We start from the raw sequence: 230,686 nt of genomic DNA, 5'->3' as shown, positions 1-230,686 counted from the left end.
GCGAACTGGAAGTGCGCGCTAGAGCCAACCATCTTGCCGTTGTCATCCAGGATCGCCCCGCCACTCAGGAAACATCCCTCTTGGGCAAGCGCGCGCACGCCCGCCAAATGCGCCTCGCGGTTGGCCAGGCGGCGATCCAACGCCTCGGCATCAGTGTAATCGTAGGCCACTACGGCATATTGCGGCATGATGTTCTCTCGTCTCAGAAATATCGAATCGGGGCGTTGCCACCATGGTCTGAATCATGCGTGAGGCCAGGCCGTGGTACAACGGTCGTTAGCGGATTAACGCTGCCACTCCGATCCTTCAACCAGTCCAAAACGCTTATGCACAACAACTCAAACCGTACGACCTCCTTCTCCCGTCAACTGCTATGCACGGCATGAGCGATACCCGCCTTTTTCGCTCGCTACGTTTTTACAATTACCGCGTATGGGCCATCGGCGCCCTGGTCTCCAATATCGGCACTTGGATGCAGCGCATCGCTCAGGACTGGTTGGTACTAACCGTGCTCACCGACCACGATGCCAGCGCCGTGGGCATTACCATCGCCTTACAGTTCGGCCCACAGTTGCTGCTGCTTCCGCTGACTGGCTACGCCGCCGACCATTTCGACCGCCGCCGGCTAATCCTTCTCACTCAGGCATTGCTGGGGCTATTGGCAGTAGGGCTGGGACTGGTCACCCTCACCGGCGTGGTAACACTTTGGCAAGTCTACGTCTTCGCCTTGGGGCTCGGCTGCGTCACGGCCTTCGATGCTCCCGCTCGACAGACCTTCGTCAACGACCTGGTCGGCGAAAAGCATCTCTCCAACGCAGTGGCCCTCAACTCGACATCCTTCAACGCTGCACGGATGATTGGTCCCGCCGTTGCCGGGTTGTTGATTGCCGCCGTCGGCAGCGGCTGGGTCTTCATGATCAATGCGGCCTCTTTCGCCGCCGTGCTCGGATCGCTATGCCTGCTGCGGCTCGACGAACTGCTCCCCGTCACCCGGCCAAGGCATAACGCCGGCGGACTGACGGAGGGTTTCCGTTATGTCTGGCGGCGCCCCGAGTTGAAAGCCATCTTGCTGATGCTCTTCATGATCGGCACCTTCGGCTTCAACTTCGCGGTCTATATTTCCACCATGTCAGTGCGTGTCTTCCACGGCGAGGCGGGGCAGTACGGCCTTCTGACTTCATCCTTAGCCGTCGGCTCGGTCACGGGTGCGCTATTGGCTGCCAAGCGCGAGCGCCCGCATATGCGACTGCTGTGTTTCTCCACTCTGGGATTCGGTGTCTGCTGCGGCCTGGCAGCTCTTGCCCCCAACGCATACCTCTTCGCCACCGCCCTGATGCTGACGGGCCTAGCGGCGCTGACCTTCATGACCGCTTCCAACGCACTGATTCAGCTCTCGACGGAACCGATGATGCGTGGCCGCGTAATGGCGTTGCGCATGGCGATCACCATGGGCGGCACACCGCTCGGCGCCCCCATCGTCGGCTGGCTGGCCGACCACGCCGGGCCACGCTGGGCGATGAGTGTCGGCGCCACGGCCGGCCTCGTCGCCGCCCTGATCGCCGCCAGGTTGCTGATGCGGGAAGGTCGAGGTCGCGAGTACACCATGCCGCGTGCCAGGCACGCCCCCTCGCGACACACGCCTTGACGCCACGGCGAAAGCCGGAAACGTCTATCCTAGGGAGACTGTCTTTTCCCGCCTCCCGGAACTTCCATGGACCTCAAAAGCGGCTACCCCTATTGGGCAATCAAGAACGGCTTGATGCAGGCCTTCCCCAAGCTCGACCGGGACGTGACCTGCGAGGTGGTGGTCATCGGCGGTGGCATTACCGGGGCCCTGATCGCCGACGAGCTGGCCCAGAACGGCCATGAGGTCACGGTACTGGAACGCCGCGATGTGGGCTGGGGCAGTTCCGCAGCGAGCACCGCGTTGATTCAGTACGAGATCGATACGCACATGACCGACCTCGCCGCCCGTTTCGGCGAGGCCGATGCCGTCTCGGCCTATCGCGCCTGCGCGCAGGCCATCGATGCGCTCGAAGGGTTGGCCGACGCCGTGGGCGACGTCGATTTCGCCAGGCAAGCCAGCCTGTATTACGCCAGCGATGAAGGCGATCTCGACAGCCTGCGCCGCGAATGGGAAATGCGTCGTCAGCACGACTTTGACGCCGACTGGCTGACGCCCGAAGCCATCGCGTCGCGCTTTGGTTTCGAGGCGCCAGGCGCGATCCTGACACCCCAGGCGGCGCGGCTCGACCCTTACCGCATGGCCTACAAGCTGCTCGACCGCGTGCTCACCGTCGGCGGCCAGGTGTATGACCGCACCGAGGTCGCCACCGCCACGCCGCATGCGCACGGCGTCACGCTCACTACCGTCAGCGGCCACTCACTCGACTGCCGGCATCTCATCGTCGCCGCGGGCTACGAGGCCCAGTCCTGGCTCGATGACAAGGTCGCCATCAACCGCAGCAGTTATGCCTTCATCACCGACCCCATTGCACCGGATGTGCTCGGCGAACTCGCCTCGACGCTGATCTGGGAATCCGCGCGCCCGTATCTCTACATGCGCACCACCGGTGACGGCCGACTGCTGGTGGGCGGCGAAGACGACGACCTCGATATCCCCGCGCAGCGCGACCAGCGCGTCGGCGAGAAGGCCGAGACCCTGATCGCCCAGGTGGAAGCGCTCTTCCCACGGCTCTCGCTCAATCCCACGTTTTCCTGGGGCGGCACCTTCGCCGAGACCGATGACGGACTGCCCTTCTTCGGCCCGCATCCGCAATACGGCCCCCGCGTCCACTTCGCCATGGCCTACGGCGGCAACGGCATCAGCTACAGCATGATCGGCGCCGGCTTGCTACGCGCCCTGATCGAGGGCCGAGATCATCCACTGGCCGAGTTATTTTCTTTCCGGCGCGTGGGAGATTGATAAGCTTCAACCACTCATAGTTACCGATCGGTAACTATCTGGACACCACGGCTCTCGTAGCGCTATAAATTACCGATCAGTAACTATAATGCTGGAAATCACGACACATGACGCTATACTTACCGAACGGTAATTATAGACAAGGCGCACACATGACCGACTCCACCCCACCCAAAACGCTTGGCGACCGAATTCGTCACAGCGAAGACCTTGGCAAGCTCGTGCGCCAGGCGCGTGCCGAACAATCTTTGCTACAGATCGATTTGGCCGGGCTGGCCGGTACCGGAAACCGTTTCATCGTTGATCTGGAGCGGGGTAAACCGACGCTGCAGCTCCAGAAAGTTCTAGACGTACTGGATCTCATGGGTCTCGAGGTCATCGTGCAGCGCAAAGGGATACATCAACATGGCGAGTGACGAGGCCCTGGATGTCTATCATGGCGACTGCCTGGTAGGCAGGCTATACAACGTGCAGCCGCTGCGTTTCGAGTACGAGCCGCCATGGCAGGCATCTCCACGGGCTGTCAGCCTCTCCCCCTCACTTCCACTGACCCGTCGAGTGCATGCCGGCGACGACGTTGTGGCGTACTTCGAAAATCTCCTGCCAGAAGGCGATCTCCGGCATCACCTGGAGATCCGACACCACACCAGCACCCTCTTCGGACTCTTGAAAGCCATCGGTGGAGATACGGCCAGCGGCTTTACCCTGATGCCGTCGGGCGAGGCACTGGGGGTTCCCCGTTATCGCCCCCTTAGCTGGAGTGCGCTGGCCGAGCACCTTCATAACCGAGAACGGAGCCCGCTACTTTCACAGCAAAGCGAGGGCGCTCGCATCTCGTTGGCCGGCGCTCAGGACAAGTTGCTATTGATGCTAATGGAAGACGGCAGCCCCGCTATACCGGTGGGATCAGCGCCGTCCAGCCATATCCTCAAGCCGGACATTCGCCGCCTGAGCGGTATCTGGGCGTCCGCCCTCAACGAGACGTTTTGCATGCAACTTGCGGACACGCTCGGACTCGAGGTGGCAGAGGCCAGCTATCAGTTGGATACTCGCGCCTGCCTCGTTCGTCGCTACGACCGCGCTCCCGATGACCGAGGGGGACTACGCAGGCTGCATCAACTGGACCTCTGCCAGCTCAGTGGCTCCCCCTCGAGTATCAAGTACGAAAGCGATGGTGGGCCCGGGTTGGCACGCTGCCGAGAGCTGCTGCAACAGGCCGGGGTCCCTGCCAGGGACCTCCAGCGGCTCATTGGTTGGTTTTTCTTCAACCTGCTGATCGGTAACAACGATAGCCACGCCAAGAACCTTTCCCTCTTGCAGGCCGACGAAGGCCCGCGATTGGCACCGTTTTATGACTTGATGAGCACGACGCTCTATAGCGGCTTATCACGCCATTTCGCTTTCCAGGTTACCGGTGAGAACAGACCCGGCAGCATCGAGAAATCACATTTGGAATCACTCGCCAGATCGATGCGCTTCCAACCACGTTATTTCATCAAGCAGGGGCTCCAACTGGCCGAGCAAATGCCCATTGCACTAGAAGCCACCCGCGCAAGCCTCGAAGAGGTCGCCCAGCCCGGCAAGGAGCAGATACTGCTGGAAAGGCTTCATCAGCGACTGACGAGCAACTGTCGCAAACTCCCCGCCCATTGGTCAGCCAGCCAGATGTGAGACGCTATAGATGACCGCCAGCGCCCTCGGCACCGTGGGCTTCCATCAGGAGGCCCCGCCACCGTGGCCGGACGGACGTCCCGGCCTTTCCCCTAGCGCCACATCGTATTCGCTGATCGCCGTCACTTCCCTTGGCCACCATTCGGGGTGGTGGTCCCGGATGAAGGCCATCAATTTCTCCCGCACATTCATCTCGGCGACCCAGCCGGCGAAAGGATCCGACGCCATCAGATAGCAAACGACTGTCTGCGCTCGCTCGGTCTGTCCCGTCACGTAACAAGAAAGCTTGTGGTGTTCGATGACGTTATCTTCTTCCTGCGCATACTCCAGGAACTTCTCCCTGAGGCATTGGATATCAGCGCTCAAGTGGAGGATCAACTCCAGGCTCCGGAACTCCTTCGCACTCTTGACCGACAGGTTTTCGAAGGGCCTAGAGACGAAGTACGTGACCGGCACGATCAAGCGCCGGTCATTCCAGACCCTCAAGCGAATGTAGGTATAGAAGATACCTTCCACATAACACCACTGGTCTTCGAAGACCACCAGGTCGCCGATGCGTATGGGCTTGGCCAACGAGAGCTGAAACGAAGAAAGGATATTGCCGAGTACAGTCTGGCCGGCAATACCCACCAGTACCGCCAACACGCTGGCCGAGGCCAGCAAGGTGACCCCCAGCGTCTCGAATAGCTGGATCTGACTCAGCACATAGATCGAAACAGCAGTGACCGTGATCAGAATAATGATGCGGCGCAGCGCGTAGAGTGTCGTCAAGAATTTACGCGCGTCCTGGGGCTTGGTGTCATCGATCTGTCCGATGAGGTGCCGCGTTATTTGCAGCATGAAAGTATCGACTAGGCGCAGCGCAATCGTACAGCCACCCCAAGCCAGAATGACGATCAACAGCACCCGGAAGGACGTAGTCGCCACGGCTGAGAAAGACACTACATAATCGAGCACTGTCTGGGTTACCAGTGACATGACGACGAGTGCTACAGGCGTCTTGATTCGTCCAACAAAAATGCTAGGCGAGCCGGCAGGCAGCCAGCGTGTCGCCATCCCCACCAGGTGGTGGACCCACCATCCCATCAGCCCCACCAGCAACAGAAAAACCGGAATGGCGATCCATTCCCAGATTCTGAGCACTCCAAACGAGGCCTTGAAGCGATCCGGAATATACGCCTCAAACATCAAAGGACCGTATTCTTCGTAAAGCAAAGGCACCGAGGAAACACTATCTGGCATGACCAACCAGACTGGTTCCTCGTCACCCACCCGATATCGGCCCAGACGAATATCATAGCTTTCGCCCTTGGCAGTGAGCGATGCCAGCTTGAGGTTCCGTCGAGGCTCTCCCGTCTGGGGATGCTGGCCTGTGGGGTCTTCGATGGCGGCATCCTGGCGCCCGGGGAGGCTGGAAACCTTGAGCCATTCGCCGCGTTTGAGAACCTCGGCCAGTTGCCTGGCCAACTGCTCCCCCCGCTCTCGCTGCTCCGCCGAGGACAGTTCGGAAAGGTTGAGGATCTGCGCCGCTGCCACGAAATCCTCATTTTCAGTCAGTGTCAGAAAGCTACGTATCGACTCCCGTGGCGTCATGCGTTTGACCGCTTTGGGAACCTGGCCCAGCCCCGCGTTTAGCGAATCGACGGAGAACCAACGTGTCTCCTCACTGTCGTCGTCCGACGTTTGCGCCAAGCATAAGCTGGAAAAGATAAAAACCACTGCAGCCACCAGCCACAGTCGCCATGCGCCATTTTTCTTCATACGTCCCTTACCGATTCAGTGGGCCATCCATGCGATCCACCTACCACCGGATCGTCCCGACCCGGCCGGGCCTTTCTCCATGAAAGACCACCCAGTTAGTGGTTGCTCGCAGTACAGCGCACCGGTGAATGCCGCGTCCAGTTTTCATTCCTCGATGATTCGCTTCAGGGAAGCAACAGCGTGTCATAGGCAAGCAAGAGGAACCGGCAGTACGACAACTTTGGTGAAGCCTTCATAAGCAAACTACACTCCAGCCGAATGCGCCTCGCCAAGCCTCTCTTTGGCGAGGCGTCTTCCACTGATCTGCAAAAGGAGTTTGCCGTGATTGCCACCGCCAAACGACCGGTCCGAAGCGGGCCGAACCCGCTACATGGAATGTTGCTTGCGGGCGCCTTTCCGCTCTTCCTGGGCGCCGCGTTGAGCGACTATGCCTACGCCTCGACGTACCACATTCAATGGAGCCATTTCGCTTCCTGGCTAATTGCTGGTGGCCTGGTGTTCTGCGGCCTGGCACTGATCTGCGCGCTGATCGGGATCTTCCGCCCTGCCAGCAGTCGGGGGCTTTCCGTCGTCTACTTCCTGCTGTTGCTGGTGACTTGGGGTCTGGGCTTCGTCAACGCACTGGTCCACGCCAGAGACGCCTGGGGCATGATGCCGACGGGGCTGACGCTCTCCATTGTCATTGCCGTGCTCTCCTTCATCGCCGTCTGGATCGGATTTATCAGCCGCAAGAGCGGAGGTCAGTCATGAAGTTCACACGCAAGCACACCGGCATGCGTTACGCCGCACCGCTCTCGATCCTGCTGCTCGCCGGTGGCGCCAATGCCGCCGATTCGGACGCGCAGTACGGCGCCAATCCGGAACTGCCCGAGCCTCAGCGCGGACTTCTCCCCAATATGACGGTGCCCGAGCAAGCCCCGTGGGGCGACGCGAAACCCACGGTGCCCGATGGTTATACGATCACCGCCATCGCTACCGACCTGAAGGTCCCGCGCCAGACGCTGGTGCTCCCGAACGGCGATATCCTGGTGGCGGAAGGCAAAGGCGGCGGCAACGCGCCGAAATCGCGGCCGAAGGATTTCATCGCCGGGCTGATTCAGTCGCAAGGCACCACCTCGGTCAAAGGCGGCGACCGACTAACGCTGCTGCGCGATGGCGACGGTGATGGCAAGTACGAGGAACAGACGGTTTTCGCCGAAAATCTCAATGCGCCCTACGGGCTCGCCCTGGTGGATGACGATCTCTACGTGGCCAATCAAGATTCGCTCGTTCGCTTCGACTACGAAGAAGGTCAGACAGAGGCCAGCGGCCCGCCGGAAGTGATCACCCCACTCCCCTCGCGGATCAACCACCACTGGACCAAGTCACTGACCGCCAGCGCGGATGGCGACTACCTCTACGTCGGCATCGGCTCCAACAGCAACATCACCGAGCGCGGTATGGCGGCGGAAGTGAACCGTGCGGAAATCTGGGAGATCGATCCGGGGAGCGGGGCGCACCGCGCCTACGCCACTGGCGTGCGCAACCCCACCGCGCTGACCATTCAGCCAGACACGGACGAGCTCTGGGCCGTCGCCAACGAGCGCGACGAACTCGGCCCCAACCTGGTGCCCGACTATCTCACCTCCATTCAGGAAGGCGGCTTCTACGGCTGGCCCTACAGCTACTGGGGCCAGCACGTCGACCCGCGTGTGAAGCCGGAGAAGCCAGAGCTGGTGGAGTCAGCGATCGCGCCCGACTACAGCCTCGGTTCGCACCACGCCCCGCTTGGCGTCGACTTCTCCAATGCCGCCGTGGGCGGAGAATTCGCCAACGGCGTCTTCGTCGGCGAACACGGCAGTTGGAATCGTGCCGACCCCGTGGGCTACAAGGTGGTCTTCGTGCCATTCGAAAACGGAGAGCCCGCTGGCGACCCTGTCGACTTCGTCTCCGGCTTTCTCACCGGTGACGGCAAGACCCGCGGCCGCCCCGTCGGCGTCACCGTCGCACCGGATGGCTCGGTGATCGTCGCCGACGACATGACCAACGCGATCTGGCGGGTGACGCGAGATGACGACGAGGCACCGTCAGCGGAGTCCGCCACCGAGACATCCGGCGCCTCCAGCGAGGAAACGGCATCTTCTGAAGACGAGTCCGAAATGCCCGAGGACGGATACGCCGGGGATGGATGACCCCGGCGCGGGGCGCCCGACTCGACCGTTACTCGATGATCGACGCGAAGCGATCGTTCAATCGTCTGAGTGCGGGCTTGAGCAGGGGCGCCGGCTTGTCGCGACGCATCAGCGCTTCTTCTCCGGCATAGCTGAAGGTGATCGCTTGCGCGGCGAGCCAGCGTAGCGGCTCGACTTCCCAGCGTTTTATCAGCTGACGATGACTGGCGTCGTTGAAGGCCCAGGGCATGCGCACCCGTTCGGTATCGCGCTCGAGGATCATCTCCGCCAGGGTACGACCGAACAGGTGCGAGGCGGCCACCCCTTCGCCGGCGTAGCCGCCCGCAGTGGCAAGGCCGTCGCGACGGTCGAGGATCGCATGCGGGCGGAAGTTGCGCGACAAGCCCAGCGAACCGCCCCAGCCATACTCGACCCTGACACCCTCCAACGCAGGCAGGAGATCCACCAGCAGATCACGCCGCAGCCGAATGGCCGCATCATCGATCGCCTGGTCGGCCTTGGATCTGGCACCGAGATAATAGTTGCCGCGCGCCCCGAAAACGATGCGCCCATCGGCACTGCGATGACCGTAATTGATCAACCGGCTGGCATCCGCGAAGGCGGGACGCTCGGCCATGCCGATCTCCTGCCAGCGGGCCTCCGATAGCGGCTCGGTGGCGATCACCAGGCTCTGCACCGGAATCACGTGGCGCTTGAAATCGAGGAACCGGTCGGCGTACCCCTCGGTCGCACACACGACCATCGATGACTCGACGCTGCCTTCGCGCGTGCTCACCTTGTGATGCGACAGGGTCTCGGCGCGGCTCTGCTCGTAGATCGTCACGCCCAGGCGCTCGACGCGCTCGGCCAGGCCGGTGACCAGCTTGACCGGGTTCAGCGTGGCGACCTGGCGATGGTAGATGCCGCCGTAGCCGTTTCTGAATCGGGCCTTCTCCGAGAGTTGCTCGGCATCCAGCCAGTAGCAGTTCGCCTCGCTGTGCCCCAGCTCATGCAGATGCTGCAAGTAGTCGCGCTGGATGGCGATCTGATCCCGATAGCGAGCCGCCGCATAGATCGCGCCGCCCTTGTTGAAATCGGCCTCGATCCCCTCGCGCGCCAGTACCTCGCCGACCTCATCGACGTTATCGGCCACCACGCCACAACAAGTTTGCCGTTCCGCCAATGGCAGATCCCCGATATGCCGCTCCAGCCCGGCGAGGTTACCCACCACCCAGCCGCCATTACGCCCCGAGGCGCCATGACCGACACGCTCGGCCTCGAGCACGACGATCTCCCGCTCGGGGGCAAGGCGCTTCAGGTAATAAGCGGTCCATAGCCCGGTGAAGCCGGCACCGACGATGACCACGTCGGCCTGGACATGCGCGGTCAGGCGCGGGCGCGACGCCGGCCGCTCGCCCAGAGTAGTGCTCCAGAAGTTGCTATGCGCGTCAGTGTGCATGGCGTATTCGCTCATCCAAGATCACATGTAGCCCAGCACCAGATACCCCGCGGCGGCAATACAGCCCGCGAGGGCCGCATAAGGCAACTGGGTAAAGGCGTGCTGGAAGGGAGTGCAGCCGCTGGCCTGGGCGGTCAGCACCGTGGCATCGGAATAGAAGCAGGCATGACTGCCGAAGGTGCTGGCAGAGAGCGTGGCACCGATCACCAGCGTCATGTCGGCCCCAAGATTCTGCCCCAGCACGGCGACGATCGGCAGGATGATCACGAACACGCCCCAGTTGGAACCGGTGGCAAAGGACACGAAGCCCATGACGGTAAAAATGATGAAGGGCAGCATTTCCGCGCTGACCAGCGGCTCAACCGTGGTGATGACATAATCGGCGAGCCCCAGCGAGGTGTTGACCTCATTGAAGAGGAAGGCGGCCACCAGCACGGCCAGGGCATCCAGCATCGACTTGAAGCCTTCCAGGATATTGTCGAAGGTCTGGCTGGGCGACAGCTTCTTGAACCCGATGAAGGCCACGATCATGCCGGCCAGGGTCACGAAGATGCCCATCAGGAAATCCAGGTCGAACCACCAGGTAAAGAAGGCCAACGACGCCATGGGCAGCAGAAAGGACCAGATACTGCCTTTCGCATGGGTGTCCGCTTCGAGGTGGGCGATTTCGTCATCGATGTGTTCGGCACCGGGCGGCACGCACTGCCCTTGTTTTTCGGCACGCTGCTCGGCCTTTTTCATCGGGCCGAAGGCAGGAATCCAGCGCAAGATGAAAAGCGGCACCAGGATCACCGCGACCCAGGGGTAGAACATGAAGGGAATGGCCTGGATGTAGGTCCACACCCCCTGGCCATCCTCTGCCACGCCGTTGCTCTCGAGCAGCGCGCCGAAGAAGACCGCCCAAGTCGATATCGGGATCAGCACGCTGATGGGCGCCGCGGTGGAGTCGACCACGTAGGCCAGCATTTCCCGGGACGTCTTGAAGCGGTCGGTGACCTTGCGCATCGAGGTGCCGACGGCCAGAGAGTTCAGATAGTCGTCGACGAACAGGATGATGCCCATGACCCAGCAGCAGCAGCGCGCGAGGCTTGTTGGTGGTATAGCGCATCAGCTTGTCCGCAAAAGCGCGCGAAGAACCGGACTTGAGCAGCAGCGCAATGATACTGCCCATCAGGCCACAGACCATGATGACCCAGGCGACATCTTCATCGGTCATCACCGTGAGTAGATCCTCGGTGAGGCTGCTCAAGGCATTGCCGGGATCGATCATCAAGGTGCCGATAAAGGCCCCTAGCACCAGGGGTTCGAGAGCGCGTCGTGTCCATAGCGCCAGTATCAGGACGATTGCCGTGGGCAGCAGGACAAGGGGATTGTCATATTCCATCGTGTCTCACCTCAGCGGAGTTGTTGTTGTGCCTTCGTGAATGACGGGAAGCCGAATTGTCGGGCGCAAATGCGCCGCTATTTCAGTTTTTTCGAGTAATTTCTATTTAAGTTTTTCGAGTAATTGCTACTTCAGCTTTTCGAGTAATTGGTAGTACCACATGCCGGCCGCGAGCAGTGCATTGCCGAGTCGGTCGTCGAGCGGGATGCGGATGTGCCGCACGTTGGCGAAGGCATCGAACTCCTCGAGCGTGCCGGAAACCGCATTGGCCATGATCTCGCCGACGATGTGCGACGTGGCGATGCCGTGGCCGGAGTAGCCCTGGGCGTAGTAGACGTTGTCCGAGAGCTTGCCGAGCTGGGGAATGCGGTTGATGACGATGCCCGCCATGCCTTGCCATTGAAAATCGATGGCAATGCCCTCGAGCTGCGGGAAGGTGTGCTCCAGGCGCGGCCGCAGCTCCGAGGCGATGTCTTGTGAATCGCGCCCCGAGTAGTTGGCGCCGCCACCGAAGAGAAGCCGCTTGTCGGCGGTCAGTCGGTAGTAGTCGAGCACGAAACGCGTGTCATAGACCGCCAGATCCTCGGGGTCGATGGCCTGCACCTGCTCGGGCGATAGCGCAGCAGTCGTCACGATGCCCAGCGATGCCGGAAACAACTTGCCTTTGAGCTGCTTGCGCTCGAGGCGATGGTAGGCGTTGCCGGCCAGGATCACGCTGTCGGCCGTCACCCGACCGTGCTCGCCGACCACCACCGGCGTATCGCCGTGCTCGATATCCACCACCGGCGAATGCTCGAAGATCAGCGCCCCCAGGCTTGCCGCCGCGCGGGCCTCCCCAAGGCACAGGTTGAGCGGGTGCAGGTGCATGTTGTAATCGTTGCGGATCGCGCCGTGATAGAGCTCGGTGCCGACCACGTCGCGCACCGCCTTGGCATCCAGCCAGTGGATATGCTCGCCGATGGCATGGCGCTGCGACGCCTCGAAATCCTGTCGCAACGCCTTGATATGGCTGGGCTTGTAGGCCGCCTGCAGGTGGCCGTACTTGAGATCGCAGGGGATCGCATACTTTTCGACCCGTTGCTTGATGATCCGGTGCCCGCGCCAGCGCAGGTTCCAAACGAAGCTTTCGGCATCGTCGCCCAGCGTGTGGCGCATTTGCCGGGTCATGGCGTCCTGGCCGGAGAGGCTGCCGGTCACCTGCCCGCCGTTGCGTCCGCTGGCCCCCCAGCCGATTCGGTTGGCCTCGACGATGGCCACGCGATAGCCGCGTTCGGCCAGTTCGACTGCCGTGGCCACGCCGGTGAAGCCGCCGCCGACGATCGCCACGTCGACACGATGGTCGCCCTCCAATCGCGGATAGTCGGATTCCTGAACGATCGATGCGGTGTAATAGGAAGCACAGCGTTGCTGGGTCATGCCTGCTCCTTAGAGTCGGGAAAGATACGTCTGGCGGTCGACATCGGTGACCCTGGCCATGAGCTCCCGGGCCTCGTGACGCTTGATTCTGGCGTAGAGATCTCGATACGCCGTGCCGAATATATCGGCCATGGCCGTCGAGGCGGCGAAGCGCTCGAGCGCGGTGAGCCAGTCATGGGTGAGATGCTCGGAGCGCTGCCGCGCGTGGGCTTCGTCCTCGATGGCCGGTGGCGGCGCGATGCGTTGCTCGAGCCCGTGCAGAATGCCACCCAGCAGCGCCGTGGCGACCAGATAAGGATTGGCATCGGCGCCGGCCACGCGATGCTCCAGACGCGCCGCGGCGCCATGCCATTCCGGCACGCGCACGGCCGCACCGCGATGATCGCGCCCCCAGGTGCACTCGATCGGAGCGAAGCTGTCGGGTTGAAAGCGCCGGTAGGAATTGCCATGCGGCGCGAAGATCGCCTGGCCATCGAGCAAGCTGTGCATCACACCGCCGATGGCAGCGTCGAGATGCCCGGCGCCGTTATCCTGATCGAAGATATTGTTGCCGGCCTCATCGAGCACACTGACGTGCAGATGCATGCCCGATCCCGCCTGATCGCTGTAGGGCTTGGCCATGAAGGTGCTCGCCAGGTCGTGACGACGGGCGGCCTGGGCCACGAGACGCTTGAAGTAAAGCGCGTCGTCGGCGGCGGCCAGGGCATCCGGGCGATGCCAAAGATTGACCTCGAACTGCCCCGGCCCGAACTCGGCGATCAACGTATCCGCCGGAATATTCTGGGCGCGGGCGAAAGCACGGATGGTGTCGAGGACCGGCGCCATAGCATCCATCGTCTCGAGTTCGTAGAGCTGCTGCCCCCGGTGATCTCCACCCGGACATAGCGGCGCGGGCGGCATGGTTTTCAGCGCGTGCCGTGCCTCGGCGTCGAGCAAGTAGAACTCCAGCTCGATGGCGACCACCGGCGTCCAGCCGTGGTGCCGAAAGCGCTCGACGACCGCGGCGAGCATGGCGCGCGGGTCCATGAAACTCGGCGTGCCGTTCAGGTCGTGCAGGGTGGTGAGCACCTGGTGGCCCTTGGCCCAGGGCAGTGGCGTCAAGGTGCGCTCGTCTGCGTGGCAAGCACCGTCGGGGTCGCCGATCGACTGCGACAGACCGGTCAGCGCATCGTTGTCCTCGCCCCAGATATCCAGCGACTGCGTCGAGAGCGGCAGACGCACCTGCCCGTCCATCACCTTGTCGAGCTGTTCGGCGGGCACCCACTTGCCGCGCGGAATGCCGTTCATGTCGATGCACAGCACGTCGACTCGGTCGGTGGCCTCTTCCTCGTGAGGGCGGTCAGTGCTGTGGGCAAACGGAGCCTGCGATATCTGCGCCATAAGGACTCTCGATCTTGTTATGATTCGGTGTGATCACATATGTGTGATCACACTAGCAGAGCCCCATCAACCCCACAAGCAAGCCAGTATCGTGATTGCCTCCGCCAGTTACGTTAAGCTGGAACGCCTGGCTCGGACTTCCATTTAGCAAAAGGCTTTGGCACATCGCATGACCACGGAATCAACCGCCAGTCGTACGGCTTTTTCGCCCGATACCGCCTCGACCCGGCTTCACCGGGCTCTGCGCGTGCGTCTTTGCGAGGGTGACTTCACGCCCGGCGAAGTGATCTCGATCCGGCGCATCGCCGCGCAATACGGCACCGGTACCATGCCGGCCCGCGAGGCGATACGCTGGCTGGTAACCGAGGGCGCGCTGATCTTCTCCGACAGCCGCAAGATCATCGTCCCGGAGCTGAGCCATGACCGGTTTCATGAAATCCTGTTCGCCAGAAAGAACCTGGAAACCGAGGTGTCGCGCCAGGCCTTCGACAATATCGGCACCGCCGACATCGAGGCTCTGGAACGGATCGATGAGCAGATCAACGAGGCCATCGCCCAGGGCGACCTGGTCAGCTACATGCGTGGCAATTACCAGTTTCACTTCCATATCTACCGCCTGAGCCAATCGCAGGTGCTGTTGCCACTGGTCGAGATACTCTGGCTGCAATACGGCCCCAGCATGCGCTACATCTGCACGCGCTGGGGCGCATCGAGCATCGCTGACGACTATCATCGCGGAGTGACTCAAGCGCTCAGGCACGGCGACCTGGTGTCGTTCTGCGAGGCGATTGCCGCGGATATCGAACAGGGCATGCTACTGCTGGAATGACGGCAGCTCACACGGCAAACGTGCCCCGCAACGACAATCCCCCGGTGGACTTCTCCACCGGGGGATTTTTTCATCACACTCGCGGACGCCAGCGTCACACTAGGGCCGCTATCCAGAGGCGCTATCCGCCGCAGCCCTCGCGACCGTAGCCGGACTGCGTCAAGCCGCCGAACGGCACCGATACTGTGCTGCGCTTTCTAGAGGCGATGAGGCGGCACCTCGATGCGCTCGAGCACTGGCCATGCAAGGCATGTTCGATCGCATATTGGCGGCGGACGTAAAACGCATGAAGGCTGAATTCGCAATCCCGCCCGCGCACGCGGCGGCGACGTACGTATCGTCGCACTAACCCCGTGACCTCATTATCAACTCTGCGCAGCCTACTTCCGACTCGGTCATGCATCTGCAAAGTGCAGCCAACCGACACCAACCTGGCGGGCCGAATAAAGAGACAGTACATCCTGTCTTTCAGATTGTGCTGCGGCTCAAGGTATCTCGGAAATCCTGGAAAACCGGCGTGTCGTAACCCTTACGCCAGGCCAGTTTCGTGGTGACGTTGCAAAGTGGAATACACTTCAGGTTATCGGGAGGCAGCAGCGTTTGATAGACGCTCTCCGGCAAGACCGTTGCATACCTACCTGTGCATGCCAAAGCAACCATCACGTGATACGACGGGGACTCCTGAATCTCCCATTCCTTTCGCTCGGGGATCCTCAGGTACTCTTCTGCGATTCTTCTATAGGTACACCCCAGCGGAAATGCTGCCAGTTTTTTTACCGAGACATCATCCAGGCCAAGATTTTCAATTCCTATGTCCGGATGCAGCAAGACGAGAGACTCTTCCCAGGCATCGTGGAATTCCAACCCAAGCACATCCAGTTTTTCCGACAGCGGGCTCTCGATGAAGGAAGGGGGAATGGCCAGAAAGGCACCATCGATCTTTCCCGATCGAACGTCATCCAGCAGTCGTATCGATGGGCTCGTTGTGAGGTCCACACCATGCTCAGGGAAAGACGTGTGAAAGGCGGCTAGAAGTTCCGGCAAACGGCTCGCGGCCGTTGCCTCCATGCTGCCGATCCTGATCGACCCGGGAGATCGTCCTCCCGAAACGACATGCATCGTCTCCGACCGAAGACTGAGCATACGCTCAGCGTAATCGAGAAAAACCTCGCCTGCAGCCGATAGGGAAAAGCTTTTCCCCGTTCTCACCAGTAGCTCGGCTCCGACGCTCGCTTCCAGCTTTTGCAATCTCGTGGTCACGTTCGACGGGCTCTTTCCCAATCGCCTAGCCGCCCCCGTTACACTGAGCTCATTCGCAACGCAGACGAACACCCTGAGGGATTCAAAATCTTCCATTACACCAGCCTCTCAATGAAAAAATTCCGGTAATAAAGTACCCCACGACATCTAGGCAATCCTTTTGATAAAGCTGACGATACGTCACAGTTTACCAGTAACGAACTGGGCTTCTCCAAGGCCAAAACTCCAGTCCGGCCCCGCATTTTCTATCACCGAGACAATCAGGTCACTGGGCTTTATTCCGCAATACGTTTCCAAGCGACTGGCCAAAGATCGATAAAGCTCAACTTTCATCTCTTCCGACCGTGATTTACTGATCACGGTCATGACAACGGCAGCGTCGGTCCTTTCCAGGCCCAGCCCTGTATCGGAGAGAATCATTTCACAGGGCTTATGGCTATAGACGACCTGGTAGCGATCCGACTCGGGTACCTGAAAGCTTTCAACAACGGCTTGATGCGCCGCATCAAGCAACGCCTTCAATTCATATGCTTTCCTACCTTCAACGACATCAAACTTAACAAGAGGCATAAAATTCCAGTACCGAGCAGTGGATTCACCCAACGTGAATAAATGGACAATAAACGCCCCTATAAAAAGGCGTTTCTAATGTCACTAATGGGCACTTCCGTTCGCATTTTAAGTGTCGTCGGCTCAAGCTCTTTCTCAGACAGGCAATTCAACCATGCCTTCCTCGGCTCAGCGCAATAGATTCGTTTGACACCTTCCCCGAGGAAATTTTCCAAATCAACGTCCTCACCGGGATACAGTATCCCAAAGGCCTTCTGGGCTTCACTTGGGTTGGAAACCTCCCGGGCCACGCACTGCAGATAAAGACACATCAGATTATTGGTCCCTCTTGCTCGCGTCGAATCGTAGAAGGTCATGAATATCGAGCTATTTCTGGCAATATTTCGGGAGTGCTCGGCCAATGTCCAGGACGACCAATAGAAGTTTAGGTCGGCGTCCGGAAGCGCAGTGACAGGTGTATTCCAAGGCACGTCGTCGCGCGACGTCGCGATATTAGCATAGAGACATTTCTTCAGAATTTCGGCCGAGCGACTCGCCAAGTTCACATCACCCATAAAAACCTCCCTTAGTTAACAGCAGTCATCATTCCATCAAACACTTTCAAACCAGCTTCCCAACCAAGTTTCAAACCGAAACGTGTGAGACAACTAGCAACATTTGGCGCCTTCATACGTTAACATCTACAACTACCCGTCCTTTAAGCCTACCGGCCAGCATGTCCGGTGCTCGTTCAGAAACCTCATCAAGACCAATAGTCGTGATCATTTTCTGTAAAGCCGTCCGTTCTAAATATTTCGCGAGAAGGTCCCAAGCTTGAAACCTACGTTCCTTGCTGCAATAAACGCTATCTATACCCACGAGAGTTATGCCGCGCAAAATAAAAGGTGCAACGGTGGCAGGAAAATCCATTCCCTGGGCTAGACCACAGGCCGTGACCACACCACCGTATTGAGTGCTCGCACATGCGCTGGCAAGTGTATGGCTACCGACTGTATCCACCACGCCACTCCAACGTTCCGCGGTCAGTGGTCTGCCTGATGAACTGAGTTCCGTCCTATCGATGACATCCGCTGCCCCTTGGCGTTTTAACCAATCGACTTCGTTAGACTTACCCGTGGAAGCCACAACGCGATAGCCAAGATTTGATAATAAGTTCACCGCAATACTACCAACGCCCCCCGAAGCACCAGTGACCAAGACATCACCATCAGCAGGCATAATGTTGTGTTGCTGCAATGCAAGTACACACAATGCCGCTGTATAACCCGCAGTCCCGATAGCCATAGCTTCTTTAGTAGAAAAAGGCTCAGGTAGAGGGAGCAGCCACTCGCCTCTTACGGCAGCGCGTTGGGACATCCCACCCCACTTTGATTCGCCAACCCCCCATCCATTAAGCATTACAGCATCCCCCACTTTAAACTTGGGATCTTCGCTTTTAGTGACGAGGCCCGCGAGATCAATCCCGGGAACAAGGGGGAAGTGGCGGACAATGGGCGACTCGCCCGTGATTGCCAGTGCGTCTTTGTAATTGAGCGTTGAATACTCGACTGCCACTTCTATCGGCTCTTCGGGGAGCTGCTCGGTTGAGAGTGATGTAATTCGTGCTTGGTATCCTTCGTCATCCTTTGACACAAGAATCGCTTTAAAAGACGTCATATCGTGATTTCCTTAAGCCGGAATCGCAATAAATAAGGGTTCTAGTCGACGGAGGCACCAGCCTAACCCCCACCAGCCTCATCGTTCTCATATTGAGAACAATACTTGACTATCGTTCTGTTTTCAAGAAAATATGGGCGTCCGATCTCTCGACGGACACGACCCACTACCCAGAGTGATGTGCTGCGAATACAGCGTGGTCCGGGAGTCCTGCGGCAGCCTTCATCGTGGTTTTGACCTACCTCGGTTACCACAGCCCAGAAGCACATCCTGCCCCCCCCACATTTAGGAGCTATAGAAATGAGTCAAAACAAGGGAAAAATCAGCGCATTCGATGAGCTGATGGGCATTCGGGCTGGTCAGCAGCTTGCGCCCAATGAGGTGAGCTTTACAGGAGACGATCCGCTGTTTGTATCTCCTTTTCGTATCGGGCGAACGTTGGCCCACTCACTGGCGGCACGCAGTGTGGCGGCAAACGATTTATGGCAACTGAAGACCGGGCGCAGGCAGTCCATCAGTATTGATGTCAAGGCAGCAGCAGCGACCGCGTTGGGTGGCGAAGACATGACACTGGTCCGCGATCATTACGGGCAATACCGTCCCGCGCCCATTTCGGAAGATGTCGAGCATATGGTGGCGCTCACCCAACCGTGGCTGACAGCGGATGATCATTGGTTCGTCCCCCATTTCAACTTGCCGCATCTCGAACGCCGAGTACTCGATGTTTTGCAATGCAAAAATACGCCTGATTCGGTTGCCGAGGCCGTAAGACGCTGGAAAGCCGATGAACTCGAGGAGGCTATTGCAGCAGCAGGCGCATGTGGCGGGAAGGTTCGTACGCCAGAGGAATGGCTTGCTCACCCCCACGGTGCTTATCTCGCATCACGGCCTGTCGTTGAAATCACCAAAATTGCCGATGGAGCGCCGCAACCACTGCCCGAAGGTTCCCAGCCGGCATCAGGTATCAGAGTTCTTGATCTCACCCGTATTCTTGCAGGTCCAACGGCGGGCATTGGTATGGCCGAACATGGCGCTGATGTCCTGATGGTCACTGCACCCCACTTGCCTCAAGTCGCGCCTTTTGTACGTGATACTAGCCATGGAAAACGTAGCTGCTTCCTTGATTACAACGACGCCTCGGACGCTGCTCGACTCAGGGATTTAGTTAGTGATTCGGATGTATTCATTGAGGGATATCGTCCCCACCGTCTTGAGGCGCACGGATTCGGTGTAGAGGAACTCGCAAAGCTTCGCCCTGGCTTGGTCTACGTCAGTGTGAACTGCTATGGATCGGGTGGGCCCTTTGCATCACGGGCGGGTTGGGATCAGGTAGCACAGGCCGTAACCGGCATTTGTGATCTTCAGGGGCAAGCGACGAAGGCAGGCAAGCCTATGCTGACGCCAGTCTATCTATGCGACTTCCTGACGGGTTATCTCGCTTCCTTTGGCGCCATGGTGGCACTGGCTCGACGTGCTCGGGAAGGCGGCACATATCACGTACAAGTCTCTCTGTGTCAGTCCGCCATGTTTCTTCAGCGTCAGGGGCTGCTTGAGCAGTTCGAGAATGCGCCGGGGCGACTGTCGCCTGAAGAATTTGAAGCCTACGCCGTACATGACGACCACACTTCCTATGGTGACCTGAAAAGCCTTGGGCCTGTGATTCGCATGTCCGAGACGCCACCTCGATGGGAGAGAACGACACCTTCACTCGGTAACGATACGCCAGAGTGGTTGTCGCGCTGATATAAAGTCCGTGACGGTTGTTATCTAACCAATCTAGTGCTGGGAACGTACACCGGGCAGATCTTGGTGGGGAGGTGAGGTTTGCGATGCGGCCTCAAGACGTCTCCCTAAGATAGCCGAATCAACATAGCGGACATGCACCCTCCTCCCAAGTCGTGCATGCTGATGGACAAGGAAACAACGACATCACGGTCGCCATGACAGGCAGGGGGATGCATGAGCCAGGAGCCGGAACCGACGCGCAAGACACTCTACGAGCGCGCTCAACAGCAGGAGATCGCGGGACGCTCGTCGATGAGCAAGGCGGAGCTGGCGGCGGCGCTCGAGCGGCAGTCGTTCGAGAAGACCGCAGCGCCGGTGGTGGCGACGCGTTTCGATACCTTCAAACGCCTGGCCGAGGCGGTGGCGGCCGGCGAGTTCGTGCTGCGCCCGCGCGCACTGACCGGCTTCGAGCGTCGTCGGCACGTGCGCCAGACGCTACGCGAGGATCACCAGACACGCATCGCGGAAGGTTGCGAGGAAGCCGGCGCCAAGTTCGACCAGCTCTCCGACTCGCTGTTTTCGTTCTTTCGCGGCACGGCACTGCTGTTCTACCGCGACATGGCCGGCGACGACGCCTGGATGCCCACCGTGCTCGCGCTCGGCGACGTTCACCCCGGCAACTTCGGCGTCATGCCCAACGTGGACAACGTGCCGATCTTCTCGGTCAACGATTTCGACGAAGCCTACTACGCGCCCTTCACCTGGGATATCAAGCGCGGCGCGGTCGGCTTCATGATCGCTGCCGAAACCGAGGGCGAGCTCAAGCACAAGCATCGCGTCAAGGTCGTGCGTCGCTTCGTGCAGGGCTACCTCGAGACGATGGAGCGGCTGGCGCGCGAAGGTACCGAGCAGGATGAGGAAATGCGTCACGACAACGCTCCGAAGCTCATCCGCAAGCTGTTCGAGGACGCCGATGAAGACCGCGCCGAGTGGCTCGTCGACGACTACCTGAACGAGACGCGCAGCGGCTTCCGCCCGACCAAGAAGCTGGTGCCGATCTCATCGCGCCGTGACGAATTCCAGGCGATCACCGACCGACTGGTCAAGGAAAACGAGATCGACGTGCCGGCACGCGCCAAGGGACGAAACAAGCATGGCATGCACGTGAAGGACGTGGCGATACGTCTCGGCCAGGGCACCGCCTCGCTGGGGCTCAACCGCTATTACGTGCTGATCGAAGGCCCCGAGTGCGACGGCACGGACGACTTGATCATCGAGTACAAGCAGGCCCGACGCTCCGCCCTGTCCGGCCTGGTACCGCCCTCCGCCTACGAAATGGACACCCTCGCCGAACGCATCAGCCATGCCCAGGCCGTGCACCTGATACGCGGCGATCTTTTCTACGGCCACGTCACGTTCGAGGGTCACAGCTATCTATCCCGCGAGCGCGCGCCGTTCCGCGACGACATGGATCTCGACGACCTCTCCAAGCGCGAATGGAAGGAATACGCCCACATCTGCGGCGGCGTGCTCGCCACCGTGCACGCCCTCTCGGATGAATCCGGCAAGCTCGACTACGACATCGAGCCCGCGATCCTCAACGCCATCGGCCCACCGGCACTGTTCGCCGAGGATATGGTGGAATTCGCCACCGAGGCCGCCGACCGCCTGCACCGGGACCACGAAATGTTCCGCGAGGATCACGCCCGGGGCGCGTTCGAGCACCTGGACTGGGTGCATCGGTGATTCAAGCAGGGACCGAGAGGCGATAGCGTTTCTGATTCATTAGGAAATCAATCATGAAATCATCAACTGGTGGCTGCCTGTGCGGCAAAATCCGAGTCACTGCGCATGGCGAGCCACTTAGAGTCGGCATTTGCCACTGCATGGACTGCCGCAAGCATCATGGAGCGCTCTTTTATACCGCCGCCGATTACCTCACGGAAGCGGTGACCATCGAAGGCGAGCCGCACGAGTACCAGGGGCGCCACTTTTGCTCCAACTGCGGCTCATCGGTCTTCTCGATTAGCGATGGCGAGATCGAAGTCCATCTGGGGACGTTCGATGTCCCCGATCAGTTCATGCCGACCTATGAGCTATGGACCCTTCGGCGTGAACACTGGTTGCCGCCGTTTCCACTCGCGGAGCGTCACGAACGAGATCGCACGCCGCCCGAGACTGACACTTAACCGAGCACGATGACGACCTGACCACGACGGTCTTGAGCCATCACGAGCGCCTGTGCCGTGGCGCGATGCGTGTTCTCGACCTCGCGGCATGGAACATGCAGCCTATTCCACGTAGTAAGTCACGTCTGGGATACGACCGTGGCCTTGCAACCGAGATTCGAGTCGGCGGGTCATTTCGATCGACATGATGGACTGTACTGCACTGGAAGAGCGATGTCATGTAACTTCGGGCTTTTAGGCGACCTGCCGGATGGCACCCGACAGGTCGTAGGTCTACTGCGACGCGGCTAAGTGGCAGCACTTACGCACTGCGTCCATGCCCTCCGTTTTTTCGACCATATTCAGTCCTGCCCCACCGACGAATATGCCCATCTTGATGTATTGCTCGACGAAATAATTCTCACCGGCATCAGCCATGAAATCGATCGCGTTGTCACTGAACTCGGACTCCGTGGACAGACTGTGCTCGCCCGGCTCGACCACTTCATAGAAATAGACGCCATTGGCCGTTTCACCTAGAAGCTGACCGTCCAGGGAGACCGATTTTTTCAGCGCTTTACCCATGAAGCTGTCACGATAGACATACAGTCCCGCCATGCCCTGAGGCGGTGTAGGGAACTGCTTCAGCGCTTGATCTTCATCGCTGGACCCCATTGGTACCGAAGCGCATCCCGAGACGACCAGCGTTGCCAATAGCAGAAGCCCTGCAATCACATTTCTGCACATCAAGATTTCCTTTCATTTTCATCATTGCTTTTGAATTGTTGCGGCTCCCCGCCATGCCAGTATCGGCTGGGAAAGCTTTTTATTTAGAAAATAATTATTACTTAATATCTAAATTTCCGGATACAGACCGATAGGCTGCTACAACGCTATGTATATCTGCATGACAACCAAGGTATGGCGGGGCATCGCGTACCACGTGGGCCGGTTCATCGGGGGCATGCTCATGGCGGCAAGCAGGCGAGATAACGTTGCGCGGCCTCGATGAAGAGCATTTCGGCGAGTCTGGCGAGCAGCGCCCGCGTGCTGCCCCGCTGGTCGCCCGACATGCCGGGCCGTTCCATCGCCCAGGGGATGTATGCCTTCGGGCTGGAAGAAACCGGCGACTACACTCGCGCCGAAGAGACCGGTCGCCAAGCGCTGGACTAGCAACCGCTCGACTGCTGGGCGCATCACGCCGACGGCACACTCTATCCCTTCAACGACTGGCACGCGGTCATGGCCTACCTGGGCGCCGGGCGTGATGATCGGGTGGAGGAACTGCGTTTCGCCATCGCCGCTTCCAACTCCTGAGCATTGGCCTCGAAGCGCTATTGATGCAGCGTCCAGCCCTGGATGAGGTGCTCCCGAAGGACGCGCGTTGCCCACTGGCGGAAGCGGACCGCCCGCCGAGAATTGACGCGGTAACCTACGGAAATGATGGCATCGAGACTGTAGAGTGAAATCGCCTCCGCACCTGACGTTGGCTCTCTTGGCGAACTACCGAGAATTCATTAGTAGTAGCGTTGCTTACAGTGCTTCATCGGTGTAGCCGTTTTTGAAGTGAGGGTTGATATTGTCTAGCCCCCGCACTCTACGTCCCGTCCGTTTCACGCTATTTCACGAATAGACAAAATTATTATTTGCAAAAGGGCGGCGCCTTCTACACTGGGTAGTGACCGTAAGGATTTTTGGTAGAAGTCGACAAAGAGAAATCGATAGAAAAACGGTGGCCGTTGTCGGCAGCATGATTCGGATAACAAGGAGTTTGAACACTCAACCCCACCCGACGACAACAGACTCTATTAAATGCTGGTGTTAACAAGGGGTATTATTATGAATGTTTTTGTAAATGCTTCTCTCCCCGTGGTGGTTGGGGCTTCTCTTCTGTTTGCCTCCTCTGCCATGGCCCAAGAGATGGGCCCGCGGACGGGTGACAGGGAATTTTCCCTCTCCGGCACCGGTAGCAGCAGCAAAGACTTCGACAATGGCAGCTTTGGCATTTCCGGCGACTACGGCTGGTACCTGTCGAGTCACACGCTGGTGGGTCTTCGTCAGAGCGTCAACTTTGCTGACGTAGAAGGCGATGACAACGTCTGGAATGGCAGTACTCGGGGCTTTTCCGATTACCACTTCGGCCAAGGCGCGGCCCGACCGTTTGTGGGTGCCTCACTCGGTGGTATTTATGGTGACGCCGTGAAGGATACCGGTATCGCCGGCCTGGAAACCGGCCTCAAGTACTATATGCTGCCGACGACCTTCATCCAGGCCAGAGCCGAGTACCAGTTCTTGTTCGATAGCGGCGACAGTGCCGAAGATAACTATGACGATGGCGCCTGGGCCTATACTTTCGGCATGGGGATCAACTTCTGAAGATCAGAAATCAGCAATAAAGCGGAATGAGCTGATTTTTTAACGCAGTATAACCGAGCGTATAAAATTTTCAGATAAGACCGATTTGGAGCGGACACCCCGACAAGCCTCATGATGGAGGCGATGGGGTGTTCGTGACCAAGAAGACTCGATGTCGGTTTTATGATGAATTCAAGGCGGAGACAATGAGCCTGAGTGGACCAATCGGCGATCACCCCGCGCAACGGCGCTCGACCTTTCTGCCACCTTCAATCTGAACTTGTAAGAAATCCTTACAAGTTCCCTCTTCCACCAACTCTTCCTCTGCGTAGATATTTTTCAAGTGGATCGTGATGTTCTGCGGCTTGACGCCGAACACCTCGCCCATCTGCCGCTGCGTCAGCCATACTGTTTCGCGTCCTTCGTCCAGACGCACATCGACCGCCTTGTCGGCATCCTCGTAGATCAGGATCTGTAGTTGTTCGCTCATGTCGGGCTTGTTCGAGTGAGTCCAAGATTAACCGACGATAGCACGTCCTCTCCGACGAATCCGGCAACTCAGCATCAGCGCCTCACCCCAACAGCAGCTCGCCCTCGATGGGAATGAACTGGCTTGCGGCGTTGATAAGGGAATTGGCGGTGAGTTTGGGCACGCCGTAGACCTCGACGCGCTTGCCATGCACCTCGCGGATCTTCTCCGCCAGCAGATCGAAGTCGCCATCGCCGGAGACCAGCACCACCACATCCGCCTGTGCCGCGTACTCGATGGCATCCAGCGTGATGCCCACGTCCCAATCGCCCTTGGCGGAGCCATCCGCGCGCTGGATGAACGGCTTGAGCCTGACCTCGAAGCCGATCGAGCGGAGAATATTCTGGAACTCGCGCTGCTTCGCGTCGCCCTTGTCGGTGGCATAGCAGCGCGCGGCCAGCACCTCACGATTCGCCGTCGCCCTCGCCCAGAACCGGCGGTAATCGAAGTGCTTGCCGTAGGCTTCGCGCACGGTGTAGTAGACGTTCTGGGTATCCACGAAGATGGCGACGCGTGTCATGGCAAGGAAATCCCCGGCAGGCAGTGAGGCGCCAGCCCCGGAAGGCGAGCGTTGGCTTGACTGCATGATACGTGATAACCGATGCGTTCGGCTTCAGGGGAGGGGCTGGAGGGTTGGTTGGATTTCATGGCCGCCAGCGTCTGACCGGCGCTCGGCGGCCTGGATATCCTATCGATTGCGGTTCTAGCCTTCGTTTTCCATGGCATTCAGCTTTTCCACGCGCCGGCGGAATTCTTCGCTGGTGGAAAACTCGGCTTCGAGATAGGCCTTGATAAGGTCGTTGGCCAGCCAGGGGCCGACGATCTGTGCACCGATGCACATCACGTTGACGTCATCGTGCTCGACGCACTGGTGCGCCGAGTGGATGTCATGGCACACCGCAGCGCGAATGCCGCGAATCTTGTTGGCGGCAATGGAGGCGCCCACGCCGGTACCGCAGACCATCAAGCCCCGGGCCGCCGCGCCACTCGTCACCTTGCCAGCCATCTGCTTCGCAATATCGGGGAAATCCACCGGGGTGTCATCGTGTGACCCCACGTCGACCACCTCATGGCCGAGCGATTCCACGTATTCCACCACCGAGGCCTTGAGCCTGTAGCCCGCATGATCCGAGCCTATGACGATCTTCATATATCCACTCCAGGTTTTTGTTTAGCGAAGCATGCCGGGCAACCAGAGCACCAGGTCCGAGGCAAACGTGATAATGGCCAGCGTCGTCAGCAACGGCACATAGAAGGGAATCAGCGCCCACAGCAGCTGGCGCAGCGATATTCTGGCAATCGACGAAATCAGGTACAACGACAGTCCCATGGGCGGCGTCAGCAGGCCGATCATCAGATTGAAGATCGCCACGATGCCCAGGTGCACGGGGTCGACACCGGCCAGCACCATGGGCGGTGCAATCACCGGCACCACCAGCAGCGTGGCAGTGGTGGAGTCAAGGAACATGCCCACCGCAAAGAAGATCAGGTTGGCGATCAGCAACAGTACCAGCGGGTCCTTCGAGACCTGCAGAATCCAGCCGGCGAATTCCTGAGGAATCTGCTCGACGGCCAGAATCCACCCAAACAACGAGGCGGCGGCGACGATGATCAAGATGGCACTGGTACTGCGAAGCGTGACCATCATGGCATTCCACAAGTGCGCCCAGGTCAGTTCCCGGTACACCATCCCGCTGACCAACAGCACATAACCGGCCGTGACCGCCGCCGCTTCGGTCGGGGTGAACAGACCGCTCATCATCCCCGCGATCATCAGGACCGGCGCCAGCAACGCCGGTAGCGCCGGCAGCAGTGCCGACAAGACCTCCCCCAGGGTGGGCCGGCGTGCCGCACGGGGCATGTTGCCGCGCAGCGCCAGCACGGCTGCCGTCGCCATCAGCAACGCGATGCAGATCAGAGCGGGAACGATGCCTGCGATCAACAACTGCACGATGGAAACGCTGGTCACCGAGCCATAGACGATCAGGGGAATGCTCGGCGGAAAGATCGGCCCCACGACCGCCGACGAGGCCGTGACGGCAGCGGAGAAAGGCGCCGCGAAGCCACGCTTGCGCATGGCTTCGATTTCGATCTTGCCCAGCCCGCCGACGTCGGCCAACGCCGCGCCGGACATCCCCGAAAAGATCAGGCTGGAAAAGATATTGACCTGTGCCAGCCCGCCCGGCACCCGGCCCACCAGCGTATCGGCGAAACGAAAGATTCGTTCGGTCACGCCCGCCAGATTCATGATGTTGCCCACGCAATATGAAGATCGGCACGGCCACCAGGGGAAAACTGTCGAGTGCATAGGTGATGCGCTGAGCCAGCAGACCGCTAGGAAAGCCCTCGATCAGCACATAGCCAATGGAGGGAATCAGAATGGAATAAACGACCGGGAACCCCAGAATGAACAGGGCCAGGAAGCCGATGATCAAGGCAATGCCCATGATTACCCCTTATTGGTTGGGTCCGACGTCAGCGGCGGGTGGCTTGTTGCCATGGACGATATGCAACAGGCATGCGGCACTGAACCCGAGCAATGTCGATCCCAAAAACAGCCAGAACGGAATCTTGAGGGTCGGCGTGGTATTGCCGAGGTTCGCTTGCATAGTGATGACCGTGGCATAGGCGATAAAGGCGCTGGCCGCGATCGTGCACAATAGAATCACCACCTTCACGGGCCCGCGCAGCCATGTCGGCAACGACTCTCGAAGCTCGGCCATGACGATGTTCTCGCCGTTGTCGACCACCAACGGATAAGCCATGAAGACCAGACAGACCAGCAAGAAGCGGGTGAACTCCTCCGCCCCGACCATCGGGCTGGTGAAGACTTGCCGCAGGATGACTTGCGCCAGCGGGACCAGCACGATCCCCGCCAGCAACAAGGCGCACAACCCTTCAAGCAGCCTCCTGACTAGATGCATGCCGACACTCCTTTACTGACGAACCATTCGCCAAGGAGCCCCATTCCGGGGCTCCTGGCGCTAACTCACTCGACCTTCGAGATCATGTCGATGTAGGGTTTGAAGTTCGGAAAGTCCTGGTCGACCTGGGCCCGCACCTGATCGCGGAAGGCTTCCACGTCCAGCCCGTCTTCCTCGTCCAGCACCGTCATGCCCTTGTCCGTCAATGTCTGCACCAGCTCGTCTTCCGAGCTTTCTGCCCACTGCAGCGACTGTTCTGCCTTCTCGTCGAGCACCTTCTTGATGGCGCTGCGATCCGACTCATCCAGCGACTGCCATGCCTGCTCGTTCACGAATACCGCCAGCACGGAATCCATGTGGCCGGTGAGCGAGACATGCGACTGGACTTCGTACAGCTGGTTGGCGTTGATCATGGTCAGGGGGTTTTCCTGGCCGACCACCAGCCCGGTCATCAGTGCCGTGGGAAGCTCCGAGACCGCGACGGGTGTCGGCGTGGCGCCAAAGCCCTTGACCATGGAAACCCAGAGATCCAGCGGCACGGCCCGGAAAGGCTTGTTGTCGAGATCTTCCGGCGACTTGACCGCGAAGTTGGAAGAGATATGACGCTTGCCCCGGTAGATCCTACCGATGATGCGAACACCACCCTCTTCGATCAGCTGCTGATTGATCTTCTGCACTGCCGGCGACTCCGGTGCTGTCGCGTTCAGGGCATGTTCGGCATCGCGATAGACGTAGGGGGCATTGAAAACAGCCGCCTCCGGCACGATCCGAGCCAGCGAGGCAAAGTCATGATGGCCCATGCCGATGGACCCCATGCGCACCCCATCCACCATTTCGGCCACGCCACCTAGCTGGCTGGCGGGAAAGACCTGAACCGAGATGTTGCCGTCGGTCGCTTCGTTGATCTCTTTGGCGGCTTCGGCCGCGTAACGGGTTTGAAGGTCGCCTTCCGCCCCCACGTGGGCGTAGCGCAGGGTTTCAGCAGATGCCGTGGTGCTCAGGCCCAGCGCCAATGCCGCCGTGGCCACTCCCATGCCGATTCTCGTGAACATGCGTGCCTCACTTATATTTGTCGGTTGAGTACGTGCTGGCGCTGCCCTTGGTATGGGCAGCAATGATGCTTCGCCGGCGCAGCTCGTCGCCTATCGCGAAGTGTTCGCGGAGCCTCTGGTGGGCCAGGTCGCCATCGCCCTCGACGATTGCCAAGAACACCTGGCGGTGGGAATCGATATGGCTCTCGATGATCTCGGGTGCGTTCGCGGTCGTTCTTCGCCGCTCGACGTGACTTTTCAGCAGCATGTTGGAGATGGCGTGGTAGAGGGTGATCAGAGTCTGGCTGTGACTCGCCTCCACGATGGCGATGTGGAACTCATAATCCGAGCGACCGCCCAGCTCCGGATCGTCCACAGTCTCCGTCAACTGCGTGAAGCACGTCTCGATGCGGGAGATGTCGGCATCCGTAGCTCTCTCACAGGCGAGGCGGATGGCCTGACACTCGATGGCGATACGGGCCTGCATGACGTCATCGAGCGCGCTCTGCTCCTGGGCCAGATAAAAGGTGAAGAAATCCGACAGCATCCCGAAGTTGGCGCGGGCGATGAAAGCCCCCTTGCCATGGCGAATGTCGAGTACGCCCAGCATGTTGAGCGACCGCATGACCTCGCGCAGCAACGGCCGCCCCACTCCCAGAGTCAGCGACAGTTCACGTTCGCTAGGCAGGCGATCCCCGGGGCTCAGCGCCCCCGAAAGGACCTGATCGCGGAAATAGCCGAATACCTTCTCGGCTCCGCGCAGTTCCTCACCCTTCCCTCGGGCCGTCTCCTCAGCCATGCATCCTCCTCTGGTCTTACCTCTTGGCACCACTGACACGCCTACGTTGCTCAAACTGAAGCATCAGCGAAGCTTCAAAACTCGATATTGGCAGGGAAGCGCCATCAATCCCTCTTGCAAGAAAGCCTATGGCGGTTCTGCGTGGTCAACAATTAAACTTTCGTATCCGACAACTGGTCTTACCACTTAAAGCACACGCTACCCCCTTCGGTGGCTGACACGCCGCCATGGCCTATCCCGGCCCAAGGCGCCACCGCCCGTACGACGCAGCACGCAGCTCGGCCCAACAAAAAGCCCGCCGAGTGGCGGGCTCTGTGAGGCCTGATACGTCCTTCTCGGCGCGTACCTATTCGGCCTGCGCCTTCCTAGAGGGGATGAAGTGCAGCACGCCGACGACGACCGAGCCCACCAGAAAGCCGATCAACGCAGAGCACAGCGTATTGAAGCTCCAGCCCAGCATGCCGCCCAGGCCACCGGTTGCCTCGGCGATGCCCTGCTCGACATGGTGGACCCACGCATAGGGCGCGTTGAACCAGCCCGTGCCATCGGCCCCCAGGTTGACCAGCAGGATATGCCCGCCCACCCAGAGCATGGCGACGGTCCCCACCACCGAGATGGTTGTCAGCACCTTGGGCATGGCAGTCACCAGGCTACGGCCCAGCGTCTGAATGCCCGAGCTATCGCGCTGGGCGAGTTTCAGGCCGAGATCGTCCATCCTGATCAACAGCGCCACCACGCCATACACCAGAATGGTGATGAACAACGCGACCACCACCAGGCTCGCCAGCTGTGACCAGAATCCCTGGTGAGAGACGGCGGAAAGCGCGATCACCATGATCTCAGCGGACAGGATCAGGTCGGTCCGCACGGCACTGCTGACGATCTTTTTCTCGGCTTCCGGCCCCTTTTCGACCGACGGCTTGTCGTCATCCTGCTCACCGGAGAGCTTGTGCCAGACCTTCTCCGCGCCCTCGAAAGCCAGATAGGTACCACCGACCATCAGAATGATCGGCAATAGCCCGGGCAAGAAGTGATTCAGCAGCAAGGCCACCGGCAGGATAAAAATCAGCTTGTTGCGGATCGATCCCACCGCGATCTTCTTCACGATCGAGAGTTCACGTTCCGCCGTCACCCCCTGCAAGTATTGCGGGGTCACCGCCGTATCATCGACCACCACCCCGGCCGCCTTCGCTGTCGCACGCCCAGCGGCGGCACTCACATCATCCAGTGATGCTGCGGACAACTTCGCCAATGCGGCGATGTCATCCAGTAATCCTATCAAGCCGCCGATCATGGAGGCCTCCTGCATCAATAAAAGGTAAAGATAGTAAAGCACATGGCTGCCATCCCCCGTGAATCATACGAGGGACGTGTCCGAGCAACGGAGCTGGGTGAGGATTTTCCCGGAATCAGCGTGGCAGCGGCCTTTACGTAGCGAAGCGGAGAAAAGGCCTCCCGGGGAAGGATGAAGGCCCGAAAATCGGGTCTATCCCCGTTTTCGAAACCGGAAGCAAAATGCAGCCATTCATCTAGGGTTAGAAGAACCGATATCTGATTCCCGGTCCACGGACATGACTGATGACTGACTACTTTGTTCAGGCGTTTATATACTTGGTGGCCGCGGTAATCGCGGTGCCACTGGCCAGGCGGTTCGGGCTGGGGTCGGTACTCGGTTACCTGGTAGCCGGTGTCGTCATAGGGCCGATGACCGGCCTGGTGGGCCAGGAGACGGTCACCCTTCAGCATTTTGCCGAGTTCGGCGTGGTGATGATGCTGTTCTTGGTGGGGATGGAGCTTGACCCCAAATCCCTCTGGGCCATGCGAAACCGGCTGCTCGGCCTCGGCGGCCTACAGGTCACACTGACCGCAGCCATCGCCACCGGTTTTGCCTGGTCGCTGGGGATGGCCTGGCAAACCGCCGTGGCGGTAGGGTTTCTCTTCTCCCTCTCCTCAACCGCGATTGTCCTGCAGACGCTGACCGAAAAGGGCCTGGTCAAAACCGAAGGTGGCCAGAGTGCCTTCTCAGTGCTGCTCTTCCAGGACATTGCGGTGATTCCCATGCTGGCCGTCATCCCGCTGCTGGCCGTGTCCGGAATCTCTGCCATCGGTGCAGAGCGCGGACACAGCAGCCTCAGCCTGGTTGAGAACCTGCCGGGCTGGGCGCATGGGCTGGCCGTTGTCGGTGCGATCGTGCTGGTGATTGTCTGCGGCCATTACCTGAGCCGGCCGCTGTTCCGCTACGTGGTGCAGTCCGGCATGCGGGAAGTATTCACCGCCACATCCCTGATGCTGATTATCGGCATCGCGGCGCTGATGAGCCTGGTCAACCTGTCGCCGGCGCTTGGCGCATTCCTGGCCGGTGTCGTGCTGGCCAATAGCGAATTCCGGCACGAGCTGGAAGCCAATATCGAGCCGTTCAAAGGGCTGCTGCTGGGGCTGTTCTTCATTACCGTGGGCGCGGGGATCAATTTCGGCGTTCTGGCGGAGTCTTGGCATACCGTCCTGCTTCTCGCCTTGGCGGTGATCATTGGCAAGGCGCTGATTCTGGTTGGCCTGGCGTTCGCTTTTGGTATCCGCAGCAGTGAAGGCTGGCTATTCAGCCTCGGGCTCGCCCAGGCTGGTGAATTCGGGTTTGTGCTGCTGACCTACAGCACCCAGAACCGTGTGATCCCGGCAGACACCGCGCAGATGCTGTCATTGGTGGTGGCTCTGTCCATGTTCCTGACGCCGCTGTTGTTCATTGTCTATGATCGGGTGGTGCTGCCACGCTACCAGAAGGCCTCCAATGAAGAAGTGGAGCCGGATGAGATAGAAGAGCAGGCGCCGGTGATCGTGGCAGGAGTCGGCCGCTTCGGGCAGATCGTCTGTCGGTTGCTTCGCGCCAACAACATTCCCAGCGTTGCCCTGGACCACGCCCTGGAGCAGATCGAAAACCTGCGCCGGATCCAACTGACAAGTTACTTTGGCGACGCCACCCGCATCCAGCTACTGGAAACCGCCGGCATTGCCGAGGCACGCCTGCTCGTCGTCGCCATTGACGACAGGGACCGGGCCGTACGTTTGGTGCGTCACGTCAAACAGCTTTACCCAGCGGTCTGGGTGCTGGCCCGCGCTTTCGACCGCGGCCATGGTTACGAGTTGCGTGAGGCCGGCGCCGACGATGTGGTGAGCGAAACCTATTACTCCGCTCTGGAACTCGGCGGCGATGCCCTCACCGCCATGGGCGTCCACCCAGAACGCGCCCGCCGGATGACCCAATCCTTTGTCGCCAGTGAAAAAGCCCACGAAGATCAACTGTTCAACGCCTGGCGCAACATCGAGGAAGGCATTCACTTCAGCCCGCGCTACGGGGAGCTGTTCATGAAGCTGGACGAGTCGCTAGGGCACGCCATGCGGGAAGACGCCCGGCGAATCGAGGACGAAGCACCGGCGTGGACACCACCAAGGAACAACGGCTGATCACAAAAACAGAATTGTCAGCGCCTATTCGCTTCCTGGTTACGGCGTCGCTGCCGATAGCCGTAAGTGGCGTTTCTGACGGTTTCTTCATCTTCCAGTCCGGCCCCCAGGGCCCCAGCGATAGTGGCAACCGAAGTCGCGAGCCAGGCAAGAGAAGTGTAATCGAAAAGACTGACCGCGTGGCCGAGTTGCGCTTCCAGCATGTTGGCCGGAATGAAAACGAGGACCGTGAAACAGAAAAGGCCCAGCAGGATCACGTAATAGAATACGACCCCGGCACTTAGCGTCAGGACAGTGACCGTGTTATAGAGGCGAACCAGACGTGGTGATCGGGCGTTTTTTATCGATTCCCACAGCGTGTGGGCAATGATGATCCAGGCGATCATCGCCGCCATGGCCACTCCCATAAGCAGAACAAGGCGTGGCCGGCCATAATTGGCGCTGAGCTGCCAAAGGGTGGGAAACACCAGACCATAGGCGCCGGTCGCGAACGCGACGGCGATGACGCTCTTGAAAGCAGGAAAGATGGTCCAGGGGCGATTGGCGCGCACCATGCCGGCCAGGATGCGAAGCTTCCCGTTGATCCTTGAATCGGCTATGAAGCGTACGTCGAAGGAATCTCCCTTGCCCGGTAGCGCTATCCGCCGTATCGGGAACAGCTTCTCGTAGAGGTGCCTACCCAGTAGCTGCCGGGCACCTTTGCCACGCAGGCTCTCGTGGACTTTATCGGATTGCTGGGTACGCTGCTCTTGGCGAGCACGGTCCTCTTCCGAACTGCCATGGTGCAACTCGTTGACCAGTTGCAGAATCGCTTCGCTCAGGCGACGGCGTATCGCGGTAATGCCGAAGGCAGGCAATGAGACCATCGCAACGCCATGCACCGTGCTGGTTTCAGCGATCACGAAGCGCCCATGCATGTAGATCGGCAAATCGGTAATACAGATCGCGTAGTCCCACTGCCGATCCCGCTTGTACTCGAGAATACTTTCGATGATATCGGTGGAAGCCTCTGCAGCGCCGATCAACGGATCGACGATCAGTTGCACCTCCCAACTCAACTGGTCATCGACATAGTTGGCCAGAAGTTCGGGTAACTGATCGATTACCTGTTCGGCCATCTCAGCGGACATCTCCGGGGCGGGTACCAGGCCCACCACCTTTCGGCATGCGTTGACCGCCTGACTCCCTTCCGCTTCGGGTTCGATGTAGACATCGTTCTGGGCCTTGGACATAAGCGCTCCTCAACGACGTGCTAGCGCATTAGGGAGTGGGGCGCTGTAAAACCCACATTGGCATATCCAAGCTTAGATGAAGATCAGCTTAGCGCGACTCACGCTATAGTCATTAAAATAGATATGTCTCGGATTTTTGAATTCTGGTGGCCATGGCAAACTGCCTACCTTGACCGTTCTGCTACCCGTTTGCGCTCAGGGCCCGATGGCACCCAGTCATTCAAAAAAGCCCAAGGCACTTGAGTAATGGCGCTAGCCAGTATCAGCAGGGGCCTGGCGTCAGGGAAGAACGTTCATCATGTACGGTGGAAGGTGGGCGAGGCAGGTAGTGAATAGCGATGCTGGAAACTCAACATCAGGCGAAATCTCGCGTTTCTGGCACGCAGAAACACCAAAGCCCGCCGAAGCGGGCTTTGGTGCTCGAAGCCTTTCGGCTCGACAACGCAGGCTAACCCAGAGTTAGTCAGCCTTTACGTTTGAAGCCTGAAGGCCTTTCTTGCCCTGAGTCACGTCAAACGAAACTTGTTGACCGTCCTGCAGGGATTTAAAGCCTTCAGCTTGAATTTCGGAGAAATGGACGAACAGATCGTCACCACCTTCGGCGGGAGAAATGAAGCCAAAACCTTTTGCGTCGTTAAACCACTTAACTGTGCCAGTTGCCATTTTCGAATTCCTTAGCGCAAAAGCGCTTTTACTACAATTGCCGGGTACTACCCCAGATGAAGTGGGTAAAACAAGGGGATATAACCAGACTACCGAACGATTCGAGTACAACTGACATATGCGACTTGCTAACCAACGGGACACATCATTTCATGCTGGCTAGAGATCGTCAATGGGGTTTAGGGCCACCGGAAGCAGCGCTGAGGTTTGGCCGGGGGATTGGCCGGAGATCAAGGTAGAGCCGCTCTTTGGCGAGTGGGTAATTCCCGTAGCCAGCTCAACTGTAGTCGCACAAACGAGCTTGAATGCCCAAGATCCGTCACGGTGGCCTCGCCTCCCGACCCTGACGATCTCTGGTCGAGTTGGTTTGGAGACGAGGTAATGGGCGGGGCTATGCGATCAAGCATAGAGCTACACGACACCAGCTCGCTGACGGAAGCGGCGGTCAATGGTATGGGCGTGGTGCTCGGACGCTACACGCACGTAGCTCCCTGGCTGGAGCGAGGCGACTTGGTCACGCTCGCCAGTCAATGGATCAGAATGCCGAAGCGCCACTACCTGGTTCGTTCGCGACACCATCCTATGCATTCCTGCTTTCCGCATTTTCGCCGATGGCTGCATGACGAAGTCCAACGCGAACGGGCCAATGCGTCGGTTTCACACGGTAACCCTATCAAGCCACCAATCACGGAAGCCTCTTACATCTATAAAAGGTGAAGGCACACGGCTGCTACTTGGGTATCGTTTCTCTCGGCAGTGGCGTTTCAGTCGTACAGCCGCGCATATGCGAATAGATGTGATGGAGGTAGCGTCGGCTCTGCAGTGGATGTAGTGGACGCAACGGCGAATATCGGTTAGCTCGCGGCGATCATGGCGCCGGCTGCGGTCATCGACCCGAGAACCGGGTAGAGTAAAGGTTCGGCATGGTGGAGCTCCTAGCCGGAGTCGGAGCGAGCAGAGTAGTCGGGGGTTAAAGTGGGCGTAAAAAAGAACCTGTCGTTTGGCAGGTCGCTTTGAGTACAACTCATGGTGATGTTGAAATTCGCAAACAACCTAATAACTGACGCAATGCCTTGCTTTATTTAAATTGGTAACTTTCCCTTATTCTTGCGGGTTTAGGCTGCCATGAACGTATACCCTTCTGCTTACCACATTCCAAGATAAGATATAAGCAAGCTATAGACACCAACCAGGTATATACATACAATTACTATGTAAGGCAGAAAATCACACCACAGCCTTAACCAGGATACAAAATATGAATGTAGAAGAACTCAAGCATAATGTTTTCTCCAGCACCTTGGAACAGAATTATGCCGACCGAGCCCCTGACTTCGCTAAACGCTTCCTTAAATGGTTCCTTGAAAACATTTTAAGGCTCGACGAATTTGAAACAGATGATGCTTGCGTAGACGCAAAGCACGACAAAGGCGTAGATGCTATCTATGTCGATGACGTATCCGAAGTAGTTTCCATAATACAATCAAAAACCAAAACCAGTGATAAGGCGACGTTAGGTGACACGGAACTGAAGGATTTTTTTGGTACGCTTGCGCAATTCAAATCGAAAGAAAAAATAGAAAACTTGGCTGCTGAAACAAAAAATGAAAGACTTAAGCAGGCTATTACCCGAAACGGAGTTTCTGAGAAAATTGAAGCGGGGTACGAAGTAAAAGGAATATTCATAACCAATATTCAAGCAAACGCCGATGCACACAACTACTTACAAAAAATAGATAGCATCGAACTCTACGATGCTGTTGAAATATCTAGAGATTATGTCGACCTAGAGGTTGATGGCGGAATATCTCAAGAGTTCAGGTTTGATATATCTGATAGTGATGTCATTAAATACGATGCTGGAGGTGCCGCCACAAGAATCTTCCTCACACCAGCTTTGAATATTATCAAGATGGATGGTATTTCTGACGGCTCACTTTTTGACCAAAACGTGCGACTTTCCCTAGGAAACACTAAAGTTAACAAGAGCATCAAGTCCAGCATTAAGCAAAAGACAGAGCATGGGGATTTCCCCCTTTACCACAATGGAATAAACGTGCTTTGTCGAGAAATTCTTCATGAGGACGACCACTCTCTTTCCGTTCAAGATTACGTCGTTGTAAATGGTGCCCAAAGCCTCACATCTTTGCTCTCAGAAAAGTCAAAAATAACTGATGACCTAAAAATCCTAGTCAAGCTAATAGAGGTGAAGGGCGACACCTCACTATCTCAAAAGATTACTCGAAACAGCAACAACCAGAATGCAATTAAAGCGCGTGACATGAAGTCCAACCACAACATACAGGACCGCCTAAAGGTCGAAATTGACAAAATAAGCGAGGGGGAAATTGCTTATGAAATCAAGCAAGGAGAGAAAAACAAAGGCAAGGAAATAATCCCCAACGAGGCCGCCGGACTAGTATTGCTTGCTGCAGACTTGGAACAGCCTTGGAGCTGCCACCAGAAGTACAAAGTCATGGATGATTTACACTCTGATATCTTTGGAAGGCCTAATGTCACAGGATCAAGAGTTCTTGCATTATGGCGATGCTTTCAGTCAACACAAGAAGCTCTACCGGAGATAGAAGACAACTCCTTTGCAAATTACACGCTCACTAAATACTTTTTACTTTATTCAGTAATGAACATAATAAAGGACGACCCAACTGGGTCAAACGTTTTAAAATCAATCGATCAAGTAGCAAAAAACAAAAAATTTAATGATCTAGCCACCGGCTTTTCAAAACTAGCAGTAAGTGCAGCCATTGATCTCAATGCTGAGATAGATCCTGAGGATGAAGAGCATTTTGATTACAAAAACCTTCTCAAGAGCCAAAGGTGGTGCAAACACATGTCAGCAAAGTTAGTGGCTCAACATAAGAAAGATGTTCGCCGCAGCAAGGCCGACTCGGTAGAGGAAATTTTTGGAGGACTACTTACATAGGCTCTTAAAGGTAGCTTCGTCTAGCTAAGAAAAAGCCCGCCAATCGGCGGGCCTTTTCACTCAGTCAGGCGGCTAAACCTCACTCCCACTCGATCGTCGCGGGCGGCTTGCTGCTGACGTCGTACGTCACACGCGATACGCCGCTGATCTCGTTGATGATGCGGTTGGAGACCTTCTCCAGCAGCTCATACGGGAGGTGCGCCCATCTTGCGGTCATGAAGTCGATGGTTTCGACGGCGCGCAGGGCGATGACCCATTCGTAGCGGCGGCCGTCGCCGACGACGCCGACGGATTTCACCGGGAGGAAGACGGCGAAGGCCTGGCTGGTCTTGTGGTACCACTCAAAGTTGTGCAGTTCCTCGATGAAGATGGCGTCGGCTTCACGCAGGATGTCGGCGTATTCTTTCTTCACTTCGCCGAGGATGCGCACGCCGAGGCCCGGTCCCGGGAAGGGATGACGGTAGACCATGTCGTACGGCAGGCCGAGTTCGAGGCCGAGCTTGCGCACTTCGTCCTTGAACAGCTCACGCAGCGGTTCGACCAGCTTAAGCTTCATGGTCTCGGGCAGGCCGCCGACGTTGTGGTGCGACTTGATGACATGCGCCTTTCCGGTCTTGCTGGCGGCGGATTCGATCACGTCCGGGTAGATGGTGCCCTGGGCGAGGAAGTCGACACCGTCGATCTTGGCGGCTTCACGGTCGAAGACGTCGATGAAGGTGTTGCCGATGATCTTGCGCTTGGCCTCGGGGTCGTTTTCGCCTTCCAGCTTGGTGAGGAACTCGTCCTCGGCGTCGACACGCAGCACCCGCACGCCCATGTGGCTGGCGAAGGTTTCCATCACCTGGTCGCCTTCGTTCTTGCGCAGCAGGCCGTTGTCGACGAACACGCAGGTGAGCTGATCGCCGATGGCCTTGTGCAGCAGCGCGGCGACGACGGAGGAATCCACTCCGCCGGAGAGGCCCAGCAGCACGTGGCGGTCGCCGACCTGCTCGCGCACGCGCACGCAGAGGTCGTCGATGATCTGGGCCGGGGTCCACAGGCGCTCGGCCTGGCAGATATCCAGCACGAAGTGCTCGAGGATGCGCTGGCCTTGCTGGGTGTGGGTCACCTCGGGGTGGAACTGGACGCCGTAGAACTGCTTGTCTTCCCACGCCATGGCGGCGATCGGGCAGCTCGGGGTGGAGGCGGTGACGGTGAAAGTCTCCGGCACCTGGGCGACCTTGTCGCCATGACTCATCCAGACGTCGAGCAGCGCGCGCCCGGTGTCATGGTCGACATGGTCCTTGATGTCCGTGAGCAGGGCGTTGTCGGCGTCGATGCGCACCTGCGCATAGCCGAATTCCTGTTTCTGCGAGCCCTCGACCTTGCCGCCCAGCTGCTCGGCCATGGTCTGCATGCCATAGCAGATCCCCAGCACCGGCAGGCCCATCTCGAACACGCACTGAGGAGCGCGCGGCGAGGCCAGCTCGGTGACGGATTCCGGCCCGCCGGCGAGGATGATGCCGTTGGGCCGGTACTCGCGGATCTCTTCCTCGCTGATGTCGAAGGCGCGCACTTCGGAGTAGACGCCGATCTCGCGCACGCGGCGCGCGATGAGCTGGGTGTACTGGGAGCCGAAGTCGAGAATCAGGATCTTGTGGGCGTGAATGTCGGTCATCTGGCGTTCCTTTGAGAAGCAACAAGGGCCGAAAATGCGAAAGCTGGAAGCGGCGTGGCCACTTCCAGCTTCAAGCTTCCGGCATCAAGCTTGATTAGCCCGCCCGGTAGTTGGGGGCCTCTTTCGTGATCTGCACGTCATGCACGTGGGATTCGGCGAAGCCCGCGCCGGTGATCTTCACGAACTCCGGCTTGGTGCGCATCTCGTCGATATCGTGGCAGCCGGTGTAGCCCATGGAGGCGCGCAGGCCGCCCATCAGCTGATGGACGATGGCGCTCATCTGGCCCTTGTAGGGCACGCGGCCTTCGATGCCTTCCGGCACCAGCTTCTCGACGCCGGCGTTCTTGTCCTGGAAGTAGCGGTCGGACGAGCCTTGGGTCTGAGACATGGCGCCCATGGAGCCCATGCCGCGATAGGCCTTGTAGGTCCGGCCCTGGTAGAGCTCGATTTCGCCCGGCGCTTCCTCGGTGCCGGCCAGCAGGCCACCGATCATCACCGTGCTGGCGCCTGCGGCGATGGCCTTGGAAAGGTCGCCGGAGAAGCGAATGCCGCCATCGGCGACCAGCGGGATGTCGAACGGCTTGAGCGCGTCGGCCACATCAGAAACAGCGGAGATCTGCGGCACGCCGACACCGGCGACGATACGCGTGGTGCAGATCGAACCGGGGCCGATGCCGACCTTGACGCCGTCCGCACCGGCTTCGGCGAGTGCCTTGGCGGCGGCGGCGGTGGCGATGTTGCCGCCGATCACTTGCACCTGCGGATAATGCTCCTTGACCCAACGCACGCGCTCGATGACGCCCTGGGAATGGCCATGTGCGGTATCCACCACCACCACATCGACGCCCGCCTCGGCAAGCGCCGTGATGCGATCCGGCGTTTCCGGCCCGGTGCCCACTGCGGCGCCGGCAAGCAGGCGGCCGTCGCTGTCCTTGGCGGCGTGCGGATAGGTGCGCGCTTTCTCGATATCGCGAACGGTCACCAAGCCACGCAGGCGGAACTGATCGTCGACCACCAGGATCTTCTCGATGCGGTGTTCCTGCAGCTTGGTCTTGATGATGTCCAACGAGGTGCCTTCGGGCACGGTGACCAGCTTCTCGCGCGGCGTCATGATCTCCGCGACGCTATCGCCCTTGTCGGGGCGGAAGCGCATGTCGCGCCCGGTGACGATGCCCATGAGGGTGTCGCCCTCGACCACCGGAAACCCGGAGTAGCCGTACTCGTTGGCCATCTCGAGCAGATCGGCCAGCTTCGCCTTGGGGCTGACGGTCACCGGGTCCTTGACGATCACGCTCTCGTGCTTCTTCACCTTGCGCACTTCCGTCGCCTGCGCGGCGATGCTCATGCTCTTGTGAATGATCCCTATGCCGCCTTCCTGCGCCATGGCAATCGCCAGGCGGGCTTCGGTCACGGTATCCATCGCGGAGGAAAGCAGCGGGATGTTGAGGTAAAGGTCGCGAGTCAGGCGGGATCTAAGGCTGACGTCTTTGGGCAGGACGTCGGAATAGCCGGGGACGAGTAAAACATCATCGAACGTAAGAGCTTCTTGCGCTATACGTAGCATGTTGCGACACCTGTGGGGAAGCGGGTGCGGGGAAGATTAATCCGCCATTATAAACCTCTATCCCCGTCCTCTCAACGTTGAGGAGTTTTGTCAATGCGCGGTTCGGTGACGGCCGCGCTCGGGGCCGGTGCGGGGTGCGACAAGCGGCGGAATTCTCGCTGCCAGCGGTCCATGAACGCCGTGCGCCGCGAGGGGTCGACGAACGCGAGCAGCGAGGCATTCAGCGGGATGGGATACAGGCGCTCCCCGACTTGGTCACGCAGCCGCTGGGCGGTGTAGGGGCCCACGACATCCGAGCGCACGCTGAAAAGCGGTGTCTCGCCAGCGATGACGCGCTGCCCTTCGCGACCCAGCAGAAAGTCGAGAAACGCCCGGGCCGCCGCGGGGTGCGGGGCATCGCGATGAATGAACGCCATGCGCATCATCACCAGCGAATAATCCTGCGGCACTTGTACGATGACCTCGGGATGCGATTGCGCCCACACCATGGCGTACGAGCCCAGCAGGTTGTAGCCGAGCCAGTAGCGCCCTTCGCTGAGGCCCTCGAGCATGGACCGGGTGTTGGCCTCGAGGTTGGTGTCGGCCGCTCCCATTGCGGCCACCAGGTCCCAGAACCGGGTGGTATAGCGTGCGTCCTGCTGGAACAACGTATAGCCGATGCCGCTGCGCACGGGCGAATAGGTCGTCACCTTGTCGCGCAGCGTCTCGCGATGCTGCGTGAGTAACGTATGCATGTCGGCATGGGTCTTCGGCGGCATCATATGACGCGATAGATCCAACCGATACGCCATCACGATGGGCTCGAAGGTGAAGCCGAACACTTCGTCGCGCCACTTGGCCCACTCCGGCCACGCCTGTGCCGCCGGTGAGTCGAGACGCTGGGCATAGCCCTCATTCACGCGCGACATCTGCCAGGGCATGGCGGAACTGATGACGACATCGGGCGGATCGTCCGCATCAGCGACACGGGCGTCGACTTCGAGCGTCGAGCGATCGCGAAAGGTCAACTGGATGTGCGGATGGGCCGCCTCGAAGGCGTCCAACAGGGGGGCTGCGACCTCCCTGTCGAGCGCGGCCTCGACGATGAGCGGATTGTCGGCCCAGGCGAGGCTCGGCGCCAGGGCCCCCAAAAGCCAGACGAGCGCCACACGACGAATCGACATCACCTCTCCTCGTGTCGGGTGAGACAAGGAAACAACAGGCGGACCCTCAGCCCGCCCTTCTCCGCCGACTCGACCTGCATCCGCGCCTCGTGACGACGCACGATCGAGTCCACGATGGCCAGCCCCAGACCGGAGCCTTCGGTGTCCTGACGACCGCCGCGTTCGAAGGGGCGATGCAAGTGCTCTAGCGTCTCGGGCGACACACCAGGCCCATCATCCTCGATATATAACTCCAACGTCTGCGCATGACACACAGCCCCTAGAGTAATAACGCTACCGGGAGGCGTATAACGCAGGGCATTGTCGATCAGGTTGCCTAACAACTCGCGCAGAGCCCATGCCTCGCCTTGGATGTATTGCGGTGCTGCGGGAAGAGGCGCCAAACCGATGTCATGGGCTTGCGACACATCACGTTGCGCCCAGTCGAAAGTCGTTTCATGCAGCAGCGACATCGCGTCGATACGCGATGTCGCGCTTGCTTCCACTGCATGGCGTAGGCGTGCCAGGCTCAATAGCTGGCTGGCCAGACGGCTCGTACGTCCCGCACTGCCATGGACCTCGGTGAGCGCCTGACGCCAGGCATCGGGGCTATCGCTTTTCAAAGCCAACTCGCTCGTGGTCTGTAATCCTGCGAGTGGCGTCTTGAGTTGATGGCTGGCATCGGCGGTGAAACGTAACAGCGCTTCTCGGCCTTCACGCTGGCGCGTAAAGAGAGAGTCCAGGGTTTCTGCCATTTCACGCATTTCCTCGGGCACCCGGGCCTCCAGCGGGCGCATGTCGTCGGCATCGCGCTGGCGCAACTGGTGGCGCAGTCGGCGCATCGGCGCGAGAGCCACGCGCATCGCCAGCAGCATCAGGATGCCCGCCAGCAGCACCATGACCACGAAACGGGTGACCGCATGCTCGAAGAGCGCCTCGGTCAGGGCGTCGCGCCCCGACATTGTATGGCCGACCCAAATTTGCACCGGATCTTGCGTCTCCCAACCGGCGGAGTCGAGTTCCCGTCCATAAAGACGCCACTGGGTCCCATGGTACGAGTCATTCAGCCATGTCGGCTGTGAGGACACTCGTCGGCGCCAATCGGGAGAAATACCGAGATCCAAGTTACCCGACACCGTATGGCCATCGGCATCCAATACGGCATAGAACACGCGCTCCTGGTGGCGCGTCGCCAGGATCTGCAACGCCGCAGAGGGAATCTCCACCACCGGCTGGCCTTTTTCCCACTGTATAGCCTCGGCAATGGTCAAGGCGGCGGCTTCGAGCTGGCTGTCATAGGCGCGCTCGGCGGCGCGTTGCGCACTGAAATAGGCCTCGACCAGCAGCAACACGCCGAGCGCGCTGACGGTCACGACCAGCCAGACAGCCAATCGGGATTTCAGCGTGCCTTCAACCTCGATCACGATGCTTCTTCCTCGAGCCGATAGCCCAGGCCGCGAAACGTACGAATGCGCAGTCCGCTGCCGTCGAGCCGTTTGCGCAAGCGGCTGATGTATACCTCCAGCGCGTTGGAGCCGACATCGCCGAACCCGAAGAGGCGATTCTCCAGGGTCTCGCGCGGCGTGATGCTGCCGGCGTGCAGCAGCAGACTCTCCAGCAGACGCAGCTCGCGGCGCGGCAGATCGAGCACCGTCTCGTTGAGCGTGGCGACGCCCGAGCCGGCGTCGAAGGCCAGCGGCCCGAACGTCAGGCGATTGTCGACGCGCTGCTGGCTGCGGCGCAGCAAGGCACGCACGCGGGCTTCCAGTTCGGCGAGCGAGAACGGCTTGGCGAGGTAATCGTCGGCGCCGAGATCCAGCCCTTCCACGCGCGCCTCGATGCCGTCACGGGCCGTCAGGATCAGCACCGGCGTGGTATCGCCGCGCTGGCGCAGTTCCGCCAGCAGCGTCAGGCCGTTGCCGTCGGGCAGCCCCAGGTCGAGCAACACTAGATCGAACTGCCCGCTCTGCAGGGCCTCGCGTGCCTGCGCGTAATGCGTGAACACATCGACGGTGTTGCCCAGCGGGGTGAGCGCTTGCTCCAGCGAGCGCGCGATCAGGGGATCATCTTCGATGACGAGCAGGCGCATACGACCAATGTCTCATGTAGGCGAACGTACGATGACAGGTTGATGAAAGGTTACCTCCCTAGCATCGATACCCGTCATCCATGGCGATGACATCAGAACCATTCTCGTTATTCCTAATGCAGTGCAAAACAAGAGAACAGGAGTTCGCCATGAAGATCAACAAAGGGCTTTCCATGTACGCCGGCATGCTGGCGCTGGCGGGTGGTCTGTTGGCCGCCGGCAACGTCCAGGCACAGTCCGAGGCCACAGAGTGCATCGCACCCGCAAAACCGGGCGGCGGCTACGACCTCACCTGCCGCCTAGCCGCCAACGGCCTGGAAAAGACCGGCATGATCGACAAGCCCATGGCCGTGAGTTACATGCCGGGCGGCATCGGCGCCGTGGCCTACAACCACGTCAACGGCGTGCGTGACGACGACCCCAACCTCATCGTCGCCGCCAGCACCGGCGCGGCCGTGAACCTGGCACTGGGCAAGTTCGGCCAATACGACGCCGACGACGTACGCTGGCTGGGCGCCCTAGGCGTCGACTACGGCGCCATCGTGGTCAACGCCGACGCGCCCTGGCAGTCGCTCGACGAGTTGATGGAAGACCTCAAGGCCAACCCGGGCGACATCGCCTTCGGGGCGGGCGGCACCGTGGGCAGCCAGGACTGGATGAAGGCCGCGCTCACCGCCAAGGCCGCCGATCTGTCGCCGCGCAAGCTCAAGTACGTCTCTTTCGAGGGCGGCGGCGAGGCCCTGGCGGCGCTGCTGGGCAACCACATCCAGGTCTTCACGGGCGATCTCTCCGAGCTCAAGTCGCAGCTGGAAAGCGGCAAGATCCGCGTGCTGGCCTCGCTGTCCGAAGAGCGCATGGGCGGCCCTTACGCCGACATCCCCACCGCGGCGGAGCAAGGCTATGACGTGCAATGGCCCATCTGGCGCGGCTATTACATGGGGCCCAACGTCAGTGACGCGGCCTACCAGAAGTGGGTGGACCGCATGTCCCAACTCGCCCAGTCCAAGAAATTCGCCGAACTGCGCAAGGACCGAGGCCTCTTCCCGATGTCGCGCTTCGGTCCCGAGTTCAATGACTACGTGCTGGAGCAGGTCGACCAGTTCGAATCCTTGGCCAAAGAAGTAGGGCTGAAGCAATGAGACTCGCCGCCGACCGGTTGTTGGGCATTGTCCTGATCGGTCTGGCGGCGTTCGTCGCCGTCCAGGCCATGCAACTGGAAGTGCCCTTCAGCTACGACCCCGTGGGCCCCCGCGCCTTTCCGCTCGGCCTTGCCATCCTGCTGGCGGCGCTGGCCAGCGTGTTGATCGTGAAACCCGGCACCAACGAGGCGTGGCCCGGTCGCCAGCTCAGCGTGAAGTTGCTGCTGGTGCTCGTCACGCTCCTGATCTATGCCCTGCTGTTCACCAATCTCGGCTTCATCATCACCTCGCTGTTAGCAGTCGCCAGCCTGTCTCGCATCTTTGGCGCGTCATGGGGCAAGGCACTGCTGACCGGTGGACTCATGGCCGTCGTCAGCTATTTCCTTTTTGCGCATGCATTGGGGATCTCGCTACCCAGCGGTTACTGGATCGAGCCCTTGCTATAACGGAGCGCCCTCATGTTCGATTTCCTGATTCATGGCTTCGACGTCGCGCTGAGCCCGCTGAACCTCGGTTTGGCGTTGCTCGGCGCGCTTCTCGGCACGCTCTTCGGAGCGCTGCCCGGCATCGGTCCGATCAACGGGATCGCGATTCTGATGCCGCTGGCCTATACGCTCGGTCTACCCGCCGAGTCGGCGTTGATCCTGCTCGCCGCCATCTACACGGGGGCCGAGTACGGCGGACGCATGTCGAGTATCCTGCTCAACGTACCCGGCGATGCCGGGGCCGTGATGACCACGCTCGACGGCCACCCGCTGGCCAAGAAAGGGCTGGCCGGACCGGCGCTCGGCCTGTCGGCGGTCAGTTCGTTCGTCGGCGCGACCATCGCCATCATCGGGCTGACGCTGTTCGCGCCGCTACTGGCGGAAGTGGCGGTGATGTTCGGGCCCGCCGAGTTCTTCGCGCTGATGGTGTTCGCCTTCGCCTCCATGTCCGTGATGATGGGCAAGGATCCCGTCAAGACCGCCATCGGCGCCGTGCTGGGGGTCTTGATCGGCACCGTGGGCGTCGATTCGAGCACCGGCGTGCTGCGCTATACCTTCGGCCTGCCCGAGCTGTACGACGGTATCGATTTCGTCGTCATGATCATCGGCTTGTTCGCGATCAGCGAAATACTCCTGATGCTGGAACATGCCAATCGCAAGGACGGCAACGACGGCCTCCCGCCGCTTGGGCGCGTCTTCATCAGCCTCAAGGAAGTGATGGCCTGCAAGTGGACGATGGGCCGCTCGGGCCTGATCGGTTTTATCATTGGTATCTTGCCTGGCACCGGCGCCTCGGTGGCCGGCGCGGTCGCTTATACCACGGAGAAACGTCTGAGCGACAAGGACAATTCGTTCGGGACGGGCAACATGCGCGGCCTGGCGGCACCGGAAGCGGCCAACAACGCTTCGGCGGCGGGCTCGTTCGTGCCCATGCTGACGCTGGGCATTCCCGGCTCCGGCACGACGGCCGTGCTACTCGGCGCGTTGATGCTCTACAACATCACCCCCGGCCCCATGATGTTCAGTGAACGCCCGGAAGTCGCCGGCGGCCTGATCGCCTCGCTGTATATCGGCAATATCGTCTTGCTGGCACTCAACCTGCCGCTGGCCGGCGTCTTCGCCCGCGTGCTGACGATCCCGCGCTGGGTGCTGGTGCCGGGCATCGCGATTCTGGCCTTCGTAGGCGTTTTCCAGCTCCACTCCAACCTCGCGGCCATCTACCTGATGCTCATCATCGGCGTGTTCGGCTACCTGCTGCGCAAGCTGGGCTTCTCGCTGGCCCCCGTCATCCTGGGCTACGTCCTCGGCGGGCTAATGGAGCAGAACCTGCGGCGTGCACTGTCCATCAGCGGCGGCGACCTCGGCATCCTGTGGCAATCCGGCATTTCGCTGGGGCTGTGGATCGCCGCGCTCGCCCTGCTGCTTCTGCCCTGGCTGCTGCCCAAGCTGTGGCAGGCCAAGACCAGCAAGGCCTGAAACGGCAAGAGCTGAATCGACTGGCCCCGTGCCGCCCATCAGGCGCACGGGGCCGGGATCAGGCCGCTTTCGGGTGTCTCCCCTCGCAATGCTAGACTGAGCGCTTCGCCATGATCGGAGCGCTTTCGTCGCCATGTCCGCCCCCACCCCCACCGCCCTCAGCGTCAGTGAACTCAACCGCCAGGCCCGTCTGATGCTGGAGCGTGGCTTCGGCGAGTGTTGGGTGGAAGGCGAGATTTCGGGGGTGGCGCGGCCGGCGTCGGGGCATATCTACTTCACGCTCAAGGACGACCGCGCCCAGTTGCGCTGCGCGTTCTTCCGCAACCGGGCGCGCTTGATGCGTGCGCCGCTCAAGGATGGCGACCGGCTGCGGGTACGCGGGCGCGTGTCGGTGTTCGAGCCGCGTGGCGACTACCAGTTGATCGTCGAAGCGGTGCAGGCATCTGGGGAAGGCGAGCTGCTGGCGGCGTTCGAGCGGCTCAAGGCGAAGCTTTCCGCCGAGGGCGTCTTCGTCAATGCGCGGCCGTTGCCCTGCCCGCCGCGCCATCTGGCCATCATCACCTCGCCCACCGGGGCGGCGATTCGTGACGTACTGGCGGTGCTGCGTCGCCGTTGGCCGGCGCTGGAGGTAACGATCCTGCCGGTGCCGGTCCAGGGACGTGAGGCGTCGCCGGCGATCATCCGCGCCATCGCCCAGGCCAATCAGCGCGCCCAATCGCCGGACGACACTGTCGATGCTCTGCTCGTCACGCGCGGCGGCGGCAGTCTGGAGGATCTGTGGGCGTTCAACGACGAACACCTGGCGCGGGCGATTCATCATTCTCGCCTGCCGGTGATGTCGGCGGTGGGCCATGAAGTGGATGTCACGCTGGCGGATTTCGCCGCCGATGAGCGTGCGCCCACGCCGTCCGCCGCCGCCGAGCACCTAGTCCCTGACTGGCACGAGCAGCAGGCGCAGCTACAAACCGCCGAACGCGGCCTGACACGCGCCATGCAGGCACGCCTGGAGCGCGACGGCCAGCGCCTCGATCATGCTCGGGCGCGATTGCGGCATCCCGGCGAGCGTCTGGCCGAACAGCGCCGGCGCCTGGAAAGTTGGGAAACGCGTTTGAAGCTTGCCATGCAGCGACGCCTCGACCGCGAGCGTCAGCATCACGAAGCGCTGACACGCCGCGTAGAACGCCAGGACCCGCGCCTTGCCATCGAGACGTATAGGCAACGTCTGACGACGCTAGAACGTCAGTTGCATGCCGCCCTGCCGCGCCGCCTCGATCAGTCCCAGGAGCGCCTCGAAGCCCTGGCGCGCGAGCTCAACGCGGTCAGCCCGCTGGCGGTGTTGGGACGCGGCTACGCGATCCTCGAGGACGACGATCGCCATATCGTGCGCCACGCCCACGATACCCAGCCCGGCCAGACCCTCACCGCGCGACTCGGCGAGGGGCGGTTGAAGCTGGAGGTAAAGCGGCGCTTCAAGCGTTAGGCGCTGTCTGAAAACTGTCTCTGCACGAATTCAGCGCTGCACGCGGCGCGGCTGGGCGTCGTCGTTCTGCGCCGACTGCGGTTGGGTGCTGGGTTTGAAGCTGCTCGGTTCCAGGTCGTGGCGAGCCAGCAGCTTGTAAAAGTCGGTGCGGTTGCGCCCGGCGATGCGCGCGGCCTGGGTGACGTTGCCCTCGGTGATCTTGAGCACCTTGACGAGATAGCTGCGTTCAAAGCCCGCGCGCGCCTCGTTGAATGACGGCAAGGCGTTTTCTTCGGCCGCCAGCGCCTGCGCCACCAGTGCTTCGGGGATGATCGGCGAGCTGGTCAGCGCCACGCACTGCTCGACGACGTTGACCAGCTGGCGCACGTTGCCCGGCCAGGCGCTGGAGGCCAGCAGGTTGAGCGCTTCCGACGAGAAGCCTTTGACGAAGGGCTTGTGGCGCTCGGCGGCTTGCCCCACCAGGTACTTGGCGAGCAACGGCACGTCCTCGGCGCGTTCCTTGAGTGCCGGCAGCTTGAGGTTGACGACGTTGAGGCGGTAGTAAAGGTCCTCGCGGAAGTCGCCCTCGTGCATGGCGCGGTCGAGATCGCGGTGCGTGGCGGAGATGATGCGCACGTCGATGGGCACCGAGGTGGTCGAGCCCAGCGGGCGAATCTGACGTTCCTGCAGCGCGCGCAACAATTTGACCTGCAGCGTCAGCGGCATGTCGCCGATCTCGTCGAGGAACAGGCTGCCCCCATTGGCGGCGAGAAACAGCCCTTCGTGCTGGCTGACCGCACCGGTGAAGGCCCCCTTGGCGTGCCCGAAAAGCTCGCTTTCCAGCAGTTGCTCGGGCAGTGCGCCGCAGTTGATCGCCACGAACGGCTTGTCGGCGCGCCCACTCGCCTGGTGGATGGCATTGGCGAGCAACTCCTTGCCGGAGCCGGAAGCCCCGGTGATCAGCACGCTGACATCGGACGCCGCCACCATACGCGCCTGCTCGAGAATACGCTCCATCTGGGGGCTACGGGTGATGATCTCGGCACGCCAGGCATCGTCACCGGCGCCATGCGTGCTCGCCGTCTGCGATAGCGCCTCCTCGATGGCGGCGAACAGCTCGTCGCGGTCCACCGGCTTGGTAAGGAAGCTGAACACCCCTTGGCGCGTGGCGCTCACCGCATCGGGAATCGAGCCATGCGCGGTCAGAATGATCACCGGCATGCCCGGCGCACGACGCTGCAATTCGTGAAACAGCGCCATGCCGTCCATTTCATCCATGCGCAAGTCGGAAAGCACCAGATCAGGGCGGTCCTCGTTGAGACACTCCAACGCCTGCCGCCCACTTTCGGCAGTCGTCACGCGGTAGCCTCGGCTTTCCAGGCGCATGCCCAAAAGCTTGAGGAGGCTGGGGTCGTCATCGACCAGCAGAATATGGGCGGCGGCGTGCTTCACGAATCTCTCCTTGGTAACCGTCGCGCTGTCATGGCGATTGCTCATGGCGCGAGTTGATACTCTGTTCGATGGCCGTCAGGGCGTCGAGTTTCTCGGCGAGGTCATCGCGCTCGCGTCCCAACGCTTGGCGGCGCGATTCGCTCTTGGCGAGATCGCTGGCCAAATCGCGGCGGGCCTCGAGCTCATTGAGCCATTGCCGTAACAGAGGCTGTAAACGGCTCGGTGCCGCTGAGATATCGGCCTTGTAAAGCTCGGATGCCTGCTCCCAACCATCGCGTTCGCCCCATGCCAGCACCGCGGCGCGTGCCAGCTTGAGATGCGGCATGTCACCCTGGAGGCGCGTCAGCATGGTGTCGCGCCACTCGCTATCACCGCGTTGCGAGGCGAGCCCGAAGGCGATCCAGTCATCCACCAGGCAGACATTGTCGGCCAGCTTGGGAATGTCGTCATTACAGGAAGTGACCGGGGCTGCCGGAGCGGACGTCTCTTGTGTCATCCACTGGCACCCGGTCAGCAGTGAGCCAGCGCACAGCGTCACTAGCAGCATCCGGATGTTCATGCGTTCGAATTCCTTGCGTTTAGCGCCGGCGGCGGCGTGGCCGGCGTCGTTATGGAAGCGTCGTCGCCATCGGCTCCTTCCTCCGGCGACGTCACCTCGGGCAGTGTCAGTCGGAAGCAGACCGGGAAAGTGTCATCTTCGACCAACTCCAAGCGTCCATTTTGAACCTTGGCGCAATCGGCAGCTACCGACAAGCCGATGCCGGACCCCTTGAGGGCACCCTGACGTCGCATGCGCCCTTGATAGAATGCTTCGAAGAGGCGCGCACGGTCGCTGTCGTCGATAGGCTCACCGGTGTTGGCGACTTCGACCACCAGCCATGACGCATGTTGCCGAACACGTAGCGCCAGTTGGCCGCCATTCTCACCGTAGGCGATGGCATTGGAAATCAGATTGTCGAGAACGCTGGCGGTACGTTCGCGATCGGCCTGCCAGGGCAAAGGCGTGTGTCGAGGCCAGTCGACATCCATGCCCTTCTTGTCGAGCGCCAAACGATGTTTGGCGAGCACTTCCTGGATCACCGTGACCAAGTCGAAACGTGTCACCTTGAGCCCTCGGCTGTGCTGCAACAGATTATAGTCGAGCAGTTGCTCGATCAGGGCCTGGAGTTCCTGACCACTGACATCGATCAAGCCCACGATTTCCCGCTGACGTTCGCTGAGTTCACCGACCACACCATCGGAAAGCAGCGCGGTGCCCTCGCGCACGCTGGCCAATGGGGTTTTCAGCTCGTGGGACATATGGCGCAAAAACTGTTGCTTCTGTGCCTCGAGTTCGGTGAGGCGTCCGGACAACCAAGTCAGCCGCTCGCCCAGGCTGACCAGCTCCGCCGGCCCCTGTATATGCTGCGACGAGGCCGGCTCCATGCCACTGCCCAGACTGAAGATGCGCCGCTCGAGCTGGCGGATGGGGCGGATGATCAGCCACGTGAAAATCAGCATCAGCCCCAGGCTGACCGAGACCAGCGCAGCGGTCTGCATCCATAACTGCCCACGCACGGTGCTGGCACGCTCGCGGATGTTTTCGATACGCTCATCGATCAGTTGGTTGGTAGCCTGGCGAACGTTGTCGGTGCGCTGGGAGAAGTCGCCGAACGCCGCCAACTGCTCGCGGAACTCGTCGATTGGCTTGTCCGGCAACGCCTTGAGCTCGCTCACTTGCTCACGCAGGCGCGGGATATCGGGATCGTCAGGCAGCAAGGGGGCATGCTCGTCGAGCAGTTCCGCGTAGCGTTGGGCTTTCTCGGTATAGATGCTGAGCAATCCTTCCTGCTCCAGCACCGCGTATTGACGCGCACTGCGCTCCATTTCCAGTGCCAGGTTACTCAGCGTGCGGGCGCGGCGGGTCTGTTCCACCGCTTGGCGCGCGCTGACATCGGCCAGCGACGAGAGTTCGGAGAGTGCCTGGCTGGCCTGAAACATGAGCACAGCGATTGGCAGCATCACCATCACAAAGGCGAGCATTACCAACTGCAGTAACGAACGAGGACGCCAGCGGCGAGAGACCTGAGTGGTCATGAGCGCGATTCTATGCAGAAAGAGAGTGGATGCCATGTCATCTTATCCGCATAGGATAACAGAGTTGCGTTCGCATGCCGGTTTTCGCATCGCCGCACCGATCGAAAGCGAGGAGTAAGTCCCACTCAGCCATGAATACCCGACGCACCCGCTAGACACACCGCAGCGGCCCATAAGACGCGCAAAAAAATGGGCCGGAAGTCCGGCCCAAGGTACGCAGGGAACTGAAGGGTCAAGTGAACACTCTCGAACATCCACCTGGCTGAATTCTCGAGAGTGATCGAGGGGCTCGAAAGCCCACGAAGCCATGAGGTCCATACATTGCCAGGAAAAGGCCCTCATGTTGACGGCGCAGCCGCCACTTCGTTTCGTGTGCCGCGTCGCCAAGGGCGGCGCGGCGAAGTTAGCCCCCGAAGGGGTGGCATCCATGCCTGAGCATCCTTGCCCTTTTGGTACCTTTCCATGCCCGTAGGCGGTACCCGTCTCATCGCAACCTAAGTCACACATCGCGTGGAGCAGACGCTGATCAATCTAGCCGGGACATTGCGCACAGGGTTGTGGTCGAAACGCCCTGGCTTGATTGATCGAGAAACGGTTCGAGCCGTATTGAACCGTTTCCCGTTGCTCGCCCTATATATTGCGATAGCCGTGCCAATTTTTTAAAAAACGTTTAAAAACATGGACTTAAAATCACCACCTATAGGCCAAATCTGCACGACAGGCGATCACATCGAGAATGGAGGGCATTTTGGCCTTCATAATGTCGCCACTTACCAACGTTCTTTCGCCGATATAAAAAAATACCAGCAAAAACATATATTTATCACGTCTCCCTTTGGAGACACCCCATCAGGTAGGAGCGACACTGCATGCCGCCGGACGGGCGAGTATCGATGCCGCCTTGCCGTTGAGCGGCGGCACAGGGCAGGCGTTTAACCGAGGGGTTTGAGCAACACCTTGGATTGGCGCGCATGATTATAGGAGTCGCGCCGCAGGTGTGGCAGTACCTCAAGACCGTCGAGTCGAAAACCGTGCTCGAGGAACCAATGCGTCGTATGGGTGGTGAGAGCAAACAAGGCGCTGTAGCCACGCCGACGGGATTCACGCTCGACCTCGGCCAATAGCAGATCGCCGCGCGCACCACCGCGATAATCGCCATGCACGGCGACACAGGCCAGCTCGCCCATACCCGCTTCGGGGTAGGCATGCATGGCACTGCAACCGATGATCATGCCATCGCGTTCGATCACCCAGTAGTCGTCGATCTGATGTTCGAGCCGCTCCCGCGAGCGCGCCACGAGCATGCCGCGCTCCTCGAGCGGGCGCAGCAGCTCGAGCAAGCCGCCCACGTCTTCCAGCGTCGCGCGGCGCAACTGCTCGTAGCGATGCTGAGTGATCATGGTCCCCACCCCGTCGCGGGTGAACAGCTCGCCAAGCAAGGCGTCGCGATCGTGCCACGTCAGCAGGTGAGTGCGCGCCACGCCATGGCGCGCAGCCTCGCACGCTGCCCCCAGGTGCCGCGCCAATTCGCTGCCCGGCGCAGCCTGACGCCGTAACGGGTCCGCCTCCAACGGCGTCAGTTGGCGCTGCAGCATGCCACTGGCATCGTGCAGCCCCGCCGCGTCGCCAAGCAGAATCAGCTTGTCGGCGCCTAGCCCCATGGCGACGTGCTGGGCGACATCGGCCGCGTCGAGGTCGAACACCTCGCCGGTACTCGAATAGCCCAGCGGTGGCACCAGCACCAGGGTTTCCTTCGCCAGTAACTCGGCGATGGCTTGGCTGCGCACACGGCGCACCTCGCCACTGTGGTGGAAGTCGACACCATCACGCACGCCTAGCGGTTTGGCGGTCACTAGATTGCCGGAGACCACCGTCAGCTCGACGCCATGCAGCGGCGTATTGGGTAGCCCCAACGAGAGGCGTGCCTCGATCTTGAGGCGCAACTCGGCGGCGATGCGTTCGACATGACGCATGATCGACTCATCGGCCACCCAACGCCCTTCGATCCGACGCGGCTCGATCCCCGCCTCGCTCAGCGCCTCGCCCACCTGCGGACGAATGCCAAAGACCATCACCAGGCGCACGCCCAGAGTATGCAGCAATGCCAGGTCCTGAAGCAGTGGCTCCCATCGCTCGGATGCCAATGCCTCGCCTTCGATGAGCACCACGAACGTACGCCCGCGATGCGCATTGATATACGGAGACGAATTACGAAACCAATCGGCGAAGGGGAAACGCGTGTTCAAGGCCCGCTCCAGCTGCAGGAAGAAAGAGACACTGACTATATCAGAGGCAACGAAAAGGCGGGACCGGTGTTCTCCGATCCCGCCTGACGTGCGTATCCGATGCCCTGTCGTGTATTAGCCGAAAAAGCCCTTGAACATGAAGAAGAACATGATCGACAACAACGCCCCGGCTGGCAACGTAATCACCCAGGACAGCACGATGGTGCCCAGCACGCGCAGGTTGAGTGCGGTAATGCCGCGCGCCAGGCCGACCCCAAGCACCGCGCCGACCAGCGTCTGCGTCGTGGAGACCGGCAAGCCAGTTCCCGAAGCCAGGACGACGGTCGTCGCCGCCGCCAGGGTCGCCGCGAAACCGCGACTCGGCGTCAGCTCGGTAATTCCCGTTCCCACCGTGGCGATGACCTTGTGACCATAGGTGATCAAGCCGACGACGATACCGCCGCCGCCCAGCACCAGCACCCACCACGGCAATGCCGCGGCACCACCGACGTCACCGTTCGACTCGACGACGCTGATGACCGCCGCCAGTGGCCCCACGGCGTTGGCGACATCGTTGGAGCCATGCGCGAACGCCATGGCGCAGGCAGTAAACATCATCAGCACGCCGAACACGCGTTCGACGCTGTTGAAATCGAACGCCGAGCTGCCGCGCTTGCGTTTGGCGCGGTCGACGCGATTTTCCATCAGGATGCCGACGACCATCACCACCAAGCCGATCCCGATCGCAACCAACAGGCTGTCACCAAAGCTCATTTCCAGCCCGATATGGGAGAGCCCCTTGACCAGGGTGACCATCGCCACGATGAAGCCAACCAGGAAGATATACCCCGGCACGTAACGCTTGGCGGCGGCGAAGGGATCGTGGTTTTCGAAGATCAGGAACTGCACCGACTTGAACAATGCAAAGGCGATGGACCCGGCCAGCAGCGGTGACACCACCCAACTCGCGGCGATCTGGCCGACCTTGGGCCAGCCCACGGAGTCGACTCCCAGCCCGGCGACCGCGAAGCCGACGATGGCACCGACGATGGAATGCGTCGTGGACACTGGCCAGCCACGCATGGAGGCGATGAACAACCACACCCCAGCAGCCAGCAACGACGCCAGCATGCCGTAGATCAGCAATTGCGGATCGTCGGATAACAAACTGGGGTCGATGATGCCCTTACGGATGGTATCGGTGACCTGGCCCCCGGCCAGCCACGCACCGAGAAACTCGAACACCACGGCGATGAGAATCGCCTGACGGATGGTAATGGCCTTGGACCCCACAGAGGTCCCCATGGCATTGGCCACGTCGTTGGCCCCTACCCCCCAGGCCATGAAGAAACCGAAAATGCAGGCGAGAATGATGAAGACATCGCCGTATTGCGCAATGATGGACATAGGCAAGTTCTATCTGGCTGGCGTGAGACGGAAAATCACACGGCCCGCATCAGCGGGCCGTGAGAATTTGAAGACGACTGCCGACGCGCTCGGCGCGGTCGGACAGCTCACCGATCCACTCGATGATCTTGTAAAGGAACATCACATCGACCGGTGGCAATTCGGCTTCCAGCTGGAAGAGCTGGCGGCGAATCTGCACCTGCTGGTCGTCGGCCTGGTGCTCGAGATCGTGAAGATCACGGATGAAGTTATGCATGACATCCGAGACATTGCGACCGAAGCCGGAATCAAGCAGCTCTTGAAGCTCCTCGAGCGCCTTGCGGGCCTGACCGACAGTGGCAATGGCGGTTTCGAGATAGGCGCGCATCGCAGGCGCCAGAGCCTCCGGCACTTGCATCTGGCGGCCCAGCATGATGCCGGTGATATCGCGCGCCTTGTTGGCGATCTTGTCCTGTACGCTGATCAACTCCAGCAGATCCGAGCGCGAGACTGGCAGGAACATGCTGTTGGGAAGATTGAGGCGCAACTCGGTCTTGAGGGTATCGGCCTCGTGCTCGAGCGCGGTAATCGCTTCGCGATGCGTGGCAGCGGCGTCCCAGTCGCTCGCCTGCGTGGCATCGAAAAACGGCAGGAGTCGCTCGGCGCATTCGCTTGTCTTGACTATATGCGCCAGCAAGGGCTCGAAAGGCGAGCGCCCGAACAACGCCGAAAACGGATTGGAAGTCACCATAATGTCAGATTCGATGCGTTGGAAATGGCGGCGTCAGTATAGTGACTGCACCCCTTCGCGTCATGGAAAATTCATCAACTTGTCATCAACGCAATAGGTCCGGCATGGCTCAAGAAATCGAACTCAAGCTCGCCCTCGGCGCCAGCGGCCCGCATGCGCTGCGCCAGCATCCGCGACTCGCGGGCCACGACATGCAGCGTGCGTGGTTGGCCAATACGTATTACGACACGCCAGGGCGCGCCCTGGAGCGCGCGCGTATCGCCTTGCGCATTCGCCGCACACCCGACGGCTACCTGCAGACCCTCAAGACGGCGGGCAGCGGCCAGGGCGGCCTGCATGCACGAGGTGAATGGGAATGGCCCATCGATGGCGACGAACTGGACATCGACGGCATCCGCCAGCATGCACCGGACACCATCGACGCAGCGGATCTCGCCCAACTCCTCCCGCGCTTCACCACCGACTTCACTCGCGAGCGCTGGGACATCGTCGAGGCAGACGCCACCATCGAAGTGGCGCTGGATATCGGCACCATTCATGCCGGTGACCGGCAAGTACCGATCCGCGAGCTGGAGCTCGAGCTCAAGGCAGGCAGCGCCGAGGCCCTATGGCAACTGGCTGCCTCCCTCGCCGACGGCGTAGCACTCCGCCCCGCCAATGCCAGCAAGGCCCAGCGCGGCGCCGCCCTGCATGACGGCTGGACACTCCCCGACAACGTCGCAGACGCCCCGAGTCACTGGAACGCAGCGCTCGAGGCACTGGATGCCTGGCAGGACACAGGGCATGCGAACTACCGTCATCGAGCCGGCCATCATTTGCAGGCACTTGGCGGCAACGCCGCTCAACGCCTGGCAAGCGCCTTGCGCGACGCCGACGACGCGCGTCCCGACACTTGGCTCACCCCCGAGATGAGCCGCGACTGGCTCGCTGCATGGCACCACGCCACTGCCTGACGCAACGCAGGAGACCGACCTTTGACGCTGCCTTTCGAACCCGCCAACAGCGGCCTACGCAAGACGTTGTTCCACATCATCTTCGAGTCCGACACAAGGGCCGCGAAGATCTTCGACATCGCCCTCATCACGCTGATTCTACTCAGCGTCGCGGTGGTATTCGTGGATAGCGTGCCAAGCCTTCACGCCCGCTTCGGCGGGACATTCTATCTGCTGGAATGGGGCTTCACGCTGCTTTTCACATTGGAGCTGGCGGTACGGCTTTATTGCCTGGAACGCCCGCTGCGCTACTTGAAGAGCTTCTATGGCATCGTCGACCTACTCTCCATCCTGCCCACCTGGCTCAGCCTGCTGATACCCGGCGCCCAGTCGCTTCTCGTGGTGCGCGTGCTACGTGCGCTACGCGTCTTTCGCGTGTTGCGGCTGATGGAATTCGTCGGTGAAGGCCGCATGCTGACACAGGCGCTTTCGCGCAGTTACCGCAAGATCATGCTGTTTCTATTCACGGTGCTGCTGGTCGTTACCGTCTTCGGCACCCTGATCTACATGATCGAGCCTCCCGAAGCCGGGTTCACCAGCATGCCACGGGCCATGTACTGGGGCGTCGTCACGCTCACCACGGTGGGCTACGGCGACATCGCACCGATCACCCCGCTCGGCCAGTTCATTTCCGCGTGCATGATGATCCTGGGGTACTCGATCATCGCCGTGCCGACCGGCGTATTCTCGGCGGAAGTGATCCGCTCGATCCATGAAGAACGCTACTCCGAAGAAGCCTGCCCCGGCTGCGGCCACGAAGGGCACGAGCGCGACGCCAAATATTGCCGCAAATGCGGCACCTGGCTCGACGAAGACACCCAGGACCCCCGCCAGAGAGACGAGGCAGATGGCGCCTCCCAGTAGAGGCACTGAAACCATAGTCGTTTCGTGAGAGCCATGCCGGTGACAAGCCGGCGCGAGGGTCATTCGTCATGGATGACGAACGTAGCGCCCAAGGAAGGGTTCATAGCGCCCTCGCGAAGGCTTGTCACCGCAGTTTTCCACCTTGCCCCGTGCTTACTGGAACGGCGTCGTGTCGCCGCGCCCTTCACGGACGACGGTAGGCGGCATCTCGCGCATATCGACCACCGTGGTCGGGTCCAGGTGGCAGGCGCCGCCGTCGATGACCGCATCGAGATGCGCGCCGAAACGTTCGCGGATCGCCTCGGGGTCGGTCATCGGCAGATCGTCGTCGACGGGAATCAGCGTCACGCTCATCAACGGCTCGCCCAGTGCCGCGAGCAACGCATGGCTGATGCGGTGATCCGGCACGCGGACCCCGATAGAGCGCCGCTTGGGATGCAACAACAGGCGCGGCACCTCGTTGGTAGCATTGAGAATGAAGGTATACGGCCCCGGCGTATGCGCCTTGAGCAGGCGGAAAACGTCGTTATCGACCTTGGCGTAAGTGCCGATCTCGGACAGGTCGGAACACACCAGCGTGAAGTTGTGCTTGTCATCCAACGAACGCAGCCACTTGATCTTCTCGATGGCTTTTTTCTCGCCCAGGCAGCAACCGAGCGCATAGCCCGAATCGGTCGGATAAGCGATCACGCCGCCACCGCGCAACAACGAGATCGTCTGGTCGATGAGACGTTTCTGCGGATTGTCGGGATGAATCTGAAAGAACTGGGTCATGCCTGCCTCCTTGGGCCGGAAGAATGAACCGGAAGAACCGAGGACCGAACGTGCTGAGTAGCGTAGGTGCCGGGCCGCACGGTGTGCCTCGTCCCCAGCATTAACCTTACGCGGCGAATGTCGCAAGCCTGGGGTGACGCCACACCGGTGTCACCGAACAGCGTGGCGGCGCACTCATCACGCCCGGTGCCAACGGGCCGCCGGGATAGTGAAAATCACTACCTTGCGATCCCATGAGATCGCGCGCTTCGAGCTGACGCGCGAGATCGCGCCCCACGTCGGCGTTCTGGTGACCGCTGATCAATTCAGCGGCTTCCCCGCCGGCTTCGCGGAAGCTATCCAGCAGTTGGCTGCGCTTGCGATGCGTGAGGCGATAGCGCAGCGGATGCGCCAGTACCGCGATGCCCTGACTGTCGCGAATCCATTCGACCACTTCGCTGAGATACGGCCAATGGGTCTTCACATCACCGGGCTTACCGGCGCCCAAATACTTTTTGAAGGCCGTCGGCATGTCCGGCACCACGTCCGCCGCCACCAAGGCCTTGGCGAAATCCGGCCGCCCCAGGGGACGATCGCTGCCGGCCTGTTCGCGGGCACGCGCCAAGGCGTCGTCGAGGCCGATTTTCTCGAGGCGCCGGGCGATTTCCTCGGCGCGCGCGTCGCGCGCTCGGGCCTGCGCCTCGAGCCCGGACAACAGGTCACCGCTGGCACCCTCGGGTAACAGCGCCACCACGTGAATGCCGATGCCACGCCACAAGGTGGATAACTCGCTACCCGCCAGGCAACGCATGCCTAAGCTTTCAGCATGGCGCTGGGCCTCGGTGACACCGGCCACGGTGTCATGATCGGTCAGGGAGAATCGCGTGACGCCCTTGGCATGGCAGGCATCGGTCAACGCTTGTGGCGAGAGCGCGCCATCGGAGGCGGTCGAATGCATGTGCAGATCGAGCCCAAGATCGGCCTCGAAGGTCTCGGGCAAAGGGGGTAAGGGTTGGCTCATGGGCATGACGCGGTGCGGCGTCTTTGTCAGAATAGGCTCGCCATAGTGCTCGCTCGCGCCGCGCTGGGTCAATTCCCGTGCCGCGCCGGCACCTCACAGGATGCTCGCCGATGAAAATGTTCTTGGATTTTCTGCCCATCGTATTGTTTTTCGCGGTGTATCACTTCAGCGGCGATATTCTGCTCGCTACCCTGGTGCTGATTCCCGCCACACTGCTGCAGGTCGCCTTCATGTGGTGGCGCTACCGCCGTGTGGAAAAGATGCAGTTGGTGACCCTGATATTGGTCGTCGTGATGGGCGGAGCGACCGTGCTGTTTCACAACGCGGCGTTCATCCAATGGAAGCCGACCGTGGTCAACTGGCTGTTCGCCTTTGCGTTTCTGGTCGCGCCGCTGTTCGGTGGCAAGACCCTCGTGGAGCGTATGATGGGCAAAGCCATCACGCTCCCCGCCGCCTCCTGGCGGCGCCTCAATCTCGCCTGGGTGGTGTTCTTCATCGCCCTGGGCGCGATCAATGTGTATGTCTTCAAGACCTACGACGAGGCCACTTGGGTCAACTTCAAGCTGTTCGGCATGCTAGGGCTGACCCTGTTGTTCGTGATCGGCCAAGGCCTTTATCTGGCCCGTCACGTGTCCCGCGATACGATTTCGCAAAACGACCACCAGAAGGATGACGTCTGATGCTTTACTCGATCGTTAGCGACGATGTGCAAGACAGCCTGGAACGCCGCAAGGCGGCACGCCCGGATCATCTGGCGCGCCTCGAGAAACTCCGCGACGAAGGGCGCTTGATACTCGCCGGGCCCAGCCCCGCCGTGGATGCCAACGACCCGGGCGAGGCCGGCTTCACCGGCAGCGTGGTGATCGCCGAATTCGACAGCCTGCAGGATGCCCAGGCGTGGGCCGACGCCGATCCCTTCGTGATCGCCGGCGTCTACGCCAAGGTCACCGTCAAGCCGTTCAAGAAGGTCTTGCCGTAACCGCACGTTTATCCACACCTGGGCGCCAAGCTTTTGTGCACACCAGGTGTGGATAACACTGTGAAGAGGCGGCGGACGGCTTTCTAGATAGCGGTCGTCACGCCGCCTTGCCGATTTCGATCAATTTTTAACCAGCCTTTGACCTGGTAGCGAGTGCCATGCCCGCCGTTTCGCGTCCCCTGCCGCCGTTGACCGCCCTCGCACCGCCCGAGCTGGAATGGCGTGCCGACGACATTAGCGACGCGCCCTATGCCAGCGCGTATGGCGATGTGTATTTCTCGCGCCACGACGGCCGCGCCGAGACCGGCCACGTCTTCGTGGAGGGCAACCGCCTGCCCGAGCGTTTCGCCGCCTGGCGCGAGACACGGGCGTTCGTGATCGGCGAAACCGGCTTCGGCACCGGCCTCAACATGCTGTGCGCCTGGGCGTGCTTCGAGCGCCACGCGCCCGCCGAGGCCCGCTTGCACCTGGTGTCCACCGAGAAATATCCCTTGCCGCGCGACGCCCTGGCGCGTGCGCTGGCGATCTGGCCGGACATGGCTGCACGTGCCAGCACCCTGCTCGACCAGTGGCCCGAGCCGGTCGGCGGCGTGCATCGGCTGTGGCTGTCGCCACGCGTGGTGCTGGATCTGCACTTCGGCGATGCCGCCGAGCGTCTGGAGCGTCTCGACGGCCGTGTCGACGCCTGGTTCCTCGATGGCTTCTCGCCGGCCAAGAACCCCGACATGTGGCAGCCCGAGCTGTTCGCGGCGATGGCCAACGTCAGCCGCCCCGGCGCCACCTTCGCTACCTTCACCTGCGCCGGCGTGGTCAAGCGCGGGCTGCGCGATGCGGGCTTCACCTGGCGCAAGACGCCCGGCTTCGGCCGCAAGCGCGAGATGCTATGCGGCGAAATCGCCGCGCCGCCGGATGACAGGCGACGCGCGTCGACGCCCTGGTTCACGCCGCCGCGCGCACGCCCCGCCCGGCAGGTGGTGGTCATCGGGGCGGGGCTCGCCGGGACCAGCGTGGCCGCCGCCCTGGCCCGCCGCGGGGTCGCGGTCACGCTGCTCGAGCGCGACGCTCCCGGCGCGGGCGCTTCAGGCAATCGCCAGGGCGCGCTCTACGTCAAGCTCGCCGCCGAGACCAATCCGCAGAGCCGTGTCTATCTCGCCGGCCTGCTGTACACGCGGCGCTGGCTGACCGCCCTCGACCCCGAGCAGCGCCTGTGGCAGGACTGCGGCGTGCTGCAGCTGGCACCCGGCGCCAAGGAAGCCACCCGCCAGCAGCGCTTCCTGGCCCATCACGCCCTGCCCGAGCGCGTGGTGCGCGGCGTGGATGCCGCCACCGCGAGCCAGGCCGCCGGCACACCGCTCGACGCGTCGGGACTCGACTATCCCCAGGCCGGGTGGGTGCGTCCCGACCGGTTGTGCCAGCAACTGGCCGCAAGCCCCGGCATCACCCAGCGGCGTGGCGAGGCGCGCGATCTCGACTTCGATGCCGACACCGATGCCTGGCGCATCGCGCTAACCGATGGCAGCACGCTCACGGCCGATCATGTAGTCGTCGCCACCGCCCACGAAGCACCGCGCTTCACGCCTCTGGCCGGCCTGCCGCTCAAGCCGATTCGCGGCCAGCTTACCCACGTGCCGATACCCGCCGACGCGCCGTCATTGGCACGCGTGGTCTGCGCGGGCGGGTATGTCGCCCCGGCGATGGAGGGCGTGCTCAGCCTCGGCGCGACCTTTGCCCCCGGCGATACCGACACCGCCGTGCGCACGGCGGATCATGCGCGCAACCTGGACGAATTCACCGCCACCCTGCCCGCCTTCGCCGAGGCGCTGCGCGCGGCCGGCGTCACGCTCGACCCGACCGCCTGCGAGGGCCGTGCCAGCCTGCGCGCCGCCAGCCCCGACAAGTCGCCCTATGCCGGGCCAGTCCCCGTGCGCGAGGCCTGGCTCGACGACTACGCCGTGCTCGGCAGTGATGCGCGTCGCATCCCCAACACGCCGGGACGGCATCACCCCGGCTTGTGGGTCAGTGCCGCGCATGGCTCGCGGGGGCTGGCCAGCGCGCCGCTGTGCGCCGAGGTCATCGCCTCCCGCCTGTGCGACGAGCCACTGCCGCTGGAACGCGAACTGGTCGACCATCTCCACCCCGGTCGACGTCTCATCGCCGATATCATTCGCGGAACCGCGACTCGCGAAAACGCTACACTATCGACGTCATCGCCGCGCGATGACGCCCAGACGTCACCGACCACCACCGAGACGCCATGAGTCAGATTCCCCAAGCGGTCCGCGAGCGGGCCGACAGCCTGCATCAGCAGTTGGACGACGCCAACTACCAGTACTACGTCGAGGACGAGCCCCGCATCACCGACGCGGAGTACGATACCCTGCTGCGCGAGCTGCAGTCACTGGAGGCCGAGCACCCCGAGCTGAAGACGCCGGATTCCCCCACGCAGCGCATCGGGGCGGCCCCCGCCGAGCGTTTCGAGGAAGTGACCCATGCCGTCCCCATGCTGTCGCTGGACAACGCCTTCGATGACGCGGAGCTGGCGGCCTTCGTCAAGCGCGTCGCGGACAAGCTCGAGTGCGACGGCGACACGCTCACGTTTTGCTGCGAACCCAAACTCGACGGCCTGGCGGTGGCGCTGGTCTACGAGAACGGACGACTGGTCCAGGGCGCCACGCGCGGTGACGGGCGTACCGGAGAAGACGTCACGCTCAATCTGCGCACCATCCGCTCGATCCCGCTCAAGTTGCGCGGCGACTCGATTCCACCGCTGATCGAGGTGCGCGGCGAGGTCTACATGCGCCACTCGGGGTTCGAGGCGCTCAACGCTCGCGCCCGCGAAAACGGCGACAAGGTATTCGCTAACCCGCGCAACGCCGCCGCCGGCAGCTTGCGCCAGTTGGATTCCTCGATTGCCGCCGCGCGGCCGCTGGAGTTCTGCGCCTATCAGGTCGCCCGGCTCGAGGGCGAGGATGACGCGCACTCGCATTCCGATTATCTCAAGCGCCTGCGGACGCTGGGCTTTCGCACCAGCCCATTGCTCGACGTGGTCAAGGGCGAGCGCGGCGTGATCGGCTTCTGCCACCGCCTGGGTGAGCAGCGCGAAGGCCTCGACTACGACATCGACGGCGCCGTGCTCAAGGTCGATAGCCTGCGCGATCAGCGCGAGTTGGGCTTCGTCTCGCGGGCGCCGCGCTGGGCCATCGCCTACAAGTACCCCGCTCAGGAGCAGACCACCACGCTCAACGACGTGGTCTTCCAGGTGGGCCGTGTCGGCACGCTGACGCCGGTGGCCAAGCTCGAGCCGGTCCAGGTGGCCGGTGTCACCGTCGCCAATGCCACCTTGCACAACATGGACGAGATCGAACGCCTGGGCGTGCGCATCGGAGACACCGTCATCGTACGGCGCGCCGGCGACGTCATCCCCCAGATCGTGGGGGTCGTCGAGTCGCAGCGACCGGCCACGACACGCGCCATCGAGATGCCCGAGCACTGCCCGGTGTGCGGCTCGCAGACCGAGCGCCTCGAAGGCGAGGTCGCGGCGCGCTGCTCCGGCGGGCTGTTCTGCCCGGCCCAGCGCAAGGAGGCGCTGAAGCACTTCGCCAGCCGCCGTGCGCTGGATATCGACGGCCTGGGCGAGAAGTTGATCGACCTGCTGGTCGAGCGCGAATGGGTCAAGACACCGGCGGACCTGTTCCGGCTCGAGGCCAAATCGCTTGCCGAACTGCCCCGGCTGGCGGAAAAGTCCGCCAACAACCTCGTCAACGCGCTGGAAGCCGCCAAGCGCACCACGCTGGCGCGTTTCATCTACGCCGTCGGCATCCGTGAAGTGGGCGAGGCCACCGCCGCGAGCCTGGCACATCACTTCGGCTCGCTGCAGGCACTGTCGGAGGCGTCTCTGGAGGCGCTGGAAGCGGTCGAGGACGTGGGGCCGGTGGTCGCCCGGCATATCCACACCTTCTTCCGCCAGCCTCACAACCAGGAAACGCTCGAAGACCTTCAGGGGGTCGGCGTCACGTGGGAGGAGGTCGAGATCGCCGGTCGTCCCCAGCCGCTCGCCGGCCAAACCTGGGTGCTCACCGGGACCCTGGAGAACATGACCCGCGATGACGGCAAGGCGCGCCTGCAGGCGCTCGGCGCCAAGGTCTCGGGCAGCGTCTCCAAGAAGACCGCCGCGCTCGTCGCTGGCGAGGCAGCGGGTAGCAAGCTCGAAAAGGCACGCGAGCTCGAGGTGGAAGTGCTCGATGAGAGTACATTCCTGCAACGACTCGCCGAGTGGGAAAACGCGGAGGAAAACCAATGAGCGGACGTTTCATCGAAGTGCCCTACCGCATGCTACCGGCCGATACGCTGGATGCGTTGCTGGAGGGTTTCGTCACCCGCGAAGGCTACGACACGACCGATGAAGGCGAAGGCATGCCGGCCTGGGTGCGCGAGCTCAAAGGCCAGCTCGAGCGCGGCGAATTACTGATCGCCCATGACCTGCAAACGGAGACCACCGAGGTCATGACGCTGGCTCAATGGCATGCGTTCGGACGCCAGCTAGCCGACGACGAGGAAGAAGGCTGAGTCGCCTCCCGTGTACCCAGCGTAAAACGCAAACGGCGCCCTCCCAGGGGCGCCGTTGATCGTTTCGCCGGACCGAATCCGGTGAAGAACGCGTCAAGTAAAGAACATCGGCACGAGGATGCTGGAGATCAGCAGGATCAAGGCGCCCCCCAGACGCGAGGAGATCTGCGCGAAGGGCATCAGCTGCATGCGCTTGGCGGCGGAGAGGACCGCGACGTCACCGGTGCCGCCCATATTGGCCATGCATAGCCCCGCGGTAATCGCCGACTCGACGGGATAGAAGCCCACCAGCTTGCCGACCAGCCCGGCGCCAAAGGCGGCCCCGGCCACTACGGCGAGCACGATCATCACATAGGTCGGCGTGATGGCATCGATCACCTGGCCGAGATCGGTATAGGCAATGCCGATTCCGAACAGCAGTGCGAAGGTCCAGTTCTTGGCGACGAACTGGAACCACTGCGAGGCGGACTCGTTGATGCTTTCCGGCACCACGTTGGCAATCTTGAGCACGGCGACCAGGATGATCATCAGCGCATAGGGATGCAGCGGGATGAAGCCACCCAGAATCTGTCCGGCGGTAAAGAACGTCAGTGCAGCGACGACACCGATGCCCAGTTTGGAGAGATCGAAGGTGCTCTTGCGCTCCTCGATTTCCACACCCGGCATCATCTGACCGTTACCCGTCAGTTTCGGAAAACGCTTGGCCAACCCGTTGAGAAGACCCGCGATGATGATCGCGAAGACGTTACCCAACGCCAGCGCCGGTACCAGAATCGAAATGTAGTAGCTCGCCGGCTGACCGAGAAGCTGCTCGTAGATCTGACTCAGGGGAACCGCGCCCGCGCCCATGCCGCCACCGAGAATCGGCAGGGTAATGACCACCAGGGCATCTTGCATCGAGAAACCCATCACGGCGCCAACGATCACCGCGAACAAGCCCGCGAAGAACACCGCGCAGAGCAAGGGCAGCGCGTAACGCGAGCCGACCTTGACCAGGACCTTGGAATCCATGCCCAGGATGCTGCCTGTGATCAATGCGGCGATATAGAAGTTGAGGAAGCCACCGCTTTTCATAAAGGTGGTGACATTCTCGGTGATACTGGCAGGCAGCCAGCCCACATAGACCAATGCGGCCGCGCCGAAGATGGCCAGGATCGCGCCACCGCCCAGGTAGCTTTTGACGATCGGTAGCCGATCACCGATGAAGCCCAAGAGTTCACCGAGTATCATCATGACCAGCAAGGCACCGATCATGCCGCTGGGCAGCGTGTCGGTGAACATGGCCACGACCATGACAGCGAAAGAGATGAAGAAGACCGGCAGTGGCATGCCGAAGATGCGCAACGTACCCAGCGCGCTTGAAGCGTGCTGGGTATCGTCCAGGCTTTGTGTAGCGGCACTGGTATTCATTGGCGTGCTCCTATGGGTTGGAATCCGCCCGCGCGGGCGGAGAACGTGAACGCCGCCGAGGATAAGCTGCACGTGCCGTGAACCAAGCTTTGCCAACTTATTAAAGCGTTTTGAAATTATTGAAAACGACGACCTTGTATCCGGCATAGCACGTCACGCTTGGGTATTACACCAAGGTCGAAAATCACCCCATATGGCCCGATACGCATGCCCCGCTTGCCGACTGTTCGTCTCAATGTGCTGATCTCGCTGCTCGTTGCCTCGACGGTAATCGTTACGCTGGGCGTGGCGTTATGGATGTTCGATGCCACCTTGCGCGATACTCAGGAAGACGCCCAGGCGGCCCGTGTCACAGATATCGCCCAGGTCGTGGCGTCTCAACGGCGTGTCGTCAATGTGTTGAAGGAGGCAGAAAGCAAGCGCGATTTCGCCGCCGATAGCGACATACAACGGGAAATCGACGCCTTGCGCCAGCGCTTGGGAGTAGATTTCATCGTGGTGATGAATTCCCATGCCATACGCCTGACGCACCCCAACCCGGCGCGTATCGGTGCGCATTTCCAGGGCGGCGACGAAGGCCCGGCACTGCAGGGCGAGCATTATGCCTCGCGGGCCGAGGGAACCCTGGGCATCAGCATTCGCGGCTTCGCCCCGGTACGCAATGATGCCGGCGAGGTGATCGGCGCCGTCTCGGTAGGGGTAACACTGGATACGCTGGGCGCCCGCCTGTCCGACAACCGCCTGCACATGGTGCTGGGCATCGGGCTTCTAATGATTCTCGGCACCCTGGGTGCCAGCTGGCTGGCCCGTTATATCAAGCGTGTGCTGATGGGGCTGGAACCGCACCAGATCACGCGCCTGGTGGAAGAACGCCAGGCGATTCTCGGCTCGGTGCACGAAGGCATTCTCGCGGTGGATGTCGCCGGGCGTATTACCCTGACCAACGCCGCCGCCTGCTCACTGCTAAACCAAGCGGGCCTTGAAGCGCCGACACTGGGCACGCCCATCATCGACTACCTGCCGCAGAGTGGACTGCCGGATGTGTTGCAAAGCGGCGAGGCTTCGCTCGACCAGGAAGTCTTCATCAACGGCCAGGCGCTGCTCGCCAATCGCATGCCGATTCGCCACCAAGGCCAGGTAATCGGGGCAGTAGCCACCTTCCGTGACAAGAGCGAAGTACGTCTGCTCGCCGAGGAGCTGACTGGCGTCCGACGTTACGCCGAGGCTCTGCGCGCCGCGACACATGAATTCAAGAACAAACTGCATGTCATGCTCGGTCTGATGCAACTCGAGGAATACCCCGCGCTGCACCGCTACCTCCGCGATGTGGTGGACCACCATGTCGCGCCGGGTGCATCCCTGGTCGAAGGCATCGGCGAACCAGTATTGGCGGGCTTTCTGCTCGGCAAGCAAAGCGAGGCCCGCGAGCGCGACATCACCTTGACGGTAGACGTCGAGGACGTCATCCCCGCGCCGCGAGACCCCGCCATGATCCACACCCTGGTCATCGTGCTGGGCAATCTGCTGGAGAATGCCTTCGATGCCGTCGACGAACTGAACGCGCGCCAGGTCACGCTAACCATGGGCGTCGACACCGATTTGTTGTCTTTGCATGTGCAGGACACCGGCCCCGGCATCCCCGCGGCCATTCGGAAGCACGTCTTCGCCAGCGGCACCTCGTCCAAGGGACATCAACGCGGCCTCGGGCTCGCGATGGTGCGCGAGCATGTCGAGGACCATGACGGTACTCTGGCACTGTATTCCGAACCCGGGCGAGGCACCCTGATCGAGGTCGACCTGCCCTATCCCGTTTCGTCCCCCACCGAGAATTGAGCGAGCAATGAGAACGCCGGCATGAGCGATACGCCACTGCAAGTACTCATCGTCGAGGACGACCCCATGGTCATGCGCCTCAACGTCGAATACCTCAACCGACTCGATGACGTCGCGCTGGTCGCGCAATGCGGCGATGTCCCTGGTGCCTTGGACGTGCTGGAACGCGACGCCGTCGACGTCATCCTGCTCGACGTCTATCTGCACGGCCGCAACGGGCTGGAAATCGTACGTTACCTGCAGCGGCTAAGCCGCGACATCGATGTCATCCTGATCACCGCCGCCAGCGAGACCGAAACCGTGCGCGCCGCGCGACGCCTTGGGGTGCGCGATTATCTGGTCAAACCCTTCGAGTTCGAACGCTTCAAGGTCGCCGTCGATGCCTGCCGACGCGTGCGCGCCACACTGGAACGCCTCCCCGAACACGCCGACCAACGCGACCTCGACCGGCTCTTCCAGCCCGTCAGGCCACGCCAGGCGCGTAGCGATGGGCTACCCAAGGGGCTGACCACGCCTTCATTGTCGCAAATCGTCCAGGCCATCCTGAGCCTCGACGAGGAAACCTTCACCACCGAAAGCCTGATCCCGGCCACCGGCATGTCCCGCGTCTCGGTGCGCAAGTATTTGAAACACCTGACCGAGCACGGCTATCTCGGCGAATCTTTCCACTACGGACAGGTAGGACGCCCCTCATTCACCTACCGCTGCCTGGATACGAGCGCCCTGCGAGGACTCCTCACGGCGAATCGTACGACGCCATGAGATCGCCATCGTCCGTGCATAAAAAAACGAGGCCCCGAAGGGCCCCGCTGGTTTTCAAGAGCGGCCGTCTTAAAGAGCAAGCATCAGCGAGAACAGGCAAGAATCGCGATGCTAACGCTCTCAATTCGCCTGATAGCGATGCAGGCGATGGCGGCGCTCGAATTCCTGCACGCGCTGACGAGCGAACTCCACTGTCTGCGCGGTCATCACGCTACGATTTTCGTCCTTCAGCTCGCCGCTGAGATTGCGCACCAGCACCATGGCTGTTTCGAACATGGCCTCGAACGCCGCCGCGCTGTCATGCGCGCTGGGCAACGGCATCAAGAACGTCACCCCCGGCGTCGCGAATTCGTCCATATCATCGAGATCGAACACGCCCGGTTTGAGCACATTGACCATCGTGAACTGCAAGGCGCTGTCGTCCGACTCGGTCTCGAAACGGTGGAAAACCCCCATCTCATGACAGTACCGCAACCCGCAGGCCAGCATCAGATTGAGCAGGTCTGGGCCTTGGAAACCTGCCTCATCGCGTGACAACACGCTGATGACGATGACTTCTTCGGCGTCGGACAAGGCCTCGCGTGCGCGATCGGCATGTACCGGATTACGCTTGGCACGCTCTATCGCCGGATGATCGGTGACCACCTCGCGATGCGCCGTATGTTCCTCGGCACGCACAGACTCCTCAGCACGTGCTGGCTCCTCGACAGACGCCGGCCGCGCGGATACCTCAGCCTCTTCGTCCGAGGCACTGACCGCCGGTGGCTCATCAGGCATCGCTCGCCGTGTGGACGCTTCCTCGCGCCGACGCGGCGTCTCGTCCATTGCCGGACGCCCCGCATCGGCGCGGGCCGAGTCGGGCGCAGGCTCTCGAGCCGATGAGGACCCAAGCGTCGGCTCGTGATGCGGATGCTCGTCATCGGTCAGATGCTCGTCATCGTAGTCACGAGGTGCCGTGAAGCGCTGGGCCGAGGCACTCATACGCTGAGCCCCCGCGCGAACGGCATCCTTCATGCCCTGCATGCCGGAACGCTTGCCCTCCTGAGCATCACCCCGATCCCGTTGCGCATTACTCTCATGAGCATTGTCCTCATAAGCATGGTCCCGGCCACGCTTGAGCACGCTGGGTTTGAGCTTTTCCTCAGGAATTCGCTCCTGGCGCAAGGGCGATTCCGGCCGTACCGGTTCACGCTCCTCGCTACGATCGAAGGTGGCATTACGCACGACACGCGCACCTCCATTGGGCAATTCCCGCCGGACCTCAGCCTCGCGGGCCGCTTTTTCCGGATCCTCTTCCTCGGCGTCCCAGCCCTCGGATACCCGACTATTCGTTGCCTGGTCGAGGCGTGGGACGCGGCGCTGGCGCTGGAGCCGACGCACACCGTCGATCACGATGGTCGTCACCAGTACCAGCCCCAGGATGATTAGCCACTCTCTTAGTTCCATGGGTCGTCTTGCCTGTTCGCTATTGGCGCCATGATTAAAACTCGTTCGTGAAGAAGCATAGCGCGATTAACAAAAAAAGGGCCACTTTTTTTGAATGTCAAGTAGTACCCTTAGCTCAGAGCAATCACCCTTCAATATCCCTGTCGAGGCTCACACAATAGTGTTGGTAACCCTTTTGGCGATTTTCTGCAAGTCGTTCATGCGTCCGCCAGGGTCGCCGCCTCGTCGATTCCTACCGATACCAGCCGGGATACCCCGGCTTCCTGCATGGTCACGCCCATCAATCGCTCGGCCGCTTCCATGGCAATCTTATTGTGTGTGATGTAAATGAACTGAACACTCTCGGACATTTCTTTCACCAGCTTGGCGTAACGTCCCACATTGGCATCATCCAACGGTGCATCGACTTCGTCGAGCATACAGAATGGTGCCGGGTTGAGCTGAAAGATAGCAAATACCAGCGACAATGCCGTCAGTGCTTTTTCACCCCCCGACAACAGATGAATGGTGGTGTTTTTCTTACCCGGTGGGCGCGCCATGATGGCCACCCCCGTCTCCAACAAATCGTCGCCGGTTAGCGTCAACCATGCGGCCCCACCGCCGAAGACCTTGGGAAAAAGCTCGCCGAAGCCGTCATTGACCTGATCGAAAGTCTGCTTAAAACGCGTCCGCGTTTCCTGATCGATACGTCGAATCGCCTTTTCCAGAGTCTCGATGGCCTCGCTCAATTCGGCATGCTGGGCCTCGAGGTAGTCACGACGCTCGGCCTGCTGATCGTATTCTTCGATGGCCGCCAGGTTGATGGCGCCGAGACGACGGATCTTATCGCCAAGCTCATCGAGCCGGGTCTGCCAGGCCGATTCGGTGGCGTTGGGATCGAGCCCTTCACGCAACGCGTCGACATCGTGCCCGAGTTCTTCGAGGTGTGCATCCTGCGTATCGGCTTTCAGCGTCAGGGCTTGCACCTGCATACGCGCTTCTTCGAGCTTGCCGCGTAGACCGTCGAGGTTGCGCTCATGTTGCTGACGCGTGGCCTCGGTGTCGCGCAATGTCTCGGCCAGCTGATGGGCACGATCGCGCGAGGCGTTGAGCGTCGCTTCCTCGCGACTGCGCCGGTCGAGCAATTCGTCGAGCCGTTCCCGCGTTTCCTCTTCTGGTTCACGCAAGGTGGCGCGCTGCTCTTCGAGCATGGCGAGCTTTTCGGCCAGACGCTCACGCTGATCGCGCGAGCGCGCATGCTGCTGATCGAGACCCGAGCGCTCCGTCTCCAAACGCTGACGCTCCATCGCCAGGTGTTGCTGGCGCTCGCGCGCAGGCGCTACCTGCTGGCGTAAGGATTGCGCTTTTTCCCGCGAGTCGCGACGCTGATTTTCCAGTCTCTCGCGGGTCTGACTGTTGGCGTCCACGTCGCTCATCGCCGCCTGCCAGCGCTCACGCGTTTCCTCGAGTTCCAGGCGTCGCTCGGCATGGCGCTCGACGAGCTGCGCCACATCGTCATCGAGCTCACGGGAGCGTGCGTCGAGCTGTTCCAGACGGCTCGCCAGCCCGGCCTCGCGCGAGGCCACCTGCTGGCGACGCTGCCCAAGATCGCGCTCCTGAAGACGCAGCGATTCGAGTTCCGCCACCGCGTGTTCCACCGCTTCACGCGCGACCTGCAAGGTCTCCTCGAGCGTCTCGAGCGAGGCTTCGAGCGCCGCGATATCGGCCTGCAGTGCCTCACGTCGACGGCGCTGAACCAGCACGCCATCATCGGATGCCGACTCGCCGCGCCGGCGTACCCAATCCGGGCCCAACCACAGCCCGCCAGGGGTGATCACACTCTCGCTCTCCGCCAGGCGCGCGCGCATCGCCCAGGCGGCATCTTCATCGGCGGCGCAGTGAATGCCAGTGAGCCAAGTGCCCAGCGCCCCGGCACCGTCAACCTGTGCCCTCAATGTGCCGGCCACCGGCGCCACGTCATCGCCACTCAGCAAGGCCAATTCGGCAGGCGGAGCGTCGGCGACGATCTCGGTCATGGCGGACGACGTCGCGAGGCGCGCCTTGAGCCATGGCGCCAAGACCCAAGCCACGACCGTCTCCCAGGGCGCGGCGACCTCCAGCCGTTCGGCCAAGCGCGGGGCCTCGGCCAGGCCATGATGTGCGAGATGCGACTCCAGGGCGGCGTCGTCATCGGTCAAGGCGGCATCGAGCAATGCCTCCACCGATGCCAGCTCGCCCTGTAGGCGGCTCAGCTGCGAACGCTGGGTGTCGCGCTGGGCTGCTGCTTCGTCGAGGCGTGTCTGGGCGTCCTCGCGTTGTTGCTGCAGGCGTTCGCGCTGGCTTTCCAGCGCTTCCTGATCGAGATCCAGTGCCTCGAGTTGCTCGCGCAGTTCACCGCGCTCGCCGCGCAAGGCCTCGACATCGGGCAGTTCCTGGCGTTGCTGGCGACGCTTGCCGATCTGATCGTCCAATTCGGCGATGGCGTTTTCGAGGCGACGAACGTCGTCCTGGGCACGCTCGGCCCCGTGCGCCACATCACGATCGCTTTCGTTGAAACGCTCCCACTCTTGTTGCGCGGTGGTGGCTTCTGCGTCGGCGGCGTCCAGCGACTCCTGCAGCATCTCCAGCGTTTCTTGGGCCTCTTCAAGCTCGGGAGCGATGCTCTCCAGACGCTCGTCCAGGGCCGCGCGACGCTCGTCATCCTGGGACCCCAACTGTTCGAGTTCACTCAGCTCGCGGCGCGCATCCTCGATATCCTGCGCCAGTTGCTGATCGCGCGAACGGGCATGCTCGATGGACTGCTCTATCCGCGCTATCTCGGCACCGGTCTCATAAAAGCGGGCTTGATGGGTCTCCAGTTCGGCGGCGACCTCATCGTGCGCCAATCGCGATTCTTCCAAACGACTTTCGCACTGGCGCTGGCCGAGGATCTCGTGCTCGACCTGATTTTCCAGCTCGCGGACGTGCTGCTCCTGAGTGTGCTGCTGGGTCCGAAACGCCCGCGTACGCAGCAGCGCCAGCTCACCCTTGAGGCGATATTCCTCGTCTTTCAGAGTCTGGTAGCGTCGCGCGGCATCGGCCTGGCGCTTCAAACGCTCGAGCTGCTTGTCGAGCTCTTCGCGAATGTCGTCGAGACGGTCGAGATTCTCCTGAGTGCGGCGCAAGCGATTCTCGGTTTCGCGACGGCGTTCCTTGTACTTGGAAACGCCCGCCGCTTCCTCCAGTGTCGAGCGCAGCTCCTCGGGGCGCGCCTCGACCAGCCGCGAGATCATGCCCTGGCCGATGATGGCGTAGGAACGCGGCCCCAACCCCGTGCCCAGGAAAAGATCGGAAATATCGCGACGTCGACACTTCTGGCCATTGAAGAAATAGTTGGATTGGCTGTCGCGGGTCACCTGACGCTTGACGGAGATTTCGGCGTACTGGGCGTAAGCGCCGCCCATGGTCCCGTCGCTGTTGTCGAAGACCAGTTCGATGGAGGCCTGCCCCACCGGCGAGCGTCCGGTGGAACCGTTGAAGATGACATCGGTCATCGACTCGCCGCGCAGCGTCTTGGCAGAGGATTCGCCCATCACCCAGCGCACGGCGTCGATGATGTTCGACTTGCCGCAGCCATTGGGACCGACGATGGCGGTCATGTTGCCGGCGAACGGCACATTGACCGCATCGACGAACGACTTGAAGCCGACCAGTTTGATGGACGTGAGGCGCATGCGCTGCCGGAATTCCCCAGGAGTGAGTCGCGACCCGATGCTCGAGCCATGCATGAGAGCCCGCAGTCTATCCGAGGCGCGGGCGCGGCCCAAGCCCCTTTGCCAACTCCATGTCGCCAGCGGGATTTGCCGCTTCGCCCCGCCTTGCTATGATGCCGCAGGATCATCCGAGGGAGAGGGTCATGTCGCACGTTACGCCGCACTACCTGCAGCGCCTGCCGAACCTGCCACTATCGGACGCCGCCTGGGAAGAGATCGACCCGACCGATTTCGTCGAGATTCCCCTGTTGGGCGTGGTCGCCGCCGGTCTGCCCATGGAGGCCTGCCTCGACGACGAGGCTATTCACGTGCCATCGCGCATGGTGCGACGCAATACCTACGCTTTGCGCGTGCGCGGCGACTCGATGATCGACAGCCACATTTTCGATGGCGACATCATTATCATCGAGCGCTTCGAGTCCGCCGAAAACGGCGAAACCGCCGTGGTACAAATCAACAATCAGGAAGTCACGCTCAAGCGGCTATACATCGAGAAATCCGGTGTGCGCCTACAACCCGCCAACGATGACATGCCGCCCATCTATCTCAAGAACGACGATGTACAAGTACTGGGTCTGGTGATGGGCGTGATGCGTCATGCGCCCACGAGCCACTGATGCGCTACGCGATTCCCGACCTCGCCTCCGGTGAGCATCGCTACCATGAGATCGAAATCGAGAAGAGCCGCTTCATTACCTGGACGGCCTTCATCCCCGATATCGCCAGTTTCGACTTGTTGCTGGCGCAAGCACGGGCAGCTCATCCCAACGCTAGCCATCACTGCACGGCCTATATTGCCGGTGCTCCCGGTGAGCAGAATGCCATCGGCTTTTCCGACGATGGCGAGCCCGGCGGCACCGCGGGGCGGCCCATGTATCAGGCGCTGGAAGGCTCGGGACTGGGGCAGGTCGGCTGCGTGGTGATTCGTTACTTCGGTGGCACCAAGCTGGGCACCGGCGGCCTGGTCCGCGCCTATACACAGGCGGTCATCCAGGCACTCGAGGACCTGCCACGACGCCCCTTCATTGAGCGCCGAACGCTGCGGATACGCATCGATTTCGCCGGCGAGGCCATTGCCCGCGAGTGGCTCGCCACACAGGATGCGATCATCGAAAATGCCGCTTACGAAGCCGACGGCGTGACGCTCGACATCGCCTGGCCCCGCGAACGCGCAAGCGACCTGAGCGAGCTGACCTCGCGCCTCAAGGGGCGTCTTACTCCACTCGACGTTTCATTGTAGGCAGCGAAATCTCACCCTCACCGCTCCCATAGCAACTGGCGTTTTCCTTATCGTCCGGGGGTAATGACATAATGACCTGCCCGGTTCCGGGGATTTTGCAATGACATCAAGGGTGATGGCGCAGACATGACGCAAGTGGCTAATGGGCGCATCGGCTTAGCCCCGATGGAAGGTGTGATCGACGTGGTCACGCGGGACTTGTTGAGCGCCGACGGCGCACTCGACTGGACGGTGACCGAATTCGTGCGCGTGGTCGACGCACGTCTGCCGGCGCGTGTGTTCCTGCGTCACTGCCCCGAGCTCAAACACGCCACTTGCGCGACCTCGAACGGTACGCCGGTTCACCTGCAGCTACTCGGTTCCGACCCCGAGGCCCTGGCCGCAAACGCGGTGCACGCCGAGGCACTCGGCGCTCGCCAAGTCGACCTCAATTTCGGCTGCCCGGCCAAGACCGTCAATCGCCATGACGGCGGCGCCTCGCTGCTGCGCGACCCCGAGCGCGTCTACCGCGTCGTGCGTGCCGTACATGAGGCGCTGACCCCCCTGGGGATCGATGTCACCGCTAAGGTGCGCTTGGGCTTCGACGACAAACAACTGGCACTCGCCTGCGCCGAGGCTGCCGAAGCCGGTGGCGCGGCATCCCTGGTGGTACACGCCCGCACCCGTCGCGAAGGATATCGACCACCCGCGCATTGGGAGTGGATCGGACGGATTCGCGCCCGGCTGACGATACCGGTGATCGCCAACGGCGACATCTGGACGCTGGAGGACTATTGGAAGGCCCGTACGCTATCGGGCTGCACGGATGTGATGCTGGGACGCGGCATGCTGGCAGACCCCCGGCTGGCGCGACGCATCAAGCATTGGCAGCGTACTGGCGAGCATTTGCCGGAGACGCCCTGGGCGGCGCGGGCCGAGGTGCTGACGGCTTATGCCCAGCGTATGCGCATGCACCTGCCGGAAAAGATCGTGGTCTCGCTGCTCAAGCAGTGGCTCAATCAGATGCGTGGGCGTGACGACGAAGCCGCCAGGCGCTTCACCGCCCTGCGACGCCGTACCGAGTTGCAGGCGTTTCTTGACGGTCTGACACCCGTCATGCAGGACGACATCTCTTCTCGCCAAGGGATCGCTTTCGGGATGAACGGCTGAACCTCGAGTTATCAAACGCTGTTCACAATGGTGATGAGGCGTTAGAATCCGAGGTTCATCCACTTCGTTATCACGCTCATGAAAATCACTCGAATCGCTTGCTACAACATGCTGGGGTTGGCCTTGCTCCTCAGTTGGTGGCTGCCTCATTTCCCCCTCTGGTCGACCCTCGACGACGACATCTTCTGGTTCTTCAATCAAACGCTGTCGATCACCGATCATCCGCTGTGGACGACACTGGTCGCCGTGCTCAACAATCGTGATTTCGATATTGTCAGCTTCCTGGCCCTGGCCACTGTTTTCGCATGGGCCATGCGCCTGGACACACGTCCCGAACGTCTGAAACGCTGGGGCGCCATCGGCGTGAGTATGCTAGTCACTGCAGGACTAGTGAGCTTACTGGTCAATAAACTGGTGACCTACGGCCACCCCAGCCCGACCCTAACGCACAACGGGGTTCATCTGTTGTCACAGGAAGTGAGCTTCGCCACTAAGGATCGCTCGGGCAATAGCTTCCCCGGCGATCACGGCCTGATGCTGATGACCTTTACTGCGTTCATGTGGCATTTCGCGGGACGTCGTGTCGGTCTCGTCAGTGCCGTATTGGCCGTCGCCTTGAGTGCGCCACGCATCATCGGTGGAGGCCATTGGTTCAGCGACGTCTACATGGGGGCACTCGCCATCGCCCTGCTGTTGCTGCCCTGGGTATTGTGTACCTCGCTAGCCAACCGCATGGCCGCCTGGCTTCAACGCGTTCTCGAGCGCTTCGCTTCACGCCTTGATCACTGAATCGTCATGGCGGCGAGGCGGTTCGAACGGGCACGCCTCGGCGCCTTCGATGACACACCGGGTCGGTATGGGAGACAACGTGCCGAATGACTCCCAGGACATGACACAGTCGCGCCCTGCGCCTTTAGCAGCATATAACCGCCGATCGGCCAAGGCGATCATGGCGCTTAGCGTCGCCGCCTCGTCCTGAGTAGCGAGGCCTTGACTGACGGTCATTCCGAGCGACTTGTCGGGTAACACCAATGGCTGGTCGCGCACGAAGGTCGCGACGCGCTCGGCGACCGCCGTGGCGGCGACACGCGACGTTCCCGGCAGCAGTAGCATGAATTCCTCACCGCCGTAACGCCCCAACATGTCACCGTCGCGCAAACCTTGGCGCAGGCAATTCACGAGGTGGCAGAGCGCCGCATCGCCCGTGGCATGCCCATGCAAGTCGTTGAACCGCTTGAAATGATCGACATCCAGCAGCACCACGGCGAAAGGACGCTGGGCGCGCTGCCAGCGCTCGGCAATGGCGACGATCGCGCGACGGTTGAGAGCGCCGGTCAGCATGTCGTGCAACGCTTCACGGCGATACGCACGCTCGAGCCGCTCGGTGACGCCTTCCAGCCCCATCAGCACGCCGGCGAACAGCGCCCCCGTCAACACTAGATTGACCCACAACAGCCACGCCGCCACCGTCGGTGATAGCTCAACCGAGGGCGCCCCCTGGCGCATGTTCATCAACAACACGCCGATCACGCCCAGCAGCAACAGCGACAACACGATCTTGTAGCTGCGCGGGATAGCACTGATGTGCAGCACCAGCAATGCCAGGCCCACATAGAACTCAAAGCCGACGCCAGCGCCGTAGAGGCGAAGCGACTCGCCAATCAGCAGCAACATCATGCCCCACAGTAAGGTCGCGCCCCAGGCCATGTAGCCCCGATGATGCAGCCCTCGGGCACCGAGCGTCATCAAGACACTGAATATAACGATTAATATCGGGCCGGGACTTCCTAACCAGACGAACAGCGGTAGCATCAAGCCGGCATAGGCCACCAACGCCATGGCGTACAAGTGGGCGAAGGTATCGAAATAGCGACGGTATTCCGGCGGCAGGGGGCAATACGGAGGCAACGATGCGCCTCGGCCACCCCAGAGGCGATAGGTACGTAGCGGCATGATGAGCGAATCCCTTTTCATTGCGTTAGGCCACGTCATGCGACGGGCCTTCCCCTGCATCGATTCCCTAGCAAGGTTAGCCATATTCAGCGCATCAAAAGGACGGTTCGTGTGTGAATTTAGCCGCTTTGCAGCATGAAATTCGTCAAACGCCAAATAAGCAAAATGCCATGTTGTCGCTTCGTTGCGCTAGGGTATCCGTATTAGATGAAACGATGTCTACATGGTATGTCCGGACATGTCACAACGCCGCCGGCCCGATGATTTCCAGGTCACACATGACCAGCTGATCGCGCCCGGAAGACTTGGCGCGATACAAGCGGCGATCAGCCATGTCGATGAGCGCTTGCAATGACGTGACTTCCTGGGCCGCGGCCATGCCCATGGAGAACGTCACCGGAAGGGTCAACGCTTCCATCCGACACGGCTGGTCTGCCAGGCATCGACGAATGCGTGATGCGACCGTGAGTACCTCGTCTCGCGTGCTGTCGGGGAATACGATCAGGAACTCCTCACCGCCTACGCGTCCGAGCCGGTCGTCTTCGCGCAAGGCGCCACGCACTATATACGCCAGGTGACGCAAGACTTCATCGCCTGCGGTGTGGCCGTGAGTATCGTTGATCTGCTTGAAGTGATCGGCATCGAGCAGCAATAGCGTGAAATCTCGTTCCTGTTGCCACAGCATGTCCGCTTCGTGAAAGATGGCGCGCCGATTGAGCACCGTGGTGAGATAATCGTGGGTGGCGTCGCGCCGGAAATGGTGCTCGCAGCGCTCGGTAATGGCGTGCAGCCGACACAGGATCAGCCCCAGGATCAAAAAAACCATGACCAGATTGGTCAGGCGAATGTCCTCGCGAAACGCCTCGGCTTCCAGCATCCAAGGGGTGAAATGCGGGGCCATCAGCAAGGTAGCCAGCGCCACGCTGCCGATCGTGGTACTCATCACGATCTTGTAACGCGCCGCCATGTCGCTGATCAACATCTCGCAAAGCAGCAAGAAAAAGTAATACTCGAAGCCGGCATCGGGGCCGATCAGCCACACACTCAGCGTGATCAATACCAGAGTAGCGGTTAACTTGACGGTCATCGCCCAGGTCAGTTGCAAGCGTCGGTGCAGCATCAACGCTGCGGTATTGGTCGCCACGCAGGCGAGATTCAAGACAATCAGCAATGGGATCTGAAGACCGATCAACACGCACGCAAACAGTAAGTGCCCCAGACTTGCAAGCACGAAAGTCTGCGCCACCACCTCATAGCTACGTCGGTGCTCCAGCGGTAGCGCCCCCGGCGCACTGCACGACCATCCCCAGAGCCGCTGCAAGGCCCTTGAAAACATGTTGGATATCCCTTTCTACCCGCGTACCGTTGCATGATTAGCAACGTAGCGTCCTCGCCTCCGCCGACCCTTTGCGGGCATGTCAGGGCAAGGATCGTTATGTAAGCCACCAGGTAACGGCATCCCGCCAGTCGGATACCTTTTCACTCGGGCCCGCTTCCAGCGGCATTTTCTAAGAAAGCTTAGTTAATGCGCACCAAAGTGCTAGTAAAACGTAAAGAAATGTTAGTAAGCGCCGTGACTAGTGAGCGACGCGCGAACATGCGAAAGTTCACACGCCTTGTCCGGCTAGAGGCCGGGTTCACACGATTGAAGGATGCCGAGCCTATGCAACGACTGCTGCATCATGACGACCTGGGAAAACTGATTCTGCGCCTGGCCGTGGGCGGACTTATTCTGTTGCACGGCGTCGACAAGCTCTTGTCGCCTGCCAGTATCACCCGCATCGGCAACATGCTCGACGCCATGGGGCTGCCGGTCTTTTTGGCGTATGGCGTGCTGATCGGCGAGATCGTCGCGCCGTTGATGGCCATCGTGGGCTGGCAAGCGCGTATCGGCGGCTTGTTGATGGCGGGCAACATGTTGGTAGCGTTTATCCTCGTCCACCACGACGAGCTGCTGACGCTCAATGCGCAAGGCGGCTGGACGCTAGAATTGCAGGGCATGTTCCTGTGCGGTGCCTTGGCCATCATGCTCATGGGCAGCGGGCGCTTGGCAATGCACCCCGACTAATTCAGCGCCTTATAACACGCCTCACACACTCAGTGGGCGCGTCCCAAGGCCGCGAGGCGCACATCCAGCAAGGCCGGAAAGCGCTTGTACCACGTTTGGTTGAGGGGGGAAGGGTGCGGCAGCGGCGCCAGTTGGAACTCGGCACTACGTCCGTCGGGGAGCGACAATATAGTGGTATGCAGCGCCTCGAAGCGATCCTCGCGAGCCCAGAACGCCTCCAGTTCACGCTTGATCTCGCGTGGTTGCCCGATGGCAAACCACAGGAAGGCCTCACGCCCCAGCGTGATCAACGTCCGGCCCTGCCAGTGATCGATCAAAAGCTCCGCCATCAAGGGCTGAAAGCGCTTCTTGACCGCCATCGACCATGCCTTGTTGCCGACCGGCTTGTAGGGCACGGTATTGGCCCAAAAATAACGCTGCCCCACGGCGAGTGAGGCTTCGAAATCGGGCAACGTCTTCCCGTGCAGATGCTCATATAGCCCGGCACGCACCTTCTGACCGCCGCTGCCCACGAAGGGCGCGCCATGCACGACCTCCTGACGGCCGGGATCGCGTCCGAAAAAGCCCACCGGCGCGTTGCGTGGGCCCAAGCCGATGATCGGCTCCAGCGGATCACGTCGATTGGCGAGATAGACATCGCGGTCGATGCCGTCGAGCGTCTCGGCTTCACGGCGAAATGCATCGCGTAACGCCGAGGGGAGGGTCACGTCTTGTGACATGCTTGGCATCCTTTCCAGCTCAAGAGGTCGTTCAGCCTTCAACGATTGTCGCGCCCCGTTCATCGCAGAAAGGGACGCGACATTGGGTGACTTACCAGCTGCCGGTATTTTCCATCGACGCCCACGGCTCCTGAGCAGGCAACGCATCGCCCTTTTGCAACAACTCCACGGAAATGCCGTCCGGCGAACGGACGAACGCCATGTGGCCGTCGCGCGGCGGGCGATTGATGGTCACGCCGTTGTCCATCAGGTGCTGGCACAAGGCGTAGAGATCGTCGACACGATACGCCAGGTGGCCAAAGTTGCGGCCGCCGGTATAAGTCTCCGGGTCCCAGTTGTAGGTGAGTTCGACTTCTGGCGCCTTTTGCTCGCGCGAACGTTCCTCGTCATCCGGCGCGGCGAGGAATACCAGTGTGAAGCGGCCCTTTTCGTTCTCCTTGCGCCGCACTTCCTTGAGGCCCAGCAGGTCACAGTAGAAACGCAGCGAGGCGTCGAGATCGGCGACACGGACCATCGTGTGCAGGTACTGCATGGTAAGCTCCTCATGATGTTATGCAGGCTAAACGTCTATGGTAAACCAGCCCGCCGGTCACGGCGAATTCATCACCGGCAGGGCGATTCGTCAACACTCCGCGAGGCACACTCCCCATGAGTACGTATTGCGACCATGCCCCTGGCCATCCCTTTCATGGCCCCTATCACGACCACGAATACGGATTTCCCGTGCGCGACGACGATCAACTCTTCGAGCGTCTGATTCTGGAAATCAATCAAGCCGGCCTTTCATGGCTGACGGTGCTCAAGAAACGTGAAGCGTTTTCGGCGGCCTTCGATGACTTTGCCGTGGCACGCGTCGCCGCCTACGACGATACGCAAAGGGCGCGTCTGCTCGCGGATGCAGGTATCATCCGCAATCGGCGCAAGGTCGATGCCGCGATTCACAATGCCAACGTCGTGCTCGCCTTGCAGGCGTCTCACGGCAGTTTCGCCGACTGGCTCGACGCGCATCATCCGCTTGCGTTGTCGGAATGGGTGACGCTATTCAAACGCACCTTCCGCTTTACCGGCCCGGAGATCGTCAACGAATTTTTGATGAGCACCGGCTATCTGCCGGGCGCCCATCGCGAAGACTGCCCGATCCAGCACCAGGTGCGCGCACAACGACCACCGTGGCTGGACACAGAATGAGTAACCACCGGAAACACGCCGCCGCAAAGGGAGATCACAGCGCATGGACTCACTGACGCAGGCCTGCCTCGGTGCCGCCATCGGCGGCACCGTGCTGGGTCGCCGTCTAGGTCGCAAGGCCGTCATCGCCGGCGCCGTGCTCGGCACGTTGCCCGATCTCGATGTGATTATCGACTATGGCGATGCCGTGGCCGATTACACCTATCATCGGGGGTTCAGCCATTCCCTGTGGGTACTCGGCGCCCTCGCCGTCCTACTGACCGGGCTGGCTCGAGCAGGCGAACGTTGGCGACGCGTCACGCCGCCCATCGGCACGCTGCGTTGGGGGCTACTATTCGGCGGCTGCCTGCTGACGCACCCTCTGTTGGACGCCTTTACCACCTATGGCACTCAACTCTGGTGGCCGCTGACGACACCGCCAGTGAGTTGGCACAGCATTTTCATCATCGACCCGCTTTTTACGCTGCCGTTGCTGGTGGGCGTGGTCGCCGCCTTGATCAAGGGCTATTCGCCACGCCTACTGGGCTGGGGACTGACGCTCGCGTGTTTTTATCTGACGTTCGCCGTCGCCGCGCAGAACACAGTGAACGCGCGCATCGCCGCGAGTCTCGCCAGCCTAGGGCTCGACGAGGCTCCGCGCCTGATTCAGCCGACACCGTTCAACACCCTGCTGTGGCGCGTCACGGTGGTCCAGGACGACGCCTACTACGAAGGCGTCGTGAGCCTCTTCGACGGCCAGACACCGCTGGCACTGACCCAACTGCCGCGAGGTGGCGAATGGCAGGACGCGGCACTCGCCACGGCGGCCGGGCAACGCCTGCAATGGTTCGCCGGTCCCTTCCTGCGCTATCGCACTGAGGAACGCCAAGGCACCACCCAGTTGATTGCAACCGATCTGCGTCTGGGCACGCCCGGTTATCACATGTTCAACTTTACCCTTGCCGAGCGCCGCAACGATGGTTGGCACGCCATCGACAGCGAACGTGTCGACGGCACGCGCCCCAATAGGAAAGCTTTCGCCTCGCTATTTAGCCGTGTGTTCGTGCCGCAGGCCGATACCTGCTTGTCACTGGACGAGCGTCAGACGCAGTGCCTCATGCCAGACGTCTCGCTCTGACACGAAGAAGGCGGCTCATCGTGAGCCGCCTTCTTCGCTGTTTCACTACTATCATGCATCGGGATCAGAGACGTTCCACCGTGTAATTCGCCACCGCTTGACGCGCTTCACCCATGGCCTGGTCACGTACCGCCTCGCCCATGTTGAGACCTTCCGCGTAGATCCAGTCGATGTCGCGAATGCCGATCAATCCCAGCAGGCTGCTGACGTGGCCGGTCTGAGTATCTATCTCGGTCCCGACGTACTGACCACCGCGTGCCGCGAGCACCAGTGCGCGTTTCCCCTCGATAAGGCCCACCGGGCCGCTTTCGGTATACTTGAACGTTCTGCCAGCCCGCAGGATACGATCGAACCAGGCCTTGAGCTGGCTCGGAATGCCGAGGTTGTAAAGCGGTACCGCCAACACGATCAGATCATGCGCCAGCACTTCCTCGATCAACGTCTCGGAACGCTCCGCCAGCTCATGCTGGGCCGCATCACGCTCGTCGGGAGCGGTCATCCAACTGCGCATCTCCTCGCCATCGAGATGCGGAAGGTCGAGGGCCACGACATCACGCTCGGTGAGTTGGACATCGTCACGCGTGCCGAGCTGCGCTTTGAAATGCGTCGCCAGCGCGCGTGACTGACCATGTTCACCAAGGATGGAAGCGGTCACCAACAAGATATTGCGAACGGCCATGCGAAAGTCCTTTCATTGGTTTTAGAGCAAATAATGCGAATAGCGCTATTATTCGTTGCCCTTTTTGAAAAGAAAAACGCAAAAAAGCCCACAAACCATTCGATATAATAAAACATTCCCCACATGCGGCTCAGCAGCTGCTCTAGGCACTCTTGGCATGATCGTCATAGCGCCCAGTCACAAGGGATGAAAGCCGCGTACGGGGTTGTCACGCGATGCTCACATGCACTGACGGAAAAGCCCCTTGAGATCCTCGACAGTCAAGGTCACTGGATTGCCTCCACAGCTAGGATCCGCAATGGCCATTGCGGCCAAGTCGTCGATGCGCTCCGGGTCGGCGCCGATCTCGGTGAGCGTGCGCGGGATACCCATCTGGTCGTTGAGCACCTGCACGAAAGCCCTGAAACCGTCGAAGCCGCCGGCGATCCCCAAATAGGCGGCCGCCATGTCGAAGCGTTCGCGGATGCTATCGGCGTTGAACGCCAGTACCGCCGGCATGCAGATCGCATTGGTGGTGCCATGGTGGGAATTGAACACCGCGCCAATGGGATGGCTCATCGCATGGATGGCCCCCAACCCCTTCTGAAAGGCAGTGGATCCCATCATCGCGGCGCTCATCATGTGTGCACGCGCCTCGAGATCGGTGCCATCGGCATAGGCGCGCGGCAGATATTCCTTGACCAGTCGCATGCCTTCCAACGCGATGCCTTGGCTCATCGGATGATAGTGTGGGCTCGAGAAGGCCTCCACGCAGTGGGCGAAGGCGTCGAGCCCGGTACCGGCAGTAATCGCCTTGGGCATGCCCACCGTCAACTCGGGATCACAGATCACCACCCGGGGCAAAACTCTGGGGTGGAAGATGATTTTCTTTTCGTGGGTCTTGGCGTTGGTAATGACGCTAGCCCGCCCCACCTCCGAGCCGGTCCCGGCCGTGGTAGGCACCGCCACGATGGGGACAATCGCCTCGGCATCGGCTCGCGTCCACCAGTCGTCGATATCCTCGAAGTCCCATACCGGACGCGTCTGGCCGGACATGAAAGCCACCATCTTGCCGAGATCCAGCCCCGAGCCACCGCCGAACGCGATCACTCCGTCATGCCCCCCCGTCCGAAAGGCCTCGACGCCTGCCGACAGGTTGCGCTCGTTGGGGTTGGGATCGACGTCGGCGAAGAGCCCCCGTCCCAGTCCCGAAGCCTCCAGGATATCCAGCGCGGCAGCGGTGATCGGCAGATCGGCCAGACCGCGATCCGTCACCAGAAGCGGCCGGGTGATGCCCGCCTCGGCACAGGCCTCGGGCAATTCCTTGACTCGCCCGGCCCCGAAGCGGATAGCGGTGGGATATGTCCAGTTTCCGATCAATGTCATGTCGTCACCTTCTTTAGCCTGTCATTGTTTTCTTTATGTCGTTTTCGTTATGTCGTTTTTTTTAGATAGTAGGACTTGGGGCGTGTCAGGTTGTGATAGCCAATCACCGACAAGCCACCACCGCGTCCGGACTCCTTGCAGCCCGTCCAGCACAGGCCAGGATCCAGATAATCCGCGCGGTTCATGAAGACGGTACCGGTCTCGATTCGGTCTCCCACGCGCTGGGCGCGTGCGATATCGGCCGTCCACAGGCTCGCGGTCAGTCCGAACCGGCTGTCATTCATCAGACGGATGGCTTCTTCATCGCCACTCACCTTCATGATGCCGACCACCGGGCCGAAGCTTTCATCGCGCATCACGCGCATGTCATGCGTCACTTCGGTAAGAATCTGCGGACTCAGATAGGCACCGCCGTCATCTTCGGACTTGTGCATGACATGAGCCCTCGCACCGGCGGCCAAGGCCTCTTCGATCTGGTCACGGACCTCCCTGGCGAAGCGGATATTCGCCATCGGGCCGATATCCGTCTCGGCATCAAGTGGATTGCCCAGCTTGTAGCCCTCGACGATCGCGACCGCCTTGTCGACAAAGGCCTCATAGAGACGCTCGTGCACATAGATGCGTTCGATCCCGCAGCAGCATTGACCCGAGTTGAACATCGCCCCGTCGATCAGGGACGCCACCGCCGCATCGAGGTCGGCATCCTCCATGACATAGCCCGGATCCTTGCCGCCCAGCTCGAGCCCTAGCCCGGTAAAAGTACCGGCCGCCGCCTGTTCCATGGCACGCCCGCCGCCCACGGAGCCGGTGAAATTGACGAAATCGAACGCGCTATCGGCAAGCAGCGTCGAGGTGGTGGCGTGATCCAGAAAGACGTTCTGGAACACCGCCTCGGGCACGCCGACCGAATGGAAGGCACGCGCCATCCGCTCGCCTGCCAGCAGGGTCTGGGTGGCATGCTTCAACAGTACGCTGTTGCCTGCGATCAGCGCCGGCGCCACCGTGTTGATGGCCGTCATGTAGGGGTAGTTCCAGGGGGCCACCACCAGCACCACCCCGTGCGGAATGCGCTTGATGTAGCGTTTGACGGTGGCGTCCTCGCCCACCGCAATATCGGCCAGCGCCTCTTCGGCGATGGACGCCATATGGCTTCCCCGTTCTTCGAAGCCACCGAACTCGCCACCGTAACGAACCGGGCGCCCCATCATCCGCGCGAGCTCCGGCACCAGTTCGTCATTCATCGCTCCCACGGCGGCGATGCCGGCCCGCACCAGATCGATACGCTCCCGGAGAGGACGTGCGGCCCAGTCGGCCTGGGCCGCACGCGCCCGATCCGCTGCCTGCCGCGCGGCCTCGGGCGACAGCGCCTCACGCTCGGCGAAGACCGCCCCGTCGATCGGCGAGATACATCTCAGAATATGCCCCATCATCCCCTCCCGTTTGCCATTTACCGTTTTGCGGACCTGACCTCAACACCGCTCGAAACCTCGTGCCACCTCATAGTCGGTCACCACCCGCTGGAAGTCCTCGAGCTCCACTTCGGCGGCACGCACATAATGGTCGACCACCTCATCCCCCATGGCCTCGCGCAGCATGGTGGAATCCTTCAGGGCCTCCATGGCATCGCGCAGATTCTGTGGTATCAGGCCGCTTTCCCCTTCGTAGGTATCGCCCTCGTCGGGAGCAGGCAATTCCAGGCACTCCTCGATCCCCTTGATGCCGGCAGCCAACTGGCCGGCCATGGCCAGATAGGGGTTCAGGTCCGAGCCGCCGATGCGACACTCGATGCGCACCGCCCGTGTGCCTTCGGCGCAGAGGCGAAACCCTGCGGTACGATTATCCACCGACCAGACCATGCGCGTAGGTGCGAAGGTGCCCTTCTGGAAGCGCTTGTAGCTATTGAGGTAGGGAGCCAGGAAGTAGGTATAGTCAGGCGCATATTTCAGCAATCCCGCCAGGTAATGCTTCATCAAGGCCGACATGCCCAGCGCATCGCGCTCATCATGGAAGACTGACTGCCCCTGCTTCCACAGCGACTGGTGGATGTGACTGGAGCTGCCCGCATGCGCGTGGTGCCATTTCGACAGGAACGTCACCGCCCGGCCTTGCTGCCAGGCGACCTCCTTGGTCGCATGCTTGGCGATGGTGTGGTAATCCGCCGTATCGAGTGCTTTCGCATAACGGATGTTGAGTTCTTCCTGCCCCGCCCCGGCCTCGCCCTTGGTGCCTTCCACGGGGATGCCCGCCGCCTGGAGGTAGTTACGCAGCGGACGCAACACATGCTCTTCCTTGGTAGTCTGGAAGATGTGGTAGTCCTCGTTGTATCCGCTAATCGGCTGCAGGTCGCGAAACCCGCTCTTGCGAATGTCGTCGAGGCTTTTCTCGAACAGGAAAAACTCCAGTTCGGTGGCCATGATCGCCTCCAGCCCCATCTCCTCCAGCCGCGCCAGCTGACGCTTGAGGATGGCCCGCGGCGCATGAGGGACCGCCGCGTGCGTGCGATGATCCAGCAGATCGCACAGCACCATGGCCGTGCCCTCCAACCACGGCACGGATCGCAGCGTGGCCAGGTCCGGTTTCATGATGTAGTCGCCGTAGCCCGCCTGCCAGGAGGTGCTGGCATAGCCACCGGGCGTTGCCATCTCGAGATCCGTGGCCAATAGATAGTTACAGCAGTGAGTCTCGTCCCAGCCATCATCCACGAAGTGGCGCGCATGCAGTCGCTTGCCCATCAGGCGACCCTGCATGTCGACGATGCACACGAGCACCGTGTCGATCTCACCGCTCTCGACCCTAGTCTTCAGGTCATCCAAAGCCAGCGTGTTGGTCATTTCCGAGGTTCCCAATAGCCATCACCATGACGAGGTCCGACGCTCGGTCGCCCCCTTTTCAAGCGACGTGCCCCGGCAGGCGCCAGGGCACGGAGCCGACTCATGCATCGACGTAACGATAGGGCCTACCGGCCTTGCGCATATCGGCGTTGTACTGCTTGAAGATATCGACCACCTTGGCCTTGGTCTCGGATTGCGCCGCGATTTCATCCCAGAACTCCTGGGCCGCCGTTTCTACCTGATCCCACTCGGCGTCGGGAATGGACGTCAGCTCCAGCTTGTCGCCGTGGACGCGCAGCCTGGCCTCACCGCCCCAGTACCAGTACTGGCGATGGTAGTGGGACTGTTCACAGCACACCTCGAACAGCACCCTGAGATCCTCTGGCAGTTCCTCCCAGCGCTCCATATTGACGAAGAAATGGCCGATCCAGGCACCCGAGATGTTATTGGTCAGAAAGTAGTTGGTAACGTTGGCCCAACCGACCGTGTAGTCCTCGGTGATGCCGGACCAGGCGATCCCGTCCAGCTCACCGGTCTGCAAGGCCACTTCGATGTCTTCCCAGGGGAGCGTGACCGGCACGACACCGAACCGGGACAGAAAACGTCCTGCGGTGGGGAAGGTAAAGACACGCTTGCCTTCCAGGTCCTTGAGGCTGCGAATCGGCTCCTTGGTGGCGAAATGGCACGGATCCCAGGCGCCGGCGCTCACATGCTTGACGCCGACCTTGGCGTACTCCTCTTCCCAGATTTCCTTGAGTCCGTACTGATTGAACAGTACCGGCACATCGAGGCTATATCGGCACCCGAAGGGGAAGTACCCCCCAAAGACGGTCACCTCGGTGGGGGACGCCATCGAATCGTCATCCGACTGCACGGCGTCGATGGTGCCGCGCTGCATCGCCCGGAACAGTTCCCCGGTCGGCACCAACTGATCGGCACTGTACAGCTCGATCTGCATGCGCTCCCCGGCGATTCGGTTAAACAGGTCGATGGCGGGCTTGGCCACATGCTCGGCCAAGGCGGCCCCGGCATAGGTCTGCATGCGCCACTTGATGGTCGGCTCGGAGGATGACTGGGCCATGACCCTCGAGGCCAGCGGCATGATGGCAGCGCCGGCGGCGGCATTGATCAGAAATTTGCGTCTTGTTGTCATTGTTCTAGCTCTCCTGGTGTCACTATCGAATGGACATGGCCCTGAGTAGGGCTATTGTTGCTCGTTCACACTGCTGTCAATTTCCCTATACGCTTTTGTCAACTTCCATAAATGTAGCCTGGAAGCCAGAGGGCGATCTGTGGAAAGACCATCACCAGGCTCAGGGCTGCCATCATCACCACCACGAAGGGGAGAATGGATAAATAAATGTCACGCAGCCCGATCTCCGGAGGCGCCATGGCACGCATCAGGAACAGGTTGTACCCGAACGGTGGCGTCATGTAGGCGATCTGCGTGGTGATCGTGTAGAGCACGCCATACCAGATCAGGTCGAACCCCAGCGCATCGACCAACGGCACGTAAAGCGGCGCCACGATCACCAGCATGGCGGTATCGTCGAGGAAGGTGCCCATGACGATGAAGCTGAGCTGCATGAGGATCAGAATCGTCCAGGGCGAGAGCCCCAGGCGCTCGGTAAACAGCCCCTCGATGGCCTTCACCGCGCCGAGCCCGTCGAATATGGCCCCGAAGGCCAGCGCTGCCAGGATGATCCACATGAACATGCAGGAGATGGCCAGTGTCTTTCGCACCGATACCTCGAAGACTTGGCGCGTCATTCGTCCCTTGAGGATAGCCGCCAGCAGCGCAGCCATCGCGCCGACCGCGGAGCTTTCAACCAAAGATGTCCAACCCTTGACGAAAGGCACCATCATCACCGCAAAGATCACCAGGGGCAGCAGCCCCGCCCTTAGCAGACGCAGCTTCTCGGCCAGCGACACGTTCCGCTCTTCGGCGGGAAGAACGGGCCCCAAGCTGGGCTGAAGGCGGCAGCGAACATAGATATAGATGACGAACAGCAACGCCATCATCAGCCCCGGCAGCACGCCGGCTAGCCACAATTGTCCCACCGGCTGGCGCGCAATCATGGCGTACAGCACTAGCACCACCGAAGGCGGCACCAGAATACCGAGGCTGGATCCCGCTTGGATGACGCCGGTGACCATGATCTTGTCGTACCCGCGCCGGAGCAGTTCGGGCAAGGCGATGGTGGCGCCGATCGCCATCCCGGCCACCGACAGCCCGTTCATGGCCGAGATCAACACCATCAGGCCGATCGTGCCAATGGCCAGGCCACCTTTGACCGGCCCCATCCAGACATGAAACATCCGGTAGAGGTCATCGGCGATACGGCTTTCCGACAGCACGTACCCCATGAAGATGAACATCGGCAGGGTCAGCAACGGATACCATTTCATCAGTTTCATCGCCGATGAGAACGGGATGTCCACCCCACCGGTGCCCCACAGCATGACGCCTGCCAGGGCGCCGACGAAGCCGATGGCGCCGAAAACACGCTGCCCAGTGAGCAGCATCAGCATCATCGAGCTGAACATCACGATGGCGATCATCTCGTACGACATCAGTCGAGCACCCCGCGCAGACGGCCGATATCCCGGAAAAATTCGGCAAGAGATTGAAGGATCATCAGCAACACACCGAGGCAAAGCACGACCTTGATGGGCCACAGCCAGGGCCGCCAGGCCGTCGGGCTACGCTCCAGGAAACCGAACGTGTCAGCGGCCGCTTCGGGCCCTTCCGTGAAGAAGGTGACGACGAGGTTGAGGAAGAAGTGGAAGGGCTCATCGCCGAAGTAGCCGAGAGAATAGGCCGTCGATACCAGCCCACCATAAAGCAGGACACCGAGGTAAAAGATCAGGAAAAAGACCGTGAAGGCGTCGACCCACGCCTTCGTCTTCGGGCTCCAGTCGCCGTAGAAGAGATCCATGCGTACGTTCGAGCCCATTTGGATCGAGTAGGGCCCACCCAACACGAAATACGCCACCATGACGAATTGTGCGGTCTCCAGCGTCCACATCGTGGGTGTCAAAAACACTTTGGAGAACGAGGACCATAGCAGCACCGCGATCAGCACGAAGATCAGATACATCGCGATCCGCCCAATGAACCGGTTCATCGCATCGATCACGCTGATGTAGCCGAGAATAGCGCTAGGCACCGTGCTTACCCTCCCTGTGAGTAAGCTCGACCCCCAGAGCTGCCAGCGCCGGCTGGATAAGCTGCATCAACTCCCGCGCCATGGCGTGGGCGTCTTCCAGAGTGGCCAGCAAATCGTTACGAATCTCGATCATCACGTTCGCCAGGCCATTGTCGATACCGTGGCGCACCAGCGAATGGGTGACGCCATCCTGCGGTCCATAAGGCGCGTTGCGCTGGATGCATCGATGAGGCAGGCGATGGGCGTGCGCCAGCATCGCATCGGCCAGACGGCGGTCGGCATCATGCAGAATGCCGATCTCGACCGCGCGCACCCGACCATGAAAGGTCGGCGTGAAGCTATGAACCGTGATCAATACGGTGGGAATATCGTGCGCCGTACGCTGTGCCAGTACCTGTGTTACCGCCTTGCAAAACGGATCGTAGACGGCCTCGACTCGAGCGGCTCGCTGCGCTGACGTCAGCTCACGATTACCCGGCACCTCGACGACCTCTGAACGCTCCGGCATCGCGCTTGCCGCTTCGGGGGAACGGTTGCAGTCATAGACCAGTCGCGAGACACGGCTCGCGACCAGTGGGGCATCGAGCAATTCCGACAGCGCAACGGCCACATCGCGTGCGCCAGGATCCCATGCCGCGTGACTGCGCCGATGGGAGGGGTCCACCCCCAGCCCATGGTAGTGCTCGGGGATATGGTACGACGCGTGCTCGCACAGCAGGAGAACCGGGCCCTTGGCGTACCGATAGAGAATCTCGACGTTCGGGGATAATTGTTCTAATTCGCTGGACATCATGATTTCTCCGCGACTCTGTAAAGATATAGACGTCGCCAAGACCACGTGTCAATATTTTTTCAAAGACCGTGAAAACACTGAAATATCACGATCAACATCCGCGCGAAGCCTACTCAGGAGGACAGTGTGATGGCGACCACCAATGCCGCCTCGACCGTGCGTGAGCTGATCCGAGAGCACTACTCGGCATTGACGCAAGCGGAACGCAAGTTTGCCAATGCACTGCTCGATAACTACCCCGCGGCGGGCCTCGCCTCGATCACTATCGTGGCGAGCAACGTGGGCGTGTCGTCTCCCACCGTGGCGCGGACGGTCAAGAAACTAGGATTCAAGGGCTATCCGGAATTCCACAAGGCGCTGTTGCACGAGCTGGAAGCAAAGGGGATCGGGCCCACCAAGAGGCGCGACAACTGGTCATCCGAGGCCCCCAAGAAGCACCTTCTCAACCGGTTCTCTCAGGCGGTCACGAATAACCTGCAACAGACCTTCGCCCATATCGACACCGAACGCTTCGATGAAGCGACCCACCAACTAGCCGATGCCGAGAAGCGCCTTTACATTGTCGGTGGGCGCATCACCCAGGCCCTGGCTGACTATGCCTTCACGCATTTCCAGGCGGTGCGCCCCGGCGTAACCCATATGACGTCGTCATCGGGCACCTGGCCGCATTACGTGCTCGACATGGCACCAGGGGACACCCTGCTGATCTTCGACATCCGGCGCTATGAGACCAACCTGCTGCGCTTGGCAGAGATAGTGCAAAAGCGCGATGCGCGAATCGTGCTATTCACCGATCAGTGGGGCTCCCCCATCGCGTCACTCGCCGATTTGACCTTTCACTGTTGGGTGGAGATTCCCTCGGGATGGGATTCCAACGTGGCGACCATGATGCTGCTGGAGACCCTGATCGCCGCCGTCCAGGAGCAACGCTGGCCCGACGCCAGAGACCGCTATGAGCGGTTGGACGAGTTGTTCGACAAGACCCATTTCTTTCGCAAATTCACCTGATGCCGACTGTCTAGCGACGTAATTCGTCGCCCATGGCTCACGCGATGGCGCACCACTCAACGCGTTCGCTCGATGCCCTGCCCGCAGCCAACCCAGGTGCGACCGGCCTCCTCGACACGTACTCGCACGGGATACGGCTTGCCGCTCATGCTGTCGAAGCAAGCCCGCGCTTTGAGCTCGACGGTCACCGGTGCGTCGGCGCCGCTAGCCTCGAGCGTCATGGCAGCCTGGTGGCCATTGTCGAGCCGCGTGACCCGATAATTCAGCGTACGCTTTTGCTCACCGTATTGCGTGACCAGCGTGAGTTGCGGCGTTTCGCGATCGAGTTCGAGCGTCCATCCGGGCTCATTGCCCTGCCCCTTGAAGATCGCATCCGGAGCGTCGGCGCGCGTGATCGCATCGCGTCGAGCATCTTGCTGACAGGCGAGCTGGCCGTTATCGCTTTCGACGTGCGCCTCGTCGCCCTGCTGAGCGAACGTCAGCGTGCCTTTCCGGTAGCGTTTGCCCTCTGTAACCACGCTTCGCTCGAGCGCGTAGTACCCCTGAGCCGACCATAACCGCAGATTATCCCCGGGCGAGGCCGAGATGAGATCCTGTGCCGGTGTGCAACGCCAGGACACGAATGCTTCCGCACCATCGGCAAAGAAGGCGCTCGGCAACAGCGGCGACTTGGGGGTGTCGTCGCTCTCGTCCGGCTTATCGAGACGCGGCGGCGGGGTGAAATCGTCTCCCGAGGCGTCGCTTACCTGTGGCGGCTTCTCGGCACTCGCGCAACCGCTCAACACGGCAACGCACACCACACCCGACAAGACGTGCTTCGCACGCCGAGACATTCTGGGGAACATTCAGCTTCTCCTTGCTGGTCAGGACCCGCCCCACATCAGCGGGGCATGTTGCATGCGATATCGATCAATCAAAGAAGGCCGATAGCATACCAGTCCTGATGCCATGAGAAACGCGCCGCCGAGCGGTGGCTCGACGGCGCGTTCATGGCATCAACACAGCAAGCTTAAGCGTGGCGGCGACGCAACGCCTTGGCCGCATCGACCATATTGGCCAATGCCGGTTCGACTTCCGCCCAACCACGCGTTTTCAGGCCACAGTCCGGGTTGACCCAAAGCCGTTCGGCGGGAATCTTCTCGGCGGCTTTTTCCATCAACTGCACCATCCACTCCACCTCGGGAATGTTGGGCGAGTGGATGTCGTACACGCCCGGGCCGATCTCGTTGGGGTAGGCGAAGTCCTGGAAGGCGTCGAGCAGCTCCATGTCCGAACGCGACGTCTCGATGGTGATCACGTCGGCATCCAGTGCGGCGATAGCGGCGATGATGTCGTTGAATTCCGAATAGCACATATGCGTGTGGATCTGCGTCTCGTCACGGGCGACGGCCGCGCTCAACTTGAAGCTCTCCACCGCCCAATCGAGGTAACGCTGCCATTCGCCCTGCCGCAGCGGCAAACCTTCGCGCAGTGCCGGCTCGTCGATCTGGATGATCTTGATACCCGCCGCTTCGAGATCGGCGACTTCGTCACGCAAGGACAAGGCAATCTGACGGCACGTGGCCTCGCGCGGCTGGTCATCGCGCACGAAGGACCACTGCAGAATCGTCACTGGCCCGGTGAGCATGCCCTTCATGGGCTTGTCGGTGAGCGATTGCGCGTACTCGCTCCAGCGCACCGTCATCGGGCCAGGGCGACTCACATCACCGAAGATCACCGGCGGTTTCACGCAGCGCGAGCCGTAACTTTGCACCCAGCCAAAACGCGTGAAGGCAAAGCCATCCAGCAGTTCGCCGAAGTATTCGACCATGTCGTTACGCTCGGGCTCGCCGTGGACCGGCACGTCGATATCCAGGGCGTCCTGGCGCTCGACGGCGTGAACGATCTCCTCGCGCATGCGGGCCTCGTAGGCCTCACGGCTCAGCTCGCCGTTCTTGAAGGCGCGGCGTGCGCCCCGGATAGCCTGCGTCTGCGGGAACGAACCGATGGTGGTGGTCGGAAACAGCGGCAGTTCCAGGTGACGGTGCTGTGCCTTGGCGCGTCCCTCATAGGGGCTCGCGCGCTCGGCATCGGCGGCGGTGGTGCCCGCCAGACGCTCGCCCACGGCGGGCTTGTGAATGCGCGGGGAGTTGCGGCGTGCTTCCAGCGCCTGTGTAGCGGCCTCTAGACGAGCAGTATCGTCCGGGGTCGCACGGCCATCGAGCAGGTGCGCCAGGGTGACGATTTCGTCGAGCTTTTGACGGGCGAAGGCCAACCAACTTTTGAGTTCGGCGTCGAGGTCGGTTTCCGCCTCGAGATCCACCGGTACGTGCAGCAGCGAGCAGGAGGCCGAGATCCAAAGGCGCTCACCGAGACGCGCACGAGCGACTTGCAAGCGCTCACGCAGTGCCGCCAAGTCGGTGCGCCAGATGTTACGTCCATCGATGGCGCCGATGGACAGCACCTTATAGGTAGGCAGACGGTCGAGTACGGCGTCGAGCTGTTCGGGCCCGCGTACCGTATCGATATGCAGGCCGGCGACCGGCAAGCCGGCGGCCAGGCCCAGGTTGTCACCCAGAGCGCCGAAATAGGTCGCCACCAGCAGCTTGACCCGTACGGATTGCAACTTGTTGTAGGCGGCCTCAAAGGCCTGGCGCCAATCGCGGGGCAAGTCCTGCACCAACGCCGGCTCGTCGAGCTGCACCCATTCGACGCCCTGCGCCGCCAAACGCTCGAGTATCTCGCCATACACCGGCAACAGCGCATCGAGTAGCGTCAGACGGTCGAGCCCTTCGCTTTTTTCCTTGGCCAGCCACAACCAACTGATGGGGCCCAGCAACGCTACCTTGACTGGGTGCCCCTCGGCCTGGGCTTCGGCAACTTCGTCGAACAAGCGCGTGGAGGCCACCCGGAAGCGTTGATCGGTATGCAGCTCGGGGACCAGGTAATGGTAGTTGGTGTCGAAATACTTGGTCATCTCACAAGCCGCCGCTGTCTCGCCGGTGGGCGCTCGGCCACGCGCCATGCGGAACGTCGTATCCAGATCGACCTCGCCCTCGACGGTACCGAAACGCGGCGGCACCGCTCCCAGCAACGCGCTGACATTGAGCACCTGGTCGTAGAAAGCGAAATCGCCCACGGTGACGAGATCGAGCCCCGCATCGCGACTGGCTTGCCAGTGCGCGGCACGCAGCGCCTTGCCGCGTTGCTCTAGCGTGGCCTGGTCGATGTCGCCTTTCCAGTAGGCCTCGACGGCCTTTTTCAACTCACGGTTCGCGCCTATGCGTGGATAACCCAGAACGTGTGCCAGCGCCATCGTGTTTCCCCTTGCGGTATGCGGCTAGAATGAGTGACTTTCAGTAATAAGTGACTTCGTGGTCACGGCAGCGCCGTGATGTGCTGGCGGGCAGTCTCGCTGGCGGCAGTGCGTGAATCAAACTAAATTAATTAATCATCAAAATGAACGGCTCTCATACACCATGCTCGAGCTTCGCCATCTCCGCACCTTGATCGCATTACGTGACGCCGGCTCGCTCGTCGAGGCCGCCGAACGCGTGCATCTCACCCAATCGGCGCTCTCGCATCAGATCAAAGATCTCGAAGAGCGCCTGGAAACGCCCCTGTTCCAGCGCAAGACACGTCCGGTCACCTTCACGCGGGCGGGCGAGCGTCTGCTCGCGCTGGCCGAACAGATCCTGCCGCAGATCCGCATGGCAGAACGCGACCTGGCACGCCTGGCGGGCCATGAACAAGGGCGTTTGCACATGGCCATCGAGTGCCATAGCTGCTTTCAATGGTTGATGCCGACCATCGATCATTTCCGCGATCACTGGCCGGAGGTCGAGGTCGACATCCCCAGCGGCTACAGTTTCGATGCCTTGCCGTCACTGGCGCGGGAGTCTCTGGATTTGGTGATCACTGCCGACCCCCAGCCGCTGGCCGGGATTCACTACGAGCCGTTATTTCGTTACGAAGGACTCCTCGCGGTGGGCAAGCAGCATGCCCTGGCACGCCGCGACTGGGTCACGCCGGAACAACTGGCCGACGAGACACTGATCACCTACCCGGTGGAGCACACGCGCCTCGACGTCTTCACCCAGTTCCTGACACCCGCGGGCTTCACACCGGCCGAGGTGCGTACCGCTGAGCTGACGATCATGATGATGCAGTTGGTCGCCAGCGGTCGGGGGGTCTGCGCGCTGCCCAATTGGGCGCTCACGGAGTATCTGGAGCGCGGTTATGTGCGCGCCCTGCATCTCGGCGAGCAGGGGGTATGGAGCACGCTATTCGCAGCGATTCGCGAGGAGAGCCGTGACGAGCCATGGATGGAGGACTTCCTGCGCACCGCGCGCGAGACCTCCTTCTCGGTACTCGAGGGGATCAAGCCGGCGTAGCCGCGTCTCGTCGCCACGCTTTCACGCCAGCGCTTGCGGCATATGCAAGCCTGCCGAGGTCAAACATCGCCTAGGCGGCGCCCCCACAGGTGGCGCGGCTCACCCTGGAGCATATCCGACGTCGGCAACAACAGGCTGAAGCGCGCCCCGCCGAGGCGTTGGCTGCGTTCGACCACGACGCTGCCGCCATGCCAGGCCATGATTTTCTGTACGATGGAAAGCCCCAGGCCATAGCCGCCGGAGCGCCGCGTACGGCTATCATCGAGACGCGCGAAGGGCTTGAAGATCAACAGGCGGTCGGCTTCGGGCACCCCCGCGCCGTCGTCTTCGACATCCAACCGCACGGCCCGGGCTTCCCGCGTCACGCTCACATGGATATGCCCTTCCGCATGGCGGCAGGCATTGGCCACGAGATTGGAAAGCGCGCGCTGCAGATAGCGCGGATCAGCCTCGACATCGACGTCCTCGCCTTCCAAGACTTCCAAGCGCAAATGCGCGTGCAGCGGCGCCAGGGTATCGACCACGCGATGAGCCATGGCGCGACAATCGGTGGTCTCGGTGGCGAGCTGGATGCCCTGGGCGCTGTCGCTCCCCAGGCGGGCATAGGTCAGGATCTCATCGACGAGTTGATCGAGTTCCTCGATATCCCCGTCGATGTCCTGCAACTGACGCCGCACCACGGGTTCTTCGGTCATGTCTTCGACCATCTGCACCGCGAAACGAATGCGTGCCACTGGCGTACGCAATTCATGGGAGACGGCGCGGATCATTTCCTGCTGTGTACGCAACAACGATTGCACCTGGGCCGCCATGCCATTAAAGGCCATCCCCAACCGCCCGAGAAAGTCATTGCTCTCGACCTTGACGCGGGTATCCAGATGGCCCCCGGCGATGCGAGTGGCGGCACGCTCCAAGCGCTCCACGCGCCCTTCCACACCGCGCACCACGAAGTAGATGGTGCCGGCCAACACCAGCAACATGATGCCCAGCAAGACCAGCGCCAACGAAATGGGCATCGGTTCGAAAGACGGTATGGGGCCGATACTGAGCCAGCGATCCGCTCCCAGCCGTGCGTGCACATAAAGCACGCCGAGCCCCGGCTCGAGGCGCACGACGACTTCACCTCCCTCGAGGCGCGACTGCTGGATAGGATCGACACCCGAAGGTGGCGTCGGCGAGACCTCCAGCGGGATCTTGAAGACACGCTGAAGGCGCGCCAGACGCTCGGCACGCTCATCTTCCGAGACGCCGCTGAGCCACGTTCGAAGCGCCTCGGTCGCGCCGCGTAACTGCATCTCTTTGAGCCCACCGACACGCACTTCCAGCAGCCAAGGCGCATCCGGCAGACGCCGCAGCACCGACCATGCCGCGTCATGACGCTCGATCAGCGGCCGTCCTTCATTGAGCCGCGAGCGGTCGAAATAACTTAGCGATACGCCATCGATGGGGTGCAACGTCATGGGAACACCCAGCGTCGACGACATCGACGCCAGCCATTCGTCACGCTCGTCGACCGGCTGCTCGGCGGCCAGATGCGCGAGCACCTGCATCGGGCCGCTGGCCAAACGCTCGCGGTAATTCTCCTGACGAACCTGGTCGACCACCAGATACCCCAGCAATGCGAGTCCGAATGTCAGCACCAACGCCAGCAACAACAAGGCGTAAACGCGCAGGAAAGTGCTGTCCGACAGGGTTCGCCGCATCAACGTTAGCTATCCTTGACGAACAGGTACCCTTTACTGCGCACGGTCTTGATTCGGTGCGGTTGGTTGGGATCGTCGCCGATCTTGGGCCGAATACGCGAGACCCGTACATCGATCGAGCGATCCTGACCGTCATACTTAATGCCCCGCAGCTGCGAAAAGATTTCCTCGCGGGTCAGTACGCGGCCGGCATTGCCGGCCAACAGCCACAACAGGTCGAACTCGGCACTGGTCAAGTCGATACGCTCATCGTTGAGCCAGGCCTCGCGCGTAGCGCTATCGATGAGCAGATCGCCGAAGTTCAGCCGGGTGGCGCCGCTGGCGGCGTCCAGAGCATCGGCCCGGCGCAGCAGGGCGCGCATGCGTGCAAGCAGTACGCGCGGCTGCACCGGCTTCGGCACATAGTCGTCGGCGCCCATTTCGAGCCCCAGCACCTGATCCATATCGTCGGTACGCGCGGTCAGCATGAGAATGGGGCCGGCATAGTGGGAACGTACGCGGCGACAAATGGAAAGACCATCCTCGCCAGGCAACATGAGGTCGAGAATGACCATATCCGGCTGCTCGTCGAGAATACGTTCCACGGCACGTGCGCCGTCGTATTCCAGATCGACCTGGAACTCATTCGCCTCGAGGTACTCCCGCGTCAGATGCGCCAGCCGCTCGTCGTCCTCTATGATCAGGACGTGATCGTGATGTCTGCTGCTGTCCAAGCTGTCATCCATCCCTTTACATTAGTGCCATGAAGCCCTGCCTACCTTCGGCCTTATCGTGCGAGTTCCGTTCGTCTTTATTTTGTATTCTTCGCGCTATCCAGAGCGACGCCGCCTGAATAAGCGGTGCGACAAAGGGGTGCATGCCGCCACTCCCTACCATAGCGGAAAGCCAGCGATGATACCCGAATTCACTCTCGAGTAGCTGTCGAGCATCATAGAGATCGCCACGCTGATTGAAAAATCGTCGCGTGGCAGCGAGTTATAGATATCTTGACGGAGCGCAAGAACAACCCCCAAGAGAGACACAGACTATCCACAGCTTATCCACTTGCGGCCCCTGAGAAACAGCTCTATCTTGTGCTCATCATCACGACCCACCCCATATATAGGGATCACAGTATTTCGCGTGCTCGTCCCGAATGGGCCTCTTCAGGCACGAAAATGCCGAGACAGGACGGCTAATTCGGCCATCGTCGCCATAACGCTCGACTTCTCACGATGCGACATGAACGGCGGCACCTTTTCCCTTGGACCCGTAACGACAGGAAGGCGTCATGGATACCACTCTTTCTTCCCCTGACAAGGCGTCAGTAGACATCACCGCACCGCAGCGACTGCGTGTCATCAAGCGAGGCGGTGATGTCGCGGCCTTTGATGGCAGCAAGATCTCGGTGGCGATCACCAAGGCGTTCATCGCCACCGAAGGCGACAATGCCGCAGCATCGTCACGCATCCGTGACTTCGTACACGAGGCGACCCAGAGCATCGTCGATACCTTCCTGCGTCGCATGCCCGATGGCGGCACCCTGCACATCGAGGACATCCAGGACCAAGTCGAGCTGGCCCTGATGCGCGCCGGTGAGCAGAAGGTCGCCCGTGCCTATGTGCTGTACCGCGAAGAACATGCTCGCGCCCGTCAGCCCCAGAACGGCGATATCGCCAAACCGCACCCCAGCCTCAACGTCACGCAGGCCGACGGCACCGTGCGTCCGCTGGACCTGGGCCGAGTCGAGACGCTGGTGTTTGACGCCTGCGAAGGGCTCACCAACGTCGAGCCACAGAAGATCGTCGACGCGTCGCTGAAGAATCTCTATGACGGCGTTTCCATCGATGGCGTGTCGCAAGCGCTGACGATGACCGCGCGTACTCTGGTCGAAAAAGAACCCAACTATACCTACGCCACCGCGCGACTCTTGCAGGACAACCTGCGGCGCGAGGCACTCTCCTTCCTGGATATCGCCGACGAAGCGACTTACCAGGAGATGGCCGAGCTCTACGCACCGGCCTTCAAGGCCTACATCGCCAAGGGCATCGCGTTCGACCAGCTCGATCCGCAGCTTGCCGAGTTCGATCTCGAGCGCCTCGGTGCGGCGCTGGATCACACCCGCGATGCCCAGTTCACCTATCTCGGCCTGCAGACGCTTTACGACCGCTACTTCCTGCACCATGACGACATCCGCTACGAACTCCCGCAGGTGATGTTCATGCGTGTCGCCATGGGCCTGGCGCTCAACGAGGATGATCGCGAAGCGCGGGCCATCGAATTCTACGAGTTACTCTCGAGCTTCGACTACATGGCCTCCACGCCGACGCTATTCAACGCTGGCACCGTCAAGAGCCAGCTCTCTTCGTGTTACCTCACCACCGTGCCCGATCAGCTCGATGGCATCTACGGCGCGATTCGCGACAACGCCATGCTCTCCAAGTGGGCCGGCGGCCTGGGCAACGACTGGACCCCGGTACGCGCGCTGGGCTCCTACATCAAGGGCACCAACGGCAAGTCGCAGGGCGTGGTGCCGTTCCTCAAGGTGGTCAACGATACCGCCGTGGCCGTCAATCAGGGCGGCAAGCGCAAGGGCGCGGTCTGCGCCTATCTCGAGACCTGGCATCTCGACGTCGAGGAATTCCTCGAACTGCGCAAGAATACCGGCGACGACCGCCGCCGTACCCATGACATGAACACCGCCAACTGGGTGCCGGACCTGTTCATGAAGCGGGTCTTCGACGACGAAGAATGGACACTGTTCTCGCCGTCCACCTGCCCCGACCTACACGACCTGTACGGCGCCGCCTTCGAGAAGCGCTACACCGAGTACGAGGAAATGACCCGCAACGGACAGCTCAACCTGTTCAAGCGCGTTAAAGCCAAGGACTTGTGGCGCAAGATGCTGTCCATGCTGTTCGAAACCGGCCATCCGTGGATCACCTTCAAGGACCCGTGCAACCTGCGCAGCCCGCAGAACCATGCCGGCGTGGTGCATAGCTCCAACCTGTGCACGGAGATCACCCTCAATACCTCGGCGGACGAAATCGCCGTTTGCAACCTGGGCTCGATCAACCTGGCGCAGCACATCGTCGACGGTGAGCTCGATGGCGACAAGCTGAAGAAGACCGTCAAAACGGCCGTGCGCATGCTCGATAACGTCATCGACATCAACTACTACGCCGTGCCGCAGGCCGAGCGCTCCAACTTCAAGCACCGCCCGGTGGGGCTGGGCTTGATGGGCTTTCAGGACGCACTCTACAAGCGTGGGATCGCTTATGCTTCTCAGGAGGCCGTTGAATTCTCCGACACCTCGATGGAGCTGATCAGCTATCACGCCATCGAAGCCTCCAGCGATCTGGCCGCCGAGCGCGGACGCTACCAAAGCTTCGAGGGATCGCTATGGAGCAAGGGCGTGCTGCCCATCGACTCCATCGCGAACCTGGCCGAGGAGCGCGGCGCCGACTATATCGAGGTGGATACCTCTACCACGCAAGATTGGTCGCGTCTGCGTGACAAGGTCACCAGTCAGGGCATGCGCAACTCCAACGTCATGGCGATCGCGCCGACCGCGACGATCTCCAACATCTGTGGCGTGACGCAGTCCATCGAGCCGACCTACCAGAACCTGTTCGTCAAATCGAACCTTTCCGGCGAGTTCACCGTGGTCAACGCCTACATGGTCAACGACCTCAAGGAACGCGGCCTGTGGGACGAGGTCATGATCAACGATCTCAAGTATTACGACGGCTCCGTGCAGCCCATCGACCGCGTGCCGGACGACCTCAAGGCCCGCTATGCCAGTGCCTTCGAGGTCGAGCCCAAGTGGCTGGTCGAAGCCGCCGCGCGGCGCCAGAAGTGGATCGATCAGGCCCAGTCGCTGAACCTCTACATCGCCGGCGTCTCGGGCAAAAAGCTCGATGTCACCTATCGCATGGCCTGGTTCCGTGGCCTCAAGACCACCTATTATCTGCGCGCGCTAGGCGCCACCTCGGTGGAAAAATCCACCGTCGATCGTGGCAACCTCAATGCCGTGGGCAACGCCGATAGCAGTGCGGCGCCGTCGACTCAGCCCGCCGCCAGCGGCGCACCCAGCCCAGCGGCCAGTGGCGCCTCCGGCGAAGCGCGCGGCATCGACGACTTCCTGAACGGCAAGAGCGGCAGCGGCTCGCGAGCCCCCTCGGCGGGCGATATCGACGAACTCGGCTGCGAGGCTTGCCAGTAAACCCGGCCACGGGCTACGAGCTTCGGGCAGCGAGCCGCTCGAAGCTCGAAGCTCGAAGCTCGAAGCTCGAAGCTCACCAAAGTCTAGCCACCGGCGTCATACCTTGACGCCGCCAGCGAGAGAACAGGACAGACATATGTTGAACTGGGACGAATTCCACGAAGACACGGTTGATGACGAGAGTGCCGCCGCCAAGCCTCAGAAGCCCGCGCCGGCCACTAATCCGGCAGCACAACCTGCTGCCCCGGAACCCGAGCAGGTGCGCGAAAGCGCTTCACGCTACCAGGTGGCCGATGAAGACCGGCTAGCGCGCGCCCGCAAGTCGCTGGACGAACTCGATGTCGCCGCTGGTTTGGAAGAACTGGAAATGGGGGCGGCGCGTATCGAGGTCGACGACAAGAAGATGATCAACGCCCGCGCCGACCTCAACCAATTGGTGCCCTTCAAGTATGAGTGGGCGTGGCAGAAGTACCTGGACGGCAGCGCCAATCACTGGATGCCGCAGGAAGTGAACATGAACGCCGACATTGCGCTGTGGAAAAGCAATGACGGCCTGACCGAGGACGAGCGTCGCATCGTCGAGCGCAGCCTGGGCTATTTCTCCACCGCCGACTCGCTGGTCGCCAACAACCTGGTGCTGGCGCTATATCGCCTGATCACCAACCCCGAATGCCGCCAGTACCTGCTGCGCCAGGCGTTCGAGGAAGCCATCCATACCCACGCTTACCAGTACTGCGTGGAATCGCTGGGCATGGACGAAGGCGAAGTCTTCAACATGTACCGCGAGGTGCCCTCGGTCGCCGCCAAGTCGGCATGGAGCCTCAAGCACACCCAGTCGCTGGCGCGTCCGGACTTCCACACCGGCACGCCGGAAACCGATCAGGAGCTGTTGCGCAATCTGATCGCCTTCTACTGCGTGACGGAAGGCATCTTCTTCTATTGCGGCTTCAGCCAGATCCTCTCCATGGGTCGGCGCAACAAGATGACCGGCGTCGCCGAGCAGTTCCAGTACATCCTGCGCGACGAATCGATGCACCTGAACTTCGGCGTCGACATGATCAATCAGATCAAGATCGAGAATCCACACTTGTGGACGCCGGAATTCCAAGATGAAGTCACGCAGATGATCATCGAGGGCACCGAGCTGGAAATCGCCTACGCGCGCGATTCCATGCCGCGCGGCGTGCTGGGCATGAACGCCGCGATCATGGAGGAGTACCTGCACTTCATCTGTAACCGCCGCCTGGCGCAGATCGGCCTGAAGGAGCAGTATCCCGGCGCCGACAATCCCTTCCCGTGGATGAGCGAAATCATCGACCTGCGCAAGGAGAAGAACTTCTTCGAGACCCGCGTCACGGAATATCAGGTCGGCGGCGCGCTAAGCTGGGATTGAGTACTGATTAGCATCTGACTGTCCTGCTAGTCATAGATAGCAGGACAGTCAGAAAACTAACTGGAAGCTATGTCAGATTAAAAACCCATACAACAAGGAAAACCATGTCTAAAACCTGCCACCTTTTCATAAGTCACTCTTGGGCATACTCTGACGCTTACGACAAGCTGACCTCACTTTTAGACAACCATCAAAATTTTTCATATAAAAATTTTTCAGTGCCCCAAAACAACCCTATCCATACATCAGGCACGGACAAAGAGCTTGCAGAAGCAATAAAAAACAAGATTTCGCGCTCTCATGCCGTCATTATATTAGCTGGCGTCTACTCTTCGTACAGTAAGTGGATACAAAAAGAAATCATAATAGCAAATCAAGAGTTCTCAACCCCTAAATCAATAATTGCCATTGAGCCATGGGGATCAGAGCGCACATCAAGAATCGTCAAAGACAACGCTGATATCATTGTCAAGTGGAATACCATTTCGATTGTTAATGCAATCAACAAGGTGGCAAAATGAAAAAAGCACTCATCGTGGGAATAAACCACTACGATCACGTGCCTCCATTATTTGGTTGCGTCAATGATGCACATGAAGTCAAAGCTGCACTAGAGAGAAATAGCGACGGAACCGTAAACTTCTCTACAAAACTACTCACCTCTGATGGCTCAGAAAGCTCAATTACCAGATCCGACCTTAGGAAAAACATCCAAGAACTATTCGAAGGAGATAGCGACTGTGCGCTTCTTTTTTTCGCTGGCCATGGCTGCCTTGACTCTACAGGAGGGTATATAATAGCCAGCGATGCTGAATCTGGTGATGAAGGAGTGCCTTTAAATGATGTGGTGACATTTGCCAACCAGTCTAACGCAAGAAATCGCTTGATAATTCTTGACAGTTGTCACTCGGGAATCGTTGGAAACAGATCAGGTTGCATGCAAACAGCCGAGATTACCGAAGGCGTAACCATTCTCACTGCCTCTACCGCTAATCAATATTCTTCGGAAGAGAATGGCTCAGGGATTTTTACCCAGCTATTCGTTGATGCTTTATGTGGCGCCGCTAGCAACTTGGTTGGTGAAATAACGCCTGGCAGCATTTATGCTCACATTGATCAGTCCTTGGGCCCTTGGGAACAAAGACCAGTATTCAAAACTAACGTTACTAGATTTTTTTCGCTAAGAACAGTCCAGCCCCCGATAGCTTTACCAGACCTCCAACGAATAACAGAACTCTTCCCAACCCCAGGCTTTGAGTTTCAACTAGACCCTAGCTTCGAGCCGGAAAGCGATGAGCCTAACACTAAAAACACTGAACGCTTTGCAGTTCTGCAACGAATGAACAGGGTAAATCTCGTTACTCCTATTGATACCATCCACATGTATCACGCAGCTATGTCAGGAAAATCCTGCAAACTTACAGTTCTAGGCGAGCACTATAGAAAGCTTGTGAAAAATGGAATGATATAACTACAAACAAAGTCTTTACATGGGAAATCGGCGAATCTTAGAATGAGCAGTATCTACCAAAAAAAGTTCTGGAGAGAGCTAGACCAACTAAAAATCCACGTCTACTACCTTGAACTGTATCTCGAAAAAACGGAAAACACGGAAAGAGGAATAAACATATTCCTAGCAGCGGCATCAAGTGGCAGCATCGCTAGCTGGGCTGTATGGAACAACTTACAGCTCCTATGGGCGACAATAATAGCAGCATCTCAGTTCATAAATGTCATAAAGCCGCACTTGCCATATTCGCTACGACTCAAGTCATTAAGCTCCCTAACAAACGAACTCGAAAGTCTTTTTATATCAATGGAAAACCACTGGTTCCATATAGCCGAGGGTAGGCTTACAGAGGAGGAAATTCACAAGCTTCACATAGAAATTAAGGAAAAAAGAAGGCTGTCTATACAAAAGCACTTAGGCAAGGCATCCCTGCCCCATAATGAAAAAATAATGGAAAGAGCGAGACAAAGCGCAAAGACCTACTTCATCAACTTCTATGAATAGCGGAGACTACTATGCAAGACAGAAACTCAAGAAAACCACAACCCTCCCCTCGCAGAGAAAAAATGAATGAAGATCGAGGGTTAAAACCTACAACATCGGGCACTCCAATGCCAAAAACCAAGCCTCCCAAAAAAGAAAACTAGCCTCTATCACAACGGCAATGCAAAGACATAATCCTGGCAAGATAACTCGTCACTCTCCACGAGGAAAAAACTTCTTCGAGACACGAGTAACCGAGCATCAGGCCAGCGGCGCGCTGAGCTAGGATTTATATAAAAATCTATGGCTGGTTTCGTGCCTTAAGCCAGCTATCACAACTTGGACGGAAATTAGTAATCCTCAGCTTTGGAGGTATATCCATGTGGAACGAAAGAAGACGATACGAAGACGGCTACCAGCGAAAAGCTTTTAATTCTTTCACAGAAGACAGCGAAGCTCAAAGAGATCGTGCCCGCATCATTCACTCTGCAGCTTTTAGACGACTTCAATCTAAAACCCAAGTTCTTGGAATCGGTGAAAATGATTTTTACAGAACAAGACTAACACATTCTATGGAAGTAGCCCAGATAGGCTCCGGCATCTGCGAAAGTCTTAGAGAAAAACACAAAAGCCAACCTCATTACCTCAAATTCATACCAACTTTGAGTCAAATTGAAGCAATTTGCCTATGCCATGATATAGGCCATCCTCCTTTTGGACATGGTGGTGAGTTAGCCTTAAATTACTACATGCACTCTCAAGGGGGATTTGAAGGTAACGGCCAAACCCTAAGAATAACAAGCAAACTAGGCGAATACTCACCCAAGCATGGAATAGACCTCACCAGAAGAACAATGCTTGGGATTTTAAAATATCCAGCACTACACAGACAAGTAAGCAACTACCAATTTATAGATAAAATTTCTACTCTAAATATAGATAACATCAAACCACCAAAATGTATACACGATGAAGAAATCGACATTTTAGAATGGGTACTACTCCCCTTCTCAGATACAGACACTAAAACATTCCTTGAGGTAAAGACTAACAATAACTCTCACCATAAGAGTTCGCACAAATCATTTGACACTACAATAATGGAGTATGCTGACGACATAGCTTACGGAGTTCATGATTTAGAGGATGCATTAGCGCTTGGCCTTATATTAAAAAAAGATTGGGATAATATGGTTGAAGAAAACCTCGACCGTGAAAGCCTGATTGCAAAGGAAAAAGATTTCTACGATGCGAAGCTATTCTCCGACTCCAACAAAGAAAGAAAACATGCAATCAGCAAACTTGTCGGCCACTTCATAAAAAACATCACAATCACTGAGAAGACTTCTTTTTCGTCCCCAATGCTTAGATATCAAGCTGAAATGCTCGACTCTGAAGAAAGGCTTCTGGGTTCCCTCAAGCACTTTATCTATGAAAATGTGATAAAAAAACCAGAAGTACAAACGCTCGAATACAAGGGTCAGCAAATAATAATCAGAATATTCGAAACATTGCAAAAAAATCCAAAGCGTCTGTTGCCAACATCTACTTACCAAAAATACTTAGAGGCGGAAAATAAAAACAGGGTGATTTGTGATTACATATCAGGCATGACAGATAGTTACGCCACAAAACTGTATCATAAGCTTTTCAGTCCTGACGTTGGCTCAATCTTTGATAGAATGTAGACGGCTATGGTTTCATCTATAGCTAAAATTCAGCAGCAGTACCCCGGCGCGGAGACCCCGTTCCCGTGGATGAGCGAGATCATCGACCTGCGCAAGGAGAAGAACTTCTTCGAGACGCGCGTCACGGAATACCAAGTCGGCGGCGCGCTGAGCTGGGATTGACACCTCACATGTGAGGTTTCGAGTGGGCCGTGTCATGCGACATGGCCCGCTTTGCGTCATGCACTCGGTATCGGTAGGCTTGCCGCCGTTCCCACTCCCTACCCGACATCGCGAAAGGTAAGAACATGCAACTCGGTATCATCGGACTCGGCCGCATGGGCGGCAATATCGCCCGACGCTTGATGCGCGGCGGCCACGACGTCGTCGCCCATGACCGCGATCAATCCATCGCTTCGGCGTTGATCGAGGACGGTGCCGCCCCGGCGGACTCCTTGGCGACGCTGGTGGATCAACTGGAAACACCGCGCGTGGTATGGGTCATGCTGCCTGCCGGCGACCCTACCGAGGAAACGGTCAATGCCTTGGCCGAGCGGATGGACGCCGGCGACATCATCATCGACGGCGGTAACACCTTCTACAAGGACGACATCCGCCGCGCCAAGGCGCTGGCGCTCACGGGCATCCATTACGTGGACGTGGGCACCTCGGGCGGCGTCTGGGGATTGGAGCGCGGCTATTGCATGATGGTCGGTGCCGAGCAAGAGATCTTCGCTCATCTCGACCCACTGTTCGATACCCTGGCGCCCGGTCACGGTAACTTGGAGCGCACGCATGGCCGCAACGCGCCCCATGACAGCGCCGAGCGTGGCTATATCCATGCCGGCCCGGTCGGTGCCGGCCACTACGTGAAAATGGTCCACAACGGGATCGAGTACGGCCTCATGCAAGCCTACGCCGAAGGCTTCGAGTTGATGCAGAGCAAGTCATCGCCGGACCTCCCGGAAGACGAACGCTTCGATCTCAACCTCGCCGACGTAGCCGAAGTCTGGCGTCGCGGCAGCGTGGTCTCATCCTGGCTGCTCGACCTCACCGCCCAGGCCCTGACCGGCGACCCCAAACTCGATCATTACTCCGGCGCCGTCGCCGACAGTGGCGAAGGCCGCTGGACCATCGACGCCGCCGTCGAGCAAGGCGTCGCCACCCCGGTGCTGGCCAACGCCCTGTTCGCGCGCTTCAACTCGCGCAAGGACAGCACCTACGCCAACCGGCTGCTCTCCGCGATGCGCTTCGGCTTCGGCGGCCACGTCGAACCGCCGAAGTGAGCGCTGATTGAAAGCCGCGGCGCCTGCCGCCGGAAGCGCCGGCGGCAGGCACTAGCGCGACGCCCCGGCTGGCGCATCCACCTCGGCACACGTCAGCACATGAGTGACGAAACGGCGCACACGCACGAGTTCGCCGAGGTGCTCGGGGTGCACCAGGTAGTAGGCGTCGGGTCCCTTGAGGACGTGAGGCCAGGCCAGGGACAGGCGGCCTTCGGCCAGCTCGGTGTCGACGAAGAAACGCGGTACCAGGGCGAGACCACCGCCGTTCATCGCCGTGCGGATCAGCATCTGGAAGGTCTCGAAGCGAGTGCCGTGGTAACTGCGCTCGGTGGTGATGCCCTGGTCGGCGAACCAGCGGTGCCAGGCATCCGGGCGCGTGGAGAGGTGCAGCAGGCGACACTCGGCCAGGTCGGCGGCGCTCGTCGATTGCCGTCTGGCCAGATAGTCCGGTGCGCCGACCACGACCACCTCCTCGTCGAACAACTTGTGGCACTCCAGTTTCGGCCAGCGACCATGCCCGTGGAAGACGGCCACGTCGATACCTGCCTGATCCAGGTCGAAGGGCTCGACATGGTCACTAACGCTGAGGTCGATGTGCGGGTTGGCGTTCAGGAAATCGGGCAACTGGCGGGCCAACCAGCGGGCCCCGAAGGTCGGCAGGCAGGCCACCCGCAGCACTTCGCCCTGCCCGCTGTAGCTCATGATCGCGTTCGCTGACATCTCGATCCGTGCCAGAATCTTGCGTACTTCAGTAAGGTACAGCGCGCCCTCCGGCGTCAGCACCAGGGTGCGGCGCACACGCCGGAACAGCTTGTGCTGCAGGTACGCTTCGAGTTGCGCCACTTGCTTGCTGATGGCGCTCTGGGTAATGCTCAGCTCGTCGGCGGCACGTGTGAAACTCATATGCCGTGCAGCCGCCTCGAAGCACTGCATGGTGATGGTCGAGGGCAGGTGGCGTGCCGTCATGCGTCTTTTCCTCGACGGAATGAATTCGCAACGCTCATGCTGAAATCTCATGCCCCAGGCTTTATTTAAAGCACTCAAGCGTAATACATGAGTTAAAGGAATGGGTAGCGCGCTTTTTTTCGTTTGCCGATGCGATGGGGGCTCTGGTCTCATCACCTCCATGATGGACACCGCGCTCACGAACGGCGCTGGGCCCTTGTTCGACTTGAGAGGTACCTCCGATGACAACCCTCGTTTCCCATCACGAGATTCGTGACCGTTTTTCCAGGGCCATGTCGGCCATGTATCAGGCCGAGGTGCCGCAGTACGAAACCCTGCTCGAGCTGGTGGCGGAAGTGAACCGCGAGATCCTCGAGCGCGACCCCGAACTGGCCGAGCGACTCGCGACCCACGACGAACTGAATCGTCTCGGCGTCGAGCGGCACGGTGCCATTCGTGTCGGCAGCGCCGAGGAGCTCGCCATGCTGCGCCGGTTGTTCGCGGTGATGGGCATGGTTCCGGTGGGCTACTACGACCTCTCCGAAGCTGGCGTGCCGGTACATTCCACCGCCTTCCGGCCCATCGACGACGAGGCCCTGGCGCGCAACCCCTTCCGTGTCTTCACGTCCCTGCTGCGCCTGGAACTGATCGAAAGCCCCGAGTTGCGCGAGCGTGCCGCCAGCATTCTCGCCGCGCGTGACATCTTCACGCCCAGCGCACGAGAGTTGATCGAACTCAGCGAGCGCCAGGATGGGCTCACCGACGAACAGGCCGACCGCTTCGTGGCCGAGTCGCTGGAGACCTTTCGCTGGCACAAGGACGCCACGGTGGACTTGGACACCTACGAGGCACTGCATGCCGAGCACCGGCTGATCGCCGACGTGGTCTGCTTCCACGGGCCACATATCAATCACCTGACGCCGCGCACCCTGGACATCGACGAGGTCCAGCGGCGGATGCCGGCGGCGGGAATGAACCCCAAGGAAGTCATCGAAGGCCCCCCGCGTCGCGCCTGCCCGGTCCTGCTGCGCCAGACCAGCTTCAAGGCTCTGGAGGAGCCGACCCGCTTCGCCGGCGATCGCCAGGGCACCCACACCGCACGCTTCGGCGAGATCGAACAGCGCGGCGTGGCGCTGACGGCCAAGGGACGCGCCCTCTACGACCGGCTGCTCGGCGAGTCGCGCCGACGCACCGCCGGCCTGAGCAACGAGGCGCACCAGCGCGTGCTGGCCGAGGTCTTCGCCGATTTCCCGGATACCGAGGTCGAACTGCGCCGTCAGGGCCTGGCCTTCTTCGAATACCGGACGACCGAGGCGGGACGCGAGGCCGGCGCGATCGCCGAGACCGCGGTCGAGCGGTTGATCGAGCAGGGACTGATAACGACCCGACCGATCACTTATGAGGATTTCCTGCCGGTCAGCGCGGCCGGCATCTTTCAATCGAATCTCGGCGGTGACGGCAGCGAGGCCTATGCCGGTCACGCCAACCGCGAAGCCTTCGAGGAGGCACTTGGCGCGCCGGTCACCGACGAGCTGACGCTCTATGCCGAACGCGAGCGGAGTTCTCTGGATGCCGCTCTGACGTCTCTGGGCATCCCGCCAGTCCGCTAGGCGTCCTGCCCGAGCGAACGCCGCCAGCGAGCCTCCAGGCTATCGGGGCCGCTGGGGCCGAATAGCGCGCGGGATTCGCCGCGGTACCAGGCCCACATCTGGTCGCCGTAGCTGTAATGCCACCACTCGCTTGGCAGGTTGGCGAACCCGGCATCGACCATGGCGTGATAGAGAATCCGCCGCCGATCACGATAGGTGCGCGTGTCGGCGTCAACGGCGTGGTGCTCGAAATGCACGGTATGCGATGCCGCACGCGCCTCGTCGAAGGCAGACCCCATGTCCAGCAGCAGCCCATCGGCATCGCACAGCGCCACGTCCACCGCGCCGCCGGTGAGATGCGGACTCGGCCGATCCACCCGCTCGCTGGGCGGCGAGACGAACGCCCGGGTCATGGCTCGCCGATCCGACTCGTCGAGATCCGCATAGCGTGTTTCCACCATTTCCAGCAGGGTGTCGTAGAGGTGGCGCTGCACGACGTAAGGTCGCCAGGCATCCAGCACTACCAGTCCCAGACCGTCCGGCAAGTGCCGCGCCACGTCGAGAAGCCGCCGATAGACCGCCTCCCGCGCCCAGCACTCGGGCACCGCCCCAGGGACGCCAAGCGCATGATAGATAGGGTGCACGCGTAAAGCCGGCGTCGCGAGGCTAAACGCATGTAGCGCCGACCCATCGTCGACGATGGGGATGGCAGCGATGGTCTCCCACTGTGGATCGGCGATGGGATCGATGGCACAAAGCGTCGAGTCAGTCACGTTCAAGCGATTCATTTTCAAGTTGAAGTCAGCCCAGAGTGTTGGGTAGCCAGGTGATCAGGCCGGGAAAGACGATCAGCAATAACAGCACCCCGACCGCTACTAGGATGAACGGCCAGATAGTGCGGAATAGCACGGTGATATCCAAGCGGCTGACCGCCGCAGCGATGAACAGGCAGGCTCCCATCGGGGGAGTGATCAAGGCGATGGTGATATTCAGCGTGATGATGATCCCCAACGCCACCGGATCGATACCAGCCGCCAGCGCCACCGGGGTAAATACCGGCGACAGCAGCATCAGCGCCGATACTTCCTCCATGAACATGCCGGTCACGAAGGTGATGGCACTAAGCAGCAAGAGCACGATCACCGGCGAGTCAATGAAGGGCTCGAGCAGGCTGGTGAAACGGTCCGGCGCCTGGGCATAGGCCAGCTCCCAACTAATCACCGACGAGATGCCGATGATCAAGAAGATGGCTGCCGTCAACCGTGTGGTCTCGATCGCAGCACGCCAGAAAGCCGTTAGACGCAGCTCCCCCATCAGCAGCCCGCATACCGCCACGTAGAGGACGGTCAAGGCGGCGGACTCGGTCGGCGTAACGAAGCCCAGCACGATGCCGGCGACGATGATGAACGGTGCGGCCAGCGCCGGAAGCGCTCCGCGTGCGGCATCGATCACTTCGTGTCTTGCCGGCAGCGAGGTGCGGCGCTCGAATCCCGCCCTTTTGGCATGCACGGCATTCATCGTCATGAACGCCAGTGCCAGCAAAAGACCGGGGACCACGCCACCCAGGAATAACTGACCAACCGAGGTATTGGTCTGCGCGCTATACAAGATCATGAAGATGCTCGGCGGGATGATTGGCCCGATCAGCGAGCTACCGGCGGTTAGCCCAGCGGCAAAAGCCGTGGAATACCCATCGCGCCTCATCGCCGGCACCAGCAATGCCCCCAGGGCCGAGGCATCGGCAGCCGCCGAGCCATTGACCCCGGACATGAAGACGCTCCCCACCACATTGACATGTCCGATACCGCCCCGCAGATGCCCCACCAACAGGCGCGCGACGCGCATCAAACGCTCGGTCATCCCACAGGCATTCATCAGATTACCAGCGAGAATGAACAATGGGATCGCCATCAGCGAAAAACTATTGAGGCCACCGAAGAACTGTTGCGGCATCATGCGCGCGATCATGCCTGGATCGACGAAAACGAAGCCCACCAGAGCGGTCACGATCAGCGTCAAGAAAAGTGGAATACCCAATAAGGTATTGGCCAGCAAGGTTGCGAACATCGCGGCGACCATCATGAGGCGTCCTCCGCAACGTCTGGAGAGGCATCACCGGCCTGGGGCAATGGACGAGGACCGTAAAGCAGTACCTGCAATGCAAGCAGGCCGAAACCCAGCGGCATCGCAAGCATGGGAATAGTACGGCTAATGCCCAACCCTTGGGAGGTGAAGTAGCTCACCGAGAAAGCGTAATGCCAACTCCACCAAGTCATGGCCGTGCACAGCACCAAGGTGAGCAGCCATTGATAGGCCAACAATGCACGTCGCGCGACGCCTTCCAGCTTGCGCTCCAGTAACGCCACTCGCATATGCTCGCCACGCACCCACACATTGCCGGCGATCAGCAATGCCGACGCGATCAAGCAGTAACGCGCAAGCTCGTCACTCCAGATGGGCGCTTGACCAACCAAGTAGCGCGTCACGACGCCATACAAGATATCGATTAGCGTGACCAATAACGCCAACCCTCCCAGGCCGGTCGTGATCCGCCCCAGCAGCGATAATAAAGTGTTTCGGAACATAGCGATTACATGGTACGACCGGCATGACCGGTCGTACTCCTGGCATCCGAGTGAATAACGTGAGGATCAGTCGCTGAGCAGGTCGCTTTGGCCGGCATCTTCGAGCGCCATCTTGATCCACTCGTCGCCTATCCCCTGCTCTTCAAGCCACTCGATATAGGCCGGCTGACCTTTTTCACGAAAAGCCGCCATCTCTTCATCGCTAGGCTCGATCACCGTCATGCCATTATCGGCAAGAAACTGGACGCGCTCGTCGACCCGCTTCTCGACATCTTCACGGTTGAGCTCATTGGCTTCCTCGACGGCTGAGTCGATGGCATGGCGATCGTCCTCGGAAAGCCCCTCGTACCAACTGCCGTTGGCCACGAGGAACTGATCGGAGTACTGCACGTTGGCCCGGGTGAAGTATTTCTGCACTTCGTAGAGACTGCCCATGATGATGTACATCGGCGGGTTCATCTGGCCATCGGCGACATTGGTCTTGAGCGCCATGTAGGTATCGGTCCAGGGAATCGGCGTGCCAGATGCACCGAAGGCCTCATAGAGCGCGACTTGGCTAGGATCCATGGCACGAAAGCGCAGTCCTTCGAAATCATCGGGGCCCTTTATTGGCCGCTTGGAGTTCGTAAACCCGAGAAAACCACCCTCCTCGATCACGCCAAGCAACTCGGCACCAGTACGCTCCTTGAGAGCCTGCTCGACCTTGTTCCAATAATCGCCCTCGTCGAAAAACTCATGAGCGGCGTTGTAATCATCGAACAGGAAGGGGGTAGCACTGACATAGATTTCAGGAACGATCGGTGACAAACCGGCGAATGAGGCGATGTTAAGGCTCGGCGTATTAGCGACCTGCTCCATGCGCTCCTGTTCTTCGCCAAGCATGGAGTTGGGATATAGCTTGAGCTGAATATCGCCGTCGGTTTTTTCTTCCACTAGCCGCTTGAGATTGGACGCAAACAGGTGGACCGCATTCTTGTCGGCATCGGAGGGTCCGTTATAGCTCAGGTTGATGGTCGTGGCCGCATTGGCCAGGCTCGCCGTCGTCAGCAAGCCTGTAATGGCTGTTGTGAGTAACACGGGACGCAGCATCGAGAAATGCATGAAAGAGACTCCTTGTTGTTATCGGAACGCGACATGACTCGCGTATTGATCGGCCGTTGATTTCAGCGGCTCTCTATGACGCTAATCGTTGCGATGTTGACCTTTCAAGCGCTCTAGCGTTGCCTTAAAGGCAACATGCGTGCATCCAAGACGCGCGGGGCGTCGGCGCTGAAGAAACGCATGCTATATCGCAAGTGTTCAATGAACGCTTGGGCTGCCACCGTCAAAGGCCGCTCGACCTGACTGACAATGCGTGCCTGCGCCTGGCACAGGACCTCTGCATCAACCTCGCGTGTGACAATGCTTCCTTCGTGAATCTCTTCCAGAACGCTGAGTTCGGGCATGAACGTCACTCCCAAACCGGAACGCACGAAGTTCTTGAGCACCGACACCGAGTTGGTTTTCATACGCGGTCGATAAGACAGCTTGGCCGTCCGCAATGCCATATCGACCAACTGCCCCATTCCGGTCTGCCCATCGATCAGCGCTAAGGAATGCGCACCGATCTCGGCTAACGTCAGCGGCGCCGTCGTGCGGGCCAATGCGTGTTCCGCGGGCACGATCAGATCCAGCGGTTGGCACCGATCGACATGCGACACCAAACGGTGATCGTCGGGCGGCGCGTACAGCAATGCCAGATCGACTCCCCCTTCCTCGACCAACGCCATCGCGTCGGTGAGCCCGGCCATGTGCACTTCGATCTCCAATCCCGGATAGGTGGCCAAAAAGTTCTGCAAGGGCGCCGAGACCAAGTCCGCTATGAATCCTTCGCCGACGGCGATGTGTACCTCGCCGTGTTCCAGATTCTGCATTGCTTGCAACTGGGAAAGTGTCGCCCGCTCGGCAGCGCGCCTATCGCGATAGTGACGCAGCATCAATTCACCGGCGGGGGTCAGACCAAGCCGTGGGGAACGTACCAGTAGTATGGAATCCAGTTCTTCCTCGAGGGCCCGCAGTTGTCTACTCAGCGCCGAGGGATTGACCTCCAGATGGGAGGCGGCTCGGCGTAGCGAGCCATAGCGAACGACGGCATCGAGATATTCAAGCGCACGAGATTTGAACGGAGTCATGGCAAGCTCGGTCAACAGTCAGATAAACAGGTCATTATCATACGAACGGCCATGGGGGATAAGATTGATTCCAATCCGCAACCGGCGTAGCGTGAAGGCGTCGAATTCACAGGAGACTTGATCATGGCGGAAGCCAAGAGTGTCATCAAACGTGTCTACGTTCCTACCTATGTCCGCGATCTGCCCAATGGCGAACGCGTGACGGTGCCCGGACACTACAAGAAGACACCCACGCACTCGAGCTGACGTCAGTGATCGGGGCACGCCTCGCCCTTGCGTGGGCAAGGAACGAACCATGAACGCCCTGCCAACCGGCAGGGCGTTTGTCATTGGGCTCATACCTCATGCGTCAGCGGCTCAGATCGACCTCTCGCGTCTGACCGGCGCCGATCTCTATTTGCTTCAGAATCAGTGGGCTGCGTGAGCCATCCGGCAGGCGCACACTTCCGGCCACATAGAAGACCCCTGCGGGGATACCGGTAGCCTCGAAATAGCCGTTGTCGTTGGTCTTGGCGTAATGCGTGTATTCACGGGCACGTGGGTCCGCAGGCTCGATGCGCTTACCCGCCAGCGCGGCTTCGGCAGCCTCGGCGGAATAGCGCGTAGCCGGGGCGATCGACACGGTTTCGTTTTTGCCCACCAGCGTGCCGGCGGACGAGGACATGTAACGCAATCGCCCTTTGACGACAGCAGATCCATGCTTATCCAGCTTGGCGTATTCCTCGGCGGGAAACGCAACTTGACGTTCCACGGCGCCCGCCGGCGAGCCTTCGCCGGCTTCCTCGATCTCGACGGGCTGTGTCGGTCCTCCCGTCGGCAGCATTTCACAGCCACTCAGCGCCAGCCCCACCAGGGCCAGCCACCATCCCGTGCGTCTATGTCTCATTCCATGAGTCACCTTTGTGAACGAGCTTAACGTGCAAGCTCGGGGTTGAGCGTGTAAGTACCCATCACGCTGGATTGCTCCAGGACCCGCCCTTGCATGGCTTCGAGCACTTCATCGCCAGTGAACTCGCCCTGTAACCCCAGCGACGCGACATCCAGGGCATAGATGGTGAAGTGATAGCGATGTACCCGAGCGTCATTCCACGGGGGGCAAGGCCCATCGTAGCCCCCATAGATACCTTCGAGCTGTTCGTCATCGATGAAGAAGTCCGTGTAACTGTTGATCCCGCGTACGCCCTTACCGGTCTCCCCCGGTGCCTTGCCCATGGCCACGACACCGTCGGCATCTTCGCCTTCGTCGATGCCGCTCACCTCCACGGGGATATCGATCAAAACCCAGTGGTAGAAATCGGCGCGCGGCAGATCGGCTGACACGCTGCGACCTTCCTGGTTGACGTCGCTAGGATCCGTAGGCGCGTCCACATCGACCACCAACAGCGCGAGGCTACGCGTCCCGGCGGGCACATCGTGCCAGTGAACATGCGGGTTGCGGTTGTCGCTGAAACGCAGGTGTTGCTCGGGATCGGGAACGGCGAACGCGAAGCGTTCGGGAATAGGTTCACCGTCGATGATGTCCTGCACGTCGATGCGCATGCGGGTGCCTCCTGGTAGTCCGTGGTGAAGAAGATGACGGCCTTCAGTTTGGCACATCCATGAGGTGATGCGCATAGGACGAACGGCGCGCCCATGCGCGATGTCACTAGTGACACAATGAGATGCCGCGCATGCCAAAATGGAAATGGTTGGCATGCGCGGCATTGTAGTCCGGCCCCAGGGTCGTCCCGAACACATCGCAAGCGCCGTCGCGCACGCGATGCAGGAACTTCGCCGCGTCATCGTTACCCTCCCAGTCCTCGAGCACGGACACTCGGCGTCCGTCTGCTATCCGAAAGGCCGCCACATCGAGCGCTTCAGCAGTAGCATGGTCGCTGCGGCGAGCGTTGTCGCGGTGATAGATATTGCGGCACGCAAAGCTTCCTAGATGACGTACCGATTCCACCGGCTCACCGAACACCTCCCGCGCAACCGGCTGAAGGCGTTGATGCTCGAACAACGACCAGGCCACCGCCAACGGACAGCTGGCCACGAAGCTGGCATTGAAACCGACGCCGGTATGGCGCACGCGCACCACGTTTTTAAGCGGACAGCCAGCAACGGGGGTGTAATCCGCCAGCGGCGTGTACGTCAGCGTTCCGGCAGGCGCGGAGTCGAGAACATTACGGCATGCCTGGCGATTCCCCTTGAGCCGGCGCAACTTCCACTGTGTGACGGGGGTCAACGGGTCTTCGATGTGCAAGGGCTGAAAGGGGTTCCAGGCACGAGGGACTGTCCAGACGCCTTTATCCAGGGCGATACCCGCAGCAATCACGGCGCAACTCAACGCGAGGAAGGCAAACGACGGTTTCATGGCGCTCCCGGAATGATGCAAGGCCTACAGTGTAGAGAACCCCAGCGATCATATGGCGATCATCATGTGAGGCATATGAATTTGACCGATACTGGATGTACCCTCGATCTGAAAGGAGAACCGTCATGCCACGCTGGATTCCACTCGCCTTCATCGCTGGCTTTTTCGCCGTGCTTTGCTTCCATCAGCCCATGGCTGGCTTGTTGCACGCCTACGCCATCGTGCCATTTGCACCCTATGGCATGACAGCCGTACCGCCCCTGGGTATTCCTCAGTGGCTGTCGGCAAGCTTCTGGGGCGGTGTATGGGGTATCGTCATGCTATGGATATTCACACGTTTCCACGTCACGACCGGGCTGTGGTGGAAAAGCGTATTGTTCGGCGGTATCGCCTTGACACTCGTGGCGCTGTTCATCGTCTTTCCGCTCAAGGGGCGCGGCCTCAACCTCTCCGGATTCCCCATTGGCTTCCTGGTCAATGGCGCCTGGGGGATGGGCATCTGGGTCTTCGCGCGCTGTTTCGGACTCTGGAGAGTCTCACCACGGTCAACATGATCAGCCCCACAACAAGGTGACCAGCAACGCCGATACGCCCACGATCAACGCAGTGAGTACGGCGATGCTCACCAGCCGATTCAACCATTCATCGACGCTGCCCCGGCGACGCACGGGGCCTCGTCTCTGGCGGCGAGTGGCACCTTGACCTCGCCGTCTACCTGCTTTGACCACTTGGGGCATTCCTCACTCCGTGCATGCAATATTGCTTTACCATAAGAGGTGACGCGCGTTTCCACCATCGCCAACCTATAACGCCCGGCCAAAGCCGGGCGTTATAGGTGTCGTCATGTGACGTATTATCCGCCTTCACGCGTATTGATACGCCGGTTGACCACATTTGGGGCGCGACGATACCGCTCGGCATCGGCCAATGTTTCGGCTTCAAAGGCGTCGGCGCCGACCGGGGTCTCACCGTGACGATGGTACAGTGAAGTCAGCATCGCCTTGCGGTCCGCCCGCAACTCCTTGATCAAGACGATAATCATGCCATAGAGAATAAAGGTGAATGGCAAGGCTGCCAGCACCGCGGCGGATTGCAGACCGTTCAAACCTCCCGCCACTAACAAGGTGAGACATATCGCGGCGATCAACACGCCCCAGATAATCCGCTTCACCAAGGGCGGATTCAGCGAGCCGCCATCAGTCATCTGCGAGACGATATACGTCGCCGAGTCTGCGGACGTCACCAGGAAGATGAAGATCAAAAACAGCGCCACGACAGAAAGAACGTTGGAGAAGGGCATCAAGTTGAACATCTGAAACAACGCTACGGTGATGTTGTCAGCGGTTGCCGACGCCAGCCCGACATCGCCGGTCAACTCCATATTGAGCGCCGCCCCACCGAAGACGCCGATCCACAGGCAGGCTAGCAGCGGCGGCACGAACAAGACGCCGAACACATATTCCTTGATGGTCCGCCCGCGCGAGACACGCGCCACGAAGGTCCCCACGAAGGGTGACCAGGCAATGACCCAAGCCCAGTAGAAAATCGTCCAATTGCTCGCCCAAGTGTTATCGCTATACGGCGCAATACGCAGACTCATACCCACGATATGTTGCAGGTAATCGCCGATGCCTAGCGTGATGGTTTCGAGAATGGCCACGGTCGGACCAGTGAACAACACGTAGAACATAAGCGCGAAGCACAGCGCCATGTTGAGGTTGGAGAGGCGCTTGATCCCCTTATCCAGCCCCGACCAAGTGGACGCCATATAACACAAGAACATGGCGCCCATGATGATGAATTGCCACTTGATACCTTCTTCGACACCGAATACTTCATGTAGGCCACCGTTGATCTGCAACACCGCTAGGCCGATGGAGGTCGCTACCCCCATCACGGTCGCGACCACGGCGAATACATCCAGTGCCGGCCCCGCTCTGCGCAACTTGGGACGCTTGGCGGTCATGCTCGAAAGCACGTTGGACACCAGTCCCGCCTGCCCCTTGCGGAACTGGTAATAGGCAATGATCAACCCAACCACCGAGAACGCCGCCCACTGGTGAATGCCCCAATTGAAGAAGCTATATTGAATGGCATAGCGTGCCGCTTCCTCGGTGCCGCCTTCCATGTCACCGTAAGGCGGTTCGAGAAAGTGTGTCATCGGCTCGGCCATGCCATAAAATACTAGCCCGACGCCAAATCCCGCCGCCAGTAGCATGCTGATCCACGAGAAAAAGCTGTAAGAGGGCGAGCTGTCCTGAGGACCCAGACGGATTTTGCCGTACTTGCTGAAGGCCAGCGTCAACAGGAACACCACGAACCCGAAGACCGAGAACAGGTAGAACCACCCAAAATAGTGTGAAATGGTTGATAATGCCGTCGATGCCGCCTCACCGAAGCCCTCGGGAAAGGCCGCACCAATGGCGACCAGAACCGCAACGATTAGGGCGGAGACGATAAATACGTATTGCCTTCCAATATTGGCCATGCAGCTATCCTCTTAGTCTCCGACGATACGGCGCCTCATGCACCTCCCGGGTTCTTATCACCGAGCTCGGCACAACTTCAATGACCCAGAGAATCAAAGCTCGGTGCATGAGACCAATCGACAATGATGGCAAAACCAACGCTGCACGACCATAACCGCAATTTATATTTAAGTATATCAACCATTAAACTTCATTAAAGAGCCTGTTATGCCGCCAACGAACCGCCTGGCGTCCGCCACCGCTTGGCTTGAGCGTCTTTCGCATTCACGGCACGCCTTGTCGCTGTTGTTTTTCGCTTCGATGCTGGAAACCCTGCTGGTACCGATTCCCATCGAAACCATCCTGATTCCCTGGATGCTGGCCCAGCCGCAGCGCAAATGGCGCCTGGCAAGCGTAGCGCTGGCCGGCAACTTGGCCGCTGCCTGCATCGGCTATGCCCTAGGGGCCTGGGCATTGAATACCTGGGGAGCGACGCTCATTCCTTTATTCGGAGGTCAAGACGCCTATGCCGCCTTTCAAGCGCGCATGGCCAGCGACGGCTTTATGGCCGTGCTCGCGGTGGGCGTCATCCCCATCCCCTTCCAGATCGCCATGCTCGCTGCCGGCTCCAGCGGCTACCCATTTCCGTTTTTCCTGTTGGCCGCCTTGATGGCCCGTGGCGTGCGTTATTTCGGCCTCGCCTTGCTGGTGCATCTCGCCGGCGACGCCGCCCTGTCATTGTGGCGGCGCCACGCACGCCCCATCGGCGTGCTGGGCATTGCGCTCTTTGGTATCTGGGCTTGGGCTCAGTTAGCGCCATAAGCAAGTTTCGGAAGCCCTCTTGCCTTGAGTTATGCCCTCGCCATCCCAACAGAAGGGAAATATTGAGGATGCTAACGTTCACCCTATCCAAGAGGCCATCATGAGCCGACTCTCGCAAATACCGCTATCCGTGCTCGATCTCGCACCGATCTCGCATGACGGCACGCCCGCCGAGACCTTCGAGCGCACGGTCGATCTTGCTCAGCTCACCGACACTCTGGGCTACAACCGCTATTGGCTCGCCGAGCATCACAACATCGACGGCATCGCCAGCGCCGCCACGTCCTTGCTCATCGGTCATGTCGCCAGCAAGACGCAACGTATCCGCGTGGGCAGTGGTGGCATCATGCTGCCCAACCACCCACCGCTGGTGGTCGCCGAACAGTTCGGCACGCTGGAAACGCTCTATCCCGGTCGTATCGATCTCGGTCTGGGACGCGCGCCCGGCTCCGACGGCGTGACCATGCAGGCCATGCGTCGCAATCCTCGCGCCGGCGTGAATGACTTCCCCGACCGCCTGGCCGAACTACGCGGCTACCTGGGCGATGCCCGGCCCGATCAGCGCGTCAAGGCGATTCCCGGTCAGGGCACGCATGTACCGCTCTGGCTGCTCGGCTCCAGCGACTTCAGCGCGCGCCTGGCCGCACAGCTCGGCCTACCGTTCGTCTTCGCCGGCCAGTTCGCGCCGGGCTACATGCTCGAGGCCATCCAGCTCTATCGGCAGATGTTCCAGCCCTCCGACGTGCTGGACGCGCCCTATGTGATGCTAGGCATCCCACTGGTCGCCGCCGACAGCGACGCCCATGCGCAGTACCTGGCCACTACCCAGCAGCAGAAGTTTCTCAACCTTATTCGCGGCAAGAGCACGCGGACCCTGCCCCCGGTCGAGGCACTCGACTGGTCGCCACAGGAACGCGCCATGGTCAGCCAGAATCTCGGTGCCTCCATCGTCGGTGGCCCCGATACGATCCGCGATGAACTCGAGCGCTTCCTGGCGCATACTCAAGCCGACGAACTCATGATCAACGGTGATTTCTACGACCATGACGATCGACGTCGCTCGTACGAGATTCTCGCCGATGTCTGGAAAGGCTGAGTTTCACGTCACCCATCTACCCAAAAGCAAGAAGGCCGGCATTCGCCGGCCTTCTTGTCTTCACGCTACGCGATGGCACGTCATCCCAGGCGCGCGGCGAGCTTCTCCTCGAGGGTCGCCTGATCGTCGGCGAAGCGGCGAATGCCCTCGGCGAGCTTCTCCGTCGCCATGGCATCCTGATTGAGCCCCCAGCGGAACGCGGCTTCATCGATCGGCGCGAGGCGCTCGCTGGCGTCCCCGACATCGCTGATCTTGCGTTCGATGTCGCCTTCCTCACTCTCGAGCTCCTCGAGCAGTGCCGGTGAAATGGTCAGGCGATTGCAGCCGGCCAGCCCCAGGATCTGGCCCTTGGTACGGAAGCTGGCGCCCATGACCACGGTGTCGTAGCGGTAGCGGCTGGCGATATCGCAGACCTTGCGCACGAACACCACGCCCGGATCTTCTTCCGGCGTGTATTCCTGCCCGGTCTTCTGCTTGTACCAGTCGGTGACGCGGCCCACGAAGGGCGAGATCAGATACACCCCGGCGTCGAAGCAGGCCCGTGCCTGCGCCTCGGAAAACAGCAGCGTCAGATTGCACTGAATGCCTTCCTTCTCGAGCTGCTCGGCGGCGCGGATGCCTTCCCAGGTGGACGCCAGCTTGATCAGCACGCGCTCGCGGCCGATACCGCGCTGTTCGTAAAGCTCGATGAGACGATGTGCCTTCGCGATGCTCGCCTCGCGGTCGAAGGACAGCTTGGCGGCCACTTCCGTGGACACGCGCCCCGGAATGAGCTGCGTGATCTCGCTGCCCATGGCCACGGACAGACGGTCCACCGCCTCGTCGACACGGGCCTGGGGATCTGCGATATCGGCCTTGACCTGCGCCAGCGTCTCGTCGATCAGCGCTTGATAGCCGGGCAGCTCGAAGGCCTTGAGGATCAGCGAAGGATTTGTCGTGGCATCGTGCGGCTGATAGCGCTTGATCGCCTCGAGATCGCCGGTATCGGCGACCACCATCGAAAGTTGCTTGAGAGCCTCGAGTTGCGTCATGGCAAATGTCCTGTAACGAAAAGGGTCATGGGTCGCGTCTCATGGCGCGACGTCGTAGCGTTCGGCCAGCGCCTGACGGTAACGCTGGTAAAGTTCCTGATAACGGCGCACCGGTTCGCCACGCGGGCGGGTGAGGGTGTCGAGATCCACCTCGACGAGCCGTTCGGTGAGCGCCGACAGCGACTCGCCCGTCCCGCGTGACAGGGTATCGCACCATGCGGCCTGAATCGCCCCGCCCAGTGCGGCGGCTTCAGTGATGCGGGGACAGATCACGTCGACATCCAAGACATCGGCGACGATCTGGCGCCATACCGGACTCTTGGCGCCACCACCGACCAGACGCACTTGGCTGGCCCGGGATGCCAGATCGCCCAATCGCTCGAACCCATAGCGTAGCCCGAACGTCGTCCCTTCGACTACCGCTCGGCACAGATTGTCCCGCGTGGTATTGAGACTCGTCATGCCCACGAAACTGGCCGAGGCATGCGGCAATGCCGGCACGCGCTCGCCGTTGAAGAACGGCAAGGCCATCACGCCCTCGGCACCCAGCGGCGCCCTGGCCACGCACTCGCCAAAGGCTTCCAGATCGAGCCCCAGCAACTCGCGCACCTTGGTCGTCGCCGAGGTGACGTTCATGGTGCATATCAGCGGCAGCCAGCCACCGTGGCTGGCGCAGAAATTGGCGACCTGGGCGTCCTCCGCTTCCACCGGGGCGTCCGAATGGGCATACACGGTCCCCGAGGTGCCCAGGCTCAAGGTCACCATGCCGGGCGCGATGTTGCCGGTACCGATCGCCGCCATCATGTTGTCGCCGCCCCCGCTGGCCACCAGCACGTCATCGGCCAGCCCCAGCTCGCGGGCCAGGTCGGGACGCACCGTGCCCACCGGGTCGCGGGAGTCGATCAGACGAGGCAGCACCCGCGTCGGCGAGAGTTCCGGCGCCAGCGTCTCGAACACGTCGAGACGCCACTCGCGCGCTCGCGTGTCGAAATAGCCGGTGCCCGAGGCATCGCCGCATTCGGCGACGCGCTCGCCGGTGAGCCAGAAGTTGAGGTAATCGTGGGGCAGCAGCAAGGTGTCGATGCGCCGATACGCCTCGGGATGCGTCTCCCGCAGCCACGCCACCTTCGAGGCGGTGTAGCCGGTTTGCAGCACCAGGCCCAGCTTGTCCAGGCAGCCCTCGCGGCCACCGAGTTGCTCGATCAACGCCTCGTTGTGAAGCGCCGTCTCGGTATCGCACCACAGCTTCGCGGGGTGCAACGGAAGGCCGTCGGCGTCCAGGGCCACCATGCCGTGCTGCTGCCCCGAGACGCCGATGGCGCGTATCTCGCGCGCCTGGATGCCGGCCTTGGCGACCGCCTCGTGAAACGCCTCGGTCAAGGCGTGCGTCCACTCGTTCACGTCCTGTTCGCGTCGGCCGCCGTCACCTTCCATCAGATGATGCGGGCGGCTGGCCTCGCCCAGGATCGCCGCGCGCTGGACGTCGACGATCACCACCTTGGTGCTTTGCGTTCCACAATCCACGCCAACGTACATGCTCTCTCCTTGCGCTGCAGTGTATGGCCCGCATGGGGCAAGACCTCGAGTATCCGCTGCCTAGTCGCGTGATGCCATGTGACCCTCGACCACATCGCGCAGTGTCGCACGCGCGCCTGCGGTGTGCAGGCCATGCAGCGCATGCAGGTAAGCATCGCGGAAACGCGCGTCGCGTGCCAGCTCGCCGAACAAAGCATGCTGCTCGATGAATGCCGTTGGGTCGTCGCGATTGTCGGCGGCAACCGCCATCAAGCGCTCCTTTAGCCGATCGACGATCTCGATCGGTTGGCCTTGTTCATCGATTCCTTCAGCATAGCGCGCCCAGCTGGCGACCACGGCGGCGCTGCGGTGAATATCGCCGCCGCGCGCGAGCTGCTCGCGAATCACCGGCAGCAGCCACTTGGGAATGCGATCCGAGCTTTCTGCACAAAGCCGCGCCAGGGTGTCCTTGATCTCAGGGTTGGCGAAGCGTTCGATAAGGGTGTGCTTGTAGGCGTCAAGATCCACACCCGGCACCGGTGCCAACGTCGGCGTGGCCTCACGATTCATGTAATCGAGCAGGAAGTCGACGAACAGCGGATCCTGGCACACCTCATGGGCATAGCGGTAACCGGCAAGATACCCGAAGTAAGTCAGTGCCTGATGGCTGGCGTTGAGCAGGCGCAGCTTCATCAGTTCATAGGGCACGACGTCGTCGACCATCTGCACGTCGACTCGCTCATACGGCGGGCGCCCTTCGGGGAAACGATCCTCGAGAACCCATTGCGTAAAGGGCTCGCAGACCACTGGCCATTGGTCCTCGACGTCGAAACGCTCGACGAGCGCAGCGATATCATCAGGCGTCGTCACTGGCGTGATGCGATCGACCATGGCATTGGGAAAGCAGACCTCGGCCTCGACCCAAGCACCCAATTCGTCATCCAGTGCACGCGCATGGGCCGTGAACATTTTGCGGGCGACATCGCCATTGCCTTCGATGTTGTCGCAGGACATCACCGTGAACGGCGCGATACCGCGCTCGCGACGTCGCTTGAGCGCCGCGACGACTAGCCCGAAGGTGGTGCGTGGCGCCTCGGGCGTCGCCAGATCCTGGCGTACCTCGGGTGTCGTCAGATCATACTCGCCGGTGACGTGATCGACGTTGTAACCGCCTTCGGTCACCGTCAACGAAACGATGCGAATCGCCGGGTCGCTCATGGTCTCGATGACCACATCGGGGGCCTCGGGCGCGTACAGATAATCGACGATCGAGCCGATGACACGGGCGTCGTACTGCCCGTCGGGGTGCTTGACCATTAGCGTGTAGAGGTGATCCTGCGCCGCCAGAGCATCGCGCATGCGCACATCACCCGGCATCAACCCCACGCCGATGATCCCCCAGTCCAACGCCTCGCCACGGTTCATCAGCGTGTCTAGATACATCGCCTGATGGGCACGGTGGAACCCGCCGACACCGATGTGCACGATGCCCGGCGTCACGCTATCGCGATCGTAGGCGGGCACGGCTATATCGGATGCTAAATGTTGCAGGTTGTCGTTATTGAGTCGGGTCATGAAGGTCTCCTGCCGTAGACGGCGAATGCTTCGCCTGAGGGTCTTTAAAGGGTCGGTCGCTTGCGGACCAGTGCAGATCGGCGGCGACGGAGTCGGTCTTGATCAAGCGGGCATTGAGCATGTCCTTGTTACGCGCCCGGTCGAGCGCGCCGGCAGGATCCGCTCCCATCTCCCCCCAACGTTGGATGAGACGTGCTTCGAGCACGTCATCGGGAACGTCGATGAACAGCGTCATATCGAACAGGGGATGCAACTCACGCCAGGGGGCCTGGTCGAGCAACAGATAGTTGCCCTCGACGATGATCAACCGGTGCTGTGGCGTCACCAACCGGCCACCGGCACGGGCCAAATCCAGCGGTCGGTCGAACACCGGCACCGCCACGCTGCGCTCCGCGCGGCGTATACGCATCAGGTCGTGCTTGAGACCGTCACAGTCGAAGGTCTCGGGTGCGCCTTTGGTGGCGACCAGCCCCAAAGGCGCGAGCACGGCATTGTCGTAGTGATAGCCATCCATCGGGACCACCACGGCAAACGCCGATGACGTCTGCGGATCACGCGCCTCATGCAGCGCGTTGACCCGTTCGCAGAGCCGCTCGGTGAGCGTCGACTTACCCGCCGCCGGCGGACCGGCGATGGCCACCAGCGTGCGCCGTTCGCGTGAAGCGCTCGCCAGTAACCGCTCGGCCATGGCCTCGAGTGTCGGGGTCATCGGCAGGTCGTCGTCCGGAATGCCTTGCACGTCTTTCATGGCGTCACTCCGTCATCAGCACGCGGTATAACCACCGTCTACCCGTAAGTCGGCGCCATTGATCATCGCCGACTCGCGAGAAGCCAGGAACAATATGCTGTCGGCGATCTCGTCAGGGGTGGCGAAACGCCGGGTGGGAATCAGCGCCTTCATGCGCTCGCCCTTCTCCCCGGCCCAGCCGTAGCGCCCCAATTCGGTATCGACGACCGTCGGCGACACCGCGTTGGCGGTCACCCCGTGCGGCCCCCATTCCAGCGCCAGGGTGCGCGTCAGCCCCAGCACGCCGGACTTGCTGGCACAGTAGGCCAGGTGCCCTTCCAGGCCGACGCTGGCCGCCTGCGAGGCGAGATTGACGATGCGTCCGTAGCCGCGCTCGCGCATGCGCCGTCCCACCGCGCGGCAACACAGGAACACGCCGCGCAGGTTGACCGCCTGAGTGGCATCCCAAAGCGTGGCCTCCATCGACTCGGCGGGCGCCAGCGGGCCGATGCCGGCATTATTGACCAGTACGTCGATGTGGCCGAAGCGCTCGATGGCCTGGGTGACCATCGCCTCGACGGCGTCTTCCTCGCTGACATCGAGCACCGCGGCCAGGTGGGTGTCGCCGAGTGCCCGGGCGACCGCCTCGACCGTCTCGCTGCGGTCGGCCAGCACCAGATGCGCGCCGCTTGCCGCGAACCGCTCGGCGAGCTGTTTGCCGATGCCGTTGGCCGCCCCGGTGATCAACACCACGCTACCGCTGAAATCGAAGTGCAGTTGACGCATCGCCTCGCTCCCGCCGTTCAACGTCATTCGGGCAGGCAGGCCCGGGCATAGGCCGCGAGCACCTGCTGGATGTGCTGGCGCACCAGCGCGCGAGGCTCGGCCGCCAGGCGCCCCTCACGAATCGCCCGATAGCCGTCGGGCAGATATTGGCTGATCAGGGTCGGTGGCATCGGCCGGCGGCTCAGCGTGTCGAATAGCGCCTCGACGTTCGCCGCCACCTCCGGCCGCGTCCAGTAATAACGGATCCGATCGCTCAGGCTGTAGCGACGCGCAAAGCGTTGCTGCTCGACGTCGCCTTCGTAATAGGCCTGCCAGTAGCGGGGGGCGTCACGCATCGCCTGTTCGAGACTGGCACCGAGCGGCGGTGCGTCGATGCCCGGCGCCTCGGTGGCGATGGCCTCGAGCGCGAATAACGCCTCGCGCAACGCGAAGGTCAGCGCCGGCCCGACCTTGAGAATCGCGAAATGGCCGGCCACCAGCTCGGCATAGGCGGTAGGCGTCTGATAATCGGTGGAGTGCGCCTCGAAGACGATGTTCGGCCAGGCGGCGATGGCGCGGCTCAACGCGCGCGCCTCGCCCGGCACGAAGTCGACCACCTCGCTGTGACCGAACTCGACCCCTGGCTGGACGACCACGCCGCGCACCCGGGCCCAGGCATCCGCCAGCCCTTGAGTCTCGAACACGTCGTGATGAGTGGCGAGGGTACGTGCCAGGTCATCGGTGGTGGTCACCGCCACGCCGTCGAGGTGTTCATGGGCACCGCCCGGGGTGGGCACTTCGGTGCCGATCACGTAGCGCAGCTCGCCGCAGCGATCGCCGACGGCCTGCTCCGCGGCATGGCATAGCCGCGCGGCACGCGCTGCGACCTGCGCGTCATCGAGTGCCGTCGGGTCGTCGGCGCAAGGCATGCTGGCGTCCAGGTGCAGCTTGGTGAAGCCTGCTGCTGCGTAGGCCGCGACCAGTGCCTCGGCCTTGGCCATCGCCGTCTCGGCGGGCTGATCCTGCCACGGCGAGGGACCCAGATGATCCCCGCCCAGAATCAAGCGCCCGGCATCGAATCCGCATTCCTCGGCGATCGCCGCCACCCGGCCACGGAAGTCGGCCGGTGTCTGACCGGTATAGCCGCCCTCCTGATTGACCTGGTTGCAGGTCGCCTCGATCAACAGCGGCGAACCATCCTCGAGCGCCTGGTGAAACGCCGCCTCGAGCACCAATGGATGCGCAGAGCACACCGAATAGATACCGCGACGGCTGCCTTCGCGGTTGGCGGTGACGATAGGGTCGAGCAGATGATCGCTCATCGGGCACCTCCGTGGGATGCAATCAGGGCGTCGAGGGTGGCGCGGTCGCTGCATCCTTCCATGGGGCCGACACGCGTCACCGCGTGGGCGCCGGCGGCGCTGGCCAGCTGCAGGGCACGCTCGAGCGACTCGCCCGCCGCCAGCGCGGCCATCAGGGCGCCTCCGAAACAGTCGCCGGCCCCGGTGGGGTCGCGCTCATCGACGGGATACGCCGCCACGCGTCGGGGCGCGTGATCCGACGTGAAGGCCTCGCTGCCGCGCGCGGCACGCTTGAGTACCACCAGCGACATGCGCCGCTCGTCGAGCAGTCTCGCCACGGTCTCGGCCTCCGGCTCGCCATGGCTCAGCCAAGCAAGGTCCGCTTCGCTGGGCAGGAAGACATCGCAATCGTCGATGCGCGTCAGCACCGCCGCACGGGTCGCCGGGTCAGCCATCAATTCGGCACGAATATTGGGGTCGAAACTGATCCGGCCGCCACGCGCGCGAACCCGCGTCGCCAGACGGTCGATCAGTGCGATGGTCGCGGGTGAAGACAGCGACGAGCCCATCACATGCAGGTAGCGACAATCCGCCAGTCGCTCGAGCCCGGCATCGTCGACGTCGAGACGCGCCGCCGCGCTGTGCGTCAGATTGAAGATGAAGTCGCGGTCGCCATCGTCGCGATAACGCACGAAGGCAGTGCCGGTAGGGTAGTCGGCATCGCGCCCCACCGCCGCGGTATCGATGCCGTCGGCGGTCAACCGATCCAGGATCAGGTCGCCGAAGCCATCGCTGCCCACGCAGCCGGCATAGGCGACCCGCGCCCCCATGCGCGCCGCCTGGGAGGCGAAGATCGCCGGCGCACCGCTGGGAAACGGCCCCTGGAAACGTCCCGGCACGTCGAAACGCTGTCCGGGTCGCTCGGCGACGAATTCGGCGAGCAGCTCGCCGGCAGTGACGATATCGAAGCGATGCAGGTCTGCGCGCATGATCAGCTCATCCAGTTGCCGCCATCGACGTTCAGCGTCTGTGCCACCACGTAGTCGCTGTCGGCGGAAGCCAGGAACACCGCCGCGCCGACATGATCCTCGGGCCGTCCCATGCGGCCATAGGGCACCGCCTCACCGACTAGGCGTTTCTTCTCGCCGGGCGGGCGCCCCTCGTAGCGTGCGAACAAGGCATCGACCTCGTCCCACATTGGCGTGTCGACCACGCCCGGAGCGATACCGTTGACGTTGATGCCCTGTTTGATCAGGTCGAGGCCGCAGGATTGCGTCAGGCTGATCACCGCGGCCTTGGAAGCGCAGTACATGCTGACCAGCGGCTCGCCGCGGCGCCCGGCCTGGGAGGCCATGTTGATGATCTTGCCGCCCTGCCCACGCGCGACCATGTGCGCCGCCACCGCCTGCAGGGTGAAGAAGGTGCCCTTGACGTTGATGCCGAACTGGCGGTCGTAGCTGGTCTCACTGACCTCGAGAATCGGCGCCATGTCGAACACGGCGGCATTGTTGACGAGGATGTCGATGCCGCCGAAACGCGCCTCGACGGCCGAGATCATCGCTTGGCGCGAGTCGGCGTCGGCCACGTCGAGGCGCACCGCCATCACTGGAGCATTACGCGAATCGACTTGAATATCGGCGACCGCCTGTTCGGCGGCGTCGATGTCGATATCGGCGATCGCCACGCACGCGCCTTCCCGCAGATAACCTTTGACGATCGCCAAGCCGATACCGCGCGCCCCACCGGTCACCACTGCCGTACGCTGTTCGAGTTTCATCACCGTGATTCCTAGTCCGAAAGAAGTTGGGAGACACAACACGCGGCCGTCTAGCGCACGTCCCGTCGCTCGCCACGCCAGCGTTGCACCAGGGCGCCGAGTTCCGCCATCTGCGTGAGCACCTGCCAGGCACCGGCATCGCGCAACCGAGCCTCGTGACCGGGTTCGATATGGCTAGCGCCGGTAAAGCCGATCACCGTCATGCCGGCGGCACAGGCCGCACGGGTGCCGGAGACGCTATCCTCGATGACCAGACAGTCCTCAGGCTTGATGCCGAGGCTCTCCGCCGCCAGCCGATAGACATCCGGCGCCGGCTTGGGTCGCGCCACCTGCTCGGCCGTGAATAGCGGTGCCTTGCCGAGGAGTGCATCGAGGCCGGTGTTGGCCAATGAGTCGACGACCCGGCGGCGGCGACTGTTGGAGACAACCGCCAGTGGCAAATCGAGCGCTTCGATGGCCGCCGCCACGCCGACCATCGCCTCAAGTTCCTCGCCCAAGCGCGCCTCGATCGCTGCGTCGATGCGCGTTAGGGCGTCGTCAGGTAACGCATGGGCACTGCGGGCGGCGAGATGCTCGAGAATCGCTTGAGTGGTCATGCCTAGCGCATGGCGCAGCTCGTCGCCGATAGCCAGGTCGGGTAACCATGCCGTCAGACACTCGTGTAGGACCGACTCGGCGATGGCCTCGCTGTCGACCAGCACGCCATCGCAATCGAAGATCAGCATCTCCATGGGCGACTCCATCATTGGTCGTCCGAGGCGGAGGACACGCGATTTTGCTTGCGGTCGATGTCGACCAATGGATGGCGATGTAGATGGTTCAGCGCCTCGCCATCCCCCTTGAAGAGATGGCCGCAGGTTGGGTCGAAGGAAAAGCGCACTTGGTCGTGCACCCGATGAGCGACATCGCCGTCGGCCACCAGAATCCACTCGCTGTCGCCGTGCTCGAGATACAGCGAGGTGACCCCGCCGAGACGCTCGATGACCACGATCTTGCCGGTCAGCGGACCCTCGTCATCGAGCTTCAAGTGCTCGGGGCGGATGCCCAGCGTCAGCGTGTCGCCGGCACTGACGCCACTCCCGTCGACCGGCACGCGGCAGTCACCGCCAGGCAGTGCCACATTGACGCCTTCGTTACTTGCCTCACGGACCTCGACGTCGAGGAAATTCATCTTCGGTGAGCCGATGAAGCCGGCCACGAAGCGGTTGCACGGATGGTGATAAAGCGCCATCGGCGAGCCGATCTGCTCGACCAAGCCGTCCTGCAGCACGACGATTTTGTCGGCCATGGTCATGGCCTCGATCTGGTCGTGAGTGACGTAGATCATCGTCGCGTCGAGTTCCTCGTGCAGCCGTGCCAGCTCGATGCGCATCTGCACGCGCAGCGCCGCGTCCAGGTTCGACAGCGGCTCGTCAAACAGGAAGATGCTGGGGTTGCGCACGATCGCCCGTCCGATCGCCACGCGCTGACGCTGACCGCCGGAAAGCGCGCGAGGCTTGCGGTCGAGCAGGGGCTCGAGCTGCAGGATGCGCGCGGCGGCGAGCACCTTCTCGCGGCGCTCCGCCTTGGGCACCTTGGCCAAGCGCAGGCTGAAGCCCATGTTGTCCTCGACGCTCATGTGCGGGTAGAGCGCATAGCTCTGGAAGACCATCGCCAGGCCGCGGTCGGCGGGCCCGACCTCGTTGATACGCTCGCCATCGATGGCGATCTCACCGCTGGTGGTACTCTCGAGCCCCGCGATCATCCGCATCAGGGTCGACTTGCCGCAGCCCGAGGGGCCGACGAAGACCACGAACTCGCGGTCCTTGACCTCGAGGTCGACGCCCTTGATGACCTGAGTGCCGCCGAAGTCCTTGACGATGTTGTTGAGTTGTAGCGTTGCCATGGCGAATTCCTTATTTGACGGCGCCGAAGGTGAGACCACGCACCATCTGTTTCTGGGTCATCCAACCGAAGATCAGGATCGGTGCGATGGCCAGCGTCGAGGCGGCGGACAACTTGGCCCAGAACAGCCCTTCGGGACTTGAAAAGGAGGCGATGAAAGCGGTCAGCGGGGCGGCATCCGAAGTCGTCAGGTTGAGGCTCCAGAATGCCTCGTTCCAGCTCAGAATCACCGATAATAGTCCGGTGGACGCGATCCCCGGCAGGGTCAGCGGCAACAACAGATAGAGCACTTCTTGCAGGGTGCCGGCACCGTCCATGCGCCCCGCTTCGAGGATGTCCTTGGGTATATCCTTGAAGAAGGTGTAAAGCATCCACACCACGATCGGCAGGTTCATCAGCATATAGACGATGGTCAGCCCGAGCTGCGAGTCAAGCAGCCCCATGTCGCGGAACAGCAGGTAGACCGGCATCAGTACGCCCACCGGCGGTAGCATCTTGGTGGACAGCATCCACAACAGCGTGCCCTGGGTACGCTTTGTCGGCAGAAAGGCCATCGAGTACGCCGAGGGAATCGCCACGATCAACGCTAGCAGCGTCGAGCCGAACGAGATGACGATGCTGTTCAGGGCGAACTTCAAGTAATCGGCACGTGCCATGACTTCGTGGTAGCCCGCCAGTGTTGGCTCGAAGAATAGGCTGGGCGGTGTCGCGACCGCCTCACCCTCGGTCTTGAAGCCGGTCAGCACCATCCAGAAGATCGGGAAAAACACGATCAGCGCAATGCCCCAGGCCAGCAGCGTGAGCAGCAGTTTCTTGGTCATCGTAGGATTCATGCAGTGCTCCTCGCCTCAGGTCTCGAGATTCTTGGCCACGGTGCGGATCAAGAAGATCGCCACGATGTTGGCCAGGATGATGGCGATGACACCGCCGGCCGAGGCGCCGCCCACGTCGAAATCCAGCAGCGCGCGGATATAGATGAAATAGGCCAGGTTGGTCGAGGCTAGCCCCGGACCGCCCGAGGTGGTGACGAAGATCTCGGCGAAAATCGTCAACAGGAAGATCATCTCGATCATGATCACAACGCTGATCGCGCGCTTCAGGTGCGGCAGGGTAATGAACCAGAAGATCGCCAGTGGTCCGGCACCGTCCATGCGGGCCGCCTCGACCTGGTCGTCGTCCAGCGACTGGATGGCGGTGAGCAGGATCAGCAGCGCAAAGGGCATCCATTGCCAGGAAACGATGATGATGATCGAGGTCAACGGCATCGACGAGAACCAGTCGATCACCGGCAGCCCTAGCAGATTGCTCAGCCAGGCGAACACGCCGTTGACCGGGTGCATCAGCATGTTCTTCCACACCAGTGCACCGACCGTGGGCATGACGAAGAACGGCGCGATCACCAGCAGACGCGCGATGCCACGGCCGAAGAATTCCTGCTGGAAAAGTACTGCCAGCAGCGTACCGCCGATCACGCTGATCGCCAGCACCCAGCCGACCAGCAGCAGCGTGTTGCCCATCGCCGTCCACAAGGCCGGGTCGGTGAGCAAATAGGTATAATTATCCCAGCCGGCGAAGCCGGAGATCATGGGATTGATCAGGTTATAGCGCTGGAAGGAAAACCATAGGGTCATGCCCAGCGGCACCAGCATCCATAACAGCAGCAGGGTAACTGCCGGACCCTGCAGGAACAGATTGCGGAAACCGCCGACGGTTCGTCCAGACGTTCTCTCGCGCATGGGAGTGCCCCACTGAAGGAAACAAGTCGGGAAATGCGGCCGGATCATGACGATCCGGCCGACGTGGGATGCTACTGGTTAATCGTAATAGCCAGCCTGACGCATGGTACGTTCGACCGAACGCTGGGCTTGATCGAGGGCGGCATCAACCGACTGTTGGCCGGCAAGCGCAGCTCCGATCATTTGCCCCACCTGAGTGCCTACCGCCTGGAACTCGGGGATATTGACGGTTTGCACGCCGATGTACGGGCTCGGTTTGAGCGTCGAATCGGTGGGGTCGGCGGTCTGGATGGCGTTCAGCACGAAGTCGGCGAAGGGCGCGGCTTCTTGATACTTGGGATTCTCGTAGGTGGACTCACGAGTGCCCGGGGGAACGCTGGTCCAGCCTTCGGTTTCCCCTACCAGCTCGATGTAATCTTGCGAGGTCGCCCAGGTAATGAAGGTCTTGGCGGCGTCCTTGGCATCCGACGAGGATGGAATCGCCAGCGTCCACGACCACAGCCAGTTGGCGCCTTTCGGCGTCTTGGCGATCGGGGCCGGGGCGAAGCCCAGCTTGTCGGCCACCTGTGACTCGTCAGGATTGTAGAGTCGCCCAGCAGCCGAAGTGGCATCGACCCACATGCCGCATTTGCCGCTGGAGAACAGCGCCTGGTTCTCGTTGAAGCCGTTGGAGGTCGCTCCCGGCGGGCCATAATTGTTCATCAGATCGACGTAGAAGCTGACCGCTTCCTTCCACTCCGGCGAATTGATTTCCGGATGCCAGTCTTCATCGAACCAACGGCCGCCGAAGGTATTCACCAATGTCGAGACGAAGGCCATGTTCTCGCCCCAGCCCGGTTTGCCACGCAGGCAGATGCCGTAAACGTCGTTGGCAGGATCGTTGATCTGACTCGCCCAGTCCTGAACCTGGTCCCAGGTCGGTTGATCGGACATCTCGATGCCGGCTTTTTCGAAGAGATCGGTGCGGTAATACATCATCGAACTCTCGCCGTAGAACGGCAGGGCATAGAGCGAGCCATCCTGGCTCAGGCCGTCGCGGATCGGCTTGAGCAGGTCCTGCTCATTATAGCTCTCGGGCAGGTCGTCGAGTTCGACCAGCCAATTCTGCTTGGCCCAGATCGGCACTTCATAGGTACCGACGGTCATGACGTCGAACTGACCGCCGTCGGTGGCGATGTCGGTGGTCAGGCGCTGACGCAGCACGTTCTCCTCGAGCACCACCCATTCCAGATCGATATCCGGATGGGCCTTTTCGAACTCATCGGTCAAGCCCTGCATGATGATCATGTCGTTATTGTTCACCGTGGCCACGGTGATGGTCTCGGCGTGAGCGGCGAACGAGGCCAGTGTCGCGGCCCCGGCCAGGGGTAATGCATGTGTAAGGCGCATGGCGAGCTCCTTGGAGAAGATCATTGAATTTGTTTTGATCAATCTACTCATCGAGTATTCAAATGATCATTTGCAACGCCAAAAAAAGCAAACCTCACACGCTTAGACTTTGGCCTAAACAGTTCCCAATGTGGACACGATATAGCGTGCAGCCGCCTCGTCGGTCACCAGCCCTTTGAGCCAGCCACCCCGCAAGGCGCTCAGAATCGCCGGGCCCTTGTCGTGTCCCCCAGCCAAGCCCATCAACGGCTGACCGCCGAGAGCCGACAACGGCAAGCTGGTGATCCGGCGCGTAATAGGACAATCGATGAGCCGCCCTTGGGTATCCAAGGGCCAGCCGAGCAACTCCCCTACGGCACCGGCCTCGAGCAGTTCGTTGAGTTCGGCTTCACTGATGAAATGGTCCTGGAACAGGGTTGCACGTGGATCGATGCGCCCAATGCCGATGACCCCTGTTTCTGCTTCACGGGCAATATGGAACACCGCCTGCACGAGTTGCTGAGCCAGCAGCGCTTCTTTTTCTTCCACCGAGGCGGCGACCACCGGTGCCGGTAGCAAGAAACGCTCCGCCCCGGTCTTGTCGGCCAGGACCATCACCCCGTCGTAGCGGTTGGCGGAACCGTCGCGGGCGACATTGCCCACCAGTGAGACGATACGATGCTGAGAGCGATCCAGGCGGCTCAGGGCCTCCACCGTGGCACGCACCGAACGCCCCGTCCCCAGCGATAGTGTCAGCGCTTGCTGGCGATCGAGAAGCCCGGCCAGGCGTTCGGCTCCCGCCTGAGCAAGAAAGCGTGGACTGCTATCCGGCACATCGGGGTCGCTGGGGACCACGTCGCAGTAATCCAACCCGAAATGCGTGAGAATCGCTTCGCCCATCGCCATGCAGCCGGAAATGGGATGGTCGATGTGTACCTTGACCAGCCCTTCCTGCCGCGCCAATGCCAACAGGCGCTGCACACCGGGGCGCGAGACGCCCAACTGGCCGGCGATTTCATCCTGAGTGCGCCCTCCCACATAGGACAGCCAGGCCGCACGCGCCGCTTGCTCGCGTTTGAGTTCGTACTTATCCATCGCCGCTGCTCCTGCTGGAAGGGAGAATGCCGGCATCATCGCAATCGCACGCCACGCGCACAATACGCGCCCCATCCAGAGCACGCCGCGATCGCGTCAGATGACGATCAAGACTCGAGACCGCTCGGCGCCAGCGGTGACGTGGGTAGCCAGACGTGTGCTGCGAGTCCGCCGAGGGAGGCGCGTGACAGCGACAGGCGGCCACCGTATAAGGTCATTAAATCCTCGACGATGGCCAGGCCCAATCCGGAACCGGAGCGTCGCTCGTCGAGGCGGGAGCCTCGCGCCAGAGCGGCGTCGCGCTGCTCTTCGCTCATACCTGGCCCGTCGTCCTCGATCAACAATTCGACGCCTGCCGCCTGCGGATGAAGGCTCACGGTGACCTGGCTATCGGCCCAACGCAGCGCATTTTCCAGAAGATTGCCGACCAGTTCCTGCAGATCCTGGGCCTCCATGCGCACCTTGAGGTCATCGGCCAGCGATTGCGTCAACTGGATACCGCGCCGCTGCCCCATTCGTGTCAACCCTTCGAGCACCGGCGCCAGGGTTTGCGCAGCATCCACCTTGCCGGCGAGAACGACCCCACCGGCCGCCGAGGCCCGGGCAAGGTGATGGCGTACGGCGTCATCGATGCGCCCCAGCTCGCCGTGCAGGCGGTCGCGCGTGTCGGGCGGGAAACGTTCGGCCAGGGTGGTGAGCACACTGACCGGGGTCTTGAGCGCATGCGCCAGATTGCCGGCGGCATTGCGGCCACGTTCGATCAGGCGCCTGTCACGCTCCAGCACACCGTTCATGGCACGTGCGAGGCGAGCCAGCTCGTCGGGTAGAAAATGCGTCTCGAGGCTATCGGCATCGCCTGATTCCACCGCACGCAGGTTGGTATGCATGCGACGCAGCGGCGCCAGTCCCCAACGAATCTGCACTGCCAGCCCGACGAGCAGCAAGGCGCCCAGCGCCAGCAGGGACAACCCCAGCAGCCATTCGAAGCGCGCCACTTCGGTGTCTAGCTCTTCGCGTGACGCCGCGACACTGACATGCAATGTCTCGGCATGCCCCGGCAGGCGGATATCACGTTCAACGACGCGCAGAGTGTCGCCCCGCGGGCCCTCGACTTCGCTCACCGCCACGCCCGTGGCGTTATCGATCGGTAGCCGTTGATCCCACAACGAACGCGACGTCAGCGTTTGTCCGTCGTTGTCGCTGACCTGCCAGTACCATCCCGAAAAGACACGTTCGAACCGGGAATCGCCCAGCGAACGCGTCATGTGCAGCTCTTCGTTCTGGGCATCGACTTGCACACCGGCCAACAATACATTGAGCAGCGACTCGAGACGGTCGTCGAAGGCGGTGGTGACGGAATCGCGGAAGTTATAGGCAAGCCCCGTTCCCGCTAAGGGTAGCGCCACCATGACCAGCAATAGCGAGGCGATCAGCAAGCGGGCGCGGATCGAAGTACGTGCGAGACGTTGGCGCCAGGGGCGTCGCCTCATTGCTCATCCTCGGGCGCTACGAGCCGATATCCCTGCCCGCGCAAGGTCACGATGCGCTGGTTTCCGAGCTTACGGCGCAGGCGACTCACCTGCACGTCGATGACATTGGAGTCGGGCTCATGATCGCGGTCATAGACATGCTCGGAGAGTTCGATACGGCTCACGATGCGTGGCGCGGCATGCAGCAGATACGCCAGCAGCCGCGATTCTTGGGCCGTCAAGGTGATCGGGCGCCCTGCCAGAGTGACGCTGCCGGTGTGCGTATCCAGCGCCAACTCGCCCAGCCTGAGTATGGGATGGGAATGGCCGTGGCTGCGTCGCACCAGGGCCCGCAGACGAAACAGCACCTCGGCGGTTTCGAAGGGTTTAGTGACATAGTCATCGGCGCCGGCGGAAAAGCCTGCCGCCTTGTCCGACCAGCGCTCACGAGCCGTGAGCACCAATACCGGCAAGTCGATGCCATCCTCGCGCCAAGCCGCAAGCCAGCGCGTGCCATCGCCATCGGGAAGTCCTAGATCGAGTATCACGGCGTCATAGGATTCGACGCGCACGAGATAATCGGCCGCGTTGCCGGTCGCGGCATGCTCCCACAACAGCCCCGCTTCTCCGAGCGCCTCGCCGAGCGCCTCTGCCAACGCGGTATCATCCTCGACCAGCAACACCTTCATTGACGTGCCATCCCCTCGATATTGACCCCTTCGATGCCAATCATTTCCCCGCTCGTGGCATCGAACTCGAACTCCACGACCTGCCCCTGCGGGCCGATCATGTCGATTTCGTAGCGTGGTAGGCCATCGTCGCGCTCGAGCTCTACCTCCAGTACCTGACCGATATAGTGGCGCTCGAGCCAGTCGAGCACCTTGGGCAACGCCACCACACGCCCCTCTTCCACCTCTCGGTGCAATGAGCGCCATTCGTCATCGTCGGCCGCGACCAGCGACTGGCAGGCCATGATGCCTACCGCCACCAGCATCAGCGCTTTGATACAGCGATTGAAGCGTTTCATGGACACGAGTCTGCCTCAGCCGACATGAATGCAGCATGAATGCCCGCGGGTTAGATACGCCATATCTTCTACCACGCCGGAGACACGATTTTCGCTGCGCATGCCCAACCCCGGTTCACATGAATGAAAGATGAACATCGTTTTCAGGTGACTGCAAGGTAGACGACGTTAGCGTGCCTCTATCCGCAGTCGCGGTATGTCATACCAACCTCGAGGCGAAAGCCAGGAGTGAATCATGAAGACGATGCATATGCTGATGATGCCGATGGTACTCACAGGAGGACTGTCCACCGCTGCGCTCGCCGATGATGGCAGCCTCTCACCAGGCAAGCTCGAGTCACTGCTCAACGATGCCGACGCCTATGGCTTCACCCATTACGATGACGTCGCCATCGATGACGGTAACCGTCTCGAAGTCGAAGGCTGGCGCGACGATGGCTGGCAACTCGATATCGATATGCTCATCGAGGATGGCAGCCTGGTGCACGAGAAACGCCACAAGGGCACTATTCCCGACTGGAGCCTGACCAGTGACGAACTGCATCAGGCGCTGACCAATGCCCAGAACGCCGGCATGAAACGCTTTTCCGAATTGGATGTCGATGAAAGAGGGCATGTAGATATAGAAGGCTATGACGCCCAGAATAGTGAGATCGACATTCGCCTCGAGCGTAATGACCTAACGGTCACTGGAGTGGAACATGACTAATCGACAGCAAAATGCCGCCTGGCAGGCAGCACAGCAATGGAGAGAGCGGACGCGTCAGGCGCGTCCGTCACAGGGCGCTGGCGGGCTCAAGCTGCTCGCCACTTGGTTGTTGTTCGGCGCCATGATGATCGTCGGCACCCTGCTCGGCCTGTTCTTCTTGATCATCGGCTGGGCGATGCTGCCCTTCTTACGCCACCGAATGAAGAAACGCGCCGAGGTGTTTCGCGCCGACCATGCGCGCCCGGCTGGTGGCGATGGTGCCCAGGATGCCCCAGCGCAAGATGCCACGCACGCGTCTCAAGTGCTCGAGGGCGATTACCGCGTCAAGTCAGGCGACTGATCAAGGAATGCGAGACGAAAAAATGGCACGCAAGGCGTGCCAGAAACGACTGCTTACCTGCAAACTACAGGGTTCGCCGTCAAGGAAGGGGGATCTCGTTTGCAAAGACGAAAAAGCCCGCCCCCGGAGGGACGGGCTTGATATTTGGTGCGCCCGGGAGGATTCGAACCTCCGACCACCTGATTCGTAGTCAGGTACTCTATCCAGCTGAGCTACGGGCGCATTACGCGACGCACGACCATCTTTGCCGTGTTACGCATTGTCTCGAAAGCCAAAGCTCTCGAATATGCATCATCACGTGATTTAACCACGCTGCTAAAGTGGTGCGCCCGGGAGGATTCGAACCTCCGACCACCTGATTCGTAGTCAGGTACTCTATCCAGCTGAGCTACGGGCGCAATACTTCAATGTGATGCATTCGGTTGAGTGGCGGAGAGAGAGGGATTCGAACCCTCGATGGGGCTACAAACCCCATACTCCCTTAGCAGGGGAGCGCCTTCAGCCACTCGGCCATCTCTCCCTCATCAACACGGCGCGTATGTTACCGATTATGCTGGGGTCTTGTCTAGAGCGGATTGAAAATCTTTTGATATCAACCAATACCGTCACTGTTTGCTTGGCGAACGACTCACTTGCCGTACTGCGTACGTGCCGAACTGCTCACCCCAGAAAGCATGCCTTATCCAAAAGCCCGAGCCGATAAAGGGGACGACTTCACCAGCCCAGACGGTCCCACGCATGCGTCACTTCAAACGTTTGAACCGCCGTCTTCGCTATCGGTCTTCTCGCGCTGAATACGCTGGTAGATCTCTTCGCGATGTACGGCTACGTCCTTGGGCGCATTGACTCCGATACGGACCTGATTGCCTTTCACTCCCAGAACCGTAACGGTGATGTCGTCGCCGATCATCAGTGTTTCACCGACGCGACGGGTCAGGATGAGCATGTCTGATCTCCTTCTCAGGCTTTCTTCCAACGGGATGCATGCACCGCCAAGCGACAGTACGAAGGCGAATTATGCGTCATACAGGCCTCGAGAGCCAATGGCACATGCTTTGCATCCACGGATGCACTGAATGAAAGGCCGCATCTGGCCTCCCGGCGTCGTCCTGACGCCACCCTCAGCGTAGAAGCCGATGGGCCAGGAAGGCCAAATTTCTTTTCTTATTCGCCTTGTATACTGTCTTTATCGAGACCGAAAGCGGAGTGCAGCGCACGCACGGCCAGCTCCATCTGCTTCTCGTCGATGACCACGGAAATCTTGATTTCCGAGGTGGAGACCATGCGAATGTTGATGTTTTCGTCAGCCAGAACGCGGAACATCTTGGATGCCACCCCGGCATGCGAGCGCATGCCCACACCGACCAGCGAGACCTTGGCGATATTCTCGTCGCCGCGCAGTTCACCACCGCCCAGCGCCGGGATCACCTGATCCTGCAGGATGCTTCGAGTCTGTTTGAAATCGCTCTTGGCCACGGTAAACGTGAAGTCGGTGTAATCACCGGCGGGGGCCACGTTTTGCACGATCATGTCGATTTCGATGTTGGCATCGGCGATGGGCCCCAGGATCTTGGACGCCACGCCCGGCACATCGGGAGTGTTGAGCAACGTCAGCTTGGCTTCACTGGAGGTGAAGGCAATACCGGAGATAAGCGGTTCTTCCATGGAGGCCTCTTCTTCTTCAGCGACGATCAGGGTACCGGGGCCGTCTTCGAAACTGGACAGCACACGCAGCGGTACGTTGTATTTACCTGCAAACTCGACGGCGCGAATCTGCAATACCTTGGAGCCCAGACTGGCCAGCTCGAGCATTTCCTCGACGGTGATGGAGGACAGCCGTTGTGCCTTGGAGCAGACCCGCGGATCGGTGGTATAAACGCCGTCCACATCAGTGTAGATCTGGCATTCGTCGGCCTTGAGCGCCGCCGCTAGGGCCACACCGGTGGTATCCGAACCGCCGCGTCCCAACGTGGTGATGTTGCCCTCGTCGTCGACACCCTGGAAACCGGCCACGACCACGACCTGACCGTCGTCGAGATCGGCCTGAATGTCGTCGGTCTCGATACGCTGGATACGCGCCCTGGTATAGGCGCTGTCAGTCTGGATGCCGACCTGACCGCCGGTATAGGACGTCGCCGCCACATCCAGCTTATGCAAGGCCATGGCCAGCAGCGAGCTGGTGACCTGCTCGCCGGTGGACACCAGCATATCCATCTCGCGCGGCGTGGGCTCATCGTTGATCTGGCTCGCCAGATCGATCAGCCGGTTGGTTTCCCCGCTCATTGCCGACACCACGACGACCACTTGATGGCCTTCGTCGCGGAACCGCTTCACTTTTTCGGCGACGGCCTTGATGCGCTCCACCGAGCCCACCGAGGTGCCCCCGAACTTCTGTACGTATAGCGCCATAGCTGCCTATCCGTGGTGGTTTTCCCAAGCATGAATGAAGAAAAGGGCCGGCGCCATGCGCACGACCCTTTTCACGATCTCACTCGCCGAGCCGAGCCTCGACCCAACTCGGCACACTCGCCAAGGCATCAGGCAACGCCTGCGGCCGCGATCCTCCTGCCTGCGCCATGTCGGCCCGGCCACCGCCTTTGCCGCCGACCTGTTCGGCGACATGCTTGACCAGATCGCCGGCTTTGAGGCGAGCGGTTAGATCATCGGTCACCCCGGCGATCAGGCTGACTTTTTCGTCGCCGGCCACGCCCAGCACGATGATCCCCGAGCCCAGCTTGTTCTTGAGCTGATCGAGCAGGCCGCGCAGCTCCTTGCCACCGATGCCTTCGACCTGCTTGGCGAGCAATTTAACACCCGCCACCTCGCGCACCTCGGCCAGCATGTCGCCACTCGCGGCACTCGCCAACTTGGCCTTGAGCCGCTCGAGCTCTTTTTCCAGGCTGCGGTTGCGCTCGAGCGTCGCTTCGAGACGTGACTCCACCTGCTCGGGTTTGGCTTTGAGCTGCTCGGCGACACGCGTGACCTTGGCTTCCTGATCGCGGAAATACGTCAGGGCACCTTCACCGGTAACGGCCTCGACGCGTCGCACGCCCGCGGCGACCCCCGTCTCGCTGAGAATGTGGAAGCAGCCGATATCGCCGCTACGCGCCACGTGCGTGCCACCACACAGCTCGATGGAGAAGTCATCGGCGCCAATGGTCAGCACACGCACGTTATCGGCGTACTTGGCCTCAAAGAGCGCTGCGGCGCCTTTCGCCTTGGCCTCGTCGAGCGTCATTTGCTCGGTGCGCGTGTCGGCGTTGGCCAGGATCTGCGCATTGACGATGCGCTCGACCTCGTCGAGCTGCGCCGGTGTCATCGCCTCGAAGTGACTGAAGTCGAAGCGCAGACGCTCCGCCGTCACCAACGAGCCCTTCTGCTGTACGTGCTCGCCCAATACTTGTTTGAGTGCCTCGTGCAAGAGGTGCGTCGCCGAATGGTTACGCATGGTCGCCGTGCGCAAGCTGGCATCGACCTGTGGCGTAACACTATCACCAACGGCGAGCCGGCCCTCGACGAGCACGCCATGATGCAGATGATGACCGCCTTGCTTCTGGGTATCGGTCACCTGGAAACGCATGCCGTTGGCGTTCAAGTAACCGGTGTCGCCGGCCTGCCCGCCCGATTCGCCATAGAACGGCGTACGATCCAGCACCACGACGCCCCGCTGACCGGCCTCGAGTGCCGCCAGCGCGTTGCCTTCGCGATCCACCAGGGCGGTGACACGCGCTTCATCTTCCAGGCGATCATAGCCGGTGAAGGCCGTCTCGCCCTCCAGGTCGAGCGCCGCCGTATAGTCGGCGCCGAACTGGCTGGCCGCACGGGCACGCTCGCGTTGCGCCTCGAGTTCACGCTGAAAGCCGACCTCGTCCGGCGTCACGCCACGCTCACGGCAGACATCCGCCGTCAAATCGAACGGAAAACCGTAGGTATCATAGAGCTTGAAGACGGTCTCGCCCGGCAGCACGTCGCCTTCGAGCGTATTCAACGCTTCCGTCAGCAGCCCCATGCCATGATCCAGCGTGCGCGCGAACTGCTCTTCTTCCTTGAGCAGTACCTTCTCGATCTGGGTGCGAGTCTTGCGCAGTTCCGGGTAGGCGTCGCCCATTTCGGCATCCAGCGCTGCCACCAGCTTATGAAAGAACGGCTCACGCGTTCCCAGCTTGTGGCCGTGGCGAATGGCGCGGCGAATGATACGCCGCAACACGTAACCGCGCCCTTCGTTGGACGGCAATACGTCGTCGGTGATCAAGAAAGCGCAGGAACGGATATGATCGGCGATCACGCGCAGTGATGGCGCGCTGGTGTCCGCATAGCCCGTCGCTTGTGCCGCGGCATCGAGCAGATTCCGGAACAGGTCGATCTCGTAATTGGAATGCACGCCCTGCATGACAGCCGCGACGCGCTCCAGGCCCATGCCGGTATCGATGGAAGGCTTGGGCAGCGGATTCAGCGTCCCACCACTGTCACGATCGAACTGCATGAACACCAGATTCCAGATCTCGATGTAGCGATCGCCGTCCTCGTCGGGGCTCCCCGGGGGACCGCCCGCGACCTCGGGCCCATGATCGTAGAAGATCTCCGAGGACGGACCACAGGGGCCGGTATCGCCCATCTGCCAGAAGTTGTCCTCGTCGAGCTTGGAGAAGCGCGCCGGATCGATGCCGATTTCATCCTTCCAGATACGTTCAGCTTCGTCGTCGCTGACGTGCACGGTGACCCACAGCTTGTCGGCGGGCAGCCCCAGCCGTTCGGTCAGAAACGTCCAGGCAAAGCGAATGGCATCGCGCTTGAAGTAATCTCCGAAGCTGAAGTTACCCAGCATCTCGAAGAACGTATGGTGGCGCGCGGTATAGCCGACGTTATCCAGATCGTTGTGCTTGCCCCCGGCACGCACGCAACGCTGCGGGGAAGTGGCACGTACGTAGGGGCGCGGATCGCGTCCCAGAAAGACGTCCTTGAATGGCACCATGCCGGCATTGGTGAACAGCAACGTCGGGTCGTTGCCGGGCACGAGCGAACTCGACGGCACGATGGTATGGCCGTGCTCCTCGAAGAACGTCAGAAAGGCTTGTCTGATGTCTGCGCTTTTCATAGAAATTCCGTGGCGGTGTGCGTTAGGCGCTGCGGGCACGCGCGGCCCGACCGGACAAGCGGTGGGCGAGAAACGCGAAAGTCGGCGAATGACGGAAAAAGAGTCGCCCCGAACCATCGCAAGGCGCACTAGTATAACGCGTTCGGCGGGGGACTAAAGAGGTGCCTGAACACCCAGAGGAAGGGGCGCACATCACGTGCGGTTCTAACGAGAACTCTCCCAGGCATGCGCCATGGCATGACGCACTTGATCGAAATCGAACCCGCGCGAGGCCAAAAACCGCTCGCGCTTGGCGCGTTCTCGCGGCTCGCGGCCGGGTGAGTCGAAGCGCTTGGACAATGCCTCACACGCCAGACGATGCCAATCGGGGGCCTCGCTTTCGAGTGCCTCGTACGCCATCTCGTCGGTAACACCGCGCGAACTCAACTCGGCGCGAATCTTCATTTCCCCTTGGCCACGAGACAGACGCGAACGCACGAACTGCTCGGCGAACCGCGCGTCGGACTGCAAGCCTTCCTCGGCCAGACCATCCAGCGCCAGCGCGATATCGGCACGCTCATGCCCACGCGTCGTCAGCCGCGACACCAGCTCAGCCCGCGAGTAATCGCGACGTGCCAACAAACGAATGGCATCGTCGCGAGGTGTCGTCTCTTGCTTATCCATGATTACAGCAGGTTATCGTCGTCTTGGGTCGCAGCGGCCTTATCTTCGCTCGCGCCTTCCTCCAGCTTGTCGTCCTCCGCCTTGGGCGCGGACAGCAATCGTGCGCGAATTTCGCCTTCGATTTCGTCCATGATCGCCGGGTTGTCTTCAAGGAACTGCGCGGCGTTGGCCTTGCCTTGGCCGATCTTGCTGCCCTGATAGCTGTACCAGGCCCCCGCCTTGTCGACCAAGCCTTGCTGTACCCCGAGATCGATGACTTCGCCGGCATGGTAGATACCCTTGCCATAGAGGATCTGGAACTCGGCCTGGCGGAACGGCGGCGCCACCTTGTTCTTGACGACCTTGACGCGGGTTTCGTTGCCGGTCACCTCGTCGCCCTGCTTCACCGAGCCAGTCCGGCGGATATCCAGGCGCACACTGGAATAGAACTTCAGCGCATTACCGCCGGTCGTGGTCTCGGGACTCCCGAACATCACGCCGATCTTCATGCGGATCTGATTGACGAACATCACCATGCAGTTGGCATTCTTGATGTTGCCGGTCACCTTGCGCAGTGCCTGCGACATCAACCTGGCCTGCAGCCCGACGTGAGAATCGCCCATTTCGCCTTCGATCTCGGCACGCGGCGTGAGGGCCGCCACAGAGTCGACGACAATCACATCGACACCGCCGGAACGTACCAGCATGTCGCAGATTTCCAGCGCCTGCTCACCGGTATCCGGCTGCGAGACCAGCAGATCGTCGAGATTGATGCCCAGCTTTTCGGCGTACGTCGGATCCAAGGCATGCTCGGCATCGATGAACGCACAGGTCTTGCCTTGTTTCTGCGCCTGGGCAATCACCGATAGCGTCATCGTGGTCTTGCCCGAAGATTCGGGGCCGAAGATCTCGACCACGCGACCCAGCGGCAAGCCGCCCACGCCAAGCGCGATATCCAGCCCCAGCGACCCGGTGGATATCGCCGGCGTCGCTACGCGCGGCGTATCGCCAAGACGCATCACGGCGCCCTTGCCGAACTGGCGCTCGATCTGGGAAAGCGCTGCGTTGAGCGCCTTGGAACGGTTGTCGTCCTGTGCCATGAAGGTCTCCTATCGAAGGACGTCGAAGCTCGCACGGCGGCGCTGACGCATGTCATCGCCGACCGCAAAACACTGTATGACTAGACAGTAGTATGACGAAAAAATTCTTCGCCGCCTACCTCTGTTTTCTACCCGATATCACGCTGGCGATACCATTTCCTCAAGCCTGTCGATCAAGCCGATCAGCGCCACGCGTACCGCTTGGCCACGCACGACGTCACGTGCACCCGGTAGATGGTGACACTCGCTCTCTTGCGCTCGCGCGTCGCCCCAGGCGAACCAGACCGTGCCCACGGGTTTGGCAGCGCTGCCGCCACCCGGGCCCGCGACCCCGCTGATCGCCACGCCCAGCGTGGCACCACTGTCGCGACACGCACCCGCCACCATCTCGTTCACGGTTTCGGCACTGACCGCTCCGTGCTCGGCAAGGGTCACGTCACGCACCCCAAGGAGGCGCTGCTTGGCACTATTGGCATAGGTCACGTAGCCGGTCTCGAAATATGCGGAACTGCCCGCGATGTCGGTAATGGCGCTAGCCACGCCGCCACCGGTGCAGGACTCCGCCGCCGTCACGCTGGCATTCGCCGCGAGACAGGCACGCCCCAGGCGCTCGGCCAATGCCTCGAGCGAATAGGCCTGCCATGTTGTCAGCGTCACCGCCATGTCGTGCCTCCCGGTTGCCATCTCAAGCGACGTGCCACTGACGCCGCCCACCCGAATGCGTAGAATAGAGGCTTTGGCGAACGTTTGCAGGCTCATCCAGCGCCGCGTCGCCTGATCCCACATTTGGCAACATCAGCCACCGGCACGACAAGGATTCGCATGAGCCAGGCCTCTGCCCAGCATACCCCGATGATGGTCCAGTACCTGAAGATCAAGCGCGAGCATCCCGAGGTGCTGCTCTTCTATCGCATGGGCGATTTCTACGAGCTGTTTTATGACGACGCCAAACGCGCCGCAAAATTGCTCGACATCACTCTGACCCAACGCGGCCAATCGGCGGGCAAGCCGATTCCCATGGCCGGTGTGCCCTATCATAGCGCCGAGGGTTACTTGGCGCGGCTGGTCAAGTCCGGAGAATCGGTGGCCATCTGCGAGCAGATGAGCGACCCCAGCACGGCCAAGGGCCCCGTGGACCGCCAGGTCGTGCGCATCGTCACGCCCGGCACCCTGCACGACGAAGCCTTGCTCGACGCGCGTCGCGACAATCTCGTGCTTGCCGTGCATCCTCACGGCGAACGCTGGGGCATGGCCTGGCTAGAGCTTTCAAGCGGCCACTTCAGCGTGCTCGAGGTGGACGGTGAAAGCGATCTGCTGTCCGAGATCCAGCGCCTCGACCCCGCCGAGTTGCTCGCCGCGGAGAGTCTCTCGTTGCCACCTGCTCTCGTCGAACGTCCCGGCTTTCGCCGCCAGGGCGACTGGCTGTTCGATCTAGAGAGTGCTCAGCGCTTGCTGTGCGATCAATTCGGCGTCGCCGACTTGCGCGGCTTCGGCTGCGCGCATCTCACCACCGCGCTGACCGCCGCCGGCGTGCTCATCGACTACGCCCGCGACACCCAACGCTCGCGCCTTCCCCACGTCACCGGGATCGCCGTGGAGACTCGCGACGAGGCGGTGGTGATCGATGCCGCCAGTCGTCGCAATCTCGAGATCGACATCAACCTCGGCGGTGGCTTCGAGAACACGCTGGCCAGCGTGTTGGACACCACCGCCACGGCCATGGGCTCGCGTCAGTTGAAGCGCTGGCTCAACCGGCCACTGCGCGATACCGCCCAGGTCCAGGCGCGTCAGGCAGCAGTGCAGAGTCTCATCGACGACGACCGTTATACGGCCCTGCGCGAGCCGCTCAAGGCGATCGGTGACATCGAGCGCATCCTCGCTCGAGTGGCTCTCTACAGCGCTCGCCCACGTGACCTGGCACGCCTGCGCGATGCACTCAATACCCTACCTGCGCTGGAGCGCGATCTCGCTGAGCTCGGCGACGGCACCGCCATCGACGAGCTCAAGCGTCATATCCGGCCGTATCCCGAACTGGCCGAGACGCTGACCCGTGCCCTGATGGACAACCCGCCCGTGGTGATCCGCGACGGCGGCGTAATCGCCACAGGTTTCGACGAGGAACTCGACGAATACCGTGGCTTGGCCGAGCATGCCGGCGACTACCTGGTGGAGCTCGAGACGCGCGAGCGCGAGCGTACTGGCCTGGCCAGCCTCAAGGTCGGCTATAACCGCGTCCACGGTTACTTCATCGAGATTCCGCGCGCTCAGGCCCGCGAGGCCCCGGCCGAGTATATTCGTCGCCAGACGCTGAAAAATGCCGAACGCTTCATCATCCCCGAACTCAAGGAGTTCGAGGACAAGGCGCTCTCGGCCAAGTCCCGTGCGCTGGCGCGCGAAAAGCTGCTATATGATGGATTGCTGGAAACGCTCAACGTCGATCTGCAAGCACTCCAAGGCACGGCGCGCGCCTTGGCGACCCTCGACGTGCTGGCATGTTTCGCCGAACGCGCCCTGGCGCTGGATTTCGTACGCCCCCGCCTGAGCGATCAGCCCGGCCTGCGCATTCGTGGCGGACGCCATCCCGTGGTCGAGCACGTCAGCGATCACCCGTTCGTGCCCAACGATCTGATGCTCGACGAAACGCGGCGCCTGCTGGTCATCACCGGGCCCAACATGGGCGGGAAATCTACCTACATGCGCCAGGCGGCCTTGATCGCGCTGCTCGCGCATACGGGCAGTTGCGTACCCGCCGACGATGCCGAAATCGGCCCCGTGGATCGCATCTTCACGCGTATCGGCTCCAGTGACGATCTGGCCGGCGGCCGCTCGACCTTCATGGTGGAGATGACCGAAACCGCGACCATTCTGCATAACGCCACCGAACACAGCCTGGTACTGATGGACGAGATCGGTCGCGGCACCAGCACCTTCGACGGCCTCTCGCTGGCCTGGGCCAGCGCCGAACACCTGGTCGAGCGACGCGCGTTCACGCTCTTTGCCACGCATTACTTCGAGATGACCGCCCTGACGGAACCCTACGACGGCGTGGCCAACGTGCATCTGACGGCCGCCGAGCATCAGGACGGCATCGTCTTCATGCACCGTGTCGAGGAAGGGCCCGCAAGCCAAAGCTACGGCCTACAGGTCGCGCAGCTCGCGGGGGTGCCGCCACGCGTAGTGGCACGGGCACGCGAGAAGCTCGCCACCCTGGAACAACAGGAAGTCCATCAGGCCAGCACTCGTGGCGGGATGCACGAGGGCGACGCGCCTAAACCACAACAAGCAGACCTTTTCGCCAGTGCACCGCATCCGGTCATCGAGGTGCTGGAAAAGCTCGACCTTGATGACCTTTCCCCACGCCAGGCCATGGCCTTGCTCTATGAGTGGCGTGAACAATGCTGAAGGTGCGTTTGGCTATGAGGCCATTCCAAAACGTTTATGGCCTCCGCTTGCCCACGCGCCAGGGGCGCGACTAAAATGTGGCGCCATTAGAATATGCCATTATAAATCGCCGCCCGTTTATAACCTTACTGTCACTCTGGGGCGCTGCCGCGACCGAGATTCAGGAGATCCTCATGACATTCGTCGTCACCGAAAACTGCATTCGCTGCAAATACACCGACTGCGTCGAAGTCTGTCCCGTGGACTGCTTCTACGAAGGGCCCAACTTCCTGGTGATTCACCCCGACGAGTGTATCGACTGCGCATTGTGCGAGCCCGAGTGTCCGGCCGAAGCGATATATTCGGAGGATGAACTTCCGGAGGGTCAGAAGGAATTCACCGAGCTGAATGCCGAGCTTTCCGAAGTTTGGCCCAACATCAGCGAGAAGAAGGACCCTCTCCCGGAAGCGGAGCAGTGGGATGGCAGCGCCGACAAGCTGCAATACCTCGAACGCTGACGCTGGTTGCCAACGTCCTCGGCGCGCCACGCAACGCCGGCCTTTCGACAAGGCCGGCTTTTTTGGATCGATAGGCAACGGCAAGACAAAAAAAAGCGGCCCGAAGGCCGCTGCATCCCATTCATCCCTGAGCGGCTCCCTCCGCTCGACTCCCGAGGTGCGCTCCATGCCTGCCATGGGCTCCCTCCACGACAGGCGCACCTTGCTGCATCCCAATCTGCCTCCAGGTAAGCAATGCCTTTGCTCATCCTGTGCAGGAGCATTGTTGCGGAAGCCGTGACGTGCCTCAACCGGGTCCCATCCCCTGACGCTTACCCAAGAGCGCCAGGCAGAACATAAAAAAGCCTAAAAAAACAATGACATACAATAAACAAGGAATGTTTATCGCACCTATTGCCCTTGTTTATCGCCGATGGACGGCATTTTTTGTAGGAATTCTCTTACAAAAAATGACGATAATGCTTACTCCAAAACACCCACGGCGGCCCTGAAGGCCGCCGTGGGTACTACAACTTAGATGTCATAGTAGAAGTACGCTTTGCGTCCGGCGTCAGCCCTGACCCTTGATCGCGGCCAGGCCGGGGTAGGTCGCCTGTCCTCCCAGGGCCTGCTCGATGACCAGCAAGCGATTGTACTTGGCCACACGATCGCTGCGGCACAACGAACCGGTCTTGATCTGGCCGGCGGACGTGCCCACGGCCAGATCGGCGATGGTGGTATCTTCGGTCTCGCCACTGCGATGCGAAATGACCGCGGTGAAGCCGGCGTCCTGCGCCATCTTGATGGCATCCAGTGTCTCGGACAACGAGCCAATCTGGTTGAACTTGATGAGGATGGAATTGCCGATGTGCTCGTCGATACCGCGCTTGAGGATCCGCGTATTGGTCACGAACAGATCATCGCCGACCAATTGCACCTTGTCGCCCAGCTTCTCGGTCAGGGCCTTCCAGCCCGCCCAGTCGGACTCGTCCATGCCATCTTCGATGGAGACGATCGGATACTGGTCGCAAAGTGCCGCGAGGTAATCGACGAAGCCGGCAGCGTCGTAGGACTTGCCTTCGCCCGACAGGTTGTACTGGCCGTCTTGATAGAACTCCGACGATGCGCAGTCAAGCGCCAGGGTCACGTCCTTGCCCAAGGCGTAGCCGGCCTTTTCCACGGCCTCCTGGATCACTGCCAACGCCTCGGCATTGGAGGCCAAGTTGGGCGCGAAGCCCCCCTCATCGCCCACCGAGGTCGACAAGCCGCGCGCGGCGAGCACCTTCTTCAGAGTATGGAAGATCTCGGCACCCATGCGCAGCGCTTCGCGGAAGTCGGGTGCGCCGACCGGCTGAATCATGAATTCCTGAATGTCGACGTTGTTGTCGGCATGCTCGCCGCCATTGAGGATATTCATCATCGGCACCGGCATGCGGAACTGGCTCGGCTGGCCATACAGCTCGGCGATGTGCGCGTAGAGTGGCACGCCCTTCTCGGTGGCAGCAGCCTTGGCAGCCGCAAGCGACACGGCGAGGATGGCGTTGGCGCCGAGACCTTCCTTGTTGTCGGTGCCATCCAGCTCGAGCATGGCGTTATCCAGACCACGTTGATCGAGCGCATCCTTGCCCACCAGGGCCTCGCGAATCTTGCCGTTGACGGCCTCGACCGCCTTGAGCACGCCCTTACCCAGGTAACGCGACTTGTCTCCATCGCGCAGTTCAAGCGCCTCGCGTGAGCCAGTGGAGGCGCCACTCGGCGCACAAGCCGTGCCGCGCACACCACTCGCCAGCACTACATCGGCCTGAACGGTTGGGTTGCCGCGGGAGTCCAATACCTCGAGAGCATGGATATCTTTGATCTCAGCCATTGCGAGTCATCCTCGTGTTAACGATGGGTCGTTTCAACATATCGAGAGGGTAGCGATCATGTTGACCGCTACGGGCGGCTCCGCTCGTCGTGTACTCGACTATTGCATTCGTCGGCGTCTCAGTCGATCTCCAGGGGCGCGAAACCCTTGACCATGTCGTCGATCGACTTGAGCTGGCTCAAGAAGCCCTCGAGCCGATTCAGGGGCAAGGCGCAGGGGCCGTCGCACTTGGCATTGTCGGGGTCGGGGTGCGCTTCGAGGAACAAACCTGCCAGTCCCACTGCGATGCCCGCACGTGCCAGCTCGGCGACCTGGGCACGGCGCCCGTCGGCGCTATCGGCGCGGCCACCGGGTTGCTGCAGCGAATGGGTGACATCGAAGAAGACCGGATAGCCCGTCTTCTTCATTTCCCCGAAGCCCAGCATGTCGACCACCAAGTTGTTGTAGCCGAAGCTGGAGCCGCGCTCGCAGAGTATCAGCCGCGAATTACCGGCTTCCTCGCACTTGCGAATGATATGACGCATCTCATGCGGGGCGATGAACTGCGGTTTCTTGATGTTGATCGCCGCACCGGTCTCGGCCAATGCCACCACCAAATCGGTCTGGCGGGCCAGGAAGGCCGGCAACTGAATCACATCGGCCACCTCGGCCGCCGGCTTGGCCTGCCAGGGCTCGTGTACGTCGGTAATCACCGGCACGTTGAAGCGTGACTTGATCTCGTCCAGCCATTCGAGGCCCTTTTCCAGCCCCGGGCCACGATACGAGTGGATCGAACTGCGATTGGCCTTGTCGAAACTCGACTTGAATACATAAGGCATTCCCAGGCGACGCGTCACCTCGACATAGGTCTCGGCGACTTCCAGAGCCATCTCGCGGGACTCGAGCACGTTCATGCCGCCGAACAGCGTCAGCGGCAATGAATTGCCGGCCCTCAGGCCGGCAAATTCAATCTGTTTGGATGTCTCGGCCATAATGCTTCCTCAGCTATGCTGTTGTGCACGCGCCCGCGCGACCGCGGCCTTGTATTCCAGCGCGGCGTTGATGAAGCCGGAGAACAGCGGATGCCCATCGCGCGGGGTAGAGGTGAACTCCGGATGGAACTGGCACGCCACGTACCAAGGATGATCAGGCAGCTCGATCATCTCCACCAGCGAGTGGTCGGCGCTCTTGCCCGAAATCACCAAACCGGCGTCCTCCAGGGCCTCGACGAACTGGTTGTTGACCTCGAAGCGATGACGGTGGCGCTCGGTGATGTCCTCCAGGCCATAGGCCGCATGTGCCCGTGTGCCCGACTTGAGATGGCACACCTGGCCGCCGAGCCGCATGGTGCCGCCCAGATCGGATGCCGCATCGCGCAGTTCGATCTTGCCCTCGGGGTTGACCCATTCAGTAATCAGTCCCACTACCGGATGCTGCGTGTCGTGGGTGAATTCGGTCGAGTTGGCATCCGCCCACCCCGCGACATGGCGCGCATATTCGATGACAGCCACCTGCATGCCCAAACAAATGCCAAGGTACGGCACTTTATTTTCGCGGGCATAACGGGCGGTCGCGATCTTGCCTTCCACGCCACGCTCGCCGAAGCCTCCGGGCACCAGAATCGCATCCTTGCCGGCGAGGCGTTCGGTACCGTGGCGTTCGATGTCTTCGGAGTCGATATAGTCGATGTTGACCTTGACCCGTCCTTGAATACCCGCATGGATCAACGCCTCGTTGAGCGACTTGTAGGCGTCGAGCAGCTCCATGTACTTGCCGACCATGGCAATGTTGACCGACTTGAGCGGGTTCAACTTGGCATCCAAGACGTGCACCCACTCGCCGAGATCGACGTCGTCGGCCTCGAGGCGCAGCTTGTCGCAGATAATGTCATCCAAGCCATGCTCATGCAGCATCAGCGGGATGCGATAAATGGTATCGGCATCCTGCAGCGGCACCACCGCGCGCTCCTCGACGTTGGTGAACAGCGCGATCTTGCGCCGCTCGCTTTCCTCGAGCTCGACTTCGCTACGACAGATGAGAATATCCGGCTGGATGCCGATGGAGCGCAGTTCCTTGACGCTGTGCTGGGTCGGCTTGGTTTTGGTCTCGCCGGCGGTCTTGATGTAGGGCACCAGCGTGAGATGCATGAAGAGTGCCTGGCTGGCGCCCTTCTCGCTACGAATCTGACGCGTCGCCTCAAGAAATGGCAGCGACTCGATATCGCCCACCGTCCCGCCTATTTCCACCAGCGCGACATCGAACCCATCGCCGCCTTCATAGACCCGGCGTTTGATCTCATCGGTGATATGCGGAATCACCTGCACGGTCCCACCCAGATAATCGCCGCGGCGCTCCTTGCGCAGCACGTGCTCGTAGACGCGTCCGGTGGTGAAGTTGTTGCTCTGGGTCATCTTGGTGCGGATGAAACGCTCGTAGTGGCCCAGGTCGAGGTCGGTTTCGGCGCCATCTTCGGTGACGAACACCTCGCCGTGCTGGAACGGGCTCATCGTGCCGGGGTCGACATTGATGTACGGGTCCAGCTTGAGGATGGTGACCTTGAGGCCGCGCGCCTCGAGGATCGCCGCGAGGGAAGCGGAGGCGATGCCCTTGCCGAGTGAGGACACAACACCGCCGGTCACGAAGATATATCGCGTCATGGAAAACCTGTCGAAACGTGGTCTGAAGGCCGTGGAGAGAACCGGGCCTGGATGGGACGCCAGAATAGCAGATTCCCCACGAGCGCTCAATTTGAGCTACGGGCTACGGGCTACGGGCTACGGGCTACGGGCTACGGGCTACGGGCTACGGGCTGCGGGCTGCGGGCTGCGGGCTGCGGGCTGCGGGCTGCGGGCTGCGGGCAGGATGATGTCTCTGTCCTGCCCGACACCCGAAGCTCGAGATTCAGACGCCGAGGTAGTCGAGGATGCCCTCGCCCGCCTGGCGGCCTTCATAGACCGCAGTGACCACCAGATCGGAGCCACGCACCATGTCGCCACCGGCAAAGATCTTTTCATGGCTTGTCTGGAAGGCGAAGCCACCCTGGGCCGGCGCTTTGACGCGTCCACGTTCGTCGAGGTCGATACCCACCGTATCGAACCAGTCGGCAGGATTGGGCTGGAAACCGAAGGCGATGATCACCGCATCGGCAGCGAACACTTCTTCCGACCCCGGCACCACCTCGGGACGCTGACGCCCGTTGGCATCCGGCTCACCGAGACGCGTGCGCACTAACTTGACGCCCTCGACCTTGTCCTCGCCGACGATGGCTACTGGCTGACGATTGAACAGGAACTCCACGCCTTCCTCGCGGGCGTTGGCGACCTCCTTGCGCGACCCCGGCATGTTGTCCTCGTCACGGCGGTAGGCGCAGGTCACGCTGGCCGCGCCCTGACGAATCGAGGTTCGGTTGCAGTCCATCGCCGTATCGCCACCGCCCAGCACCACGACGCGCTGACCCTCGAGCGACACATAATCGTCAGGGTCCTTCTCGAAGCCCAGGCAGTGATTGACGTTAGCGACCAGAAAATCCAGTGCCTTGTGGACACCCGGCAGCTCCTCACCGGGGAAGCCGCCTTCCATGTACTTGTAGGTGCCCATCCCCATGAACACGGCATCGAATTCGTCGAGCAGTGCCTCATGGGACACATCCCCGCCAATTTCCACCCCCAGGCGGAATTCGACGCCCATCTCCTCGAACACCGCGCGGCGACGCTTCATGACATTCTTCTCGAGCTTGAACTCGGGAATGCCGAAGGTCAGCAGCCCGCCGATTTCGGGATGTTTGTCGAACACCACCGGCTTGACACCGTTACGCACCAGGATATCGGCACAGCCCAGCCCCGCCGGGCCAGCACCGATCACCGCGACGCGCTTGTCGGTCCACTCGACCTTGGACATGTCCGGCCGCCATCCCATGGCGAAGGCCGTGTCGGTGATGTATTTCTCCACCGAACCGATGGTGACCGCACCGAAGCCATCGTTCAGCGTGCAGTCACCCTCGCAGAGGCGATCCTGCGGGCACACGCGACCACACACCTCGGGTAACGAATTGGTGCGGTGCGACATCTCCGCCGCCTCGAGGATGTTGCCCTCGCTGACCAGCTTCAGCCAGTTGGGAATGTAATTGTGGACCGGGCACTTCCACTCGCAATACGGATTACCGCAATGCAGACAGCGATGCGCCTGGCTGGCCGCCTCGCTGGGCTTGTAAGGCTCGTAAATCTCGGCGAACTCGCGCGCCCGGGCGCGCGCTTCCTTCTTTTCGGGGTCCTGCCGGCCGACATCGATGAACTGGAAATCGTTATTCAGACGGTTTGCCATGAGCGTCTCTCCTGTATTCAGCGAGTAGCAGGCGCTACTCGGGCCGCCGACGGCTCTTATTCCGGCTGACGCCGTGATTGGGCCAGCAGACCGTTGAGGCTTGCTGCCTTGGGCTTCACCAGCCAGAAATGGCGGATGAAGTCGGAGAAGTCCTCGAGGATCGCTTGCCCCCTTGCGGAGCCGGTTTCGGCGACGTATTCCTCGATCATCTCTCGCAGGTGGCGCCGGTAGGCTTCCATGACCTCGGTATTGATGCGATGGATCTCGACCAGTTCGTGGTTGTACTTGTCGACGAAGGTGCGATCCTCGTCGATTACATATGCGAACCCGCCGGTCATGCCCGCCCCAAAGTTGATGCCGGTCTCGCCGAGCACGGCTACCAAGCCGCCGGTCATGTATTCGCAGCAGTGGTCGCCGGCCCCCTCGATAACCGCATGCACGCCGGAGTTGCGCACCGCGAAGCGCTCACCTGCCGTGCCTGCCGCAAACAGCTTGCCGCCGGTCGCGCCATACAGGCAGGTGTTGCCGATAATCGCCGTTTTATGGCTTTCGAAACGACTCTCGCGGGGCGGCACGATGACCACCTTACCGCCGTTCATGCCCTTGCCGACGTAATCGTTGGCGTCGCCCTCGAGATAGAGCTGCAACCCACGTGCGTTCCACACGCCGAAACTCTGCCCGGCCACGCCGGTGAAGCGCGCGGTGATCGGCGCCTCTTCGAGCCCCGCCTCGCCGTAACGCTTGGCGATCTCGCCGGATACCCGAGCGCCCACACTGCGATCGCAGTTGGTGATCCGGAAGCTGAACTCCCCGCCCGACTTGGCCTCGATGGCCGGCAGCAAGGCATCCAGCACCTCCTGATTCTTGGCGCCGGGGTCGTGCGGCTCGTTGCGACCGACCTGGCAGAACTGCGGGGCCCCTTCGGGCACATGGTCGTTCTGCAACAGCGGCATCAAGTCGAGCTTGCGCTGGGAGGCCGTCTCGCCCTCGATGATCTCGAGCAGGTCGGTACGCCCGATCAAATCGGTCAACTGGCGCACACCCAGCAACGCCATCAGCTCGCGTACTTCCTCGGCGATGAAGCGGAAGTAGTGCTTGACCATGTCCACGGTGCCGCGGAAATGCTCGTCGCGCAGATGCTGATGCTGGGTCGCGACGCCGGTGGCACAGTTATTGAGGTGACAGATACGCAGGTATTTGCACCCCAGCGCCACCATTGGTGCCGTGCCGAAGCCGAAACTCTCGGCGCCGAGAATCGCCGCCTTGACCACATCGAGGCCGGTTTTGAGGCCGCCGTCGGTCTGCAGGCGAATCTTGTCACGCAGGCTGTTGATGCGCAGCGCCTGATGCACTTCGGGCAGACCCAGTTCCCACGGGCTACCAGCATGCTTGATCGAGGTCAGCGGACTCGCCGCGGTGCCGCCATCGTAGCCGGAGACGGTAATCAAATCGGCATAGGCCTTGGCCACGCCGGTGGCGATGGTGCCGATGCCGGGTTCGGAAACTAGCTTCACCGACACTTGAGCCGACGGGTTGACCTGTTTCAAGTCGAAGATCAACTGCGCCAGATCCTCGATGGAGTAGATATCGTGATGCGGCGGCGGCGAGATCAGTGTCACGCCCGGCACGGCGTAGCGCAGCCGTGCGATCAGCTCATTGACCTTGCCACCGGGCAACTGGCCACCCTCACCGGGCTTGGCCCCCTGTGCGACCTTGATCTGCAGCACCTCGGCATTGACCAGATAGGCCGGCGTCACGCCGAAGCGCCCGGAGGCGATCTGCTTGATCTTCGACGAGCGAACGGTTCCGTAGCGGGCTGGATCCTCACCGCCCTCACCGGAGTTGGAGCGTCCGCCGGTTTCGTTCATGGCTTGCGCCATCGCCTCATGGGCCTCGGGTGACAACGCCCCTAACGACATGCCGGCGCTGTCGAAGCGCGGCAGAAGGTTTTCGACCGGCTCGACCTCGTCGAGCGGCAACGGCTCGGGGGCCGGCTTGAGCATGAGCAAGTCACGAATGGTCGCCACCGAGCGCTCATTGACGGTCTGTGCGAACTGCTTCCACTTGGCGTAGTCGCCGCTTTGCACCGCGCTTTGCAACTGCATGACCACGTCTGGGTTGTAGGCGTGGTATTCATGATCGTGCACGTACTTCACCAAGCCACCCTGACGAATGCCCTTGCGCGGAATCCAGGCATCACGGGCCAGCAGTTCTTGCTGCAGTTGCAGCTCGGCGAAGCCGGCGCCCTCGATGCGCGACGCCATACCGGCAAAGCACATGTCCATGACCTCGGAGGACAGCCCCACCGCTTCGAATAGCTGAGAACCGCGATAGGATGCCAGCGTCGAGATCCCCATCTTGGAGAGGATCTTGTAGAGCCCCTTCTGTAGGCCCTTGCGATAGTTTTCGCGAGCATCCGCCGGGTTGCCGGTCAGCTCGCCGGTGTTGTGCATGTCCGCCATGACCTGGTAGGCCAAGTACGGATACACCGCCGTGGCCCCCACGCCGAACAGCACCGCCATCTGGTGGGCATCGCGGGCATAGCCCGTCTCGACCACCAGGTTGACCCGCGGCCGCAGTGCCTTGCGCCCCAGGTGATGATGAATCGCCCCCACCGCCAGCACGGCATGAATCGGTAATTTGCCACGTTCCAGGTCGGCATCCGAGAGCACCAGAATCACCTTACCCTCGCGAATCGCGTCCTCGGCCCGTTGGCACAGGCCGAGCAGCGCCTGCTTGAGCGTATCGCGCTCAGGGTCGTAACTCAGGCTCAGCTTATGGCTGGCGAATGCCGGGTCTTCCTGGGTCACCAACGCGGTGAACTTGCGCGGCGAGAGTACCGGCGTCGTCAAAATCAAGCGATGCGCGTGTTCGGGGGTCGCCTCGAAGACATTCAACTCGGCGCCGCAACAGGTTTCCAGCGACATCACGATCGCTTCGCGCAGCGGGTCGATGGCCGGGTTGGTGACCTGGGCGAACTTCTGCCGGAAGTAATCAGTCAGCAAGCGCCCATGGCGCGATAGCACCGCCATCGGCGTGTCGTCGCCCATCGAGCCCACCGCCTCCTGGCCGCCTTCGGCCAACGGGCGCAACAACTGATCGCGCTCTTCGAACGTCACCTGGAACATCTTCTGGTAGACGTTGAGTTCGTTGCCGGCCATGGGCTGAAAACGCGCCAGCTCGGTCAACGCGGACTCCAGGTAATGCGCATGCTGCTTCAACCAGCGGCGATAGGGATACGCCGAGCGCAGGCGTTCGTCGACATCCGGCGTATGCAGGACTTCACCGGTGTGGGTGTCCACGGCAAGGATTTGCCCCGGGCCCACACGGCCCTTGGCGATGACATCCTCCGGCTTGTAGTCGTAGACACCGATCTCGGACGACAGGGTGATGTAGCCGTTCTCGGTGATCACCCAGCGCGCCGGACGCAACCCATTACGGTCGAGCATGCATACCGCATGGCGGCCATCGGTCATCACCAGACCGGCAGGGCCATCCCACGGCTCCATATGCATGGAATTGTATTCGTAGAAGGCACGCAGATCGCCGTCCATGGTTTCGACGTTCTGCCACGCCGGCGGCACCATCATGCGCACGGCGTTGTAAAGATCCATGCCCCCGGTCAGCAACACCTCGAGCATGTTGTCCATGCTGGAGGAGTCGGACCCCGAGGTGTTGACGATCTCATCGAGTTCGGTGATTTCCGGCAACAACGGCGAGACGAAGTTTTCCTTGCGCGCGTTGGCCCAGCCACGGTTGGCTTCGACCGTGTTGATCTCGCCGTTATGGGCCATGAACCGGAAGGGTTGCGCCAAGGGCCAACGCGGCGCGGTATTGGTGGAGAAGCGTTGATGGAACACGCAGATCGCCGTGTGCAGCCGCTCATCGCCCAGGTCGCGATAAAAGGTCGGCAGGTCCGCGGGCATCATCAGCCCCTTGTAGGACACCACCTCGCTGGACAACGAACAGATATAGAAATCGTCTTCGTCCTTGAGCGCCTGTTCGGCATAACGACGCGCCATGAACAGATCGACATTGAACGCCTGGGTGTCACGCTCACCTTCCGCTTCGACGAAGACCTGGCGAATCCGGGGCAGGCACTCCAATGCCATGGGGCCACAGACTGAAGCATCGGTGGGCACGTCGCGCCACCCACTGACTCGCAGTCCACGCGCCGTCAGCTGCGCCTCGAGCACTTCTCGCGCATGCGCCTCTCGCGCATCGTCATCGGGCAGAAACACACTCCCCACGGCGAAGCGCTCGCCTAGTACGACGCCCAGGTCCTCACTTGCCACGGCACGCATGAAGTCGCTAGGCATCTTGAATAGTAGACCGCAGCCATCGCCGGTCTTGCCGTCGGCGGCAATGCCGCCACGGTGGGTCATGCAAGTCAGGGATTCGATCGCAGTCTTGAGCAGATCATGACTCGCCTGCCCTTCCATGTGGGCGATCAAGCCAAAACCGCAGTTGTCACGGAACTCGCCAGGCTGGTGAAGGCCTCTCATCATGGGCGTGCCTCACAAAATTTTGAAACTTGTGTCCAGAAATAATCGTGTTATGCTTTACGGTTATCTTTTATTTTTTTAAGGTCGAAAAGCACGTCATGCGATGACGCATCGGGCGTGAAAAAGGTCGACCAGCATAGCCCCTGCCCCCCTCTCAAGCAATTCCACTACCTGCCGTGTTGCCTCAAAGCTGCGCAAAATCGCGGGGTTAGCCGCAACCCCTCACTAAAACCCCTGACATGTCAACGCGTTAGCAAGCTTGAACGCTTGAGTCTCGAAGCATACGACTTTGGTCTAAAATTCAACTTAACCCCATGCCGATCCTGCATGAGGCATGCCGATACAGGCATATTGTCGCGTGAAAAACGCCGCTGCACAAACGCAGCGAAGCCCTACGCAAAACGCCTGCCGAGGAGGCAGGCGTCGCGAGTCGATCGGCGGGGAAAGAGAACGTCAGGCGCGGGGGAACTCGTCGAGCAGCGCCTTGAGCATATCCGGGGGAGTATCGTCGTAGACGCACGCCTCACCTAGACCGGACAACAGCACCAGACGTAAGCGGCCGTCGATGTTTTTCTTGTCCAAACGCATGGCCGCGAGAAAATCATCCGCGCTCATCGCAGCAGGTACCGTCACCGGCAGGCCGGCACTGGCCACCAGCGTCTCGACACGCGCCATATCCTCGCTGGAAAGCCAGCCCAGACGCTGCGACAGCGTGGCGGCCATCAGCATTCCTGCGCCCACGGCCTCACCATGAAGCCAGTTGCCATAGCCCTGATGCGCTTCGATGGCGTGCCCGAAGGTATGCCCCAGATTGAGCAGCGCTCGCTGCCCTTGCTCGGTCTCGTCGCGGGCGACGATCTCAGCCTTGATCGCACAGCTTCTCAGAATGGCGTCGGTGAGCGCCTCGACATCGAGCCCACGCAGCGACGACATGCGCGCCTCCAACCAGGCGAGGAAGCCGGCATCCTGTATCAGGCCGTACTTGATGACCTCGGCGAGCCCCGCGGCTAGCTCTCGGCCTGGCAGCGTGGCCAATGTATCGGTGTCGATCAATACCGCGCGCGGCTGCCAGAAAGCGCCTATCATATTCTTGCCGCGCGGATGATTGACGCCGGTCTTGCCCCCCACCGAGGAATCCACCTGCGACAACAAGGTGGTGGGCACTTGCACGAAAGCCACGCCGCGCTGATAGCACGCCGCTGCGTAACCTGCCATGTCGCCGATCACGCCCCCGCCAAGCGCCACTAGGGTGCAGCGACGGTTGAAGCCCGCCGCCAGCAGTGCATCCCAGATGCGCTCGACACTGGCCAACGTCTTGGTGTGTTCGCCGTCGGGCAGGATCACCTCGCGCACGTCACGATCGTCACCGCTCAGCGTGCGCTTGAGGCGCTCGAGATACAGCGGCGCCACCGTCTCGTTGGTGACGATCATCACCTGACGCCCGGCCAGGTACGGCACCAAAATGTCCGGTGTATCGAGCAACCCCGGCCCGACATGGATGGGATAGCGTCGGGCATCGAGTTCGACGTGCAGACGTTGATACTGCGAAGCGGTCATGGTCAAGCCTTTAGATCGAGTGGATCGGACAAACGCTTGGTGCGGCGAATGATCTCGTTGACCACCGCCTTGGGGCCGCGTCGGTCGGTGCGTACCGTCAAGTCAGCGGTGGCGCGATAAAGCGGGTCACGCTTGGCGAATAGATCGCGCAGCACCTGCTCAGGATTGCCTTGGCGCAACAAGGGGCGGTTACGGTCGCGGGCCGTGCGTCGAATCTGCTGTTCGACCGAGGTCGCCAAATACACCACCGTGCCACGCTCACGCAGCGCTTGGCGGTTATCCTCGCGCATCACCGCGCCGCCGCCGGTGGCGAGGACGATGGCCTCGCGGCCAGCCAGCTCCCGCAGCATGAGAGTTTCACGATCACGAAAGCCACGCTCGCCCTCGACATCGAAAATCCAGGCAATATTGGCACCGCAGCGCGCCTCGATTTCATGATCGCTATCGAAAAACTCGCGCTTCAACTCGGCTGCCAGCAGGCGTCCGATGGTACTTTTCCCCGCGCCCATAGGGCCGACGAGAATGATCGTGGGCAGACCCTGCATCAGCGATTCGCCTGTTCGTCTCCGATGATCTTGGGGGTAATGAAGATCAGCAATTCTACCTTTTCGTTGGATTCCTGGGTATAGCGGAACAACGAACCGATGAACGGTATATCACCGAGCAGCGGTGTCTTGTAGAGATTGCGCAATTGCTCGGAGGTCAGTATGCCGCCCAACACCACCGTTTCGCCATCGTCCACCAGCACCTGGGTCTCGATGGAATTGGTATCGATCGCCGGTGCGCCGTTACCGAAGCTCATGTCGGAGACGGTATCGTTGTTGATCAGCAAGTCCATGACGATGCTGTCATCGGGAGTGATCTGCGGCGTCACTGCTAGCGACAGCACGGCTTCCTTGAATTCCACATTGGTCGCCCCGGACGAGGTCGACTCTTGGTAGGGAATTTCCTGCCCTTGCTTGATCACCGCCTTCTTCTGGTTGGCGGTGATGATCTTGGGCTGAGAAATGGTCTGACTCTTGCCTTCGCTTTCCAGAGCGCGCAGCTCCAGATCGAGCAGTACATCACCGGAAAGATAGCCGAAGCTGAATGCCGAGCCGCTGCCATCGCTATCGCCCAGGTCGACGGATAGGCCGGCGGAGCCACGATTGGCACCGCTAGGGTTGCGGTCGACCACGCTCCCCACGCCATCTTCGTCGAAGGTAACACCCTGGCGTTGCGAAACGCCCCAGTTGACGCCCAACTCTTGAGAGGCGGTATCACGGGCGATGACGATACGCGCCTCGATCTGCACCTGACGCACCGGCACATCAAGCTTGTCGAGCATGTCACGGATACCGGCCAACTGCTCGGGCGTGTCACGTACCAGCAAGGTATTGGTTCGCTCATCGACCGTCACGCGGCCACGCTCGGAGAGCAGGCCGAACCCCTCGCTGCCACGCAGCATCGTGGCGAGGTCAGTGGCCTTGGCGTAACGCACCTGCACGTATTCCGTCTTCAGCGGAGCCAACTGTTGGGATTGGACGCGATTCTCCAGCGTCTGGCGCTCCATCTGCGCTAGCTCATCGGCGGGCGCGACCACGATCACATCTCCCTCGCGACGACTCGCAAGACCATGGCTCTTGAGGATCAGGTCGAGCGCTTGGTCCCACGGCACCTGCGTGAGGTTGAGCGTCACACTGCCCTGGACGCTATCGCTGGCGACGATATTGACCCCACTGAAGTCAGAGAGCACCGACAGTACTTCGCGCACTTGGATGTTCTGAAAATTGAGACTCACCGGCTCGCCATCGTATTCCTGTGTGTCGTCCTCCAACGCGCGCGCATCATCAGCCCGCGGCTGCACCTCCACGATCAGTTGATCGCCGCGCTGCGTGACCAGGTGCTGAAAAGCCTCGCGATTGTCGAGCGTCAGCGTCACCCCCTCATCGCTCTCCTGTGGCACGATGCGCGACACTGGCGTATCGAAATCGCTGACGTCGAGAATCCGGTTCATATCTCCGGGAAGCCGGACACCAGGTAGCGTTACCGTCAAGGTGTCGCCCTCAGTATCCGTTTCAGGCGTCACGCCACCATGGTCGAGCGTGACGACCAAACGACCACCACCGTTATCGCCACGCCGAAAGTCGAGATCGCGGATGCGCGTCAACGCAGTGGAGCGCTCAGCGGCATCTCCTCCTAGGCGCACGCGAAGCCGCTCCCCTTGACGCTGGGTCGAATAAGACAAGGGCTCATCGAGACCGAATACCAAACGCGTGCGCTCCCCCGTCTCGGCCACGCTGACCTCGCGCAGTCCGTCCCGATCGATACCGAAGCGGCGCTGCTCGAGCTGGTTTTTCGTTGCCGGCAGGTCGACGACGATCTGCGCCGGTGAACCGCTTCGATAGCTATGCGGCTCGGGGGCCGGACCATCGAATGCCAGCAGCGCATCGATTCCGCCATCCCCGCGCTGGGCAAACTCGAGCGATGTCAACGTCGCCGCCTGTCCTTGGGCACAGACGGCCAGCCCTACGAGGCAGAGCCCGCCCACCAGCCAGTCGCGCAGCGTTCGCATCATGTAGTTCTCCTGCCTGTACGTACCGCCATCACTCGGCGGCTTGCGATGAATCGTTGAAGTCCAAGGTACGCTGCCGCTGACGCCAGGCGCCGCCCTCGCGCACCCGTTCAACCAGCTCGACGCCCGTGTCCTGAATCGCCGTGACACGTCCGAAATCGGTCCCCAGATAGTGACCTTCGAAAAGACGGTAGACGTTACCGTCGGGCGCGCGGATCAGGGCCGATGGCTGCCCGCCTACCGTCAAGGTTCCCACCAGTTCGAGTTGCGCCAACGGAAAGCGCTCCAGGGGCTCACGCGGGCGTTGACGATCTGGGCCATTGCCCTGCGCTGCTGTCATGGCACCTTCCTGCGTGCGGCGCTCGCCACTGAACGGGCTACGCTGCTGGCCCTGCGAATAATGCGCCGTACGATAAACCGGCGCGGGAGGAAGCGCTTCGATGCTACCCTCCGGCCGCTGGCGCAGGGCATTCAGGTGCGCATCCAGGGCGGTCATCTCGGCATCGCGACAACCGCCCAACGACACCATCCCCAGCAACCCCGTAAGCAGGACGCACCAACGCCAGGAGATCGTCAGCCGCTCAATCATCGCCACGCTCCTCGGCCTTGGGATCAGCCTCTTCGCGATAGCTGTAGGTACGGGCCAGCAGCGACAGACGCAGCGTATCGCCATCGCCCACCGGCGACAGCGAGAAGTCATGCAGCGTCACGATACGCGGCAGCGCCGCCACGCTGGACAGGAAGGCGGCAATGTCGTGATAGCCACCGCGTACCCGGATATCGAAGGGCTGCTCGATGTAGAAGTCTTGCGGCACCGGCGAGCGCAACCGAATCGACTCGATGGCGAGTCGATGATCCTGGGCCGCATCGCTGATGTCATCCAGCAACGCTGGAATCTCTGTGTCGGTGGGCAGCATTTTCAGCAATGCCTGCATGCGCGTGTCGAGCTCCGCCATCTGCGTGCGCATTTGCTCGAGATTAGCCGCCTGATAGGCACGGGTTTCGTATTCCTGGAGCAGCTCGTCCTCGCGCCCTTGCAAACTCTCCAGAGTGTCCTGGCGCGGCGCGGCAACGTACCACTGAGCCACCCAGAAGACGGCTAGAAAAAGCGCCACCAGACACACCGCCTGCAGCAATGCCGGCCAGGTACCGGCTTCCTTGAGATCCAGGTCGCGCCACTCGACCTCACGCAACTGCCGCCACTGTGAGCGCAGACTCATGGCGCCTCCTCGGTATCACGGCGAGGCGTACGCGCCTCGACACTGAGGTTGAAACGCTTCAGCGTCGTATCGTCGCCGTCCGACTGCACGTCGGAAAGCGCCGGCGTACCGAATACAGGCGACGCATCGAGCTGCCGCAACTGCTCGGACACGCGCCGATTGGAGCGTGCCAGGCCACTGAGCTCGAGGCGGTCGCCCTCGCGTACCAAACGGTCGTAATGCACGCCGTCGACCAACGTTGCCGCCAACTGATCGAAGATACGAACCGTCTGCGGACGGCTGAATTGCAGCTCACGGATCAGGCCGATCTGCTCGAGCATTCGCCCCCGCAATTCGCGATAATCCTTGACCGTGTCGATATCCTTTTCGAGCGCCTCCATCCGGCGCTCGATCAAGGCCAAGCGACCGCGCTCGGCGTCGATCCCCGCTTGATACCAACGCGACACCCCCAAGGCGCACAGCAGTGCCAGCACCGCCACGCCCACCAGCGCCATGTAAAAGCGCCGCGTGCGCCGCTGCCGATGCGCTTCACGCCACGGCAACAGATTGATTTCAATACTCATCGCCGCCCCCGCATCGCTAGACCGCACGCAGTGAGCATCGCCGGTGCATCGCTGGCAAGCGCCTGCACGTCGACGCGCGACGCCACCCGCATGCGTTCGAACGGATTGGCCATCACCACCTCCAACCCGCTTTGCGCGGCGAGCCGTTCACGCAGCCCGGGAATGACACTCGAGCCACCCGCCAGAATCAGGCGCTGGATATCTCGAGGCTTGCCCGAGGTGTGATAAAGCTGCAACGAGCGGCCGATTTGCTGAATCAACATGTCGATGAACGGCGTCACCACCTCATGCTCGTAATCCTCGGGCAAACCGCCACGCTTCTTGGCCAACCCCGCTTCTTCGAGACTCAGGCCATAGCGCTTGCGGATTTCCTCGGTCAAGTGGCGACCGCCCAGTACGTTGTCGCGGGTATAGGCGATACGCCCATCGATGAGCACATGGAAGGCATTCATATTGGCGCCGATATCGACCAGCGCGGCGCACTCTCCCGTCTGGCCGGACGGCGTCTCGTCGCGCAACAGCTCGCTGGCCGCACGCTCCATGGCGAACGATTCCACGTCGACCGCGGCAGGCTCGAGTCCGGCACGGCGAAGAACGTCGGCGAGATGGTCGACGTCCTGCAAACGGCACGCTACCAGCAAGACATCTTGCTGATCGGGGTAGCGGGCGTTGAGCCCCAGGCGCTGGAAATCGAAGGCCACCTCATTGAGCGGAAACGGGATATGGCGCTCGGACTCGAGCTGAATGCGGGCCTCGATCTCATCATCGCTGAGGGAGACCGGATAGGTCAGCGTCTTAGTGATCGTCGCGCTGGCAGGGACCGCCGCGACCGCGTGCCGTGAATGCGGACGCGCATGCTCGACTGCGCGCGTCAACGTCGCGGCCACCTCGTCGAGATCGCGGATGCGCCGCTCCACTACCGCGCCTTCACGCAATGGCCGCACGGCGTAACTGGCGATACGCTGACCCGCCCCCGCACGATCGAGCTCGATCAATTTGACGGTGGCCGAGGTAATATCCACCCCTACCAGGCCTTGTTGGGACTTTTTAAACCGCCACACTGTCATACCCCTGCGATATTCTTCGGCGTGGCGTGGAGCTCGGTATTATCGTTCGTCGAGCCAACCCGCTGCCCCTGTGTCGAGGCAAGCCGCTTTATTATCAGCGTGCCACACTATCGTATGAGGCACGCCACATTGCGTAAGGTTACATTATGCATACTGCCGTGACAGTCGATTTGCATCAACGCTAGCCCCTGTGCGGCTGCGTTCTTATAATGCCAATGGCAACGGATTGCACCATTCATTGCGGCCAGACCGCCACCCGAGACGACGGAAAACGCCTTTTCATGAAGCTTTTCAAACGCTTGCTAACGTCCATCCTATGGCTAATTGTGTCTTTGGGGCTGGGCTGCGTACTGGCCATCATCGGCGCCGGTATCTATTTCGCGCCGGGCCTGCCCGACGTTCGTCAACTGCAGGACTTCGAACTGCAGACACCGCTACGCGTGTACACGCGTGACGACAAGCTAATCGGCGAGTTCGGTGAGCAACGCCGCATGCCGGTGAGCTATGACGACATCCCCCAATCCTACATCGACGCCCTGCTGGCCGCCGAGGATGCCAGCTTCTTCGAGCATCCGGGCATCGACCCCAAGGGGCTAGCACGCGCAGCGATGGAGCTTGCCACCAGCGGCAACATCCAGTCAGGAGGCAGTACCATCACCATGCAGGTAGCGCGCAACTATCTGTTGACGCTGGACCGCACGTTCACTCGCAAGATTCGCGAGATCCTGCTGTCGCTGCAAATGGAGCAGGTACTCGATAAGCAGGAAATTCTCGAGCTCTACGTCAACAAGATCTATCTCGGGAATGCCGCCTATGGGATCGGCGCGGCCGCTGAAGGCTACTACGATAAACCGCTTGCGGAACTCGACTTACCGCAACTGGCCATGCTCGCCGGTCTGCCGAAGGCTCCTTCGGCGCTAAACCCCCTGAACAACCCCGAGCGCTCGTTGATTCGCCGTAACTGGGTATTGCTGCGCATGCGCGAACTCGGCTCCATCGACCCGATTCAGTACCAGGCCGCCGTCAAGGCGCCGATCACCGCACATCGACCGCGTTCGCAATACGAGGTCAACGCATCCTATGTCGCTGAAATGGCACGCCAATATGCTGTGGAACGCTTCGGCGACAACGCCTATACCGACAATTACCAGATCCAGACGACCATCGACAGCCGCCTTCAGGGCTCCGCGCGCAACGCGTTGGTCAATGGGCTCATCGATTACGACACTCGCCATGGCTGGCGCGGAGCCGAAGAAACCGAGATTCCCCCCAGCCTGGTAGAGGCCCAGGAGCGCACGGACTCCCAAGGGCTCGAGGAAGAGCTATCCGAATCGCCCGAGGTCATGGAAACCGCACGCCAAGCCGCCAAGAGCAGCGAGGAGTCGGTCGAAGGGGTCGACGGGGATGTCAGCAACTGGGTCAAGGTGCTCGACCGAACCCCACGGCACGGCCCCCTCGAGCCGGGCATCGTCGTGGACACCGATGGCCGCCAGATGCGCGTCCTGACGCGTGACGATGGCGTCGTGACACTCGGCTGGGATGGGCTTGACTGGGCGCGTACGTACCACAGCGCCGAATGGCGCGGCGAGACCCCGGCCAACGCCGCAGCCATTGCCCAACGTGGCGACCTGATTCGCGTCATGCGCACCGAGGATGGTGACTGGCGTCTCTCCCAGGTACCGGGCGCCCAGGCCGCGATCGTCATCATGGACCCCAAAACCGGCGCTATTCGTGGCCTTCAGGGTGGCTTCAGCTTCTCGTCGAGCAAGTTCAATCGCGCCATCCAGGCGCAACGCCAGGCGGGGTCGATCTTCAAGCCCTTCATCTATCTCGCCGCACTGCACAACGGGATGAGCGCCGCCACGGTCATCAACGATGCCCCTGTGGTCATGTCCGATGTCGGCGGCGACTGGCGCCCCGAAAACGCGGAGGGCGAATTCCGCGGCCCCACGCGGTTGCGCGTCGGCCTCTACCAGTCGCGCAATCTCGTCACAATCCGTGTGCTGCAGTCGCTAGGCTTGGATAACACGCTGGAATTCCTGACGAACTTCGGCTTCGCCAAGGGCCGGCTGCCGCATGGTCTATCGCTCGCCTTGGGCAGCGCGTCGCTGACCCCACTGGAAATGGCCAATGCCTACGCCGTCTTGGCCAATGGCGGCTTCAAGGTCGCGCCGTGGTATATCCAGTCGGTTACCCATGGCAGCCAGAACGAACTGGTCGAGGAGGCCAACCCCGTGGTGGCATGCCGGGAGTGCGATCCCGACCAGAAGACCGTCGCACTCAACGGGGAAACCCGACGTATCGCCAAGCGCGTGGCCACGCCTGAAGAGATGTACATCATCCGCGACATGATGCGTGACGTCATCGAGAAGGGCACGGGGCGCGGCGCACTGGATCTCAACCGTCCCGATATCGTCGGCAAGACCGGCACCACCAACGATCAACGCGATGCCTGGTTCTCGGGCTTCAACGACGACTTGGTGGCCACCGTATGGGTCGGCAAGGACGACAATTCCACGACCGGTGAATACGGCTCTCAAGCCGCCTTGCCAATCTGGAAGTCGTTCATGGGGCAGGCGCTTCAAGGCCAGCCAGAAAGCATGCCCTCGCGTCCCGACGATATCGTCAAAGTCCGCATCGATCCCGAGACCGGGCTGCGCCTGCATAACGACCAATCGGGCGGCATGCAGGAAATCTTTCGCAAGGACAATCTGCCCGACTACAAACCGCGTTCCATCCAGCCCGAACTCGAAGATAGAAGTGGCTCCCAAGGGACCGGCACTTACGATGCCATTTTCTAGTCAACTCCCCATGGGTGGCCCCGACGGCCACCCCATGAGCGCGCCAGCTCCCACACCACTGACCGAGAACCGTTTTTGAAAGGGAGTCCACCATGCTCGTGTCGCGAGACTCGCGATGGTTATTGCTCGTCATACTGCTCGGCGCCACACTCCCAGTGCACGCCGACTTGTTCTACGCACCGCCTGCCCCGCAGGACGATGCTCCCAAGATGAGCGGCGAAGCCGAACTCGGCTATACGCACCTCTCCGGGAACAGCAACAGTCGGACGCTGCTCGCCAAGGGGCGCCTCACCTGGCTGACGGGACGCCATACACACACGCTGCGCGGCGAGACACGCAGCGTTCAGGAAAACGATGAAACCAGTACCGAGCAGTATCTGCTGGGCGGCCGCGAGCGTTATGAGCTGGAAGGGCCTCACTATCTGTTCGGTTTCGGACGCTGGGAAAAGGACCGTTTCAGCGGTTACGACTACCAGTTCACCACCATCGGCGGCTATGGCCGCCAGTGGCTCGACGGGCCGACGCATACACTGTCCACGGAATTCGGCCCGGGCTATCGTCACGATGCCTACCAGGACGGCAAGGAAGACGACCTCGGCTTGGCCTATGCTGCACTCGACTATCGCTGGAACATCTCGGAAGGCGCCTACTTCGAGCAGGCAGTTTCTGTCGAAGCGGCCGCACCCAACACCACGACGCGCTCGATTTCGTCGTTGACCTCCCAGCTCAATTCGCACCTGGCGCTCAAGATGTCCTTTGAGGTCAAGAACAACACGAGTCCGCCCGACGGCGCCGAAGCCAACACCGACCGCACGACCTCGATGTCACTGCTCTACAGCTGGTAATGGCGACACGCCCCGACCTACAACGAAAAGGGCCGCTCCCGGAGCGGCCCTTCGACATCATGCCTGCTCGGCGCACGACTATTGCGGCCCGTAAACGTCCTTGATGCTGGTCAACGGATAATGCGCCGGATAAGGCTTGCGCGCCACGCCGCTATCTACCGCAGCTTGCGCCACCGCCGAAGCGACGCGGTCGAGCAGCCGCGAATCCAGTGGCGTGGGAATGATGTAACCGCGCCCGAACTCCAGTGACTCAATGCCGTAGCCATCCAGCACCTCGCGGGTCACTGGCTCGCGCGCCAGGTCCTTCAAGGCATGTACGGCCGCCACTTTCATCTCCTCGTTGATACGCGTGGCGCGTACATCCAGCGCCCCACGGAAGATGAACGGAAAGCCCAGCACGTTGTTGACCTGGTTGGGATAATCGGAACGCCCGGTGGCCATGATCACGTCATCGCGGGTTTCGTTGGCGACGTCCGGGTGGATTTCCGGGTCTGGATTGGAGCAGGCGAAGACCACCGGACTCGCCGCCATGCGCTCGAGCTGCTCGGGCTTGAGCAGGTTAGGGCCGGACAGCCCCACGAAGACATCCGCACCCTCGATGGCATCATCCAGCGTACGCCGCGACGTCTCGGTGGCGAACATCGCTTTGTATTGGTTGAGATCGTCACGCTCGCTGTGCACCACGCCTTTGCGATCGAGCATGTAAATATGCTCGGCGCGTGCGCCACACGAGACCAGCAGTTTCATGCAGGCGATGGCCGCCGCGCCCGCGCCCAGGCAGACGATCTTGGCGTCTTCGAGGCGCTTGCCAGCGATATCCAGAGCATTGAGCAGCCCCGCGGCCGTGACGATGGCCGTGCCATGTTGGTCATCGTGGAAGACCGGAATATTGCACTGCTCGATCAACGACTGTTCGATCTCGAAGCACTCCGGCGCCTTGATATCCTCGAGATTGATGCCGCCCCAGGTGTCAGCGATGCGTGCCACGGTATCGATGAAGGCCTGCGGACTCTCGGCATCGACCTCGATGTCTACGGAGTTGATGCCCGCGAAGCGCTTGAACAGCACGCCCTTGCCCTCCATGACTGGCTTGCTGGCCTGAGGGCCCAGATTACCCAAGCCAAGGATAGCGCTGCCGTCGGAGACCACGGCCACCAGATTACCCTTGCCGGTATACAGATAGGCGTTTTCCACGTCCTTGGCGATCTCGCGACACGGTTCGGCCACCCCGGGACTATACGCCAGGGCCAGATGTTTCGCTGTTTCGGTGGGCTTGGTCAGTTCGACGGATAACTTGCCGGGAATTGGCTTGGCGTGATAATCCAGCGCTGCCTGTCTTTTTTCGTCACTCATGAGCTTTTTCCAATCGTCTGCATGGAGGCATAATCGCCAGAATATAGAAAAAGATTCCGCCAAACAACTTACGCCAAGTTCGCGACATTAAAGACTTTTAAGCGACCGTTTGAAGCAATTACCAGCCATTTGTTGAAACTTATGCCTGACTAACCAGGCATAAAACAAACCTTATCGGAGCGTCGTCTTCGACTTTTCAAAAATAAAAAAACCCGCCATTTTCGTGGCGGGTTTGCTCGAACGCCGACGCGTCGTCGGCGTAGCAGTTCTTGCTTGGCTCAGTCGCGCTTGAGCGCTGCACCGAAACGCTTGTTGAAGCGCTCGACTCGACCACCGGTGGTCGCCTGCTTCTGCTTGCCGGTATAGAACGGGTGGCACTGCGAGCAGACATCCAGGTAGAAGTCGTCTTTGGACGTGGAGCCCAGCTCGAAGGTCGCGCCGCAGGAACAGGTGGCGGAGACCTTCTTGTATTCGGGATGGATCGCTTGTTTCATTTTGCTGCCTCACGCTATGGTGCGCCGCCACCTGGTCGATGCCAGGCACCGCACACGGGTTGATAAAGATGCAACCGATTGATTCGGCATGCGACCCCGACGATACTCGCCTTGGCCACAGCCAAAGAGCCGAACATTATAGCAGTGCCGTGATATCGCTGAAAAGACGCGTGGCGCGAACGCCATGTGCCGCCACCCTTTCGGAGGACTCTTGTCGAGCACCGACCATACACCGCGCCTACTCATCAGGGTCGCCCTGCCCACACCCTTGCGACGCCTCTTCGACTATCGCCCCTGTCGCGAGGCTCCCGCCTGTGGCTGGCGCCCAGGGCTTCGCGTCAAGGTGCCGTTCGGACGTCGCCAGCTCATCGGCGTGGTGGTCGAGTGTCCCGAACGCAGCGATGTGCCGGACGCGCAGCTCAAGGCCGTGTTGGCGTGTCTCGACGATGCCCCCTTGCCCGATGACTGGTGGTGGTTGTGTCGCTTTACCGCGCGCTACTACCAACATCCGCTGGGCGACACCATCGCCCAGGCGCTGCCCGTCGCCTTGCGCCAGGGACGGCCCTTGCAAGCACGCCACCAGGAGCGCTGGATAGCGCGCGACGGCGATACCGGCCCGCTCGAACGCGCGCCTCGCCAAGCCGAATTGCTGGCCATGCTGCGCCAGCACCCACGTGGTTTGATGACACGCGCGATCACCGCGCAAGGCTTCACCCGCGCGCAGCTCGAAGGCCTGCAAGCCAAGCATCTCGTCGAGTGCCACGAAGAACGCCTGACGGCCACCGAGGAAGAAGCCGGCTCGCGGCTCGCCGAGCCCTCGTTGCCACTGACCCGCGAACAGGCGGGCGTCCTTGCCGAGATTCACGAAGGTCTCGAGCGCTATCATCCGTGCTTGCTGCACGGTGTCACCGGCAGCGGCAAGACCGAAGTCTACCTGCAACTCATCGAGGCGGTGCTCGCGCGAGGCCGCCAGGCGCTGGTGCTAGTACCGGAAATCGGCCTGACACCGCAAACGCTGACCCGTTTCCGGCAACGCTTTCGGGTCCCGGTGGTCGCCCTACACTCGGGGCTCACCGACCTCGAACGCCTGGATGCCTGGGATGCCGCGCGTACCGGCCGAGCCCCGATCGTCATCGGTACGCGTTCGGCAGTTTTCACCCCCCTGGCCGCCGCCGGGGTGATCGTCATCGACGAGGAACACGACGGCTCCTTCAAACAACAGGAAGGCCTGCGCTACCACGCCCGCGATCTGGCCATCGCCCGCGCCCACCGTGAGGACATTCCCATCGTGCTGGGCAGCGCCACACCGGCGCTGGAGACCCTCGCCCAAGCACGTAGCGGCCGCTACCGCCATCTGCGTCTGACCCAACGCGCCAACCGGCACGCCCCGGCACGCCTGGAACTGACCGACCTGCGCGGACGCCACCGCCAGGGCGGCCTGATCGCCCCCGCCATCGAGGCAATTCGGCAGACCCTGAACGCAGGCAACCAGGTGTTGGTCTTCATCAACCGGCGTGGTTTCGCTCCCACTCTGGCATGCCACGCGTGCGGCTGGTTAGCCGAGTGTCCGCATTGCGATGCCCGCATGACGCTGCATCGCCAGCCCCAGGAACTGGTCTGCCATCATTGCGATTTTCACCGCCCGCTGCCCGATGCCTGCCCGGAATGCGACAGTGGCGACCTGCGCCCCCTGGGCAGCGGCACCGAACGCACCGAGGAAACGCTCGCCGCCCTCTTCCCCGAGACCCCCGTGCATCGCATCGACCGCGACAGCACCCGACGCAAGCAAGCCTTCGAGGATATCCTGCGCGAGATTCGGCGCGGCGACCCCAGCCTGCTGGTCGGCACCCAGATGCTCGCCAAGGGCCATCACTTGCCACATGTCACGCTGGTGGTCGTCGTCAACGCCGACGCCGGGCTCTACGCCAGCGACTTCCGCGCCCTCGAGCACAGCGCCCAACTGCTGGTACAGGTCGCCGGCCGCGCTGGCCGCGCCGAGCATCCCGGTCGTGTGCTGGTCCAGACCCTGCACCCTGACGACCCCAACCTGCGCCTGCTCGCCGACAGCGGCTATGAAGCGCTCGCCGGTCAACTGCTGGAAGAACGGCGTCTGGCCGGCCTGCCGCCCTATCGTCACTTGGCCCTGGTCCGCTTTGAAGCGGCGCGCGAGCAACACGTCACCGAATTCGCCACCGCAGCCGCCGAAGCATTGCGCGAATGGCTCGTCACCCAGGACGCCTCGGTCACCTGCCTGGGACCGGTACCGGCCCCCATGGAGCGGCGCCAGAATCGCTATCACATGCAGCTAATGCTCTCCGACACGCGCCGCAGCGCCCTGCACCGTGCGTGTGCCTGGCTCGTGCAGTGGCTGGACAATCATCCTGATAGTCGGCGCGTACGCGCCGCGTTGGATGTCGACCCACAAACGCTGAGTTGACGGGTTTCCACCGCCCGCATCCGTCGCCACGAGTGGCGACGAAAGACACATGGCATCGCTGGGTTTAAAGGCGTCGGCCAATCGCCGATAATAGGCGATCTAACGCTCTTAGCGCAGCCTGGCGCTCGCCGGCCTGTCGCGCGCCAGACACAGGACATCGGAATTTCATGAAAGACACCATCATCGAACTGCTCGACGCGGCCGGTACGCAGCTCAAGCAGCAAGGCATTCTTCCTCAAGACACTCCGCTTGCCATCAAGGTCGAGCCCACCAAGGACAAGGCCCACGGCGACTACGCGAGCAACCTCGCGCTGACCCTGGCCAAGCCGGCCGGACGCAAGCCACGCGAACTGGCCGAGGCACTGGTCGCGGCGCTGCCGGAAAGCGCCGCCATACGCCAGGTCGACATCGCCGGTCCCGGGTTCATCAACTTCTTCGCCGCCACCGACGCCGTCGCCCAGGTCATTCCTGACATTTTGGATGCCGGCGATACCTACGGGCGCAGCCTGAGCGGCCAAGGCCAGCAGGTGCAGGTGGAATTCGTCTCCGCCAACCCCACCGGCCCGCTACACGTCGGCCATGGGCGTGGCGCCGCCATCGGCGACTGCCTATGCCGGCTGCTGGAAGCCACCGGCTTCGATGTCACCCGCGAGTTCTACTACAACGATGCTGGCGTCCAGATCCACAATCTCGCTCACTCCGTACAGGCTCGCGTAAAAGGCCTCACACCAGAAGCTGCCGAGTGGCCCGAGAACGGCTATCGCGGCGCCTACATCGCTGATGTCGCCAAGGCGTACCTGGCCGGCGAGACGATTACCGCCGATGATCGAGAAGTCACCGGCAAAGGAGATGCCGAGGACCTCAACGCCATCCAGGATTTCGCCGTCGCCTACCTGCGCCGCGAGCAGGATCTTGATCTCAAGGCGTTCGGTGTCGCCTTCGATGTCTACTTCCTGGAGTCTTCGCTGTACAACGACAGCAAGGTCGACGCCACGGTGAAAGCACTCGTCGACGGTGGCCATACCTATGAAGAGGATGGCGCCATCTGGCTGCGCACCACCGATTTCGGTGACGACAAGGACCGGGTGATGCGTAAGAAAGATGGCGACTATACCTATTTCCTTCCGGACGTCGCCTACCACCTCGACAAGTGGCAGCGCGGCTTTACCACCGTGATCAACGAGCAGGGCGCCGATCACCACTCCACGGTCACCCGGGTGCGGGCTGGCCTTCAGGCGCTGGAAGCCGGCATCCCGCAAGGCTGGCCGGACTACGTGCTGCATCAGATGGTGTTGGTCACGCGCTCCGGGGTCGAGGTCAAGCTCTCCAAGCGTGCCGGCAGCTACGTGACGCTGCGCGATCTCATCGATGAAGTGGGCCGCGATGCCACCCGCTTCTTCCTCGCCGCACGGCGTGCCGATTCGCAGTTGACCTTCGATATCGACCTCGCACGCTCGCAGTCCAACGACAATCCGGTCTACTACATTCAGTACGCCCATGCGCGCGTGTGCAGCATGATGCGCCGCGCCGAATCCGACGCCAAGGCATTCGATCACGCGCTGGGCATGCAGCACCTGAACCGGCTCGACACCGAGCAGGAAAAGGATCTGATGAATCGTCTGGCACGCTACCCGGAGGTCGTCGAACGGGCTGCCCAGACCCGCGAGCCACAGCAGGTCGCCCAGTACTTGATGGACCTGGCCTCCGATTTCCACACCTGCTACAACGCGGTCAAAGTCATGGTCGACGACGATGAGCTGCGCAATGCCCGGCTGGCACTCGGCTTGGCCACGCGCCAGGTGCTGCGCAACGGTCTCGACCTGATGGGCGTCAGCGCACCCGAGGAGATGTAAGCATGGCTCGTCGCCCCGCCCAGCAAGGAAAGAGCAACTCACGCGCTGCGTCACGCGGCGCCACCAGCCGCAAGCGCCAGACCAAGGCAGCGCGCGCGGGCCTTCCGGGATGGCTATGGGGCGTGGCCGGCTTGATCGCCGGCTTCGCGCTCGCCCAATACCTCCATCAATCGGCCCCGGCGCCGGTCGCCACGGTAATGCCCAAACCCTCCAACAGCACCTCGTCCAGCAGCGATTCGACGGGGAATACGGGCGATGGCGCCTCCTCAAGCGGTGCCGCCAATGAGGACGCCTCCGCGTCGCGCATGCCGACCTTCGAGTTCTACACCTTATTGCCGGAATCGGAGGTCATCGCACCCAAGGTGAATAACACCCCCTCGGCGCCCAGTAGCGGCGGTGAGCGTTCGCCGGATACGAGCGACGACCGTGCTGACGAGGTGGTGGCCGATCCCTCCGCCGATGGGCTCAAGTACATGCTGCAGGCGGCCTCGTTTCGCAAGGTCGCTGATGCTAAGCGCCTCGCAAGTCGGCTTCAGGACCTCGGGCTGATCGCCAAGATCACCGAAGTGCAAACCTCCAACGACGAAACCTGGCACCGAGTGCAGGTCGGCCCCTACCAAGACACGAATGAGCTGACGCGCGCCCAGGACCTGATGGTGACACAAGGCATCGAGCCACTGCTGATCAAGCTACAGAACTGAAGGGGCGCCCGGGCGGCTTGATTTCCCCGTCTGCCGCCCGCATTACCGTGAGCATCATGGCATTCGTTGCCACCGTTTTATCGCCTGGGGGCCGCGGGCGCCTCGGCAATCAAGTCATCGGGTGCCCGACACCCCACAAGGAGTTCCCATCCATGACCACGATCGTATCCGTACGTCGCGGCGAACATGTCGCCCTCGCCGGCGATGGTCAGGTTTCGCTCGGCAACACGGTGATGAAGGGCAACGCCAGCAAGGTACGCCGCATTCACCATGGCAAGGTGCTGGCCGGTTTCGCCGGCGGTACGGCCGACGCCTTTACCCTGTTCGAGCGCTTCGAGGCCCAGTTGGACAAGTACCAGGGGCATCTGGTCAAGGCCGCCGTCGAGCTTTCCAAGGAATGGCGCACCGACCGCGCCCTGCGGCGCTTGGAAGCGATGCTCGCCGTGGCTGACAAGAACGCCTCGCTGATCCTCACCGGTAACGGCGATGTCGTCGAACCCGAACGCGGGATCATCGCCATCGGCTCCGGGGGTCACTACGCCCAAGCCTCCGCACGCGCCCTGCTCGAGAATACCGAGCTCGACGCGCGCGCCATCACCGAGAAGTCGCTCGAAATCGCTGGCGATATCTGCGTCTTCACCAATCAAAACATTACCCTCGAGGAGCTGTGAGCCACGCTCACCGCTCCCGGACAGCATAGGGCTCCGTCATGACACAGATGACTCCCCGCGAGATCGTCCACGCACTGGATCAGTACATCATCGGCCAGCAGGAAGCCAAGCGCTCCGTCGCCATCGCCCTGCGCAACCGCTGGCGCCGCATGCAGCTCGACGACAGCCTGCGCGGCGAGGTGGTGCCCAAGAACATCCTGATGATTGGCCCCACGGGGGTCGGTAAGACTGAGATCGCCCGTCGCTTGGCCAAGCTGGCCGGGGCGCCGTTCATCAAGATCGAGGCGACCAAGTTCACCGAAGTGGGCTATGTCGGCCGCGACGTCGAGTCGATCGTCCGCGACCTGGTCGAAATGGCCATGAAAATGGTTCGTGAGCAGGCCAAGGAAGAAGTCGCTCACAAGGCCGAGGACGCCACCGAGGAGCGTATTCTCGACGCGCTTCTGCCCCGGCCACGCGGCAGCGAGTACGACCATGCCCGCGACGACTCCTCGACGCGCCAGACCTTCCGCAAGAAACTGCGTGAAGGCCAGCTCGACGACAAGGAGATCGACATCGAGGTCACGCCTCAGGGTGGCAACTTCGATATCTCCGCGCCACCGGGCATGGAAGAGATGACCAGCCAGCTGCAAAGCATGTTCTCCAACATGGGCAAGCAGAAGTCTGAGTCGCGCCGCGTGACCGTCGAGGAAGCCCGGCGCCTGCTGCACGATGAAGAAGCCGCGAAGCTGGTCAACGAAGAGCAGATCAAGAACCGCGCCATCGAAGCGGTGGAGCAGAACGGCATCGTCTTCCTCGACGAGATCGACAAGGTCGCCAAGCGCGGTGACTCGGGCAGCGGCGGCGATGTCTCCCGCGAAGGCGTGCAGCGCGACCTGCTGCCGCTGATCGAAGGATCGACGGTGTCCACCAAGCACGGCATGGTCAACACCGACCACATCCTGTTCATCGCCTCGGGGGCATTCCACCTCTCCAAGCCATCGGACCTGATCCCCGAGTTGCAGGGGCGCCTGCCGATCCGCGTCGAGCTGCAAGCGCTGACGCCGGCTGACTTCAAGCGCATCCTCACCGAACCCTCTGCCGCGCTGACCAAACAGTACCAAGCGCTGCTGGCGACCGATGGCCTGGACGTGAACTTCACCGATGAGGGCATCACGCGCATCGCCGAGATTGCCTGGCAGGTCAACGAAGGCACCGAGAATATCGGCGCCCGGCGCCTGCACACGGTGATGGAGCGTCTACTCGAAGAACCTTCCTTCCAGGGAGGCGACATGGCCAGCCCGCTGACCATCGACGCCGCCTATGTCGACGAGCAACTCGGCGAACTGGCCACCGACGAAGATCTGTCGCGGTACATTCTCTAAGCCACGCGCTACGAGCTTCGGGCAACGAACCGCTCGAAGCTCGAAGCTCACCGGAGGTGTTCATGACCGCTCCCGTTCCCACGCGCATCCATTATCATCAGAAGGCCCGTGAGCTCGAGCTCGGCTATGCCGATGGCACGTCCTACCGCTTGCCGGCGGAGCTGTTGCGCGTGTTCTCGCCCTCCGCCGAGGTTCGCGGCCACGGCCCGGACACGGCCGTCCTGCAGGTTGGCAAGAAGGATGTCGGCCTCAAGAACATCACTCAGGCCGGGCGTTATGCCCTCAAGCTGCACTTCGATGACGGCCACGACAGCGGCTTGTATAGCTGGGACTACCTTTATGAAATGGCCTGCCATCAAGCGCAATGGTGGGCCGATTACCTACGCCGTCTCGAGGAGGCCGGTGCCTCGCGAGAGCCGTCCACCATCACCATCAAGGAGTTATAAGACACCCCGGCGTGGCGACAAATGCCGGGGGCGACGTTACAATGCAGCCCCACTTCCACGCACCGCGCGGGCACTCCACGCCTGCCCAAGGAAAGGTCATGGACAAGCGCACGACCCACTTCGGTTATCAGGAAGTTCCGGTCGAGGAGAAAGCCGATCGAGTGGCGCAAGTCTTCCATTCGGTTGCCGCCCGCTATGACGTCATGAACGATCTCATGTCGTTCGGCGTGCATCGCCTCTGGAAACGTCTGACCCTCGAGCGCGCCGGCGTACGCCCCGGCCACCACGTGCTCGACATCGCGGGCGGCACCGGCGACCTGGCGCTGAAGTTCTCGCGCCTGGTCGGTCCTCGCGGCCGCGTGGTTCTCGCCGACATCAACGCCTCGATGCTGCGTGTGGGCCGCGACAAGCTGCTCGACAACGGTGTCGGCGACAATGTCGAATACGTGCAGGCCAATGCCGAAGCGCTACCCTTCGCCGATAACAGCTTCGACTGCATCACGATTGCCTTCGGTCTGCGCAACGTCACCGATAAAGATGCCGCACTGCGCTCCATGGCGCGCGTGCTCAAGCCTGGCGGCCGCCTGCTGGTACTGGAATTTTCCAAGCCGGCGAGTGCCGCGCTGTCGCGCCTTTACGACGAGTATTCCTTCCGCGTCTTGCCACGCATGGGCGAATGGGTCGCCCAGGACGGCGAGAGCTATCGCTACCTGGCCGAATCGATTCGCATGCATCCTGACCAGGAAACCCTCAAGGCGATGATGGAAAACGCCGGGCTCGAACGGGTCGAGTACACCAACATGACCGGGGGCGTCGTCGCCCTGCACCGTGGCATCAAACTATGAGGCCGTCATGCCGGTGATGTTCACCACCCTGCTGGCCAGCGCGGAAACGCTGATCAATGGGCTGCTTGCACACGATCCTGCTTCGCCCTCGCGATTGTCACAGCTTGCCGGACAACGCATATCGCTGCGTCTTGAACGCCCGGCACTGGCGGTGTTGGTGCATTTCGACATCCACGGCATCACCCTGCTCGCCCAGCACGACCCCGACGAGGCCGATAGCGACGTGGTCGTTGAACTGGATGTCGAGACCCTGGGCGCGCTGCTGGGTGGCGAACGTGTCGAGGCACTGATGTTCGCCGGGAGGCTGTCGGTGCGCGGACGCACACACGTGCTCGAACGCGCCAGTCAGTTACTCAGTGACCTGGAGGTCGACTGGGAAGCCGAACTCGCACACTGGCTAGGCGACATGCCCGCGCATAGCCTCTCGCAAGGCTTGCGGCGCCTGAACCGCTTCGGTCTACGCACGCGCGGCGAATTGCGACGCGACGTGCATGAATACCTGACCGAGGAAGCACGGCTACTGCCCAGCCGCACGCAATGGGACATCGCTCGCGAACACTTGACGCAACTGGGCCTGGCCACCGACCGACTCGAGGCACGCCTGGACCGGCTGGTTCGTGAGATCGAACGTCGCCGACAGGAGGAACACGCGTCGTGAGTTTGCGACTGTTTCGTATCGGCTGGGTGATCGCGCGCTTCCGCCTCGACACCCTGATCCCCTCAGAGCGCCTCCCCGGCATACTCCGCGTGGCGATGAAGCTTTCGCCACTGCGCTTGCTACCCACCGGTCCGCACACCCGAGGCAAGCGCTTACGCCTGGCGCTTGAGGCTCTGGGCCCGATCTTCGTCAAGTTCGGCCAGATGCTCTCTACCCGCCGTGACCTGCTACCGCCGGATATCGCCGACGAGCTAAAGCGTCTACAGGATCAGGTACCGCCGTTTCCCGGCGAGCAGGCCCGCGCACTGGTCGAGGAAGAGCTCGGCATGGACATCGATGCTGCCTTCGCCGAATTCACCCGCGAGCCACTCGCCTCGGCCTCCATCGCTCAAGTGCACGGCGCACGCCTGCACACCGGCGAAGACGTAGTGGTCAAGATCATCCGCCCGAACATCGATGGCGTGATGCGCAAGGACATTGGCCTGCTGTATACCTTCGCGCGCCTGCTCAAACGCGTTCCCGAAGCCAAGCGGCTACGCCCCGTCGAGGTCGTTGCCGACTACGAGGCGACGCTGTTCGATGAGCTGGATCTGCACAAGGAAGCGGCCAACACCTCGCAGCTCAAGCGCAACTTCCGCGACTCGCCGCTCCTTTACGTGCCGGCGATTCACTGGTCACTGACACGCAAGCAGGTGATGGTTCAGGAGCGTATACACGGTATTCCGGTCGCCGACATGGACGCCCTGCAAGCGGCCGGCATCGACTTGCGCCGACTCGCCGAGCGCGGTGTGGAAATCTTCTTCACCCAGGTGTTTCGCGATAACTTCTTCCATGCCGACATGCACCCCGGCAATATCTTCGTGTCCGCCGACAATCCGCGCGACCCTCAGTACATCGCCATCGACTGCGGGATCGTCGGTAGCCTGACGCGCGAAGACCAGGATTACCTGGCCCGCAACCTGCTCGCCTTCTTCCGCCAGGACTACTACGAAGTCGCCGTGTTGCACATCGAGTCGGGCTGGGTCGGCGAGGACACGCGCGCCAATGAGTTCGCTGCCGCCATTCGCGCGGTCTGCGAGCCGATTCTCGAGAAGCCCCTCAAGGACATTTCCTTCGGCCAGGTGCTGCTAGGGCTTTTCCAGACCGCGCGGCGCTTCAACATGGAAGTCCAACCGCAGTTGGTGCTTTTGCAGAAAACGCTACTCAATATCGAGGGACTCGGTCGTCAGTTGTACCCGGACCTGGACTTGTGGAGCACCGCCAAGCCTTACCTAGAGCAGTGGATGAAGGAGCGTGCTGGGCCACGCGGTTTCTGGGACGCCTTGACCAAGCACGCCCCCGAACTCTCGCGACAGTTGCCCGAGCTGCCCGTGCTCGCTCACCAGGCCCTCGCCCGCAGTGAAGACAGCCACCGCCAGCAACGCCAGCAAACCGAAGCGCTCAATGCCTTGCGGCGGCGCTTGCGCGGTGCTGGAACGCGCGCGCGCCGACTGCGTTTCGGAGCCTTACTGATCGCCGTGGCGTTGGCCTGGCAGCCCCTCTGGGAATGGGCGAACAGCCAGCCCTGGCCGATACTGGTCGCCGCCACACTGGGGCTGGCTCTCATCGCCTGGCGTTAACCCCCTATCAGCGCGCAATGTTGCTGCTATCATCTACCCATCATCCTCTTTGTCTCGGAACCGTCACATCATGAGTGATACGCTTTCCCAGCTATCGGACGTCCTGGCCGCACGCCGCCATGCCGCACCCGACAGCTCGTACGTTGCCAAACTCCATGCCCAGGGCCTCAACAAGATCCTGGAGAAAGTCGGTGAGGAAGCGACCGAAACCCTGCTGGCTGCCAAGGATGCCGAACATGGCGACGACAAAACGCGGCAGGCATTGGTCGCCGAAACCGCCGACCTGTGGTTTCATAGCCTAGTGATGCTCTCGCATCTAGACATCGACCATCAGGCGGTGTTGGATGAATTGGCCCGACGCTTCGGAACGTCCGGCTTGGAAGAAAAAGCGTCACGCCCATCACGCTAATCGGCCCGGCCGTTTTCGGGCATCAAGGAGATCGTCCATGTTAGGTGGAATCAGTATCTGGCAGCTGCTGATCGTTCTCGGCATCGTCATCCTGATCTTCGGCACCAAGAAGCTGCGCAACCTGGGCAGCGATCTCGGAGGCGCCGTCAAGGGGTTCAAGAGCGCCGTCGGCGAAGAAGAGCAGAAAAAAGCGCACGACGACGAGGACACGACGCAGCAGCGTGTCGAGCATGACGTGAACGACGAGACGCTCGACACGAAACCGAAAGCCTCGCAATCGTCCAAGGCCGACGAAACCTCCGAGCGGAAGTAACCGCCATGTTCGATATGGGCTTTCTCGAACTGATGCTCATCGGTGTCGTGGCCCTATTGGTGCTGGGACCAGAGCGCCTGCCCACGGCGGCGCGCACCGTGGGCCTGTGGATCGGCAAGATCAAGCGCACGGTGTCCGGCATGCAGCGTGAAATCAATGCACAGCTGGAAGCCGAAGACCTGCGCCAGAAGCTCAACGAGCAACAACGTAAGCTCGACGCCGGTCTGCACAAGGTTCGTGACGGGGTCGAACGCCACGCCGACGACACCGATACGCATCACGCCGGATCACGCCGAGGCCAGACGGCGCCTAGACCGGGTGATGACACCCCGGCGGCGCGTCCCGCCGCTTCCCGGGAAACACCCGACGCCTCGTCCGCCAAGGATTCCAACGCCCCATGAGCGATACACCGCCCCGCGAACCGGAGGAGCACGCCCAGACACCCTTGATCGAACACCTGATTGAGCTGCGTTCGCGGCTGGTCAAGGCGGTGGCGGTGATCGTCGTCATCTTTGCTGCGCTTTACGCCTTCTCCAACGACATCTACAGCTTCGTTGCCGACCCCCTGATGGCGCTCTTGCCCGAAGGCTCGCAGATGATCGCCACCGAAGTGGCATCGCCATTCCTGGCGCCCTTCAAGCTGACGTTGTTCACGGCCTTGTTCATCGCTGTTCCCTTCGTGCTCTACCAGGCCTGGGCATTCATCGCCCCGGGCCTTTACCGACACGAGAAGACGTTGGCATTTCCTCTGCTCGCCTCGAGTATCTTGCTGTTCTACGGCGGCGTGGCCTTCGCCTATTTCGCGGTCTTTCCCCTATTGTTCGACTTCTTCGTCCACACCGGGCCGGAGAACGTCACGGTCATGACCGATATCAATCAGTATCTCAATTTCGTGCTCAAGCTGTTCTTCGCCTTCGGTGCGGCCTTCGAGATTCCCATCGCCACTTTCCTGCTGATCTGGACCGGTGCAACCAGTGTCGAGAGTCTCGGCAAGAAACGCCCCTATGTGCTCGTCGGCTGCTTCGTGGTCGGCATGCTGATGACGCCCCCGGACGTCGTCTCCCAGAGCCTACTCGCCATCCCCATGTGGCTGCTGTTCGAGGTCGGCATCCTCTTCGGTCGCCTGGTCCCGCGTCACCGGTATGACGCCGATGACGAAGCACCCCACGAAAGCTGACCTCCGACACACGGGCCACGCTTGGCCCGTCCTCATCGTGGGTTGACGCGTGTCGCGCCCTGTTTCATGCGTATACTGAAAAGTCCGGTCGCCTCTGTCACATTCCTGTCACAGACGGGTGTCATGCTTCCGGGGCAGCGGTTGGTCACCAAAGACGACAGGGAGCTCATGATGGACGGCACGCGCTCTTCCGATGTTCCCCTCGGTAGCGACAATACAACCTCTCAGGAAGCCGGTGAAACGCCGCCGCTTCGCGTCAACCGCACGCGCACGGGCATTCACGCCAAGCCCACGCCGTTCCCCGAGGCGGATCTTGACGATCCGGCACTGTACTTCAATCGCGAACTCTCGCACCTGCAGTTCAATATCCGCGTGCTCGAGCAGGCTCTGGATCCTTCGCATCCACTGCTCAACCGGTTGATGTTTCTGCTGATCTTTTCTTCCAACCTGGATGAGTTCTTCGAAATCCGGGTGGCCGGTCTCAAGCATCAGATTGCCCTGTCGCGCGAGGAGAGCGGTGCCGATGGCCTGCCGCCGCGCCAGGTACTGGCCGAAATCTCGCGCATCACGCACGAGCAGGTCGAACGCCAATACCATATTCTCAACGAGACGCTGATCCCGGCACTCGAGGAGCAGGGGCTGCGCTTCCGGCGACGCACGCAGTGGACCGAGGCGCAGGCCGCGTGGGTGCGCGAGTATTTCGCCGAAGAGATCATGCCGGTGATCAGTCCCATCGGCCTCGATCCCTCGCACCCCTTCCCGCGACTGGTCAACAAGAGCCTGAACTTCATCGTCGAGCTCGAAGGCACCGACGCCTTCGGTCGTGAGGGGGGCATGGCCATCCTGCCAGCGCCACGCTCGCTGCCACGCTTGATGCGTCTGCCGAGCGAGCTGTGCGAGTCAGGCTACACCGAGTACGTGTTTCTCTCCTCGATGATCCATGCCCATGCCCAGGAGGTCTTCCCCGGCATGGAAGTGCGTGGCTGCTACCAGTTCCGCCTGACGCGCAACGCCGATCTGGCCGTCGACCCCGAGGACGTCTCGGACCTGGCCTCGGCGCTGCGCGGCGAGCTGCTGGCACGGCGCTACGGCAGCGGCGTGCGCCTGGAAGTCGCCGACAACTGCCCCGATCAACTCTCGCGCTTCCTACTGACCCAGTTCGAACTCGAGGCGGCGGATCTCTACCGTGTATCCGGCCCGGTCAACCTGACCCGCCTGATGTCGGTACTCAGCGACGTCGACCGCCCGGACCTTTTGTATCGCACCTTCACGCCGGGATTGCCGCGTCAGGTCAAGAGCGATGTCAGCCTGTTCACCCAGATCGCCCAGAGCGACATCTTGCTGCATCATCCCTTCCAGTCCTTCTCGCTGATCGAGGACTGGCTTCAAGAGGCGGCCGACGATCCCGACGTACTGGCGATCAAGCAGACCCTCTACCGGACCGGCGCGGACTCGCCCATCGTCGGCGCTCTGGTCAATGCGGCGCGCAACGGCAAGGAAGTCACCGTGGTCATCGAGTTGCGCGCCCGTTTCGACGAGGCCGACAACCTGGCACTGGCCTCGCGCCTGCAAGAAGCCGGCGCCATCGTCATCTACGGCGTCATGGCCTACAAGACGCATGCCAAGATGCTTCACGTGGTACGCCGCGAACGCGGCGCCTTGCGCTATTACGCGCACCTGGGCACCGGCAACTACCACTCCAAGACCGCCAAGCTGTATACCGACTACAGCCTGCTCACCGCCAACGAAACGCTCTGTGAAGACGTGCATATGGTCTTCCAGCAACTCTCGGGGATGGGCAAGCCGCGCCAGATCGATACGCTCCTACACGCGCCGTTCGTGCTGCACGACCGCCTGGTGGCCATGATCGACCGCGAAGCGCGTCACGCCGAAAAGGGCCAAAAGGCGCAGCTGATCATCAAGTGCAACTCGCTGACCGAGCCGCAGTTGATTCGCGCGCTCTACCGCGCCTCGCGCGCCGGTGTGCAGTGCGATCTCATCATTCGCGGCATGTGCTGCCTGCGCCCCGGGGTCGAGGGCGTCTCCGAGAACATTCGGGTGCGCTCGATCATCGGTCGTTTCCTGGAGCACACCCGGGTGTTTCACTTCCACAACGGCGGCAAGCCCGAGACCTGGTGCTCCAGCGCCGATTTCATGGAGCGCAACATGTTCCGCCGCGTGGAGACCTGCTTCCCACTGCTCGACAAGAAGCTCGCCCAACGGGTGCGCAAGGACCTGGCCACCTACCTAGTGGACAACTGTCAGAGCTGGGAGCTACAAACCGACGGCCGCTACCGTCTCCTCGATGCCGGCGACGCCGAACCGATCAGCGCCCAGGAAACCTTACTCTATGCTTATGCCGCCAAGCCCTGAACTCGTAGCTCGTAGCTCGTAGCTCGTAGCTCGTAGCTCGTAGCTCGTAGCTCGTAGCTCGTAGCTCGTAGCTCGTAGCTCGTAGCTCGTAGCTCGTAGCTCGTAGCTCGTAGCTCGTAGGCAGTATGCCGAGTTCCTCCCCTGGAACGACAAACCCTCCGAGGTTATGCCTCGGAGGGTTTGTCTTCCCGCCTCACGCCGTCAGTTATACCCCGACCTGCCCACCATCGGCTTTCTGGATCACCACCGTGGCCGCCCGCGGGCGTACGCTGCCGGCGGCGGCCTTCGTGGCATCCTGCGTCGCCGCATCGGCATCCGCCGGCCAATTGCCGGGATGCTGGATGTTGATGAACAACGCCGTCTTGTCCGGCGTGGCAAAGATCCCTGTCACCTCGCAGTCGTTGGGGCCCACCGCAAATCGCTTGAGTTGCTGCTGGTTGGCGGCACCCACCACCGACGCCTGGCCACTCTCACGTGACAGTGCCGCCGGCACCACCGCCAGCACCTGGTCGTTGGTCTGCTCGGCGACACCGTCGTAGCCATTGTCGGTCTCGATCCACAGAATGCCTTGGCCGTCACCGCGGTCGTCGTACCACAGGCCATCGGGGCTGGCGAACTGGTTGCCCTCGGTCAGCCCCGACAGGTTGTCGGCATCGCCCGCAGCGGCGCCGAACACGAACACCTCCCAGTCGAAACGCGTGGCATCGTCGCCCCGCTCCCGCCAGCGGATCACCTGCCCCGCCTCGTTGTCGGCGCGCGGATTCGCGGCATTGGTGGGGGCCGTGGCATACCCCACGCCCGCGGCGTCGATGTCGTCGCCTTCATGGGTGAAGGTCGGCGCCGTGTCGGCGGCGGTGCGCTGAGAGTTATTGGTCAGCGTCATATAGACCTCACCCGAGGCCGGATCAACGGTTCCCCATTCGGGACGGTCCATCGGCGTGGCGCCGAGCAGGTCGGCGGCGTCGCAGGTATGCACGATGACGCCCGCACGGTCGTCTTCCGCCAATGACAGGGCTGAGGCCAGCGTGCGACCGTCCGCCACGCGCGTCTCCGGCTCTAGGGGCAGCCATTCACCGCTGCCATCGGCGCTGAACCTCGCGACGTAAAGCGTGCCTTGGTCCATGTACTTGGCACCCAACGCCAAACGGTCGTAACTCTCACCGGGACGGTTGGCATCCGCAGGATCCCAGTTGGCATCGGACACGAACTTGTAGATGTACTCGTTCCGCGCGTCATGACCGGAATAGAAGACGACCGGCTCACCGGCGACCAGCTTGCCCGGCCAGCAGCCCTCATGGCGAAAGCGCCCCAGCGCAGTGCGCTTCACGGCGCGGGATTGGCCATCGTATGGATCGATCTCCACGATATAGCCGAAGGTGCGCGTCTCGTTGCGATAATCGTCACGCGGTCCGTTGCCACGCGGCGTGACATCGAAACGCGCGAACTCGTCCTCGCGCTCGCCCTCGGTGCCGGCGGCGGTTTCCCAGCCGTAGCGGCCGCGTTCGGTGGGTAGCCCCAGGCGACGATCGTCGATATTGAGCTCGCCTCGGTTGACGAAGACCTCAGGCCAGTTCTCTTCGCAGGTCAGGTAGGTGCCCCAAGGCGTGAAGCCATTGGCACAGTTGTTGTTGGTGCCACGTGTCTGCGTGCCTTCCGGGGAATAGCGTGTCCTGACGTAATCGCTGCCGGCCACGGGGCCTGCCAAGTCCATCGGCGTCGCGCTGGTGAAACGGCGATTGTGAGCGTCACCGGCCACATGCGACCAACGCGCATCCGCCTGCTTTCGCACCCGTACGATGGTGACGCCATGAGCATGGACTTCAGTACGTACCTCGTCGGCCGGACGTTGACCTCTGTCGGGATTCGTCGGCCCTCCGCGCGGCGCCCAAAGCGCGTTCTGATCGATATATTCGTTGTTGAGGGCAAGCAGGAAATCGCGCGAGGCATTGTCCGCATCGAGCGGAAAGGCATGCATACCATCGTGATGCATGCCTACGCTGTGAGCCTGCGCTTCGGCGGTCATTTCCTGCCCACGATGCCAAGCCGGTGCCTGCTCATCTAACGGCGTCCCCCAGGGGATCAACACCTGTGCGGTATAGCTCTCGGGGACCAGCACGGCATCGGTACGCGAGCCATGCAGCGATTCGAATGCTAGCGCCAGCGGCGTCTTGCCGGCACCGCTTTCCTGGGCATTGGCGAGGTTGAGCCCGCCGATGCCGCCCAACATGCCCAAGGCAGCCAGACTCAGGCCACCCCGCATGATGTCACGTCGAGAAACATGGCGTGCCAGTATCGACGAGAACGGTTCGTTATCGCTGCGATTGAAGTTGTGCTGAGTCTCGATTTCCTTGCTCATGGTCTCTCCTCACGGCGTTCCACCGACACACCGGCGTGTCGGAACATGCTGTGAGGTCATATCCTGAACCGCCGATATGACAGTGCCATGAAGTGCCGCTCAGGCACAGGCGTCGCGCAACCGCTCGGCGGCCAATGTCAGCAAGTGCTCAGTGCCCTCCCAACCCAGGCAAGCATCGGTGACGGAGACACCATAACGCATCGCACCGGGCTGCAGCGCCTGCTTGCCTTCGTGCAGGTGGCTTTCCAGCATCACGCCGACCAAATCGCGGTCGCCGGCCAGACGCTGTTCGAGCACATCGAGCATGACCTCGGTCTGGCGGCGGTGATCTTTGCGCGAATTGGCATGGCTGCAGTCGACCATCAGACGCGGCGCTATGCCGGCGCTTTGTAGCTCGCGGCGACAGGCACGAACCGAATCCACATCATAGTTGGGCTTGCCATGCCCGCCCCGCAGCACCACGTGGGTATGCGGATTGCCGTCGGTCTCGCGCATCGACGGGCGGCCCGCATCGTCGAGAGCGAAATGACGGTGTGGGTGCGCAGCGGACTGCATCGCGGCAACGGCGACATCGACACTGCCGTCGGTGCCGTTCTTGAAGCCCACCGCGGCGCGCAGGCCACTGGCGAGTTCACGATGGATCTGCGACTCGGTGGTGCGCGCCCCGATAGCGACCCAACTGAGCAGGTCTTCCAGGTACGGCGCGGCCATCGGCTGCAGCAATTCGGTGGCCACGGGCATGCCCAAGGCGGCAATATCACGCATCAAGCGCCGCGAGACCTCCAGGCCATGCGCCATGTCGTCACTGCCATCCAGGTGCGGGTCATAGGCGAGCCCCTTCCAGCCCACCGTGGTACGCGGCTTTTCGACATATACACGCATGACCATTAGCAGACGGTCGTCGAGGCGCGCGGCGAGCTCACTGAGCTTTTCAGCGTATTCCAGCGCCGCGCACGGGTCGTGAATCGAGCAGGGCCCCACCACGACCAGCAGGCGGTCGTCGTGCCCGTCGAGAATGGCCTGAATCTCGCCACGCTGGCGCTCGATCTGCTCCTCGAGGGCGCTTTCCAGCGGCAGGCGCTGCTTGAGTTCACCCGGCGTGGGCAGGGGCTGATGAGAAGGTGCCGTGGCGGCCTGGGGGCGTTGGGGCATCGTCAAGGGTGCGTTCATGTCGAGTCTCTTGTCTGGGCTGTCCGTCACGAGCGGACAGCGGAACTTCGTGTTCGGCGGACGCCACCCAGCGTTTCACGGTCGGAGGTGGCAGATAAGACCGACCGGACGTCGCTAAATCGCCAATAATATAGTGCCTGCGTGCTCTGCCATGCGCCGCCGATCTCGAACATGTTGCGCTCCTGTGTCATTCGTCAAAAAAGAGGTGGATTAAACGCAAAAACCCCCGGTCGGGTTGCCGACCGGGGGTTCGAAGACGCTGGAGGCAACCCGGGGTGGGGCGTGCCTCTCGGCGTATCAGGTCATGTGACCCTAACGCCGGACACGCCGGGGCTAAACCAATACCAATAGCTAAAGCCAAAGAACGCGCGCGCACCCGCTTCCGCTGCCTGAGTCGGCAGGGAATGCATGCTTGCGGTGGCTGCTGATGCTATCGACATGGGTTGACTCCAAAACATGGCTTCATCCTACATGGCTGTCGCCATTTGGCAAGCCCACTGCGGGGCTATCGCTCATCGCAGGTGACGACCACCATCGACGGGCAATATCGCACCGGTCACGAAATCGTTGTCGAGCAGATAACGCAGTGTCTGATAGATCACGCCCGGCCCCGGCACCTTGGCCATCAACGACTTGGCCTTGGCCTTCTCGGCATAGGCTTCGTCGTCACCGTCGCCCAGCATGATCAAGGCCGGTGCGATGGCGTTGACCTGAATACTCGGCGCGTACATCGCGGCAAACGAAAGGGTCAGGTTGTCCAGTCCCGCCTTGGTCGCCGCATAGGCGGCGTGCTTGCGCGAACCCTTCTGGCTGACGTAATCGGTCATGTGGATGATGTCGCGCTGCGGTTCTTGGCAGGCGTCGAGCAGTTCGCGGGCATGCAGATTGATCAGGTACGGGGCCTGCATGTGAACGCGAAACAGGCGTTCGAAATTGGCACCGGCATCGTCGTCGAGGCTGTCCGGCGCCCAGTCGCTGGCATTATGGACGATGGCGCGCAGCGACGAGGTCTGCGCCTTGAGGCGCGCGATGAAATCGTGAATGCCCGCCTCGCTGGAAAAGTCCGCTGCGAGAGTCACCGCCCCGCGCCGCCGCAACGCCTCCAGAGACTCACGCTCGCGACGGTAGCTCATGATCACCGGCTGGCCGTCGTCGAGCAGGCGCTCCACGCAGTGGCGCCCCAAGCGCTGGGCGCCCCCGGTGACGAGAATCGGCGATTGGCTCATGCGTCATCCTCCGCGCGGCGCTCACCGGGTGCCAGCGGTACGCTCTCGGCCGGGTCGTCCGGCAGCGGAATCAACGGCACACGCGGCGCATAGGCAAAGACATCCGAGAAGACCCGTTCAGGATCGAGTCCCAACGGGGCCAGGGTGTCGATGCAGGCGTAGACCATGCCCGGCGAACCGGACAGGTAGACGTCGTCGCCGGAGACGTCACCGTGGTACTCGGCGAGCACCTCGTCGATGCGACCGATGTGTCGCGTCACGCCGGCCGGCGCGCTCAGCGCGGGCTCGCTGTCCTCGACCACGGTATGCACGTCCAGATGGGCATGCGTGGCGGCCCACTCGAGCGCCAGGCTTTCCAGGTACAGGTCACGGGGCGACTTGACCGCCCACCACAGCCGAATCGGTCCCGGATGATCGTTGGCCAGCGCCGCCTCGACGATGGCTTTCATCTGCGCGAAACCGGTGCCCGCCGCGATCAGCGTCAAGGGTCGCCGACTGTGGGTATCCAGCACGCAACCGCCATTGGGCAAGCGTACGGTCAACTGAGCGGCCTGCACGAGGATCTCGCGCAGGCGCGCCGAATTGCTGCGTTCCGGCCAATGCTGAACGTGCAACTCGATAATGCCGTCGTCGACATGGGCGTTGGCGATGGAGAACGGTACCCAGATCTCCTCGTCGAGCTTGAGTTCCAAATACTGGCCGGGGGCATGCGCGATGGCCTCGCGGCGCCCCGCCAGATGGACGCGAAATACGTCGGTCGTCAGGTCCTCGACCGACTCGACATGGCAGGTCAGCGTCTTAGGCGTCATCGTGTCCTCGTTCGTCGCTCTGGGGCGAATGGCGGGGAGCCGGTGGCCGCGTAGCGATACCGTATTCTTCCCAGCGCGCGTCGACACGCCGCTTGACGGCATCGTCCATGACGATGGGCGTGCCCCACTCGCGATCGGTTTCGCCCGCCCATTTAGTGGTGGCATCGAACCCCATCTTCGAGCCCAGGCCTGCCACCGGCGAGGCGAAATCGAGATAGTCGATCGGCGTGTTCTCGACCATCACCGTATCGCGGGCCGGATCCATACGCGTCGTGATCGCCCAGATCACATCTTCCCAGTTGCGTGCGTCGACATCGTTATCGAGCACGATCACGAACTTGGTGTACATGAACTGGCGCAAGAAGCTCCAGACGCCCATCATCACGCGCTTGGCATGGCCCGGGTACTGTTTTTTCATGGTCACCACCGCCATACGGTAGGAACAGCCCTCTGGCGGCAGGTAGAAATCGACGATCTCGGGAAACTGCTTGCGCAGGATCGGCACGAACACTTCGTTGAGCGCCAGGCCCAGGATGGCAGGTTCATCCGGTGGTCGCCCCGTATAGGTGGAATGATAGATCGGCTCGCGGCGATGGGTGATGCGTTCCACGGTGAAGACCGGGAAGGTTTCGACCTCGTTGTAGTAGCCGGTGTGGTCGCCATAAGGGCCTTCCGGGGCCATATCGTCGGGGTAGAGGTAGCCCTCTAGAACGATTTCGCTCGACGCCGGAACCTCGAGATCGGCATGGCCGCACTTGACCAGCTCGGTGCGCGAGCCGCGCAGCAAGCCGGCGAAGGCGTATTCGGAAAGACTGTCGGGCACCGGAGTCACCGCCCCCAGAATCGTCGCTGGGTCGGCTCCCAACGCGACAGCGACCGGAAACGGCTCACCGGGATGTGCGCTTTGCCATTCCTGGAAGTCCAGCGCCCCGCCGCGATGTGAGAGCCAGCGCATGATCAGGCGATTCTTACCCAATTTCTGTTGGCGATAGATGCCCAGATTCTGGCGTTCTTTGTGAGGCCCCTTGGTCACCACCAGCGACCAGGTCACCAGCGGTGCCACATCGCCCGGCCAGCAATGCTGGATCGGCAACTGGTCGAGGTCGACCTCGTCGCCTTCAAGGATCACCTCCTGGCATGGCGCCTTACGCAGCGTCTTGGGCCCCATGCTCATCACCTGCTTGAAGATCGGGAGCTTTTCCCAGGCATCGCGGAAGCCCTTGGGCGGCTCCGGCTCCTTGAGAAACGCCAGCAGTTCGCCGACCTCACGCAGTGCAGCGATCGAATCCTGGCCCATGCCCAGCGCGACACGCTCCGGCGTCCCGAACAGATTGCCCAGCAACGGCATGGCGTGGCCCTTGACGTTCTCGAACAAGAGCGCCGGCCCCCCCGCACGCAGCGTGCGATCACAGATCTCGGTGATCTCCAGATAGGGATCGACCTCCGCCGTGATTCGCTGGAGCTCGCCACGTTCCTCCAGCGCCGCGATGAAATCGCGCAAGTCCCGATACTTCATGTGGTTTTCCGTGCCAGAACGCGAAAAGGGCAGCATAACATGCCGCCCTTCATTTTCGTTTCTGCTGCAAAGCTTAGATGTAGCACTGATCGCATTAATGCAGAGCATCGAATCGAGCGAAGGCCAGACCGGGACGCGCGGTCAAGGCGAACTCCGGAGAGCCAGCGGGGTGTACTTTAGTACATGCGCATGGCGAGCCGGAGTTCAACGCCGCATTGCCGAGCGCAGACCGATGTTATCTACGCTTCATGGCCTCGAAGAACTCCAAGTTAGTCTTGGTATCCTTCAAGCGATCGATCAGAAACTCCGTCGCCGCCACATCGTCCATGGGGTTGAGCAGCTTGCGCAGGATCCACATGCGCTGCATTTCTTCCTCGGAAGCGATGAGATCCTCGCGGCGCGTACCACTGCGGCGGATGTTGAGCGCCGGATAGACACGCTTCTCGGCCAGCTTGCGGTCGAGGTGCGCTTCCATGTTGCCGGTCCCCTTGAATTCCTCGAAGATGACCTCGTCCATCTTGGAGCCGGTATCCACCAGCGCCGTGGCGATGATGGTCAGGCTGCCGCCTTCCTCGATGTTGCGCGCGGCCCCGAAGAAACGCTTGGGCTTCTCGAGCGCATGCGCGTCGACACCGCCGGTCAACACCTTGCCGGACGACGGCACCACGGTATTGTAGGCGCGCGCCAAGCGGGTGATGGAGTCGAGCAGGATCACCACATCCTTCTTGTGCTCGACCAGACGCTTGGCCTTCTCGATGACCATCTCGGCGACCTGAACGTGGCGCGCGGGCGGCTCGTCGAAGGTCGAGGCCACCACCTCGCCACGCACGGTGCGCGACATCTCGGTGACCTCTTCGGGACGTTCATCGATCAACAGCACGATAAGATGGCATTCGGGATTGTTGCGCGTGATCGACGTCGCGATGTTCTGCAGCATCAGCGTCTTGCCCGCCTTGGGCGGCGACACGAGCAGACCACGCTGGCCTTTGCCGATGGGCGACGTAAGATCGATTACCCGCGAGGTCAGATCCTCCGTCGAGCCATTGCCGATCTCCATCACCATGCGTTCCTGCGGGAACAGCGGTGTCAGGTTCTCGAACAGGATCTTGTGCTTGGCGTTTTCGGGCCGGTCGAAGTTGATCTGGCTAACCTTGAGAAGCGCAAAATAACGCTCCCCTTCCTTCGGCGGCCGAATCTTGCCGGCAATGCTATCGCCCTTACGCAGGTTGAAGCGACGGATCTGCGACGGCGAGACATAGATGTCATCGGGGCCGGCCAGATAGGAGCTGTCAGCGCTGCGAAGAAAGCCGAAGCCATCCTGCAGGATTTCCAGCACACCATCGCCATAAATGTCTTCACCACTTTTCGCATGCTTCTTGAGAATGGCGAAGATGATGTCTTGTTTACGCGAACGTGCCAGATTGTCGATGCCCATTTCCCGGGCAATATCCAGCAGTTCGGGAACGGTTTTTTGCTTGAGTTCGGTAAGATTCATCGGTTTCGTCAGAGATTGCTCGTGTCGGCGAGGCAATGGGATTGCCGGACAAAAGACAGGAGGCGGTTGTGCGCCGCGCGGTGCGTTCAGAGGGCCCCAGGAAATCCGTTCCACTCGTCGCATTCATGCCTCAAGGCATCGCCGAGCGAGGGATTGGCGAAAAACGGTATTGAGAGATTCGGTTCGCGTCGCCTGGCGCCATGCCCAGCTCCTGATCGGGAGGCTTGGCGAGACAAGAATACTTGGGGCGATCTGACGACTTGGAGGACCGCGACGGCAATGCCGCGTGAACGGTCAGGAAGCATTCGGAACAGGCGAACGTCTCGATGGTAGTCAAGGCGCCAGCCAAACGCAAGCCCACTTTTCTCATGCGTGATCACGGGATGCGACGCCGGGTCTTATCGGGGATGGCCCCTCTTTATGGCACGCCCTCAATTCGCGAGCTGGTGATCGAGCCAGGTGTCGAGTTGCGCAGCGGACAACGCCCCCACGCGCGTCGTATCCAACCCCGCGTCGGTAAACAACGCCAAGGTCGGCATGCCGCGCACACCGTACTTGTGCGCCATGGCCGTATTGAGGTCGACATCGCACAGCGCAACCTGCAACGTCGCCTGACGCGCGCTGGCCAAGGCGGATAGCCGTGGGCGCAATTCGACGCAGGGGCTGCACCAGGACGCCACAAAGGCCACCAGGGTGGGTGTGGCTGCTTCCAGCACGCGGGCCTCGAAGGTGTCGTCCGTCACCTCGAAAAGCTGTTCGGACATACGCCGCCTCCTGAGCATTCGGCCAATTCATCATTCCCCATTGGACGCCGCATGGCGACAATTGACAAGCCTCGGGCGCCCACGCAACCTTGCCATACTTCTGTGAAAAGGATCCTCGCATGAGCAGCCGCCACCCGGCACCACGGCGTCTTGCCGCCATCGATCTGGGCTCGAACAGCTTCCACCTGCTGGTGGCCAATCAAGTCGGCGGCGACCTGCAGGTGGTCGCCAAGCAGGGCGAAAAAGTACAACTGGCCGCCGGTCTCGACGACGACGATCTCCTCGACGAAGCTGCCATGGAGCGCGCTCTCGCCTGCCTGGAGCGTTTCGCTCCCTATTTGAGCGATCTCGACGCCGGTGATGTGCGCATCGTCGGCACCAATGCGCTGCGCGCGGCACACAACCGCCAGACACTGATCGATCGAGCCGAGGCCCTGATCGGCCACCCTATCGAGATCATCGCCGGCCGCGAGGAAGCCCGCCTGATTTACCTGGGCGCCGCGCATGCGCTGGCCGAGGTCCACGGCCGGCGCCTCATCGTCGATATCGGCGGCGGCTCCACCGAATTCATCATCGGCGAACGCTTCGAACCGCTGGCCCTGGAAAGCCTGCACATGGGCTGCGTGGCCTATACACAGCGTTTCTTCCACGACGGCACGATCACCGAGCGGCGCTTTCGCGATGCCGAACTCGCCGCACTCTCGGAACTCGCCAATATTCGACGCCCCTACCAGGCGCTCGGCTGGCAGGATCCCGTCGGCTCGAGCGGCACCATTAAAGCCATCGCCGCCGTACAGGCCGCCTATGGCGACGGCCCGGAAGACATCGTGACCCGCCAGGGGCTCATGGCCCTGCGGCGTCGGTTGATCAAGTGCAAACGGCTCGACAAGGTGAGCATGACGGGGCTGAAAAGCGATCGAGCCCGCGTGTTTCCGGCCGGAGTGGCGATTCTATGCGCCATCTTCGACGCCTTCGATCTGGAGCGCATGCGCTACTCCGACGGCGCCTTGCGCGATGGTGTGCTCTACGATCTCCTCGGCCGCAATACCGCCGAGGATTCACGCGCGTCGGCGCTACTCACGCTGCGCCGACGCTTCGACGTCGACATGCGTCAGGCCAGCAACGTACGCGCCACCACCGAACACCTCTGCGCGCATGTTGCCGACGTCTGGCCCATGAGCCAGGAGCAGCGCCAGTTTCTGTCCTGGGCCGCCGAGCTGCACGAAATCGGCCTAGCAATCTCGCACAGCCAGTTTCACCGCCACGGTGCCTATCTGCTGGAAAACTCCGACTTGGCCGGCTTTTCGCGCCCCGAGCAACAAGCTCTGGCCTTTCTGGTGCGTGCGCATCGCCGCAAGTTCCCTGGCAAGGAACTCGATGCCCTTCCTGCCGCCACGCGATCCACCTATGCACGGCTGGCGCGACTCCTGCGCCTGGCGGTGGCCCTCAATCATTCGCGTCCCGAGCAGCCCACCCTCGACGTCCGCCTCGAGGCCGATGGCGACGCACTGCGACTGACACTCGGCCAGGCCGAACAGCCGCTGCTGATGGCCGACCTCGAGCAAGAAGCGCGTTATCAACGTAGTGCCGGCTTCTCGCTGGTTATCGACACCTAACTGAGCCGGTTGTCTTTGGGCATCGGCGCCAGTCGCCAGCCCTCGGCGGCGGCGATGCCCAGCACGCCGACCAAGGTCTCGCCCTCCCAGGCCAGCCATACGCGTTCGCGCTGCCAGGGCGGTATCCCGGCTTCCTGCAGGAGCCGTTTGACGTCGCGCCGGCCGCGTCCCGCCACGCGCAGCGTCTCTCCGCCCTGACGCCTTCTCACCGTGAGACGTACACGGCGCGATGGGTCGGGAATCAGTTGCCACGCCATCGGGCCCAGCGGCGTTTCCAGAGGAGCGCAGCCATCCCACTCGGCCTCCCAGTCGCTGTCTATAAGCTCGAGCGGTGCCAACAGATAGAGACATCCTCGCCAGCGCCTGGCCTCTCCACCCGGCCAAGCGACATGGACCTGCGCGTCGCCGCGGGCCTGTAATTGATCGAGCAAGCTTTCGAGGCGCGCGCGCGGCGGCGTGGGTAGGGAGCGTTGCCGGCAGGCATGGCGCAAGAGAAGCCGCTGACGGGGCCGGGAGAGCGCCAGGGCATCCGCCACTGGCAAGCAGGCGGCGTCCCCCCCCAGCGTCTGCAAGGTTTCTTCGGCTAGCTCTTCCAAAAGCGCATCGCTCTCGCCCAGTTGCTCGGCGGTACGTGACAGCGACGTCGCCGCACTCGGCCAACGCGCCGCCAGCGCCGGCATGACCGTATGACGCAGATAGTTGCGATCGAAACCTTCGTCGGCGTTGCTCGGATCGTCGATCCAACGCAGGCCACGTGCCTCGGCCTCGCGCGCAAGCGCCGCCCGCGTCACGGACAGCCAGGGCCGGACCATGCAGCGCCCCAGCCACTCACGCCTCCCGGGCATGGCGGCCATGCCACGCAACCCGCTTCCGCGCAAACCCGCCAGCAACATCCCTTCGGCCTGGTCGTCGGCATGCTGCGCCAGCAACAGCGTCTCGCCCGGCGCGACGCGCCTAGCAAAGGCCGCCAGCCGAGCATCGCGGGCGTGTGCCTCGAGGCCGCGCTCACCACATGCCACCGTGACACGCTCGATGAAGAGCGGCACGCCAAGGCGTGAACAAAGCGCTCGACAATGCCGCTCGAAGGCCTCGGCGGCCGGCTGCAGATCATGATTGACGTGCACCGCATAGAGCGGTCGCGGATGGCGGCGGCAGGCGGCGACCGCGAGTGTCAGCAGCAGCGACGAATCCAGTCCGCCGGAAAGGGCCACCCAAACGCAACGCCCCGGCGAGGTCGTCGCCAGGGCGTCATCGACAAGGGCTTCAGGGGTCGGCCGGGCGTTATTGGGGCGCGCCATAACTCATCAGGCGCTCGTAACGACGCGACAACAGATCGTCCATTTCCATGGACTCCAGCCGTTCGAGACTGGCGCCGAGGGCGCCCTTGATGCTGTCGGCCATCTTTTGCGGGTTGCGGTGCGCGCCTCCCAGCGGCTCCTTGATCAGGGTATCGACGAAGCCCAGCTCCTTGAGGCGCTCGGCGGTAATTCCCATTGCTTGCGCCGCCTCAGAGGCTTTTTCGGCGCTCTTCCACAGAATCGAGGCGCAGCCTTCCGGGGAAATGACCGCATAGGTCGAGTACTGCAGCATCTGCAGCTCATCGCAGACACCGATCGCCAGTGCCCCGCCGGAGCCACCTTCGCCCACGACGGTGGAGATGATCGGCGTCTTGAGGCGCGACATGACCGCCAGGTTGTAAGCGATGGCCTCGCTCTGACCACGCTCCTCGGCGTCGATCCCGGGATAGGCGCCGGGCGTGTCGATGAAGGTCAATACCGGCATCTTGAAGCGCTCGGCCATTTCCATCAGCCGGCACGCCTTGCGATAGCCTTCCGGGCGCGGCATACCGAAGTTGCGCCGCACCTTCTCTTTGACGTCACGCCCCTTCTGATGACCGATGACCATCACCGGCTTGTCGTCGAGGCGCGCCACGCCGCCCACGATGGCGGCGTCATCGGCGAAATGGCGATCGCCATGCAGCTCGTCGAAATCCTCGAACAGGCTATCGAGGTAATCCAGCGTGTAAGGACGCTGAGGATGACGCGAGAGCTGCGATACCTGCCAGGCGCTAAGATCGCGAAAAATCGATTCGGTGAGCTTGCGATTCTTGTCTTCAAGCTTGCCGATTTCGTCGCTCAAGCTGATACGGCTGTCGTTACCGACCAGGCGTAGCTCATCGATCTTGGCTTCCAGCTCGGCGATCGGCTGTTCAAAGTCCAGGTAGTTGGGATTCATAGAACGTCTACTTTGTGGTCTTGGGCAGCCCGGGGCCGCACGTCCGATGTCGCACGAGGCGACGCTGTGACGGACAGGGCATGGCGCCAACCGGCCGTAAACCGGCATTATCGCACCCTGAACGCATCACGCAAGACACCACGCGCCAGCAATGGCGGAATCACCCACGATAACGCAACGTAACCGCCTCCTGCCCCTCGACTTCGCGCAGGGCGATGAGCAGGTCATCGCTGGGTGACACCCGCCAGGGATCTCCCAGCTCCAACACGCCGCTGGCCTGGGGATTGCGGTAGCGTACGCGCACCGGCAGCCCCTGGGGATCGCGCCACTGCGTCAGACTCTCGTTCAGGCTACGCGCGAAACGTCCATTGAGACGCGCGCCGTCCACGGAGAGTTCCACGGCCTCGCCATAGCGCGTGCGCGCATCGACCATCGGCGTCACTTCCTTGCCACGCAGGCGCAGGCCGCCTGAATAATCGTCGGTGCTCACTTCGCCTTCGATAATCAGAACATCATCGGCGCCAAGCTTGCCACGCATCTGCTCGTACATCTCGCCAAACAGCGAAGCCTCTATACGCCCGGTACGATCGTCCAGGGTAATGAACGCCATGGTGTCGCCGCGCTTGGATTTCATGGTGCGCATGGCCACCACCAGCCCCGCGACACGCTGCGATTCGCCGCGCTGAGGTTTTAGATCGACGATACGCGTCGACACGAAACGCTTGAGCTCGCTTTCGTACTCGTCGATGGGGTGGCCCGTCAGGTAGAGGCCCAAGGTATCTTTCTCCCCGGCCAAGCGCTCCTTGTCGGTCCACTCGCGGGCATGATGATAATCGGCGTAGACATCGCCGCTTTCCGGCTCGACGAAGGCATCGCCGAACATGTCGATCATCCCCGCGCTGGCATTGGCATTGCTCTGCGATGCCGCCTTGAGCGCGGCATCCAACGACGCCATCAACACCGCGCGGGTCGGCCCCAGGTTGTCCAACGCGCCGGAGCGGATCAACGCCTCCAGCGTGCGTTTGTTGAGCCGCTTGGCGTCGACACGGCGACAGAAGTCGAACAGATCGCTGAAGGTGCCGTCGGCCTCGCGCGCCTCGACGATCGCACCGATGGGCCCTTCACCGACGCCACGAATCGCGCCCAAGCCATAGACGACACGGTTTTGCTCATCGACGGTGAACTTGTAGCTGCCGATGTTGACGTCCGGCGGCGTGACCGTCAGCCCCTGCTTGCGGCATTCCTCGATCAGCGGCACGACCTTGTCGAGGTTGTCCATTTCGGTGGACAGTACCGCCGCCATGAAGGGCGCGGGATAATGCGCCTTGAGCCACGCCGTCTGGTACGAGACTAGGCCGTAGGCTGCCGAGTGCGACTTGTTGAACCCGTAACCGGCGAATTTCTCCACCAGATCGAAGAGGTTGCCGGCCAGGTCCTTGTCGATGCCGTTAGCGGCACAACCCTCCATGAAGCCGGCGCGCTGCTTGGCCATCTCCTCGGGCTTCTTCTTACCCATGGCGCGACGTAGCATGTCGGCCTGCCCCAGGCTGTAACCCGCTATCACCTGGGCGATCTGCATCACCTGCTCCTGATAGAGGATGATGCCATAGGTGGGACCGAGCACCGGTTTGAGCAGCTCGTGCTGATAATCCGGGTGCGGATAGGCAACCTCGGCGCGGCCATGCTTGCGGTTGATGAAGTCATCGACCATGCCGGATTGCAGCGGCCCCGGGCGGAACAGTGCCACCAGGGCGATCATGTCTTCCAGCGAGTCGGGCTGAAGGCGCTTGATCAGCTCCTTCATGCCGCGCGATTCGAGCTGGAAGACCGCCGTGGTCTCGGCCTTCTTGAGCATGTCGAAGGTGGGCACGTCATCCAGCGGGATCGAGGAGATGTCCAACGGCCCCTGGCCTTCGCGGGCGCGCACCGTATCGACCATTTCCAACGCCCAGTCGATGATGGTCAGCGTGCGCAGGCCCAGGAAGTCGAATTTGACCAGCCCGGCTTCCTCGATGTCGTTCTTGTCGTACTGCACCACCAGCCCGCTACCGTCTTCCTCACACAACAGTGGCGAGAAATCGGTCAGCTTGGTGGGCGCAATCACCACCCCGCCGGCGTGCTTGCCGGTGCCGCGCGTGATGCCCTCGAGCTTGAGTGCCATGTCCCAGATTTCCTGGGACTCCTCGTCATTGTCTAGATATTCCTTGAGCGCCGGCTCCTGCTCGATGGCCTTGGCCAGGGTCATGCCGACTTCGAAGGGGATCAGCTTGGACAGCTTGTCGCCCATCGAATACGGCTTGCCCTGGGCGCGAGCAACGTCGCGCACCACGGCCTTGGCGGCCATGGTGCCAAAGGTCACGATCTGCGAGACGGCGTCTCGCCCATAACGGCTGGCCACGTACTCGATGACCCGGTCACGCTTCTCCATGCAGAAGTCGACGTCGAAGTCGGGCATCGACACGCGCTCCGGGTTAAGAAAGCGCTCAAACAGCAGGTCATACTCGAGCGGATCCAAGTCGGTGATCTTGAGCGCGTAGGCGACCAGCGAACCGGCCCCGGAACCACGTCCCGGCCCCACCGGAATATCGTTGTCCTTGGCCCACTGGATAAAGTCCATGACGATCAGGAAGTACCCGGGGAAGCCCATCTCGAGGATGATATTGAGCTCGAAGTCGAGTCGCTCGCGATAGGCCCCCTCGTGCTCACTGAGATCGCGCCCGGGATAGATCGGGTTCTCGCCGGAAAACAGCTTGTCGAGCCGTTCGGTGAGGCCATCGTGAGAGATCTTGCGGAAGAAGCTCTCCATGCTCATGCCGTCAGGCACCGGGTACTCGGGCAGGAAGATTTCTCCCAGCGGCACGTCGACGTTGCAGCGCGCGGCGATCATCACGCTATTTTCCAGCGCCTCGGGAAGATCGGCGAACAACTCGGCCATTTCCTGCGGGCTTTTCAGGTACTGCTCTTCGCTGTAGCGGCGTTCGCGCCGTGGATCGTCGAGCGCTTTGCCCTCGCCGATCGCCACTCGCGTTTCGTGGGCCCAGAACCCCTCGCGGGTCAGGAAACGAACGTCATTGGTCGCCACCACTGGTGTCTGGGTCTCGGCCGCCAGCGCCACCGACAGGTGCAGGCATTCCTCATCGTGTTCGCGCCCGGTGCGCTGGACTTCCAGATAAAACCGCCCGGGGAAGGCGGCGTTCCAGGCATCGCACATTTCCCGCGCCGCCTGGCCGTGTTCGGTCAGAAGATGGCGGCCGATCTCCCCTTCGCGGGCACCGGACAAAGCGATCAGCCCCGCACTTCGGGCGAAGATCCACTCCTTCTTGAGAATGCCCTGTCCGCGCTGCTGCCCCTCGCTCCAGCCCTGGGATATCAATTCGGTGAGATGACGATAACCGTCGTTGTCCATCGCCAACAGCGTCAAGCGATAGGGATGCGCCTCGTCGTGAGGATTCTCCATCCACAGATCGGCGCCGATGATCGGCTTGAGACCCGCGCCTTGGGCGCCTTTATAGGCCTTGACCAGACCGAACAGATTGGAATCGTCGGTCACCGCCACCGCGGGCATGCCACCCTCGGCCGTCGCCTCGATCAGCGGCTTCAAGCGCACTAGGCCATCGACCAGGGAGTATTCACTGTGCACACGCAGATGAACGAAAGGCGTAGTCATGACGAGCTCTTGAGACGAAACGGACGATACCGCACGGGCGGCACCTTCCTGAATGAATTGGGTAACGGCGTGATGTGACGCTACGCCGGCAGCACCTGCTTGACCGGTGCAAACGAGCGACGATGCTCATCGAGCGGCCCCAGGCGCTCGAGCGCCTCGCGGTGCTCACGGGTAGGATAGCCCTTGTGGCGCGCAAACCCATACTCGGGATAGCGCTCGTGCAGCGCGAGCATCTGAGCGTCGCGCGTCACCTTGGCCAGAATCGAGGCGGCGCCGATGGCCACATGGCGCTGGTCGCCCTTGACCGCGCACTGCCCCGGCACATGATGCCCCGGCATCCGGTTGCCGTCCACCAGCAGATATTCCGCGGCCACCGGCAGGGCGTCGATGGCACGCCGCATGGCCAAATGCGTCGCGTGGTAGATGTTGAGCGAGTCGATCTCGGCGGGCGACGCTTCGCCTATTGCGAAGGCCGTCGCGTGTTGGCGAACGGCCTCGGCCAATACGAGGCGGCGTTTTTCGCTGAGGGTCTTGGAGTCGGCCAACCCCTCGATGGGACGCGCCGGATCGAGAATCACTGCGGCCGCCACTACGCTGCCCACCAAGGGGCCGCGCCCCACTTCATCGACGCCCGCCAGACATGAGCCCTGATAATCGATCACCAACGGTGGTAGTCCCGTCATGCTTTCTCCTCCCCTCGCGGCAAACGACCGTGCGTGATCAAACCGTCGATGGCCTCGGCAGCGCGCTCGCTGGCGCCACGCTGAAGCGTGGCGTGCAAGTCGGCAAAACGCGCCTCCATCGCCTGGCGCTTGGCATCATCGCCGAGCCATTCGAGCAACGCCGCGCCGATCGCATCAGCGCTGGCGGCGTCCTGTACAAGTTCGGGTACCAGCGTCTCCTGGGCGATCAGGTTGGGCAGCGAGATCCAGTCGGTCTTGACCATGCGCTTGGCCAACCAGTGCGTAGTCGGCGCCATCTTGTAGGCCACCACCATGGGGCGATGGCAGAGCATGGCTTCGAGCGCAGCGGTCCCGGACGCTAGCAGCACCGCATCGGCCGCGGTCATCGCCTGACGCGACTCGCCATCGCACAGCACGACGATATCGCGGGCCGGATGATCGGCCAGCAGGCTCTCGAGTTCTGCGCGACGTGCCGGGGACGCGGCCGGCACGATCACTTGCAGATCGGGGATGCGTTCGCGCAACCAGGCGACGCTATCCAGAAACGTGGGCCCCAAAAAGCGGATTTCGTTACCACGTGAACCTGGCAACAACGCCAGCAACGGGGCCGTGGATGAGAGTCCCAGTGACGCGCGGGCCGCCTGGCGGTCGTTGACCAGCGGCAATTCATCGGCCAGCGGATGGCCGACGAAGGCCACCGGCACGTCATGGCGCGCGTAAAAAGCCGCCTCGAAAGGCAGGAAGGTAAGCATGGCATCGACCGACTGGGCAATGGTCTTCACTCGGCCCTGGCGCCACGCCCATACCGAGGGGCTGACGTAATGTGCGGTGGGGATGCCGGTGACACGCAATTGGCGCTCGAGCCCCAGATTGAAGTCGGGCGCATCGATGCCGATCATCGCGTCCGGCTGCCAAGCCAGGGCGTCACGCCGCAAATGACGTCTAACCTTGAGCAGGCCAGGCAGGTGCTTGAGCACCTCGACCAGCCCCATGACCGATAGCGTCTCCAGCGGGTACAGTGAGTGCAAGCCTTCGGCGAGCATGCGTGGCCCGCCGATGCCGCGAAATTCGGCGTCGGGATGACGACGCTTCAGCGCCTGCATCAAGCCGGCGCCGAGGATGTCGCCCGACAGCTCTCCCGCGACCAGGTAGATACGCATGACGTGCCTCGTTCAGCGCGTGATGCCGCGCTGGGAATCCTTCAGCGACGCCAGGAACGTCGCGACTTCCGGGCCTTCGAAATCGTTCGCGAGACGCTCCAGCGCTTGCTCCATGGTCAGTCCCTGACGATAGACGGTGCGGTAAGCTTCTCCCAGCGCTCGCAAGGCCTCGCGCGAGAAGCCGCGACGCTTGAGCCCCACCAGGTTAAGCCCATGCGCCTGCGCAGGGTTGCCATTGACGATGACGTAAGCCGGGACATCCTTGGTGATGATCGACCCACCACCGCACATGGCATGCGTACCGATATGGCAAAACTGATGGATCGCCGAGAGCCCCCCAAGGATAGCGTGGTCGCCGATGGTGACATGCCCCGCCAAGGTCGCCTGGTTGGCGAGGATGCAATCATCGCCGATGACGCAGTCGTGCCCGACATGCGCATAGGCCATGAAAAGATTGCGCGAGCCGATGACGGTCGCTTCTTTATCCTGCACTGTACCGCGATGAAGGGTAACGCCTTCGCGCACGACATTGTCGTCGCCCATCTCCAGACGAGTGGGTTCTCCGGCGTACTTCTTGTCCTGACAGTCCTCGCCGACGGAGGCGAACTGGAAGATCCGATTGCGCTTCCCCAGGCGCGTGGGCCCCTTGAGCACCACGTGCGGACCGATGACCGTGCCGTCCCCGATTTCCACTTCGGGGCCAATCACGCAGAACGGGCCGATGTCGACGTCATCGGACACACGCGCACTGGGGTCGACGATGGCGGTGGGATGAATCAAGCGACTTTCCTCTCGGCACAGATGATCTCGGCTTCGCAAGCTAGCTCGCCGTCGACCGTAGCACGACAGGCGAATTTCCAGATCCCGCGCTTACCCCGGATGACGTTGGCTTCCAGGCGCAGTTGATCGCCCGGCATCACCGGACGCTTGAAGCGCACGTTATCGCTTCCTACAAGATAATAGACATAACCGTCGGCGGGCATCTTGTTGACGGTCTTGAAACCCAGGATACCGCATGCCTGAGCCATGGCCTCGATGATCAACACGCCGGGCATGATCGGATGATGCGGGAAATGCCCATTGAAAAATGGCTCGTTGATGCTGACATTCTTGTTGGCGACGATCGACTCGCCGACCGTGATCTCCATGACGCGATCCACCAGCAAGAACGGATAACGATGCGGTAGATACTCACGGATCTCGTTGATGTCCATTACCATCGATACAACCTCTGAAATAACGAAGTGCCTGCCGTGAAGGCAGGCACACGAGGACGGAGTACTCCGCCTATCTGGGTGGGCTGGGATTATACAGATCCGCCTCGCTAGCAGCCATCAGCCTTGGGCAGCGTCCGAGACATCCCGTTCCAGACGCGCCAGACGCTTGGCGAGCTCGTCGAGTTGCTTGAAGCGCACCGCGTTCTTGCGCCACAAGCCATTGGGCATGGAGCCGGTCCCCGAAGAATACACCCCGGGCTCGTGAATGGAGTTGGTGACAAGACTCATACCGGTCACCTGAACGCCATCGCAAATCGTCAGGTGCCCCGAGAGCCCCACGCCACCACCCAGCATGCAGTGGCGACCGACGCGCGTCGAGCCCGCGATGCCTACGCATCCCGCCAGGGCGCTATGATCGCCGACCTGCACGTTGTGCGCGATCTGCACCTGACTGTCGATCTTGACGTCATCGCCGATCAACGTGTCCCCCAGGGCGCCGCGATCAATACTAGAGCAGCTACCGATTTCGACGTCATCGCCCACGAGGACGCCACCCAACTGCGCGATCTTGTGCCAGCCTTGTCCATCATGAGCGAAACCGAAACCATCGGCACCCACCACACAACCACTGTGCAAGATGGCACGCCGCCCGATGCTCACGCCGTGGTAGACGGTGACATTGGCATGCAGGCGAGAGTCGGCGCCGATTTCGCTGTGAGCGCCGACGATACTACCGGCGCCGATCACGCAACCATCACCGATGACCGCGCCGGCTTCGATCACGCACTGTGGGCCGACCGAGACGCGCGCCCCAAGACGCGCGCTCTCGGCGACCACCGCACTAGGATGAACGCCTTCCGGCGCCTGCCCCGCCAGCGGATCGAACAGCCTCGATAGTCCGGCGTAACCGAGATAAGGGTTGTCGAGTTCGAGCCGCGCGCAAGGCACCTCAGCGCCATACGCGGGATGCACCAACACGGCGGCTGCACGCGTTTCAGGCAAGTATTTGAGATAGGTCTTGTTGGCCAGGAACGTAATGTCGTTCGGGCCCGCATCAAGCAAAGTCGCCAGGCCGGTGACACGGTGATCGCTATCGCCGACCAAGCGGGCCTCGAGACGTTCGGCCAATTCACCGAGCGTGAAGGCGCAAGGAGTAAGGGTCTTCATGTGCGCTTGGAACCGCTAACCATGGGGCGCTATTGGCGCCCCATGGGCTCAGTTGAGCGAGTTAAAGATGCGGGTGACTTCCTCGGTGACGTCGAGGCCATCCTCTGAATATACCACCGCATCACGATCCACCACGAGGTCCAGGTCATGCTGCTCGACGACCTGTTCGATGGCGCGATCGAGCTTAGGCTTGGCCGACTGCATGAAGGATTGTTCCTTCTTCTGCTGCATGCTTTGAATCTGCTGACGCAACTGCTGGAACTCAGATCCCTTGGCACGCAACTCCTGTTGAGCGTTCGTGCGCTCAGAATCGGACATCACCGCGCCATCCTGCTGCAGCTTCTGTTGCAACTGCTGCAGCTCCTGACTCAGTGACTCGGCGCGCTGTTTCTTGTCGCCGATCTGATTCTTGAGCTCGTTCATAGAACGCTGGGCGGCATCCGAATTCAGCAACGCCTGACGCCAGTCGACAACGCCAACCTCGTTCGCCATCGCCGGCATGGACAGCACACTCATCGCCCCAAGACATAGGGCACCCGTCAATTTGCGCATCACACCCTCTCCTTGATTCGTTATGGTCACTCGATGCGGCGGTCACACCGCCGCACCTGGCGCATGACGCTGCGTCAGCCTGCTTTAGAAGGTCTGACCCAGCGAGAATTGGAAGACCTGAGTATCGTCGTCTTCTTCGTCGCTGAGCGGCTTGGCGACACTAAAGGTCAACGGCCCCACCGGGGTCAACCAGGAAAGTCCCAGCCCGACGCTATAGCGCAGGTCCCCCATATCCACGCCACTGCTGCAGCTAGAACTCGTACCCGCCGGCACATCGTAGCAATCGGTCAGGTAAGTATTACCAGCATCGAAGAACACGCTGGTCTGCAGCGAGCGGCGATCCTCGACCCAGGGGAATGGATAGATCAACTCGGCCGAGCCTTCGACGAGCACGTTACCCCCCAGGGTGTCGTCGTCCCCATCATTACGCGGCGTGGTATTCGGCCCCAGCGTATTGCTGGAAAAGCCGCGTACCGAGCCCAGGCCACCCGCATAGAAGTTCTCGTAGAACGGGTAAGCATCGTCACCGACGGTGTTCGCATAGCCAACGTTGGTGCTGAACTTCAGTGACCAGTCGGGACGAAATTCAAACAGCTTCTTGCCTTCGTAGCGCGTCTTATAGTACTGCGTATCGCTCCCCGGCACGGCGGTCTCCAGCGACAGCTTCTGATAGCTGCCGTCGGTGGGCATGATGCCGCGATTGAGGTTGTTACGCGTCCAGCTGGCGGTGAGCTTATAGTTCAGGAAGTCGTCGCCCTCGTCTTCCGTGTACTGGATGATTTCGGCCGGCGTGTCGCGATAGGTATCGAGCGACAGGTCCTCGACGCCGACACCGAAGTTGAGGCGCGACAGGTCATTGATCGGATACCCGAAATTGATGCTCCCCCCGATGGCATCCGAGGAATAGGTCGAGATGTCATCGAAGTCTTCGTAATTGGTCTCGCGATAATAGAGATTGTAGCCGCGCGAGATGCCGTCCAGCGTCCAGTAGGGATCGGTGTAGCCAAAGTTAAGATTGGTGAAATAATCACCTTTCTGCGCATTGACGTTGACACGGTTACCGGTACCCAGGAAATTGCTCTGAGACAGCGACGCCCCATAGATGACTCCGGCGCTTTGCGAATACCCCAGGCTGGCCGAGACCGAACCGGACGGCTGTTCCTCGACGTTGTAGGTCACGTCAAGCTGGTCGGGCTCATCGGAGACGGGACGCGTTTCGACGTCGACCGAGCGGAAGAAGCCCAAACGCTGCAGACGCTCGCGGGATTGACTGATCTGATCGGTGGAAGCCGGCGCGCCTTCCATCTGGATCATCTCGCGGCGCAGCACTTCGTCTTGGGTCGTAGTATTACCCTCGAAATTGATGCGCCGCACATAAGCACGCCGCCCCGGCTCGACCTGAAAGGTGACGTCCACGGTATCGCCGTCGGCATCGACCTCGGGCACGCTATTGATCTCGGCGAAGGCGAACCCTTCGGCGCCGAGGCGCTTACGCAAGGCCTCGGCGGACTCGGTCATCGCGGTTTCCGAGTAATACTCGCCGGGTTCGGCGGTCACCAGTTCACGCGCTTCGCTTTCGCTGATCTTCAGATCGCCCGCAAAGCGAATTTCATCGAGCTTGTAGCGCTTGCCTTCATCGACGTTGATGGTGATGAAGATATCGGACTTGTCAGGACTGATCGACACTTGGGATGAGCTGATGTCGAAGTTGACGTAGCCGCGATCCAGATAGAAAGAGCGTAACGTCTCGAGATCCCCCGAGAGCTTGTCGCGAGAATATTCATCGTCTGAGAACCAGCCAAAGAACCAACCCGGCTTATCCTCCAGCGCGAACAAGTCACGTAAGGTATCGTCGTCGAAGTCTTGATTGCCGACGAAATTGATCTGGTGAATCTTGGCGACCGCACCCTCGTTGATGTCGATATCGACTTCGACGCGGTTGTTGTCGAGTTCCTCGACGCTAGTCTCTATATTGGCGCTATAACGCCCTTGGGATTGATAAAGCCGCTCGAGCTCACGCTGCACCTCATCGAGCGTCGAGCGCTGTAACACTTGGCCTTCATCGAGCCCAGCCTCGGTCATCCCTTTGCGAAGGTCCTCATCGGACACCTGAGAGTTGCCGTTGAGCTCGATGCTGGCGATGGTGGGGCGCTCGACCACATTGACGATCAATACATCACCGTCACGCGACAGCTCAATGTCGTCGAACAGGCCGGTATCGAACAGCTCCTGCGACGCCTCGGCCAATTCGCGGTCATCGACCTGGTCACGCGCACTGACTGGAAAGGCATTGAACACCGATGCCGGCGATACGCGCTGCAGCCCTTCCACGCGAATATCTGAAATCTCGAAGGAGGCCGCCAGTGCCGCGGGAGTCGCGGACAGCAGCAGCGCCGCCAATCCGATGGTCTTGATCTTCATGCAGTCGATTCGCTTTTCTCGAGTCCGCCCGCTCATGGAACAGGCACCTTATACATTTCCCTGGGTGACTGGCAAGGTCGTACCCCACCTCGCAGTGACACCCGGGTCGCTCATCCTTGCGGCCGATGACCGCTTACGACGTGCCATTGATGGCCCACATTAAAGCCTGCTGGCGGGACGTCTCGCAACGACGCCCCTACAGACGCATCAAATCGAAATACAACGCCATCAACATCAACGAGCCCACCAAGGCGACACCGATACGCAATCCAAACGCTTGCACCGCCTCAGGCACCGGACGCCCCCGCACCGCTTCGATCAGGTAATAAACCAAGTGACCGCCATCGAGCACGGGAATCGGCAAGAGATTGAGCACCCCCAGGCTGATCGATAAGTAGGCCAGGAAGCTGATAAAGCTTTCCACGCCATTACGCGCGGAATCCCCCGCGATGCGTGCAATCGTCACCGGCCCCGACAGATTGGAGGGCGAGATCAGCCCTACCAGCATCTTGCGGATCGAATCAATCGTCAGCAAGCTCATCTCACCGGTCTTGCTCATCGCCTCACCGACGGCGTCCAGCGGCCCATAACGAATCTCGCGACGAAAACGCTCGGGCCACTCAGCGGTTTGTACTCCAACGCCGATGTAACCCATCGCCGTGCCGTCTTCCTGCTCGCGCGTGGCCGGGGTCAACATCACATCGCGGCGCTCACCGTCACGCTCGACGCCCAGCGCTAGCGTCTTGCCGGGGTTGTCACGCACACGCTCGACGAATGCCATCCAATCCTCGACCGCAGCACCATCGACGCTGACGATGCGATCACCGCTCTGCAGCCCAGCTTGCTGGGCACGCCCGTCATCCAGCACCTCTCCCAGCACGGCGGGCAATTCGGGACGCCACGGCGTCACCCCCAACGTGGCCAAGGGACGCGGCGGATCTTGGCGTACCAACCAATCGCTGACGGGCACTTGATGGCGTTCCGGCGAGGCCGTCTCGGACTCACGCGTGGTTATCTCGAGCTCGCCATTGGCGCCGATGGCCGCCACCAACTTGAGGTTGACCTCTCCCCAGGAAGGCGTGCGCTCACCTTCGACGGCCACGATCTCCTGCCCGGACTGCAAGCCGCCTCGCGCGGCCGGCGAGTCTGCGGCAATGTCGCCGATCACCGGCGCCACCGTGGTCGTGCCATAGACGAACAGCGCCCAGTAGGCGACGAAGGCGAGCAGAAAGTTGGCGATAGGACCGGCGGAGACGATGGCGATGCGCGCCCAGACACTCTTGCGATTGAACGCCTGCGCCTGCTCCTCCGGTGCCACCGGGCCCTCTCGCTCGTCGAGCATCTTGACGTAGCCACCCAGCGGTATCGCAGCCACGGCGAACTCCGTGCCATGGCGGTCGACACGCGACCATAGCGGTTTGCCGAACCCTACCGAAAAGCGCAACACCTTGACGCCACAACGCCGCGCAACCCAGAAATGTCCGTACTCGTGGAAGGTGATCAACAACCCCAGCACCACGATGACCGCCAGCAGATTCTCAATCACGCCCATGGGGATCGCCCTCCTTCCTGCGGATTGCCAAGCCCACGCATCATGAGGTGAACCGCGCCAATTGCCGCTCCGCCTCGCGCCGAGCCACCTCGTCCGCAGCCAGCACCGCGCTTAATTCATGCGCCGAGTGTACCTCGCAAGCCTCGCAGACCGACGCCACGAGACGCGGAATCTCCGCGAACCCTAACCGTGCGTCGAGAAACGCCTCCACCGCCACTTCATTGGCGGCATTGAGCGTCGCCGGGGCCGTTCCCCCAGCCGCCATCGCCTCACGGGCGAGACGCAGACACGGGAAACGTGCTTCATCGGGCGCCTCGAAATCGAGCCGCGCCACCTGAAACAGGTCTAGCGGCGCCACGCCGGCATCGATCCGCTCGGGCCAAGCCAGCCCATAGGCGATCGGCGTACGCATATCGGGATTGCCCAATTGCGCGATCACCGAGCCGTCGCTATAGGCAGCCATGGAGTGAACGACACTTTGCGGATGCACCACGACCTGAACCTGATCCGCACGCGCATCGAACAACCAGCATGCTTCGATCAGCTCGAGTCCCTTGTTCATGAGGGTGGCACTATCCACCGAGATCTTGCGACCCATCGACCAGTTGGGATGCGCACACGCCTGCTCCGGCGTCACCGCTTTCAGTTGCGCCTGGGACCAGTCACGAAAGGGCCCCCCGGAAGCGGTCAACAACAACTGGGTCACGCCATGCCGTACCAACCCACCACGGTGCTCGGTGGGTAGACACTGATAAATGGCATTATGTTCAGAATCGATGGGCAACAATACCGCACCATGCTGTTCGACGGCGTCCATGAACAGCGCACCGGACATCACCAGGGCTTCCTTGTTGGCAAGCAGCACGCGCTTTCCGGCGCGCACCGCAGCCAACGTCGGCATCAAGCCGGCCGCCCCCATGATGGCAGCCATTACCACGTCGCTGTCGGCGCTTCCGGCAACCTCCGAAAGTGCCGCCTCGCCAGCGCGCACCTGGGTATCGATACCGGCCTCAGCGAGAGCATCACGCAACCAATCGGCGTCGCGCTCCTCGCCAAGCACCGCAACCTCGGGACGATGAACTAGGCATTGATCGCGCAGCGTTTCGCGCGAACGGTAGGCGGTCAAGGCATGCAGTCGATAGCGTTGAGGATGACGGGCAATGACATCGAGAGTGCTCTTGCCGATGGAGCCAGTAGCTCCAAGCACGGTCACACGTTGTATCCGAGCGCAATCGGCATATTCCATGCGTCACCTCAGCCCAACCATGGGCGCAACAATACGAAAAGCGGAATCGCGGCGGTCAAGCTGTCGATGCGGTCGAGCACGCCGCCGTGTCCGGGCAGCAAGTGACTCGAATCCTTCAAGCCGCGCTGGCGCTTGAGCATGCTTTCGAACAAATCGCCCAGCACCGATATCAGCACTACCGGCAACGCCAAGACCATGAGCCACAGTGCGTCACTGCCCGCTGCCCCCCGCCACTGCGCGAAGACAAGGGCCAGCACCGCCACCGCCGCCATACCGCCATAGACGCCTTCCCAGGACTTCCCAGGACTAACGTGTACGGCCAGTTTGCGGCGCCCGAACGCACGCCCCGCGAAGTAGGCACCGATATCCGCCACCCAGACCAGCAACAGCACGAACAGAAGCCACGCCGCGCCGTCGCCACGCAATTGAACGAAGCCGATCCAGCACGGTAGCAGCACCCACAGGCCCATGCTCAGACGCACCGCGCGACCTTGCCATTGCGTGTGTTGCTGGGGATAGCTAACGACCCAATAGAGATTGGCCAACCAGCCCAGCATCCCCAGCCACAACGGCCAAGGTTGGTGCACAGCACCACTCAACCACAGAAGAAGCATCGCTACGCCACAGGCGGCGACGAAGGCAAGACGCGGCATCTGGCGCTCGACACCCGCCAGATTGGCCCACTCCCAGGCACCGATCAACACGATCGCCCCCGTGAACAAGGCAAAAGGCAGGCCGGTGAGCCCAAACAAACCGAGCAGTGCCAATGGCGCCAGGACCAGCGCCGTGAGGATACGTTGCCTAAGCACCATGCGCCTCGACTTGTTCTTGGGACATGCCGAAACGGCGCTGACGCTCTTTATAAGCATCCAACGCGGCATCGAATGCCTCGGCACCGAAGTCCGGCCACAGCTCAGGCGTGAAGTAGAATTCTGCGTAGGCCAGCTGCCACAACAAGAAGTTGGAAATCCGCTGCTCGCCACTGGTGCGGATGCACAGGTCAACCGGAGCTTCGTCGGCCAGGCTGATTTCGGCTCCCAGCGTCTCTTCGTCAATAGACTCGGGCGACAACTCCCCCGCCGAGACCCGCTGCGCTAACCGCCGCGTGGCACTCGTAATATCCCAGCGGCCACCATAATTGGCGGCGACCACCAGATGCAGCCCCTGATTGTCGCGCGTCATGGCCTCGGCACGCTCGATGTATTGCTGAATGGACGTGGAAAATTCCTCGCGCTGGCCGATCACCGACAGGCGAATACCGTGACCATGGAGCTTTTTCACCTCGCGCTTGAGCGCGATCAGGAAAAGCTCCATAAGCGCGTCAACCTCGGAGGCAGGGCGTTTCCAGTTCTCGCTGGAGAAGGCGAACAAGGTTAGCGTGTCGATACCTCGCTCGGCAGCACGACGAATCACCGCGCGCACCGATTCGACACCCGCGCGATGCCCGCGGATGCCAGACAGTCCACGTGCGCGCGCCCAGCGATTATTACCATCCATGATGACCGCCACGTGGCGCGGCAGTTCGCCCGCACGGGAGGGAGAAAACGGCTGTGAGGTCATGGGATCCCGTATCATGGAGATCGAAGGGAGCGCATCCCGACGATCACCTCTCAGACCTGCAAAAGGTCGTGTTCCTTGGTTTCCAGAAGCTTGTCGATTTCGGCGACATACTTATCGGTCATCTTCTGGATCTCATCAATGGCGTGATGTTCGTCGTCCTCGGTGATCTCTTTCTCCTTGAGGAGTGCCTTGAGATCGCCGTTGGCATCACGACGCACGTTGCGAATCGCGACTCGCGCGTTTTCCGCCTCGCCACGCGCCTGCTTGATGTAATTGCGGCGCGTTTCCTCGGTCAGCGGCGGCAAAGGCACACGAATCACGTTACCCGCGGCGGCGGGATTGAGACCCAGGTCGGAGGTCATGATGGCCTTTTCGACCTTGGGCACCATGCTCTTTTCCCAGGGCACTACCGCCAGGGTGCGCGCATCTTCCACATTGACGCTCGCCACTTGGTTGAGCGGCATATCGGCGCCATAGTATTCCACGTGCACCGCATCCAACAGGCTGGGATGCGCGCGCCCGGTACGGATCTTATGGAAATTGGCGTTCAGCGCCTCGACGCTTTTCTTCATGCGCGCGTCGGCGTCTTTCTTGATATCTTTGATCACTGTTTCAGCCTCTATCTACCAGCGTTCCTTCCTTGCCCCCCACCACGAGGTTGAGCAAGGCCCCCGGCTTGGTCATATCGAACACGCGCACCGGCATGTCATGGTCCCGCACCAAGCAGATAGCGGTCAAATCCATCACGCCGAGCTTCTGATCGAGCACGTCGTCGTAGGAGAGACGTTCGTACTTGGCGGCATCGCTGTGCTTGACCGGATCCTTGTTGTAAACACCATCCACCTTGGTGGCCTTGAGCACCACATTGGCATCGATCTCGATGCCGCGCAGGCAGGCCGCCGAGTCGGTAGTGAAGAACGGATTGCCGGTCCCCGCGGAGAAAATCACCACGTCGCCCGACGTCAGGTACCGGATGGCGGTACGCCGGTCGTAATGCTCGACGACACCGCTCATGGGAATCGCCGACATCACCCGCGAACGAATATTGGAACGCTCCAGGGCGTCACGCATCGCCAAAGCGTTCATGACAGTCGCCAGCATGCCCATATGATCGCCAGTGACACGCTCCATGCCCGCCGCGTGAAGCGCCGCCCCACGGAACAAATTGCCGCCGCCGACCACGATACCCACTTGGACCCCGATCCCGACCAATTGACCGATTTCCAGCGCCATGCGGTCGAGTACCTTGGGATCGATTCCGAACTCGTGCTCGCCCGTCAGGGCTTCGCCGGACAGTTTCAACAGAATGCGCTTGTACTTCGACTTCTCGTTACGCTCCGGGGAAGCGGCGTTACGATCGGTGGGAACAGACATTCGGACTCTCCTCGTCTCAGCGGACTGTATCGGCGTGGGTAGGAACGGCTCGGCCAGGCAACGGCCGGATACGCGAAGGCGTGCGCAACCGCGCACGCCAACGACAGCACAGACACACGGCAGCTTAGCTGCGACGCGCCTGATCCATGACTTCCTGAGCGAAGTCGACTTCTTCCTTCTCGATGCCCTCACCCACTTCGAAGCGAGTGAAGCTGACCACTTCGCCACCCGCAGCCTTCACGTATTCGGCCACGGTCTGATTGGGGTCCTTGACGAAAGGCTGTTGCGTCAGGCTATTTTCGGCCAGGTACTTCTTCAAGCGCCCCTGCACCATCTTCTCGGCGATTTCCGCCGGCTTGCCGGCCATGTCCGGCTGCGCCAGGATAATTGCCTTTTCGCTGTCCAGCTCCGCCTGGGGCATGTCTTCCGGATGCGCGGCACTCGGATTGATGGCCGCCACGTGCATGGCGATGTCCTTGGCCACGTCGGCATTGCCGGCACTGAGAACGGTCAGCACGCCGATGCGACTACCGTGGACATAGGCACCCACGACACCGCCTTCCGGCGCATCGATGACCACCGCGCGACGCACGCTGATGTTTTCGCCGATCTTCTGCACCAGCTGTTGACGCGCATCTTCCAGCCCGCCTTCCATCAGGCTCGCCACGTCCTCGCTCTTGGTTTCGAAAACCTTCGCAACGACCTGCTCGGTGAAGGCGGTGAAGTTATCATCACGCGCCACGAAATCGGTCTCGGAGTTGACCTCGAGCATCACCCCGTAAGAGCCGTCGTCGGCGACACGCGTCACCACGGCCCCTTCGGCTGCCGTACGATCGGCTTTCTTGGCCGCTTTCAGGCCGGAGTTCTTGCGCAGGTTTTCGATGGCGGTTTCGATCTCACCGTCGGCTTCGGTAAGCGCTTTCTTGCACTCCATCATGCCGAGGCCAGTGCGCTCGCGCAGTTCCTTGACCAGAGATGCGCTGATAGCTGCCATGGTAAATACCTCTGAATGTGGTTCGACGTCTGGTGGAAACGCTGCCTCGTCGCCGGCACGGCTTTAGCGTGACTTGGCGTGACATTCACGCGCGACGCGCGACCAGCATCTCCTTTGAATGAAGAATTCCTTCAGGGTTCACCGCCCTTGCATCCGGACGGTGAAAAGGGGGCTCGTAGCCCCCTTTTGGTCCGTGCTGCGCCGCCTTCACGGGCTGCCTAGTGTCTCGTCGCTCGCGGGCAAGCGTCAGCACGGACCCACCACCATTACTCGGCGGCGGCTTCGTTCGCTTCGCTTGCCTCGTCGGTCACTTCGACGAACTCGCTAGCGCTGTTGCCCTTGGCCTGCACGCAAGCGTCGGCGACGGCCTGAGTGTAGATCTGGAGAGCACGGATGGAGTCGTCGTTGCCCGGGATTACGTAGTCGACACCGTCCGGATTGGAGTTGGTATCGACGACACCGATGACCGGAATGCCCAACTTATTGGCTTCGTTGATCGCGATGCGCTCGTGATCGACGTCGATCACGAACAGCGCGTCAGGGAGACCGCCCATGTCCTTGATACCACCGACGCTACGCTCGAGCTTGTCTTGCTCGCGGGTCGCCATCAGGACTTCTTTCTTGGTCAGCTTCTCGAACGTGCCATCTTCATGCATGGCTTCAAGCTCGCGCAGACGCTTGATCGACACGCGAATGGTCTTGAAGTTCGTCAGCATGCCGCCCAACCAGCGATGGTTGACGAACGGCTGACCAGCACGACGAGCCTCTTCCTTGACGATCTTGCTGGCGGCACGCTTGGTGCCGACGAACAAGACCTTGTTGTTGGACGCCACCATCTTTTCGACCACGGCGAGCGCGTCGTTCAGCGCTGGCAGCGTGTGCTCGAGGTTGATGATGTGAATCTTGTTGCGCGCACCGAAGATGTACTTGCTCATCTTCGGGTTCCAGTAACGGGTCTGGTGACCGAAGTGAGCGCCTGCCTTGAGCAGGTCACGCATATTGACTTGTGCCATGGATGACTCCTGAATCGGGTTAGGCCTCCATACACCCCATGGATCCGACCACGACGGCACGACTGCCGCCCCGGCACCCGGGACCATGTGACGGTGCATGTGTGTTTTCAAGGCGTTATCATTTCACCTACTAGCTTCACCGCACCAATGTCTCGGTCGAGCCGAACGCGCTAGGCGGCGATTGCAGTGAGGCGCGCGGCTTTATACCATAGATCGATTCCAAGATGAAGTCGCCCCCGGTTGCCGCGCTTGGTGGCTGCGCGCATAGACTGCGTCTCGCGCCAGCCTGCGCGGCGAGACTATAGGCCAGGAGCGACCCTGACGCCAGACCCGAACCCTCCGAATTCGAGACCGCATGAACATTCCCATCAAAACCGCCGACGAAATCGAAAAAATGCGCGAAGCCGGCCGCCAGGCCGCTTCGGTACTGGAAATGATCACGCCGCATGTCGTGGCCGGCATCAGCACCGGCGAAGTCGACCGCCTGTGCCACGAATACATCGTGGACGAACTAGGCTCCACGCCCGCGCCGCTCAACTATCATGGCTTTCCTTACGCCACCTGCACCTCGATCAATCATGTCGTCTGCCATGGCATGCCGGATTTCGCCAAGAAGCTCAAAAAGGGCGACATCATGAACCTGGACATCACGGTCAAGACCGCCGATGGCTATCACGGCGATTCCAGCATGATGTTCGTGGTCGGCGACAGCATCCAGGGCGGCCGCCTGGCCCGCATTACCCAAGAATGCCTATACAAGAGCATCGCCCAGGTGCGTCCCGGCGTACATCTCTCCGAGCTGGCGCGCACGATCCAACAGCATGCCGAAAGCAATGGTTATTCGGTCGTGCGCGATTTCTGCGGCCACGGCATCGGTGCCGGTTTCCACGAGGACCCGCAGTTCCTGCACTATGACGGCTACGAGCCTAGCGCCGATGTCGCGCTGGCCGAAGGCATGTGCTTTACCATAGAGCCCATGATCAACGTCGGCGACTATCGCACCAAAGTACTGCGCGACGGCTGGACGGCGGTGACCAAAGACAAGAGCCTATCGGCCCAGTGGGAACACACGCTGCTGGTCACCGCGACCGGCGTCGAGGTACTCACCGCGCGCAGTGACGAGGATCTCAGCTTCCTCGAGACGTAAGCGCCGCCGTTCAACCGGTCACCCGACGTAACGCGCGAACAGGAGTGCCACGCGAATGCTGCTTCATCACTATCGCTTCGTGCCCGACGAGACGCTGTTCGATGCGTCCGCCTTCCGCGAAGCGCTAGCCGCCAGCCGCACACCGATCGCCGTATTCAAGGACGCGCTACGCGAGCTGCAAGCGCGCCTGGATGCGCGTTTTCACGCCGGCAGCGACATTCGCGATCTGGTTCATGGCCGTGCCTGGTGTCTGGACCAGCTACTCGCCATCGCCTGGGAGCGCTATGACTGGCCCGACGATGGCATCGCCCTGCTCGCCGTCGGCGGGTATGGTCGCGGCGAGCTGCACCCGCATTCCGACATCGACCTGTTACTGCTACTCGAACAAGACGACGATACGCCCTACCGCGAGGGATTGACCGGCTTCATCACCTTCCTCTGGGATATCGGCCTGGAAATCGGCCATAGCGTACGTTCACTGGCCGATTGTGAGCGCGAGGCGCACGCGGACCTCACGGTCATCACCAATCTGCTGGAATCACGTACTCTCGCCGGCCCCGAGCACCTACGCGAAACGATGCGCGGGCGCCTCTCCAACGAGGCGATGTGGCCAAGCGATGCCTTCTTCGAAGCCAAGTGGCAGGAGCAGATCGCCCGCCACTACCGCTATAACAACTCCGAGTACCACCTCGAGCCCAACATCAAGAGTTCGCCGGGCGGACTACGCGACATCCAGATGATCGGCTGGGTGGCCAAGCGTCACTTCGGCGAGTTGCGCTACGAGGACGTCGTCGCCCAGGGCTTCATGAACGACGCCGAGTTGCGAATTCTCAGCCAGGGCCAATCCTTCTTGTGGCAGGTGCGCTATGCGTTGCACATGCTCAACGGCCGTGCCGAGGACCGCCTATTGTTCGATCATCAAAGCGCCATCGCCGAGCTATTCGGCTATCGCGACACACCGGAGCGTCTCGCCGTCGAGCAGTTCATGAAGCGCTACTACCGCCATGTCACCGCGCTAGCGGGGCTCAACGACATGCTGCTTCAACACTTCGACGAGGTCATCCTGCGCGCCCACGAGACCCAGGACATCACGCCGCTCAACGCGCGCTTCGAAATTCTCGGCGGCTATATCCAGGTGCGCCACGCCAATGTGTTTCGCCACCGCCCCGGCGCCCTGCTCGAACTTTTCCTATTGATGGCCCAGCACCCCGAGATCGAGGGCGTGCGCGCCGAGACTATCCGCCTCATCCGCGACCATCGCCACCTGATCGACGAGAGCTTTCGCGACGACCTGCGCCATCAGAGCCTATTCATGGAGCTACTGCGTAGCGGCGGCAACATACCGCGCCAACTGCGGCGCATGAACCGTTACGGCATCCTCGGTAAGTACCTGCCCGAGTTCGGTCAGGCCGTGGGATTGATGCAGCACGACCTTTTTCACCTCTACACCGTCGACGCCCACACATTGCGCCTGCTGAAGTTCGTGCAACGCTTCCGCGAACCCGACGGTCACGAGGACTTCCCCGTCGCCGCGACCCTGGTGCATCAATTACCCAAGCTCGAACTGCTGTGGATCGCCGGGCTCTATCACGATATCGGCAAGGGGCGCGGCGGCGATCACTCGGAACTCGGCGCCGTCGACGCCACCGCCTTCTGTGAGCGTCACGGCCTGTCGGCGCGCGATACGCGCCTCGTGGCCTGGCTGGTCGAACATCACCTACTGATGTCCAAGACCGCTCAGAAGCGCGATATTTCCGATCCCGACGTCATCCATGAGTTCGCGCTGGCGATGCGTGACGAAGTCCACTTGAATTACCTCTACGTGCTCACCGTGGCCGATATCACCGCCACCAATCCTTCACTGTGGAACGGCTGGCGCGCCGCCTTGTTGCGTCAACTGCATACCGAGACCAAGCGCGCCCTGCGGCGTGGCCTCGACCACGCCATCGACCGCGACGAATGGGCCCGCGAGTCGCGCGAGGAGGCACGCGGCTTGCTGTCCACGGTAGGCATCGATGCCGCCAGCGCGGATGCCTTGTGGGCGTCGTTCGGCGACGACTATTTCCTGCAGTATGCGCCCAGCGAGATCATCTGGCAGACGCAAGGAATCCTCGAGCACCAACCCTCGGAACTGCCGCTGATCCTTGCCAACGCCCCCACCGAGGACATGGCCGAGGGTGGCACCAAGGTGTTCATCCATACCCGCTCGGTCAACGACTTGTTCGCCGCCACCGCCGCCGCCATGGAGCAACTGGGGTTGTCGATCCACGATGCACGCATCGCCACCTCCAGCAACGACTGGACGCTCAACACGTTCATCGTGCTCGACGACGAAGGCGAGCCGATTCGCGACCCACAACGCCTCGAGGAAATCCGCTACCATCTGGTGGAAGAGCTCGACGACCCGGCCGACTATCCGCGCATCGTCACTCGCCACACCTCGCGACAGCTCAAGCACTTCAAGGTACCCACCCGGGTAATGATCGAGCAGGATGAAGCCAACGCCCGCACCATCGTCGAACTCATTGCCCCCGATCGCCCCGGCCTGCTGGCCCGCGTGGGACGCATCTTCATGGAGCAGGACATCGCCCTCTCGGCGGCCAAGATCGCCACCTTGGGCGAACGCGTCGAGGACGTATTCTTCATCACCGACAAGGCCGGCGAGCCACTCACAGACCCCGAGCGCCAGGCGCAGCTACGCGAACGTCTGTGTGAGACGCTCGACGTCTAAACTCGCCTCATTTGAGGCCCTTGGCCGGCTTGCCTATAATCGGGCCCTCCCGATGGCGCCGCGCGCCTTCATAATAACGCCATGTCCGCAACGCCGGACTCGCTGCTGGATTACCGATGAATCCCGATCTCGACGCCCTCAAGCCGTATCCCTTCGAGAAGCTTGCCGCCCTCAAGGCCGAGGTAACGCCGCCCGCGCTATCGCCCATCGCGCTATCCATCGGCGAGCCGCGCCATGCGCCGCCGACGGCCGTGCTCGAAGCGCTGCATCGCTTTGAGGGCGAGGTCGCGCGCTATCCAGCCACGGCAGGACTACCCGAGCTACGCAGCACCATCGCCCGGTGGGCGACACAGCGTTACATGCTGACACCCGGCTCGCTCGACCCTGAGCGCCACGTACTGCCGGTCACCGGCACCCGTGAGGCGATTTTCGCCTTCGTCCAGACCGCGCTGGACCGTACGCGGCCCGCCAAGGTGGCAATGCCCAACCCGTTTTATCAGATCTACGAAGGCGCGACCTTGCTGGCTGGCGGCGAGCCGCTGTATCTCGATTGCGCCCCCGAAAACGGCTGCCTGCCCGATCTCGATGCCGTCCCCGCCGCCACCTGGCGCGACGTGCAGTTGGTCTTCATCTGCTCGCCCGGCAATCCCACCGGTGCCGTCACACCGCTGGCCGAGTATCAAAAACTGATCGCTCTGGCCGACGAGCACGACTTCCTGATCGCCTCCGACGAATGCTATTCGGAGCTCTATCTCGACGAGACCGCACCGCCACCGGGTCTGCTCGAAGCCTGCCGCTCGCTGGGGCGCGACGATTACCGCCGCTGTCTGGTGTTTCATTCGCTTTCCAAGCGCTCCAACCTGCCCGGGCTGCGCTCGGGCTTCGTCGCCGGGGATGCCGGGTTGATCGCCCCCTTCAAGCGCTACCGCACCTATCACGGCTGCGCCATGCCGCTGACCACCCAGCACGCTTCGATCGTCGCCTGGGAGGACGAAGCGCACGTGCAGGCCAACCGCGATGCCTATCGCGAAAAATTCAGCGCAGTGGGCGAGATTCTGGCACCGGTCATGGATTTCCCCACGCCGCACGCCAGCTTTTATCTGTGGCCGGCGGTGCCCGGCGGCGACGATGAAGCCTTCGCCCGCGACCTGTTTGCCGAGGAGCATGTCACCGTGCTGCCTGGGCGCTACATGTCGCGTGACGGTGCCCAAAGCGACCCCGGTGCGGGCCGCGTGCGCCTGGCGCTGGTCGCCGAACTCGACGCCACCATTGAAGCGGCGCAGCGCATCCGACGTTTCATCGAGCGCCGAGCCTGATCCATCGCGCCACACCGCAACCCATTGATGAGGAGGCCGTCATGGTCACACTCTACGGCATCAAGACCTGCGACACCTGCCGCAAGGCACGTCGCACACTCGACGACCTGGGCATCGCGTATCGTTATCACGACCTGCGCGAGGATGGCCTCGACGCCGCACGGCTCGATGCCTTCCTGGCACGCAGCGATTGGAACACGCTACTCAACACGCGCAGCACCACCTGGCGGGGGCTGGACGAGGCCGACAAGCGCAACCTCGACGTCGACCGGGCCCGCGCGCTGCTGCTGGCGCATCCGACGCTGCTCAAGCGCCCTGTGCTGGAAACGCCGGATCATTTCCTGGTGGGCTTCAAGGCCGACGCGTATCGCGCCCTGCAGGCAACCTAGCGCCCACCGGCATTACACGTAATACCGCCCTTTTTCATCTAACCTTCGAGGACTTTCCCATGCTGAGCTTCGCTCTCGGAATCGGCCATCAGAACACCCAAGGTGAGTGGCTGGACGTCTACTACCCCACGCCGCTGCTCCATCCCGATGACGCCATGATCGCAGCAGCGCGCAAGGCGCTTAACGCGCCGGCGGGCAACGCCGTGGTCAGCTTCCTACCCGAGCACTGCCAAACGCTCGCCGAGGCGCTACGCCAGGCAGGCGATAACGAACAGGCCGAATTGGCCGAGGCCTTCGCCGCTGGCCAGCGGCCGCTCGTGGCGGTCTTCCTCGAGGAGGATCATGCACCGGCCAGCGTGCCCGAGGTCTACCTCAAGCTGCACCTGCTCTCGCATCGGCTGGTCAAGCCTCACGGCATCAAGCTCGACGGCATGTTCGGCCTGCTCAAGAACATCGCCTGGACCAACGAGGGCCCCATCGATGTCGACGAAATTGGCGCACGGCGCCTCAAGGCGCGCCTCGAAGGCCGCCCGCTCACTGTCGACTGCGTCGACAAGTTCCCCAAGATGGCCGACTACGTAGTGCCCAAAGGCGTGCGCATCGGCGACACCGCCCGCGTACGCCTGGGCGCTTATCTCGGCGAAGGCACCACGGTCATGCATGAAGGCTTCTGCAACTTCAATGCCGGCACCGAAGGCCCGGGCATGGTCGAGGGACGTATTTCCGCCGGCGTGGTGATCGGCAAGGGTTCGGATCTCGGCGGCGGCTGCTCGACCATGGGTACCCTCTCGGGCGGCGGCAACATTAT

Annotated in this window: 202 protein-coding genes, 3 tRNA genes and 2 pseudogenes (2 of these 207 cut by a window edge); 77 read left to right on the top strand and 130 right to left on the bottom strand. The window is 61.4% G+C overall.

Going from position 1 to position 230,686, the window contains the following annotated elements; all coding sequences use genetic code 11:
• Window positions 1-188, bottom strand: the 5' portion of a protein-coding gene (locus KZO83_RS01300) for a YciI family protein (RefSeq protein ID WP_247619487.1). Its footprint begins 109 nt before the window's first position; only the first 188 of its 297 coding nucleotides appear in the window; its start codon is at window positions 186-188; the stop codon falls past the left edge of the window.
• Window positions 189-382: 194 nt separating this feature from the next.
• Between KZO83_RS01300 and KZO83_RS01295 the strand changes: the two genes are divergently transcribed.
• From KZO83_RS01295 to KZO83_RS01280, 4 genes are all read left to right on the top strand, one after another.
• Window positions 383-1,645 carry an MFS transporter gene (locus tag KZO83_RS01295; RefSeq protein ID WP_247619486.1) on the top strand — a complete coding sequence of 421 codons (1,263 nt, stop codon included), beginning with the start codon at window positions 383-385 and terminating at the stop codon, window positions 1,643-1,645.
• Between the two features lie 66 nt (window positions 1,646-1,711).
• Window positions 1,712-2,926, top strand: coding sequence for an NAD(P)/FAD-dependent oxidoreductase (locus KZO83_RS01290; RefSeq protein ID WP_247619485.1), 1,215 nt, complete (start codon window positions 1,712-1,714; stop codon window positions 2,924-2,926).
• A gap of 152 nt (window positions 2,927-3,078) precedes the next feature.
• On the top strand, window positions 3,079-3,342 hold the full coding sequence (locus KZO83_RS01285; RefSeq protein ID WP_040245049.1) for a helix-turn-helix transcriptional regulator: 264 nt from the start codon (window positions 3,079-3,081) through the stop codon (window positions 3,340-3,342).
• Entirely contained in the window at window positions 3,332-4,597 is a 1,266-nt protein-coding gene (locus KZO83_RS01280) for a type II toxin-antitoxin system HipA family toxin (protein ID WP_247619484.1), read from the top strand. The genes KZO83_RS01285 and KZO83_RS01280 overlap by 11 nt, the downstream gene beginning before the upstream one ends.
• Before the next feature lie 45 nt (window positions 4,598-4,642).
• Here the strand turns inward: KZO83_RS01280 and KZO83_RS01275 are convergent, their stop codons facing one another.
• Window positions 4,643-6,358 carry a mechanosensitive ion channel family protein gene (locus tag KZO83_RS01275; protein WP_247619483.1) on the bottom strand — a complete coding sequence of 572 codons (1,716 nt, stop codon included), beginning with the start codon at window positions 6,356-6,358 and terminating at the stop codon, window positions 4,643-4,645.
• A gap of 321 nt (window positions 6,359-6,679) precedes the next feature.
• On the opposite strand from KZO83_RS01275, the gene KZO83_RS01270 reads away from it, so the two are divergent.
• A complete protein-coding gene (locus KZO83_RS01270) occupies window positions 6,680-7,108 on the top strand; it encodes a DUF2231 domain-containing protein (RefSeq protein WP_247619482.1) in 429 nt (142 codons plus the stop codon).
• Window positions 7,105-8,529 (top strand): PQQ-dependent sugar dehydrogenase, encoded by a 1,425-nt coding sequence (locus tag KZO83_RS01265; protein ID WP_247619481.1) that lies wholly within the window; start codon window positions 7,105-7,107, stop codon window positions 8,527-8,529. The genes KZO83_RS01270 and KZO83_RS01265 overlap by 4 nt, the downstream gene beginning before the upstream one ends.
• A gap of 28 nt (window positions 8,530-8,557) precedes the next feature.
• Here KZO83_RS01265 and KZO83_RS01260 read toward each other — a convergent pair whose 3' ends face one another.
• Both KZO83_RS01260 and KZO83_RS01255 read right to left on the bottom strand, forming a co-directional pair.
• Window positions 8,558-9,982 carry an NAD(P)/FAD-dependent oxidoreductase gene (locus KZO83_RS01260; RefSeq protein ID WP_247619480.1) on the bottom strand — a complete coding sequence of 475 codons (1,425 nt, stop codon included), beginning with the start codon at window positions 9,980-9,982 and terminating at the stop codon, window positions 8,558-8,560.
• A 6-nt stretch (window positions 9,983-9,988) separates the two neighbouring features.
• Complete coding sequence (locus KZO83_RS01255; protein ID WP_247619479.1) at window positions 9,989-11,029, bottom strand: Na+/H+ antiporter NhaC family protein; 1,041 nt, start codon at window positions 11,027-11,029, stop codon at window positions 9,989-9,991.
• On the opposite strand from KZO83_RS01255, the gene KZO83_RS01250 reads away from it, so the two are divergent.
• Window positions 11,028-11,195, top strand: a complete 168-nt coding sequence (locus KZO83_RS01250) for a hypothetical protein (protein WP_247619478.1) — start codon at window positions 11,028-11,030, stop codon at window positions 11,193-11,195. The genes KZO83_RS01255 and KZO83_RS01250 overlap by 2 nt on opposite strands.
• A gap of 282 nt (window positions 11,196-11,477) precedes the next feature.
• Here KZO83_RS01250 and KZO83_RS01245 read toward each other — a convergent pair whose 3' ends face one another.
• Together KZO83_RS01245 and KZO83_RS01240 are read right to left on the bottom strand one after the other, a co-directional pair.
• Complete coding sequence (locus tag KZO83_RS01245) at window positions 11,478-12,767, bottom strand: NAD(P)/FAD-dependent oxidoreductase (RefSeq protein WP_247619477.1); 1,290 nt, start codon at window positions 12,765-12,767, stop codon at window positions 11,478-11,480.
• Between the two features lie 9 nt (window positions 12,768-12,776).
• Complete coding sequence (locus tag KZO83_RS01240) at window positions 12,777-14,147, bottom strand: glutamine synthetase family protein (RefSeq protein WP_247619476.1); 1,371 nt, start codon at window positions 14,145-14,147, stop codon at window positions 12,777-12,779.
• A 169-nt stretch (window positions 14,148-14,316) separates the two neighbouring features.
• Between KZO83_RS01240 and KZO83_RS01235 the strand changes: the two genes are divergently transcribed.
• Complete coding sequence (locus KZO83_RS01235; RefSeq protein WP_247619475.1) at window positions 14,317-14,976, top strand: GntR family transcriptional regulator; 660 nt, start codon at window positions 14,317-14,319, stop codon at window positions 14,974-14,976.
• A gap of 468 nt (window positions 14,977-15,444) precedes the next feature.
• On the opposite strand, the gene KZO83_RS01230 is transcribed toward KZO83_RS01235, so the two are convergent.
• The 4 genes from KZO83_RS01230 to acuI form a co-directional block, all read right to left on the bottom strand.
• Window positions 15,445-16,332 carry a LysR family transcriptional regulator gene (locus KZO83_RS01230; protein ID WP_247619474.1) on the bottom strand — a complete coding sequence of 296 codons (888 nt, stop codon included), beginning with the start codon at window positions 16,330-16,332 and terminating at the stop codon, window positions 15,445-15,447.
• An 84-nt stretch (window positions 16,333-16,416) separates the two neighbouring features.
• Window positions 16,417-16,806: a tautomerase family protein gene (locus tag KZO83_RS01225; protein ID WP_247619473.1), complete on the bottom strand. Its 390-nt coding sequence runs from the start codon at window positions 16,804-16,806 to the stop codon at window positions 16,417-16,419.
• A 59-nt stretch (window positions 16,807-16,865) separates the two neighbouring features.
• Window positions 16,866-17,360, bottom strand: a complete 495-nt coding sequence (locus tag KZO83_RS01220; protein WP_247619472.1) for a pyridoxamine 5'-phosphate oxidase family protein — start codon at window positions 17,358-17,360, stop codon at window positions 16,866-16,868.
• 112 nt (window positions 17,361-17,472) lie between these two features.
• A complete protein-coding gene (gene acuI / locus KZO83_RS01215; protein WP_247619471.1) occupies window positions 17,473-18,462 on the bottom strand; it encodes an acrylyl-CoA reductase (NADPH) in 990 nt (329 codons plus the stop codon).
• A 300-nt stretch (window positions 18,463-18,762) separates the two neighbouring features.
• Between acuI and KZO83_RS01210 the strand changes: the two genes are divergently transcribed.
• From KZO83_RS01210 to KZO83_RS01200, 3 genes are all read left to right on the top strand, one after another.
• Entirely contained in the window at window positions 18,763-20,205 is a 1,443-nt protein-coding gene (locus KZO83_RS01210; RefSeq protein ID WP_247619470.1) for a CoA transferase, read from the top strand.
• Window positions 20,206-20,421: 216 nt separating this feature from the next.
• Window positions 20,422-21,933 carry a DUF2252 domain-containing protein gene (locus KZO83_RS01205; protein WP_247619469.1) on the top strand — a complete coding sequence of 504 codons (1,512 nt, stop codon included), beginning with the start codon at window positions 20,422-20,424 and terminating at the stop codon, window positions 21,931-21,933.
• Window positions 21,934-21,986: 53 nt separating this feature from the next.
• Entirely contained in the window at window positions 21,987-22,376 is a 390-nt protein-coding gene (locus KZO83_RS01200; protein WP_247619468.1) for a GFA family protein, read from the top strand.
• Between the two features lie 273 nt (window positions 22,377-22,649).
• On the opposite strand, the gene KZO83_RS01195 is transcribed toward KZO83_RS01200, so the two are convergent.
• On the bottom strand, window positions 22,650-23,102 hold the full coding sequence (locus KZO83_RS01195; protein WP_247619467.1) for a DUF2846 domain-containing protein: 453 nt from the start codon (window positions 23,100-23,102) through the stop codon (window positions 22,650-22,652).
• A 261-nt stretch (window positions 23,103-23,363) separates the two neighbouring features.
• Here KZO83_RS01195 and KZO83_RS01190 point away from each other — a divergent pair, with 261 nt between their 5' ends.
• Window positions 23,364-23,528, top strand: coding sequence for a hypothetical protein (locus KZO83_RS01190; protein WP_247619466.1), 165 nt, complete (start codon window positions 23,364-23,366; stop codon window positions 23,526-23,528).
• 161 nt (window positions 23,529-23,689) lie between these two features.
• On the opposite strand, the gene rhuM is transcribed toward KZO83_RS01190, so the two are convergent.
• Entirely contained in the window at window positions 23,690-23,797 is a 108-nt protein-coding gene (rhuM, locus tag KZO83_RS01185) for a RhuM family protein (RefSeq protein WP_247620159.1), read from the bottom strand.
• A gap of 397 nt (window positions 23,798-24,194) precedes the next feature.
• Here rhuM and KZO83_RS01180 point away from each other — a divergent pair, with 397 nt between their 5' ends.
• A complete protein-coding gene (locus KZO83_RS01180) occupies window positions 24,195-24,731 on the top strand; it encodes a hypothetical protein (protein WP_247619465.1) in 537 nt (178 codons plus the stop codon).
• 211 nt (window positions 24,732-24,942) lie between these two features.
• On the opposite strand, the gene KZO83_RS01175 is transcribed toward KZO83_RS01180, so the two are convergent.
• From KZO83_RS01175 to KZO83_RS01140, 9 genes and pseudogenes are all read right to left on the bottom strand, one after another.
• The gene (locus tag KZO83_RS01175) at window positions 24,943-25,200 is read right to left on the bottom strand and encodes a virulence RhuM family protein (protein WP_247619464.1); all 258 of its coding nucleotides are present in this window, start codon (window positions 25,198-25,200) and stop codon (window positions 24,943-24,945) included.
• Between the two features lie 82 nt (window positions 25,201-25,282).
• Window positions 25,283-25,759, bottom strand: coding sequence for a LabA-like NYN domain-containing protein (locus KZO83_RS01170; protein WP_075369545.1), 477 nt, complete (start codon window positions 25,757-25,759; stop codon window positions 25,283-25,285).
• 183 nt (window positions 25,760-25,942) lie between these two features.
• On the bottom strand, window positions 25,943-26,389 hold the full coding sequence (rpiB, locus tag KZO83_RS01165) for a ribose 5-phosphate isomerase B (RefSeq protein WP_247619463.1): 447 nt from the start codon (window positions 26,387-26,389) through the stop codon (window positions 25,943-25,945).
• Window positions 26,390-26,410: 21 nt separating this feature from the next.
• Complete coding sequence (locus KZO83_RS01160) at window positions 26,411-27,472, bottom strand: TRAP transporter large permease (RefSeq protein ID WP_247619462.1); 1,062 nt, start codon at window positions 27,470-27,472, stop codon at window positions 26,411-26,413.
• Window positions 27,473-27,560: 88 nt separating this feature from the next.
• Window positions 27,561-27,686, bottom strand: a pseudogene (locus KZO83_RS16385) (hypothetical protein); the annotation flags it as partial.
• 9 nt (window positions 27,687-27,695) lie between these two features.
• Window positions 27,696-28,163, bottom strand: coding sequence for a TRAP transporter small permease (locus KZO83_RS01155; protein WP_247619461.1), 468 nt, complete (start codon window positions 28,161-28,163; stop codon window positions 27,696-27,698).
• Window positions 28,164-28,228: 65 nt separating this feature from the next.
• Complete coding sequence (locus KZO83_RS01150; RefSeq protein WP_247619460.1) at window positions 28,229-29,215, bottom strand: TRAP transporter substrate-binding protein; 987 nt, start codon at window positions 29,213-29,215, stop codon at window positions 28,229-28,231.
• Window positions 29,216-29,222: 7 nt separating this feature from the next.
• Window positions 29,223-29,993 carry a FadR/GntR family transcriptional regulator gene (locus tag KZO83_RS01145; protein WP_247619459.1) on the bottom strand — a complete coding sequence of 257 codons (771 nt, stop codon included), beginning with the start codon at window positions 29,991-29,993 and terminating at the stop codon, window positions 29,223-29,225.
• 346 nt (window positions 29,994-30,339) lie between these two features.
• Entirely contained in the window at window positions 30,340-31,287 is a 948-nt protein-coding gene (locus KZO83_RS01140) for a DUF808 domain-containing protein (protein WP_247619458.1), read from the bottom strand.
• 284 nt (window positions 31,288-31,571) lie between these two features.
• Between KZO83_RS01140 and KZO83_RS01135 the strand changes: the two genes are divergently transcribed.
• Window positions 31,572-33,452: a monovalent cation:proton antiporter-2 (CPA2) family protein gene (locus tag KZO83_RS01135; protein ID WP_247619457.1), complete on the top strand. Its 1,881-nt coding sequence runs from the start codon at window positions 31,572-31,574 to the stop codon at window positions 33,450-33,452.
• 17 nt (window positions 33,453-33,469) lie between these two features.
• Here the strand turns inward: KZO83_RS01135 and KZO83_RS01130 are convergent, their stop codons facing one another.
• Together KZO83_RS01130 and KZO83_RS01125 are read right to left on the bottom strand one after the other, a co-directional pair.
• The gene (locus KZO83_RS01130; RefSeq protein ID WP_247619456.1) at window positions 33,470-34,684 is read right to left on the bottom strand and encodes a hypothetical protein; all 1,215 of its coding nucleotides are present in this window, start codon (window positions 34,682-34,684) and stop codon (window positions 33,470-33,472) included.
• Window positions 34,685-35,143: 459 nt separating this feature from the next.
• Window positions 35,144-35,347 carry a cold-shock protein gene (locus tag KZO83_RS01125; RefSeq protein WP_040239198.1) on the bottom strand — a complete coding sequence of 68 codons (204 nt, stop codon included), beginning with the start codon at window positions 35,345-35,347 and terminating at the stop codon, window positions 35,144-35,146.
• 255 nt (window positions 35,348-35,602) lie between these two features.
• Here KZO83_RS01125 and KZO83_RS16445 point away from each other — a divergent pair, with 255 nt between their 5' ends.
• Together KZO83_RS16445 and KZO83_RS01120 are read left to right on the top strand one after the other, a co-directional pair.
• A complete protein-coding gene (locus KZO83_RS16445) occupies window positions 35,603-36,064 on the top strand; it encodes a LysR substrate-binding domain-containing protein (RefSeq protein WP_418904283.1) in 462 nt (153 codons plus the stop codon).
• Window positions 36,065-36,605: 541 nt separating this feature from the next.
• Complete coding sequence (locus tag KZO83_RS01120; protein ID WP_247619455.1) at window positions 36,606-38,291, top strand: AIPR family protein; 1,686 nt, start codon at window positions 36,606-36,608, stop codon at window positions 38,289-38,291.
• A 79-nt stretch (window positions 38,292-38,370) separates the two neighbouring features.
• Here KZO83_RS01120 and guaA read toward each other — a convergent pair whose 3' ends face one another.
• The 5 genes from guaA to KZO83_RS01095 all read right to left on the bottom strand — a co-directional run bounded on the left by guaA (window position 38,371) and on the right by KZO83_RS01095 (window position 44,743).
• Window positions 38,371-39,948, bottom strand: a complete 1,578-nt coding sequence (gene guaA / locus KZO83_RS01115; RefSeq protein WP_247619454.1) for a glutamine-hydrolyzing GMP synthase — start codon at window positions 39,946-39,948, stop codon at window positions 38,371-38,373.
• A 94-nt stretch (window positions 39,949-40,042) separates the two neighbouring features.
• A complete protein-coding gene (gene guaB, locus KZO83_RS01110) occupies window positions 40,043-41,512 on the bottom strand; it encodes an IMP dehydrogenase (protein WP_247619453.1) in 1,470 nt (489 codons plus the stop codon).
• Window positions 41,513-41,583: 71 nt separating this feature from the next.
• Window positions 41,584-42,675, bottom strand: coding sequence for an ABC transporter substrate-binding protein (locus KZO83_RS01105; RefSeq protein ID WP_247619452.1), 1,092 nt, complete (start codon window positions 42,673-42,675; stop codon window positions 41,584-41,586).
• Window positions 42,675-44,078, bottom strand: coding sequence for a sensor histidine kinase (locus KZO83_RS01100; RefSeq protein WP_247619451.1), 1,404 nt, complete (start codon window positions 44,076-44,078; stop codon window positions 42,675-42,677). The genes KZO83_RS01105 and KZO83_RS01100 overlap by 1 nt, the downstream gene beginning before the upstream one ends.
• Window positions 44,075-44,743, bottom strand: coding sequence for a response regulator (locus KZO83_RS01095; RefSeq protein WP_247619450.1), 669 nt, complete (start codon window positions 44,741-44,743; stop codon window positions 44,075-44,077). Before KZO83_RS01095 ends, KZO83_RS01100 begins: the two co-directional genes overlap by 4 nt.
• Window positions 44,744-44,892: 149 nt before the next feature.
• On the opposite strand from KZO83_RS01095, the gene KZO83_RS01090 reads away from it, so the two are divergent.
• The 4 genes from KZO83_RS01090 to xseA all read left to right on the top strand — a co-directional run bounded on the left by KZO83_RS01090 (window position 44,893) and on the right by xseA (window position 49,323).
• Window positions 44,893-45,882, top strand: a complete 990-nt coding sequence (locus tag KZO83_RS01090; protein ID WP_247619449.1) for a Bug family tripartite tricarboxylate transporter substrate binding protein — start codon at window positions 44,893-44,895, stop codon at window positions 45,880-45,882.
• The gene (locus KZO83_RS01085; RefSeq protein WP_247619448.1) at window positions 45,879-46,328 is read left to right on the top strand and encodes a tripartite tricarboxylate transporter TctB family protein; all 450 of its coding nucleotides are present in this window, start codon (window positions 45,879-45,881) and stop codon (window positions 46,326-46,328) included. The genes KZO83_RS01090 and KZO83_RS01085 overlap by 4 nt, the downstream gene beginning before the upstream one ends.
• A 12-nt stretch (window positions 46,329-46,340) precedes the next feature.
• Window positions 46,341-47,843: a tripartite tricarboxylate transporter permease gene (locus KZO83_RS01080; RefSeq protein WP_247619447.1), complete on the top strand. Its 1,503-nt coding sequence runs from the start codon at window positions 46,341-46,343 to the stop codon at window positions 47,841-47,843.
• Between the two features lie 133 nt (window positions 47,844-47,976).
• A complete protein-coding gene (gene xseA, locus KZO83_RS01075; RefSeq protein ID WP_247619446.1) occupies window positions 47,977-49,323 on the top strand; it encodes an exodeoxyribonuclease VII large subunit in 1,347 nt (448 codons plus the stop codon).
• Between the two features lie 30 nt (window positions 49,324-49,353).
• On the opposite strand, the gene glrR is transcribed toward xseA, so the two are convergent.
• The 6 genes from glrR to KZO83_RS01045 all read right to left on the bottom strand — a co-directional run bounded on the left by glrR (window position 49,354) and on the right by KZO83_RS01045 (window position 57,192).
• The gene (gene glrR / locus KZO83_RS01070; RefSeq protein ID WP_247619445.1) at window positions 49,354-50,754 is read right to left on the bottom strand and encodes a two-component system response regulator GlrR; all 1,401 of its coding nucleotides are present in this window, start codon (window positions 50,752-50,754) and stop codon (window positions 49,354-49,356) included.
• A gap of 28 nt (window positions 50,755-50,782) precedes the next feature.
• The gene (locus KZO83_RS01065) at window positions 50,783-51,313 is read right to left on the bottom strand and encodes a hypothetical protein (protein WP_075369507.1); all 531 of its coding nucleotides are present in this window, start codon (window positions 51,311-51,313) and stop codon (window positions 50,783-50,785) included.
• Window positions 51,310-52,866 carry a sensor histidine kinase gene (locus tag KZO83_RS01060; RefSeq protein ID WP_247619444.1) on the bottom strand — a complete coding sequence of 519 codons (1,557 nt, stop codon included), beginning with the start codon at window positions 52,864-52,866 and terminating at the stop codon, window positions 51,310-51,312. Before KZO83_RS01060 ends, KZO83_RS01065 begins: the two co-directional genes overlap by 4 nt.
• An 896-nt stretch (window positions 52,867-53,762) precedes the next feature.
• Window positions 53,763-55,076: an amino-acid N-acetyltransferase gene (gene argA, locus KZO83_RS01055; RefSeq protein WP_178998598.1), complete on the bottom strand. Its 1,314-nt coding sequence runs from the start codon at window positions 55,074-55,076 to the stop codon at window positions 53,763-53,765.
• Between the two features lie 114 nt (window positions 55,077-55,190).
• On the bottom strand, window positions 55,191-56,462 hold the full coding sequence (locus KZO83_RS01050) for an inorganic phosphate transporter (RefSeq protein ID WP_075369504.1): 1,272 nt from the start codon (window positions 56,460-56,462) through the stop codon (window positions 55,191-55,193).
• A gap of 49 nt (window positions 56,463-56,511) precedes the next feature.
• On the bottom strand, window positions 56,512-57,192 hold the full coding sequence (locus tag KZO83_RS01045; RefSeq protein ID WP_075369503.1) for a TIGR00153 family protein: 681 nt from the start codon (window positions 57,190-57,192) through the stop codon (window positions 56,512-56,514).
• Between the two features lie 104 nt (window positions 57,193-57,296).
• On the opposite strand from KZO83_RS01045, the gene KZO83_RS01040 reads away from it, so the two are divergent.
• Window positions 57,297-58,145, top strand: coding sequence for a CYTH domain-containing protein (locus KZO83_RS01040; RefSeq protein ID WP_247619443.1), 849 nt, complete (start codon window positions 57,297-57,299; stop codon window positions 58,143-58,145).
• A gap of 21 nt (window positions 58,146-58,166) precedes the next feature.
• The gene (locus KZO83_RS01035; RefSeq protein WP_245798091.1) at window positions 58,167-59,048 is read left to right on the top strand and encodes an ion transporter; all 882 of its coding nucleotides are present in this window, start codon (window positions 58,167-58,169) and stop codon (window positions 59,046-59,048) included.
• Between the two features lie 153 nt (window positions 59,049-59,201).
• Here KZO83_RS01035 and KZO83_RS01030 read toward each other — a convergent pair whose 3' ends face one another.
• Window positions 59,202-59,822, bottom strand: a complete 621-nt coding sequence (locus KZO83_RS01030) for an L-threonylcarbamoyladenylate synthase (protein WP_247619442.1) — start codon at window positions 59,820-59,822, stop codon at window positions 59,202-59,204.
• Window positions 59,823-59,928: 106 nt separating this feature from the next.
• Window positions 59,929-60,822, bottom strand: a complete 894-nt coding sequence (locus KZO83_RS01025) for a PHP domain-containing protein (protein WP_247619441.1) — start codon at window positions 60,820-60,822, stop codon at window positions 59,929-59,931.
• A gap of 110 nt (window positions 60,823-60,932) precedes the next feature.
• Here KZO83_RS01025 and KZO83_RS01020 point away from each other — a divergent pair, with 110 nt between their 5' ends.
• The 5 genes from KZO83_RS01020 to KZO83_RS01000 all read left to right on the top strand — a co-directional run bounded on the left by KZO83_RS01020 (window position 60,933) and on the right by KZO83_RS01000 (window position 66,367).
• On the top strand, window positions 60,933-61,502 hold the full coding sequence (locus KZO83_RS01020; RefSeq protein ID WP_247619440.1) for a septation protein A: 570 nt from the start codon (window positions 60,933-60,935) through the stop codon (window positions 61,500-61,502).
• Entirely contained in the window at window positions 61,502-61,801 is a 300-nt protein-coding gene (locus tag KZO83_RS01015) for a YciI family protein (protein ID WP_247619439.1), read from the top strand. Before KZO83_RS01020 ends, KZO83_RS01015 begins: the two co-directional genes overlap by 1 nt.
• Before the next feature lie 158 nt (window positions 61,802-61,959).
• A complete protein-coding gene (gene mnmC, locus KZO83_RS01010; protein ID WP_247619438.1) occupies window positions 61,960-64,059 on the top strand; it encodes a bifunctional tRNA (5-methylaminomethyl-2-thiouridine)(34)-methyltransferase MnmC2/FAD-dependent 5-carboxymethylaminomethyl-2-thiouridine(34) oxidoreductase MnmC1 in 2,100 nt (699 codons plus the stop codon).
• Entirely contained in the window at window positions 64,056-66,101 is a 2,046-nt protein-coding gene (gene ligA / locus KZO83_RS01005; RefSeq protein ID WP_247619437.1) for an NAD-dependent DNA ligase LigA, read from the top strand. The genes mnmC and ligA overlap by 4 nt, the downstream gene beginning before the upstream one ends.
• Window positions 66,098-66,367: a YheU family protein gene (locus KZO83_RS01000; protein ID WP_075369496.1), complete on the top strand. Its 270-nt coding sequence runs from the start codon at window positions 66,098-66,100 to the stop codon at window positions 66,365-66,367. Before ligA ends, KZO83_RS01000 begins: the two co-directional genes overlap by 4 nt.
• Before the next feature lie 93 nt (window positions 66,368-66,460).
• Here the strand turns inward: KZO83_RS01000 and KZO83_RS00995 are convergent, their stop codons facing one another.
• Window positions 66,461-67,777, bottom strand: a complete 1,317-nt coding sequence (locus tag KZO83_RS00995; RefSeq protein ID WP_247619436.1) for a 2-hydroxycarboxylate transporter family protein — start codon at window positions 67,775-67,777, stop codon at window positions 66,461-66,463.
• 207 nt (window positions 67,778-67,984) lie between these two features.
• Here KZO83_RS00995 and dcuS point away from each other — a divergent pair, with 207 nt between their 5' ends.
• Both dcuS and KZO83_RS00985 read left to right on the top strand, forming a co-directional pair.
• On the top strand, window positions 67,985-69,610 hold the full coding sequence (gene dcuS, locus KZO83_RS00990; protein WP_247619435.1) for a DcuS/MalK family sensor histidine kinase: 1,626 nt from the start codon (window positions 67,985-67,987) through the stop codon (window positions 69,608-69,610).
• Window positions 69,611-69,631: 21 nt separating this feature from the next.
• Window positions 69,632-70,372 (top strand): response regulator, encoded by a 741-nt coding sequence (locus tag KZO83_RS00985; RefSeq protein WP_247619434.1) that lies wholly within the window; start codon window positions 69,632-69,634, stop codon window positions 70,370-70,372.
• Window positions 70,373-70,492: 120 nt separating this feature from the next.
• Here the strand turns inward: KZO83_RS00985 and zipA are convergent, their stop codons facing one another.
• Together zipA and smc are read right to left on the bottom strand one after the other, a co-directional pair.
• Window positions 70,493-71,818, bottom strand: coding sequence for a cell division protein ZipA (gene zipA, locus KZO83_RS00980; protein ID WP_247619433.1), 1,326 nt, complete (start codon window positions 71,816-71,818; stop codon window positions 70,493-70,495).
• 197 nt (window positions 71,819-72,015) lie between these two features.
• Window positions 72,016-75,510: a chromosome segregation protein SMC gene (gene smc, locus KZO83_RS00975; RefSeq protein ID WP_247619432.1), complete on the bottom strand. Its 3,495-nt coding sequence runs from the start codon at window positions 75,508-75,510 to the stop codon at window positions 72,016-72,018.
• A gap of 182 nt (window positions 75,511-75,692) precedes the next feature.
• Between smc and KZO83_RS00970 the strand changes: the two genes are divergently transcribed.
• The 4 genes from KZO83_RS00970 (at window position 75,693) to KZO83_RS00955 (ending at window position 78,727) form a co-directional block, all read left to right on the top strand.
• Window positions 75,693-76,166, top strand: coding sequence for a LexA family protein (locus KZO83_RS00970; RefSeq protein WP_040239712.1), 474 nt, complete (start codon window positions 75,693-75,695; stop codon window positions 76,164-76,166).
• Window positions 76,166-76,789 (top strand): IMPACT family protein, encoded by a 624-nt coding sequence (locus KZO83_RS00965; RefSeq protein WP_247619431.1) that lies wholly within the window; start codon window positions 76,166-76,168, stop codon window positions 76,787-76,789. The genes KZO83_RS00970 and KZO83_RS00965 overlap by 1 nt, the downstream gene beginning before the upstream one ends.
• 126 nt (window positions 76,790-76,915) lie before the next feature.
• On the top strand, window positions 76,916-77,938 hold the full coding sequence (locus tag KZO83_RS00960) for a tRNA dihydrouridine synthase (RefSeq protein WP_247619430.1): 1,023 nt from the start codon (window positions 76,916-76,918) through the stop codon (window positions 77,936-77,938).
• Between the two features lie 78 nt (window positions 77,939-78,016).
• Entirely contained in the window at window positions 78,017-78,727 is a 711-nt protein-coding gene (locus KZO83_RS00955; protein WP_247619429.1) for a phosphatase PAP2 family protein, read from the top strand.
• On the opposite strand, the gene KZO83_RS00950 is transcribed toward KZO83_RS00955, so the two are convergent.
• Both KZO83_RS00950 and KZO83_RS00945 read right to left on the bottom strand, forming a co-directional pair.
• Entirely contained in the window at window positions 78,710-79,891 is a 1,182-nt protein-coding gene (locus tag KZO83_RS00950; protein ID WP_247619428.1) for a GGDEF domain-containing protein, read from the bottom strand. The genes KZO83_RS00955 and KZO83_RS00950 overlap by 18 nt on opposite strands.
• A gap of 241 nt (window positions 79,892-80,132) precedes the next feature.
• Window positions 80,133-81,227 carry a GGDEF domain-containing protein gene (locus KZO83_RS00945; RefSeq protein WP_247619427.1) on the bottom strand — a complete coding sequence of 365 codons (1,095 nt, stop codon included), beginning with the start codon at window positions 81,225-81,227 and terminating at the stop codon, window positions 80,133-80,135.
• Window positions 81,228-81,554: 327 nt separating this feature from the next.
• Between KZO83_RS00945 and KZO83_RS00940 the strand changes: the two genes are divergently transcribed.
• The gene (locus tag KZO83_RS00940; RefSeq protein WP_247619426.1) at window positions 81,555-81,959 is read left to right on the top strand and encodes a DoxX family protein; all 405 of its coding nucleotides are present in this window, start codon (window positions 81,555-81,557) and stop codon (window positions 81,957-81,959) included.
• Between the two features lie 29 nt (window positions 81,960-81,988).
• On the opposite strand, the gene KZO83_RS00935 is transcribed toward KZO83_RS00940, so the two are convergent.
• Together KZO83_RS00935 and KZO83_RS00930 are read right to left on the bottom strand one after the other, a co-directional pair.
• Window positions 81,989-82,678, bottom strand: coding sequence for a uracil-DNA glycosylase family protein (locus KZO83_RS00935; protein ID WP_247619425.1), 690 nt, complete (start codon window positions 82,676-82,678; stop codon window positions 81,989-81,991).
• Window positions 82,679-82,769: 91 nt separating this feature from the next.
• Window positions 82,770-83,210 carry a VOC family protein gene (locus tag KZO83_RS00930; RefSeq protein ID WP_178998578.1) on the bottom strand — a complete coding sequence of 147 codons (441 nt, stop codon included), beginning with the start codon at window positions 83,208-83,210 and terminating at the stop codon, window positions 82,770-82,772.
• A gap of 116 nt (window positions 83,211-83,326) precedes the next feature.
• Here KZO83_RS00930 and KZO83_RS00925 point away from each other — a divergent pair, with 116 nt between their 5' ends.
• The gene (locus KZO83_RS00925; protein ID WP_247619424.1) at window positions 83,327-83,866 is read left to right on the top strand and encodes a DNA-3-methyladenine glycosylase I; all 540 of its coding nucleotides are present in this window, start codon (window positions 83,327-83,329) and stop codon (window positions 83,864-83,866) included.
• Window positions 83,867-83,909: 43 nt separating this feature from the next.
• Window positions 83,910-84,983: a metal-dependent hydrolase gene (locus tag KZO83_RS00920; protein WP_247619423.1), complete on the top strand. Its 1,074-nt coding sequence runs from the start codon at window positions 83,910-83,912 to the stop codon at window positions 84,981-84,983.
• Window positions 84,984-85,047: 64 nt separating this feature from the next.
• Here the strand turns inward: KZO83_RS00920 and KZO83_RS00915 are convergent, their stop codons facing one another.
• The 8 genes from KZO83_RS00915 to KZO83_RS00880 all read right to left on the bottom strand — a co-directional run bounded on the left by KZO83_RS00915 (window position 85,048) and on the right by KZO83_RS00880 (window position 93,818).
• Window positions 85,048-85,662, bottom strand: a complete 615-nt coding sequence (locus tag KZO83_RS00915; protein WP_247619422.1) for an FMN-dependent NADH-azoreductase — start codon at window positions 85,660-85,662, stop codon at window positions 85,048-85,050.
• A gap of 219 nt (window positions 85,663-85,881) precedes the next feature.
• Window positions 85,882-87,027 carry an iron-containing alcohol dehydrogenase gene (locus tag KZO83_RS00910; RefSeq protein ID WP_247619421.1) on the bottom strand — a complete coding sequence of 382 codons (1,146 nt, stop codon included), beginning with the start codon at window positions 87,025-87,027 and terminating at the stop codon, window positions 85,882-85,884.
• A 47-nt stretch (window positions 87,028-87,074) separates the two neighbouring features.
• Entirely contained in the window at window positions 87,075-88,454 is a 1,380-nt protein-coding gene (locus KZO83_RS00905) for an aldehyde dehydrogenase family protein (protein ID WP_247619420.1), read from the bottom strand.
• A gap of 42 nt (window positions 88,455-88,496) precedes the next feature.
• Window positions 88,497-89,858 (bottom strand): glutamine synthetase family protein, encoded by a 1,362-nt coding sequence (locus tag KZO83_RS00900; RefSeq protein ID WP_247619419.1) that lies wholly within the window; start codon window positions 89,856-89,858, stop codon window positions 88,497-88,499.
• A 100-nt stretch (window positions 89,859-89,958) separates the two neighbouring features.
• A complete protein-coding gene (locus tag KZO83_RS00895; protein WP_247619418.1) occupies window positions 89,959-91,011 on the bottom strand; it encodes a TRAP transporter substrate-binding protein in 1,053 nt (350 codons plus the stop codon).
• 98 nt (window positions 91,012-91,109) lie between these two features.
• On the bottom strand, window positions 91,110-92,432 hold the full coding sequence (locus KZO83_RS00890; RefSeq protein ID WP_040239694.1) for a TRAP transporter large permease: 1,323 nt from the start codon (window positions 92,430-92,432) through the stop codon (window positions 91,110-91,112).
• Entirely contained in the window at window positions 92,432-92,998 is a 567-nt protein-coding gene (locus KZO83_RS00885; protein WP_247619417.1) for a TRAP transporter small permease subunit, read from the bottom strand. Before KZO83_RS00885 ends, KZO83_RS00890 begins: the two co-directional genes overlap by 1 nt.
• A gap of 22 nt (window positions 92,999-93,020) precedes the next feature.
• On the bottom strand, window positions 93,021-93,818 hold the full coding sequence (locus tag KZO83_RS00880) for an N-formylglutamate amidohydrolase (protein ID WP_247619416.1): 798 nt from the start codon (window positions 93,816-93,818) through the stop codon (window positions 93,021-93,023).
• Between the two features lie 132 nt (window positions 93,819-93,950).
• Between KZO83_RS00880 and KZO83_RS00875 the strand changes: the two genes are divergently transcribed.
• Window positions 93,951-94,829 (top strand): MurR/RpiR family transcriptional regulator, encoded by an 879-nt coding sequence (locus tag KZO83_RS00875; RefSeq protein WP_040239691.1) that lies wholly within the window; start codon window positions 93,951-93,953, stop codon window positions 94,827-94,829.
• Between the two features lie 56 nt (window positions 94,830-94,885).
• Here the strand turns inward: KZO83_RS00875 and KZO83_RS00870 are convergent, their stop codons facing one another.
• Window positions 94,886-95,674 carry a COG3650 family protein gene (locus KZO83_RS00870; protein ID WP_247619415.1) on the bottom strand — a complete coding sequence of 263 codons (789 nt, stop codon included), beginning with the start codon at window positions 95,672-95,674 and terminating at the stop codon, window positions 94,886-94,888.
• A gap of 164 nt (window positions 95,675-95,838) precedes the next feature.
• Window positions 95,839-98,124 carry a 5-methyltetrahydropteroyltriglutamate--homocysteine S-methyltransferase gene (gene metE / locus KZO83_RS00865; RefSeq protein ID WP_247619414.1) on the bottom strand — a complete coding sequence of 762 codons (2,286 nt, stop codon included), beginning with the start codon at window positions 98,122-98,124 and terminating at the stop codon, window positions 95,839-95,841.
• A 163-nt stretch (window positions 98,125-98,287) separates the two neighbouring features.
• On the opposite strand from metE, the gene KZO83_RS00860 reads away from it, so the two are divergent.
• On the top strand, window positions 98,288-99,202 hold the full coding sequence (locus tag KZO83_RS00860; RefSeq protein WP_178998564.1) for a LysR family transcriptional regulator: 915 nt from the start codon (window positions 98,288-98,290) through the stop codon (window positions 99,200-99,202).
• Between the two features lie 59 nt (window positions 99,203-99,261).
• Here KZO83_RS00860 and KZO83_RS00855 read toward each other — a convergent pair whose 3' ends face one another.
• Both KZO83_RS00855 and KZO83_RS00850 read right to left on the bottom strand, forming a co-directional pair.
• Entirely contained in the window at window positions 99,262-100,905 is a 1,644-nt protein-coding gene (locus KZO83_RS00855) for an ATP-binding protein (protein ID WP_247619413.1), read from the bottom strand.
• 5 nt (window positions 100,906-100,910) lie between these two features.
• The gene (locus KZO83_RS00850; protein WP_247619412.1) at window positions 100,911-101,630 is read right to left on the bottom strand and encodes a response regulator; all 720 of its coding nucleotides are present in this window, start codon (window positions 101,628-101,630) and stop codon (window positions 100,911-100,913) included.
• Between the two features lie 545 nt (window positions 101,631-102,175).
• On the opposite strand from KZO83_RS00850, the gene KZO83_RS00845 reads away from it, so the two are divergent.
• The 8 genes and pseudogenes from KZO83_RS00845 to gnd all read left to right on the top strand — a co-directional run bounded on the left by KZO83_RS00845 (window position 102,176) and on the right by gnd (window position 111,448).
• Window positions 102,176-105,109 (top strand): ribonucleoside-diphosphate reductase subunit alpha, encoded by a 2,934-nt coding sequence (locus KZO83_RS00845; protein ID WP_247619411.1) that lies wholly within the window; start codon window positions 102,176-102,178, stop codon window positions 105,107-105,109.
• Between the two features lie 136 nt (window positions 105,110-105,245).
• Window positions 105,246-106,502, top strand: coding sequence for a ribonucleotide-diphosphate reductase subunit beta (locus tag KZO83_RS00840; RefSeq protein WP_247619410.1), 1,257 nt, complete (start codon window positions 105,246-105,248; stop codon window positions 106,500-106,502).
• A 104-nt stretch (window positions 106,503-106,606) separates the two neighbouring features.
• Window positions 106,607-107,023, top strand: a complete 417-nt coding sequence (locus KZO83_RS00835; RefSeq protein ID WP_247619409.1) for a TIR domain-containing protein — start codon at window positions 106,607-106,609, stop codon at window positions 107,021-107,023.
• On the top strand, window positions 107,020-107,973 hold the full coding sequence (locus KZO83_RS00830; protein WP_247619408.1) for a caspase family protein: 954 nt from the start codon (window positions 107,020-107,022) through the stop codon (window positions 107,971-107,973). The genes KZO83_RS00835 and KZO83_RS00830 overlap by 4 nt, the downstream gene beginning before the upstream one ends.
• Window positions 107,974-108,015: 42 nt before the next feature.
• Complete coding sequence (locus KZO83_RS00825) at window positions 108,016-108,516, top strand: hypothetical protein (protein ID WP_247619407.1); 501 nt, start codon at window positions 108,016-108,018, stop codon at window positions 108,514-108,516.
• Between the two features lie 359 nt (window positions 108,517-108,875).
• Window positions 108,876-110,183: an anti-phage deoxyguanosine triphosphatase gene (locus KZO83_RS00820; protein WP_247619406.1), complete on the top strand. Its 1,308-nt coding sequence runs from the start codon at window positions 108,876-108,878 to the stop codon at window positions 110,181-110,183.
• Window positions 110,184-110,210: 27 nt separating this feature from the next.
• Window positions 110,211-110,345: pseudogene (locus KZO83_RS00815) on the top strand (ribonucleotide-diphosphate reductase subunit beta); the annotation flags it as partial.
• Between the two features lie 125 nt (window positions 110,346-110,470).
• A complete protein-coding gene (gene gnd, locus KZO83_RS00810) occupies window positions 110,471-111,448 on the top strand; it encodes a phosphogluconate dehydrogenase (NAD(+)-dependent, decarboxylating) (RefSeq protein WP_247619405.1) in 978 nt (325 codons plus the stop codon).
• A 51-nt stretch (window positions 111,449-111,499) separates the two neighbouring features.
• Here gnd and KZO83_RS00805 read toward each other — a convergent pair whose 3' ends face one another.
• On the bottom strand, window positions 111,500-112,414 hold the full coding sequence (locus KZO83_RS00805; RefSeq protein WP_247619404.1) for a LysR substrate-binding domain-containing protein: 915 nt from the start codon (window positions 112,412-112,414) through the stop codon (window positions 111,500-111,502).
• Between the two features lie 221 nt (window positions 112,415-112,635).
• On the opposite strand from KZO83_RS00805, the gene hglS reads away from it, so the two are divergent.
• A complete protein-coding gene (gene hglS, locus KZO83_RS00800; RefSeq protein WP_247619403.1) occupies window positions 112,636-114,003 on the top strand; it encodes a 2-oxoadipate dioxygenase/decarboxylase HglS in 1,368 nt (455 codons plus the stop codon).
• On the opposite strand, the gene KZO83_RS00795 is transcribed toward hglS, so the two are convergent.
• The 5 genes from KZO83_RS00795 to KZO83_RS00775 all read right to left on the bottom strand — a co-directional run bounded on the left by KZO83_RS00795 (window position 114,000) and on the right by KZO83_RS00775 (window position 118,738).
• A complete protein-coding gene (locus KZO83_RS00795) occupies window positions 114,000-114,755 on the bottom strand; it encodes a M15 family metallopeptidase (protein WP_247619402.1) in 756 nt (251 codons plus the stop codon). The genes hglS and KZO83_RS00795 overlap by 4 nt on opposite strands.
• Window positions 114,756-114,783: 28 nt before the next feature.
• Window positions 114,784-116,061, bottom strand: a complete 1,278-nt coding sequence (locus tag KZO83_RS00790) for a TRAP transporter large permease (RefSeq protein WP_418904297.1) — start codon at window positions 116,059-116,061, stop codon at window positions 114,784-114,786.
• A complete protein-coding gene (locus KZO83_RS00785; protein WP_247619400.1) occupies window positions 116,061-116,567 on the bottom strand; it encodes a TRAP transporter small permease in 507 nt (168 codons plus the stop codon). Before KZO83_RS00785 ends, KZO83_RS00790 begins: the two co-directional genes overlap by 1 nt.
• A 66-nt stretch (window positions 116,568-116,633) precedes the next feature.
• Window positions 116,634-117,668 (bottom strand): TRAP transporter substrate-binding protein, encoded by a 1,035-nt coding sequence (locus KZO83_RS00780; protein ID WP_247619399.1) that lies wholly within the window; start codon window positions 117,666-117,668, stop codon window positions 116,634-116,636.
• A 113-nt stretch (window positions 117,669-117,781) separates the two neighbouring features.
• Window positions 117,782-118,738, bottom strand: coding sequence for a LysR family transcriptional regulator (locus tag KZO83_RS00775; RefSeq protein ID WP_247619398.1), 957 nt, complete (start codon window positions 118,736-118,738; stop codon window positions 117,782-117,784).
• Window positions 118,739-118,861: 123 nt separating this feature from the next.
• Between KZO83_RS00775 and KZO83_RS16305 the strand changes: the two genes are divergently transcribed.
• The gene (locus KZO83_RS16305) at window positions 118,862-118,984 is read left to right on the top strand and encodes a hypothetical protein (protein WP_257125191.1); all 123 of its coding nucleotides are present in this window, start codon (window positions 118,862-118,864) and stop codon (window positions 118,982-118,984) included.
• Window positions 118,985-119,087: 103 nt separating this feature from the next.
• Here the strand turns inward: KZO83_RS16305 and KZO83_RS00770 are convergent, their stop codons facing one another.
• The 3 genes from KZO83_RS00770 to KZO83_RS00760 all read right to left on the bottom strand — a co-directional run bounded on the left by KZO83_RS00770 (window position 119,088) and on the right by KZO83_RS00760 (window position 121,091).
• Entirely contained in the window at window positions 119,088-119,624 is a 537-nt protein-coding gene (locus KZO83_RS00770; protein WP_247619397.1) for a carboxypeptidase regulatory-like domain-containing protein, read from the bottom strand.
• A 26-nt stretch (window positions 119,625-119,650) separates the two neighbouring features.
• Window positions 119,651-120,277 (bottom strand): YbhB/YbcL family Raf kinase inhibitor-like protein, encoded by a 627-nt coding sequence (locus KZO83_RS00765; protein ID WP_247619396.1) that lies wholly within the window; start codon window positions 120,275-120,277, stop codon window positions 119,651-119,653.
• Window positions 120,278-120,383: 106 nt separating this feature from the next.
• Entirely contained in the window at window positions 120,384-121,091 is a 708-nt protein-coding gene (locus tag KZO83_RS00760; protein WP_247619395.1) for an extensin-like domain-containing protein, read from the bottom strand.
• Window positions 121,092-121,216: 125 nt separating this feature from the next.
• Between KZO83_RS00760 and KZO83_RS00755 the strand changes: the two genes are divergently transcribed.
• Window positions 121,217-121,645: a hypothetical protein gene (locus tag KZO83_RS00755; protein WP_247619394.1), complete on the top strand. Its 429-nt coding sequence runs from the start codon at window positions 121,217-121,219 to the stop codon at window positions 121,643-121,645.
• 299 nt (window positions 121,646-121,944) lie between these two features.
• Here the strand turns inward: KZO83_RS00755 and KZO83_RS00750 are convergent, their stop codons facing one another.
• Window positions 121,945-123,579 carry a BCCT family transporter gene (locus tag KZO83_RS00750; RefSeq protein ID WP_247619393.1) on the bottom strand — a complete coding sequence of 545 codons (1,635 nt, stop codon included), beginning with the start codon at window positions 123,577-123,579 and terminating at the stop codon, window positions 121,945-121,947.
• Window positions 123,580-123,787: 208 nt separating this feature from the next.
• On the opposite strand from KZO83_RS00750, the gene KZO83_RS00745 reads away from it, so the two are divergent.
• Window positions 123,788-124,381, top strand: coding sequence for a YqaA family protein (locus tag KZO83_RS00745; protein WP_247619392.1), 594 nt, complete (start codon window positions 123,788-123,790; stop codon window positions 124,379-124,381).
• A 100-nt stretch (window positions 124,382-124,481) separates the two neighbouring features.
• Entirely contained in the window at window positions 124,482-125,477 is a 996-nt protein-coding gene (locus KZO83_RS00740; RefSeq protein ID WP_247619391.1) for an LLM class flavin-dependent oxidoreductase, read from the top strand.
• An 80-nt stretch (window positions 125,478-125,557) separates the two neighbouring features.
• Here KZO83_RS00740 and tal read toward each other — a convergent pair whose 3' ends face one another.
• The 17 genes from tal to KZO83_RS00655 form a co-directional block, all read right to left on the bottom strand.
• A complete protein-coding gene (gene tal, locus KZO83_RS00735) occupies window positions 125,558-126,508 on the bottom strand; it encodes a transaldolase (protein ID WP_011505953.1) in 951 nt (316 codons plus the stop codon).
• A gap of 39 nt (window positions 126,509-126,547) precedes the next feature.
• Complete coding sequence (gene xylB / locus KZO83_RS00730) at window positions 126,548-128,044, bottom strand: xylulokinase (protein ID WP_247619390.1); 1,497 nt, start codon at window positions 128,042-128,044, stop codon at window positions 126,548-126,550.
• A gap of 60 nt (window positions 128,045-128,104) precedes the next feature.
• Window positions 128,105-129,598, bottom strand: coding sequence for a mannitol dehydrogenase family protein (locus tag KZO83_RS00725; protein ID WP_247619389.1), 1,494 nt, complete (start codon window positions 129,596-129,598; stop codon window positions 128,105-128,107).
• Window positions 129,582-130,346 (bottom strand): nucleoside triphosphate hydrolase, encoded by a 765-nt coding sequence (locus KZO83_RS00720; RefSeq protein ID WP_418904276.1) that lies wholly within the window; start codon window positions 130,344-130,346, stop codon window positions 129,582-129,584. The genes KZO83_RS00725 and KZO83_RS00720 overlap by 17 nt, the downstream gene beginning before the upstream one ends.
• Before the next feature lie 15 nt (window positions 130,347-130,361).
• Complete coding sequence (locus KZO83_RS00715; RefSeq protein ID WP_178998548.1) at window positions 130,362-131,111, bottom strand: SDR family oxidoreductase; 750 nt, start codon at window positions 131,109-131,111, stop codon at window positions 130,362-130,364.
• Between the two features lie 23 nt (window positions 131,112-131,134).
• The gene (locus KZO83_RS00710) at window positions 131,135-132,412 is read right to left on the bottom strand and encodes a D-tagatose-bisphosphate aldolase, class II, non-catalytic subunit (RefSeq protein WP_247619388.1); all 1,278 of its coding nucleotides are present in this window, start codon (window positions 132,410-132,412) and stop codon (window positions 131,135-131,137) included.
• Window positions 132,409-133,380, bottom strand: a complete 972-nt coding sequence (locus tag KZO83_RS00705) for a sugar kinase (protein WP_247619387.1) — start codon at window positions 133,378-133,380, stop codon at window positions 132,409-132,411. The genes KZO83_RS00710 and KZO83_RS00705 overlap by 4 nt, the downstream gene beginning before the upstream one ends.
• Before the next feature lie 2 nt (window positions 133,381-133,382).
• Window positions 133,383-134,168 carry an L-iditol 2-dehydrogenase gene (locus KZO83_RS00700; protein WP_247619386.1) on the bottom strand — a complete coding sequence of 262 codons (786 nt, stop codon included), beginning with the start codon at window positions 134,166-134,168 and terminating at the stop codon, window positions 133,383-133,385.
• Between the two features lie 50 nt (window positions 134,169-134,218).
• Window positions 134,219-134,899: an HAD family hydrolase gene (locus tag KZO83_RS00695; RefSeq protein WP_247619385.1), complete on the bottom strand. Its 681-nt coding sequence runs from the start codon at window positions 134,897-134,899 to the stop codon at window positions 134,219-134,221.
• An 11-nt stretch (window positions 134,900-134,910) separates the two neighbouring features.
• Complete coding sequence (locus KZO83_RS00690) at window positions 134,911-136,053, bottom strand: ABC transporter ATP-binding protein (protein WP_247619384.1); 1,143 nt, start codon at window positions 136,051-136,053, stop codon at window positions 134,911-134,913.
• 10 nt (window positions 136,054-136,063) lie between these two features.
• Window positions 136,064-136,885: a carbohydrate ABC transporter permease gene (locus KZO83_RS00685; RefSeq protein ID WP_178998542.1), complete on the bottom strand. Its 822-nt coding sequence runs from the start codon at window positions 136,883-136,885 to the stop codon at window positions 136,064-136,066.
• 15 nt (window positions 136,886-136,900) lie between these two features.
• Entirely contained in the window at window positions 136,901-137,788 is an 888-nt protein-coding gene (locus KZO83_RS00680; RefSeq protein ID WP_040239646.1) for a carbohydrate ABC transporter permease, read from the bottom strand.
• 78 nt (window positions 137,789-137,866) lie between these two features.
• Complete coding sequence (locus tag KZO83_RS00675; protein ID WP_178998541.1) at window positions 137,867-139,177, bottom strand: ABC transporter substrate-binding protein; 1,311 nt, start codon at window positions 139,175-139,177, stop codon at window positions 137,867-137,869.
• A 114-nt stretch (window positions 139,178-139,291) separates the two neighbouring features.
• On the bottom strand, window positions 139,292-140,251 hold the full coding sequence (locus KZO83_RS00670; RefSeq protein WP_247619383.1) for a sugar-binding transcriptional regulator: 960 nt from the start codon (window positions 140,249-140,251) through the stop codon (window positions 139,292-139,294).
• Between the two features lie 107 nt (window positions 140,252-140,358).
• Window positions 140,359-141,741, bottom strand: coding sequence for a sensor histidine kinase (locus KZO83_RS00665; protein WP_247619382.1), 1,383 nt, complete (start codon window positions 141,739-141,741; stop codon window positions 140,359-140,361).
• The gene (locus KZO83_RS00660) at window positions 141,738-142,409 is read right to left on the bottom strand and encodes a winged helix-turn-helix domain-containing protein (protein ID WP_247619381.1); all 672 of its coding nucleotides are present in this window, start codon (window positions 142,407-142,409) and stop codon (window positions 141,738-141,740) included. Before KZO83_RS00660 ends, KZO83_RS00665 begins: the two co-directional genes overlap by 4 nt.
• Window positions 142,406-142,747 (bottom strand): PepSY domain-containing protein, encoded by a 342-nt coding sequence (locus KZO83_RS00655; protein WP_178998538.1) that lies wholly within the window; start codon window positions 142,745-142,747, stop codon window positions 142,406-142,408. Before KZO83_RS00655 ends, KZO83_RS00660 begins: the two co-directional genes overlap by 4 nt.
• Window positions 142,748-142,982: 235 nt before the next feature.
• Between KZO83_RS00655 and KZO83_RS00650 the strand changes: the two genes are divergently transcribed.
• Window positions 142,983-143,456, top strand: a complete 474-nt coding sequence (locus KZO83_RS00650) for a PepSY domain-containing protein (protein WP_178998537.1) — start codon at window positions 142,983-142,985, stop codon at window positions 143,454-143,456.
• Window positions 143,449-143,796, top strand: a complete 348-nt coding sequence (locus tag KZO83_RS00645; RefSeq protein ID WP_246893952.1) for a hypothetical protein — start codon at window positions 143,449-143,451, stop codon at window positions 143,794-143,796. The genes KZO83_RS00650 and KZO83_RS00645 overlap by 8 nt, the downstream gene beginning before the upstream one ends.
• A 145-nt stretch (window positions 143,797-143,941) precedes the next feature.
• Here the strand turns inward: KZO83_RS00645 and KZO83_RS00640 are convergent.
• The 9 genes from KZO83_RS00640 to KZO83_RS00600 form a co-directional block, all read right to left on the bottom strand.
• Window positions 143,942-144,018, bottom strand: a tRNA-Arg gene (locus KZO83_RS00640).
• A gap of 99 nt (window positions 144,019-144,117) precedes the next feature.
• Window positions 144,118-144,194: transfer RNA gene (locus KZO83_RS00635), tRNA-Arg, on the bottom strand.
• Window positions 144,195-144,223: 29 nt separating this feature from the next.
• Window positions 144,224-144,316: transfer RNA gene (locus KZO83_RS00630), tRNA-Ser, on the bottom strand.
• A gap of 228 nt (window positions 144,317-144,544) precedes the next feature.
• A complete protein-coding gene (gene csrA, locus KZO83_RS00625) occupies window positions 144,545-144,742 on the bottom strand; it encodes a carbon storage regulator CsrA (protein ID WP_040239634.1) in 198 nt (65 codons plus the stop codon).
• A 218-nt stretch (window positions 144,743-144,960) separates the two neighbouring features.
• Window positions 144,961-146,205, bottom strand: a complete 1,245-nt coding sequence (locus tag KZO83_RS00620) for an aspartate kinase (protein WP_075370051.1) — start codon at window positions 146,203-146,205, stop codon at window positions 144,961-144,963.
• A gap of 79 nt (window positions 146,206-146,284) precedes the next feature.
• On the bottom strand, window positions 146,285-148,891 hold the full coding sequence (gene alaS, locus KZO83_RS00615; RefSeq protein ID WP_247619380.1) for an alanine--tRNA ligase: 2,607 nt from the start codon (window positions 148,889-148,891) through the stop codon (window positions 146,285-146,287).
• 204 nt (window positions 148,892-149,095) lie between these two features.
• Complete coding sequence (locus tag KZO83_RS00610) at window positions 149,096-149,554, bottom strand: regulatory protein RecX (protein WP_075370049.1); 459 nt, start codon at window positions 149,552-149,554, stop codon at window positions 149,096-149,098.
• 2 nt (window positions 149,555-149,556) lie between these two features.
• The gene (gene recA / locus KZO83_RS00605; RefSeq protein WP_178998533.1) at window positions 149,557-150,633 is read right to left on the bottom strand and encodes a recombinase RecA; all 1,077 of its coding nucleotides are present in this window, start codon (window positions 150,631-150,633) and stop codon (window positions 149,557-149,559) included.
• A 138-nt stretch (window positions 150,634-150,771) separates the two neighbouring features.
• Window positions 150,772-151,296, bottom strand: coding sequence for a CinA family protein (locus KZO83_RS00600; RefSeq protein ID WP_247619379.1), 525 nt, complete (start codon window positions 151,294-151,296; stop codon window positions 150,772-150,774).
• A 159-nt stretch (window positions 151,297-151,455) separates the two neighbouring features.
• On the opposite strand from KZO83_RS00600, the gene mutS reads away from it, so the two are divergent.
• Together mutS and fdxA are read left to right on the top strand one after the other, a co-directional pair.
• Window positions 151,456-154,035: a DNA mismatch repair protein MutS gene (gene mutS / locus KZO83_RS00595; RefSeq protein WP_247619378.1), complete on the top strand. Its 2,580-nt coding sequence runs from the start codon at window positions 151,456-151,458 to the stop codon at window positions 154,033-154,035.
• Window positions 154,036-154,208: 173 nt separating this feature from the next.
• Entirely contained in the window at window positions 154,209-154,532 is a 324-nt protein-coding gene (gene fdxA / locus KZO83_RS00590) for a ferredoxin FdxA (RefSeq protein WP_178998531.1), read from the top strand.
• Between the two features lie 550 nt (window positions 154,533-155,082).
• Here the strand turns inward: fdxA and eno are convergent.
• The 12 genes from eno to pilM form a co-directional block, all read right to left on the bottom strand.
• Entirely contained in the window at window positions 155,083-156,378 is a 1,296-nt protein-coding gene (gene eno, locus KZO83_RS00585; protein WP_246922418.1) for a phosphopyruvate hydratase, read from the bottom strand.
• A 119-nt stretch (window positions 156,379-156,497) separates the two neighbouring features.
• Window positions 156,498-157,349 carry a 3-deoxy-8-phosphooctulonate synthase gene (gene kdsA, locus KZO83_RS00580; RefSeq protein ID WP_247619377.1) on the bottom strand — a complete coding sequence of 284 codons (852 nt, stop codon included), beginning with the start codon at window positions 157,347-157,349 and terminating at the stop codon, window positions 156,498-156,500.
• A 9-nt stretch (window positions 157,350-157,358) separates the two neighbouring features.
• Window positions 157,359-159,014, bottom strand: coding sequence for a CTP synthase (locus KZO83_RS00575; RefSeq protein WP_178998528.1), 1,656 nt, complete (start codon window positions 159,012-159,014; stop codon window positions 157,359-157,361).
• Window positions 159,015-159,258: 244 nt separating this feature from the next.
• Window positions 159,259-160,677 (bottom strand): FAD-dependent oxidoreductase, encoded by a 1,419-nt coding sequence (locus KZO83_RS00570; RefSeq protein ID WP_247619376.1) that lies wholly within the window; start codon window positions 160,675-160,677, stop codon window positions 159,259-159,261.
• Window positions 160,678-160,733: 56 nt separating this feature from the next.
• The gene (gltB, locus tag KZO83_RS00565; RefSeq protein WP_247619375.1) at window positions 160,734-165,185 is read right to left on the bottom strand and encodes a glutamate synthase large subunit; all 4,452 of its coding nucleotides are present in this window, start codon (window positions 165,183-165,185) and stop codon (window positions 160,734-160,736) included.
• Between the two features lie 450 nt (window positions 165,186-165,635).
• A complete protein-coding gene (gene aroB / locus KZO83_RS00560) occupies window positions 165,636-166,745 on the bottom strand; it encodes a 3-dehydroquinate synthase (protein ID WP_418904275.1) in 1,110 nt (369 codons plus the stop codon).
• Window positions 166,742-167,284 (bottom strand): shikimate kinase AroK, encoded by a 543-nt coding sequence (aroK, locus tag KZO83_RS00555; RefSeq protein WP_040239614.1) that lies wholly within the window; start codon window positions 167,282-167,284, stop codon window positions 166,742-166,744. The genes aroB and aroK overlap by 4 nt, the downstream gene beginning before the upstream one ends.
• A complete protein-coding gene (pilQ, locus tag KZO83_RS00550; RefSeq protein WP_247619373.1) occupies window positions 167,284-169,296 on the bottom strand; it encodes a type IV pilus secretin PilQ in 2,013 nt (670 codons plus the stop codon). Before pilQ ends, aroK begins: the two co-directional genes overlap by 1 nt.
• Window positions 169,297-169,324: 28 nt before the next feature.
• Complete coding sequence (locus tag KZO83_RS00545) at window positions 169,325-169,882, bottom strand: pilus assembly protein PilP (RefSeq protein ID WP_247619372.1); 558 nt, start codon at window positions 169,880-169,882, stop codon at window positions 169,325-169,327.
• The gene (locus KZO83_RS00540; protein WP_247619371.1) at window positions 169,875-170,513 is read right to left on the bottom strand and encodes a type IV pilus inner membrane component PilO; all 639 of its coding nucleotides are present in this window, start codon (window positions 170,511-170,513) and stop codon (window positions 169,875-169,877) included. Before KZO83_RS00540 ends, KZO83_RS00545 begins: the two co-directional genes overlap by 8 nt.
• Entirely contained in the window at window positions 170,510-171,076 is a 567-nt protein-coding gene (locus tag KZO83_RS00535) for a PilN domain-containing protein (RefSeq protein WP_247619370.1), read from the bottom strand. Before KZO83_RS00535 ends, KZO83_RS00540 begins: the two co-directional genes overlap by 4 nt.
• Complete coding sequence (gene pilM, locus KZO83_RS00530; RefSeq protein WP_247619369.1) at window positions 171,073-172,143, bottom strand: type IV pilus assembly protein PilM; 1,071 nt, start codon at window positions 172,141-172,143, stop codon at window positions 171,073-171,075. The genes KZO83_RS00535 and pilM overlap by 4 nt, the downstream gene beginning before the upstream one ends.
• A gap of 281 nt (window positions 172,144-172,424) precedes the next feature.
• On the opposite strand from pilM, the gene KZO83_RS00525 reads away from it, so the two are divergent.
• Together KZO83_RS00525 and KZO83_RS00520 are read left to right on the top strand one after the other, a co-directional pair.
• Entirely contained in the window at window positions 172,425-174,944 is a 2,520-nt protein-coding gene (locus KZO83_RS00525; RefSeq protein ID WP_247619368.1) for a penicillin-binding protein 1A, read from the top strand.
• 92 nt (window positions 174,945-175,036) lie between these two features.
• The gene (locus KZO83_RS00520) at window positions 175,037-175,789 is read left to right on the top strand and encodes a DUF481 domain-containing protein (RefSeq protein ID WP_247619367.1); all 753 of its coding nucleotides are present in this window, start codon (window positions 175,037-175,039) and stop codon (window positions 175,787-175,789) included.
• 78 nt (window positions 175,790-175,867) lie between these two features.
• Here KZO83_RS00520 and KZO83_RS00515 read toward each other — a convergent pair whose 3' ends face one another.
• Window positions 175,868-177,142 (bottom strand): malic enzyme-like NAD(P)-binding protein, encoded by a 1,275-nt coding sequence (locus tag KZO83_RS00515; protein ID WP_247619366.1) that lies wholly within the window; start codon window positions 177,140-177,142, stop codon window positions 175,868-175,870.
• Window positions 177,143-177,420: 278 nt separating this feature from the next.
• Entirely contained in the window at window positions 177,421-177,636 is a 216-nt protein-coding gene (rpmE, locus tag KZO83_RS00510; RefSeq protein WP_040239602.1) for a 50S ribosomal protein L31, read from the bottom strand.
• Between the two features lie 184 nt (window positions 177,637-177,820).
• Here rpmE and KZO83_RS00505 point away from each other — a divergent pair, with 184 nt between their 5' ends.
• From KZO83_RS00505 to ppk1, 14 genes are all read left to right on the top strand, one after another.
• On the top strand, window positions 177,821-180,073 hold the full coding sequence (locus KZO83_RS00505; protein ID WP_247640722.1) for a primosomal protein N': 2,253 nt from the start codon (window positions 177,821-177,823) through the stop codon (window positions 180,071-180,073).
• 167 nt (window positions 180,074-180,240) lie between these two features.
• Window positions 180,241-181,926 carry an arginine--tRNA ligase gene (gene argS, locus KZO83_RS00500; protein WP_247619364.1) on the top strand — a complete coding sequence of 562 codons (1,686 nt, stop codon included), beginning with the start codon at window positions 180,241-180,243 and terminating at the stop codon, window positions 181,924-181,926.
• Between the two features lie 2 nt (window positions 181,927-181,928).
• Window positions 181,929-182,627, top strand: coding sequence for an SPOR domain-containing protein (locus tag KZO83_RS00495; RefSeq protein ID WP_247619363.1), 699 nt, complete (start codon window positions 181,929-181,931; stop codon window positions 182,625-182,627).
• A gap of 152 nt (window positions 182,628-182,779) precedes the next feature.
• The gene (gene hslV, locus KZO83_RS00490) at window positions 182,780-183,298 is read left to right on the top strand and encodes an ATP-dependent protease subunit HslV (RefSeq protein ID WP_040239597.1); all 519 of its coding nucleotides are present in this window, start codon (window positions 182,780-182,782) and stop codon (window positions 183,296-183,298) included.
• A gap of 38 nt (window positions 183,299-183,336) precedes the next feature.
• Complete coding sequence (gene hslU / locus KZO83_RS00485) at window positions 183,337-184,662, top strand: ATP-dependent protease ATPase subunit HslU (protein WP_040239595.1); 1,326 nt, start codon at window positions 183,337-183,339, stop codon at window positions 184,660-184,662.
• Window positions 184,663-184,724: 62 nt separating this feature from the next.
• The gene (locus KZO83_RS00480) at window positions 184,725-185,108 is read left to right on the top strand and encodes a gamma-butyrobetaine hydroxylase family protein (RefSeq protein ID WP_178998514.1); all 384 of its coding nucleotides are present in this window, start codon (window positions 184,725-184,727) and stop codon (window positions 185,106-185,108) included.
• A 98-nt stretch (window positions 185,109-185,206) separates the two neighbouring features.
• Window positions 185,207-185,953: a bifunctional demethylmenaquinone methyltransferase/2-methoxy-6-polyprenyl-1,4-benzoquinol methylase UbiE gene (gene ubiE, locus KZO83_RS00475; protein WP_178998513.1), complete on the top strand. Its 747-nt coding sequence runs from the start codon at window positions 185,207-185,209 to the stop codon at window positions 185,951-185,953.
• Between the two features lie 7 nt (window positions 185,954-185,960).
• Window positions 185,961-186,611, top strand: coding sequence for a ubiquinone biosynthesis accessory factor UbiJ (locus KZO83_RS00470; RefSeq protein ID WP_178998512.1), 651 nt, complete (start codon window positions 185,961-185,963; stop codon window positions 186,609-186,611).
• Complete coding sequence (gene ubiB, locus KZO83_RS00465; RefSeq protein ID WP_247619362.1) at window positions 186,608-188,230, top strand: ubiquinone biosynthesis regulatory protein kinase UbiB; 1,623 nt, start codon at window positions 186,608-186,610, stop codon at window positions 188,228-188,230. The genes KZO83_RS00470 and ubiB overlap by 4 nt, the downstream gene beginning before the upstream one ends.
• 70 nt (window positions 188,231-188,300) lie before the next feature.
• Window positions 188,301-188,639: a phosphoribosyl-ATP diphosphatase gene (locus tag KZO83_RS00460; protein WP_247619361.1), complete on the top strand. Its 339-nt coding sequence runs from the start codon at window positions 188,301-188,303 to the stop codon at window positions 188,637-188,639.
• Between the two features lie 37 nt (window positions 188,640-188,676).
• Window positions 188,677-188,952, top strand: a complete 276-nt coding sequence (gene tatA / locus KZO83_RS00455) for a Sec-independent protein translocase subunit TatA (protein ID WP_247619360.1) — start codon at window positions 188,677-188,679, stop codon at window positions 188,950-188,952.
• Window positions 188,953-188,957: 5 nt separating this feature from the next.
• Window positions 188,958-189,353, top strand: coding sequence for a Sec-independent protein translocase protein TatB (gene tatB, locus KZO83_RS00450; RefSeq protein ID WP_040239585.1), 396 nt, complete (start codon window positions 188,958-188,960; stop codon window positions 189,351-189,353).
• Window positions 189,350-190,129, top strand: a complete 780-nt coding sequence (gene tatC / locus KZO83_RS00445; RefSeq protein ID WP_040239583.1) for a twin-arginine translocase subunit TatC — start codon at window positions 189,350-189,352, stop codon at window positions 190,127-190,129. The genes tatB and tatC overlap by 4 nt, the downstream gene beginning before the upstream one ends.
• Window positions 190,130-190,300: 171 nt before the next feature.
• On the top strand, window positions 190,301-192,502 hold the full coding sequence (ppk1, locus tag KZO83_RS00440; protein WP_247619359.1) for a polyphosphate kinase 1: 2,202 nt from the start codon (window positions 190,301-190,303) through the stop codon (window positions 192,500-192,502).
• A 205-nt stretch (window positions 192,503-192,707) separates the two neighbouring features.
• Here the strand turns inward: ppk1 and KZO83_RS00435 are convergent, their stop codons facing one another.
• From KZO83_RS00435 to KZO83_RS00405, 7 genes are all read right to left on the bottom strand, one after another.
• Window positions 192,708-194,858: a PhoX family protein gene (locus tag KZO83_RS00435; protein WP_247619358.1), complete on the bottom strand. Its 2,151-nt coding sequence runs from the start codon at window positions 194,856-194,858 to the stop codon at window positions 192,708-192,710.
• 99 nt (window positions 194,859-194,957) lie between these two features.
• Window positions 194,958-196,028: a 3-deoxy-7-phosphoheptulonate synthase gene (locus tag KZO83_RS00430; protein ID WP_247619357.1), complete on the bottom strand. Its 1,071-nt coding sequence runs from the start codon at window positions 196,026-196,028 to the stop codon at window positions 194,958-194,960.
• 512 nt (window positions 196,029-196,540) lie between these two features.
• The gene (gene folM / locus KZO83_RS00425) at window positions 196,541-197,254 is read right to left on the bottom strand and encodes a dihydromonapterin reductase (RefSeq protein WP_178998504.1); all 714 of its coding nucleotides are present in this window, start codon (window positions 197,252-197,254) and stop codon (window positions 196,541-196,543) included.
• Window positions 197,251-198,063 (bottom strand): NAD(P)H-flavin reductase, encoded by an 813-nt coding sequence (locus tag KZO83_RS00420; protein WP_247619356.1) that lies wholly within the window; start codon window positions 198,061-198,063, stop codon window positions 197,251-197,253. Before KZO83_RS00420 ends, folM begins: the two co-directional genes overlap by 4 nt.
• A complete protein-coding gene (gene ubiD, locus KZO83_RS00415) occupies window positions 198,053-199,579 on the bottom strand; it encodes a 4-hydroxy-3-polyprenylbenzoate decarboxylase (RefSeq protein WP_178998502.1) in 1,527 nt (508 codons plus the stop codon). The genes KZO83_RS00420 and ubiD overlap by 11 nt, the downstream gene beginning before the upstream one ends.
• A 235-nt stretch (window positions 199,580-199,814) precedes the next feature.
• Complete coding sequence (rho, locus tag KZO83_RS00410; protein ID WP_178998501.1) at window positions 199,815-201,074, bottom strand: transcription termination factor Rho; 1,260 nt, start codon at window positions 201,072-201,074, stop codon at window positions 199,815-199,817.
• A gap of 431 nt (window positions 201,075-201,505) precedes the next feature.
• Entirely contained in the window at window positions 201,506-201,838 is a 333-nt protein-coding gene (locus KZO83_RS00405) for a thioredoxin family protein (protein ID WP_247619355.1), read from the bottom strand.
• Window positions 201,839-201,957: 119 nt separating this feature from the next.
• Here KZO83_RS00405 and ppx point away from each other — a divergent pair, with 119 nt between their 5' ends.
• Window positions 201,958-203,454 (top strand): exopolyphosphatase, encoded by a 1,497-nt coding sequence (gene ppx / locus KZO83_RS00400; protein WP_247619354.1) that lies wholly within the window; start codon window positions 201,958-201,960, stop codon window positions 203,452-203,454.
• Here ppx and tilS read toward each other — a convergent pair.
• The 18 genes from tilS to rpsB all read right to left on the bottom strand — a co-directional run bounded on the left by tilS (window position 203,451) and on the right by rpsB (window position 224,295).
• The gene (gene tilS / locus KZO83_RS00395) at window positions 203,451-204,752 is read right to left on the bottom strand and encodes a tRNA lysidine(34) synthetase TilS (RefSeq protein ID WP_247619353.1); all 1,302 of its coding nucleotides are present in this window, start codon (window positions 204,750-204,752) and stop codon (window positions 203,451-203,453) included. The two genes, ppx and tilS, sit on opposite strands and share 4 nt — an antisense overlap.
• Window positions 204,736-205,689 (bottom strand): acetyl-CoA carboxylase carboxyl transferase subunit alpha, encoded by a 954-nt coding sequence (gene accA, locus KZO83_RS00390; protein WP_178998498.1) that lies wholly within the window; start codon window positions 205,687-205,689, stop codon window positions 204,736-204,738. Before accA ends, tilS begins: the two co-directional genes overlap by 17 nt.
• A gap of 160 nt (window positions 205,690-205,849) precedes the next feature.
• On the bottom strand, window positions 205,850-209,356 hold the full coding sequence (dnaE, locus tag KZO83_RS00385; RefSeq protein WP_247619352.1) for a DNA polymerase III subunit alpha: 3,507 nt from the start codon (window positions 209,354-209,356) through the stop codon (window positions 205,850-205,852).
• An 80-nt stretch (window positions 209,357-209,436) separates the two neighbouring features.
• Complete coding sequence (gene rnhB / locus KZO83_RS00380; protein WP_040239567.1) at window positions 209,437-210,039, bottom strand: ribonuclease HII; 603 nt, start codon at window positions 210,037-210,039, stop codon at window positions 209,437-209,439.
• On the bottom strand, window positions 210,036-211,199 hold the full coding sequence (gene lpxB, locus KZO83_RS00375; RefSeq protein ID WP_178998496.1) for a lipid-A-disaccharide synthase: 1,164 nt from the start codon (window positions 211,197-211,199) through the stop codon (window positions 210,036-210,038). The genes rnhB and lpxB overlap by 4 nt, the downstream gene beginning before the upstream one ends.
• 12 nt (window positions 211,200-211,211) lie before the next feature.
• On the bottom strand, window positions 211,212-211,979 hold the full coding sequence (gene lpxA, locus KZO83_RS00370; RefSeq protein WP_247619351.1) for an acyl-ACP--UDP-N-acetylglucosamine O-acyltransferase: 768 nt from the start codon (window positions 211,977-211,979) through the stop codon (window positions 211,212-211,214).
• Window positions 211,976-212,419 carry a 3-hydroxyacyl-ACP dehydratase FabZ gene (fabZ, locus tag KZO83_RS00365; RefSeq protein WP_040239562.1) on the bottom strand — a complete coding sequence of 148 codons (444 nt, stop codon included), beginning with the start codon at window positions 212,417-212,419 and terminating at the stop codon, window positions 211,976-211,978. Before fabZ ends, lpxA begins: the two co-directional genes overlap by 4 nt.
• 114 nt (window positions 212,420-212,533) lie before the next feature.
• Window positions 212,534-213,583 (bottom strand): UDP-3-O-(3-hydroxymyristoyl)glucosamine N-acyltransferase, encoded by a 1,050-nt coding sequence (lpxD, locus tag KZO83_RS00360; protein ID WP_178998494.1) that lies wholly within the window; start codon window positions 213,581-213,583, stop codon window positions 212,534-212,536.
• Window positions 213,584-213,631: 48 nt separating this feature from the next.
• A complete protein-coding gene (locus KZO83_RS00355; RefSeq protein ID WP_040239559.1) occupies window positions 213,632-214,135 on the bottom strand; it encodes an OmpH/Skp family outer membrane protein in 504 nt (167 codons plus the stop codon).
• Between the two features lie 84 nt (window positions 214,136-214,219).
• On the bottom strand, window positions 214,220-216,556 hold the full coding sequence (bamA, locus tag KZO83_RS00350) for an outer membrane protein assembly factor BamA (protein WP_179861061.1): 2,337 nt from the start codon (window positions 216,554-216,556) through the stop codon (window positions 214,220-214,222).
• Between the two features lie 196 nt (window positions 216,557-216,752).
• Window positions 216,753-218,108, bottom strand: a complete 1,356-nt coding sequence (gene rseP / locus KZO83_RS00345; RefSeq protein WP_247619350.1) for a sigma E protease regulator RseP — start codon at window positions 218,106-218,108, stop codon at window positions 216,753-216,755.
• 40 nt (window positions 218,109-218,148) lie between these two features.
• Complete coding sequence (ispC, locus tag KZO83_RS00340) at window positions 218,149-219,354, bottom strand: 1-deoxy-D-xylulose-5-phosphate reductoisomerase (RefSeq protein ID WP_178998490.1); 1,206 nt, start codon at window positions 219,352-219,354, stop codon at window positions 218,149-218,151.
• A gap of 8 nt (window positions 219,355-219,362) precedes the next feature.
• Window positions 219,363-220,163, bottom strand: a complete 801-nt coding sequence (locus KZO83_RS00335; RefSeq protein WP_040239814.1) for a phosphatidate cytidylyltransferase — start codon at window positions 220,161-220,163, stop codon at window positions 219,363-219,365.
• Window positions 220,156-220,914, bottom strand: a complete 759-nt coding sequence (gene uppS, locus KZO83_RS00330; RefSeq protein WP_040239556.1) for a polyprenyl diphosphate synthase — start codon at window positions 220,912-220,914, stop codon at window positions 220,156-220,158. The genes KZO83_RS00335 and uppS overlap by 8 nt, the downstream gene beginning before the upstream one ends.
• 50 nt (window positions 220,915-220,964) lie before the next feature.
• Window positions 220,965-221,522 carry a ribosome recycling factor gene (frr, locus tag KZO83_RS00325; protein ID WP_178998488.1) on the bottom strand — a complete coding sequence of 186 codons (558 nt, stop codon included), beginning with the start codon at window positions 221,520-221,522 and terminating at the stop codon, window positions 220,965-220,967.
• 4 nt (window positions 221,523-221,526) lie between these two features.
• Window positions 221,527-222,288, bottom strand: coding sequence for a UMP kinase (gene pyrH, locus KZO83_RS00320; RefSeq protein ID WP_040239553.1), 762 nt, complete (start codon window positions 222,286-222,288; stop codon window positions 221,527-221,529).
• Window positions 222,289-222,412: 124 nt separating this feature from the next.
• Entirely contained in the window at window positions 222,413-223,282 is an 870-nt protein-coding gene (gene tsf, locus KZO83_RS00315; RefSeq protein WP_246893977.1) for a translation elongation factor Ts, read from the bottom strand.
• A 266-nt stretch (window positions 223,283-223,548) separates the two neighbouring features.
• Window positions 223,549-224,295 carry a 30S ribosomal protein S2 gene (gene rpsB / locus KZO83_RS00310; RefSeq protein ID WP_040239550.1) on the bottom strand — a complete coding sequence of 249 codons (747 nt, stop codon included), beginning with the start codon at window positions 224,293-224,295 and terminating at the stop codon, window positions 223,549-223,551.
• Window positions 224,296-224,650: 355 nt separating this feature from the next.
• Between rpsB and map the strand changes: the two genes are divergently transcribed.
• From map to dapD, 5 genes are all read left to right on the top strand, one after another.
• Window positions 224,651-225,442, top strand: a complete 792-nt coding sequence (map, locus tag KZO83_RS00305) for a type I methionyl aminopeptidase (RefSeq protein WP_040239549.1) — start codon at window positions 224,651-224,653, stop codon at window positions 225,440-225,442.
• A 55-nt stretch (window positions 225,443-225,497) separates the two neighbouring features.
• A complete protein-coding gene (locus KZO83_RS00300) occupies window positions 225,498-228,173 on the top strand; it encodes a [protein-PII] uridylyltransferase (protein ID WP_040239547.1) in 2,676 nt (891 codons plus the stop codon).
• A gap of 116 nt (window positions 228,174-228,289) precedes the next feature.
• Window positions 228,290-229,489, top strand: a complete 1,200-nt coding sequence (dapC, locus tag KZO83_RS00295) for a succinyldiaminopimelate transaminase (protein WP_040239546.1) — start codon at window positions 228,290-228,292, stop codon at window positions 229,487-229,489.
• A gap of 41 nt (window positions 229,490-229,530) precedes the next feature.
• The gene (locus KZO83_RS00290; RefSeq protein WP_247619349.1) at window positions 229,531-229,878 is read left to right on the top strand and encodes an ArsC family reductase; all 348 of its coding nucleotides are present in this window, start codon (window positions 229,531-229,533) and stop codon (window positions 229,876-229,878) included.
• Window positions 229,879-229,937: 59 nt separating this feature from the next.
• A protein-coding gene (dapD, locus tag KZO83_RS00285) for a 2,3,4,5-tetrahydropyridine-2,6-dicarboxylate N-succinyltransferase (RefSeq protein WP_040239543.1) crosses the window boundary here: on the top strand, window positions 229,938-230,686 show its 5' portion. It continues 277 nt past the right edge of the window; 749 of the gene's 1,026 nt are visible here — the first part of the coding sequence; its start codon is at window positions 229,938-229,940; the stop codon falls past the right edge of the window.

Source organism: Chromohalobacter moromii, from assembly GCF_023091865.1.
Classification (GTDB): domain Bacteria; phylum Pseudomonadota; class Gammaproteobacteria; order Pseudomonadales; family Halomonadaceae; genus Chromohalobacter; species Chromohalobacter moromii.
Note: the sequence above shows the minus strand (reverse complement) of the source record. Positions and strands in the feature narration are given on the sequence as shown.

Excerpts from the sequence above, each read along its gene's own strand:
- KZO83_RS01295 (WP_247619486.1), top strand. The coding sequence starts at position 383 with ATGAGCGATACCCGCCTTTTTCGCTCGCTACGTTTTTACAATTACCGC.
- KZO83_RS01290 (WP_247619485.1), top strand. The coding sequence starts at position 1,712 with ATGGACCTCAAAAGCGGCTACCCCTATTGGGCAATCAAGAACGGCTTG.
- KZO83_RS01285 (WP_040245049.1), top strand. The coding sequence starts at position 3,079 with ATGACCGACTCCACCCCACCCAAAACGCTTGGCGACCGAATTCGTCAC.
- KZO83_RS01280 (WP_247619484.1), top strand. The coding sequence starts at position 3,332 with ATGGCGAGTGACGAGGCCCTGGATGTCTATCATGGCGACTGCCTGGTA.
- KZO83_RS01275 (WP_247619483.1), bottom strand. The coding sequence starts at position 6,358 with ATGAAGAAAAATGGCGCATGGCGACTGTGGCTGGTGGCTGCAGTGGTT.
- KZO83_RS01265 (WP_247619481.1), top strand. The coding sequence starts at position 7,105 with ATGAAGTTCACACGCAAGCACACCGGCATGCGTTACGCCGCACCGCTC.
- KZO83_RS01260 (WP_247619480.1), bottom strand. The coding sequence starts at position 9,982 with ATGAGCGAATACGCCATGCACACTGACGCGCATAGCAACTTCTGGAGC.
- KZO83_RS01250 (WP_247619478.1), top strand. The coding sequence starts at position 11,028 with ATGACCCAGCAGCAGCAGCGCGCGAGGCTTGTTGGTGGTATAGCGCAT.
- KZO83_RS01255 (WP_247619479.1), bottom strand. The coding sequence starts at position 11,029 with ATGGGCATCATCCTGTTCGTCGACGACTATCTGAACTCTCTGGCCGTC.
- KZO83_RS01245 (WP_247619477.1), bottom strand. The coding sequence starts at position 12,767 with ATGACCCAGCAACGCTGTGCTTCCTATTACACCGCATCGATCGTTCAG.
- KZO83_RS01240 (WP_247619476.1), bottom strand. The coding sequence starts at position 14,147 with ATGGCGCAGATATCGCAGGCTCCGTTTGCCCACAGCACTGACCGCCCT.
- KZO83_RS01235 (WP_247619475.1), top strand. The coding sequence starts at position 14,317 with ATGACCACGGAATCAACCGCCAGTCGTACGGCTTTTTCGCCCGATACC.
- KZO83_RS01230 (WP_247619474.1), bottom strand. The coding sequence starts at position 16,332 with ATGGAAGATTTTGAATCCCTCAGGGTGTTCGTCTGCGTTGCGAATGAG.
- KZO83_RS01225 (WP_247619473.1), bottom strand. The coding sequence starts at position 16,806 with ATGCCTCTTGTTAAGTTTGATGTCGTTGAAGGTAGGAAAGCATATGAA.
- KZO83_RS01220 (WP_247619472.1), bottom strand. The coding sequence starts at position 17,360 with ATGGGTGATGTGAACTTGGCGAGTCGCTCGGCCGAAATTCTGAAGAAA.
- acuI (WP_247619471.1), bottom strand. The coding sequence starts at position 18,462 with ATGACGTCTTTTAAAGCGATTCTTGTGTCAAAGGATGACGAAGGATAC.
- KZO83_RS01210 (WP_247619470.1), top strand. The coding sequence starts at position 18,763 with ATGAGTCAAAACAAGGGAAAAATCAGCGCATTCGATGAGCTGATGGGC.
- KZO83_RS01205 (WP_247619469.1), top strand. The coding sequence starts at position 20,422 with ATGAGCCAGGAGCCGGAACCGACGCGCAAGACACTCTACGAGCGCGCT.
- KZO83_RS01200 (WP_247619468.1), top strand. The coding sequence starts at position 21,987 with ATGAAATCATCAACTGGTGGCTGCCTGTGCGGCAAAATCCGAGTCACT.
- KZO83_RS01195 (WP_247619467.1), bottom strand. The coding sequence starts at position 23,102 with ATGTGCAGAAATGTGATTGCAGGGCTTCTGCTATTGGCAACGCTGGTC.
- KZO83_RS01190 (WP_247619466.1), top strand. The coding sequence starts at position 23,364 with ATGAAGAGCATTTCGGCGAGTCTGGCGAGCAGCGCCCGCGTGCTGCCC.
- KZO83_RS01180 (WP_247619465.1), top strand. The coding sequence starts at position 24,195 with ATGAATGTTTTTGTAAATGCTTCTCTCCCCGTGGTGGTTGGGGCTTCT.
- KZO83_RS01175 (WP_247619464.1), bottom strand. The coding sequence starts at position 25,200 with ATGAGCGAACAACTACAGATCCTGATCTACGAGGATGCCGACAAGGCG.
- KZO83_RS01170 (WP_075369545.1), bottom strand. The coding sequence starts at position 25,759 with ATGACACGCGTCGCCATCTTCGTGGATACCCAGAACGTCTACTACACC.
- rpiB (WP_247619463.1), bottom strand. The coding sequence starts at position 26,389 with ATGAAGATCGTCATAGGCTCGGATCATGCGGGCTACAGGCTCAAGGCC.
- KZO83_RS01155 (WP_247619461.1), bottom strand. The coding sequence starts at position 28,163 with ATGCATCTAGTCAGGAGGCTGCTTGAAGGGTTGTGCGCCTTGTTGCTG.
- KZO83_RS01150 (WP_247619460.1), bottom strand. The coding sequence starts at position 29,215 with ATGTTCACGAGAATCGGCATGGGAGTGGCCACGGCGGCATTGGCGCTG.
- KZO83_RS01145 (WP_247619459.1), bottom strand. The coding sequence starts at position 29,993 with ATGGCTGAGGAGACGGCCCGAGGGAAGGGTGAGGAACTGCGCGGAGCC.
- KZO83_RS01140 (WP_247619458.1), bottom strand. The coding sequence starts at position 31,287 with ATGATCGGCGGCTTGATAGGATTACTGGATGACATCGCCGCATTGGCG.
- KZO83_RS01135 (WP_247619457.1), top strand. The coding sequence starts at position 31,572 with ATGACTGACTACTTTGTTCAGGCGTTTATATACTTGGTGGCCGCGGTA.
- KZO83_RS01130 (WP_247619456.1), bottom strand. The coding sequence starts at position 34,684 with ATGTCCAAGGCCCAGAACGATGTCTACATCGAACCCGAAGCGGAAGGG.
- KZO83_RS01125 (WP_040239198.1), bottom strand. The coding sequence starts at position 35,347 with ATGGCAACTGGCACAGTTAAGTGGTTTAACGACGCAAAAGGTTTTGGC.
- KZO83_RS01120 (WP_247619455.1), top strand. The coding sequence starts at position 36,606 with ATGAATGTAGAAGAACTCAAGCATAATGTTTTCTCCAGCACCTTGGAA.
- guaA (WP_247619454.1), bottom strand. The coding sequence starts at position 39,948 with ATGACCGACATTCACGCCCACAAGATCCTGATTCTCGACTTCGGCTCC.
- guaB (WP_247619453.1), bottom strand. The coding sequence starts at position 41,512 with ATGCTACGTATAGCGCAAGAAGCTCTTACGTTCGATGATGTTTTACTC.
- KZO83_RS01105 (WP_247619452.1), bottom strand. The coding sequence starts at position 42,675 with ATGTCGATTCGTCGTGTGGCGCTCGTCTGGCTTTTGGGGGCCCTGGCG.
- KZO83_RS01095 (WP_247619450.1), bottom strand. The coding sequence starts at position 44,743 with ATGCGCCTGCTCGTCATCGAAGATGATCCCCTGATCGCGCGCTCGCTG.
- KZO83_RS01090 (WP_247619449.1), top strand. The coding sequence starts at position 44,893 with ATGAAGATCAACAAAGGGCTTTCCATGTACGCCGGCATGCTGGCGCTG.
- KZO83_RS01085 (WP_247619448.1), top strand. The coding sequence starts at position 45,879 with ATGAGACTCGCCGCCGACCGGTTGTTGGGCATTGTCCTGATCGGTCTG.
- KZO83_RS01080 (WP_247619447.1), top strand. The coding sequence starts at position 46,341 with ATGTTCGATTTCCTGATTCATGGCTTCGACGTCGCGCTGAGCCCGCTG.
- xseA (WP_247619446.1), top strand. The coding sequence starts at position 47,977 with ATGTCCGCCCCCACCCCCACCGCCCTCAGCGTCAGTGAACTCAACCGC.
- KZO83_RS01065 (WP_075369507.1), bottom strand. The coding sequence starts at position 51,313 with ATGAACATCCGGATGCTGCTAGTGACGCTGTGCGCTGGCTCACTGCTG.
- KZO83_RS01060 (WP_247619444.1), bottom strand. The coding sequence starts at position 52,866 with ATGGCATCCACTCTCTTTCTGCATAGAATCGCGCTCATGACCACTCAG.
- KZO83_RS01050 (WP_075369504.1), bottom strand. The coding sequence starts at position 56,462 with ATGTCCATCATTGCGCAATACGGCGATGTCTTCATCATTCTCGCCTGC.
- KZO83_RS01045 (WP_075369503.1), bottom strand. The coding sequence starts at position 57,192 with ATGGTGACTTCCAATCCGTTTTCGGCGTTGTTCGGGCGCTCGCCTTTC.
- KZO83_RS01040 (WP_247619443.1), top strand. The coding sequence starts at position 57,297 with ATGGCTCAAGAAATCGAACTCAAGCTCGCCCTCGGCGCCAGCGGCCCG.
- KZO83_RS01030 (WP_247619442.1), bottom strand. The coding sequence starts at position 59,822 with ATGACCCAGTTCTTTCAGATTCATCCCGACAATCCGCAGAAACGTCTC.
- KZO83_RS01025 (WP_247619441.1), bottom strand. The coding sequence starts at position 60,822 with ATGAGCCAACCCTTACCCCCTTTGCCCGAGACCTTCGAGGCCGATCTT.
- KZO83_RS01020 (WP_247619440.1), top strand. The coding sequence starts at position 60,933 with ATGAAAATGTTCTTGGATTTTCTGCCCATCGTATTGTTTTTCGCGGTG.
- KZO83_RS01015 (WP_247619439.1), top strand. The coding sequence starts at position 61,502 with ATGCTTTACTCGATCGTTAGCGACGATGTGCAAGACAGCCTGGAACGC.
- mnmC (WP_247619438.1), top strand. The coding sequence starts at position 61,960 with ATGCCCGCCGTTTCGCGTCCCCTGCCGCCGTTGACCGCCCTCGCACCG.
- ligA (WP_247619437.1), top strand. The coding sequence starts at position 64,056 with ATGAGTCAGATTCCCCAAGCGGTCCGCGAGCGGGCCGACAGCCTGCAT.
- KZO83_RS01000 (WP_075369496.1), top strand. The coding sequence starts at position 66,098 with ATGAGCGGACGTTTCATCGAAGTGCCCTACCGCATGCTACCGGCCGAT.
- KZO83_RS00995 (WP_247619436.1), bottom strand. The coding sequence starts at position 67,777 with ATGAATACCAGTGCCGCTACACAAAGCCTGGACGATACCCAGCACGCT.
- dcuS (WP_247619435.1), top strand. The coding sequence starts at position 67,985 with ATGCCCCGCTTGCCGACTGTTCGTCTCAATGTGCTGATCTCGCTGCTC.
- KZO83_RS00985 (WP_247619434.1), top strand. The coding sequence starts at position 69,632 with ATGAGCGATACGCCACTGCAAGTACTCATCGTCGAGGACGACCCCATG.
- zipA (WP_247619433.1), bottom strand. The coding sequence starts at position 71,818 with ATGGAACTAAGAGAGTGGCTAATCATCCTGGGGCTGGTACTGGTGACG.
- smc (WP_247619432.1), bottom strand. The coding sequence starts at position 75,510 with ATGCGCCTCACGTCCATCAAACTGGTCGGCTTCAAGTCGTTCGTCGAT.
- KZO83_RS00970 (WP_040239712.1), top strand. The coding sequence starts at position 75,693 with ATGTCGCACGTTACGCCGCACTACCTGCAGCGCCTGCCGAACCTGCCA.
- KZO83_RS00965 (WP_247619431.1), top strand. The coding sequence starts at position 76,166 with ATGCGCTACGCGATTCCCGACCTCGCCTCCGGTGAGCATCGCTACCAT.
- KZO83_RS00960 (WP_247619430.1), top strand. The coding sequence starts at position 76,916 with ATGACGCAAGTGGCTAATGGGCGCATCGGCTTAGCCCCGATGGAAGGT.
- KZO83_RS00955 (WP_247619429.1), top strand. The coding sequence starts at position 78,017 with ATGAAAATCACTCGAATCGCTTGCTACAACATGCTGGGGTTGGCCTTG.
- KZO83_RS00950 (WP_247619428.1), bottom strand. The coding sequence starts at position 79,891 with ATGCCGCTACGTACCTATCGCCTCTGGGGTGGCCGAGGCGCATCGTTG.
- KZO83_RS00945 (WP_247619427.1), bottom strand. The coding sequence starts at position 81,227 with ATGTTTTCAAGGGCCTTGCAGCGGCTCTGGGGATGGTCGTGCAGTGCG.
- KZO83_RS00940 (WP_247619426.1), top strand. The coding sequence starts at position 81,555 with ATGCAACGACTGCTGCATCATGACGACCTGGGAAAACTGATTCTGCGC.
- KZO83_RS00935 (WP_247619425.1), bottom strand. The coding sequence starts at position 82,678 with ATGTCACAAGACGTGACCCTCCCCTCGGCGTTACGCGATGCATTTCGC.
- KZO83_RS00930 (WP_178998578.1), bottom strand. The coding sequence starts at position 83,210 with ATGCAGTACCTGCACACGATGGTCCGTGTCGCCGATCTCGACGCCTCG.
- KZO83_RS00925 (WP_247619424.1), top strand. The coding sequence starts at position 83,327 with ATGAGTACGTATTGCGACCATGCCCCTGGCCATCCCTTTCATGGCCCC.
- KZO83_RS00920 (WP_247619423.1), top strand. The coding sequence starts at position 83,910 with ATGGACTCACTGACGCAGGCCTGCCTCGGTGCCGCCATCGGCGGCACC.
- KZO83_RS00915 (WP_247619422.1), bottom strand. The coding sequence starts at position 85,662 with ATGGCCGTTCGCAATATCTTGTTGGTGACCGCTTCCATCCTTGGTGAA.
- KZO83_RS00910 (WP_247619421.1), bottom strand. The coding sequence starts at position 87,027 with ATGACATTGATCGGAAACTGGACATATCCCACCGCTATCCGCTTCGGG.
- KZO83_RS00905 (WP_247619420.1), bottom strand. The coding sequence starts at position 88,454 with ATGGGGCATATTCTGAGATGTATCTCGCCGATCGACGGGGCGGTCTTC.
- KZO83_RS00900 (WP_247619419.1), bottom strand. The coding sequence starts at position 89,858 with ATGACCAACACGCTGGCTTTGGATGACCTGAAGACTAGGGTCGAGAGC.
- KZO83_RS00895 (WP_247619418.1), bottom strand. The coding sequence starts at position 91,011 with ATGACAACAAGACGCAAATTTCTGATCAATGCCGCCGCCGGCGCTGCC.
- KZO83_RS00890 (WP_040239694.1), bottom strand. The coding sequence starts at position 92,432 with ATGTCGTACGAGATGATCGCCATCGTGATGTTCAGCTCGATGATGCTG.
- KZO83_RS00880 (WP_247619416.1), bottom strand. The coding sequence starts at position 93,818 with ATGTCCAGCGAATTAGAACAATTATCCCCGAACGTCGAGATTCTCTAT.
- KZO83_RS00875 (WP_040239691.1), top strand. The coding sequence starts at position 93,951 with ATGGCGACCACCAATGCCGCCTCGACCGTGCGTGAGCTGATCCGAGAG.
- KZO83_RS00870 (WP_247619415.1), bottom strand. The coding sequence starts at position 95,674 with ATGTTCCCCAGAATGTCTCGGCGTGCGAAGCACGTCTTGTCGGGTGTG.
- metE (WP_247619414.1), bottom strand. The coding sequence starts at position 98,124 with ATGGCGCTGGCACACGTTCTGGGTTATCCACGCATAGGCGCGAACCGT.
- KZO83_RS00860 (WP_178998564.1), top strand. The coding sequence starts at position 98,288 with ATGCTCGAGCTTCGCCATCTCCGCACCTTGATCGCATTACGTGACGCC.
- KZO83_RS00855 (WP_247619413.1), bottom strand. The coding sequence starts at position 100,905 with ATGCGGCGAACCCTGTCGGACAGCACTTTCCTGCGCGTTTACGCCTTG.
- KZO83_RS00850 (WP_247619412.1), bottom strand. The coding sequence starts at position 101,630 with ATGGATGACAGCTTGGACAGCAGCAGACATCACGATCACGTCCTGATC.
- KZO83_RS00845 (WP_247619411.1), top strand. The coding sequence starts at position 102,176 with ATGGATACCACTCTTTCTTCCCCTGACAAGGCGTCAGTAGACATCACC.
- KZO83_RS00840 (WP_247619410.1), top strand. The coding sequence starts at position 105,246 with ATGTTGAACTGGGACGAATTCCACGAAGACACGGTTGATGACGAGAGT.
- KZO83_RS00835 (WP_247619409.1), top strand. The coding sequence starts at position 106,607 with ATGTCTAAAACCTGCCACCTTTTCATAAGTCACTCTTGGGCATACTCT.
- KZO83_RS00830 (WP_247619408.1), top strand. The coding sequence starts at position 107,020 with ATGAAAAAAGCACTCATCGTGGGAATAAACCACTACGATCACGTGCCT.
- KZO83_RS00825 (WP_247619407.1), top strand. The coding sequence starts at position 108,016 with ATGAGCAGTATCTACCAAAAAAAGTTCTGGAGAGAGCTAGACCAACTA.
- KZO83_RS00820 (WP_247619406.1), top strand. The coding sequence starts at position 108,876 with ATGTGGAACGAAAGAAGACGATACGAAGACGGCTACCAGCGAAAAGCT.
- gnd (WP_247619405.1), top strand. The coding sequence starts at position 110,471 with ATGCAACTCGGTATCATCGGACTCGGCCGCATGGGCGGCAATATCGCC.
- KZO83_RS00805 (WP_247619404.1), bottom strand. The coding sequence starts at position 112,414 with ATGACGGCACGCCACCTGCCCTCGACCATCACCATGCAGTGCTTCGAG.
- hglS (WP_247619403.1), top strand. The coding sequence starts at position 112,636 with ATGACAACCCTCGTTTCCCATCACGAGATTCGTGACCGTTTTTCCAGG.
- KZO83_RS00790 (WP_418904297.1), bottom strand. The coding sequence starts at position 116,061 with ATGGTCGCCGCGATGTTCGCAACCTTGCTGGCCAATACCTTATTGGGT.
- KZO83_RS00785 (WP_247619400.1), bottom strand. The coding sequence starts at position 116,567 with ATGTTCCGAAACACTTTATTATCGCTGCTGGGGCGGATCACGACCGGC.
- KZO83_RS00780 (WP_247619399.1), bottom strand. The coding sequence starts at position 117,668 with ATGCATTTCTCGATGCTGCGTCCCGTGTTACTCACAACAGCCATTACA.
- KZO83_RS00775 (WP_247619398.1), bottom strand. The coding sequence starts at position 118,738 with ATGACTCCGTTCAAATCTCGTGCGCTTGAATATCTCGATGCCGTCGTT.
- KZO83_RS16305 (WP_257125191.1), top strand. The coding sequence starts at position 118,862 with ATGGCGGAAGCCAAGAGTGTCATCAAACGTGTCTACGTTCCTACCTAT.
- KZO83_RS00770 (WP_247619397.1), bottom strand. The coding sequence starts at position 119,624 with ATGAGACATAGACGCACGGGATGGTGGCTGGCCCTGGTGGGGCTGGCG.
- KZO83_RS00765 (WP_247619396.1), bottom strand. The coding sequence starts at position 120,277 with ATGCGCATCGACGTGCAGGACATCATCGACGGTGAACCTATTCCCGAA.
- KZO83_RS00760 (WP_247619395.1), bottom strand. The coding sequence starts at position 121,091 with ATGAAACCGTCGTTTGCCTTCCTCGCGTTGAGTTGCGCCGTGATTGCT.
- KZO83_RS00755 (WP_247619394.1), top strand. The coding sequence starts at position 121,217 with ATGCCACGCTGGATTCCACTCGCCTTCATCGCTGGCTTTTTCGCCGTG.
- KZO83_RS00750 (WP_247619393.1), bottom strand. The coding sequence starts at position 123,579 with ATGGCCAATATTGGAAGGCAATACGTATTTATCGTCTCCGCCCTAATC.
- KZO83_RS00745 (WP_247619392.1), top strand. The coding sequence starts at position 123,788 with ATGCCGCCAACGAACCGCCTGGCGTCCGCCACCGCTTGGCTTGAGCGT.
- KZO83_RS00740 (WP_247619391.1), top strand. The coding sequence starts at position 124,482 with ATGAGCCGACTCTCGCAAATACCGCTATCCGTGCTCGATCTCGCACCG.
- tal (WP_011505953.1), bottom strand. The coding sequence starts at position 126,508 with ATGACGCAACTCGAGGCTCTCAAGCAACTTTCGATGGTGGTCGCCGAT.
- xylB (WP_247619390.1), bottom strand. The coding sequence starts at position 128,044 with ATGTACGTTGGCGTGGATTGTGGAACGCAAAGCACCAAGGTGGTGATC.
- KZO83_RS00725 (WP_247619389.1), bottom strand. The coding sequence starts at position 129,598 with ATGACCCGACTCAATAACGACAACCTGCAACATTTAGCATCCGATATA.
- KZO83_RS00720 (WP_418904276.1), bottom strand. The coding sequence starts at position 130,346 with ATGAAAGACGTGCAAGGCATTCCGGACGACGACCTGCCGATGACCCCG.
- KZO83_RS00715 (WP_178998548.1), bottom strand. The coding sequence starts at position 131,111 with ATGCGTCAACTGCACTTCGATTTCAGCGGTAGCGTGGTGTTGATCACC.
- KZO83_RS00710 (WP_247619388.1), bottom strand. The coding sequence starts at position 132,412 with ATGAGCGATCATCTGCTCGACCCTATCGTCACCGCCAACCGCGAAGGC.
- KZO83_RS00705 (WP_247619387.1), bottom strand. The coding sequence starts at position 133,380 with ATGCGCGCAGACCTGCATCGCTTCGATATCGTCACTGCCGGCGAGCTG.
- KZO83_RS00700 (WP_247619386.1), bottom strand. The coding sequence starts at position 134,168 with ATGAAACTCGAACAGCGTACGGCAGTGGTGACCGGTGGGGCGCGCGGT.
- KZO83_RS00695 (WP_247619385.1), bottom strand. The coding sequence starts at position 134,899 with ATGGAGATGCTGATCTTCGATTGCGATGGCGTGCTGGTCGACAGCGAG.
- KZO83_RS00690 (WP_247619384.1), bottom strand. The coding sequence starts at position 136,053 with ATGGCAACGCTACAACTCAACAACATCGTCAAGGACTTCGGCGGCACT.
- KZO83_RS00685 (WP_178998542.1), bottom strand. The coding sequence starts at position 136,885 with ATGAATCCTACGATGACCAAGAAACTGCTGCTCACGCTGCTGGCCTGG.
- KZO83_RS00680 (WP_040239646.1), bottom strand. The coding sequence starts at position 137,788 with ATGCGCGAGAGAACGTCTGGACGAACCGTCGGCGGTTTCCGCAATCTG.
- KZO83_RS00675 (WP_178998541.1), bottom strand. The coding sequence starts at position 139,177 with ATGCGCCTTACACATGCATTACCCCTGGCCGGGGCCGCGACACTGGCC.
- KZO83_RS00670 (WP_247619383.1), bottom strand. The coding sequence starts at position 140,251 with ATGGATAAGTACGAACTCAAACGCGAGCAAGCGGCGCGTGCGGCCTGG.
- KZO83_RS00665 (WP_247619382.1), bottom strand. The coding sequence starts at position 141,741 with ATGAGGCGACGCCCCTGGCGCCAACGTCTCGCACGTACTTCGATCCGC.
- KZO83_RS00660 (WP_247619381.1), bottom strand. The coding sequence starts at position 142,409 with ATGAAGGTGTTGCTGGTCGAGGATGATACCGCGTTGGCAGAGGCGCTC.
- KZO83_RS00655 (WP_178998538.1), bottom strand. The coding sequence starts at position 142,747 with ATGAAACGCTTCAATCGCTGTATCAAAGCGCTGATGCTGGTGGCGGTA.
- KZO83_RS00650 (WP_178998537.1), top strand. The coding sequence starts at position 142,983 with ATGAAGACGATGCATATGCTGATGATGCCGATGGTACTCACAGGAGGA.
- KZO83_RS00645 (WP_246893952.1), top strand. The coding sequence starts at position 143,449 with ATGACTAATCGACAGCAAAATGCCGCCTGGCAGGCAGCACAGCAATGG.
- csrA (WP_040239634.1), bottom strand. The coding sequence starts at position 144,742 with ATGCTCATCCTGACCCGTCGCGTCGGTGAAACACTGATGATCGGCGAC.
- KZO83_RS00620 (WP_075370051.1), bottom strand. The coding sequence starts at position 146,205 with ATGGCGCTATACGTACAGAAGTTCGGGGGCACCTCGGTGGGCTCGGTG.
- alaS (WP_247619380.1), bottom strand. The coding sequence starts at position 148,891 with ATGAAAAGCGCAGACATCAGACAAGCCTTTCTGACGTTCTTCGAGGAG.
- KZO83_RS00610 (WP_075370049.1), bottom strand. The coding sequence starts at position 149,554 with ATGGATAAGCAAGAGACGACACCTCGCGACGATGCCATTCGTTTGTTG.
- recA (WP_178998533.1), bottom strand. The coding sequence starts at position 150,633 with ATGGCACAGGACGACAACCGTTCCAAGGCGCTCAACGCAGCGCTTTCC.
- KZO83_RS00600 (WP_247619379.1), bottom strand. The coding sequence starts at position 151,296 with ATGGCGGTGACGCTGACAACATGGCAGGCCTATTCGCTCGAGGCATTG.
- mutS (WP_247619378.1), top strand. The coding sequence starts at position 151,456 with ATGAGCCAGGCCTCTGCCCAGCATACCCCGATGATGGTCCAGTACCTG.
- fdxA (WP_178998531.1), top strand. The coding sequence starts at position 154,209 with ATGACATTCGTCGTCACCGAAAACTGCATTCGCTGCAAATACACCGAC.
- eno (WP_246922418.1), bottom strand. The coding sequence starts at position 156,378 with ATGGCTGAGATCAAAGATATCCATGCTCTCGAGGTATTGGACTCCCGC.
- kdsA (WP_247619377.1), bottom strand. The coding sequence starts at position 157,349 with ATGGCCGAGACATCCAAACAGATTGAATTTGCCGGCCTGAGGGCCGGC.
- KZO83_RS00575 (WP_178998528.1), bottom strand. The coding sequence starts at position 159,014 with ATGACGCGATATATCTTCGTGACCGGCGGTGTTGTGTCCTCACTCGGC.
- KZO83_RS00570 (WP_247619376.1), bottom strand. The coding sequence starts at position 160,677 with ATGGCAAACCGTCTGAATAACGATTTCCAGTTCATCGATGTCGGCCGG.
- gltB (WP_247619375.1), bottom strand. The coding sequence starts at position 165,185 with ATGATGAGAGGCCTTCACCAGCCTGGCGAGTTCCGTGACAACTGCGGT.
- aroK (WP_040239614.1), bottom strand. The coding sequence starts at position 167,284 with ATGCAGGGTCTGCCCACGATCATTCTCGTCGGCCCTATGGGCGCGGGG.
- pilQ (WP_247619373.1), bottom strand. The coding sequence starts at position 169,296 with ATGATGCGAACGCTGCGCGACTGGCTGGTGGGCGGGCTCTGCCTCGTA.
- KZO83_RS00545 (WP_247619372.1), bottom strand. The coding sequence starts at position 169,882 with ATGATTGAGCGGCTGACGATCTCCTGGCGTTGGTGCGTCCTGCTTACG.
- KZO83_RS00540 (WP_247619371.1), bottom strand. The coding sequence starts at position 170,513 with ATGAGTCTGCGCTCACAGTGGCGGCAGTTGCGTGAGGTCGAGTGGCGC.
- KZO83_RS00535 (WP_247619370.1), bottom strand. The coding sequence starts at position 171,076 with ATGAGTATTGAAATCAATCTGTTGCCGTGGCGTGAAGCGCATCGGCAG.
- pilM (WP_247619369.1), bottom strand. The coding sequence starts at position 172,143 with ATGACAGTGTGGCGGTTTAAAAAGTCCCAACAAGGCCTGGTAGGGGTG.
- KZO83_RS00525 (WP_247619368.1), top strand. The coding sequence starts at position 172,425 with ATGAAGCTTTTCAAACGCTTGCTAACGTCCATCCTATGGCTAATTGTG.
- KZO83_RS00520 (WP_247619367.1), top strand. The coding sequence starts at position 175,037 with ATGCTCGTGTCGCGAGACTCGCGATGGTTATTGCTCGTCATACTGCTC.
- KZO83_RS00515 (WP_247619366.1), bottom strand. The coding sequence starts at position 177,142 with ATGAGTGACGAAAAAAGACAGGCAGCGCTGGATTATCACGCCAAGCCA.
- rpmE (WP_040239602.1), bottom strand. The coding sequence starts at position 177,636 with ATGAAACAAGCGATCCATCCCGAATACAAGAAGGTCTCCGCCACCTGT.
- KZO83_RS00505 (WP_247640722.1), top strand. The coding sequence starts at position 177,821 with ATGTGCCGCCACCCTTTCGGAGGACTCTTGTCGAGCACCGACCATACA.
- argS (WP_247619364.1), top strand. The coding sequence starts at position 180,241 with ATGAAAGACACCATCATCGAACTGCTCGACGCGGCCGGTACGCAGCTC.
- KZO83_RS00495 (WP_247619363.1), top strand. The coding sequence starts at position 181,929 with ATGGCTCGTCGCCCCGCCCAGCAAGGAAAGAGCAACTCACGCGCTGCG.
- hslV (WP_040239597.1), top strand. The coding sequence starts at position 182,780 with ATGACCACGATCGTATCCGTACGTCGCGGCGAACATGTCGCCCTCGCC.
- hslU (WP_040239595.1), top strand. The coding sequence starts at position 183,337 with ATGACACAGATGACTCCCCGCGAGATCGTCCACGCACTGGATCAGTAC.
- KZO83_RS00480 (WP_178998514.1), top strand. The coding sequence starts at position 184,725 with ATGACCGCTCCCGTTCCCACGCGCATCCATTATCATCAGAAGGCCCGT.
- ubiE (WP_178998513.1), top strand. The coding sequence starts at position 185,207 with ATGGACAAGCGCACGACCCACTTCGGTTATCAGGAAGTTCCGGTCGAG.
- KZO83_RS00470 (WP_178998512.1), top strand. The coding sequence starts at position 185,961 with ATGCCGGTGATGTTCACCACCCTGCTGGCCAGCGCGGAAACGCTGATC.
- KZO83_RS00460 (WP_247619361.1), top strand. The coding sequence starts at position 188,301 with ATGAGTGATACGCTTTCCCAGCTATCGGACGTCCTGGCCGCACGCCGC.
- tatA (WP_247619360.1), top strand. The coding sequence starts at position 188,677 with ATGTTAGGTGGAATCAGTATCTGGCAGCTGCTGATCGTTCTCGGCATC.
- tatB (WP_040239585.1), top strand. The coding sequence starts at position 188,958 with ATGTTCGATATGGGCTTTCTCGAACTGATGCTCATCGGTGTCGTGGCC.
- tatC (WP_040239583.1), top strand. The coding sequence starts at position 189,350 with ATGAGCGATACACCGCCCCGCGAACCGGAGGAGCACGCCCAGACACCC.
- ppk1 (WP_247619359.1), top strand. The coding sequence starts at position 190,301 with ATGGACGGCACGCGCTCTTCCGATGTTCCCCTCGGTAGCGACAATACA.
- KZO83_RS00435 (WP_247619358.1), bottom strand. The coding sequence starts at position 194,858 with ATGAGCAAGGAAATCGAGACTCAGCACAACTTCAATCGCAGCGATAAC.
- KZO83_RS00430 (WP_247619357.1), bottom strand. The coding sequence starts at position 196,028 with ATGAACGCACCCTTGACGATGCCCCAACGCCCCCAGGCCGCCACGGCA.
- folM (WP_178998504.1), bottom strand. The coding sequence starts at position 197,254 with ATGAGCCAATCGCCGATTCTCGTCACCGGGGGCGCCCAGCGCTTGGGG.
- KZO83_RS00420 (WP_247619356.1), bottom strand. The coding sequence starts at position 198,063 with ATGACGCCTAAGACGCTGACCTGCCATGTCGAGTCGGTCGAGGACCTG.
- ubiD (WP_178998502.1), bottom strand. The coding sequence starts at position 199,579 with ATGAAGTATCGGGACTTGCGCGATTTCATCGCGGCGCTGGAGGAACGT.
- rho (WP_178998501.1), bottom strand. The coding sequence starts at position 201,074 with ATGAATCTTACCGAACTCAAGCAAAAAACCGTTCCCGAACTGCTGGAT.
- KZO83_RS00405 (WP_247619355.1), bottom strand. The coding sequence starts at position 201,838 with ATGTCCGAACAGCTTTTCGAGGTGACGGACGACACCTTCGAGGCCCGC.
- ppx (WP_247619354.1), top strand. The coding sequence starts at position 201,958 with ATGAGCAGCCGCCACCCGGCACCACGGCGTCTTGCCGCCATCGATCTG.
- tilS (WP_247619353.1), bottom strand. The coding sequence starts at position 204,752 with ATGGCGCGCCCCAATAACGCCCGGCCGACCCCTGAAGCCCTTGTCGAT.
- accA (WP_178998498.1), bottom strand. The coding sequence starts at position 205,689 with ATGAATCCCAACTACCTGGACTTTGAACAGCCGATCGCCGAGCTGGAA.
- dnaE (WP_247619352.1), bottom strand. The coding sequence starts at position 209,356 with ATGACTACGCCTTTCGTTCATCTGCGTGTGCACAGTGAATACTCCCTG.
- rnhB (WP_040239567.1), bottom strand. The coding sequence starts at position 210,039 with ATGACGGGACTACCACCGTTGGTGATCGATTATCAGGGCTCATGTCTG.
- lpxB (WP_178998496.1), bottom strand. The coding sequence starts at position 211,199 with ATGCGTATCTACCTGGTCGCGGGAGAGCTGTCGGGCGACATCCTCGGC.
- fabZ (WP_040239562.1), bottom strand. The coding sequence starts at position 212,419 with ATGGTAATGGACATCAACGAGATCCGTGAGTATCTACCGCATCGTTAT.
- lpxD (WP_178998494.1), bottom strand. The coding sequence starts at position 213,583 with ATGAAGACCCTTACTCCTTGCGCCTTCACGCTCGGTGAATTGGCCGAA.
- KZO83_RS00355 (WP_040239559.1), bottom strand. The coding sequence starts at position 214,135 with ATGCGCAAATTGACGGGTGCCCTATGTCTTGGGGCGATGAGTGTGCTG.
- bamA (WP_179861061.1), bottom strand. The coding sequence starts at position 216,556 with ATGAAGATCAAGACCATCGGATTGGCGGCGCTGCTGCTGTCCGCGACT.
- rseP (WP_247619350.1), bottom strand. The coding sequence starts at position 218,108 with ATGGGCGTGATTGAGAATCTGCTGGCGGTCATCGTGGTGCTGGGGTTG.
- ispC (WP_178998490.1), bottom strand. The coding sequence starts at position 219,354 with ATGGAATATGCCGATTGCGCTCGGATACAACGTGTGACCGTGCTTGGA.
- uppS (WP_040239556.1), bottom strand. The coding sequence starts at position 220,914 with ATGACCTCACAGCCGTTTTCTCCCTCCCGTGCGGGCGAACTGCCGCGC.
- pyrH (WP_040239553.1), bottom strand. The coding sequence starts at position 222,288 with ATGTCTGTTCCCACCGATCGTAACGCCGCTTCCCCGGAGCGTAACGAG.
- tsf (WP_246893977.1), bottom strand. The coding sequence starts at position 223,282 with ATGGCAGCTATCAGCGCATCTCTGGTCAAGGAACTGCGCGAGCGCACT.
- rpsB (WP_040239550.1), bottom strand. The coding sequence starts at position 224,295 with ATGGCACAAGTCAATATGCGTGACCTGCTCAAGGCAGGCGCTCACTTC.
- map (WP_040239549.1), top strand. The coding sequence starts at position 224,651 with ATGAACATTCCCATCAAAACCGCCGACGAAATCGAAAAAATGCGCGAA.
- KZO83_RS00300 (WP_040239547.1), top strand. The coding sequence starts at position 225,498 with ATGCTGCTTCATCACTATCGCTTCGTGCCCGACGAGACGCTGTTCGAT.
- dapC (WP_040239546.1), top strand. The coding sequence starts at position 228,290 with ATGAATCCCGATCTCGACGCCCTCAAGCCGTATCCCTTCGAGAAGCTT.
- KZO83_RS00290 (WP_247619349.1), top strand. The coding sequence starts at position 229,531 with ATGGTCACACTCTACGGCATCAAGACCTGCGACACCTGCCGCAAGGCA.